Annotated in this window: 199 protein-coding genes and 4 pseudogenes (1 of these 203 running past the window's edge); 100 read left to right on the top strand and 103 right to left on the bottom strand. The window is 72.8% G+C overall.

Annotation, left to right across the window (positions count from 1 at the left end):
- A pseudogene (locus tag ACIGWZ_RS18425) lies at positions 1-30 on the bottom strand (glycoside hydrolase family 27 protein) (its annotated part extends 1,200 nt beyond the left edge of the window); the annotation flags it as partial.
- Positions 31-563: 533 nt separating this feature from the next.
- Between ACIGWZ_RS18425 and ACIGWZ_RS18420 the strand changes: the two are divergent.
- Positions 564-1,598 (top strand): NUDIX domain-containing protein, encoded by a 1,035-nt coding sequence (locus tag ACIGWZ_RS18420; protein WP_400065795.1) that lies wholly within the window; start codon positions 564-566, stop codon positions 1,596-1,598.
- 120 nt (positions 1,599-1,718) lie between these two features.
- Here the strand turns inward: ACIGWZ_RS18420 and ACIGWZ_RS18415 are convergent, their stop codons facing one another.
- Positions 1,719-3,089 (bottom strand): dipeptidase, encoded by a 1,371-nt coding sequence (locus tag ACIGWZ_RS18415; RefSeq protein WP_400065793.1) that lies wholly within the window; start codon positions 3,087-3,089, stop codon positions 1,719-1,721.
- Positions 3,090-3,266: 177 nt separating this feature from the next.
- Here ACIGWZ_RS18415 and ACIGWZ_RS18410 point away from each other — a divergent pair, with 177 nt between their 5' ends.
- A complete protein-coding gene (locus ACIGWZ_RS18410) occupies positions 3,267-4,490 on the top strand; it encodes a geranylgeranyl reductase family protein (RefSeq protein ID WP_400065791.1) in 1,224 nt (407 codons plus the stop codon).
- Between the two features lie 185 nt (positions 4,491-4,675).
- Here ACIGWZ_RS18410 and ACIGWZ_RS18405 read toward each other — a convergent pair whose 3' ends face one another.
- Complete coding sequence (locus tag ACIGWZ_RS18405; RefSeq protein ID WP_400065789.1) at positions 4,676-5,116, bottom strand: nitroreductase family deazaflavin-dependent oxidoreductase; 441 nt, start codon at positions 5,114-5,116, stop codon at positions 4,676-4,678.
- 248 nt (positions 5,117-5,364) lie between these two features.
- Here ACIGWZ_RS18405 and ACIGWZ_RS18400 point away from each other — a divergent pair, with 248 nt between their 5' ends.
- From ACIGWZ_RS18400 to ACIGWZ_RS18390, 3 genes are all read left to right on the top strand, one after another.
- The gene (locus ACIGWZ_RS18400; RefSeq protein ID WP_400065787.1) at positions 5,365-6,075 is read left to right on the top strand and encodes a TetR/AcrR family transcriptional regulator; all 711 of its coding nucleotides are present in this window, start codon (positions 5,365-5,367) and stop codon (positions 6,073-6,075) included.
- A 93-nt stretch (positions 6,076-6,168) separates the two neighbouring features.
- Complete coding sequence (locus tag ACIGWZ_RS18395; RefSeq protein WP_400065785.1) at positions 6,169-7,452, top strand: sensor histidine kinase; 1,284 nt, start codon at positions 6,169-6,171, stop codon at positions 7,450-7,452.
- A complete protein-coding gene (locus ACIGWZ_RS18390) occupies positions 7,449-8,114 on the top strand; it encodes a response regulator (protein ID WP_400065783.1) in 666 nt (221 codons plus the stop codon). Before ACIGWZ_RS18395 ends, ACIGWZ_RS18390 begins: the two co-directional genes overlap by 4 nt.
- On the opposite strand, the gene ACIGWZ_RS18385 is transcribed toward ACIGWZ_RS18390, so the two are convergent.
- The 4 genes from ACIGWZ_RS18385 to ACIGWZ_RS18370 all read right to left on the bottom strand — a co-directional run bounded on the left by ACIGWZ_RS18385 (position 8,075) and on the right by ACIGWZ_RS18370 (position 11,141).
- Complete coding sequence (locus ACIGWZ_RS18385; RefSeq protein WP_400065781.1) at positions 8,075-8,338, bottom strand: DUF6332 family protein; 264 nt, start codon at positions 8,336-8,338, stop codon at positions 8,075-8,077. The genes ACIGWZ_RS18390 and ACIGWZ_RS18385 overlap by 40 nt on opposite strands.
- 331 nt (positions 8,339-8,669) lie before the next feature.
- Entirely contained in the window at positions 8,670-9,449 is a 780-nt protein-coding gene (locus tag ACIGWZ_RS18380; protein ID WP_400065779.1) for a maleylpyruvate isomerase family mycothiol-dependent enzyme, read from the bottom strand.
- Complete coding sequence (locus tag ACIGWZ_RS18375; protein ID WP_400065777.1) at positions 9,436-9,861, bottom strand: SCO4225 family membrane protein; 426 nt, start codon at positions 9,859-9,861, stop codon at positions 9,436-9,438. The genes ACIGWZ_RS18380 and ACIGWZ_RS18375 overlap by 14 nt, the downstream gene beginning before the upstream one ends.
- A gap of 32 nt (positions 9,862-9,893) precedes the next feature.
- A complete protein-coding gene (locus ACIGWZ_RS18370) occupies positions 9,894-11,141 on the bottom strand; it encodes an MFS transporter (RefSeq protein ID WP_400065775.1) in 1,248 nt (415 codons plus the stop codon).
- A 17-nt stretch (positions 11,142-11,158) separates the two neighbouring features.
- On the opposite strand from ACIGWZ_RS18370, the gene ACIGWZ_RS18365 reads away from it, so the two are divergent.
- Positions 11,159-12,379: an ROK family protein gene (locus tag ACIGWZ_RS18365; RefSeq protein ID WP_400065773.1), complete on the top strand. Its 1,221-nt coding sequence runs from the start codon at positions 11,159-11,161 to the stop codon at positions 12,377-12,379.
- Positions 12,380-12,517: 138 nt separating this feature from the next.
- Positions 12,518-12,919: a PPOX class F420-dependent oxidoreductase gene (locus ACIGWZ_RS18360; RefSeq protein WP_400065771.1), complete on the top strand. Its 402-nt coding sequence runs from the start codon at positions 12,518-12,520 to the stop codon at positions 12,917-12,919.
- Here ACIGWZ_RS18360 and ACIGWZ_RS18355 read toward each other — a convergent pair.
- The 4 genes from ACIGWZ_RS18355 to ACIGWZ_RS18340 all read right to left on the bottom strand — a co-directional run bounded on the left by ACIGWZ_RS18355 (position 12,891) and on the right by ACIGWZ_RS18340 (position 15,553).
- Positions 12,891-13,856: a phosphotriesterase gene (locus ACIGWZ_RS18355; protein ID WP_400065769.1), complete on the bottom strand. Its 966-nt coding sequence runs from the start codon at positions 13,854-13,856 to the stop codon at positions 12,891-12,893. The two genes, ACIGWZ_RS18360 and ACIGWZ_RS18355, sit on opposite strands and share 29 nt — an antisense overlap.
- A complete protein-coding gene (locus tag ACIGWZ_RS18350; RefSeq protein WP_400066458.1) occupies positions 13,853-14,437 on the bottom strand; it encodes a DUF4865 family protein in 585 nt (194 codons plus the stop codon). The genes ACIGWZ_RS18355 and ACIGWZ_RS18350 overlap by 4 nt, the downstream gene beginning before the upstream one ends.
- Before the next feature lie 68 nt (positions 14,438-14,505).
- Complete coding sequence (locus ACIGWZ_RS18345) at positions 14,506-14,904, bottom strand: cupin domain-containing protein (protein ID WP_400065767.1); 399 nt, start codon at positions 14,902-14,904, stop codon at positions 14,506-14,508.
- 13 nt (positions 14,905-14,917) lie between these two features.
- Positions 14,918-15,553 carry a TetR/AcrR family transcriptional regulator gene (locus ACIGWZ_RS18340; RefSeq protein ID WP_400065765.1) on the bottom strand — a complete coding sequence of 212 codons (636 nt, stop codon included), beginning with the start codon at positions 15,551-15,553 and terminating at the stop codon, positions 14,918-14,920.
- 285 nt (positions 15,554-15,838) lie between these two features.
- Between ACIGWZ_RS18340 and ACIGWZ_RS18335 the strand changes: the two genes are divergently transcribed.
- From ACIGWZ_RS18335 to ACIGWZ_RS18325, 3 genes and pseudogenes are all read left to right on the top strand, one after another.
- Positions 15,839-16,144 (top strand): SHOCT domain-containing protein, encoded by a 306-nt coding sequence (locus tag ACIGWZ_RS18335; RefSeq protein ID WP_400065763.1) that lies wholly within the window; start codon positions 15,839-15,841, stop codon positions 16,142-16,144.
- Entirely contained in the window at positions 16,141-16,932 is a 792-nt protein-coding gene (locus ACIGWZ_RS18330) for an ABC transporter ATP-binding protein (protein ID WP_400065761.1), read from the top strand. Before ACIGWZ_RS18335 ends, ACIGWZ_RS18330 begins: the two co-directional genes overlap by 4 nt.
- Positions 16,929-18,673: pseudogene (locus ACIGWZ_RS18325) on the top strand (ABC transporter permease). The gene ACIGWZ_RS18330 and the pseudogene ACIGWZ_RS18325 overlap by 4 nt, the downstream one beginning before the upstream one ends.
- A 27-nt stretch (positions 18,674-18,700) precedes the next feature.
- Here ACIGWZ_RS18325 and ACIGWZ_RS18320 read toward each other — a convergent pair.
- Both ACIGWZ_RS18320 and ACIGWZ_RS18315 read right to left on the bottom strand, forming a co-directional pair.
- On the bottom strand, positions 18,701-19,240 hold the full coding sequence (locus ACIGWZ_RS18320; RefSeq protein WP_400065759.1) for an ATP-binding protein: 540 nt from the start codon (positions 19,238-19,240) through the stop codon (positions 18,701-18,703).
- Positions 19,241-19,414: 174 nt separating this feature from the next.
- Entirely contained in the window at positions 19,415-19,702 is a 288-nt protein-coding gene (locus ACIGWZ_RS18315) for a hypothetical protein (RefSeq protein WP_400065757.1), read from the bottom strand.
- 302 nt (positions 19,703-20,004) lie between these two features.
- Between ACIGWZ_RS18315 and ACIGWZ_RS18310 the strand changes: the two genes are divergently transcribed.
- Positions 20,005-21,102, top strand: coding sequence for a PLP-dependent cysteine synthase family protein (locus tag ACIGWZ_RS18310; protein WP_400066456.1), 1,098 nt, complete (start codon positions 20,005-20,007; stop codon positions 21,100-21,102).
- A gap of 315 nt (positions 21,103-21,417) precedes the next feature.
- On the opposite strand, the gene ACIGWZ_RS18305 is transcribed toward ACIGWZ_RS18310, so the two are convergent.
- Both ACIGWZ_RS18305 and ACIGWZ_RS18300 read right to left on the bottom strand, forming a co-directional pair.
- Positions 21,418-21,900 (bottom strand): SRPBCC family protein, encoded by a 483-nt coding sequence (locus ACIGWZ_RS18305; protein ID WP_400065755.1) that lies wholly within the window; start codon positions 21,898-21,900, stop codon positions 21,418-21,420.
- A 77-nt stretch (positions 21,901-21,977) separates the two neighbouring features.
- A complete protein-coding gene (locus ACIGWZ_RS18300) occupies positions 21,978-22,823 on the bottom strand; it encodes a DeoR/GlpR family DNA-binding transcription regulator (RefSeq protein WP_400065753.1) in 846 nt (281 codons plus the stop codon).
- 679 nt (positions 22,824-23,502) lie between these two features.
- Here ACIGWZ_RS18300 and ACIGWZ_RS18295 point away from each other — a divergent pair.
- Positions 23,503-25,917, top strand: a complete 2,415-nt coding sequence (locus tag ACIGWZ_RS18295; protein WP_400065751.1) for a hypothetical protein — start codon at positions 23,503-23,505, stop codon at positions 25,915-25,917.
- On the opposite strand, the gene ACIGWZ_RS18290 is transcribed toward ACIGWZ_RS18295, so the two are convergent.
- From ACIGWZ_RS18290 to ACIGWZ_RS18265, 6 genes are all read right to left on the bottom strand, one after another.
- Positions 25,887-28,331: a right-handed parallel beta-helix repeat-containing protein gene (locus ACIGWZ_RS18290; RefSeq protein ID WP_400065749.1), complete on the bottom strand. Its 2,445-nt coding sequence runs from the start codon at positions 28,329-28,331 to the stop codon at positions 25,887-25,889. The genes ACIGWZ_RS18295 and ACIGWZ_RS18290 overlap by 31 nt on opposite strands.
- A 168-nt stretch (positions 28,332-28,499) precedes the next feature.
- A complete protein-coding gene (locus ACIGWZ_RS18285; RefSeq protein WP_400065747.1) occupies positions 28,500-29,102 on the bottom strand; it encodes a hypothetical protein in 603 nt (200 codons plus the stop codon).
- Between the two features lie 115 nt (positions 29,103-29,217).
- Positions 29,218-29,679: an ATP-binding protein gene (locus ACIGWZ_RS18280; RefSeq protein WP_400065745.1), complete on the bottom strand. Its 462-nt coding sequence runs from the start codon at positions 29,677-29,679 to the stop codon at positions 29,218-29,220.
- Entirely contained in the window at positions 29,676-30,560 is an 885-nt protein-coding gene (locus ACIGWZ_RS18275; protein WP_400066454.1) for an MEDS domain-containing protein, read from the bottom strand. Before ACIGWZ_RS18275 ends, ACIGWZ_RS18280 begins: the two co-directional genes overlap by 4 nt.
- Positions 30,561-30,624: 64 nt before the next feature.
- Positions 30,625-31,449 carry an MOSC domain-containing protein gene (locus ACIGWZ_RS18270; protein WP_400065743.1) on the bottom strand — a complete coding sequence of 275 codons (825 nt, stop codon included), beginning with the start codon at positions 31,447-31,449 and terminating at the stop codon, positions 30,625-30,627.
- 81 nt (positions 31,450-31,530) lie between these two features.
- Positions 31,531-32,001, bottom strand: coding sequence for a DUF6643 family protein (locus ACIGWZ_RS18265; protein ID WP_400065741.1), 471 nt, complete (start codon positions 31,999-32,001; stop codon positions 31,531-31,533).
- A 247-nt stretch (positions 32,002-32,248) separates the two neighbouring features.
- On the opposite strand from ACIGWZ_RS18265, the gene ACIGWZ_RS18260 reads away from it, so the two are divergent.
- On the top strand, positions 32,249-33,589 hold the full coding sequence (locus ACIGWZ_RS18260) for a TerD family protein (RefSeq protein ID WP_400065739.1): 1,341 nt from the start codon (positions 32,249-32,251) through the stop codon (positions 33,587-33,589).
- Between the two features lie 21 nt (positions 33,590-33,610).
- Here the strand turns inward: ACIGWZ_RS18260 and ACIGWZ_RS18255 are convergent, their stop codons facing one another.
- On the bottom strand, positions 33,611-34,759 hold the full coding sequence (locus tag ACIGWZ_RS18255; protein ID WP_400066452.1) for a glycosyltransferase: 1,149 nt from the start codon (positions 34,757-34,759) through the stop codon (positions 33,611-33,613).
- Positions 34,760-34,864: 105 nt separating this feature from the next.
- Between ACIGWZ_RS18255 and ACIGWZ_RS18250 the strand changes: the two genes are divergently transcribed.
- The 3 genes from ACIGWZ_RS18250 to ACIGWZ_RS18240 all read left to right on the top strand — a co-directional run bounded on the left by ACIGWZ_RS18250 (position 34,865) and on the right by ACIGWZ_RS18240 (position 36,979).
- Positions 34,865-35,692: a glutamate racemase gene (locus ACIGWZ_RS18250; RefSeq protein ID WP_400065737.1), complete on the top strand. Its 828-nt coding sequence runs from the start codon at positions 34,865-34,867 to the stop codon at positions 35,690-35,692.
- Between the two features lie 94 nt (positions 35,693-35,786).
- On the top strand, positions 35,787-36,404 hold the full coding sequence (locus ACIGWZ_RS18245; RefSeq protein ID WP_400065735.1) for a hypothetical protein: 618 nt from the start codon (positions 35,787-35,789) through the stop codon (positions 36,402-36,404).
- 68 nt (positions 36,405-36,472) lie between these two features.
- Complete coding sequence (locus ACIGWZ_RS18240) at positions 36,473-36,979, top strand: NUDIX hydrolase (protein ID WP_400065733.1); 507 nt, start codon at positions 36,473-36,475, stop codon at positions 36,977-36,979.
- On the opposite strand, the gene ACIGWZ_RS18235 is transcribed toward ACIGWZ_RS18240, so the two are convergent.
- A complete protein-coding gene (locus tag ACIGWZ_RS18235; protein WP_400065731.1) occupies positions 36,976-37,611 on the bottom strand; it encodes a hypothetical protein in 636 nt (211 codons plus the stop codon). The genes ACIGWZ_RS18240 and ACIGWZ_RS18235 overlap by 4 nt on opposite strands.
- Positions 37,612-37,977: 366 nt before the next feature.
- On the opposite strand from ACIGWZ_RS18235, the gene ACIGWZ_RS18230 reads away from it, so the two are divergent.
- The gene (locus tag ACIGWZ_RS18230) at positions 37,978-38,250 is read left to right on the top strand and encodes an Ada metal-binding domain-containing protein (protein ID WP_400065729.1); all 273 of its coding nucleotides are present in this window, start codon (positions 37,978-37,980) and stop codon (positions 38,248-38,250) included.
- A 43-nt stretch (positions 38,251-38,293) separates the two neighbouring features.
- Positions 38,294-38,929 carry a DNA-3-methyladenine glycosylase I gene (locus ACIGWZ_RS18225; RefSeq protein ID WP_400065727.1) on the top strand — a complete coding sequence of 212 codons (636 nt, stop codon included), beginning with the start codon at positions 38,294-38,296 and terminating at the stop codon, positions 38,927-38,929.
- On the opposite strand, the gene ACIGWZ_RS18220 is transcribed toward ACIGWZ_RS18225, so the two are convergent.
- Positions 38,850-39,524 (bottom strand): carboxymuconolactone decarboxylase family protein, encoded by a 675-nt coding sequence (locus ACIGWZ_RS18220; protein ID WP_400065725.1) that lies wholly within the window; start codon positions 39,522-39,524, stop codon positions 38,850-38,852. The two genes, ACIGWZ_RS18225 and ACIGWZ_RS18220, sit on opposite strands and share 80 nt — an antisense overlap.
- A gap of 163 nt (positions 39,525-39,687) precedes the next feature.
- On the opposite strand from ACIGWZ_RS18220, the gene ACIGWZ_RS18215 reads away from it, so the two are divergent.
- Entirely contained in the window at positions 39,688-39,993 is a 306-nt protein-coding gene (locus tag ACIGWZ_RS18215; protein ID WP_400065723.1) for a winged helix-turn-helix transcriptional regulator, read from the top strand.
- A gap of 967 nt (positions 39,994-40,960) precedes the next feature.
- The gene (locus ACIGWZ_RS18210) at positions 40,961-42,412 is read left to right on the top strand and encodes an FAD-binding oxidoreductase (protein WP_400065721.1); all 1,452 of its coding nucleotides are present in this window, start codon (positions 40,961-40,963) and stop codon (positions 42,410-42,412) included.
- A 124-nt stretch (positions 42,413-42,536) separates the two neighbouring features.
- On the opposite strand, the gene ACIGWZ_RS18205 is transcribed toward ACIGWZ_RS18210, so the two are convergent.
- The 7 genes from ACIGWZ_RS18205 to ACIGWZ_RS18175 all read right to left on the bottom strand — a co-directional run bounded on the left by ACIGWZ_RS18205 (position 42,537) and on the right by ACIGWZ_RS18175 (position 50,438).
- Entirely contained in the window at positions 42,537-43,280 is a 744-nt protein-coding gene (locus tag ACIGWZ_RS18205) for an SDR family oxidoreductase (RefSeq protein ID WP_400065719.1), read from the bottom strand.
- A 96-nt stretch (positions 43,281-43,376) separates the two neighbouring features.
- Positions 43,377-44,900, bottom strand: a complete 1,524-nt coding sequence (locus ACIGWZ_RS18200) for an MDR family MFS transporter (RefSeq protein ID WP_400065717.1) — start codon at positions 44,898-44,900, stop codon at positions 43,377-43,379.
- A gap of 127 nt (positions 44,901-45,027) precedes the next feature.
- Positions 45,028-45,552 carry a cupin domain-containing protein gene (locus ACIGWZ_RS18195; RefSeq protein ID WP_400065715.1) on the bottom strand — a complete coding sequence of 175 codons (525 nt, stop codon included), beginning with the start codon at positions 45,550-45,552 and terminating at the stop codon, positions 45,028-45,030.
- Between the two features lie 143 nt (positions 45,553-45,695).
- Positions 45,696-46,931, bottom strand: coding sequence for a class I adenylate-forming enzyme family protein (locus ACIGWZ_RS18190; protein ID WP_400065713.1), 1,236 nt, complete (start codon positions 46,929-46,931; stop codon positions 45,696-45,698).
- A 6-nt stretch (positions 46,932-46,937) separates the two neighbouring features.
- Positions 46,938-48,416: an amidase gene (locus tag ACIGWZ_RS18185; protein ID WP_400065711.1), complete on the bottom strand. Its 1,479-nt coding sequence runs from the start codon at positions 48,414-48,416 to the stop codon at positions 46,938-46,940.
- 100 nt (positions 48,417-48,516) lie between these two features.
- Complete coding sequence (locus tag ACIGWZ_RS18180; protein WP_400065709.1) at positions 48,517-49,635, bottom strand: 3-dehydroquinate synthase II family protein; 1,119 nt, start codon at positions 49,633-49,635, stop codon at positions 48,517-48,519.
- A complete protein-coding gene (locus tag ACIGWZ_RS18175; RefSeq protein ID WP_400066450.1) occupies positions 49,632-50,438 on the bottom strand; it encodes a 2-amino-3,7-dideoxy-D-threo-hept-6-ulosonate synthase in 807 nt (268 codons plus the stop codon). The genes ACIGWZ_RS18180 and ACIGWZ_RS18175 overlap by 4 nt, the downstream gene beginning before the upstream one ends.
- Before the next feature lie 374 nt (positions 50,439-50,812).
- On the opposite strand from ACIGWZ_RS18175, the gene ACIGWZ_RS18170 reads away from it, so the two are divergent.
- From ACIGWZ_RS18170 to ACIGWZ_RS18140, 7 genes are all read left to right on the top strand, one after another.
- Positions 50,813-52,009 (top strand): FAD-dependent monooxygenase, encoded by a 1,197-nt coding sequence (locus ACIGWZ_RS18170; RefSeq protein ID WP_400065707.1) that lies wholly within the window; start codon positions 50,813-50,815, stop codon positions 52,007-52,009.
- A 775-nt stretch (positions 52,010-52,784) separates the two neighbouring features.
- Positions 52,785-54,071 (top strand): IS701 family transposase, encoded by a 1,287-nt coding sequence (locus tag ACIGWZ_RS18165; RefSeq protein ID WP_400065705.1) that lies wholly within the window; start codon positions 52,785-52,787, stop codon positions 54,069-54,071.
- 398 nt (positions 54,072-54,469) lie between these two features.
- Positions 54,470-55,555, top strand: a complete 1,086-nt coding sequence (locus ACIGWZ_RS18160) for a 50S ribosomal protein L11 methyltransferase (RefSeq protein ID WP_400065703.1) — start codon at positions 54,470-54,472, stop codon at positions 55,553-55,555.
- A gap of 39 nt (positions 55,556-55,594) precedes the next feature.
- Positions 55,595-57,019 (top strand): iron-containing redox enzyme family protein, encoded by a 1,425-nt coding sequence (locus tag ACIGWZ_RS18155; RefSeq protein ID WP_400065701.1) that lies wholly within the window; start codon positions 55,595-55,597, stop codon positions 57,017-57,019.
- On the top strand, positions 57,019-57,339 hold the full coding sequence (locus ACIGWZ_RS18150; protein WP_400065698.1) for a Rieske 2Fe-2S domain-containing protein: 321 nt from the start codon (positions 57,019-57,021) through the stop codon (positions 57,337-57,339). The genes ACIGWZ_RS18155 and ACIGWZ_RS18150 overlap by 1 nt, the downstream gene beginning before the upstream one ends.
- Before the next feature lie 96 nt (positions 57,340-57,435).
- Positions 57,436-58,710, top strand: a complete 1,275-nt coding sequence (locus ACIGWZ_RS18145; protein ID WP_400065696.1) for an ATP-grasp domain-containing protein — start codon at positions 57,436-57,438, stop codon at positions 58,708-58,710.
- Between the two features lie 49 nt (positions 58,711-58,759).
- Entirely contained in the window at positions 58,760-59,407 is a 648-nt protein-coding gene (locus ACIGWZ_RS18140; RefSeq protein WP_400065694.1) for a LysE family translocator, read from the top strand.
- A 17-nt stretch (positions 59,408-59,424) separates the two neighbouring features.
- Here the strand turns inward: ACIGWZ_RS18140 and ACIGWZ_RS18135 are convergent, their stop codons facing one another.
- The 3 genes from ACIGWZ_RS18135 to ACIGWZ_RS18125 form a co-directional block, all read right to left on the bottom strand.
- Positions 59,425-59,979: a methylated-DNA--[protein]-cysteine S-methyltransferase gene (locus tag ACIGWZ_RS18135; RefSeq protein WP_400065693.1), complete on the bottom strand. Its 555-nt coding sequence runs from the start codon at positions 59,977-59,979 to the stop codon at positions 59,425-59,427.
- A 143-nt stretch (positions 59,980-60,122) separates the two neighbouring features.
- Positions 60,123-60,887, bottom strand: coding sequence for an Ada metal-binding domain-containing protein (locus ACIGWZ_RS18130; RefSeq protein ID WP_400065691.1), 765 nt, complete (start codon positions 60,885-60,887; stop codon positions 60,123-60,125).
- A 38-nt stretch (positions 60,888-60,925) separates the two neighbouring features.
- Positions 60,926-61,513 carry an RNA polymerase sigma factor gene (locus ACIGWZ_RS18125; RefSeq protein WP_400065689.1) on the bottom strand — a complete coding sequence of 196 codons (588 nt, stop codon included), beginning with the start codon at positions 61,511-61,513 and terminating at the stop codon, positions 60,926-60,928.
- Positions 61,514-61,972: 459 nt separating this feature from the next.
- Between ACIGWZ_RS18125 and ACIGWZ_RS18120 the strand changes: the two genes are divergently transcribed.
- From ACIGWZ_RS18120 to ACIGWZ_RS18110, 3 genes are all read left to right on the top strand, one after another.
- On the top strand, positions 61,973-62,191 hold the full coding sequence (locus ACIGWZ_RS18120) for a hypothetical protein (RefSeq protein WP_400065687.1): 219 nt from the start codon (positions 61,973-61,975) through the stop codon (positions 62,189-62,191).
- A 64-nt stretch (positions 62,192-62,255) separates the two neighbouring features.
- On the top strand, positions 62,256-63,641 hold the full coding sequence (locus ACIGWZ_RS18115) for an aldehyde dehydrogenase family protein (protein ID WP_400065685.1): 1,386 nt from the start codon (positions 62,256-62,258) through the stop codon (positions 63,639-63,641).
- Positions 63,642-64,402: 761 nt separating this feature from the next.
- Positions 64,403-65,236 (top strand): undecaprenyl-diphosphate phosphatase, encoded by an 834-nt coding sequence (locus ACIGWZ_RS18110; RefSeq protein WP_400065683.1) that lies wholly within the window; start codon positions 64,403-64,405, stop codon positions 65,234-65,236.
- Between the two features lie 109 nt (positions 65,237-65,345).
- Here ACIGWZ_RS18110 and ACIGWZ_RS18105 read toward each other — a convergent pair.
- The 3 genes and pseudogenes from ACIGWZ_RS18105 to ACIGWZ_RS18095 form a co-directional block, all read right to left on the bottom strand.
- Positions 65,346-65,447, bottom strand: a pseudogene (locus tag ACIGWZ_RS18105) (excalibur calcium-binding domain-containing protein); the annotation flags it as partial.
- Between the two features lie 257 nt (positions 65,448-65,704).
- The gene (locus tag ACIGWZ_RS18100; RefSeq protein ID WP_400065681.1) at positions 65,705-66,916 is read right to left on the bottom strand and encodes an adenosine deaminase; all 1,212 of its coding nucleotides are present in this window, start codon (positions 66,914-66,916) and stop codon (positions 65,705-65,707) included.
- 155 nt (positions 66,917-67,071) lie between these two features.
- On the bottom strand, positions 67,072-67,818 hold the full coding sequence (locus tag ACIGWZ_RS18095) for a GntR family transcriptional regulator (RefSeq protein WP_400065679.1): 747 nt from the start codon (positions 67,816-67,818) through the stop codon (positions 67,072-67,074).
- A 381-nt stretch (positions 67,819-68,199) separates the two neighbouring features.
- On the opposite strand from ACIGWZ_RS18095, the gene ACIGWZ_RS18090 reads away from it, so the two are divergent.
- A complete protein-coding gene (locus ACIGWZ_RS18090) occupies positions 68,200-69,648 on the top strand; it encodes an MFS transporter (RefSeq protein ID WP_400065677.1) in 1,449 nt (482 codons plus the stop codon).
- 194 nt (positions 69,649-69,842) lie between these two features.
- Here the strand turns inward: ACIGWZ_RS18090 and ACIGWZ_RS18085 are convergent, their stop codons facing one another.
- Complete coding sequence (locus ACIGWZ_RS18085) at positions 69,843-71,132, bottom strand: cytochrome P450 (protein ID WP_400065675.1); 1,290 nt, start codon at positions 71,130-71,132, stop codon at positions 69,843-69,845.
- Between the two features lie 47 nt (positions 71,133-71,179).
- The gene (locus tag ACIGWZ_RS18080; protein ID WP_400065673.1) at positions 71,180-71,929 is read right to left on the bottom strand and encodes a TetR/AcrR family transcriptional regulator; all 750 of its coding nucleotides are present in this window, start codon (positions 71,927-71,929) and stop codon (positions 71,180-71,182) included.
- Between the two features lie 407 nt (positions 71,930-72,336).
- On the opposite strand from ACIGWZ_RS18080, the gene ACIGWZ_RS18075 reads away from it, so the two are divergent.
- Together ACIGWZ_RS18075 and ACIGWZ_RS18070 are read left to right on the top strand one after the other, a co-directional pair.
- Complete coding sequence (locus tag ACIGWZ_RS18075; RefSeq protein WP_400065671.1) at positions 72,337-73,590, top strand: cytochrome P450; 1,254 nt, start codon at positions 72,337-72,339, stop codon at positions 73,588-73,590.
- 151 nt (positions 73,591-73,741) lie between these two features.
- On the top strand, positions 73,742-74,032 hold the full coding sequence (locus ACIGWZ_RS18070) for a hypothetical protein (protein ID WP_400065670.1): 291 nt from the start codon (positions 73,742-73,744) through the stop codon (positions 74,030-74,032).
- 12 nt (positions 74,033-74,044) lie between these two features.
- Here ACIGWZ_RS18070 and ACIGWZ_RS18065 read toward each other — a convergent pair whose 3' ends face one another.
- Both ACIGWZ_RS18065 and ACIGWZ_RS18060 read right to left on the bottom strand, forming a co-directional pair.
- Positions 74,045-74,248: a hypothetical protein gene (locus tag ACIGWZ_RS18065; RefSeq protein ID WP_400065668.1), complete on the bottom strand. Its 204-nt coding sequence runs from the start codon at positions 74,246-74,248 to the stop codon at positions 74,045-74,047.
- A 175-nt stretch (positions 74,249-74,423) separates the two neighbouring features.
- Positions 74,424-75,731 carry a phosphoribosyltransferase family protein gene (locus tag ACIGWZ_RS18060; RefSeq protein WP_400065666.1) on the bottom strand — a complete coding sequence of 436 codons (1,308 nt, stop codon included), beginning with the start codon at positions 75,729-75,731 and terminating at the stop codon, positions 74,424-74,426.
- Positions 75,732-75,865: 134 nt separating this feature from the next.
- Between ACIGWZ_RS18060 and ACIGWZ_RS18055 the strand changes: the two genes are divergently transcribed.
- Positions 75,866-76,711, top strand: coding sequence for an HAD-IIA family hydrolase (locus tag ACIGWZ_RS18055; RefSeq protein ID WP_400065664.1), 846 nt, complete (start codon positions 75,866-75,868; stop codon positions 76,709-76,711).
- Here the strand turns inward: ACIGWZ_RS18055 and ACIGWZ_RS18050 are convergent.
- On the bottom strand, positions 76,632-77,279 hold the full coding sequence (locus ACIGWZ_RS18050; RefSeq protein WP_400066448.1) for a histone deacetylase: 648 nt from the start codon (positions 77,277-77,279) through the stop codon (positions 76,632-76,634). The two genes, ACIGWZ_RS18055 and ACIGWZ_RS18050, sit on opposite strands and share 80 nt — an antisense overlap.
- 475 nt (positions 77,280-77,754) lie before the next feature.
- On the opposite strand from ACIGWZ_RS18050, the gene ACIGWZ_RS18045 reads away from it, so the two are divergent.
- Positions 77,755-78,783: a hypothetical protein gene (locus ACIGWZ_RS18045; protein WP_400065663.1), complete on the top strand. Its 1,029-nt coding sequence runs from the start codon at positions 77,755-77,757 to the stop codon at positions 78,781-78,783.
- A 45-nt stretch (positions 78,784-78,828) separates the two neighbouring features.
- Here ACIGWZ_RS18045 and ACIGWZ_RS18040 read toward each other — a convergent pair whose 3' ends face one another.
- Positions 78,829-79,440, bottom strand: a complete 612-nt coding sequence (locus tag ACIGWZ_RS18040; protein ID WP_400065661.1) for a TetR/AcrR family transcriptional regulator — start codon at positions 79,438-79,440, stop codon at positions 78,829-78,831.
- A 208-nt stretch (positions 79,441-79,648) separates the two neighbouring features.
- On the opposite strand from ACIGWZ_RS18040, the gene ACIGWZ_RS18035 reads away from it, so the two are divergent.
- From ACIGWZ_RS18035 to ACIGWZ_RS18015, 5 genes are all read left to right on the top strand, one after another.
- Positions 79,649-81,139 (top strand): purine-cytosine permease family protein, encoded by a 1,491-nt coding sequence (locus ACIGWZ_RS18035; RefSeq protein ID WP_400065659.1) that lies wholly within the window; start codon positions 79,649-79,651, stop codon positions 81,137-81,139.
- Positions 81,140-81,205: 66 nt separating this feature from the next.
- Positions 81,206-82,864, top strand: coding sequence for an amidohydrolase (locus ACIGWZ_RS18030; RefSeq protein ID WP_400065657.1), 1,659 nt, complete (start codon positions 81,206-81,208; stop codon positions 82,862-82,864).
- A gap of 89 nt (positions 82,865-82,953) precedes the next feature.
- Positions 82,954-84,501: an ATP-dependent DNA ligase gene (locus tag ACIGWZ_RS18025; protein ID WP_400065655.1), complete on the top strand. Its 1,548-nt coding sequence runs from the start codon at positions 82,954-82,956 to the stop codon at positions 84,499-84,501.
- Positions 84,502-84,506: 5 nt separating this feature from the next.
- A complete protein-coding gene (locus ACIGWZ_RS18020; protein WP_400065652.1) occupies positions 84,507-85,031 on the top strand; it encodes an NUDIX domain-containing protein in 525 nt (174 codons plus the stop codon).
- A gap of 124 nt (positions 85,032-85,155) precedes the next feature.
- Complete coding sequence (locus ACIGWZ_RS18015) at positions 85,156-86,169, top strand: ArsR/SmtB family transcription factor (protein WP_400065650.1); 1,014 nt, start codon at positions 85,156-85,158, stop codon at positions 86,167-86,169.
- 25 nt (positions 86,170-86,194) lie between these two features.
- Here ACIGWZ_RS18015 and ACIGWZ_RS18010 read toward each other — a convergent pair whose 3' ends face one another.
- The 5 genes from ACIGWZ_RS18010 to ACIGWZ_RS17990 all read right to left on the bottom strand — a co-directional run bounded on the left by ACIGWZ_RS18010 (position 86,195) and on the right by ACIGWZ_RS17990 (position 91,322).
- Positions 86,195-87,187 carry a zinc-dependent alcohol dehydrogenase family protein gene (locus ACIGWZ_RS18010; protein ID WP_400065648.1) on the bottom strand — a complete coding sequence of 331 codons (993 nt, stop codon included), beginning with the start codon at positions 87,185-87,187 and terminating at the stop codon, positions 86,195-86,197.
- Entirely contained in the window at positions 87,184-88,035 is an 852-nt protein-coding gene (locus ACIGWZ_RS18005) for a carbohydrate ABC transporter permease (RefSeq protein WP_400065646.1), read from the bottom strand. Before ACIGWZ_RS18005 ends, ACIGWZ_RS18010 begins: the two co-directional genes overlap by 4 nt.
- Entirely contained in the window at positions 88,032-89,006 is a 975-nt protein-coding gene (locus tag ACIGWZ_RS18000; protein WP_400065644.1) for a carbohydrate ABC transporter permease, read from the bottom strand. The genes ACIGWZ_RS18005 and ACIGWZ_RS18000 overlap by 4 nt, the downstream gene beginning before the upstream one ends.
- Entirely contained in the window at positions 88,987-90,396 is a 1,410-nt protein-coding gene (locus tag ACIGWZ_RS17995) for an ABC transporter substrate-binding protein (protein WP_400065642.1), read from the bottom strand. Before ACIGWZ_RS17995 ends, ACIGWZ_RS18000 begins: the two co-directional genes overlap by 20 nt.
- Before the next feature lie 164 nt (positions 90,397-90,560).
- Positions 90,561-91,322 carry a DeoR/GlpR family DNA-binding transcription regulator gene (locus ACIGWZ_RS17990; RefSeq protein WP_400065640.1) on the bottom strand — a complete coding sequence of 254 codons (762 nt, stop codon included), beginning with the start codon at positions 91,320-91,322 and terminating at the stop codon, positions 90,561-90,563.
- A 405-nt stretch (positions 91,323-91,727) separates the two neighbouring features.
- Between ACIGWZ_RS17990 and ACIGWZ_RS17985 the strand changes: the two genes are divergently transcribed.
- A complete protein-coding gene (locus tag ACIGWZ_RS17985) occupies positions 91,728-92,156 on the top strand; it encodes an STAS domain-containing protein (protein WP_400065638.1) in 429 nt (142 codons plus the stop codon).
- Positions 92,157-92,192: 36 nt separating this feature from the next.
- On the opposite strand, the gene ACIGWZ_RS17980 is transcribed toward ACIGWZ_RS17985, so the two are convergent.
- Both ACIGWZ_RS17980 and ACIGWZ_RS17975 read right to left on the bottom strand, forming a co-directional pair.
- The gene (locus ACIGWZ_RS17980) at positions 92,193-93,407 is read right to left on the bottom strand and encodes an exo-alpha-sialidase (protein ID WP_400065636.1); all 1,215 of its coding nucleotides are present in this window, start codon (positions 93,405-93,407) and stop codon (positions 92,193-92,195) included.
- Positions 93,408-93,564: 157 nt separating this feature from the next.
- A complete protein-coding gene (locus tag ACIGWZ_RS17975; protein WP_400065634.1) occupies positions 93,565-94,461 on the bottom strand; it encodes a LysR family transcriptional regulator in 897 nt (298 codons plus the stop codon).
- A 153-nt stretch (positions 94,462-94,614) separates the two neighbouring features.
- Here ACIGWZ_RS17975 and ACIGWZ_RS17970 point away from each other — a divergent pair, with 153 nt between their 5' ends.
- The 3 genes from ACIGWZ_RS17970 to ACIGWZ_RS17960 are packed head-to-tail and all read left to right on the top strand — an operon-like array spanning position 94,615 to position 98,910.
- Positions 94,615-95,790, top strand: a complete 1,176-nt coding sequence (locus ACIGWZ_RS17970) for an NAD(P)/FAD-dependent oxidoreductase (RefSeq protein ID WP_400065633.1) — start codon at positions 94,615-94,617, stop codon at positions 95,788-95,790.
- A gap of 23 nt (positions 95,791-95,813) precedes the next feature.
- Entirely contained in the window at positions 95,814-97,295 is a 1,482-nt protein-coding gene (locus ACIGWZ_RS17965; protein WP_400065630.1) for a 2-oxoadipate dioxygenase/decarboxylase family protein, read from the top strand.
- A 34-nt stretch (positions 97,296-97,329) separates the two neighbouring features.
- Positions 97,330-98,910 carry an aldehyde dehydrogenase family protein gene (locus tag ACIGWZ_RS17960; RefSeq protein WP_400065628.1) on the top strand — a complete coding sequence of 527 codons (1,581 nt, stop codon included), beginning with the start codon at positions 97,330-97,332 and terminating at the stop codon, positions 98,908-98,910.
- Between the two features lie 7 nt (positions 98,911-98,917).
- Here the strand turns inward: ACIGWZ_RS17960 and ACIGWZ_RS17955 are convergent, their stop codons facing one another.
- Both ACIGWZ_RS17955 and ACIGWZ_RS17950 read right to left on the bottom strand, forming a co-directional pair.
- A complete protein-coding gene (locus ACIGWZ_RS17955) occupies positions 98,918-99,706 on the bottom strand; it encodes a hypothetical protein (RefSeq protein WP_400065626.1) in 789 nt (262 codons plus the stop codon).
- A 2-nt stretch (positions 99,707-99,708) separates the two neighbouring features.
- Positions 99,709-100,395 carry an RNA polymerase sigma factor gene (locus tag ACIGWZ_RS17950; RefSeq protein ID WP_400065625.1) on the bottom strand — a complete coding sequence of 229 codons (687 nt, stop codon included), beginning with the start codon at positions 100,393-100,395 and terminating at the stop codon, positions 99,709-99,711.
- A gap of 344 nt (positions 100,396-100,739) precedes the next feature.
- Between ACIGWZ_RS17950 and ACIGWZ_RS17945 the strand changes: the two genes are divergently transcribed.
- Positions 100,740-101,561, top strand: a complete 822-nt coding sequence (locus ACIGWZ_RS17945) for an SAM-dependent methyltransferase (RefSeq protein ID WP_400065623.1) — start codon at positions 100,740-100,742, stop codon at positions 101,559-101,561.
- Between the two features lie 18 nt (positions 101,562-101,579).
- On the opposite strand, the gene ACIGWZ_RS17940 is transcribed toward ACIGWZ_RS17945, so the two are convergent.
- The 3 genes from ACIGWZ_RS17940 to dhaK form a co-directional block, all read right to left on the bottom strand.
- Positions 101,580-101,993, bottom strand: a complete 414-nt coding sequence (locus ACIGWZ_RS17940; RefSeq protein WP_400065621.1) for a PTS-dependent dihydroxyacetone kinase phosphotransferase subunit DhaM — start codon at positions 101,991-101,993, stop codon at positions 101,580-101,582.
- Complete coding sequence (dhaL, locus tag ACIGWZ_RS17935; RefSeq protein ID WP_400065619.1) at positions 101,990-102,598, bottom strand: dihydroxyacetone kinase subunit DhaL; 609 nt, start codon at positions 102,596-102,598, stop codon at positions 101,990-101,992. The genes ACIGWZ_RS17940 and dhaL overlap by 4 nt, the downstream gene beginning before the upstream one ends.
- A gap of 65 nt (positions 102,599-102,663) precedes the next feature.
- Positions 102,664-103,656, bottom strand: a complete 993-nt coding sequence (gene dhaK, locus ACIGWZ_RS17930) for a dihydroxyacetone kinase subunit DhaK (protein WP_400065617.1) — start codon at positions 103,654-103,656, stop codon at positions 102,664-102,666.
- 562 nt (positions 103,657-104,218) lie between these two features.
- On the opposite strand from dhaK, the gene ACIGWZ_RS17925 reads away from it, so the two are divergent.
- Positions 104,219-105,148, top strand: a complete 930-nt coding sequence (locus ACIGWZ_RS17925) for a hypothetical protein (RefSeq protein ID WP_400065616.1) — start codon at positions 104,219-104,221, stop codon at positions 105,146-105,148.
- 111 nt (positions 105,149-105,259) lie between these two features.
- Here ACIGWZ_RS17925 and hutG read toward each other — a convergent pair whose 3' ends face one another.
- The 3 genes from hutG to ACIGWZ_RS17910 all read right to left on the bottom strand — a co-directional run bounded on the left by hutG (position 105,260) and on the right by ACIGWZ_RS17910 (position 108,884).
- The gene (gene hutG / locus ACIGWZ_RS17920; protein ID WP_400065614.1) at positions 105,260-106,237 is read right to left on the bottom strand and encodes a formimidoylglutamase; all 978 of its coding nucleotides are present in this window, start codon (positions 106,235-106,237) and stop codon (positions 105,260-105,262) included.
- Complete coding sequence (gene hutU / locus ACIGWZ_RS17915) at positions 106,234-107,910, bottom strand: urocanate hydratase (protein WP_400065612.1); 1,677 nt, start codon at positions 107,908-107,910, stop codon at positions 106,234-106,236. The genes hutG and hutU overlap by 4 nt, the downstream gene beginning before the upstream one ends.
- Positions 107,911-108,065: 155 nt before the next feature.
- Positions 108,066-108,884 (bottom strand): IclR family transcriptional regulator, encoded by an 819-nt coding sequence (locus tag ACIGWZ_RS17910; protein WP_400065610.1) that lies wholly within the window; start codon positions 108,882-108,884, stop codon positions 108,066-108,068.
- A 507-nt stretch (positions 108,885-109,391) separates the two neighbouring features.
- Between ACIGWZ_RS17910 and ACIGWZ_RS17905 the strand changes: the two genes are divergently transcribed.
- The gene (locus tag ACIGWZ_RS17905) at positions 109,392-109,946 is read left to right on the top strand and encodes a CAP domain-containing protein (RefSeq protein ID WP_400065608.1); all 555 of its coding nucleotides are present in this window, start codon (positions 109,392-109,394) and stop codon (positions 109,944-109,946) included.
- Positions 109,947-110,032: 86 nt separating this feature from the next.
- Here the strand turns inward: ACIGWZ_RS17905 and ACIGWZ_RS17900 are convergent, their stop codons facing one another.
- Positions 110,033-111,127, bottom strand: coding sequence for a Ku protein (locus ACIGWZ_RS17900; RefSeq protein ID WP_400065606.1), 1,095 nt, complete (start codon positions 111,125-111,127; stop codon positions 110,033-110,035).
- 422 nt (positions 111,128-111,549) lie between these two features.
- Here ACIGWZ_RS17900 and ACIGWZ_RS17895 point away from each other — a divergent pair, with 422 nt between their 5' ends.
- Positions 111,550-112,215 carry an endonuclease gene (locus tag ACIGWZ_RS17895; RefSeq protein WP_400065604.1) on the top strand — a complete coding sequence of 222 codons (666 nt, stop codon included), beginning with the start codon at positions 111,550-111,552 and terminating at the stop codon, positions 112,213-112,215.
- A gap of 78 nt (positions 112,216-112,293) precedes the next feature.
- Here ACIGWZ_RS17895 and ACIGWZ_RS17890 read toward each other — a convergent pair whose 3' ends face one another.
- The 3 genes from ACIGWZ_RS17890 to ACIGWZ_RS17880 form a co-directional block, all read right to left on the bottom strand.
- Positions 112,294-114,681 (bottom strand): phosphoketolase, encoded by a 2,388-nt coding sequence (locus ACIGWZ_RS17890; RefSeq protein WP_400065602.1) that lies wholly within the window; start codon positions 114,679-114,681, stop codon positions 112,294-112,296.
- Between the two features lie 2 nt (positions 114,682-114,683).
- Complete coding sequence (locus tag ACIGWZ_RS17885) at positions 114,684-114,884, bottom strand: DUF5133 domain-containing protein (protein ID WP_400065600.1); 201 nt, start codon at positions 114,882-114,884, stop codon at positions 114,684-114,686.
- Positions 114,885-115,077: 193 nt separating this feature from the next.
- Positions 115,078-115,248, bottom strand: coding sequence for a hypothetical protein (locus ACIGWZ_RS17880; protein ID WP_400065598.1), 171 nt, complete (start codon positions 115,246-115,248; stop codon positions 115,078-115,080).
- Between the two features lie 153 nt (positions 115,249-115,401).
- Here ACIGWZ_RS17880 and ACIGWZ_RS17875 point away from each other — a divergent pair, with 153 nt between their 5' ends.
- On the top strand, positions 115,402-116,181 hold the full coding sequence (locus tag ACIGWZ_RS17875) for a class I SAM-dependent methyltransferase (protein ID WP_400065597.1): 780 nt from the start codon (positions 115,402-115,404) through the stop codon (positions 116,179-116,181).
- A gap of 81 nt (positions 116,182-116,262) precedes the next feature.
- Here ACIGWZ_RS17875 and ACIGWZ_RS17870 read toward each other — a convergent pair whose 3' ends face one another.
- From ACIGWZ_RS17870 to ACIGWZ_RS17820, 11 genes are all read right to left on the bottom strand, one after another.
- Complete coding sequence (locus ACIGWZ_RS17870; RefSeq protein WP_400065595.1) at positions 116,263-117,492, bottom strand: NAD(P)/FAD-dependent oxidoreductase; 1,230 nt, start codon at positions 117,490-117,492, stop codon at positions 116,263-116,265.
- A 131-nt stretch (positions 117,493-117,623) separates the two neighbouring features.
- Positions 117,624-118,394: an HpcH/HpaI aldolase/citrate lyase family protein gene (locus tag ACIGWZ_RS17865; protein ID WP_400065593.1), complete on the bottom strand. Its 771-nt coding sequence runs from the start codon at positions 118,392-118,394 to the stop codon at positions 117,624-117,626.
- Position 118,395: 1 nt separating this feature from the next.
- Positions 118,396-119,670 (bottom strand): type III PLP-dependent enzyme, encoded by a 1,275-nt coding sequence (locus ACIGWZ_RS17860; RefSeq protein ID WP_400065591.1) that lies wholly within the window; start codon positions 119,668-119,670, stop codon positions 118,396-118,398.
- Positions 119,667-121,460, bottom strand: coding sequence for an IucA/IucC family protein (locus ACIGWZ_RS17855; protein WP_400065589.1), 1,794 nt, complete (start codon positions 121,458-121,460; stop codon positions 119,667-119,669). Before ACIGWZ_RS17855 ends, ACIGWZ_RS17860 begins: the two co-directional genes overlap by 4 nt.
- Complete coding sequence (locus tag ACIGWZ_RS17850) at positions 121,448-122,938, bottom strand: MFS transporter (RefSeq protein ID WP_400065587.1); 1,491 nt, start codon at positions 122,936-122,938, stop codon at positions 121,448-121,450. The genes ACIGWZ_RS17855 and ACIGWZ_RS17850 overlap by 13 nt, the downstream gene beginning before the upstream one ends.
- The gene (locus ACIGWZ_RS17845; RefSeq protein WP_400065585.1) at positions 122,938-124,785 is read right to left on the bottom strand and encodes an IucA/IucC family protein; all 1,848 of its coding nucleotides are present in this window, start codon (positions 124,783-124,785) and stop codon (positions 122,938-122,940) included. The genes ACIGWZ_RS17850 and ACIGWZ_RS17845 overlap by 1 nt, the downstream gene beginning before the upstream one ends.
- The gene (locus tag ACIGWZ_RS17840) at positions 124,782-125,972 is read right to left on the bottom strand and encodes an acetyl-CoA carboxylase biotin carboxylase subunit family protein (RefSeq protein WP_400065583.1); all 1,191 of its coding nucleotides are present in this window, start codon (positions 125,970-125,972) and stop codon (positions 124,782-124,784) included. The genes ACIGWZ_RS17845 and ACIGWZ_RS17840 overlap by 4 nt, the downstream gene beginning before the upstream one ends.
- Before the next feature lie 551 nt (positions 125,973-126,523).
- Positions 126,524-127,555 carry an ABC transporter substrate-binding protein gene (locus ACIGWZ_RS17835; RefSeq protein WP_400065581.1) on the bottom strand — a complete coding sequence of 344 codons (1,032 nt, stop codon included), beginning with the start codon at positions 127,553-127,555 and terminating at the stop codon, positions 126,524-126,526.
- Positions 127,556-127,666: 111 nt separating this feature from the next.
- Positions 127,667-128,479, bottom strand: coding sequence for an ABC transporter ATP-binding protein (locus tag ACIGWZ_RS17830; protein ID WP_400065579.1), 813 nt, complete (start codon positions 128,477-128,479; stop codon positions 127,667-127,669).
- On the bottom strand, positions 128,479-129,531 hold the full coding sequence (locus ACIGWZ_RS17825) for a FecCD family ABC transporter permease (protein WP_400065577.1): 1,053 nt from the start codon (positions 129,529-129,531) through the stop codon (positions 128,479-128,481). Before ACIGWZ_RS17825 ends, ACIGWZ_RS17830 begins: the two co-directional genes overlap by 1 nt.
- Positions 129,528-130,538: a FecCD family ABC transporter permease gene (locus ACIGWZ_RS17820; protein ID WP_400066446.1), complete on the bottom strand. Its 1,011-nt coding sequence runs from the start codon at positions 130,536-130,538 to the stop codon at positions 129,528-129,530. Before ACIGWZ_RS17820 ends, ACIGWZ_RS17825 begins: the two co-directional genes overlap by 4 nt.
- A gap of 234 nt (positions 130,539-130,772) precedes the next feature.
- Between ACIGWZ_RS17820 and ACIGWZ_RS17815 the strand changes: the two genes are divergently transcribed.
- The 3 genes from ACIGWZ_RS17815 to ACIGWZ_RS17805 all read left to right on the top strand — a co-directional run bounded on the left by ACIGWZ_RS17815 (position 130,773) and on the right by ACIGWZ_RS17805 (position 133,156).
- Positions 130,773-131,912: an FAD-dependent oxidoreductase gene (locus ACIGWZ_RS17815; RefSeq protein ID WP_400065575.1), complete on the top strand. Its 1,140-nt coding sequence runs from the start codon at positions 130,773-130,775 to the stop codon at positions 131,910-131,912.
- Between the two features lie 82 nt (positions 131,913-131,994).
- Entirely contained in the window at positions 131,995-132,576 is a 582-nt protein-coding gene (locus ACIGWZ_RS17810) for a TetR/AcrR family transcriptional regulator (RefSeq protein WP_400065573.1), read from the top strand.
- 130 nt (positions 132,577-132,706) lie between these two features.
- Positions 132,707-133,156, top strand: a complete 450-nt coding sequence (locus ACIGWZ_RS17805) for an SH3 domain-containing protein (RefSeq protein ID WP_400065571.1) — start codon at positions 132,707-132,709, stop codon at positions 133,154-133,156.
- 76 nt (positions 133,157-133,232) lie between these two features.
- Here ACIGWZ_RS17805 and ACIGWZ_RS17800 read toward each other — a convergent pair whose 3' ends face one another.
- Positions 133,233-133,688, bottom strand: coding sequence for a group II truncated hemoglobin (locus tag ACIGWZ_RS17800; RefSeq protein ID WP_400065569.1), 456 nt, complete (start codon positions 133,686-133,688; stop codon positions 133,233-133,235).
- 196 nt (positions 133,689-133,884) lie between these two features.
- Here ACIGWZ_RS17800 and ACIGWZ_RS17795 point away from each other — a divergent pair, with 196 nt between their 5' ends.
- Genes ACIGWZ_RS17795 through ACIGWZ_RS17785 form a run of 3 tightly spaced genes read left to right on the top strand, consistent with a single transcriptional unit; the run spans position 133,885 to position 138,007 of the window.
- A complete protein-coding gene (locus ACIGWZ_RS17795; protein ID WP_400065567.1) occupies positions 133,885-135,075 on the top strand; it encodes an acyl-CoA dehydrogenase family protein in 1,191 nt (396 codons plus the stop codon).
- Positions 135,076-135,095: 20 nt separating this feature from the next.
- Positions 135,096-136,013: an oxygenase MpaB family protein gene (locus ACIGWZ_RS17790; RefSeq protein ID WP_400065565.1), complete on the top strand. Its 918-nt coding sequence runs from the start codon at positions 135,096-135,098 to the stop codon at positions 136,011-136,013.
- Between the two features lie 32 nt (positions 136,014-136,045).
- Positions 136,046-138,007: a tetratricopeptide repeat protein gene (locus ACIGWZ_RS17785; RefSeq protein ID WP_400065564.1), complete on the top strand. Its 1,962-nt coding sequence runs from the start codon at positions 136,046-136,048 to the stop codon at positions 138,005-138,007.
- Positions 138,008-138,038: 31 nt separating this feature from the next.
- On the opposite strand, the gene ACIGWZ_RS17780 is transcribed toward ACIGWZ_RS17785, so the two are convergent.
- Complete coding sequence (locus tag ACIGWZ_RS17780; protein ID WP_400065563.1) at positions 138,039-139,385, bottom strand: glycoside hydrolase family 27 protein; 1,347 nt, start codon at positions 139,383-139,385, stop codon at positions 138,039-138,041.
- Between the two features lie 180 nt (positions 139,386-139,565).
- On the opposite strand from ACIGWZ_RS17780, the gene ACIGWZ_RS17775 reads away from it, so the two are divergent.
- The gene (locus ACIGWZ_RS17775; protein WP_400065561.1) at positions 139,566-141,134 is read left to right on the top strand and encodes a phytoene desaturase family protein; all 1,569 of its coding nucleotides are present in this window, start codon (positions 139,566-139,568) and stop codon (positions 141,132-141,134) included.
- A gap of 26 nt (positions 141,135-141,160) precedes the next feature.
- On the opposite strand, the gene ACIGWZ_RS17770 is transcribed toward ACIGWZ_RS17775, so the two are convergent.
- Complete coding sequence (locus ACIGWZ_RS17770; protein WP_400065559.1) at positions 141,161-141,334, bottom strand: hypothetical protein; 174 nt, start codon at positions 141,332-141,334, stop codon at positions 141,161-141,163.
- 171 nt (positions 141,335-141,505) lie between these two features.
- Here ACIGWZ_RS17770 and ACIGWZ_RS17765 point away from each other — a divergent pair, with 171 nt between their 5' ends.
- From ACIGWZ_RS17765 to ACIGWZ_RS17750, 4 genes are all read left to right on the top strand, one after another.
- Entirely contained in the window at positions 141,506-142,615 is a 1,110-nt protein-coding gene (locus ACIGWZ_RS17765) for an NAD(P)H-dependent flavin oxidoreductase (protein WP_400065557.1), read from the top strand.
- Complete coding sequence (locus tag ACIGWZ_RS17760) at positions 142,612-144,162, top strand: acyl-CoA synthetase (protein WP_400065555.1); 1,551 nt, start codon at positions 142,612-142,614, stop codon at positions 144,160-144,162. The genes ACIGWZ_RS17765 and ACIGWZ_RS17760 overlap by 4 nt, the downstream gene beginning before the upstream one ends.
- Before the next feature lie 409 nt (positions 144,163-144,571).
- Positions 144,572-146,143 (top strand): acyl-CoA synthetase, encoded by a 1,572-nt coding sequence (locus tag ACIGWZ_RS17755; RefSeq protein ID WP_400065553.1) that lies wholly within the window; start codon positions 144,572-144,574, stop codon positions 146,141-146,143.
- A gap of 120 nt (positions 146,144-146,263) precedes the next feature.
- On the top strand, positions 146,264-147,064 hold the full coding sequence (locus ACIGWZ_RS17750; RefSeq protein WP_400065551.1) for a VOC family protein: 801 nt from the start codon (positions 146,264-146,266) through the stop codon (positions 147,062-147,064).
- Between the two features lie 126 nt (positions 147,065-147,190).
- On the opposite strand, the gene ACIGWZ_RS17745 is transcribed toward ACIGWZ_RS17750, so the two are convergent.
- Positions 147,191-147,574, bottom strand: coding sequence for a hypothetical protein (locus ACIGWZ_RS17745; RefSeq protein WP_400065549.1), 384 nt, complete (start codon positions 147,572-147,574; stop codon positions 147,191-147,193).
- Between the two features lie 123 nt (positions 147,575-147,697).
- The gene (paaK, locus tag ACIGWZ_RS17740) at positions 147,698-149,023 is read right to left on the bottom strand and encodes a phenylacetate--CoA ligase PaaK (RefSeq protein WP_400065547.1); all 1,326 of its coding nucleotides are present in this window, start codon (positions 149,021-149,023) and stop codon (positions 147,698-147,700) included.
- 155 nt (positions 149,024-149,178) lie between these two features.
- Between paaK and ACIGWZ_RS17735 the strand changes: the two genes are divergently transcribed.
- The 4 genes from ACIGWZ_RS17735 (at position 149,179) to ACIGWZ_RS17720 (ending at position 150,943) form a co-directional block, all read left to right on the top strand.
- On the top strand, positions 149,179-149,877 hold the full coding sequence (locus tag ACIGWZ_RS17735; protein WP_400065546.1) for an alpha/beta fold hydrolase: 699 nt from the start codon (positions 149,179-149,181) through the stop codon (positions 149,875-149,877).
- Positions 149,874-150,083: a hypothetical protein gene (locus tag ACIGWZ_RS17730; RefSeq protein ID WP_400065544.1), complete on the top strand. Its 210-nt coding sequence runs from the start codon at positions 149,874-149,876 to the stop codon at positions 150,081-150,083. Before ACIGWZ_RS17735 ends, ACIGWZ_RS17730 begins: the two co-directional genes overlap by 4 nt.
- Entirely contained in the window at positions 150,068-150,241 is a 174-nt protein-coding gene (locus ACIGWZ_RS17725) for a hypothetical protein (protein ID WP_400065542.1), read from the top strand. The genes ACIGWZ_RS17730 and ACIGWZ_RS17725 overlap by 16 nt, the downstream gene beginning before the upstream one ends.
- Positions 150,242-150,316: 75 nt before the next feature.
- Complete coding sequence (locus ACIGWZ_RS17720; RefSeq protein WP_400066444.1) at positions 150,317-150,943, top strand: chorismate mutase; 627 nt, start codon at positions 150,317-150,319, stop codon at positions 150,941-150,943.
- A 72-nt stretch (positions 150,944-151,015) separates the two neighbouring features.
- On the opposite strand, the gene ACIGWZ_RS17715 is transcribed toward ACIGWZ_RS17720, so the two are convergent.
- Positions 151,016-152,644 carry an acyl-CoA synthetase gene (locus ACIGWZ_RS17715; protein WP_400065540.1) on the bottom strand — a complete coding sequence of 543 codons (1,629 nt, stop codon included), beginning with the start codon at positions 152,642-152,644 and terminating at the stop codon, positions 151,016-151,018.
- A 131-nt stretch (positions 152,645-152,775) separates the two neighbouring features.
- On the opposite strand from ACIGWZ_RS17715, the gene ACIGWZ_RS17710 reads away from it, so the two are divergent.
- From ACIGWZ_RS17710 to ACIGWZ_RS17680, 7 genes are all read left to right on the top strand, one after another.
- Positions 152,776-153,729, top strand: a complete 954-nt coding sequence (locus ACIGWZ_RS17710; RefSeq protein ID WP_400065538.1) for a crotonase/enoyl-CoA hydratase family protein — start codon at positions 152,776-152,778, stop codon at positions 153,727-153,729.
- 17 nt (positions 153,730-153,746) lie between these two features.
- Positions 153,747-154,694: a Zn-ribbon domain-containing OB-fold protein gene (locus tag ACIGWZ_RS17705; RefSeq protein ID WP_400065536.1), complete on the top strand. Its 948-nt coding sequence runs from the start codon at positions 153,747-153,749 to the stop codon at positions 154,692-154,694.
- Positions 154,694-155,791 carry a thiolase domain-containing protein gene (locus tag ACIGWZ_RS17700; protein ID WP_400065534.1) on the top strand — a complete coding sequence of 366 codons (1,098 nt, stop codon included), beginning with the start codon at positions 154,694-154,696 and terminating at the stop codon, positions 155,789-155,791. Before ACIGWZ_RS17705 ends, ACIGWZ_RS17700 begins: the two co-directional genes overlap by 1 nt.
- Before the next feature lie 17 nt (positions 155,792-155,808).
- Complete coding sequence (locus ACIGWZ_RS17695) at positions 155,809-156,999, top strand: thiolase domain-containing protein (protein WP_400066442.1); 1,191 nt, start codon at positions 155,809-155,811, stop codon at positions 156,997-156,999.
- An 87-nt stretch (positions 157,000-157,086) separates the two neighbouring features.
- Positions 157,087-157,326, top strand: a complete 240-nt coding sequence (locus tag ACIGWZ_RS17690) for a DUF397 domain-containing protein (RefSeq protein ID WP_400065532.1) — start codon at positions 157,087-157,089, stop codon at positions 157,324-157,326.
- A gap of 164 nt (positions 157,327-157,490) precedes the next feature.
- Positions 157,491-158,471: an ATP-binding cassette domain-containing protein gene (locus ACIGWZ_RS17685; RefSeq protein WP_400065530.1), complete on the top strand. Its 981-nt coding sequence runs from the start codon at positions 157,491-157,493 to the stop codon at positions 158,469-158,471.
- Complete coding sequence (locus ACIGWZ_RS17680; RefSeq protein ID WP_400065528.1) at positions 158,468-159,259, top strand: ABC transporter permease; 792 nt, start codon at positions 158,468-158,470, stop codon at positions 159,257-159,259. Before ACIGWZ_RS17685 ends, ACIGWZ_RS17680 begins: the two co-directional genes overlap by 4 nt.
- Here ACIGWZ_RS17680 and ACIGWZ_RS17675 read toward each other — a convergent pair.
- The 3 genes from ACIGWZ_RS17675 to ACIGWZ_RS17665 form a co-directional block, all read right to left on the bottom strand.
- Positions 159,180-162,410 (bottom strand): ATP-binding protein, encoded by a 3,231-nt coding sequence (locus ACIGWZ_RS17675; protein ID WP_400065526.1) that lies wholly within the window; start codon positions 162,408-162,410, stop codon positions 159,180-159,182. The genes ACIGWZ_RS17680 and ACIGWZ_RS17675 overlap by 80 nt on opposite strands.
- 88 nt (positions 162,411-162,498) lie before the next feature.
- On the bottom strand, positions 162,499-163,224 hold the full coding sequence (locus tag ACIGWZ_RS17670) for a leucine-rich repeat domain-containing protein (protein WP_400065524.1): 726 nt from the start codon (positions 163,222-163,224) through the stop codon (positions 162,499-162,501).
- Positions 163,225-163,255: 31 nt separating this feature from the next.
- Positions 163,256-163,915 carry a pyridoxal 5'-phosphate synthase gene (locus ACIGWZ_RS17665; RefSeq protein WP_400065522.1) on the bottom strand — a complete coding sequence of 220 codons (660 nt, stop codon included), beginning with the start codon at positions 163,913-163,915 and terminating at the stop codon, positions 163,256-163,258.
- A 48-nt stretch (positions 163,916-163,963) separates the two neighbouring features.
- Between ACIGWZ_RS17665 and ACIGWZ_RS17660 the strand changes: the two genes are divergently transcribed.
- From ACIGWZ_RS17660 to ACIGWZ_RS17650, 3 genes are all read left to right on the top strand, one after another.
- A complete protein-coding gene (locus ACIGWZ_RS17660) occupies positions 163,964-164,578 on the top strand; it encodes a CGNR zinc finger domain-containing protein (RefSeq protein WP_400065521.1) in 615 nt (204 codons plus the stop codon).
- Positions 164,575-164,970, top strand: coding sequence for an ACT domain-containing protein (locus ACIGWZ_RS17655; RefSeq protein WP_400065519.1), 396 nt, complete (start codon positions 164,575-164,577; stop codon positions 164,968-164,970). The genes ACIGWZ_RS17660 and ACIGWZ_RS17655 overlap by 4 nt, the downstream gene beginning before the upstream one ends.
- Before the next feature lie 122 nt (positions 164,971-165,092).
- A complete protein-coding gene (locus ACIGWZ_RS17650) occupies positions 165,093-165,593 on the top strand; it encodes a hypothetical protein (RefSeq protein WP_400065517.1) in 501 nt (166 codons plus the stop codon).
- Positions 165,594-165,762: 169 nt separating this feature from the next.
- Here ACIGWZ_RS17650 and ACIGWZ_RS17645 read toward each other — a convergent pair whose 3' ends face one another.
- Positions 165,763-167,760, bottom strand: coding sequence for an N-acetylmuramoyl-L-alanine amidase (locus ACIGWZ_RS17645; RefSeq protein ID WP_400065515.1), 1,998 nt, complete (start codon positions 167,758-167,760; stop codon positions 165,763-165,765).
- Between the two features lie 323 nt (positions 167,761-168,083).
- Positions 168,084-169,217, bottom strand: a complete 1,134-nt coding sequence (locus ACIGWZ_RS17640) for an aminoglycoside phosphotransferase family protein (protein ID WP_400065513.1) — start codon at positions 169,215-169,217, stop codon at positions 168,084-168,086.
- 285 nt (positions 169,218-169,502) lie between these two features.
- Between ACIGWZ_RS17640 and ACIGWZ_RS17635 the strand changes: the two genes are divergently transcribed.
- Positions 169,503-171,044, top strand: coding sequence for a hypothetical protein (locus tag ACIGWZ_RS17635; protein ID WP_400065511.1), 1,542 nt, complete (start codon positions 169,503-169,505; stop codon positions 171,042-171,044).
- A gap of 185 nt (positions 171,045-171,229) precedes the next feature.
- Here ACIGWZ_RS17635 and ACIGWZ_RS17630 read toward each other — a convergent pair whose 3' ends face one another.
- Positions 171,230-172,696, bottom strand: coding sequence for a PP2C family protein-serine/threonine phosphatase (locus ACIGWZ_RS17630; protein ID WP_400065509.1), 1,467 nt, complete (start codon positions 172,694-172,696; stop codon positions 171,230-171,232).
- Between the two features lie 323 nt (positions 172,697-173,019).
- Here ACIGWZ_RS17630 and ACIGWZ_RS17625 point away from each other — a divergent pair, with 323 nt between their 5' ends.
- Positions 173,020-174,444 (top strand): HEAT repeat domain-containing protein, encoded by a 1,425-nt coding sequence (locus tag ACIGWZ_RS17625; protein WP_400065507.1) that lies wholly within the window; start codon positions 173,020-173,022, stop codon positions 174,442-174,444.
- Between the two features lie 43 nt (positions 174,445-174,487).
- On the opposite strand, the gene ACIGWZ_RS17620 is transcribed toward ACIGWZ_RS17625, so the two are convergent.
- Positions 174,488-174,712, bottom strand: a complete 225-nt coding sequence (locus tag ACIGWZ_RS17620; RefSeq protein WP_400065505.1) for a DNA-binding protein — start codon at positions 174,710-174,712, stop codon at positions 174,488-174,490.
- Between the two features lie 177 nt (positions 174,713-174,889).
- Between ACIGWZ_RS17620 and ACIGWZ_RS17615 the strand changes: the two genes are divergently transcribed.
- The 4 genes from ACIGWZ_RS17615 to ACIGWZ_RS17600 are packed head-to-tail and all read left to right on the top strand — an operon-like array spanning position 174,890 to position 181,771.
- Positions 174,890-176,017 carry a glycosyltransferase family 4 protein gene (locus ACIGWZ_RS17615; protein WP_400065503.1) on the top strand — a complete coding sequence of 376 codons (1,128 nt, stop codon included), beginning with the start codon at positions 174,890-174,892 and terminating at the stop codon, positions 176,015-176,017.
- Positions 176,014-177,267 carry a glycosyltransferase gene (locus ACIGWZ_RS17610; protein ID WP_400065501.1) on the top strand — a complete coding sequence of 418 codons (1,254 nt, stop codon included), beginning with the start codon at positions 176,014-176,016 and terminating at the stop codon, positions 177,265-177,267. The genes ACIGWZ_RS17615 and ACIGWZ_RS17610 overlap by 4 nt, the downstream gene beginning before the upstream one ends.
- A gap of 2 nt (positions 177,268-177,269) precedes the next feature.
- Positions 177,270-178,133 carry an SGNH/GDSL hydrolase family protein gene (locus tag ACIGWZ_RS17605; protein ID WP_400065499.1) on the top strand — a complete coding sequence of 288 codons (864 nt, stop codon included), beginning with the start codon at positions 177,270-177,272 and terminating at the stop codon, positions 178,131-178,133.
- Positions 178,130-181,771: a hydantoinase B/oxoprolinase family protein gene (locus ACIGWZ_RS17600; RefSeq protein ID WP_400065497.1), complete on the top strand. Its 3,642-nt coding sequence runs from the start codon at positions 178,130-178,132 to the stop codon at positions 181,769-181,771. The genes ACIGWZ_RS17605 and ACIGWZ_RS17600 overlap by 4 nt, the downstream gene beginning before the upstream one ends.
- Here the strand turns inward: ACIGWZ_RS17600 and ACIGWZ_RS17595 are convergent.
- Genes ACIGWZ_RS17595 through ACIGWZ_RS17585 form a run of 3 tightly spaced genes read right to left on the bottom strand, consistent with a single transcriptional unit; the run spans position 181,768 to position 184,126 of the window.
- Positions 181,768-182,685 carry a biotin-dependent carboxyltransferase family protein gene (locus tag ACIGWZ_RS17595; RefSeq protein ID WP_400065495.1) on the bottom strand — a complete coding sequence of 306 codons (918 nt, stop codon included), beginning with the start codon at positions 182,683-182,685 and terminating at the stop codon, positions 181,768-181,770. The genes ACIGWZ_RS17600 and ACIGWZ_RS17595 overlap by 4 nt on opposite strands.
- Entirely contained in the window at positions 182,682-183,341 is a 660-nt protein-coding gene (locus ACIGWZ_RS17590) for an allophanate hydrolase subunit 1 (protein WP_400065493.1), read from the bottom strand. The genes ACIGWZ_RS17595 and ACIGWZ_RS17590 overlap by 4 nt, the downstream gene beginning before the upstream one ends.
- Positions 183,338-184,126: a LamB/YcsF family protein gene (locus ACIGWZ_RS17585; RefSeq protein WP_400065491.1), complete on the bottom strand. Its 789-nt coding sequence runs from the start codon at positions 184,124-184,126 to the stop codon at positions 183,338-183,340. Before ACIGWZ_RS17585 ends, ACIGWZ_RS17590 begins: the two co-directional genes overlap by 4 nt.
- 142 nt (positions 184,127-184,268) lie before the next feature.
- Here ACIGWZ_RS17585 and ACIGWZ_RS17580 point away from each other — a divergent pair, with 142 nt between their 5' ends.
- The 7 genes from ACIGWZ_RS17580 (at position 184,269) to ACIGWZ_RS17550 (ending at position 195,081) form a co-directional block, all read left to right on the top strand.
- The gene (locus ACIGWZ_RS17580; RefSeq protein ID WP_400065489.1) at positions 184,269-185,012 is read left to right on the top strand and encodes a GntR family transcriptional regulator; all 744 of its coding nucleotides are present in this window, start codon (positions 184,269-184,271) and stop codon (positions 185,010-185,012) included.
- Positions 185,013-185,126: 114 nt separating this feature from the next.
- On the top strand, positions 185,127-185,837 hold the full coding sequence (locus tag ACIGWZ_RS17575) for a DUF969 domain-containing protein (protein ID WP_400065487.1): 711 nt from the start codon (positions 185,127-185,129) through the stop codon (positions 185,835-185,837).
- Positions 185,834-186,802 carry a DUF979 domain-containing protein gene (locus ACIGWZ_RS17570; RefSeq protein WP_400065485.1) on the top strand — a complete coding sequence of 323 codons (969 nt, stop codon included), beginning with the start codon at positions 185,834-185,836 and terminating at the stop codon, positions 186,800-186,802. The genes ACIGWZ_RS17575 and ACIGWZ_RS17570 overlap by 4 nt, the downstream gene beginning before the upstream one ends.
- 19 nt (positions 186,803-186,821) lie before the next feature.
- Entirely contained in the window at positions 186,822-187,466 is a 645-nt protein-coding gene (gene pcp / locus ACIGWZ_RS17565; protein WP_400065483.1) for a pyroglutamyl-peptidase I, read from the top strand.
- Positions 187,467-187,665: 199 nt separating this feature from the next.
- Positions 187,666-189,204, top strand: a complete 1,539-nt coding sequence (locus tag ACIGWZ_RS17560) for a hypothetical protein (RefSeq protein WP_400065481.1) — start codon at positions 187,666-187,668, stop codon at positions 189,202-189,204.
- A 211-nt stretch (positions 189,205-189,415) separates the two neighbouring features.
- A complete protein-coding gene (locus tag ACIGWZ_RS17555; protein ID WP_400066440.1) occupies positions 189,416-190,291 on the top strand; it encodes a hypothetical protein in 876 nt (291 codons plus the stop codon).
- A gap of 86 nt (positions 190,292-190,377) precedes the next feature.
- Positions 190,378-195,081 carry a hypothetical protein gene (locus ACIGWZ_RS17550; RefSeq protein WP_400065479.1) on the top strand — a complete coding sequence of 1,568 codons (4,704 nt, stop codon included), beginning with the start codon at positions 190,378-190,380 and terminating at the stop codon, positions 195,079-195,081.
- Positions 195,082-195,090: 9 nt separating this feature from the next.
- On the opposite strand, the pseudogene ACIGWZ_RS17545 reads toward ACIGWZ_RS17550, so the two are convergent.
- Positions 195,091-196,173 (bottom strand): annotated as a pseudogene (locus ACIGWZ_RS17545) (S-(hydroxymethyl)mycothiol dehydrogenase); the annotation flags it as partial.
- A 202-nt stretch (positions 196,174-196,375) separates the two neighbouring features.
- Positions 196,376-197,200: an IclR family transcriptional regulator gene (locus tag ACIGWZ_RS17540; RefSeq protein WP_400066438.1), complete on the bottom strand. Its 825-nt coding sequence runs from the start codon at positions 197,198-197,200 to the stop codon at positions 196,376-196,378.
- Between the two features lie 198 nt (positions 197,201-197,398).
- Here ACIGWZ_RS17540 and ACIGWZ_RS17535 point away from each other — a divergent pair, with 198 nt between their 5' ends.
- Positions 197,399-197,728 (top strand): bifunctional 3-phenylpropionate/cinnamic acid dioxygenase ferredoxin subunit, encoded by a 330-nt coding sequence (locus ACIGWZ_RS17535; RefSeq protein ID WP_400065477.1) that lies wholly within the window; start codon positions 197,399-197,401, stop codon positions 197,726-197,728.
- A gap of 12 nt (positions 197,729-197,740) precedes the next feature.
- On the opposite strand, the gene ACIGWZ_RS17530 is transcribed toward ACIGWZ_RS17535, so the two are convergent.
- Positions 197,741-198,124, bottom strand: a complete 384-nt coding sequence (locus ACIGWZ_RS17530) for a hypothetical protein (RefSeq protein ID WP_400065475.1) — start codon at positions 198,122-198,124, stop codon at positions 197,741-197,743.
- 374 nt (positions 198,125-198,498) lie between these two features.
- Here ACIGWZ_RS17530 and ACIGWZ_RS17525 point away from each other — a divergent pair, with 374 nt between their 5' ends.
- From ACIGWZ_RS17525 to ACIGWZ_RS17500, 6 genes are all read left to right on the top strand, one after another.
- Positions 198,499-201,333, top strand: coding sequence for a nitrate- and nitrite sensing domain-containing protein (locus tag ACIGWZ_RS17525; RefSeq protein ID WP_400065473.1), 2,835 nt, complete (start codon positions 198,499-198,501; stop codon positions 201,331-201,333).
- Complete coding sequence (locus tag ACIGWZ_RS17520; protein ID WP_400065471.1) at positions 201,330-201,770, top strand: roadblock/LC7 domain-containing protein; 441 nt, start codon at positions 201,330-201,332, stop codon at positions 201,768-201,770. The genes ACIGWZ_RS17525 and ACIGWZ_RS17520 overlap by 4 nt, the downstream gene beginning before the upstream one ends.
- 28 nt (positions 201,771-201,798) lie before the next feature.
- Complete coding sequence (locus ACIGWZ_RS17515; RefSeq protein WP_400065469.1) at positions 201,799-202,212, top strand: DUF742 domain-containing protein; 414 nt, start codon at positions 201,799-201,801, stop codon at positions 202,210-202,212.
- A gap of 281 nt (positions 202,213-202,493) precedes the next feature.
- Positions 202,494-203,357 carry an alpha/beta fold hydrolase gene (locus tag ACIGWZ_RS17510; RefSeq protein WP_400065467.1) on the top strand — a complete coding sequence of 288 codons (864 nt, stop codon included), beginning with the start codon at positions 202,494-202,496 and terminating at the stop codon, positions 203,355-203,357.
- A gap of 64 nt (positions 203,358-203,421) precedes the next feature.
- On the top strand, positions 203,422-204,033 hold the full coding sequence (locus tag ACIGWZ_RS17505; protein ID WP_400065465.1) for a TetR/AcrR family transcriptional regulator: 612 nt from the start codon (positions 203,422-203,424) through the stop codon (positions 204,031-204,033).
- Between the two features lie 241 nt (positions 204,034-204,274).
- Positions 204,275-204,883: a GTP-binding protein gene (locus ACIGWZ_RS17500; RefSeq protein WP_400065463.1), complete on the top strand. Its 609-nt coding sequence runs from the start codon at positions 204,275-204,277 to the stop codon at positions 204,881-204,883.
- A gap of 198 nt (positions 204,884-205,081) precedes the next feature.
- On the opposite strand, the gene glpK is transcribed toward ACIGWZ_RS17500, so the two are convergent.
- From glpK to ACIGWZ_RS17470, 6 genes are all read right to left on the bottom strand, one after another.
- Positions 205,082-206,599 (bottom strand): glycerol kinase GlpK, encoded by a 1,518-nt coding sequence (glpK, locus tag ACIGWZ_RS17495; protein WP_400065461.1) that lies wholly within the window; start codon positions 206,597-206,599, stop codon positions 205,082-205,084.
- 52 nt (positions 206,600-206,651) lie between these two features.
- Positions 206,652-207,419, bottom strand: a complete 768-nt coding sequence (locus ACIGWZ_RS17490; RefSeq protein WP_400065459.1) for an MIP/aquaporin family protein — start codon at positions 207,417-207,419, stop codon at positions 206,652-206,654.
- 149 nt (positions 207,420-207,568) lie between these two features.
- Positions 207,569-209,290 carry an EAL domain-containing protein gene (locus ACIGWZ_RS17485; RefSeq protein ID WP_400066436.1) on the bottom strand — a complete coding sequence of 574 codons (1,722 nt, stop codon included), beginning with the start codon at positions 209,288-209,290 and terminating at the stop codon, positions 207,569-207,571.
- Positions 209,291-209,446: 156 nt separating this feature from the next.
- Complete coding sequence (locus tag ACIGWZ_RS17480; protein WP_400065457.1) at positions 209,447-210,637, bottom strand: lipid-transfer protein; 1,191 nt, start codon at positions 210,635-210,637, stop codon at positions 209,447-209,449.
- Positions 210,634-211,092 (bottom strand): Zn-ribbon domain-containing OB-fold protein, encoded by a 459-nt coding sequence (locus ACIGWZ_RS17475; protein ID WP_400065455.1) that lies wholly within the window; start codon positions 211,090-211,092, stop codon positions 210,634-210,636. Before ACIGWZ_RS17475 ends, ACIGWZ_RS17480 begins: the two co-directional genes overlap by 4 nt.
- A 138-nt stretch (positions 211,093-211,230) precedes the next feature.
- Positions 211,231-211,593, bottom strand: a complete 363-nt coding sequence (locus ACIGWZ_RS17470; protein ID WP_400065453.1) for an Mpo1-like protein — start codon at positions 211,591-211,593, stop codon at positions 211,231-211,233.
- Between the two features lie 194 nt (positions 211,594-211,787).
- Here ACIGWZ_RS17470 and ACIGWZ_RS17465 point away from each other — a divergent pair, with 194 nt between their 5' ends.
- Genes ACIGWZ_RS17465 through ACIGWZ_RS17450 form a run of 4 tightly spaced genes read left to right on the top strand, consistent with a single transcriptional unit; the run spans position 211,788 to position 216,125 of the window.
- Positions 211,788-212,651: an NUDIX domain-containing protein gene (locus tag ACIGWZ_RS17465; protein WP_400066434.1), complete on the top strand. Its 864-nt coding sequence runs from the start codon at positions 211,788-211,790 to the stop codon at positions 212,649-212,651.
- A complete protein-coding gene (locus ACIGWZ_RS17460) occupies positions 212,648-213,691 on the top strand; it encodes a molecular chaperone DnaJ (protein WP_400065451.1) in 1,044 nt (347 codons plus the stop codon). Before ACIGWZ_RS17465 ends, ACIGWZ_RS17460 begins: the two co-directional genes overlap by 4 nt.
- A 46-nt stretch (positions 213,692-213,737) precedes the next feature.
- The gene (locus ACIGWZ_RS17455; protein ID WP_400065449.1) at positions 213,738-214,733 is read left to right on the top strand and encodes a hypothetical protein; all 996 of its coding nucleotides are present in this window, start codon (positions 213,738-213,740) and stop codon (positions 214,731-214,733) included.
- A 27-nt stretch (positions 214,734-214,760) separates the two neighbouring features.
- A complete protein-coding gene (locus ACIGWZ_RS17450) occupies positions 214,761-216,125 on the top strand; it encodes an adenylosuccinate synthetase (protein ID WP_400065447.1) in 1,365 nt (454 codons plus the stop codon).
- On the opposite strand, the gene ACIGWZ_RS17445 is transcribed toward ACIGWZ_RS17450, so the two are convergent.
- The 3 genes from ACIGWZ_RS17445 to ACIGWZ_RS17435 form a co-directional block, all read right to left on the bottom strand.
- Positions 216,076-216,870 (bottom strand): M15 family metallopeptidase, encoded by a 795-nt coding sequence (locus ACIGWZ_RS17445; RefSeq protein WP_400065445.1) that lies wholly within the window; start codon positions 216,868-216,870, stop codon positions 216,076-216,078. The two genes, ACIGWZ_RS17450 and ACIGWZ_RS17445, sit on opposite strands and share 50 nt — an antisense overlap.
- 118 nt (positions 216,871-216,988) lie before the next feature.
- Complete coding sequence (locus ACIGWZ_RS17440; RefSeq protein WP_400065443.1) at positions 216,989-217,243, bottom strand: hypothetical protein; 255 nt, start codon at positions 217,241-217,243, stop codon at positions 216,989-216,991.
- Between the two features lie 202 nt (positions 217,244-217,445).
- Positions 217,446-219,827 carry a glycoside hydrolase family 31 protein gene (locus ACIGWZ_RS17435; RefSeq protein ID WP_400065441.1) on the bottom strand — a complete coding sequence of 794 codons (2,382 nt, stop codon included), beginning with the start codon at positions 219,825-219,827 and terminating at the stop codon, positions 217,446-217,448.
- Positions 219,828-220,136: 309 nt separating this feature from the next.
- Here ACIGWZ_RS17435 and ACIGWZ_RS17430 point away from each other — a divergent pair, with 309 nt between their 5' ends.
- Together ACIGWZ_RS17430 and ACIGWZ_RS17425 are read left to right on the top strand one after the other, a co-directional pair.
- Positions 220,137-222,170, top strand: coding sequence for an acetoacetate--CoA ligase (locus ACIGWZ_RS17430; RefSeq protein ID WP_400065439.1), 2,034 nt, complete (start codon positions 220,137-220,139; stop codon positions 222,168-222,170).
- A gap of 119 nt (positions 222,171-222,289) precedes the next feature.
- Positions 222,290-223,198, top strand: a complete 909-nt coding sequence (locus ACIGWZ_RS17425; protein WP_400065436.1) for a hypothetical protein — start codon at positions 222,290-222,292, stop codon at positions 223,196-223,198.
- A gap of 90 nt (positions 223,199-223,288) precedes the next feature.
- On the opposite strand, the gene ptsP is transcribed toward ACIGWZ_RS17425, so the two are convergent.
- A complete protein-coding gene (ptsP, locus tag ACIGWZ_RS17420; RefSeq protein ID WP_400065434.1) occupies positions 223,289-224,959 on the bottom strand; it encodes a phosphoenolpyruvate--protein phosphotransferase in 1,671 nt (556 codons plus the stop codon).
- A 79-nt stretch (positions 224,960-225,038) separates the two neighbouring features.
- A complete protein-coding gene (locus ACIGWZ_RS17415; RefSeq protein WP_400065432.1) occupies positions 225,039-225,488 on the bottom strand; it encodes a PTS glucose transporter subunit IIA in 450 nt (149 codons plus the stop codon).
- Positions 225,489-225,962 lie beyond the last annotated feature (474 nt).

Below are 225,962 nucleotides of genomic sequence, written 5' to 3'. Positions count from 1 at the left end.
CCGGCGGGTGGTGCGGATGCGAACGCGCATGATTCGCGTCCTCCGTCCTCGCGAGAGATGTGGGGAGTTGTGCGAGTGGTTACGGGGTGGTGCGTTGTGGTGTGCGCCGTGACGAGCTCATGGCGAGTCATGTACCCGTCACCGGCGAGTGATTACGGTAGGGCTTGTTGGAGTCTGTTGGAAGAGGGCGGTGGTAAGTGGTGATGATGGGTGCTCCACCCGCCAAAGCCCGTTACTGAGGCGGCTGTTCGGGGTGAGGTGCGGATGGTCGCGTTCGGTTCTGTTTGGTTCCCTCCCGTTCCGCCCCATGAGGGGCGGGACATGGTCCGGCCGACGCGCGGCGCGCGTGCCGCGCAATCGGCCGTCGACCGCGCGATGGGTCGCGGTCATATGCGACAGAGGCCGGTATGCAGGTGGGTGTTTCGGTGCAGGAGGGGCGGGGGAGCGCTTGTTTGCCGGGGGCTTCGCGGCGGGGGATGCACTGACCGGCATCCGTCTTCCCGAGCGTTTCCGTGGCAGGGTGTTGCGGGCAACTCACCTGGGTCTAGGGAAGAGGGGAAACCGTGATCGTCTGGCTGAACGGCACGTTCGGTGCGGGCAAGACCACTGCGGCGCAAGAAGTGCTCGACCTGCTTCCCGGAAGCACGCTCTACGACCCCGAACTCCTCGGCAGCGGACTGCGGTTGATGCTGCCGGCCAAGCGGTTCGAGGAGATCGACGACTATCAGGACCTGCCGTCCTGGCGGCGGATGGTCGTGGACACCGCGGCGGCGCTGCTCACCGAGGTGCCGGGGCCGTTGGTGACGCCGATGACGCTGCTGCGCCAGGAGTACCGCGATGAGATCTTCGGCTCCCTCGCGGCCCGCCGGATTCCCGTACGGCATGTTCTGCTGCATGCGGAGGAAACGATCCTGCGGGAGCGGATAGCCCGGCGTACGGAGCCCCAGGGGGACCCCGAGGCCGATGCGTCCGTGCGCCGGTGGTGTCTGGAGCATCTGGGCCCGTACGCCCGCGCGCTGGAGTGGATCAGCAACGACGCGCATGTCGTCGACACCACCCGGCTCACGCCCCGCCAGACCGCCGAACAGGTCGTCGAGGCCGTCCGTACCGGAGCCGGCGCCTGCGACATCGTGCAGACCCCCGAACCGACCGCGGCGACCCTGGCGGCCGGTGTGCTGCTCTTCGACGACCAGGACCGGGTGCTGCTCGTCGACCCGACCTACAAGCCCGGCTGGGAATTTCCCGGCGGCATCGTGGAACCGGGCGAGGCACCTGCGCACGCCGGAGTGCGCGAGGTCGCCGAGGAGCTGGGCATCCAGTTGTCCCGAGCGCTCCGGCTGCTCGTGCTCGACTGGGAAGCGCCCAAACCGCCCGGCTTCGGCGGTCTGCGGCTGCTCTTCGACGGCGGCACGCTCACCAGCGAGCGGATACGGGACCTGCTGCTGCCCGACGCGGAGCTGCGTGACTGGCGCTTCGTGACCGAGTCCGAGGCCGAGACGATGCTGCCGCCGGTGCGCTGGAACCGGCTGCGGTGGGCGCTGCGCGCCCGCGAACGCGGCTGCCCGCTCCATCTGGAAGCGGGAGTTCCGTTGGGCTGAGAGGCGAGAGGCGGGAGTCGCGGGCCGGGAGTCGCGGGCCGAGGGCGAGGTCTGAGAGCCGAGGACTGCGAGCCGAGCACGGAAGGGCGGGGCGCCGCCGGCACACGGCGCCCCGTCGCCTCAGGCCCGGGTCTCCGCGTACTGCTGCAGGAACAGCGCCTCCGCGAGCGACAGCCGCTCCAGTTCCTGCGGCGAGACGCTCTCGTTGACCGCGTGGATCTGCGCCTCCGGCTCGCTCAGCCCGATGAGCAGGATCTCCGCGTCCGGGTAGAGCCCGGCAAGCGTGTTGCACAGCGGGATCGAGCCGCCCATGCCGGACGTCTGCATCTCCTGGCCGTCGTACGCCTCCCGCAACGCCGCCGCCATCGACGCGTACGCCGGGCTGCTGGTGTCCGCGCGGAAGGGCTGCCCCTGCCCGATCTGCTCCACCGCCACCCGCGCGCCCCACGGGGCGGCACTCTCCAGATGGGCGGCCAGCAGCTTCGTCGCCTCCGCCGCGTCCGTGCCCGGCGGCACCCGCAGGCTCACCAGCGCCCGCGCGCCCGCGTGCACGGACGGGGTGGCGCCGATCACCGGCGGGCAGTCGATGCCGAGCACGGTGACCGCGGGGCGCGCCCAGAGCCGGTCCGCGACGGCGCCGTTGCCGATCAGCTCGACGCCGTCCAGGACCTTGGCGTCCTTGCGGAAGTCCTCCTCCGGGTACTGCAGGCCCTCCCAGGTCCCGTCCGCGGCCAGCCCCTGCACGGTCGTCGAACCGTCCTCGGCCCGCAGCGAGTCCAGGATCCGGATCAGCGCGGCCAGCGCGTCGGGCGCCGCGCCACCGAACAGCCCGGAGTGCAGATTGCCCTCCAGCGCATCGACCTGCACCCGCACCAGCGTCATCCCGCGCAGCGTCGCGGTCACCGTCGGCAGCCCGACTCGGAAGTTCCCGGCGTCACCGATCACGATCGCGTCGGCGGTCAGCAGCTCCGGGTGCGCCTCGGCGTACCGCTCCAGCCCGCCCGTGCCCTGCTCCTCGGAACCCTCCACGATCACCTTGACGTTGACCGGTATGCCGCCGTGCTCCTTCAGCGCGCGCAGCGCCGTCAGATGCATGATCAGGCCGCCCTTGCAGTCGGCGGCGCCGCGCCCGTACCAGCGGCCGTCGCGCTCGGTCAGCTCGAACGGCGGCGAGACCCAGGCGGCCTCGTCCAGCGGCGGCTGCACGTCGTAGTGCGCGTACAGCAGGACGGTCGGCGCACCGGCCGGACCGGGCAGAAAGCCGTAGACGGACTGGGTGCCGTCCGGGGTGTCCAGCAGCGCGACGTCCTGGAACCCGTCCGCCCGCAGCGCATCGACGATCCAGTTGGCGGCCGCCTCGCACTCGCTCTTGGGGAACTGCGCCGGATCGGCGACCGACTTGAAGGCCACCAGCTCGGCGAGTTCGGTGCGGGCGCGGGGCTGCAGCGCGGCGACGGTGTGCGCAAGCGGGCTGCCGGACCTGTCAGACATGGAACGCTCCTTGTGGGCGCGACGTTGTGTACGTAGGCCGTCCGTCCTTGTGAGCCGTACGGGCCGGACGTACGGGGATGAGTGCCCCCGATCTTCCCACAGGCCACTCACGAAACAGCGGCCCGTAGGATGCGGACGGGACGCGCAGCCAGCCATCGAACGGGAGCGAACGCACAGGTGAGCAGCGAGCACGCAGCCGAGGACAACCAGCAGGTGTGGGACGTCGTGGTGGTGGGCGCGGGGCCCGCGGGAGCCTCGGCCGCGCATGCCGCGGCCTGTACGGGACGCCGGGTGCTGCTCCTGGAGAAAGCGGAACTGCCCCGCTACAAAACCTGCGGCGGCGGCATCATCGGCCCCTCGCGTGACTCCCTGCCGCCCGGCTTCGATCTGCCGCTGCGCGACCGGGTGCATGCGGTGACGTTCTCGATGAACGGCAAGATGACCCGCACCCGCCGCTCCAAGCAGATGCTCTTCGGGCTCATCAACCGCCCCGAGTTCGACGCCGGACTGGTCGAGTCCGCGAAGGACGCGGGCGCCCGGGTCCGTACGGGCGTCACGGTCGCGCGGGTGGAACAGCACGGCGCCGAGGTGCCCGACCGCCGGACCGTCGCGGTGGTGCTGGGCGACGGCGAGGTGCTGCTGGCGCGGGCCGTGGTCGGCGCCGACGGCAGCGCGGGCCGGATAGGGGCGCATGTCGGGGTCAAGATGGAGCAGGTCGACCTCGGTCTGGAGTCGGAGATCCCGGTGCCCGAGACGGTCGCCGAGGACTGGGCGGGCCGGGTGCTCATCGACTGGGGCCCGATGCCCGGCAGCTACGGCTGGGTCTTCCCCAAGGGGGACACCCTCACCGTCGGCGTGATCTCCGCGCGCGGCGAGGGAGCGGCGACCAAGCGCTATCTGGAGGACTTCATCGGCCGGCTCGGCCTGGCGGGTTTCGAGCCGAGCATCTCGTCCGGGCATCTGACGCGCTGCCGCGCCGATGACTCGCCGCTGTCCCGCGGCCGGGTGCTGGTGTGCGGCGACGCGGCGGGGCTGCTGGAGCCGTGGACCCGGGAGGGCATCTCCTTCGCGCTGCGTTCGGGCCGGCTCGCGGGGGAGTGGGCGGTACGGGTCTCCGAGGCCCACGACGCGGTCGACGCCCGCCGGCAGGCCCTCAACTACGCCTTCGCCATCAAGGCGGGGCTGGGTGTGGAGATGGGCGTGGGGCGGCGGATGCTCGGTGCCTTCGCGCGGCGTCCGGGCATGTTCCATGCGGCGATCACGGGCTTCCGGCCGGCCTGGAACGCGTTCGCGAAGATCACTCGCGGGACGACGACGCTGGGGGAGCTGGTCCGTTCGCATCCGATGGCGCGGCGGGCGCTGGATGCCTTCGACCGCGCCGAGGCGCGGCGGGGGGAGTGACCGCGGGCGGTCGGTGGGCCGGTTGACCGGTCGGCCGCCGGGCTGATCGGCCGGTTGGCCGGCCGGTGGCCGCCGGTGCGTCACCGGCCGGCCGCCGATTGCCGCCTGCTGCCTGCTGATTGCCGTCCTGCGGTCTGCCGTCCGCCGTCGGCTGCTTCCGTGGCTTTGCCGCTCGTTGTGCGCGCTCAGGATTCGGTGATGCGGAAGACGGGGTGGCGCGGGGCCGCGGCGAGGAGTTCCTCGTCGCTGGAGTCTGCGGTGATCTCCCCGAAGTACGTCTTCACCTCCCAGCCCCAGCGTTGGAGATAGGCGCGCAGCAGCGCCGGGGTCTCGGCGGGCGGCAGCTCGACGGCGGTGAACGGCCGGGTGCGGCGGCCGATGCGCAGTTCGCCGCCGCCCGCCGCGCGCATATTGCGCACCCACTCGGAGTGGCCGCGCGCCGACACGAGATAGCGGCCGTCCTCGTACGTCATCGGGTTGACGGGGACGCGCCGCCATTCGCCGCTCTTCCGGCCGCGGACGGCGAGGTCCGCCGAGCCCGCGAGGCTGATTCCGCGCCGGGCGAGCCAGCCGATGAGGCCGTTGAGACGGACGGTGAAGCGGCGCGGCTTGAGGTAGTGGGACATGGGCGGGCCTCCGGTGACGTCGGTGGCGCGGGAAGTCCGGCTGGTCGGCGGGCCTGTTGCCCGGTGTCCGCCGCCTGCCGTGCCGTGAGCGCCACTCTAATTCGAGAGCAGTGCTCTCGCTTATGAGCAGTGTGCATGAGGGTGCCGCCCGCATGCAAGAGCACTGCTCTCTTTTTCCTGCACCGCTCTCGCATGCGATCAATGCTCTGTCCTTGGTGCACCGCTCCGCAACGTGCCAGACTGCCCCCATGACTGCGATCCGAGGGGCCAGGGAACGGGCCCGTAGCGAAATCACCGCGGCCATCAAGGACGAGGCCCGCAGACAGCTCGCCGTCGATGGCGCGGCCAAGCTCTCGCTGCGCGCCGTGGCCCGCGAACTGGGCATGGTCTCCTCGGCGCTCTACCGCTACTTCCCCAGCCGCGACGACCTGCTGACCGCGCTGATCGTCGACGCCTACAACGCCGTCGGCGAGGCCGCGGAAGCCGCCCGCGACGCCCTCACCGGGAGCGATGCCAAGCGCCCCGTCGCCCGCTGGAGCGCCGTCTGCACCGCCGTACGCACCTGGGCGCTGGCCCATCCGCACGAGTACGCGCTGATCTACGGCTCACCGGTGCCCGGCTACACCGCCCCCCGCACCACCGCCGAACCCGCCGCCCGGGTCGGCCTCGCGCTGATCGGTGTGGTCCGCGAGGCACACGTCGCGGGCGCGCTGAAGGAGCCCGCCGAGCCGCTGCCCGACGCGGTGGTGGGCGATGCGCTGGCCCTCGGCGCCGAGCTGGGCATCGAGCTGCCGGGCACGGTGCTGGCGCGGCTCGTCGGCGCCTGGGCCCAGCTGTTCGGGCTGGTGAGCTTCGAGGTCTTCGGCCAGTTCAACCGGGTGATCGAGGCCCGCGCCGAATTCTTCGAGCAGTCCGTCCTCCAGCTGGCCCGCAGCGTCGGCCTGACCACCCCGCGCTAGCCACTGCCCCCAGCCGGTACTCCCCAGGGAGTACGGCCGGTCACTGCGCCGGGCGGACGCCCCCGGGCCGGGGCGCGGTCTAGCGTTACGGGCATGGAGAATGCACGGCCGCCGTGGGTGCGGCGCTGCTTCGGGCCGGTGTGGGAGCGGTGGTCGCCGGTGCGCGCGGAACCGAAGAGCTGGGCGGGCGCCCGGCTGCCGTGGGTCTCGACGGTCGCGGTGACGGTCTTCGTCACGGTCGGCTCCGGCTTCGCGGCGCACAATCAGCCCGAGCGCGCCCCGCTCGATGCGTTCGCACGGGCGCTGCTGATCTGCGGCGGCGCCCTGCTGCTCTTCCGGCACCGGTATCCGCGGACGGTCGCCCTCGGCACCGCCGCCTCAGCCGCGGTCTACTTCGCCGCCGGATACCCGTACGGACCGGTCTTCCTCACCATCGCGCTGGGCGCCTTCGCGGCGATCCTCGCCGGGCACCGCGTCGTTGCCTGGTGCGCGCTCGGCGGCCTCTGGGCGAGTCATCTCCTCGTCGGCCACTGGCTCTACCGGTGGCTGCCGCCGCATGACGGGCCCGCCCCGTGGGGGGACGAACTGTTCGTCGCCGTCCTGATGGTGGCGGTGGTGGCCGTGTCGGAGCTGGTGCGGGTGCGCCGCGAACAGCTGGCCCGGGTGCGCGCCGAGCGGGCCGCCGCCGAGCGGCGCAGGGCCGACGAGGAACGGCTGCGGATCGCCCGCGAGCTGCATGACGTCCTCGCGCACAGCATCTCCGTCATCAACGTCCAGGCGGGCGTGGGCCTGGCGCTGCTGGACAGCGACCCCGAGCAGGCGCGGACGGCGCTGACCACCATCAAGACCGCGAGCAAGGAAGCCCTCGGCGAGGTGCGGCAGGTCCTGGACACCCTGCGCACCCGCGGCGACGCCCCGCGCTCCCCGGCCCCGGGCCTGGAGCGGCTGCCCGAACTCACCGAACAGGCCAGGAGCGCGGGGCTCGCCGTGGACGTCACCACCGAGGGCACCCGCGCCGCGCTGCCGCCGGGCACCGATCTCGCCGCCTTCCGCATCGTCCAGGAGGCGCTCACCAACATCGTCCGCCACTCCGGCTCGCGCACCGCCCGGGTCCTGCTCCGGTACCCGCCCGGCGCGCTGGAGATCCAGGTCGACGACGACGGCCCGGCGACCTCCGCCGCGGCGGAGCCGGCCGGCGGCGGCAACGGCCTGGTCGGGATGCGGGAGCGGGCCGCGGCCCTCGGCGGCACGGTCGAGGCGGGCCCCCGCCGGGACGGCGGCTTCCGGGTCCGGGCCCGTATTCCGCTGGCCGGGCCGGCGGACCCGGCGGCCGGTACGGGTACGGTGACCCCGGCCGCCACCGAGGAAGAGTCGTGATCCGGGTACTGCTCGCCGACGATCAACTGCTGGTCCGGGCCGGTTTCAAGGCCCTGCTGGACGCCCAGCCCGACATCGAGGTGGTCGCCGAGGCGTCCGACGGGCAGGAGGCGCTGGCCGCGGTCCGCGAAGGGCGCCCGGACATCGTGCTGATGGACATCCGGATGCCCGTACTGGACGGCCTGATGGCCACCCGTCAGATCACCGAGGACCCGCGGTTGTCCGGCGTCAAGGTCGTCATGCTGACCACCTTCGAGCTGGACGAGTACGTCTTCGAGGCGATCCGATCCGGCGCTTCGGGCTTTCTCGTCAAGGACACCGAACCGCAGGAGCTGTTGCGGGCCGTGCGCGCGGTCGTCGACGGCGACGCGCTGCTCTCGCCCGGCGTCACCCGCCGACTCATCGCCGAATTCGCGGCCCGCTCCAAGGAACCGGCCGCGGCCGATGCGCTGTCGGGGCTGACCGAGCGGGAGCGGGAGGTGATGGCGCTGGTGGGCATCGGTCTGTCCAACGAGGAGATCGCCCGCCGTCTGGTCGTCAGCCCCCTGACCGCCAAGACCCACGTCAGCCGCGCCATGGTGAAGCTGGGTGTCCGGGACCGCGCCCAACTGGTCGTGCTGGCCTATGAGTCGGGGCTGGTGCGCCCCGGCTGGCTGGGCTGAGCGCGCCGCAGCACCCGCACCACCCGAATCGCGAAGAGCGCCGCCCCGGCGACCCCGCTCGCCCTCAGCCACGGGCCTTCCCAGGACCTGGGCAGCGGCGCCCACAGGATCGCGCTGCCCATCGCCAGAAAGCCGATGACGCCGACGAAGATGCCGGTGACCAGCGCGAAGGAGATCTCGACGGTGAGGGTGTCGCGCTCGGCCCGGGTGCGGGTGGGAGACATGTCCCAACTCTGCCAGAGGGGGGCGCACTTCGAGCCGATCGCGTGCGGTGGCAGCGCACGGGCCGGCCGGAGGGAAGCGGGATCGCCCGGACCCCGGGCGTCCGGCCCCCGGCCCCGGCCGGACATGATCACGCCGGACGTGACGTCGCTGGACAAGCTCGCGAACCGGACCGTCAACCGGCCCTGGCGGCAACAGCATCCGGGGATGCTGCCGCAGCCGGTCGGCCTGCTGCCCAAGACGGTCTTCGGGCTCTTCGCCGTCGGCCGTGCGCGCCCCTCGCTCGGGGCGCTCGGGTCCCTCGCCGGGGCGCCTGGTTGCTCCTGGTTGCTCTTAGTTTCCGATGCCGCCGCGCTCCCGCCACAGCGCCGCCAGGGCTTCGTCGCCGGTGAACTTCAGCCCGTCCCACGGCAGGCGGTTCCACAGCGCGAGATAGAGCTCCTCGGCCGGCCCCTCGATCGTGCAGTCCGCCGAGGGCGCCGCCTCCCGCCCCTCGGCCTCGGGAGCCGGTCCGGCCGTACGGACGGTGCGCGGCGGGGCGTCGGTCAGGTGCATCGTCCACTCCGCGTCGGCGGTGTCCGTGGCGCGCACCCGTAGCGTCCTGGGCACGTCCGTGCGCAGGCGGCTGCGGTCCATGGAATGGATACCGGCCAGGAGTTCGTCGATGCCGTCGGCGGCGAAGGCGGACGGGAAGGGGGTGAGGGCGCAGCCCGCGGCCTGCTGGGCGTCCACGCGGTGTATGGAGGTCTCGTGGGCCTGCCGACGCGCCCAGAACGCGAGCGGGGACGGCGCGGGCAGGAAGGTCCAGGTCTCCAGGTCCTGCGGGGCGGTGTGCAGCGCCACGACCAGGCGGTGGTGGCTGTCCCGCAGCCAGGGCACCAGTTCGTCGTCGGTCATGTCCGGGGCCTCGGCGGGACCGCCGGTCCGGTGTGCGACAGGCTGTGTCACATACTCCGTGGCCCAGCGGTGCACCCGCCCGACGTGGGTGACCAGATCGCGCATCCGCCAGTCGGGACACGAGGGAATCGGGGCGTCGGGTCCGGCCTGCTCCGCAGCGTCGGCCAGGAGTCCTCCGTCCAGCCGCAGCGTTTCGACGAACTCAGTGATCTCCATGCCGACGAGTGTGCCACCCGCCTCTGACAACGGCTCCCCGCGGGCCCCCTCGCCCGCCGCCCGCCGCACGGTGGAGGAGCCCCAGCAGCAGCGCGTTCACGAGGGCCGCCACGGCGGTCGCCACCATCAAGTAGCCCTCGGGCGCGCCGGGTTCACCCCAGAGCGCATCCCCCGCGAGCCACAGCGGGAAGACCGTCGGGGCGGTCAGCAGCAGCGCCCAGATGCCGGAGAAGGAGGCATCGGGACGGTGCACGGCCAGCGCGTCGACGACGGCGAAGAGGACGGCGGCGAGCACCAGCGCCAGATAGCCCAGCGAGACGGGGTTGCCGAACGCCAGGCGCCCGAGCCCGCGCAGCCGGTGGGGCCGGCGCGGCTGCGGTGACCGGTCCGGCCGGCCGTGGTCATCGTCCACGTCACTCGCGTACCCGGCCCTCCGCCCGTGAATCACGCCCGCTCGTTGTGGTGCGCCCCGCGCGTCCCGTACGCGATGACCACCGCGGCCGCCGCGAGCAGGGCGACCGTCGTCAGCGCGAGGGGCAGGGAGAACGCCTCGGCCAGGAAGCCGATGACGGGCGGGCCCAGCAGCATGCCGCCGTAGCCGATGGTGGAGGCCACGGCGACCCCGCCCGCGCCTCCGGCCTCGCCGGCGCGGGCGATGGCGATGGGGAAGATGTTGGCGAGCCCGAGGCCGGCGACCGCGAAGCCGAGGCAGGCCGCCCAGGCGCTGGGTGCCAGCGCGCCGAGCAGCATGCCGGCGGTCGCCGTCGTCCCGCCCGCGATCAGCGCGCGAGCCGGTCCGAAGCGCTGCACCACGGCGGTCCCCGACAGCCGCCCGGCGGTCATCGCCAGCGCGAACACCGCATATCCGGCGGCGGCGGGACCGGGCCCGGCGGCCAGGTCCTGGGAGAGGTGCAGCGCGCCCCAGTCGGCCATCGCGCCCTCCCCGTAGGCGGTGCAGAGCGCGATGAGGCCGAAGACGCAGACGAGGCGGCCGGGGCGGCGCGGACCCGTGCGGCGCTCGGCCGCGGGCCGCCGCTCCGCTACGGGTACGGCGGGCGCCGGATGCGCGAGCAGCGAGCGCCCCGCGACGGCCGCCACCAGGAGGCCGATCAGGGCGAGCAGCAGCAGATGCACGGTGGGGGACAGGCCACCGGCGATCAGTCCGCCGAGTCCCGCGCCGAGCATGCCGCCCAGGCTGAAGGCGGCATGGAAGCCGGGCATGACGGGCCGCCGCAGGGCGCCAATCAATTCGACGGCGGCGCTGTTCATGGCGACGTTGAGCGAGCCGTACGCGGCACCGAAGACCAGCAGGACCAGGCCCAGTGCGGTCGCCGAGTGGGTGAGCGGCGGCAGGACGATGCTCAGCGCCATCGCGGCGCCGGAGGCGGCCGTGACGGCATGGCTGCCGAACCGGCGGCACAGCCGTCCGGTGATCATCATGAAGGCGACGGCGCCTGCCGACACGCCGAGCAGGGCGAGTCCGAGGGCGCCCGTGCCGGCGCCGGTGTGCGCCTTGATCGCGGGGATGCGCACGACCCAGCCGGCGAAGAGGAAGCCGTCCATGGCGAAGAATGCGGTGAGCGCCAGGCGGAGCCGGGCCAGTCGGGGGTCGGTGGGCGGGACGGGTGTGGAGCGCGTCTTACGGGTCACGGTCCCCGAAAGGGCCGTCCGTATTTTGTTTAGCGTCGGCACAAAGCCAGAATAGAGGCGTGACCCAGACTCGGACAACCAGGTTGGAGCGGGGCCGTGGCGCCCTCGGACCCGCACTGGAGCTCGTACACACCGGCCGCGCGCCCACCCGCGCCGTGCTGACCTCGGAACTCGGCGTGACCCGCGCGACCGCGGGCGCGGTGGCCGCCGAGCTCGAGGCGCTCGGCCTGATCACCGTCGACTCCCGGCCGACCGCCTCCGCGGGCTCCCAAGGGCGCCCCTCCCACCGGCTGTTCGTCGACGAACGCGGCCCCGTCGTGCTCGCCGCCCAGATCCACGCCGACGGTTTCCGCGTCGCCCTGGTCGGCCTCGGCGGCCGCATCGTGGCGACCGCCGCCGGCTGCGGCACCATCCCCGCCGACCCGGCCCATGTCCTCGCCGAGGCCGTCGCAACCGGCTCCGCCCTGCTGCGCGAGTCCGGCCGCCGCTGCCTGGGCGCCGGCCTCGCGGTGCCCTCCGCCGTCGCGGAACCGGACGGCGAGGCCCTCAACCCGCTGCACCTCGCCTGGCCCGTGGGCGCCCCCGTGCGCGCGCTGTTCCGCCGCGCGCTCGCCGACGCCGGCATCCCCGGAGTCACCGAAGCCGTCGGCTTCACCGGCAACGATGTCAACCTCGGGGCACTCGCCGAACACCGGCACGGCGCCGGCCGGGGCGCCCGCGACCTGCTCTGCGTCGCCTCCGGCCACCGGGGCGTCGGCGGCGCCCTGGTGCTCGACGGCCGTCTCCACAGCGGCAGTTCGGGCCTCGCCCTGGAGGTCGGCCATCTGACCGTCAACCCCGACGGCGCGCCCTGTCACTGCGGCAGCCGCGGCTGCCTGGACATCGAGGCGGACCCGCTCGCCTTCCTCGCCGCCGCGGGCCGCCGCCCCGGCCCCGAGGGCTCCCTCCTCCAGCAGGCCGCCGACCTCCTGCGCAACGAGGGCGCCGACCCGGGCGTCCGCGCCGCGTCCGACCTCCTCATCGACCGCCTCGGCCTCGGCATCGCCGGACTCGTCAACATCCTCAACCCCGACCGCGTCATCCTCGGCGGCCTGCACCGCGCCCTCCTGGAGGCCGACCCGGAGCGGTTGCGGGCGGTGGTCGCCGACCGCAGCCTGTGGGGCCGCAGCGGCAGCGTGCCGATCCTGCCGTGCAGCCTCGACCACAACAGCCTCGTCGGTGCGGCGGAGCTGGCCTGGCAGCCGGTGCTGGACGACCCCTTGGTGGCCGTCGGGCGGTAGGGCGCTTCTGACGGATCTCCGCGGCGTCCACGGAGATCCGTCAGAAGCGCCCCGGGGCACATCCGCCCTCGGACCGGCCGTGATCCGCCGGACGGGCCGCACGGCCCGTCCTCGGGGGGCACCGCCTAGGCTGCCGCCATGGTTCCCGAAGCGCTCGCCCGCAGCCCGTACGTCAGCCTGGTCACCCACCGCAAGAACGGCACCCCGGTGGCCACTCCCGTATGGGCGGTGGCCGACGGGGCCGAACTCCTGGTGTGGACGCGCGACGACAGCTGGAAGGTGAAGCGGCTGCGCAACGATCCCCGGGTGACCGTCACCCCGTGCGATGTGCGCGGCCGCCTCACCGAGGGCGCGCCGGCCGCGGAGGGCACCGCCCGGCTCATGGAAGGCGCCGGGGAACTCCTGCGGGTGCGCAAGGCGATGGCCGGCAAATACGGCCTGCGGTTCCGGTTGATGGACACCGGTGGCGCGCTGCTCCGCCGGGGCAAGCGGCCGCATGTGGGCATCGCCGTCACCCTGCGGACGGCGGGGCCGGCGTAGGCGCCCACCGGGCCGCGAAGGCCCGCGCCGGATTCTCCGTCAGGAACCGCGTCACCAGGTCTTCTCCCAGGGCGAGTGCGAGCCGTGCCCGGTGGCGGCGCAGCAGATGCGGCATACCGGGGCCACCGTTCACGGACCGGGCACCGGCCGTCGTGGTGTCGCCGCCGAGCACGATCCGGTCACCGAAGCCCGCATCGACGAGCGCGGCCAGGGCTTCGGGCAGCCGCCAGTCCGTCGCGTGATGCGCCCGTGAGGGGCCGTCGAAGGCCAGATAGGCCCCGGCCTCGGCGGCCGTCCGGTGCCCGACGAGGTCCGGCGCGCGGTTGAGATGGCCGAGGACCACCCGGTCCGGCGCGACCCCCAACTCGCCGCAGAGCAGATCGAGTACGTCCAGCGCGCCGGTTCCCTGCTCCAGGTGGACGCCGATGGCCGCCCCGGTGGCGCGCTGGGCCTCGGCGGCCGCGGCCATGGTGTACCGGGCGTGCCGGTCCAGGCCGTGGTAGCTCCCGGCGACCTTGATCATCCCGGCGCGCACCCCCGTCCCGCCGATCCCCTCGGTCAGCTCCGCGACGAACACCCCGGCGAGATCGGCCCGGACCCGCTCCAGCACCTCGGGCGCGTAGTGCACCGCCTGGTGCAGCCCCGTGGCGGCGACGATTTGCACCCCCGACTCCCGTGCCAGCCGCGGCAGTTCGGCGGCGCCCCGGCCCATGCCGTACGGCGTCCACTGGATCACCGACGCGCCGCCGGCCGCACGGAAGGCGGCCAACTCGGCCGCGGCGGCCGCGGCGTCGGTCAGGTCCTGGCCCGCCAGCTGCGGGCTGCGCAGGAAGAGGTGGTCGTGGGCGTCGCAGACGCCGAGTTCGGCGGGGGAGAGGTCGCCGAGGACGGTACGGATGACGGGACCGGTCGGCCGGCCCGCCGCGGCCGAGCTCACCACTGCCGCCCCGCGCCCAGCAGGCCGGCACCCGGCGCGGACAGGTGCAGCACCTGATAGCGGTCGCCCGCGCTCCGGGGGACGGCGTCCGTCCAGAGGGTGAAGTGGACCAGTTCCCAGCGGCGGGGGTCGAGCGCCAGCGCGGTGGCGTGCACGCCCTCGGTGGCGGCCAGCTCCTCGTGCCGGGCCACGGCGTCCGCGATGACGGGGGCCGGATCCGCGCCCTCGGGGACGGATTCGGTGCGTCGCGAGAAGGCGCCCGGCCGGTGGCCTGCGGCCGGGCCGGGACGGTGGAAGAGCCCCTGCCAGTGCCGGACGGCCGGCCGCCCGAAGTCGCGGATCACCCCGCGGAATCCGTCGCCCAGGAGGAAGCCGTTCATGGCCTCCGCATCCGCCCAGAGGTAGAACGGCGCGTACTGGTTGACCGGCGAGCCGTCGACCCCGCGCTCGCGGATGCCGTACGCCTTGAGGCCGAGCCCCGGGAGGTCGTCCAGGAGGTGGCCCTTGGACTCCACGCGGCGCCGGATGATCCGCATGTCGTAGTCGGCGGGAAGGGTGATCGCGTACTGCATCGCCTGCATGGCGGGCATGGTGGCTCCGTAGGGGAGGGACGGGGGCGGCTTCCGGTGGGACGGCTTCCGGTGGGGCGCTACACGCCCGGGTACTCCTGCGTGCCGACCAGCTCCGCCCACTCGGTCGTGCTGCCGTCGGCGGCGGCTTCGACGGTGGCCAGATGGGTCATGAAGGTGTCCGGCGCGGCGCCGTGCCAGTGCCGCTCGCCCGGCGCGATCCACACGGTGTCGCCGGCCCGGATCGGCTCGACGGGACCGCCCGCGCGCTGCACCAGACCGGCGCCCTCGGTGACATGCAGGACCTGGCCGTGCGGATGGGCGTGCCAGGCGGTGTGGGCGCCGGGCGCGAAGTGGACGCTGAACATCCGCAGGCGGGAGGGCGCGGGCGGGACGGCGATCTCGTCGAGCCAGACGCTGCCGGTGAAATGCTCGGCGGGGCCCCGCTGACTGGCGGGGCGCTGTCGGGTGATCTCCATGGGGCCTGAACTCCTAGTGGTGGGTGGTGGTGTGCGTACCGGAGGGGACCTGCGCCGCGAGCAGCGACAGCACGCCGCGTACGGCCGCGTCGAACGGCGCGGCGTCGTCGGCCGCCCGCGCCAGGACGTATCCGCCCTGGACGACGGCCGCCACGGCCGCCGCGGTGGCCGCCGGGTCCAGGCCCGCGGCCAGCTCGCCGCGCTCCTGCCCCTCGGCGAGGACTTCGGCGATACGGCCCTGGAGCCAGCCGAACATCTCGTCCAGCGGCCGTCGCAGCTCCGGGTCCTGCACCACGTCGCGGTCCTGCGTCATCCGCCCGATGGGGCAGCCGCGCAGTACCCGCCGCTCGCGCAACAGGTAGGCCGCGACCCGGTCGTACGCCGTACCGGGCACCGACAGGCACGCTTCGGCGGTCTCCACCATGCCCTCCGCGGTGCGCCGGACCGCCGCCAGGGCGAGATCGGACTTGCCCGTGAAGTGGTGATACATGCTGCCCTGGCCGACGCCCGCGCGGTCCAGGATCGCCTTGGGGCTGGTGCCGACGTAGCCGCGCTCCCACAGGAGCTCCTGGGTACTGCGGACCAGGCGTTCCCGGGTGCCGGGCCGTGCTTCCTGGTTGCCGGAAGGCCGTTCCTGAGTGCTGCTCATGATCGAACTGTACATACCAGTAGTTACAATTTTCAAGGCTGCTGATCGAACGGCCGTCGAGAAGTCACCGAGCGGGCCCCGGACGGACCTCGTGCGGGGCCCGCGAACGGACCCCGGGCAGCGACCTCGAATGGCCCCGGGCGACAGGCGGGAGCAGCCCCGCCCGCCCCGCCTGCTCCCCCCGTCGTATGCGCGGAGCCGCTGCCGGTACGACGACTCGCGGCGCCCGGCGGACGAGTCTCGGAGGAGACAACGAGAACCCCTTCCACCGAGGAGCTGACCCTTATGTTCGAGCTGGCGAACCCCTGGTCCGGAGGCGGCCCCGGCCCCTGGATCCTCTTCGTTCCGGTCCTCTGGGCGCTGGCCGTCCTCGGCGTGGTGACCCTGCTGCGCCGCACCGTATGGCGGCACGGCGGACCGGGCCGGCGGTTGGGCGGTCCGCAGGCCGCCGCCCGTGGCGACGCGCCCACGCCCCTCGTCGTACTCGGCCGTCGCTTTGCCGCCGGCGAGATCGACGAGGAGGAGTACTGGCGACGGCTGTCCGTCCTGGAGGAGCACTTCGGCACCGGGTCCAAGGGCGGCGCGGCATGACCGCCGCCGCCCCCACCGCACCCGCCGCCGCCCGCGTCATCGACGCGGTCAAGATCTACGGATCCGGCGATGCGCGGGTGCGGGCCCTGGACGGGGTGAGCGTCGACTTCCCGGCCGGCCGCTTCACCGCGATCATGGGCCCCTCCGGTTCCGGCAAATCCACGCTGATGCACATCGCGGCCGGCCTGGACAGCCTCACGTCCGGCTCGGCCCTCGTCGCCGGCACCGATCTGACCACCCTCGACGACCGCCGGCTGACCCGGCTGCGCCGGGACCGCATCGGCTTCGTCTTCCAGGCCTTCAACCTGCTGCCCACGCTCACCGTTGCCGAGAACATCACCCTCCCGCTGGACCTCGCCGGCAAGAAGGCCGACCCCGAGTGGATCGACGCGCTCGTCGACGTGGTGGGTCTCGGGGACCGGCTGCGCCACCGGCCGGTCGAACTCTCGGGCGGCCAGCAGCAGCGGGTGGCGGTGGCGCGTGCGCTCGCGGGCCGCCCCGAGGTGGTCTTCGCGGAGGAGCCGACCGGCAACCTGGACTCCCGCTCCGGCGAGGAGGTGCTCGGGCTGCTGGGCCGGGCCGTACGCACCATGGGCCGCACCGTCGTCATGGTCACCCACGACCCGGTGGCCGCCGCGCACGCCGACGAGGTCGTCTTCCTCGCCGACGGGCGGCTGGTGGACCGGATGGCGGAGCCGACCGCCGAGCGGGTGCTGGACCGCATCAAGGCGTTCGACACCAGGGCCCGCGGGTTCGCTACCGCGGCCCACCAGGAGGTGCCGTCATGACCGCGCTGCCCGCCCCGCTCCGCCTCGGCGCCGCCGCCCTCCGCGCCCACCCACGCCGTTTCGCCGGCACCTTCTTCGCCGTACTGCTCGGCGTCGCCTTCCTCGGCGGCACCCTCGTCATGGGCGACACCCTGCGCGGCAGCTTCGACACCATGTTCGGCAACGCCACCGGCGGCACCGCGGCCGTGGTGCGCAGCGCCGATGCCGTCACCGTCCCGGGAGCCGGCCAGGGCACCCGCCGGCCCGTCAGCACCGCGCTGGCCGACGCCGTCGAGAAGGTGCCGGGCGTGGCCGCCGCGGTGCCCGCCATCCAGGGCGAGGGGCAACTGATCGGCAGGAACGGCAAGGTGATCGGCGCGGCACAGGGACCGCCGTCACGCGGCGGCAACTGGATCACCGACCCGCAGCTGAACGCCTATCGGCTCGCCGAGGGGCACGCCCCCAGGGCCCCCGGCCAGGCGGTCATCAACCGCGGCGCGGCCGAGGCCGGGCACCTGCGGATCGGCGACCGCACCGTACTGCGCACGCCCGACCCCGTACGCATCACCATCGTCGGCATCGCCACGTTCGGCGGCGAGGACGGCATGGGGCAGAGCACCTTCACGGCGCTGACGCGGTCCGACGCGGAGAAGTACTTCACCCCGAGGCCGGGCCGGGCCGCGAGCATCCAGGTGCGCGCCGCCCCCGGCGTCTCCCAGCAGCGGCTCGTCGACGCGCTCCGGCCCACCCTGCCCAAGGGCGTGGAAGCCGTCACCGGCGCGCAGTTCACCGACGAGAGCAGCGCGGTCGCCGGTGGCTTCCTGAGCCTGTTCACCACGCTGCTGCTGGTGTTCGCGGGAATCGCGCTGCTGGTCGCGACGTTCTCCATCCACAACACCTTCGCCATCGTCGTCGCCCAGCGCACCCGCGAGAACGCCCTGCTGCGCACCCTCGGCGCCTCCCGCCGGACGATCGTCGGCGCGACCCTGATCGAGGCCGCGGCCGTCGCGCTCGCCGCCTCCGCCGTCGGGCTGCTCGCCGGTATCGGCATCGCGGCCGGACTGCAGGCCCTCTTCCCGGCGATCGGCTTCCCGTTCCCCGGTGGCCCGTTGGTCATCGGCGCCCGATCGCTGGCCCTGCCGGTCGTCGTCGGCGTCGTGGTCTGTTCGGGCTCCGCCCTGCTGCCCGCCCGACGCGCCGGGCGCACCGCCCCGATGGCCGCGCTCCGCGACGCGGCCGTGGACGCCTCGGGCGGCTCCCGCGGGCGCGCCGTGACCGGCGCCGCCCTGGGCGCGGCCGGTACGGCAATCCGCCGGTGCAGACCCGCGCCGAGTACGCCGCCACCGCCGCGAACGGCGTGGACACCTTCCTGACCCTCGTCTACGCCCTGCTCGCGCTGGCCGTGGTGATCGCCCTGCTCGGCATCGCCAACACCCTCACCCTGGCGCTGCACGAACGCACCCGGGAACTGGGCCTGCTGCGGGCCGTCGGCCAGACCCGGCCGCAGCTGCGCGCCATGGTCCGCTGGGAGTCGGTCCTGGTGGCCGGCTTCGGGACGGCCGGTGGGCTGGTCCTCGGCGGGTTCCTGGGCTGGGCGCTGGTACGGGCCGCCGACAGCGCGGGCAGCAGTGTCTTCACGCTGCCGGGCGGGCAGTTGGCGGCGATTGCGCTGACCGGGCTGGCCGCCGGGGCGGTGGCCGGGCTGCGTCCGGCGCGGCGGGCCGCGCGGCTGGACGTGCTGCGGGCGATCGCCGCCGAGTAGCGGCGCCGCCGCGACGACGGCCGCGGCTCAGCCGACCTTCGTGCCCTCGGTCCGGGGGAGGGGGTCGGCCGCCGCGGGGGCGGGCTCCAGAGGGGCCGGGCCCAGCGCGGCCGGGCTCAGCGGTACGGGCTCCCAGTGCGCGGGCGGCGCGGCGGGCTCCTGGACGGCGGTCAGGGCCGGGAGGGTGAACCAGACGACCTTTCCCTGGCCGTCGGTGTCCGGATGCATTCCCCAGCTGTCGCTGAGCGCCGCGATCAGCGACAGGCCGCGGCCGCTGGTCTCCCAGGAGTCGGCGTCGCGGATCCGCGGCAGCCGCGGATCGCGATCGTGCACCGAGACCGTCAACTGATCGAGCAGTGCGTACAGTTCGACCGTGCACTGCTTGCTCGGACGGGCGTGGCGATGGACGTTCGCGAGCAGTTCGCTCACCCCCAGCGCCGCCGGATCTATCAGGGCGTCCAGATGCCAGTAGCGCAATTGCGCCGAGACGATCCTGCGCACATGTCCGATACGGGCCGGAAGGGCCTGGAGCTCCACCGTGCAATGCCTGCTGGGCTGCCTGATCACGACCGCGACTCCCTGATGAGGCCGGGCGCCCCGGCTCCACGGCAGGGGCGAAGATCGGATCCAGCGATGCCGGCCGAACCACAGCGTCACCGCTGGTGAACCCTCAGTGATACGTGTCCAGGGTCGGGCAGCCGGTGCGGTCCCGCAACCGCACCCCGCGGCGGTCCCGGCCGATCAGGTGCGCGGTGAACGCGCCGCCTGCACGGCCTTCAGGAAGCGTTCCGGCGCCCCCAGGGTGAGCGAATAGCGGTGGCCGTTCAGAGTGGCGAGCGCCCGGTCCCGCGCCGCGAACAGCGGTTTATGGGCCTGTACGGCCCCCAGTGGCGCGCTGTCGATCTCCGTGCCGTAGCTGGTCAGCAGCGCCAGCCGGCCGTCGCTGATGACGACCTGTCCGGCGCGGGTCAGGGACCGCAGCCATCGCTCGATCCGTACGCCGGTCGCGTTGAATTCCGGCTCCGCCATGGCCACCACCTCCTCGGTGCATCGGGCAGGTGCCCTTCACCGCCCCTTCAGGGAAGTTTGCCCGCACGGCGCCCCGTACACCAGTGCCCCTGGTCGCCGACGCCCGCAACGACCCGCTCCCAGGCTTGCCTTGGGGTCTCTCAAAGTGATGTTTATGCAGGTGAGAAGCGTGCGGTGGGTGGTTATAGTCGGAAGCGGCCCGGCGTTGTGCGCGGGCTCATGAATCCCCGAGGAGTGCGCCGGTGAGCACCGCCCAGCAGCCGCAGAGCCCGCCGGACCGCGACGCGGCGGTCGCGGCCCCGATGGCGACCGTCGACGTCGACCGCACGGATCCGGACTACCGGGAATGGCTGAAAGAGGCCGTCCGTAAGGTCCAGGCGGACGCCAACCGCACCGCCGACACCCATCTCCTGCGCTTCCCGCTGCCCGAGGACTGGGGCATCGACCTCTACCTCAAGGACGAGTCGACGCACCCCACCGGCAGCCTCAAGCACCGCCTCGCCCGCTCGCTCTTCCTCTACGGCCTGTGCAACGGCTGGATCCGCCCCGGCAAGCCCGTCATCGAGTCCTCCAGCGGCTCCACGGCCGTCTCCGAGGCGTACTTCGCCTCGCTGATCGGGGTGCCGTTCATCGCGGTGATGCCGGCCACCACCAGCCGCGAGAAGACCCGGCTGATCGAGTTCCATGGCGGCAGCTGCCATCTGGTGCAGGACCCGCGGACCGTCTACGAGGTCTCCGCCCGGCTCGCGGCCGAGTCCGGCGGCCACTACATGGACCAGTTCACCTACGCCGAACGGGCCACCGACTGGCGCGGCAACAACAACATCGCCGAGTCGATCTACCAGCAGCTGCGTCTGGAGCGCTACCCCGAACCCGCCTGGATCGTGGCCACGGCCGGCACCGGCGGCACCTCCGCCACCATCGCCCGCTACGTGCACTACATGCAGCACGACACCCGCGTCTGCGTCCCCGACCCGGAGAACTCGTGTTTCTTCGACGGCTGGCGCACCGGCGACGCCACGTCCGACTGCGCCACGGCCTCCCGCATCGAGGGCATCGGCCGGCCCCGGATGGAGCCGAGCTTCGTACCCGGCGCGATCGACCGGATGATGAAGGTCCCGGACGCGGCCAGCATCGCCGCCGTACGCGCCCTGGAGACGGCGATCGGCCGCAAGGCGGGCGGCTCGACCGGCACCGGACTGTGGAGCTCGCTGAAGATCATCTCGGAGATGGTCGCCGAGGGCCGTACGGGATCCGTCGTCACCCTGCTCTGCGACCCCGGCGACCGCTATCTCGACAAGTACTACTCCGACGACTGGCTGGCCGCCCAGGGCCTGGACATCGCCCCGTACGCCCGCACCCTCGAGACCTTCCTCGCGCACGGCACCTGGACGGGCTGAGACCGGGCGGCCGCCCCGACCGCTCCGCGTCGGCTGCGCTGCGCCCTGCAACAGCTGCCGTCCGGGTCCTTTTCCTTGAGTCCTCGACGGTTGTCGCGGGGATGACGGCGGGGAGTGGTGGCTGGGAAGGCCGGCTGCCATGGGAAGGCCGGCTGCCATGGGGATGGCGGACGCCGCGGGAAGTGGCGGATGCCACGGGAAACGGCGGATGCCACGGGAAATGGCGGATGCCACGGGAATACCGCCCCGGCCCCACCGCGTTGTAGGGCCCACAGGGGGCGCTCGCACCCCCTAAGGGATGTGTTCGGCCACTCCCTAGGGCTCGCCCATCGCGGCGAGCCGGCGGTCCAGGGCCCGTACGGATTCCCGGAAGGCGCGCCCCAGACCTGGCCTGGCCAGCGTCATCACCAGCCGGAACGGCGCCGGGCCGTCTGCCGCGAACGTCCACCGCAGCCGGGTCCCGTCGCCCGCCGACGCCAGCCGCCAGTCCTCCAACAGGGCCCGCAGTCCAGGGGCGTTGGTCGTATCGACGCGGTAGGCGTAGTGCGCATCGGGCTCGGCCGCCAGGACCGTCTCGGTGAAGCGGGTGCCGCCCGCGAGCCGCACCTCGCGACCCCTGCCACCCTCCGTGGAGGCCGACTGCGAGACGCCCGTGAACCAGGACGACCAGCCCGCCACGTCGTCCGCCAGCGCGGCGTACACCGCCTTGGGCGGCGCGGCGACCTCCGCGGCGAACACCAGCCGCAGCGGAGCGGACTCGACGAAGTCGAGCTCGACGGGGCGGAGTCGGCGTGCCATGGACGAGCACCCCCTACGGGACGGTCGACGGGCCAGGTTCTCCGGGCCCGGGGCCGCACACCATAGCTGGCGATCCGTCAGATGTCTGCGTCGGCGGCTCGCGCGCCCGCCACCAGCAGCTCCGGCGGCAGCTCCGCGAACTCCGACCGCGCCCCGGCGGACAGGCCGGCATCGGTCACCAGCACATCCACCTCCTCCAGCGACGCGAACGAACTCAGCCCGACCTTGCCCCACTTGGTGTGGTCGGCGACCACCACCACCCGTCGCGCGGACCGTACGAAGTGCCGGTTGGTCTCCGCCTCCGCGAGATTCGGCGTGGACAGGCCCGCCTCCACCGATATGCCGTGCACCCCGAGGAAAAGCACATCGAAGTGCAGCGACCGGATCGCGGCGTCGGCCACCGGCCCGACCAGGGTGTCCGACGGCGTACGCACCCCGCCCGTCAGCACCACCGTCGCCGCCCCCGCGCGAGGCGCCGCCCCGCCGCTCGCCGCCGCCCGCTGGGCGTTGTAGAACACATCGGCCACCCGTACCGAATTCGTCACCACCGTCAGATCCGGCACCTCGAGCAGCTGCTGCGCCAGCGCGAACGCGGTCGTCCCGCCCGCCAGCGCGATCGAACTGCCCGGCGCCGCCATCTCGGCCGCGGCCCTGGCGATGTCCTCCTTGGCGCTCAGCTCCAGCCCCGACTTCGCCTCGAACCCGGGCTCGTGCGCACTCGGCTCACTGACGGGTACCGCGCCGCCGTGCACCTTCTCCACCATGCCCTGCCGGGCCAGCGCGTCCAGATCGCGACGGACCGTCATGTCCGACACGCTGAGCTTGCGGGTGAGCTCGTTGACTCGCACCCCGCCCCGCCGTCTGACCTCATCGAGAATCAGGGCACGCCGCTGCTCCGCGAGGAGATTCTGGTTGTCGCTCACCCCGGCCCGTCCCTTCCGCCCGATCAGCTTCCTCGGGTCGTTCTGTGCCTGCTGCCGCCTGCGATCACTGTTCCCTCATCCTCGCATGAGGCACTGACAGCGGGACCGGGCGGCGAGGGCCGAGTTTGTCGATGTCGATGTCGATGCCGTCGTCGGCTACCCGCGTAAGACGCTGCGGGCGGAGGTGCACCGCTGCGGTGCGTGCCGTCATCGGCCGGTGCATACCCGCTGTCGGTCGACGCGAGTCACCTCGCATTTCGGTGCGAATCATCCAGCCGGTCGCTCCCCCGGCCCCTCCCCCTCTCCCCCTTCGGGGGAGGGGGAGAGGGGGGCCCGGTCTGCGAGAGACGCTCGCCCACGGCGTGAAGTGACGCGGGGGGAGTGAAGCCGCCTGGGGACGGCCTGGGGCGCGTGAGGCGGCGCGAGCCGACACGGGGGGAGTGCGCCCCACCCCACCCACCCGGCGCGAAGCGAACCCGTGGCGCTCCCGGCGAAGAGCCGTGCCCCCAACGACACTTATCCACAAGGCTGATATCGAGAGATGCGCTTCCGCCGAAAATCGAGAATCCTGAAGACTCCGCACCACACCACACCACTCCGCACCACGCCGACCACACCACTCGCACCACTTCGCAGCACACCGCACCGCGCGGTGCCATCTGACAACGGGGGAACATCCGTGGAGACCGCGGACACCACACCGCCCACCCGCACACATGACAAGAAGCCCGCGCCGGTCGGGCCGTCGTTCGCCGCACCGCCCGCCGAGCCTCAACTCGCCCTGGAACTACTGGTGCACGGCGTCGGCGGCACCACGCCGGAGGAGATGCTCGGTGACCCGCGCGTCCGGCGTATCACCGGCGACGACACCGCCGCCTGCTACCGCCGTACCGAGGACGCGGACGCCGAAGCGCGCCCCGACGCCTATCTCGGCGAGCCGGTCCGCGAGGCGTACTGCTGGTCCAACCTCACCTCGGGCAACAGTGCCCGCGCCCTGTGGCTCATCCTGGTGCCCTTCATGGTGGCCAACCTCGCCCACTGGATGCGCCCCGCCGCGCCACCGGAGCACCGGGGCCAGCGGATCTACGACGTCCTCGTCCGGATCCTGGCGCTGACGTTGACCGTCCTCCTGGCCGCCGCGGCCTGCGAGGTGGCGCTCGACCTGACCGCCTGGCAGTGCGCCGGCACTCCCGTCTGCACCGAGGGCAAGTCCTGGCTGGGCTTCCTCAGCCCCGCCAACTCCGGCTGGTGGAGCGCCCCGGGCCGCCGTCTCGCGCTCGCCTCGACGGTGCCACTGCTCGTCATCGGCTTCCTGTGGTGGCTCTCGCACCGCACCTGGAGCGCCTACGAATCCGCCTCCCCGCCTCCCCGCGACCCCGGTACCTCCCGCGACACCCCCGCCCACCAGCGCACCGTTCTCAGCCAGCACGGCTTCTGGTACGGCCGGCGGCTCGTCGCCCGGCTGCGCGCCGCGCACGCCACGGCCGGTGTGCTCACCATCGCCGCCGCCCTGCGCATCGCCACCGCGCAGCTCGACCGGAGGGGAGGGCACGGCGCCGCGCTCGCCGTCACCGGCCAGGTGCTGACCGCCCTGGTCGTGCTGCTCGCCGCCGCCACCGTGGTGATCGTCTGGCGCACCGCCCGCAGCGAGGCCGCCCCCGACGATCAGTCCGACCGCCTGGTCGTACGGGCGTTGCCGTACGTCTCCCTCGGTGTCCTGGCGCTCATCGCCGTCCACACCGCCTGGTCGCGTCCGGGAGCCCACAGCCACGGTCCGCTGCCGGGCGTCGCCGCCTTCGGTGGCATCGCGGTCTTCCAGAGCCTGGTGGTCCTCGCGCTCGCGGTGACCGCCTGGGTCCTCCACCGCGCCGCCCGCGCCCGCGACGAGGACCGCAGCGCCCTCAACGGGATGGGCGGGCCCGCCGTCGCCCTGCTGGCCTGCGCCGTCGGCGGCGTGCTGTCCGGGGGAGTGGCCCAGCGCTTCGCCGACTGGATGGACGGCGACGCCACACCGGGCCAGGCGCACGCCCCCGTCCCGGGCCCGCCGGTCCTGCTGTCCTGGCAGGCCTCCGTCCTCCCCGCCCTGCTGGTCGTGGTGGCCGTCGTGGTGGCGCTGGCCGCCGTCCGCGTGCTGGTCGTCCGGGGCCAGGTCGCCAAGAACGTCCCGGGCCTGTACGACCCCCGGGAGCGCCCCGATGCGCGGCGTACCAGGCGTATCGCGGGGACCATCGCCCGTGCCGGACTGACGGACGCGGCACCCGTCCTGGTGGCGGCGATCGCCGCGGTCACCCTCGTCCTGGGGGCCGGCGCGGTGGCGGGCGCCTGGCTCACCGGTCTGGCGCCCGGCCGCGCCACCGAAGGCGCACCGCCCGTCGTCCACGCCGCCGCTCAGACCGCGGAGTCCCTCGGCTCCTGGCTGATGAGCGCCGGCGTCATCCTGCTGCTCACCATGGGGCGGCGCGCCTACCGCGACCACTCCGCCCGCCGCACCATCGGCATCCTCTGGGACGTCGGTACGTTCTGGCCCCGCGCCGCCCACCCCTTCGCGCCGCCCTGCTACGCGGAGCGCGCCGTCCCCGACCTCACCTGGCGGATGGCCACCTGGACCGAGCGCTTCGACGGCCGCCTGGTCATCTCCGGGCACTCCCAGGGCAGCGTGCTCGCCGCGGCCGCCGTCTGGCAGCTGGACCTGGTCACCCGCAGCCGGGTCGCGCTCCTGACGTACGGCAGCCCGCTGGAGCGGCTCTACGGGCGCTGGTTCCCCGCGTACTTCGGCCCGGCCATGCTGACCGGTCTGCACCGTGAGATGGACGACTGGCGCAACCTGTGGCGCTTCACCGATCCCATCGGCGGCCCGATCCGGCTCACCACCGATGACGGCCACAAGGTCGACCAGGGACCGCTGCGTGACCCGCTCGCCTTCGGCCGCACCCTCCAGAACCCGCTGCCCGCCCAGATCCTGGGCCACGGCGACTATCAGGCCGACCCGGTCTTCGGCACCGTTCGCACCGAACTGATCGCCCGGCTCGGCCCGGGAGTACCGCTCCAGCGGCCCCAGCTCGATCAGGGCAGCTCGGGCAGATCCTCCGCATAGAGCAGAGTGAGGTCGTCGGTACTCGGGTCGGTGAGCTGTGCGACCCGGCCCGCGTGCCGCTCCACCATCGACTCGAAGGTCTGCCGGGCGGTCCGGCCGTTGCCGAACGTCGGTCCCTTGGGCAGCGCGGTGAAGTACTTCAGCAGCGCCTCGCCGGCCCCGTCGGCGAGGTGGTACTCATGCTCCTCGCCCTGCTGCTCGACGATCCGCAGCAGCTCCTCCGGCGCGTAGTCGCCGAAGGTGATGGTGCGTGAGAAACGGGACGCCACACCGGGGTTGACCGCCAGAAAGCGTTGCATCTCGGCGGTGTAGCCCGCCACGATCACCACCACCGCGTCCCGGTGGTCCTCCATCAGCTTCACCAGGGTGTCGATGGCCTCCTTGCCGAAGTCCCGCCCGGAGTCCTCCGGAGAGAGGGCGTAGGCCTCGTCGATGAACAGCACTCCGCCGCGCGCCCGGTCGAAGGCCTCCTGGGTACGGATGGCCGTGGAGCCGATGTGCTCGCCCACGAGGTCGACCCGCGAGACCTCGATCAGATGCCCGCGCTCCAACACCCCCAGGGAGTGCAGGATTTCGCCGTAGAGCCGGGCCACGGTCGTCTTGCCGGTGCCGGGGGAGCCGGTGAAGACCAGGTGGCGTCGTACGGAGGCGGCCTTGAGTCCGGCCTCCTGGCGCCGCCGGCCCACCTCGATCATGTTGATCAGGCTGCGCACCTCGCGCTTGACGCTGTCCAGCCCCACGAGCGTGTCCAGTTCGCCCAGCACCTCGTCGGAGGGGCGGCTGACGACGGCCGGCGCGGTGGCGGGCGGTGCGCTCTGCGCGGGGACGGCGGGGGTGGTGGGGACATTGCCCAGCAGCCCGGCGGTCTGCGTCGCCTGCTGCACCGCGGGCGCGGTCACCGCCCCGGCGCCCGGCGCCTGCGCGGCCCGGCTCTCGTCGCTGGTGCAGTCCTGGACGGTCGGGCCGCCGCCGCTGCCGTCCCCGGGCGCGTCGGCGAACTCGTAGCCGCCGCGCGCACACCGCTCCGTACGGCAGCGCGTCAGCGTCGTACGGCAGCCGTCGATCACATGGAAGCCGAAACCCGAACTCCCCGTCACCCGGCAGTTGTTGAACGTGCCGCGGCCCTCCGCCGAGACATAGAACCCGGCCTCGGCCGGGGAGCCGACCGTGCAGCCCTCGATGGTGGGGTCCGCGCCCTTGGTGACGATCACGCCGGTCTGGGCGCCGTCGATGGTGCAGTTGGCGAGCGTGCCGTCGCTGCCGTGGTCGCGGAACCAGGCCCCGGTCGCCGCCTCCCGGATCCGGCAGTCGTCCAGCTGGACCGTCGCCCCGTCGCTCACCGACACCGCGGTGTTGCGGACCTGGGAGATATCGCTGTCGACGACGTCGGCACGGGAGCCGCGGTCGAGGACGAAGAGGGCGTCGGGGACGTCGTGCACCCGCGTGGAGTCCAGTACGGCGGTCGCGCCGTCGCTGACCCACACCGCCGGGTAGTCGCCCGTACTGTCGTGGATCTCGCACTGGTTGGCGTCCACGCGGGTGCCCGGATCCCATACGGACAGGCCGTTGCGGCCGAAGTGGCGCACCGTGCTGCGGGTCAGCGTCAGCACCGAGCGCGACCGCAGATCGATGGCGTTCTCCGGGATGTCGTGGATGTCGCAGTCGGCGAGCGTGAGGACCGCGTCGGTGTCCAGCGTGACGCCGTCGGCGGAGGTCCGGTGCACCGTGCAGTCGGTCAGATGACCGGTGGCGCGGGCGGCCACCTGGATGCCCGCCCCCTTGATCTCGTACAGCTCGCAGCCGACCGCCTCGACGGCGCTGCCCTCGCCGTTCACCGCCAGTCCGGCGCCGGAGGCGTGGTGGATCCGGCAGTTCTCCAGCCGCGGATGAGCCCCGCCGCGCACCGCGACCCCGGCCTGTCCGGCGGCCACCACCTCGCACTCCTCGAAGACCCCGCCGCCGCCGTCCAGGACGCTGATGCCCACGCCGCCCGCGTTGTCGACCGTGCACCGGCGGACCGTCGGGCGGGCGCTGCCGCGCACCTCGATCCCGGCCGCGGACCGGGTCACCACCCGCAGACCGGAAAGCTCCGGGGCACCGTCCTCCACCAGGAGCGCGGGGGAGGCGGAGTCGGTCGCCTCCAGATGCAGATCGTGAACGATGGCGGACGCACGTATGGTGAGCGCCACGCCGTCGGCCGGGGCGATCCGCACCGAGCCGCGGGCACCGTCGGGGCCGCGCAGCGTGACCGCGCGCGCCAGCACCAGGTTCTCCCGGTAGGTACCGGCCGGGACGGTGAGCACATCACCGTCCCCAGCGGCCTCCAGGGCGGCGGCGAGCGTGCTGTACTCCCCCGTACGGCGCCGCCAACGCGACGTTCCGGAGTGCGTCACCTGGACCGAGCCCTGTGCCATGGCGCTGTCGTGCCCCCACCTCGTGCGGCTGATGTCGGCAAGGCAGAATCCGTCCGCGGATGTCCGCATTCGGGTCTGCGAGGCCCCAGCCGAGAGGCTGGCTGCACCACCGTAGCGCGCCCGGCGAGCGGGAGTTGACATGGTCAGCCACCTCACCGGATACCGGAGTCAGCCGCCCGCGCCGGCCCGTCCCCAGTCCTGTCCCGCGCGCTCCCACTCCTGGTCCCAGCGCCGGAAGCGACGCACCATCAGCCGCCAGACGGCCAGCCGGCGGCCGCTCTCGATCAGCCCGCCGACGGCCGCCGCACTGCCCAGACCGGCCAGCACCGCATGGGTGCTCGCCGTGCTCGCGTCCATCGGCCGCGGCACCACCCGGCCGCGGTCGTCCGTCCAGATCCGGAACCGGTCGCCGGGGTCCACCGGGCGCCCCGTGGCGATCTGCCCAAGATGTTCGCTGCGGTCCCATGCCGTCCACCGGGCGATGACCCGGCGGTGGGCGTCACGCTGCGAAGAAGTTTCCGGATCGGGGTCGAGCGGGGCGCGGGAGACCAGCCGGTCGACCGTCGCCCACACCAGATGCCGCTGCTGATGCTGTATTCGTACGGTCTCCAGGAGCGCGTCGTTGGCGGCCTGCCCGGCCAGCAGGCCCACCGTCGTGGCGCCGACGGCGATCAGGAGAGCGGCGGCCAGCGCCGCCCAGGCCTCGAGCCGGTCCGTCCGGCGCCGCAGCGGATTGTGCCGCCAGCGCCATACGCCTCTGATCGCCCGCATCGTCGCTCCCCCCTCTCCGTGTCCGTAAATACCTCATCGGGCGCCACCCACGCCAGAGTTCCGCGAAGAGAGAGCAACATCACGCCATGTGCGGCGGCGAGGGCTCGGCGGGCGGTCAGCGCAGCCGTACGGCGACCGTCACCGTAGTGCCCGCATTGTCCCCATCTGCCGTCCCTGTCGCGGAAGTTCCGGCACACACCGCGAACCGGTCCGCCACCAGGCGCGCCAGCCACAGCCCGCGTCCCTTCGGGGCCCCGTCGAGCCCCGGCAGCAGTTCGGGAATCACCGCCTCGCTGAATCCGGGCCCCGCGTCACTGACCCGGCACTCCAGCTCGTCGTCCACCCGCAGCAGCACCAGCTGCCCCGAACCGCCCGCGTGTTCCACGGCGTTCCCGGCGATCTCGTCCACGGCCAGTACGAACTCGCCGCGCCGCGGCTCGGGCAGTCCCTCGCGGGCCGCGCACTCCTCCACCAAAAGCCGTAGCTGGGGCAGCAGCCGGGCGGTGAAGCGGCGCTGCAGCAGCCGGCGGCCGGTCTGCGGTGCCTCCGGAAGTCCGGCCGGCTCTGGACTCGTCACGGCCGTATCGCCTCCCGCGCCGCCAGCCGCGGCACCTCGTCGGCGCCGAGCCGCCGCAGCAGCCGGCGGTGCCCGGGGCCGCAGCGCACCTCGACCAGATCGTGGCCCGCGGCGTCGTGGACCAGGGCGAGCAGCCCGCAGGCGCAGCCGACCGACAGGAAATGCAGACGGGTCAGATCGACGGTCAGCCGCCGGGCCGGTGCCGTACGGGCCAGCGCGATCTCCAGTGATCTTGTGAACGAGGCCCGGTTCGCGGCGTCCGCCTCGCCGATGAAGCACACCGCGTCGTCGGCGCCGCGCACCGAGCGCAGGCTGCCCAGCCGCTCCAGAAGGGCCCGCGGATGGGCGTCCTCCATCGCGGCGACCAGCGCGCGGTCGAAGCGGCGGCGGTCATAGGCGCAGACCTCGGTGTACGGGCGCCCGGCGAACAGCGTGTCCGCATGCGTCTCGCGATGCGTCACCACGGCCAGGTCCGCGTCGAGCGCCGCCACCCAGCCCATGTCGATGAAGGCGCGCAGGCCCGTGTACCCCTCGGCCGTCGCCCGGTCCGTCTCCGCGCGCAGCCGCCCCAGCTGCCGCGCGGTGGTGAACTCCGCGTCCGGCCGGATCACCGCCCGCATGCTGCTGAGCACCAGCTGGCCGCGCTCACGCGCCGCGGCGGTGCTCCGGCTGGGGAAGTCGATCCGGGCCAGCACCTCCTCCTCGGGCACGGTCGGGCAGGGCAGGACCATGACCTTCTCGCCGCGGGCCAGCCCGAGCCGTACGAAGGCCGTGACGACGTCCCAGCGGATCTCGTCATTGCCGTAACTCACAAAGGCGTGGTCCCCGGGCCGCAGCTGCTGGACAGGGATGAGATGGCCGTTGCTGTCCCTCGCCGGCATCGACACGCAGCTCTCGGTCTCCCCCCGTGGCCTCTCCCGCCCCTCGCGCGACCGCGGCGGGCCGTCAGTCGAGTATCTCGAACCGGTCGCCGACGCGGATCGTGCCGGTGCCTCGGGGAATCAGATTCTGGCCGAAGACCAGCTGGCCACCGAAGCGGCGATGCCGGCCGAGCGTGCGCAGCGGCTCCTTTCCACGCCCGGCGGTGTGCTGGTCGGTGGTGGTGACCACGCAGCGTGCGCTGGGTTTGGCCACCTGGAAGACCACTTCGCCGATGCGCACCGTGCGCCAGTCGTCCTCCGCCCACGGCGCGGTGCCGTCCACGACCACATTGGGCCGGAAACGGTTCATGGGCAGGGGACCCTCCTCGGGGTGGTCGCCCTGCGCGATGAGGGAGTTGAGGGCGTCGAGCGACGAGGTGGTCGTCAGCAGCAGGGGGAAGCCGTCGGCGAAGGTCACCGTGTCGCCCGGCTCGGAGAACTCCGGATCGACGGGGCGGCGCATCTCCGGGGCGTCGAGATGCACCAATTCCACCTCGGTGCCCAGATATTCGCGGAACCATGCGGCCGCCGCAGGGCCCGCGGTCACCGCATCGATCTTGTCCCGGAAATGCTCGACCGGGATCGTCTCGACGGGCTCGGGCACCTCGACCGTCAGCGGCGGCATCCCGGGCGCGGTCAGCCGCAGAGCCCCCGCCGCGAGCTCCTCGGCACGGGCCAGCGCCAGCTTCGGCTGGGGCCGCTGGGTCAGCAGCTTGCGCCCGGCGTCCACCAGCATCCAGCGTCGGTCCCCGGCGAGCCCCCACGGCTCTACGACCGCCTCGCCGGGACCGGACCCCGCTATGGACTTGACCGGATAGAGATGGAGCGCTCGGACGGCAGGCTTCGGCATGGATCCATCCTGCCAGCCGCCTGTGACAGTCGGCCGAAAGGCCAGGTCAGCGCCCGCTCGGCGAGTGTTCTGCGCCCGTTCTCAGTACCCCCGCGGGTACTGCCGGCCGCCGTAAGGGTCGTCGTACGGCGTGGCCGGGCGCGGCGGCGCGGGACGAGGCGCGACCGGGGCCGCCGGCCGCATCGCCTCGTACCCCGTGCCCGGGGACGGCCGCTGGGGCTGCTGCGGCTGCTGGGACGGATAGCCGCGGACGCCGGCCTGCTGCGGGATGTACGGCGCCGGGGCGTGCTGGAGGGGTGCGACCGGCTGCGGAGCCGGACTCGGGTATCCCTGGGCCGGTGAGTGGGCGGAGGGGCCGGCCGGAAGTGCCGGCAGTCGCGAGGAGAGCGCCGGCAAATAGGACGAACCCGTGTCGTAAGGGGAGGGGTTCACCTGGATCGGGGCAATCTGCGGCGTGCCGCGCTCCGCGACGAGGCTGTCGTAGATCGGGGTGTCCGGAAAGGAAGGCGAAGCGTAGTAGCCGCCGCCGTAGGTGGAGCGGGGGGAGGTCATGCCTCATAAGTTAAGCCCACGATGTGCCGATTGGGGAGCCTGAAAAGAGGGTTGTTTTACGTGTTCTGAGTGGTCCCCGATCCCCAATGCGAGCGAACTTGCGGAAATCGGTCGCGATCGACCGTAGGAATCATGTAAAGACTGCGCTTCTCGCCGGTGAACAAGGGACGTTCGGGGTGGTCCGGGCCAAGTAGGTTGGAAGGTGCCACCGCTGACGGGGCACGGAGGACGAGAGGAAGGCGCGGCGATGTCGATGCTCAAGGGCAGCAACGTTCCGGTCCCGGCACCGGCGGTCCGGGTGGAGCTGGGCTGGCAGGCGCCGCCGGGCACCCCGGACGTGGACGCCTCCGCCCTGCTGCTGGTGTCCGGAAGAGTCCGCAGCGACGCGGACTTCGTCTTCTACAACCAGCCCGTCCATGCCTCCGGCGCCGTACGCCACGAGGGCAAGCGGCCGGCCGGCGGCGGGATGACCGACGGCCTCACCCTCGATCTCGCCGCCGTCGAGGACGCCGTCGACACGGTGGTGCTCGCCGCCTCCGCGGACGGTGGCACCTTCGGGAGCGTCCCCGGCCTGGGCATCCGCGTCCTGGACGCGGCCGGCGGCGCCGAGCTCGCCCGCTTCGACAGCCAGGACGCCACCACCGAGACCGCCTTTGTGCTCGGTGAGTTCTACCGTCGCCAGGGTGGATGGAAGTTCCGCGCGGTGGGGCAGGGGTACGCCACCGGGCTCGGGGGCCTGGCCGCGGACTTCGGCATCAGCGTGGAGGAAGAGCCGCAGACGGCCCGGGCCCCGCAAGCGCCACCGGCGCCGCAGGCCCCGCCGGCCGCCCCCGTGCCCCCGTTGCCCACCGGTCAACCGGCGGCGTCAATTCCGCCGCCCCCGGGGGCGCCCGTACCGCCCCCCGCGCCCGCCCCCGTTCATCTGACGAAAGTCACCCTCACGAAGGATTCCCCGGCCGTCTCCTTGACGAAGCAGGGCGGCACCTCCGGCGCGATGCGGGTGAACCTCAACTGGACCGGCGGCGGCGCGGGCAAGCGACTGACCAAGAAACTCGGCCGCAAGGCCATGCGGGCGCTGGGCGCCGGCGGCGCTCTGCTGCCGCAGTCCGGCGAACTCGACCTCGATCTGTGCGCGCTGTACCAACTGACCGACGGCGCGGCCGGCGTGGTGCACCCTCTCGGCGGCAATTTCGGTGCCCTGCACGCCCCGCCCTACATCGAGCTCGACGGCGACGACCGCACCGGTGCCGTGGCGGCCGGCGAGAACATGACCATCAACCTCGACCACCAGGCCCGCATCAAGCGCATCCTGATCTTCGTCACCGTCTACGCCGGCGCCCGCAGCTTCGAGGGCCTGCGCGCGACCGTCACCCTCCAGCCGCAGCACGGCGCCCCCGTCGACTTCTCGCTCGACGAGTGCACCGTGCCCTCCAATGTCTGCGCGCTGGCGATGATCACCAACACCGGCAGCGAACTCGTCGTCGAGCGCGAGGCCCGCTATCTCGTCCCCGAGCCCGGCGTCAGCCCGCAGCGCACCGTCGACCACGCCTACGGATGGGGCCTGGACTGGTCCCCGGCCAGTAAGTGACGGCACCACCGGGGGCGCAGCTCACGGCGCCCCGTACGTCCGGCCCTTCCACGCCGCCCCGCGCCCCCGGTAGTGCTGCACCGCCGAGTCCACCGTCATCAGCAGATACAGCAGCGCGGTGAACGGCAGCAGCGGCGCCGTCCACAGCGGCAGCCGGTAGTAGCGCAGCATCGGCAGATACGTCCCGCACATCACCGCCCAGGCCGCGCCGCCCAGCGCCGCCACCGCCGCGTTGCCGCCGACCGCCCCCGCCGCCAGCGCGACCGGCGGCGCGAGATACACCAGCGCCAGCCCGAGCACCGTGCCCAGCAGAAGCAACGGCCGGTGCCGCAGCTGGGCGTAGGCGCTCCGCGAGACCATCCGCCACAGCTCGGCCGCCCGCGGATACGGCCGCACGCTCGCGACCCGGTCCGCCAGCCCCAGCCAGATACGGCCACCACTGCCCTGGACCGCCCGCGCCAGCGACACATCGTCGATCACCGCGTGCCGGATCGTTTCCGGGACGCCCGCGCGCTCCGCCGCCTCGGTCCGCAGCAGCACACACCCGCCGGCCGCCGCGGCGGTCCGCGACCCGGCCCGGTTGACCCGGCGGAACGGATACAGCTGCCCGAAGAAGTACACAAAGGCCGGGACGATCAGCCGCTCCCAGAACGTCACCACCCGCAGCCGCGCCATCTGCGACACCAGATCCAGCCCCGCCGACCGGGCCGCCGCCACCAACTCCCGCAGACTGTCCGGTTCGTGCGCGATATCGGCATCGGTCAGCAGCAGATACTCCGGCGCCACCCGCTCCCGCGCCAGCGCCGTCCCGTGCCGTACGGCCCACAGCTTGCCCGTCCACCCCGGCTCGGGCTCACCGGGCGAGGACACGGTCAGCGGCAGCCCGCCCCGCGCGGCCGCCAGCTCCCGCGCCAGCGCGGCGGTCCCGTCCGTACTGCCGTCGTCGACCAGAAACACCTCGGCGCGCCCCGGATACTTCTGCGCCAGCAGCGACGGCAGGCTCTGCGGCAGCACCGCGGCCTCGTCCCGCGCCGGGACCACCACGGCGACCGACGGCCAGCGCTCCGGATCCCGGCGGGGCGGCAGCCGCACATCCGTCCGCCAGAAGAAGCCCTGCCCCAGCAACAGCCACACCCAGGCCAGCAGCGACCCGGCGCCGATCCACTCCATCGCTCCCACGGCCGCAGTCTGCCGCACCGGCCCGCCACCTGCCCGGATCCCGGCCACGGAAGCCGGTATGACAAGTCGGGCGCGCGGACCGCTAAAGTTGACCGGGTGAAGATCGCGCTCATGGACTCCGGGACCGGGCTGCTCCCCGCGGCCGCCGCCGTGCGACGACTGCGCCCGGACGCCGACCTCATCCTCTCCTGCGACCCCGACGGCATGCCCTGGGGCCCGCGCACCCCCGATGACGTCACCGCGCATGCCCTCGAGGTCGCCCGTGCCGCCGCCGCACACGCCCCCGAGGCCCTGATCGTCGCCTGCAACACCGCATCGGTGCACGCCCTGCCGGCCCTCCGCGCCGAGCTGGAGCCCACCATCCCGGTGATCGGCACGGTCCCCGCCATCAAGCCCGCCGCGGTCGGCGGTGGCCCGATCGCCATCTGGGCCACCCCCGCCACCACCGGCAGCCCCTACCAGCGCGATCTCATCGACCGCTTCGCCCGCGACGCGGCCGTCACCGGAGTGCCCTGCCCCGGCCTCGCCGACGCCGTCGAGGAGGCGGACGACGCCGCCATCGACGCCGCGATCGACGCCGCCGCGCGCCGCACCCCCCGCGACATCCGCGCGGTCGTCCTGGGCTGCACCCACTACGAGCTGCTCGCCGAACGCATCCGCACCGCCCTCCAGCAGCCCGGTGCCCCGGCCCTCGCCCTGTACGGCTCCGCCGAGGCCGTCGCCGCCCAGGCGCTGCGCCGCATCGGTGCCGAACCGGCCCCCGCGGCCGCCCCGACCGGCCGGCTGCAGGTGCTCCTCAGCGGCCGCCAGGAGGCGCTCCCGGCCGCGGCGCTGGCGTACGCGGAAGGCCGGCTGCTGGCGGAGAGCGCCGCCACCCCGGCTGCGGACGCCGCCCTGGTGGGCGACGGGGCCGGGCGCGGCTGACGCCGGCCATGACGTCGGGCCCGGCGCGGCCCGCGGGAGAAACGACCCGTCCGACGCACTGCCGTAGCGTGCGAAGGCGCGTACGCTGCGTTCCATGAGGGACCACCCCCACGAGGGGGCCGCAGCCCCCGAGGACCACGCCCGTACCGGTGGCGCCGACGGCGGCGCGCGCCCCACAGGCGGTGCCCATGCGGAGATTCCCGAGGTCTGGCACGGCAGCGCCACGAACCGCATCCAGTGGCTCCTGGCCGCCGTCGGCGTGGGCTGCCTGGCACTGGGCATCGAGCTGGCCGTCGACAGTTCCTGGGCCTCGAGCCTTACGCCCCTGGTCATGTCGGTGGTCGGCTGTGTCGCGGCCGGCCTGCTGGTGCTGTTCGGCACGCTCGCCTTTGTCCATGTCGCGGTGCGCGTCGAAAAGGACTACCTGGAAGTGCGCTGCGGCCATATAGGAGTGCCCCGCCGCCGGATTCCCCTCGATCTGGTGGTCGGCGCCGATTTCGCGCCCCGGGTCACGCCCCGCCACTGGGGCGGCTGGGGCTATCGCTGGCGCCCCGAACAGGGCACCGCGGTCGTCGTGCGCCGTGGCGAGGGCCTGGTCCTCCGGCTCGGCGACGGCCGCACCTTCACCGTCACCGTCGATGACGCCGAGGCCGCCGTCCGCTGCATCCGCGGTCGCCTGGGCCTGCCCAAGGGCACTCCGGCGGGCGCCTGAGCGGGCGGTTCCCGGACTTCGGGCGTGCGTGGGGGCCGCGCACCGCCCGGGTCCCGTAGGGTCGATGCATGGCAACCCCCGACTTCATCCGTGACCTCCGCACGTCCATCGGCCGCCAGCTCCTGTGGCTGCCGGGCGTCAGCGCGGTCGTCTTCGACGGCGAGGGCCGGGTCCTGCTCGGGAAGCGGGCGGACACCGGCGGCTGGTCGGTGATCGGCGGAATCCCGGAGCCCGGCGAGCAGCCGGCCGAGACCGCGGTACGCGAGGTGTACGAGGAGACGGCGGTACGGGTGGTGCCCGAGCGTGTCGTCCTGGTGGAGTCCCAGCCGCCGATCCGGTACCCGAACGGTGATGTCTGCCAGTTCATGGACATCACGCTGCGCTGCCGCGCGATCGGCGGCGAGGCGAAGGTCAACGACGACGAGTCGCTGGAGGTGGGCTGGTTCGCCATGGACGCTCTGCCGACGCTCAAGGACTACGCCCTGACCCGGATCAAGCGGGCGGCGGAATCCGGGCCGACGTGGTTCCAGGGGATGGGGGAGGAGCCGCAGGGGCCGGGCGGCGCGGCTTCCTAGAGCTCCTCCGTGGACGGCTCGTCCATCGGGTCGCTCGGCTGATCGGGCAGGCCCGGGAGCTGGGAGTCGTCCGGTATGCCGGGCTCCTCCGACTCGCCGGGGTCCTCCGGCCCACCGGGCTGCTGCGACTCGCCGGGGTCCTCCGGCCCGGCGGAGGCATCGGGCCCGCTGTCCTCCCCGGACGCCTCCTCCGTGTGCATCTCCAGCCGGTCCTTGCCGCAGATGCTGATCCAGGTACCGGTCGGCCCGCTCTCGTACCGGCAGAACCAGCCCCGTACGGTCAGCGAACCGGGTTTCTCGCCGTCCAGCTGTGGCGCGCGCAGGAAGAACTCCGCCATCACGTCGTGGGCCTCCCCGCAGCCCACCGTGCCGTCGGCACCGGGGTCGGCGAACAGCGCGACGCTCCTGGAATCGCCGAGCGCATCGGGGATCTCGCCGCAGCGCACCGGCTGCCCCGGGACACCGGCGGACGGTCCCGACGACGGGGGCTCGGCCTCGGGGCTACGGCCCTCACCGTGGCTGCCGCCGGACCCGGCCCCACCGTTCGGCCTCTCCCTGCTCTCGTCACCGCTGCCGCATCCCGCGGCGGTGAGGGCGAGCAGCACGGTCGGCACGGCGATGAGCCTACGCATCATCGGACTCCCTTGATCGGACTCCCCTGGTCGGACCCGCTGGTCGGACTTCCTGGTTCGGAACCCCTGATCGGGCGCCCGGACGCGGACTCCCGTGTGACAGTCGTGACGGCTGCGACGTCGGTTGTTGTGGTGACGCCCGTGGAGGCGATCCGCAGGTGACCCGCCGCGTCGATTGACGCTAGGAGGCCGACGGGGGCGCGGCGATCCGGGGCGGCCGTTCGGGTGAGGCGCTTCCGCGGGCTACCGCCCCGCCCACGGCGGCGATGACCATGCTCGGCACCGCACCGGCCGGGGAGAGAACAACCGCAGCGCGATGTCCGAATTCCGCCGGATCTTTGGGTGCGACGCGTACAGACTCGGCCCATGGGCGAGGCGACGTACACGCTGACGGGGCGGGACGGCCGGCCCTACGGAAGTGCCGTGCCGGGCTCCTTGGGCGGCTACCGGCCGGGGAAGCTGTACGGGCGGCTCGACTGTCCCTCCGCGCTGCGTGCCATCGCCCGTGGCCACTACCTACGGCATCGGGTCTTCTTCGCCGATGAAGAGACCGCCGTCGCGGCGGGCTATCGGCCGTGTGCGGTGTGCCTGCCCCGGCAGTACGCGCGGTGGAAGGCCCGGAGGGCCGGCGCAAGGTGAGGGGTGCCCGCTCGGGGCGGCCCTGGACGGAGAGAGTGAGTGCGTGACCAGTACAACCGGCAGCGAGTCGGACGTCCGGCCGGCGGAGGACGAAGCCGTCGTGGGGGAGGACGGGCTCGGGCGCTGCCTGTGGGCCGCCTCGCACCCGCTCAACCGGCAGTACCACGACACCGAGTGGGGTCTGCCCGTCCGCGGGGAACAGGCGCTGTTCGAGCGGATCACGCTCGAGGCGTTTCAGTCCGGGCTGAGCTGGCTGACGATTCTGGCCAAGCGGCCGGCCTTCCGTGCGGCGTTCGGCGGGTTCGATCCGGAGGCCGTCGCGGGGTATACGGACGGGGACGTCGAACGCCTCATGGGCGACGCCGGGATCGTCCGTAACCGCGCGAAGATCGAGGCGGCGCGCAGCAATGCCCAGGCCGTGCTGGGCCTGCGCGAGCACGGCGGGCTCGACCGGCTGATCTGGTCGCACAAGCCCGGCCGCACTCCGGTGCCCCGGACGGTCTCCGAAGTGCCGACCAAGACCGCCGAATCGAAGGCGCTGGCGGCCGAACTGCGGTCGTACGGGTTCCGGTTCGTCGGTCCCACCACGAGTTACGCGCTCATGGAGGCCATCGGCATGGTCGACACGCATCTGGTGGGATGCCATCGTCGCGGGTCGTCGGGGCAGTATGACGCCTAGTCAGGTGAGGTTCGTGCTGTCGGGCGGGCCGGGGCGCGATGTCGAGGAAGCGCGGCGCACCGGGCTCCAGGGGCAGGCTGGTGGCGCGGGCGGTGAAGCTGAAGGCGTGGTACCAACCGCACAGCATCAGCAGGTCCAGCAGCTGTTCGTGACGGAACTCCGCGGCGAGCCGCTCCCACAGGGCATCGTCGATGTCGTGGTGGGTGTGCAGGGCATCGGTCGCCTCGATGAGGAGCCGGTCGCGGTCGGCCGTCCAGCAACTGTCCGCGCTCGTGCCGTGGGTGAGGGAGGCGGTCTGCGTCGCGGTCAGCCCGGCGCGGGGAGCGAAACGCGCGAGGTGCACGCTCCACGCGTATGCGCAGCCGCAGAGGGCGCAGGTGCGGTCGATGACGATCTCCCGGTCCCGCACGCCGAGGCTCAGGTGCCGGCTGAGCTGGTACGAGCCCCAGGCATGGAGCGCTTCCGTCAGGCGCGCATTACGGGCGTATGTCCGGAAGAGGGCAAGCGGTTCCTCTCCGGCGGGCATCATGCGGCGCAGCACCGGCGCGACCTCTGAGGGGTAGGGGGCGGCGACGGGTGGGATCCGGGCGGCCATGGTGCCTTCCTTTCGTCTGCTTCGATTCCAGAAGCGCCTGAGGGGGAAGGTGGCGTTTCGGAAAGCGAAGCGCAATCCCCTGCGGAGAAGAACGGCAGGCACGATGACGGCAGCACCCGCACCTCGGCGGCCGGTCCGCGGATCCTCCACGGGCCGCCCTCTCATGGCGGCCCTCGACCTGTTCGGGCGGCGGTGGGCCTTGCGGATCCTGTGGGAACTGCGGGATCAAACCCTTGGTTTCCGGCCGCTACAACAGCGGTGCGACGGAATGTCGTCCAGCGTGCTTCAACAGCGCCTCACCGAACTGCAGGAAACCCTCCTCGTGGAGCGTGACGCCCAGGACGGCTACCGCCTGACGCCTCTCGGCAAGGGTGCCTGCGATGAACTTCGGGGCCTGCACCGATGGTCCGAACGCTGGGCCGCGGAACTCGACCGGGCGGCGCCTGACGGCCCGGACGCGAAGCCGTAGCGCCGGCCGCGGTGAGCGGCGAACGGTGGCGGGGCCGGGGCCGGGGCCGGCGGCAGTGCCGACGGCGTGCCGTCGCCCATCGGTGGCCGCACGGGGTGCCTTCCCGGCCGAATCGGTGATCGCGCCGCACGTCCCGGGTGGCGGGACGGACGCCGGTCAGGACTGCAACTCCCTTGAGAAGCGTCGTAGTTCCCCCCTGTCCGCCCGTCGCGCGATGCGGCCCACCGGTGCTCGGCGTGTCCGGCCGGAGGCGGGATCCGTGCCGTGACCTGCGGTCGCTGCGCGATCCTCCGCCGTCGGGCGCCGATGCTCCACGATGCCTGACCCGTCGCTCGGCTCGCGCCGGCCGGCCGGAATGCGGTGTCCGGCCGGGGCGTTGGGCATCGGTGACCCGGAGGGCGGTACTCCGATTTCGGCGGGCGGGCGGTGTTTTGCGCCAGTCCTGTCACAGCCTCTTGTCGGGATGGCAAACACTGTGTAGGGATATCCCTGTTTGGCTTGAAATCCTGTGGCTCGCGTTTCATTATCGCGGTGACTCCCTTTTGGGGCAGGGGAATTGAGTCCCCTTGCCGAGTGTCGGGGAGTCCAGGATCCGGGGGGAGATCTGTTCATTGGCGCTCCGTGCGCTTTCTCTGTCTGCGGCACGGCATGTGATCGCGGCGGTCGCACCTTCGGCCCTGATGGCGTTCGCGTCCATCGTCCGCTGCTGCTTTGCGGACGGCACAACGATTCCCGGCTCGCGGGGATCGAGTAGGTCCGGGGCAATTCACTCAGGAAGGGCTCGACAACAGTTATGACGAACGAACACGAGGGTCAGGTACGGGGCGGGGGGCCCACGGGGCGGACGCCCGAGACCGCTCCTACCGCCGAGTTTTCCGCGACGACGATCAGGGCGGCCGATCCGCGTTACGGAGACCTGGTGCGCGGCATGAACCAGCGCTGGGTCGGAAGGCCTGAATCCGTACGGATGGTCGATTCCACTCAGCAGGTTCAGGCCGTGGTGCAAGAGGCGGTCCGGGCAGGTAAGAAACTGACGGTCCGCGGCGGCGGGCACTGCTATGAAAACTTCGTCTTCAACGCCGACACCCAGATCGTGCTCGACATGTCGGAGATGACCTCGGTCTACTACGACGACAAGTTCTCCGCATTCGCGGTGGAGGCGGGCGCGACGCTGCTCGATGTCTATGAGCGCCTGTACAAGGTGTGGGGCGTCACCATCCCGGGCGGAATGTGTTACTCGGTGGGCGTGGGCGGCCATGTCAGCGGTGGCGGGTGGGGCATGCTCGCCCGCCGGGACGGCCTGGTCATCGACCACCTCTATGCGGTCGAGGTCGTGGTGGTCGACGCCCGGGGCGTCGCCCGTACGGTGGTCGCCACCCGCGAGGAGTCCGACCCCAACCGGGAACTGTGGTGGGCCCACACCGGGGCCGGCGGCGGCAACTTCGGCGTCATCACCCGGTATTGGTTCCGCTCCCCGAAGGCCACCGGCCGCCGGCCGGAGCAGGCGCTCATCAAGCCGCCGAGCGAGGTGCTGGTCAGCGCCATCGCCTGGCCCTGGGAGGACGTGACGAAGGAAGCCTTCGTCCGCCTCACCCGGAATTACTCGGCCTGGCACACGGCGGACGAGAACTCCGAACCGGGCAGCGCCTACAGCGGGCTGATGAGTTCGCTTCTGCTCAATCACAGGTCGAACGGTCAGATAGGCCTGGTGTCCCAGATGGATGCCACCACTCCGAATGCGGAGAAGCTGCTGGAGGCCTATATCGCCGCCGTTACCGAGGGCGTCGAAATCGAACACCGACCCGTCACCAACTCGATGGGCGAGCACAAGCCGATGCCGCAGTACCACAAACCGCAGCGGCTTCCGTGGCTGCAGGCCACGCGGTTCTTCGGCACCACCACGACCTTCCTGGTCGACCCGACACTGCGCGCGGATTACAAGTCGGCCTACAACAAGCGGGATGTGACCGACACCCAGATCGACGCCATGTATGAGCACCTTGCTCATACCGATCTCCAAAACCCGCGCGCCATGGTGCAGTTCAGTTCGTTCGGCTGCGCGGTGAACAGCGTGAAGCCGGGAGACACCGCGAGCGTGCACCGTGATTCACGTTTCAAGCTGCTCTACCAGACGTACTGGAACGACCCGGCCGACGACGCCGTGAACATCGCGTGGCTGCGGGCCTTCTACGAGGACGTCTACCAGAAGACGGGCGGCGTGCCGGTCCTCGACGACACCACCGACGGCTGCTACATCAACTACGCCGACATCGATCTCAACGCCCCGCAGCACAACACGTCCGGAGTGCCGTGGCACACCCTGTATTTCGGGAAGAACTATTCCCGCATGCAGCAGGTCAAGGCGAAGTACGACCCGGGCAACCACTTCAACCACGGTCAGTCGGTGCGCCTTCCGTAAGGGACCGCGCAGCACCGCGATGACGTCCCGGTGATGCCGTGCCGGTGGCGCCGTCCCGGTGCTGCCGTCCCACCCGGAGCTGGTTGCCCCGGGTGGGACGGCAGCGGGACCGCGGCGCGAGGGCTCAGGCGCCGAAGCCGCCGTCGATGTCCAGGCTCGCGCCGGTGACGAAGGCGGACTCGGGGCCGGCGAGGTAGGAGACCATCGCCGCTACTTCATCGGACCTGCCGAACCGGTCCAGGGCCATCCAGCTGAGCATGCTGCTGGACATGGGACCGTCCGCCGGGTTGGCATCCGTGTCGGTCGGGCCGGGCTGGACGTTGTTGACGGTGATACCGCGCGGGCCCAGCTCCCGGGAAAGACCGCGGGTCAGCCCCGCCACCGCCGCCTTGGTCATGCCGTAGACGGAACCACCGGGGAAGGGGATGCGGTCGGCGTTGATGCTGCCGATCGTGATGATGCGGCCCCCGTCCGGGAGATGCCGGAGCGCCTCCCGGATCCCGACGACCACGCCACGGATGTTGACGTTGATCATCGTGTCGATGGCGTCGAGGGGCAGATCCTGCACGGGACCGAAGGTGCCGCCCCCGGCGTTGTTCACCAGGATGTCCAAACTGCCCAGCGCCCGTACCGTCTCGTCGACGGCCGCGGCGATGTCCTCGTCCTTGGCGCTGTCGGCCTGGATGGCGTGGGCGCGCCCGCCCGTGGAGCGGATGCCGGCGACGACCTCCTCCGCGCGGTCCTTGGAGTGGGAGTAGGTCAGTGCCACGGCGGCGCCGTCGGCCGCCAGGCGCTGCGCGATCGCCGCCCCGATGCCACGGGATGCCCCGGTGACCAGGGCGACCTTGCCGTTGAGGGTGTCTGTCACGTTGTGCTTCCTCTCACAGGTATATCGATTTCTCGGTGGTGCGATGTGTTGGGCGGGGGTTCGTGGGGCGGCGGCGGTGCCGCGCGCCGGGGCGGATCAGGTTTCCGCCGGAGTGCCGCCGCGCTCGGCGGACGGCAGGAAGAGAGCGACTATCGCGCCGACCACGCAGAGGCCCAGCGTCCACCAGAACGCCGCGCCGAACGCCTCGGTGATCGGCCCGACCAGATGGGGTGAGGAGGCGACCGATGCGGCGGACCCGTTCGGGCCCAGACGGTCGGTGAGCTGCTGCTGTACGACGACGGCGAGCAGCGCCGTGCCGACCGAGCCGCCCAGCTGGATGGAGGCGATCAGGGCGCTGCTGGCCCGGCCGGTGTTCTCCGGAGGGATGCTGGTGAAGCCGGTGGACAGTGCCGGAGCGAGCGTCGTGCCCAGACCGACGCCTCGTACCAGGAGCGCGACGACGAGCAGCGCGGTGTCATCGGCGGGGTCGAACTGGGTATAGGCGACGGTGCTGATCGCCGCGAGGGCCATGCCGGCGAGTACCACGGCGCGGGGGCCGAACCGGGCGACGAGACGCCCCACGGCGGGCAGGATCAGGACCGTGCCGACGCCCTGCGGCGCGAGCAGCAGACCCGAGGTCCAGGCGTCGAACCCGCCGCCCTGCTGGAAGAAGAGCGGCAGCAGGAACATCATTCCGTAGACCGAGGCACCGAACAGGAACGAGCCCAGGGCGGCGGCGGTGAACCGGCCGGTGGCGAACAGCCGCACATCGATGAGCGGCACGCCCCGCATACGGAGCGCGTGCACCACATAGGCGATCAACAGGACCGCACCGACGCCGAACGAGACCAGGACGACCGGGGCGCCGATGCCACCGCCGGTGGCGAGCTGGGAGAAGCCGAGCAGCAGTCCCGCGAGGGCGGCGGGCAGGAGGGCCAGGCCGGTCACATCGAGCCGGGAGACGCCCCGCTCCTCGCGGGGCGGGTCGGTGGGCAGGATGCGCTGGGCCAGCACCGCGCACAGCAGGCCGAGCGGGACGTTGAACCAGAACAGCCAGCGCCAGTCGAGGTTGTCCATCAGCACACCGCCGACCATGGGGCCGAAGACGGGGGCGAGCGTGATGGGGATCTGGACCATGCTCAGCACGGTGGTGGCGCGCTTCGGTCCGGCCGCACGGGCCAGCATCGTGAGCATGATCGGCTCGAACATGGCCCCGCCGATGCCCTGGACGACGCGGGCGCCGATCAGCGAGCCGACGCTGGTGGCGACGGCAGCCAGGACACAGCCGATGAGATAGACGACGAGGGACGCCTGCCAGAGGGTCTTCTCACCGAAGCGGTCCATCGCCCAGCCGGCGATCGGGATGGCGACGGCGATGGCCAGCAGATAGGCGGTGCTCACCCACTGCACGGTGGACAGGGGCACCGTGAACACCTCGGCGAGGCGCCCCATGCCCACCGACACGATGGTGGTACTGAGGAGGGCGATGACGGCGCCCAGGGACAACGTCGAGCCGATGGGCAGCAGGCCCTTCTCGTCCTGCTTGTTTCCCTCGGAGGGCGCCTCGGCGCGCGGGGCGTTGTCGACATCCGGCGGGTGTGCCGCCGCGGTCTCTTCCATCGTTACCTTCCGTGCTGTCAATGCGTTCCGTGCCGTGCGCTCCTCGCGTGTGCGCGCGGCCGGTGGGGTGTGTGGTCCGTGTGCGGCCCTCGGGCCGGAAGGCGCTCGGACCGGTGGCGGGCCGGGGTCAGCCGGCGGGTTCTTCACCTGGCTCCCAGCCGTGGCGCGCGCCTATCTCCGCGATGCCGGGGAAGCGCTCCGGGGGCCACGGCTGGGGCTGTACGCCCGCCTGGGCGGGGTCGCCGGCTTCGAGGAAGAACTTGTCGAATCCGGCGGGGGTGAACAGGAAGACCATCTTGGCCACGTGCAGGCCGGTGTTCTTGAACCGGTGGGTCACTCCGCGGGGTATGAAGACGAAGTCACCCTGGTGAGCGGTGAACGTACGGCCCGAGTCGAGGATTTCGAGCTCACCGGAGAGCAGGTAGTACGCCTCGTCCTCCGCCCGGTGCACATGGGCGGCCGGGCCGCAGCCGGGCGGCACGGAGGCCTCCATGAAGGCCAGGCGGCCGCCGGTGTTCTCATGACTCGCCTTGATGGTGTACGTGTCGCCGTCGACCCAGACGGTCGGGCCTTCCCCGGCCGGGACGTGCAGGACGCTTCGGGGACGCTGCGGGTCGTCTTCCTTTCCCTCGGTCATCGTTGCCTCGGTCATGGGGCCTCCAGCTCGGGTGAGTGCGGAAAGAGAGTCGGTGCGACGCGGAGCGTCCGGTTCAGTGGAATGCAAAAGGGAAACACCGCCGGATCGGGAACGGTTGCATCCCGGGCCGAAAGGCGGCCCGGGATGCGTTGTCTGAGTCAGATGGCGAGGGAGCCGTCGCGGCCGAGGTGCCGGACGACGGCCCGGTCGGCGACCTGCCGCTGGGTGGCGCCGGCGGTCAGGCCGCGCCGGTCGGCCAGCGGGTCGAGCCGGCCCAGCAGCCGCAACGCCCCGCCCACCGGATCGACCTCGACCAGGTCACGGGTGCACAGCCAGCCGCCCGGGTCACGCCCGCCGTCCGCGAGGAAACGCGCCGGAGGCTCCTCCGGCGAGAGATACGGCGAGCCGGGCAGCCGTACCTGCAGTTCCCCGGAGACCAGCCGGACACGGACGCCGGGCGCCGGCACCCCGACCGTTCCCGGCCCGTGCGCCCCGGCCGCGTCGACGGCGATGATGCCGGTCTCGGTCGTCCCGTACGCCTGGCCGATCCGCACCCCGAAGCGCTCGGCGAAGCGCGTGGGGACCTGCCGCTCCAGCACGTCACCGGCGGAGATCACCGCGCGCAGCCGAGGCAGCGGCGGCGGCGCCCCGTCGTGGTGCGCCAGGGCCGCGAAGTGCCCCGGCGCACCGAGAACGGCGTCGACGTCGTGCGCCCGGCAGGCCTCGAGCACCGCCCGGGGACCGGTGTCCCGGGCGAAGACCGTGACCGCGCCGGTGTTCATGGCATGCAGCAGCCCGCCGATGAGCCCGAAGGAGTGTTCCGGCGGCGCGAGCAGCAGTGCCTTCTCACCGTCGTGGGGCATCCCGCCGATCGCACGGAAGCGCCCGAGTTCCGTGGCGAGGGACTCGGGCGTGCGGCCGATCGCCTTGGCGATGCCGGTGCTGCCGGAGGTGAACTGGACCAGGCAGTACGGGGTTTCGGCCGGGCGGCCGCCGACCAGCCGGCGGACCAGTACCTCGCACTCGTCGTGGAAGGTCCCGGCCGCCCACCCGGGGGCGTCGAAGGAGAGGTGGTACTGCGGCCGGCAGCGGTCCAGGAGGGTGCCCAGCTCCCGGCCGCGCAGACCGGGTCCCATCAGCATCACCTGGGCGCCGCACGACCACAGCGCGAGCAGCGCCCACATCTGCGTGAAGCTGCGGGCACCTTGCAGGGCGACGGTGTGGCCCGCCCCGATGCCGTACGACCTGAGGGTGTGACGTAACGACGTGACCTGGGCGCGCAGTTGGCCGTAGGTCACCGTGCTGCGGGCGATCGCCCAAGGGGCGTCGGGCGGCCGGTTCTCCAGCAGCCCGGCGCCCCACCAGTCGGTGTCCCGACGGGAAGTGAGGGACACCGTGACTCAGCCTTCCCGCTCGCGCCGCAGCTCCAGGCGCTCGTAGCCCTCGTGCCAGGGGCGGCGGCGTTCCATGGCGGCGCAGGCGGCGACGACCTGCGGCTCGTCGAAGCGCCGGGCGGCGACCTGGAGGCCGACCGGGAGCCCGGCCGGGGTGAAGCCGGCGGGGACCGTGGCGGCGGGGCTGCCGATGAAGTTGTACAGACCCGTCAGGCACCAGCCGACCAGCGGATTGACGCTCTGACCCGCGACCTCGGAGGGGCCCACGGTGGTGCGGTCGGCGGCGTTGGGTATCCGTGCCACCGACGTCACCGGGCTCACGATGAGGTCGTACTCGTCGAACACGTCCTCCAGCGAGTCGAGGAGTTCGCTGCGCAGGACGTCCTCGAGGCGGTAGTCGACGGCCGAGGGACGCCCGCCCATCTCCAGGAGTTCCAGGTAGGTGGGCGCGATGCGGTCGCGGTGGGCGAGGACGTCCACGCCGGCGCGCCGCATACGGGTGAGGAACTCGACCTGGCGGACGGCCTGCATGCGCCGCCACAGCGCGGTGAACTCCTGGTGGGGACGCGGCAGTTTGATGTCCACCTCGACGACCTCGGCACCGTCGTCGATGAGCGCCCCCAGCGATTCCCGTACGACCGCGGCCACATCGGGTTCGACGGGGAAGCCGCCGAGGTCGGGGGAGTAGGCGACGCGCAGACCGGTCAGCGGGCGCCGCAGCGCGTCCGCGAGGCGCTCGGGCGCGGCGGGCAGGGAGTAGGGGTCCCGGGGGTGCGGGCCGGCCATCACCTCGAACATCAGCACCCCGTCCTCGACGGTGCGGGTGACCGGGCCGTAGCAGACCATGGGGTTGAGCAGGCCGAACGCATTGGGCCGCACCACGGTGGGCACCCGTCCGAAGGTGCCCATCAGGGCGAACACCCCGCACAGGGAGCCCGGGACGCGCAGCGAGCCGCCCGCGTCGGACCCCTGGGCGATGGGGACCAGGCCTTCGGCGACGGCCGCGGCGGCGCCGCCGGAGGACCCGCCCGCGTTGGCGGCCAGGTCGAAGGGCGTGCTGGTGGGCCCGAACAGGAAGTTGTCGGTGATGGCCTTGTGGCCGAACTCCGGGGTGTTGGTCTTGCCGATGACGATGGCCCCGGCCTGCTGGAGCCGTTCGGCGCTCACGCCGTTCGCCTCGGGCACCGTGTCCTGGAAGGCGTACGACGCCTGGGTGGTGCGGATGCCCGCCACCGGGTCGAGGTCCTTGATACCGATGGGCAGACCGTGCAGCGGCGGCAGCGGGGCGCCGGTGAGCACCTCGCGCTCCGCACGCCGGGCGGCGTCCAGGGCCTCGTCGGCGCAGACGGTGACGAAGGCGTTGACGGCGGGGTTGCGGCGTTCGATGCGGTCGAGACAGGCCTGGACCAGTTCGACCGGGGACAGTTCACGGCGGCGGATCATCCCGGCCAGGCGGGCGGCCGGCTGATAGGCGAGTTCATCCATGGTGCGACTTCCCTCCACTTCGCGCGCGGCCGGCCCGGGCGCCCCCGTACGGGCCCTGGGAGACGGCCCGTACAGTGGGCGCCCGAGCCGGCGCGCCGGCCTACTTCTCGACGCAGAACTCGCCTACCGGCCAGCCGACATGGCGCTGGTCGGTCGCGAGGTAGCCCATGAGCTTCTCGCCCTTCTTGAGCTCGGTGACGTTGCGCACCGCGTCCCCGGGGCCGAGGACCCGTACGTGCCAGTCGTCCTGGACGGCGAGGCTCACCAGGGTGCCGTCGTCGGCGCGGGTCTTGATCGTCAGCAGCGGGCGCGATTCGAGCTTGACGCGGCCGACCACGACGCGGCGGGTGCGCCCGGTGGTGCTGACGGCCAGGACGGTGTCGCCGGCGCCGAGTTCGCTCAGGTAGTTGGTGCGGTTGTCGGTGCCGAGCACGTACGACTGGAGGGCACCGGCGTTGACGCGGAACGGCCGGGTCGGCATGTAGGGCAGCGGATGCGTCTCGCTGGAGCACAGGATGAACCCGTGGGAGTACGAGCCGACCAGGATGCCCTCGTCCTTGTGCAGATAGCTGCAGGTGTCGACGCACACCCGGTCGCCGAGCCCGCTGTGCTCGATGGACTCCACCGTCAGCTCGGTCAGCTGGAGCGGCGGGGTGTCGGTCTGGAGGAGCTCGGCGAGCTCCAGCACCTCGGCGACGGAGGTGGGCGCGAGGAGGATGCCCTCCGAGCCCTTCTCCAGCACATCGAGGATGATCTTGGCTTCCTCCAGGGAGTCCGCCCGGCAGATCAGCTGGCCGGGGGCCTTGTCGGCCGCGGCGATCACGATCTCCAGCGGGATCTTGGTGGGGTCCTTGAAGGTGACCGCGGTGTAGGGCAGGGCCCGTGCGGCCGAGCACGCCAGGGTGAGCGTGGCGTCGTCGTCGACCGGTACGTGGGCGGCGACGGAGTCCTGGCCCTCCAGCGCCCGGCCCTGCAGCACAGAGAGGCCGGCGTTGTCCGTGACGTCGGTGAGCAGTACGTCGTAGCCGTCCCAGCCCGCGGCGGCCCCGTCGCCGGGCCCCTTGGCGACCAGTACCTTGCGCACGGTCGGGGGGAGGGTGGCCAGGATCTCCGGTCCGTCGTCGACGATGCCGTCGATCCGGGCGTGCACGGCCGCCTCGACCAGCGCCACACGCTGCTCGGCGGAAACGGAACGAATGTCAATCCAGGCAAACTTCACATCGCACCTGCCAGTTCGGGTAGGGAGCTTGAATTCGGGGCGGTTTCCGGTCGTGGTTCGTGGACGGCGGCGGCCAGCGTGCGGACCGCCTCCGCCGGGTCGGGACTGTGGAACACGCGGCGGCCGACCGCGAGTCCGCGGCAGCCGGCGTCCATCGCGAAGTGCGCGAAGTCGGTGAGGCCACGGCCGTCGCCCGAGCCGCCGGCCACGACGACCGGGACCGGGGTCTTGGCGACGATGCCCGCCATGTCCTCCGCCGAGCCCGCGGCGACGGTCTTCACCAGGTCGGCGCCGAGGTCGACGGCGATGCTCACCACATGCGCGAGGAGCGCGGGGTCGCGGGGGTCCTGGATGCGCGGCCCGCGTGCGTACATCATCGCCAGCAGCGGCATCCCCCAGCGGTCGCAGCCCGCCGCGATCGCGCCGAGGTCGGCGAGCTGGCGCTTCTCGGTGTCCGAGCCGATGTTGATATGCACGCTGACCGCGTCCGCCCCGGCGCGTACGGCTTCCTCGACACCGCCGACGAGGACCTTGGCGTCGCCGTCGGGTGCGTGCGGAGTACTGGCGCTGAGGTGGACGATCAGGGCGGCGCCGTTCAGCAGGCCCGGTTCGATGGTGCGGGCGCGCCCCTTGTGCACGACGATGGCGTCGGCACCGGCGGTCACCACCTCACCGACGATCCGGCTGAACCCCGCGGCGTCGGCAATGGGGCCGTCGGCCACGGAATGGTCCATGGGTACGATGAGAAATTTTCCGTCGCCGGGCCTGGAAAGCCGGGTAAGGCGCAGCGATTTTCCGCTCAGGGGTAGTAGGGGCACAGGACCCTCCGTAAGCACGGGTGATACGGGAACCGTCAGTCGGAACTGCGGATTGATAAAGACCCGGAGAATGATGAACTCTTGGGTAACGGGCCGAACCAGGCCGGGCGAAAGACTTTTGGAGCGCTCCGGCTTCAGCCCGTGTACGTTCCCGCCGGAGACAGATTCTTATGGCCCGGCGGCGTCCTGAGCAACATCCTCGGGGCTCCGGCGCCGAATGGCGAAGAAGTTGACGGCTACAGCGGTACTTCGCCGGCCGGCAGAGGCCAATTTCCCTGAGAACGCAACCGAGTTGCGCTCTTCGGTGTTCTGCGGATGACCGTGCCCGAAGGGGCACCGCGCCTGTAGAGGAGGGGCCGATGGGGAAGGACACGCCGCCACGCATCGCTGTGGTCGGAGGAGGGCTGGCGGGTCTGACGCTCGCGCTCGCGTTGCACCGGGCCGGGCTGGAGTGCCGGGTGTATGAGCAGGCGCCCCGGTTGGGGGAGGTGGGAGCGGGGCTGCAGCTGGCGCCGAGCGCCACCAGACTGCTGCACCGTCTGGGGCTGGAGCCGGCGCTGCGGTCGTCGGCGGTGACGCCCGAGGCCATGGAGTTCCGCCGCTGGGCGGACAGTTCGGTCATCAGCCGTGGGCTCCTGGGGGAGTACTGCGAGAAGCGGTACGGCGCCCCGTACTACGCGCTGCACCGCGCCGATCTGCACCGCGCGCTGGTGGAGGCGCTGCCGCCGGGCATGGTGCGGCTGAACGCCCGGTGCACGGTGGCCGAGGAGGGCGCGGACGAGGTCGTGCTGCGGTTCGCGGACGGCTCCGAGGCGGTGGCGGACGCCGTCGTCGGCGCGGACGGCATCCATTCCGTGCTGCGTCAGGCCCTGGTGGCCGACCGGCCGCGGTTCTCCGGTCAGTCCGTCTACCGCGGGCTGGTCGACAGCCGGCGCGTCCCCGCCCTGGTGGCGGAGCCGCGGGTGCAGCTGTGGCTGGGGCCGGGGCGGCATTGCGTGTGCTATCCGGTGTCGGGCGGGAGGCTGGTCAACTTCGTGGCGACGGTGCCCACCAGCGGTTCCGAGGGCGAGTCGTGGTCGCGCCGGGGCCGGGTGGCGGATGTGGCCGCGGCGTACGAGGGGTGGTGCGAGGACGTCACTTCGCTCATCGGCGCGGCGGACCAGGTGAGCCTGTGGGCGCTGCACGACCGCGATCCGATCGAGCGGTGGAGCACCGGCCGCGTCACGCTGCTGGGCGACTCGGCGCATCCGATGCTGCCGTTCATGGGCCAGGGCGCCAACCAGGCCATCGAGGACGCGGTGGCCCTGGCGGCCTGTCTGCGCGACGCCGCGCCGGGGGAGTTCCCCGATGCGCTGCAGCGCTACGAGTCGCTGCGCAGGCCGCGGACCACGCTGGTGCAGGAGCGTTCCCGGGGCAACAGCACGGCGTTCCATCTGCCGGACGGCGATGCACAGCGCGAGCGCGACGCGGCGATGGGCACTCCCGCGCCGGACCGGCAGGACTGGCTCCACAGCTACGACGTCGAGAGCTCCCTGGCGAGCCATCAGCCGGTCTGATCCCCGGCACGATCTCCCGGCCCCCTGGACGGCACCTGGCCTCCGGGGGGCCGTGTTTTTCCGCGGAGCCGCCGCGCGATTTCCTCACTGCGCCCCGTTGAATGTGGCCGGAATCCATCCGATCAGCTCATGGCCCGTCAGGTCACCCGGAAGGCGTTTTCCGCGGTGTTCCCTGAGGTCGGATCCCACGTGCCGTTCCGTGGATCTCCGATGCCAATTCTCCGCCCTGCGCCTATGGAACACCGCGGCGCGCCGAAAGGTTGCGGAAGGCCCGCTTCAGGAACGGCATTCGAGTCAAACCGACCAGCTTGATCGTTTTTCCGGTCCGGGCAGTTCTCTGCCCGTTACGTCACCAGAAGGCCGTCCACCTGCGTGCATGGTGCAGGGGATCGCCACTGAAGATCTCTTTCCATGGTGCACGCTTTACCTTTCTTTGGGTTAGCTTTTAGTTGCCGAGTCTTCGGCCTGTGAGGTTCGCTGGGGTTGGTCCGGAAAGTGCGCAGGGGGCGCCTTCGTGCGATCGGGAAACAAACTGACCGAAAAGTTTGTTTCTCTCGCCGGCCGGGCCATGCGTAGTAGCGGGGGGTTCACGACGCGACTGGGCCGGAGCAACCGGGCTTCGGGCGACTGCATATGCGCGCTCGCAGATACCGGAAGGCATCTGTCCGTTTTCTTGATGCCCTCTCAGCGTTATTCACCCCACCTGGAATGAAGCACGTACCGCGCCAGAGCAGGCGCGTGGCCATACGGCCGCGCGCCCGACGGAGGAGCTCTAGTGATCGTTACCGAGTGCGCTACCAGACCGACGGGCATCGCATTACCGACCGCAATACCTGACGCATTACCGACCGCGGAGAGCGTTCCGCACACGCCGTCCGACGAGGCGGCCGTCCGCATACCGCCCTCGCTGCCCGCGGACAGCGGCTGGGAACCGCCCGCCGCCGGCGGCCCGGCTCCCCGTGCCGACGACGGCCGGCTGAACATGGTCCTCGCCGAACTGGGGGAGCGGATCGGCCCGCTCTTCGCCCGCCCCGAACCGCGGGCGCAGGCGATGCAGTACGCGCTGGGCCTGCTCGCCGACGGCGGCCGCAGCAACACCTGGCAGCTCGCCCAACGGGTCGGCGACTCCTCGCCCTGGCGGATGCAGCGCCTGCTCACCCGAGCCCGCTGGGACGCCGACGCCGTCCAGGCCACCGTCCGCGGCTATCTCTCCGAAAACCTGGGCCATCCCGAGGCGATGCTCGTCCTCGGACAGACCGACGCCCTGAAGAAGGGCGCCAAGACCGTCGCCGCGGCCCGCCAGTACACCGAGCTCACCCGGCGCGTCGAGAACTGCCAGACCGCGGTCATGACCGCCTACATCTCTCCGCACGGCCGCGCCCTGATGGACCGTGAACTGCTGCTGCCGGAGTCCTGGACCGACGACCCGCAGCGCTGCATCAAGGCCGGCGTCCCCGAGGAGCGCCTTGCGTACCGGACCAAACCCGAGCTGGCCCGGACGATGATCGAGCGCGTCAGGGACGCGTCCGTACCCTTCCGGTGGGTGTGCGGCGGGCAGGACTACGGCCAGGACGAGGCGCTGCGCGGCTGGCTGGAGGAGCAGGGCATCGGCTATGTGCTCGCCGTGCCGGCCAGGCGGCTCGGCGCCGCCTCGGCCGCCGCGGCCATCCCCAAGCAGCGCTGGTGGCCGTCCCCGGGGGGCCCTGGCGAGCCCGGCGCCATCCCCGGCAGATGGGCGCGGCTGACGGTGCCGAACACCTCGCACTGGGGGCCCGCGCCGCCCCCCTGCGACGGTTTCACCCGCTCGCTGCTGCTGCACCGCCGGCCCGACGCACCACGGACCGACTGCTATCTGGTCCATGCCCCCCGGGGCACCAACGGCCACGCCATGGTCACCGCCGCCGCGGCCCGGTGCCATGCCCGGCGCCACCTGGACGAGGCCCGGCTGCACACCGGGCTCGACCGGCACGAGATCCGCACCTGGACCGCCTGGTACCGGCACATCACGCTCTCGCTCCTGGCCATGGCGGCCCATACGGTGGCGCTCGGCCGGGCCGGCTGACAGCGGCCGGCCCGCGCTTCTCGCCCTGCGGGCGAATTCGCCTGCGCGTCCTCCCGGTTCGACGCCCCATGGCGCCGCGCCGGGATGACGCCTGCCCGAAGTCGGAAGGCTCCTATTTCTTTTGTGGCGGCCCCGTCCACTGGATTGCGCATGAGCGAACGGTGAACTGTCAGGGGCGCGTCAGTAACTATCGGAAGGTTCCGCCGAAACGCGGTCTCCGCCCCTCGCGAAATCTCCAAGTACCGCAGTAGGACCGCACTCCCAAAGGTTCCTTGCCCGGCCCCCGCGGCGGATGGTGTCCTGAGGATGAGAACGACCCGCTTCGCCCCCATGGGCAATACACACCCCAGCGGCCGTCAATTCGGAAATTCATTCCGGAGGAGCGTGCACACACTGCCATGAGTATTTCCGCCAACTCCCTGACCAACGGGAATACAGAATTCCGCGACGAGGAATTCACCGCGCTCGATCTCGACGCGTCTCCGGGGCTGCGTCTCGCGCTCGCCTCGTTGCAGACGCAGGCGCAGGAGCTGAACCGGCTGGTGACCGCCACGGTCGACGCCATGGCCCGGCCCCGCGAGAGCCTGTCCCCGCACTCCGCGGCCTTCGCCGAGATCGCCGCCCGGACGATCCCGCGCTGGCACTTCGCCATGCTCAACGACACCGAACGCAACGACGCCCTCATCGTGGCGCTGGAGCGCCGCATCCCGGCCGGCTCCCATGTCCTGGACATCGGCACCGGCACCGGCCTGCTCGCCATGGCCGCCGCCCGGGCCGGCGCCGGACGGGTCGTCACCTGCGAAGAGAACCCGCTGCTCGCCGAGATCGCCCGTCAGATCGTCGCCGAGCACGGGATGTCCGATGTCATCACCGTCGTCAACAAGCGCTCCACCCACCTGGAGATGGGCAGCGACCTGGAGCGCCCGGTCGACGTTCTCATCTCCGAGATCGTCGACTGCGGACTGATCGGCGAAGGGCTGCTGCCCACCATGCGCCACGCCCGTACGCACCTCCTCGCCCCGGGCGGAATCCTGATCCCGGGCGCGGCGCGGGTGTACGGCCAGCTCATCCACAGCGAGGTGGCGGACGGCCTCAACCGGGTGGGCAACGCCGGCGGATTCGACGTATCGCTGATGAACGCGGCGTCGACCCGCGGACACTTCCCCGTACGGCTGCACACCTGGCCGCACGAGATGCTCTCCGGCCCCGTCGAGCTGCTCGACTTCGATCTGCTCACCGACCCGCTGGAGGCCGGCAGCCGGGTGATCCCGGTGCCCGTCACCACCGCGGGGCAGGCCACCGCGCTGGTCGCCTGGTTCGAACTCGACCTCGGCTCCGGGGTCGTACTGCGCAACTCGCCCGACAACGTCGGGTCCCACTGGATGCAGGCACTGATCCCGTTCGACAAGCCCGTCCCGGTCAGCCCGGGAGAGCGGCTGGACGTGGAGCTGCACTGGACGGACTACAGCCTCTCCGCACGCTGAGCCACCGCACCCACCTCACAGGAAGGCCGACCTGATCCGATGAGCCACACTCCGTTCCCCTACGAACCGTTCGAGCTGCACGGCCAGGAACTGCGCGACGCGGTCGTCCGTTACGCCAGCAACCCCATCTACCTCGACAACGAGGAGTGGCAGAACAGCGACAACCCCTACCGCCGCCAGCTGCGCCCGCAGGTGCTGCGGCATCTGGACCTCGACCGGGTCCCCGGCCGCGACGAGATACTGGACTACAGCAGCCTGGCCGTACAGCGCCTGCTCACCAGCATCTACGAGGCCGACCTGGTCTTCCTGCCCAAGGGCGGCCTCAAGGGCGAGGGCAAGTGGGAGGACTTCAAGCGCTTCTACAGCCCCACCAACCGGGTGCTCGGCGAGATGATCCGGCCCGCGCTGGAGCGGTATGCCTTCGGCTTCCTCGACAAGGAGGTCGAGACCTCCGGGACCTGGACGTCCGAGAGCCTGGAGACCTACCTCGAATCCCTCAACGCCCATGAACCGGCCGGACCTTCCCTCTCCGAGAAGGCCATCACCAACTCCACCGACCGCGAGCGCGCGGCCCGCATGTGGCTCATCCAGTTCGCCCCGGACTTCCTCTCCGAGGCGTCGCCGATGATCCGCAATGTGCTCGGCTACTACGGCGCCGCCCAGTCCGAGTGGTTCAAGATCGTCATCGATGAGTACGGCTACGGGGTCCACGACACCAAGCACAGCCAGCTCTTCGAGCGCACCCTGGAGTCGGTCGGGCTCGAGACCGACGTCCACCGGTACTGGCAGTACTACCTCAACAGCAGCCTGCTGATGAACAATTACTTCCACTACCTGGGCAAGAACCACGAACTGTTCTTCCGCTACGTGGGCGCGCTCTACTACACCGAGGCCACGCTGGTGGACTTCTGCCGCCGGGCCACCGCCCTGCTCAAGGACGTCTTCGGCGACCGCGTCGACGCCCAGTACTTCACCGAACACGTCCACATCGACCAGCACCACGGCCGGATGGCCCTGGAGAAGCTGATCCGCCCGCTCGTCGCCGAGCACGGCGAGCAGATCATCCCGGAGATCGTCCGCGGCATCGAGGAGTACCGCCGCATCCAGGACCTCGCCGACGAGGACTTCGCCACCCAGATCGCCTGGATGGACAACGGCCCCGAGTTCAAGAAGCTGCACGCGCCGGTGTGGGACGCCCTCTCCAGCGGCCGTGTCACCGCCCCGGTCGCCGACATCGTCGAGCCGTACGGCGAACTCTCCAACACCCACTGCCACGACGGCGACGAGCTGTGCCACATCGTGTCCGGCACGATGAAGTTCGTCTCCGGCTTCGACTCGCACCAGATCCTCGAAGCCGGTGAAGGCACCGTCATCCAGCGCAACCGGCTGCACGGGGCGATCATCGAGTCCGAGGAATGCGTCTACCAGATCCACTCGGTGGGGGATTACAAGAAGTGCATGTAGTGACGTTCTCCGTGGCCGGCCGGAACAACTGCGCGGTGGTGGCCGGCCAGCCGTATGTGTATGCGCGGACCGACGAAGGCTCCTTCGTGATGCGGGCCCGCTGTCCGCACCGCGGCGGCCCGCTGCACCTGGCCGAACTGGCCCCCGAGGGCAACCGGCTGGTGTGCCCGTGGCACGAGCGCAAGACGTCGCTGATCCGGCTGCGGCAGGAGATCCCCGCCGTACGCAGCGGCGACACCGTCACCGCGGTCTTCCCCGGGCTGCCCGAGGCCGAGGTCAGCTTCGGGCACCGGCCGCTGTCGGCGGACCTGGCGGGCTGACCGCGCAGTGCGGCCGGGGCCCCCGTGGTCCCGGCCGCCGCTGACCGACCCCGGCCCCGAGCCCTCCCACCACCGAGCGGACAAGGAACACCAGCTGTGTCTCCGTATCCTTCCGGCAGCCCCGCCGTCGTCGTCGATCCGTTCTCCTCCGGTGGCCTGTACGCCCCGGCATTCCGTGCCGCGGGCGTGCCGACGGTGGCGGTCGTGTCGTATCCGGAGATCCCGCAGGCCTACGCCGGGTCCTTCCGGCCGGAGGACTTCGACGAGATCCTGACCCTGAGCGGGGACGAGGCCCCGCTGGTGGAACGGCTGCGGGCGCTGCGGCCGCGCTGCGTCCTGCCGGGCGCCGAGATCGGCGTGGAACTCGCCGACCTGCTGGCGGCCCGGACCGTGCCCGAGGTGGCGAACGTCCCCGAACTGGCGGCGGCCCGCCGCCACAAATACGCGATGGCGCAAGCCGTCTCCGCGGCCGGGCTGCCGGTGATCCGGCAGCTGTGCACCGCCGATCCGGACGAGGTCGCCGCCTGGCTCGACGCAGAGCGGCTGACCGGCCACGACCTGGTGGTCAAGCCGCCGAAGAGCGCCAGCACCGACGGCGTGACCCGGATCGCCGGGGGGCTCGGCTGGCGCCGGGAGTTCGAGGCCCAGCTCGGGCAGCTCAACCAGTGGGGGATCCGTAACGACCAGATGCTCGTGCAGGAGTACGCGACCGGCACCGAGTACGTCGTCGACGTCTTCAGCCACGGGGGCAGCCACACCGTCACGGACGTGTGCCGCTACCGCAAGGTCGACAGCGGCGGGCAGATGGCGGTGTACGAATCCATGGACTGGGTCCCCGAGGACCGCCCCGAGGTGCCGGAACTCGTCGGCTACACCCGCGGTGTGCTGGACGCGGTCGGCTTCCGGTGGGGCGCCGCGCACGTCGAGGTGATGATGACTGCCGACGGACCGCGGCTGATCGAGGTCAACGCCCGGCCGCACGGCGGCGGCCACCCCCGCTTCTGCCGCGCCGCGACCGGCGACAGCCAGGTCGACCGGGCGGTGGCGTACTTCACCGGCCGTCGCTCCGTGCCGTCCGGCTACGAGCTGCGCCGACGGGTCCGGGTGGTGTTCCTGATCAGCCGGTCCTCCGGAGTGGTGCGCAATGCCGAGGTGCTGGACGGCATAAGGGAGGTGAAGAGCCATCATGTCTCGGCCGTGCCGGTGCGCAACGGCGACCGGATCGCCCCGACCAAGGACCTGCTGGGCACGCTCTCGCTCGGCTTTGTCGTGCTCGCCCACGAGGACCCGGAGCAGCTCGACGCCGATCATGCCGAGGTCCGGCGGATCGAATCGCTGCTGACGGTGGACCCGGAGGCGGCCGCGGAATGAGCCCACCGCCCCCAGGAACCACCGCCACCGGGCGCTGCCGGAGCCACCCATGATCAGCGGGTGGTTCCTGGGCAGTTCCCTGCTGGTGATCACGACCCCGGGCCCGGACGCGGCGCTGGTCGCCCAACTGGTGCTGCGCACCGGGCGGCGCGCGCCCGCGCTCGCCGCGGCGGCCGGCATGGTGACGGCGGGGGCCGCCCATGCGGTGCTCGCCATCAGCGGGGTATCCCTCGTACTGGCCGGCCGGCCCGAACTGTTCACCGCCGTCCGCTGGTGCGGTGCGGCCCTCATGCTGCTGTGGGGCCTACGGGCCCTGCGCTCCGCGCTGCGTCGCCCACCGCCGCACGAGCCGGGCACCGACCCCGGGCAGCCGCCCCCGGTGTCCCTGCGGCGCTGCTGGCTGCAGGGCCTGCTGTGCACCGGAGCAAACCCCAAAGTCGGGCTGTTCCTGCTGGCGTTCCTGCCGCAGTTCGTGCCGCCCGGTGATCCCCCGGGGCGCACCATGGCCGTGCTGGCCGCGGTCCATCTGTCGCTGGCATCGCTGTGGCTGGTCCTGCTGAGCGGTGCCGTGCATCTGCTGCGCCGCTGGGTGGCCGCGCGCCGGCCCGACGCGGGCGCCGGAGCGGCGCGCGTGGTCGAGGCGGTCGTGGGGACCGTGTTCATCGGCTTCGCCGTACGGCTGGGCCTCGGCGGATGAGCGGACGCCTCACCGGGTCAGCTCCGACATTCCAGGGCGAGCAGGAAGCGCTTGGCCTGGACGCCGCCCGCATATCCCGTCGGCCGCCCCGAGGCGCCGACGACGCGGTGGCAGGGCAGTACGACGCACAACGGGTTGGCGCCCAGCGCCTTGCCCACCGCCCGCGCGGATCCGGGACGGTGCACCGCCGCGGCGAGCTCACCGTAGGTGGCCGTCCCTCCGTACGGAACATGCTCCGCGACCGCCAGCACGACCTCTTTGCTGAACGGTGTGGCCAGGCTCGGGTCCAGCGGCACGGAGAACGAGCGCCGCTTCCCCGCGAGGAAGTCGTCGAGCTGACCGCGCGCCTCGCGCATCACCTCCAACCGGTCCGGACCGGCACCGTCCTCGTCCAGGCACTCCCGCGCCCCCGCCGTCAGCCGTTGCCGAACGGTCTCCGACGGGAAGAAGCCGCAGTAGAGCAGGGCTTCCTCCGTGGCGGCGAGCGTCAGACGACCGATCGGCGTGTGGTGCTCCGCGACGACCACGGCACCCACCACTTCGTTCACGGCCCCCCGGCTTCTGGCATGCATGACGTCTTCCTCCCCGCTGGGTGACATGACTGGGTGTCCCTTGTTGCGCGGCTCATGGCACGCCGCTGTCTCCCGCCTGGCGCGAGGGACTTCACGCCGCAACCGGCCTCACTTCGCGGCGGAGCTCATTCCGCCGCGCGGCCTCATGCCGCTATGGGCCGGCAGCTCTTGCAGGCGCGGTATCCCGCCGCGCGTGCGGCTCGCGCCGAGCGGAACGGCACCTGGTGCGGCGGGGTGATCCGCCGTGCGTGGGCACAGGTCGGATGGCAGTAGATCCGTGTGGTGTCGCTGCCGAGGAACACCGTCCCCGCACGCGACAGCCCCACCAGCGCGTCGTCGATGCCCTCGGCGCCGCGCAGCACCGCGCCCACTGTGGGCCCGTACCGCAGATCGCAGGGTCCGCCCTCGTCGAACGTGACCCGGTGGCAAGGGATCAGCAGCGGCACCGGATTGACCACCAGGGCCTCGGTGACGGCGGCATTGTCGGGGAGCGCGGCCTCCCGCGCGACCCAGGCGAGCGGCCGCAGCTGCCCGCGTGGAATGGTGCGTACCGCATCGAGCGCGGCACGCTCGGCTTCGGTGAGCTCCGGCAGATCGATCTGCAGATTCTTGGCACGCCCGGTGCGCAGCGCGGTCCGCAGCCCCGGCAGGGGCCGCGTCGTGGGGATCGCGCTCCGTCCCGTGCGGGCGAGGTGTGCCTCCTCGAACGCCCGGGGGCCGGGCAGCGTTCTGCCCAGCGCGGCTCCGGTCACGCCGTGCGCCCCGTACGCGACGTACAGCCCGCCGGCGGGCGCGTCGAGGTGCAGATACATGTCGTACCGGTCCCTCGGGATCCCGACCCGCTGCAGCACCCTGGCCGCGAAGTCCCCCGGAGCGGGACCCGCAAGCCCCGCCAGGGCGGCCTCCACTGCGCTCTTTGGCTGTGTGGTCCATTCCCCACCTCGGTTCACATCGTCACCTCCCTCAGCAACGCGACTTCTGGTTCCAGTAATTCACGCAGGGTGCCGAGCCCTCTCGACACCTGGGCCTTGACCGTACCGACCGGGCATCCCTGCACCTCGGCCACTTCGGCGTAGCTCATGCCGACCACATGCCGCAGCACCACCGCCTCCCGGGCCCGCTCGGGTAATCGAGCGAGCGCCGCGACCAGCAGCGCCCGGTCGGCGGCCGTCTCCGCCCGCTCCTGCGGCCCCGGTCCTTCGGCCGGCCAGCTCTCGCAGGAATCCTCCACACGAGCGGTGGCGACGGGCCGGCGGACACAGGAGCGCACATGGTTGCGCCACACGTTCGCGGCGATCGTCATCAGCCACGCACGGGGACGCAGCGCACGGCGCCGTTCCGCGGAGTACCCCTGCAGTGCCGTATAGGCACGCAGGAATGTCTCCTGGCCCAGGTCGTCCGCCTCCGCGGTGTTTCCCGTCACCCGGAGCAGGAAGGCATGGACCGCTGAGGCGTGGACCCGGACAAGTTCCGTAAAACCGTTGTCCAGATCCGTCGCCAGGCGTTCGCAGAGTGGCTCGGCTGTCTCGTCCATCACTCACAAAAACACCGAAGGGCCTCCGATGGTTGCACGGGCCCGTCGGAGCGCATTCCGCGGGAGCGGATCCATGGCGTCGCGCCGCTGCGGCGAGCGGGCCCGCCCGCGGCCGAGGGAGCCGTTCACCGCGGCCCGCTGGGCCCGTGTCGCCCCCGCGTCGGCCTCCCTGCGGCCCCGATGGGCGACCGCATGGCCGTCGCCCTCGCGCGCGGCTCGGCGCAGGTCCACGACCAGCGACGACGGGCCCTCACCTGTCCGGTCGGCGGCCGGGCGGGTGAATTCGTGCCCTGGGCTGTGATCCCCGGGGGCCGGGCGCCTTTAACACACCGATGGCACCTACGACCCGGCTCGCCGTCAGAAGCGGCAGGAGCCGGGGGAGCCGACGTCATCCCCCGTGCCACATGCCACCCGTGCCACTTGCCACCACCTCGTGCCACATGCCACCAGGAGCCCCGAATGCCCCACGCCCCGCGCGGCGTTCCCCGTTTCTCCCGCCGCGCACGCGCGACGCCCGAACGTCGGACTGCCGTCGCCGTCGCCGTCGCCGTCGCGGCCGCGGCTACGGACGGGCCGGACGACCGCCCCCGACCGGCCCGCTCCGCCCGCCCGCCGCGGACCGCCGCCGGCCGGGCCGCCCGCCACGGCGGCGGATTCCTGCCGGTTGCCGTGCGCTGAACGGCCGGGCCGTCCCCTCCCCTCACCCGCCCCCACCACCCCTACCCCTCCAGAACAGAGCGGCATGACCTCCTCCTCCACCCCCTCGGCCCCCACCCCCGCGCAGCTGTGTGCGGACCTTCCCGACCCCACGGCGCTCGGCCTGGTCACGTCGGGAAGCGCCGCCGGCGCCTCGGTGGCCAGCGCCTTCACCGGCCGGCGACTCGCCACCATCCCGGTGTCCGTTCCCACCGACGTCCACCTGGCCGCGGGGCGGGCCCGAGCCGCCCAACAGCTCTGGCACACCGTTCCGTTGTCGAGGAGAATCGGCATTCTGCGGGAGCTGCGGGCCCGGTTCCGGGCGGAGCGCGCCCTGCTGTTCCCGGCCCTGGTGCACGGCTGCGGCCTCGGCTCGGCCGACACCATGACGGAACTGCACACGGCCGACCGCTACTTCCCGGCCTGTGAGGCCGCCGCCCGCGCACACTTCCGCCGCTACCGCCTGCCCCGGCCGCACCTGAGCGGGCGCGTCGCCGCACGGACCGCCCCGGGGCACGCGGTGGTGACGTCCTGCACCGATGACGCCCACCCGCTGATGTCCCTCCTGGAAGGCGCCCTGCCCGCCCTGCTGTCCGGAAGCGCCGTCATCACCAGGCTGAGCGCCTGTACCGCGGTAGCCGCGCTACGGATGGCGCAGCACGCCCGGGCCGCCGGACTCCCGGACGGCGTCTGGCAGTTCGTCCTGCCGCAGAGCCGGACCGCCACCTGGGCCCTGCATGCCCTCCTCGCCGAGCACTGCGACGCGCGCGCCCCGCAATGCTGCCCGGCCACGCCCCGGCCGGACGGCGAAACCCTCGCCCCGCCGGGCCTGTTGATCGTGCGGCACGACGCCTCCGTCCCCGCGGCCGTGCGCGCGGCCGTCCCGTCCTGCTTCGGGCGCGCCGGCCGCACCTGCGCGGCGACGTCCCTCATCGCCGTGCACCAGAGCGTCTGGTCCCCGTTCGAGAGCGCCTTCACCAGGGCGGCGCTCCATTACGCGGCCCACCCCGCCAGCCGCACCGCCCTCCCCGTCGCCCATGCCGAACGCGGCGCCGCATGGGCGCGGGCCGCCCGCGCCTGCGGCGCCCGGCCGGTGCTCGGCACACCCCAGCGGTTCGCGCCCCGCCCGGACGCGCTCTGGCACCCCACGGTGCTGGCCGCGTCCTCCTGGGACGGCGCACCCATCCCGGCCGTCCCGCGGGCCCCGCTCGCGCTGCTGGTCCGCTTCACGGCCTGGTCCGAGGTCCTGGATCTGGCCCGGTACAGCAGCCACCACCTGGGGATGTTCACCCGTACCCGGTTGTCCCAGTTCCTGCCGCAGTTCGCCGGCCTCCCCGCCGAGCACCTCAGCCTCAACGCCGCACCGCGGTCGGGACTGTCCCCCCGGCAGGCGCTGCACGTCCTGCAGCGTCCGTCCGGCCCCTGCGGCTGAGCGCGGAGCGCCGAGCGCGGCCGCGCCGCCCGAGGACGGCGACGGCGTTCCGCCGGTGACGACGACGGCGGTCTTCGCCGCCCTCCTGGCCGCCGCGGCCCGCCCCGCCGTGCCGGGCCGCGCGATTCGCAGGGCCGCCGGACCCGAAGCGCGAGACGACGACCTCCCCGGACACCCCGGGCCCGTCGTCGCCGACGTGCACCGTGACCGCCCCGGCCTCCGCCGGCCACGCGAGGGTGGTCGTGGGTACGGCGTACCGGTGGGCGAGGTCTCGGTGAGGTCGCCGCGCGCCGTCACGAAGACCACCGGGGCGGCGATCCCCGCACCGCGCACGGCCCGGCACACAGCGTGCCGTCCGGGTCCGGCGGCCCGAGGCCGAAGCGCCACCGTGTCCACGGCCCCGTGCCCGGCCCGATTCCGGCCTCCCCGCCGGGTCGTCTACAGTGATGTAGACCATCGCCGCGCGGTAGCCACCGGGGCCCGCCGTACGCCCCCGCGGCCCACCAGGAGAGGACCCGACGACCAGGACGCCCGCCCCCCCGACCAGCGGCTCCGCCCACCCACCAGGACTCCCCGTCACCGGCCCGGGCTGCTCTGGCATCCTCACAGCGGTACGATCCTGCGTCCGTCGCCGTACGGCGGACCACCGGCCCGCACCGTGCGCCGGGCGGCCGCGGAACCCGCCCCGGCAGCATCCGGGCGACGCACCCCAGGCCCACCGCCCACGCCCACCGCCCGCACCCTCCCCAGAACTGGACCCCATGAGCGCGATCAACATCGGCCAAGCCCTCGTCCTCGGAGCCATCGAGGGGGTGACGGAGTTCCTCCCTGTCTCCTCCACCGGCCACCTCAAGATCGCCGAGGGGCTGATGGGAATCCCCGTCGACGAAAAGGCCGTCGTGGGCTTCTCCGCCGTCATCCAGGTCGGCGCGATCGCCGCGGCGCTCGTCTACTTCTTCAAGGACATCGTGCGCATCGTGGGCGCCTGGTTCCGCGGTCTGCGCAACCGCGAGGAGCGCTACCACCACGACTACAAGTTCGCCTGGTGGGTCATCTACGCCACCCTTCCGATCGTCGTCGTCGGCCTGGCCGCCAAGCCCCTGATCGAGGGCCCGCTCGCCTCCCTGTGGGTGGTGGCCGGTTCGCTGATCATCGGCAGTGGTGTGATGTGGGCGGCGGACCAGATGGGCCGGCACAAGCGCGGTGAGGACGACACCTCCCTCAAGGACGCCATGTGGGTCGGCTGCTCCCAGATCCTCGCCCTCCTCTTCCCCGGCTTCTCCCGCTCCGGCGCCACCATGTCCACCGCGCTCATCCTCGACCTGGAGCGCGTCGCGGCCACCCGGCTGTCCTTCTTCCTCGGCATTCCCGCCCTCACCGGAGCCGGTATCTACGAGCTGAAGGACGCCGTCGGCTCGGGCGCCTCCATCGCCCCGCTGGCCGTCGGCACGGTCGTCTCCTTCGGCGTCGCCTACGCCTCGATCGCCTGGCTGCTGAAGTTCGTGGCCAAGCACTCCTTCAACTCGTTCGTCATCTACCGGATCGTCATCGGTGTGCTGCTGTTCGGCCTGCTGGGCGCGGGGCTGGTGGGCTGACGCCGCGGGCCGGGGCGGCGGCCGACGAAGCGGCCGGCTCCGGCGCGATGCCCTGGGTCGGACGCGGACGACGGCGGGCCGGTCCGCTCCGGCCGAGGTCCCGGTCCGGCTACCACTCGCACCCGACGCCGTCCCCGTCCCGGTCGAGGTGGCGGCCGTAGCCGGGCTCTCCTCGCACGATGCGGGACTTGCCCGCGGCGTGCACGGCGGCGCAGTTCTTGTAGGAGGTGCCGCCGCCGGAGGAGCCGCCGGTGACCGCACCGTGGGTGCGCGAATTTGATCAGCGGGAGCCCACACACACTGTTGGCGTGTGATCGCTGACAGTTCCAGCCGATCGAGACGCCCAACGCCCCACGCCCAGGGCGGAGTTCGGCCCGGGATGTCGGCCCCGGAGATCGGCCCGGCCCGGCGGCCGGCCCGCTTCTCCGGGACGCGCCGTACGACACCCGTCGCACGCCGCCGAACTCCCTACGCGGGAACCGCCGCCGACGCGGCCCAAGCGGCCGGGAGGCGGCTGAGGCTCTGGGTCCGCAGCCGGGCGTAACCGGGGCGGATGATCTGGTGGATCAGCGCGAGGCGCTCGTCGAAGGGGATGAACGCGGATTTCATCGCGTTCACGGTGAACCACTCCATCTCGTCCAGGCCATAGCCGAAGGTGTCGGTCAGGTGCTGGAACTCCCGCGTCATCGTGGTGCCGCTGACCAGACGGTTGTCGGTGTTGACGCAGACCCGGAACTTCAGGCGGCGCAGCAGGTCGATGGGGTGCTCGGCGTACGAGGAGGCCGCGCCGGTCTGGAGGTTGGACGTGGGGCACACTTCGAGCGCGATGCGGTGGTCGCGCACGTAGGAGGCGAGCCGGCCGAGCGTGACCGAGCCGTCGTCGGCGACGGTGATGTCGTCCGTGATGCGGACGCCGTGGCCGATCCGATGGGCGCCGCAGCGCTGCACCGCCTCCTGGATGGAGGGCAGGCCCACGACCTCGCCGGCGTGGATGGTGATGTGGCTGCCGGCGGCTCTGAGGTGGTCGAAGGCGTCGACGTGGCGCTCGGGCGGGTTGCCGGCCTCGGCTCCGGCGATGTCGAAGCCGACGACGCCGGCATCACGGTAGGCGACGGCCAGTTCGGCGATCTCGCGGGAGCGGTCGGCGTGCCGCATGGCGGTCAGCAGGGTGCCGACGCGGATCGTGCGCCCGTCGGCCGCCGCGCGCCGTTCGCCCTCGCGGAAGCCGTCGTTGACCGCCTCGATGACCTGTTCCAGGGTGAGGCCGCGCTCGAGGTGCTGCTCGGGCGCGTAACGGATCTCGGCGTAGACGACGCCGTCGGCGGCCAGGTCCTCGGCGGCCTCCGCGGCGACCCGGTGCAGCGCCTCGCGGGTCTGCATCACGCCGCAGGTGTGCGCGAAGGTCTCCAGGTACCGCTCGAGGGAGCCGGAGTCGGCGGCGTCGCGGAACCATGCGCCGAGCCGGGCGGGGTCGGTGGTGGGCAGCGCGCCGTAGTGCGCGTCGCGGGCGAGTTCGACGACGGTGGCGGGGCGCAGGCCGCCGTCCAGGTGGTCGTGCAGCAGGACCTTGGGAGCCTGCTGGATCTGTTCGCGGTCGAGGGCGCCGGTGCCGAGGCCCGTGCCGCCGGGGGTACCGGGTACGTCGACCGCATCGGGAGAGAGGTTGTCTGACAAGTACATGGGGTGGCAGTGTAGCCGCGCGTTCCGGTGACCGGAACGGGGGTCGCTCCGGACGGATTCGGCCGCCGCATGCGCCTGCCACATGTCCGCGTTCGTCCTCGTCCGCCACCCTTGTTCCGTGCGTCGCGCCCGCACCCCGCGCCGCATCCGTCCGTTCAGCGCGATTGCCAGACGGGGAGCGCCGGGGCCCCGGTGGGCAGCATGTACTTGGCCGCCAGGACGGGGGTCCGCCCCGCGTGGACGACCTGGGTCACCAGAACGGCCGGGGTGTCCGCGGGCCGGTCGAACTGCTCGCCGCGGCGGCGGCCGAGCATGGTGGCGACCATCGTCGAGGAGCCCTTCAGGGGCATTCCGCGCCCCGCCTCCAGCAGCAGCCGGAGCATCGTCGAGGGCGCGCCCTGGGGGTTGTCGAGGGCCATCGCGGGCATGAGGCCGAGCCCGGCGAGGGTCTCTTCGGTGGCCGCCCACTCGTGCGCCAGGCAGGACGGCAGCCCGTTGACCTCGATCATGCTCTCCCAGAACCGGACTTCGCCATGAGCGGGAAGCAGCAGATGCTGCGCGGAGAAGTCGGTCGGCTCCTCCAGGGTGTGCGCCAGCCGGGCGGTGCGGACGGCCTGCCCCGCGCCGAGCAGTTCCTCCATGGGCTTCAGGGTCTCGAAGCCGCGCCGCGGCGGGTGGTGGTTGACGGTACGGCCCACCCCGCGCCGTACCGTGATGACCCCGTCCTCCTGGAGCAGGATCAGCGCCTCGCGCAGCGCGGGCCGGCTCACGCCCAGGTCGGCGGCGAGGCGGGGTTCGGTCGGCAGCTGCGACCCGGGCGGGTAGACGCCCTGATGGATCGCTTCCACGATCCGCTCGTACAGCACGACGACCGGGCGTCGCTGCTGTTGTCTGTCAGCCATTGCCATCTCCTGAGGGTGCCGTCGGACTGCCGCTGACCGGCGGTCCAGCCTACGCATGTGGCGGCCGGAGCGCGGGGGCGCCGCCGGTGTACGGGAGTTCGTGCGGCGTGCGGCGAGCAGTGGCGGGGCGCCAGGAACCGGCAAGGAATCCTTGACAGCTCTTCGAATGCGGCGGTAGACCAGTTCCTCACCACTTCTTGTCAGACAAGTAGCGATCGGGCCGTCCCACTCAATGGCGTTCCGAGCGTCGTTGTCTCCCTCGGCGCGCCAACCGCCGCAACGCCGCGTACATCGGCGGAGCCGGCCGACAACGGCGGACAGCGACGAGCGGACAGCCGCCCGCGGCGTACCACCCCGACCCCTCTCCCCTTAGGAGCCGCCATGTCGACGTGCTCTGACCGCACCGCGAAGCCGCGGTCCGACAGCCGTCCCGGCATGCTCGTGGCGCTGGCGCTGGCCGTGCTCGGCTACCAGCTCAACGCCACCATGCTCAGCCCGGCCCTCCCTGACGTCATCCGTCGCCTGCACACCACCAGCGGGCTCGTAGGGCTCTCGCAGACGCTGTTCTTCCTGTTCGCGGCGGTCGGGCAGGTCACCCTGGCCCGCCTCAGCGACTACCGCGGCCGCAAGCCGATGATGCTGCTGGGCTGTCTGCTGGTGATCGCGGGCGACCTCGCCTGCGCCGCCGCCCCGGACATCGGCGTCTTCCTCGTGGGGCGCGTTCTGCAGGGCTTCTCCGCCGCCCTGTTCACCCTGGCGTTCCTGACCCTGAACGACACCCTGTCGCCCAAGGGCTTCGGCCGTGCCGCGGGCATCATCACCGCGGTCAACGGCGGATTCGCCGGTGTGGACGCCGTCTTCGGCGGCCGGCTCGCGGACACCGTCGGCTTCCGCGGCATCTTCCTGGCCGGCCTCGTGGTGTCGGTGGCGGGCACCCTCGCCGTACTCAAGACCGTCCCCGCCGCGCCCCCGACGGCGGTCGGCCGCATGGACTGGCGCGGTACGTGCCTCCTCGGCGCCGGCCTGACCGGGGTGCTGATCGGGCTGGCACAGGGGGAGTCGTGGGGCTGGCTGTCTGCGCCGACCGCGGGCTGTGTGCTGGTCGGCCTCCTCTGTCTGGTCGTGTTCGTCCAGGTCGGCAGGGGCAACCCGGACGCCATCATCGACACCGGGCTGCTCGCCTCGCGCCGCGCCTGGCCGCTGCTGGCCACGACCGTGCTGACCCTCGCCGGAGCCTTCGGGGCGCTCACCCTCACCGTGCCGCTGTTCACCCAGGACCCGCATGCCGGTTACGGCCTGAGCGCGACGCAGTCGGCGCTGCTGTTCGCCACCCCCGCCCAGGCCATCGGCGTGATCGGCGCTCCGCTCGCGGGCATTCTCGGACCGCGGATCGGCTGGCGCCGCAGCGTGGTCATCGGCTCCGCCGGCTCGCTGATCGCCTTCGCCGTCGCGGTGCCGTTCATGACCTCGCAGTGGGTCCTGGTGGCTGCGCTCGCGGTGCTCGGCATCACGTACAACGGCCTGAGCATCACCGCCCTCAACGCCCTGGCCGTGGTCTCGGCCCCCAAGGATCAAAAGGGCGCCCTGCCCGGTCTGAACGGTGCCTGCTTCGGCATCGGTGCCTCCCTCGGGACCGCGCTCGCCTCCGCCGTGATCACGACCGCGGGGAGCGTCGGTGCCCGGGGCCCGGACCTGTACGCGACCGCCATGTGGGCCTCGTTGGGGCTGCTGGCCGCGGCGATGGTGACAACGGTCGCCCTCAAGGCGGTGCCGAGGGAGGCCACGGAGCCGGAGGGGGCCGGTGTGGCCGTACCTGCCCTGCACATGTGAGCGCTCGACGGACGAGCCGTCGATACCCCGATCGCCGCCCGGACGTCGTTGAGGTCCGCGACCCGCGAGGTCGTCCGCGCCGATGCGTGCGGATGCGGGAGCGGGTGCGGGAGCGGGTGCGGACGGCGGGACACTCCGCCGCCGTCCGCACCCGTCCGCCCTGTCGTCGTGGCGGGCGACAAGGCCCGCCCGGTCTACGGCCGGAGCCGCACCGGAAGGGAGTTGAGCCGCCAGCTGCCGGGCAGTTGCGGGCGCTCGAGACGGTCGGGCCCGACGGCCAGCGATACGTCGGGGTAGTGCGCGAACAGTTTGCCCAGGGCGACCTCGCCCTCCTGGCGGGCGAGGGAGGCGCCCAGGCAATAGTGCATGCCATGGCCGAAGCCGACGTGGTTCTCGGCGTGGCCGGCCGGGTGGCGGGTGAGGTCCAGGCGGTTCGGGTCGTCGTAGTGGCGGGGGTCGAAGTTGGCGGAGACCAGGACGAGTTGGACGGCATCGCCCTTGCGGATCGGGGTGCCGGCGAGGTCGAGGTCCTCGGAGGCGTAGCGCAGTTGGGTCATGTGGACCGGACCGCACCAGCGCATCAGCTCGTGGACGGCGCGAGGCTGCAGGCTCGGGTCCGAGGTGAACAGGCTCAGCTGGTCGGGGTGGGTGAGGAGGGCGGCCGTGCCGTTGCCTATGAGGTGGGCGGTGGTTTCGTGACCGGCGAAGACCAGGGTGAGGACCAGGGTGACCATCTCGACGTCGCTGAGCCGGCCGCCGTCGTCGTCGTGCGTCCGGATCAGTTCGCTGAGCAGGTCGTCGGTCAGTGCGCTGCGGCGTACCCGGATCAGTTCGTGGATGTGGTCGACCATCGCCGGGATCGTGGTGCCGAGGCGTCCCGGAATCAGCGATACGAGGTCGGAGCCCCATTGCCGCCATTGCGGGCGGTCCGCTTCCGGAATGCCGACCAGTTCGCAGATGACGGTGATGGGGAGGGGATAGGCGAAGTGCTCGATGAGGTCGACGACGCCGTTCTCGGCGTGCTCGGGGAGCCGGGCCAGGAGGTCGTCGGTGATCTGCTCCACGCGCGGACGCAGATCGGTGATCTTGCGCGCGGTGAAGGCGCGGGACACCAGACGCCGGAGGCGGGTGTGATCGGGGGCGTCGACGTTGAGGATCGATCCGAGGAGGTAGGGGCGGAACTCCTCGGGAAGGCCCATGGTGTCCATCAGGCGGGTCACCGGGCCGTCGTCCGCGCCGCCGGCGGAGGAGGCCGGGTTGTTGACGAAACGCTGGTCGCGTAAGACCTCGCGTACGTCGTCGAAGCGGGTGACGAACCATACGGGTGTGTCGTCCAGGAAACGGCCGCGGACCACGGGGCCTTGCTCGCGCACCTCGCCGTAGCCCTTGAACGGGTCGGTCAGCAGCACCGGGTCCATCTCGTTGAGTTCGCCCGGGTGCTTACCGACGTGTTCGGCCAACGGGTTGGTGGTGGTTTCCGACATCGTCTGTTCTCCTCCGCATGGGGATGTGGTGCCGGTCGGTTTCGTTGTCAGTCGCGCAGCTGCCGACGCATTTCCTGTGAGCTGCGCTCCTCCAAGTGCTCGTAGAGCGCGATGATCTCGGGTGCGGCGGCGGTCGCCGCCGCGAGCGCACGCCGGGCGGCGGAGGCGGCGGCATCGGGATCCGGTGCGACCGGGAATTCCAGTGCGCCCCGGAGCGTGTGGGCCAGGATGTCGATCCGTTCCTCCGGCGCGGCGGGGGCGACCGGGGAGTCGGGGGCGCCGGTGCCGAGCGCTTCGGTCATGAAGAACCCGGCGGCCACCGCCATCATGGCGTAGTGCTGGTGGGCGACGGTGACGTCCTCACGTACCAGGCCGTGTGTGCGCAGCACTTGGAGGTGGCGGCGCAGGACATGGTCGCCGTACGTCATCAGTTCCGCGAGCTCCTGCTTGGCGGTGTCGTTGAGGCGGCCGAGAATGTCGGAGTCGTCGGTCTGGACGGCGCGCAGCACCGGGTCGGCCAGGTAGTCGCGGTAGAGCCCGCACATCATCCGGCTCGCCAGGACCTCCAGGGGATCGGCACGCATGCGGTCCAGCTGGTGGCGCAGACTCTGCGCTTTGGCGTTGACCACGACGGCCAGGAGCAGGGCGTCCTTGGTCTTCCAGTGGAGATAGACCGTGCCCTTGCCGACCTTGGCGCGGCGGGCGATCTCGTCGATGGTCACCCGCCGGTATCCCCAGGCGAGCAGGAGCTCGCCGGCGACCTCCAGGATGCGTTCACCGCGCTGCGTCTGTTCCACGACCTGTGCCTCTTCTGGTGCGGGTGCGACTGCGTGACCAATTTTCACATCTGGTCATGCGGTCAAAGGTAGGTGGGGTGGAGGACGGGAGGCAAGGGGTGAATCCGGTCAGATGTGGGGGTGGGAGCCGGTGGCGCAGTGGCGCATACGCGAGCTACGGGACTGCGGGGATCTCCGTCGGGGACGCGCGCCGAGGGATCGATCGAACCCTCTCAACCCTGCTGGTCCATAAGGGAGTTGGCGCCACCCGACCCGCTGGGGCCCTCTGGACCGACCCGGCCGAACTGCCATAGCGTCGGGCAGCACCCGCAGGCGCACCATCGCCCGGGCCCGATCGCCGGAGCCCGGTCACCGATCCTGTTCCTGCTCCTGATCATGCTCCTGCTCAGGGAAGCCGAGGACGCGTCGTGACCACGATTCCGCAGCCGCCCGACATCCTCTCCCCGGAATTCGAAGCCGATCCCTACTCCGCCTATCGCGTCCTGCGGGAGCACTACCCGCTGTTTCATGATCCGGGCACCGGAAGCTATCTGATCTCCCGGTACGAGGACGTCCAACGGGCCTTCCGCGAGCCGGTGTTCACCAGCGACAACTACGAGTGGCAGATGGAGCCGGTGCACGGCGGCCGGACCCTGCCGCAGATGAGCGGGCGCGAACACGCCGTACGCCGCGCGCTGGTGGCGCCCGCCTTCCGGGGCCGCGAGCTGCGCGAGAAGTTCCTGCCGGTGATCGAGCGCAATGCCCGGGAGCTGATCGACGGCTTTCGGGAGGCCGACGAAGCCGACCTCGTGTCGCGCTTCGCGACCCGCTTCCCGATCAACGTCATCGTCGACATGCTCGGCCTGGACCGGGCCGACCACGACCGCTTCCACACCTGGTACGGGGCGGTCGTCGCGTTCCTGGCCAACCTCGCCCAGGACCCGGCCGTCACGGCCACCGGCCTGCGGACCAGCGAGGAGCTGGCCGCGTACCTGCTGCCCCTCATCCAGGAACGCCGCGCCGCGCCCGGCGACGATCTCCTGTCCACCCTGTGCACCGCCGAGATCGACGGCACCCGGATGAACGACCAGGACATCACCGCGTTCGTCAGCCTGCTGCTCGCGGCCGGCGGCGAGACCACGGACAAGGCCATCGCCGGCATCTTCCGCAACCTCCTCGCCCACCCCGACCAGCTCGCCGCCGTGCGGGCGGACCGCAGCCTCGTACCGGCGGCCTTCGCCGAAAGCCTGCGCTACAGCCCGCCCGTCCAGATGATCATGCGGCAGCCCGCCGAGGACGTCGCCCTCAGCGGTGGCACCGTACCCGCGGGTTCCACCGTCACCTGCCTGATCGGTGCCGCCAACCGCGACGAGCGGCGCTACGCCCACCCCGAGACCTTCGATGTCTTCCGTACCGAGATCGCGGCGGCCAGCGCCTTCAGCGCCGCCGCCGACCATGTGGCCTTCGGGCTCGGGCGCCACTTCTGTGTGGGCGCGCTGCTGGCCAAGGCCGAGGTGGAGGTCGGCGTGAACCAGCTGCTGGACGCCTTCCCCGCGATGGCCTTCGCGGACGGCGCCGCGCCCGCCGAGGCGGGGGTCTTCACCCGGGGGCCGGGGCGGCTGTCGGTGCGCCTCACGCCCAGTGGCGGCCGGGAAGACGGCCAGGGGGCCGGCCGGGGATAGCGGTACGTGGTCGGGGACGGGGCGCGCGCCGGCGGACCGCCCCGTTCCGCAATGCCCGGTCGATGCGGTGCGCTGTGGCCCGTCCGGTGTCAGACTTGAAAGACCGCACTGGCTGCCGGCGGCCGGTGGCCCCTGGCACCAAGGGGGAGCCATGACCTGGGCATCTTGGACCACGATCGGGATCTACGCGCGGCCCGGGGTGGTGCGCACCGAGGAGATCGGCGTGATCGACGGTGACCTGAGCGTGCATACGACCTGGTCGGAGGGCCAGGCGCATGTGGCGGTGCAGTACACGGGTGCCACGGACTGGTTCACCATGGCCGGCAGCCCGGTCCCCTGTGACTCGGAGGAGGACAGCCGCAGCTTCCACCAAGCGGTGGTCGAAGCGATGCGGGACGGAGAAGAGGCCGAGCCTTCCCTCCGGGAGCTGTTCCCTCAGTAGGGGGCAGCGCAATCACCGGGAGTGGCCGCGGAACCCGTCGCCGGAACAGCTTCGGACGAGGACCGGGTTGCCGTGGATGATGGCCGCGTAGAGGTGGCAGCCGTGGTGGTGGCCGCGAGGGTGGTCGTGGTGACCGCCGGCGAGGGCGGTGGTGGCGCTGCCGAGGACAACGGTAGCGGCCAGGACACTGGCTGCGATCGCGGCGCGGATGCGCATGATTGCTCCTCAAAGGGGTTCGGGTGGTGATTCCGGCCCTCTCAGGGATCACCTTGGCGACAGAACTCCAAACGCGGTTTCGGCCGATCGCGTGAGGCGGCGCCGACGGCGGCGCGACGCTCTCGCGAGACCGTGTGACCGAGCGTCAACTGCCCAGCAGCGCAATCGGGTTGCGCTACCCGGCCTGCGGGACCAGGTGTCTGGTGAACCAGTCCTGCGCCAGGTCGGCGACCGCGGCCAGCGCTCCCGGCTCCTCGAAGAGGTGCGTGGCATGCGGCACGACCTCGAGCTGGTTCTCGCAGCGCAGCTCCTCCAGGGCCTGCCGGTTGAGATCGAGGACCAGGGTGTCGCTGCCGCCCACGATCAGCAGCGTCGGCGCCCGTACGTCGCCGAGATGCGGCCCGGCGAGGTCGGGGCGGCCACCGCGGGAGACCACGGCTCCGATGTCGACCTCGGTGACCGCGGCGGCCCGCAGCGCGGCCGCGGCTCCGGTGCTCGCCCCGAAATAGCCGATCGGGATCGGCAACCGGCCGTGCAGCCAGTGGGTGGCGTCGGCCAGCCTCCCGGCCAGCGTCTCGATGTCGAAGACATTCGCCCGATCGGCCTCTTCGGCCGGTGTGAGCAGGTCGAAGAGGAGGGTGCCCAGGCCGGCCTCGTTCAGGACCGTGGCCACCATCCGGTTGCGGGGACTGTGGCGGCTGCTCCCCGACCCGTGGGCGAACATCACCACCGCCTCGGCGCCCTCCGGGAGGGCGAGGTCCCCGGCCAGCCGTACCGCGCCCGCGTCCACCTCCACCGGCTCTTCGACCACCGACCCGTGGGCCGGAACCGGCGGGTCGCTCACCGGGCGGGCCGCCGCCTCGGTCAGCAGGGCGATGACCTCCTCGTCCGGGGTCTGGGAGAAGTCCTGGTACCACTCGCCGACGGCGGAGAACGAGGCCGGCGTGGACAGGCACACCACCTCGTCCGCCTTGGTGCGCAGCCAGGCGGCGGCGTCCGGCGGCGCCACCGGGACGGCCAGCACCACCCGGGCCGCGCCCTGGGCCCGTACGACTTCGCAGGCGGCCGCAGCCGTCGCGCCGGTCGCGATCCCGTCGTCCACCAGGATCGCCGTGCGGCCCTTGAGGGAGAGCCGGGTCCGGCCGGCGCGGAAGCGCCGCGCCTGACGCGCGAGCTCCGCCTCCTCGGCGCGTTCGACGGACTGGAGGTCCGCCTGCCGGATCCGGCCGCGGCGGACGATGTCCTCGCTGATCACCCGCACGCCGCCCTCGCCGATGGCGCCGAAGCCCAGCTCACGGTGGTAGGGGACGCCCAGCTTGCGGACGACGATCACATCGAGGGGTGCCCCCAGGGCCTGCGCCACCTGGTAGGCGACGGGGACTCCGCCGCGGGGCAGCCCGAGGACGAGGGGATCTTCCCCGGCGAGGTGGCGTAGCGCTTCGGCGAGACGGTGCCCCGCGTCCGTACGATCGGTGAACAGCACAATCGAACACCCCCTACCCAGGGGAGACAGAAGCCGCGTCCACACCTACTTCGAAACAACCCCATGCGCGGGCGTTTCGCAAGTCGGGAGCGGATCCGTTTCCGCGGGGGGCGGGTCGTGGTTACGGTCGGGGTATGGCACGGAGCGGCACAGGGCCGAGCGGTCGCATCAGGGCGGTCCTGATCGATATCGACGGTGTGCTCACGGTGTCCTGGAAGCCGCTGCCGGGTGCCGTGGCGGCCATGGCGCGGCTGCGTGCCGCCGGGCTTCCGCTGGCCTTGGTCACCAACAACACCTCGCGGACCCGCGCGGTGATCGCCGGGAGGCTGGCCGGGGCGGGGTTCCCGGTCGCCGCCGACGACATCCTCACCGCACCCGCCGTCACCGCCGGATATCTGCGCGAGCGCCACCCGGGTGCCCGCTGCCTGCTGATCAACTCCGGTGATGTGCGCGAGGATCTCGAGGGCGTGACGCTCGTCGACGAGGGGGCGGACGAGGCCCCGGATGTGATCGTCTTCGGGGGCGCGGGCAGCGCATTCGACTACCCGGCCCTCAACGCCGCCTTCCGCCATCTCCAGCGCGGCGCCCGTATGGTGGCCATGCACCGCAATCTGTACTGGCGCACGGCGGAGGGGCTCGACCTGGACACCGGGGCCTTTCTTCTGGGGCTGGAGCGGGCCGCCCGGGTCGAGGCGGTGGTCACCGGCAAGCCCGCCGAGGCGTTCTTCGCCACCGCCCTGGAGCACCTCGGGGCCTCGCCGGACGAGACCCTGATGGTGGGGGACGACATCGCCTCCGATGTGCTGGCGGCCCAGCGCAGCGGCATCGCCGGCGTACTCGTCAAGACCGGGAAGTACCTGCCCGAAACGCACCGCGCGGCCGACGGCACGCCCGATCACGTCATCGATTCCTTCGCCGACCTGCCGGACCTTCTGGGGCTTTCGGCCCCGCCGGCGGGCCGGGAGAACCGCTCTCGGTGACCAGCGCCTCGATCTCCGCGACCGGCCACCGTCCCGCCGCCCCCGGGCACCCGGCCAGATACTCGGCCGTCCGCCGCGCGCTCCAATGGTGTGCGGCGATGATGCCCGCCGCGATGTGGCGGAGGTAGGCGGCGGAGGGGGCGTTCAACGGGACATCGGTGCTGCGCCACGGGGCCGTGAAGGTCAGTACGGGGGATCCGTCGAGGTGGTCGGCCCGGACCAGCGTTTCATAGCGGCCGGATCCGAGGGCCGCCCGTCCCCGGTGGAGGACGTCCGTCAGATCGAGGTCCTTGCCGGGCCTGCGGAGCATCTCCTGGGCCGCGATGTCGGAGAACTGGCCGAGCGTCAGAAGATAGGCGCGGGCCGGGAGCCGCCCGTCGCCGTCGGGGTCGTAGAAGGCTCTGCCGCCCGTCCACGTCAGGGATTCGGTGGCGAAGTAGAGCAGGCCCGGCAGCATGACCGGCTCGGCGCGCGCGGGCGGGCGGGGGTCCCGGCAGCCGGGGTGGCCGAGCCGCGCGCCAGGTGGGCGGCCGCCTTCGAGGTAGGCGGTCAGCCGGTCGAGGTGCATGTTGGAGCCGTACGCCGCGTACCAGACCTGGCGGGCGCTGGGGCGGTGCGGCGTGGTCAACGGGCTGTCCCCTTCACCGGCTGTCCCTTTCACGGGCTGTCCCCTTCACGCGCGGGCCGCTTCCGGGCGCATGGGCGGTACGTCGACACCCGGCAGGCCGCTCGCGCCCTCATCCCTCGCGCCCTCATCCCTCGCCCCTCATTCCCTCGTGCTCTCGCGCCCTTGTTCCTTCGGCTCTCCTCGTACCCTCTGGTTCCCCCTGAATTCTTCTGGTTCTCCTGACTCCTCTGATTCTCCTCGTTCGCCGCAATTGGCGCATGCGCTGCATGCGTCTCGTCGGCGGCGCTGTTTCCGGTGAACTCGGCGGTCGGTCCCGCGAATTGGCAGGCATGCGGCGGTGACGGGGAAGGTTTTACGGGGTGTGGTCTGGAGAGGCGCGGTGTGCGGGGGTGGTGTGGCGACGGACGGAGGCGGCGTGGCGGATGAACCGGGCAGGACGGGCGGGCCGGACGGGGCGAACGACGCGGGCGGGGCGAGCCGCCGGGGGGTTCTCGCGGCCACCGCGGCGGCCGGCCTCGGCCTCCTCGCGGCCTGCGGCGAACCGGTCGTTCGGGACGACCCCGCGAACGGGGCGCCGCCGCCCGAGCGGCGGACGAAGCCGCCGCGCACCCCGGCCGCCCGTCCGACCGGGCACCGGCCACGCCCCCGTCCCGAACTCCCGCGTGGCGGCCGGGAGTTGTTTCCCCGATACCGCCTGGTGGGTTTCTGCGGACTCCCCGGTGCCGCCGCGCTCGGCCGGCTCGGCACGGGCGACCCCGGCGCCCGCGCCGCCGAGATCGAGAAGGTGGCGCACAGGTACGCCGCGGGGCGCGAGCCGCTGCCCGTACTGGAACTCCTGGCGGTGGTCGCGAATGCCGCACCCGGGCCCGACGGGGCCTACCGTTCGCGGACGCCGGCCGCCACGATCCGCCGCTTCCATGAACTCGCGCGTGCGCGCCGTGCGCTGCTTCTGCTGAATATCCAGCCCGGCCGCGCGGCGCCGCTGGACGAGGTGAAGGCGCTGCGCGAATGGCTGGTGCATCCCGATGTCGGGATCGCGCTCGATCCGGAATGGGAGATGGGTCCGGGCGAGGTGCCGGGGCGGAAATTCGGCCACACCAGCGGGCGGGAAGTGACCGGCGTCGCCCGTTATCTATCCGGCCTGGTCGGCGAGCACGATCTGCCGGTGAAGCCGCTGGTCTTTCACCAGGTCGCCTCCTCCGTACTGCGTGCGGAATCCGCGCTGCGGCCGCAGCCCGGTGTGGCGGTGATCAAGTGCGCCGACGGGATCGGCTCTCCGGGCCTGAAGCGGGGCACCTGGCGCAGGCTCGTCTCCCGAATACCCCAGGACGTGCACACCGGCTTCAAGCTGTTCTACGAGGAGGATGCCGAGGTCGGCCGGCTGATGACCCCGAAGGAGGTCCTGGCGCTGACGCCTCGGCCGGATTACGTGATGTACGAGTAGCCGGAGTACGTCAGGTACGGGTGGGCGAGCGCCCTGGGCGAGCACCTAGGAGCCGGCTGCCCTGCTGATGAGGCGTTCCGTCGCCGAGCGGGCCGCGGTCAGGGCCTGCCGGCGGTCGGTGCCGCGCTGGCCGAGGACGACGCGGGTGCTCAACCCGTCCAGCAGCGCCAGGAGTTCGGAGGCGCGCGCGGGGATGTCCATCGGGGCGAACCTGCCGCGCTGCACGCCCTTGGCGAGCAGCGCCTCCAGGTCGTCCTGCCAGCCCTGATCCATCTCTTCCTGGGCCCGGTGCAGCGGCTCGTTCGACGGGGTGCGGGCCCAGAGCTCGATCCACAGCGTCCAGCGCGCGTCGCGCGGGCCACGCGGCAGATACAGCTCCAGGAACAGGTCGAGTTTGCGTTCCGCGGTCAGCCGGCGGGCCAGGAGCGCGTGCCGCTCCTCGGCGAGGGTGGCCTCGCTCCAGCGCAGCGCCTCCAGGAGCAGCAGGTCCTTGCTGCCGAAGTAGTACAGGATGTGGCCGCCGCTGGTGCCCAGTCGCTCGGCGAGTGCGGACATGGTGAGCGTGGCCAGGCCGTTCTCGGCGATGGCCGTCATGGCCTCCTCGAGCATCCGTTCCTGGGTGAGGTGCCCATCGCGCCGTCGTGCCGCCCGTGCCACCCGTATCGCCCCCGCTCTTCGCTCTCGTGCCGTGGCGTCGCTGCGCCTTCGCCGCGGCGTCCATGCCGTCGCGGCGTCTGCCTCCCCGACCTTATCCGCGAATTTTCGCAGGGGTCTTGACGGGCGGGGGAGCGGTCGCACATCTTGAATGCCGTTCTAGAAGTTAGAACGACATTCAAGATCGTGAGCGTGGAAGGGCGGTGCACGGATGGCAGGGCGGCAGCCGGAAGCAGAGAGCACGGCGAGAGAGATCCCGGGCGCGGGGCGCGCGGAGGCGGCGGGGCAGGCTCCCGATGGCGCCGCATCCGCCGGCACCGCGGCCGGTCCGGACAGCGATGAGGTGTTCCGGGTCGAGACCCACGGCATCGACCCGATCCCCGACGACGAGCGGCACGGCAGCGCCAAGGACCTGTTCTGGCTCTGGTTCGGCTCCAACCTCACCTTCACCTACGTGATCAACGGAGCCCTCGCGGTCGGCTTCGGCCTCTCCTTCTGGCAGGCGACCGCGGTCGTGGTCATCGGCGGGCTGGCGTTCTTCGCGATCAGCGCGGCGGGCCTGAGCGGTATCCGTACCGGAACCGCCACCCTGGTGATCTCCCGCGCCGCCTTCGGCGTGCGCGGGAACTGGCCCGCCGGACTGCTCAACTGGGTGGTCAGCATCGGCTACACCATCGTGAACACGGTCGTCGGAACCCTCGCCCTCGAGGCCTTCTTCGCCGACCTGGGCTGGGCCGGCGGCAACCTCGCCCGCGCCCTTGCGCTGCTGGTCACCCTCGCACTCACCTTCGCGGTGGCGATGTGGGGCCACGCCACCGTCCAGTTCGCCGAACGCTGGATGGCCTACGTCCTGGCCGTCGGCTTCGCCGCGCTGCTGGTCTTCGTCCTGCCCGGCGCACACACCACCGGCCACGCATCGGCCCCCGGCGCCACCGGCTGGAGCCTGGCCTTCGTGGTCATGCTGGCCGGACCGTTCTCGTACGTGCCGATGCCCGCCGACTACACCCGCTATCTGCCGAAGGCGACCTCGCTGCGCGCCCTCACCTGGAGCGGCGCGCTCGGCGGGTTCCTCTCGTCCGTCGCGCTCGGCGTCATCGGCGTGGCCGCGGCGAGCCGTACGGACATGACGGACGCCGTGGCCGGGACGGAGAAGCTGCTGCCCGGATGGTTCCAGCCGGCCTTCCTCGCCCTGGTCCTGCTCGGCTCGGTCACCAACTCGATCATCACGCTCTACTCGTCGTCGCTGAACCTCCAGGTCCTCGGCATCCCCTGGAGCCGTTCCAAGGCGATCATCATCAGCGCCGCCGTCACCGCCCTCGGCTCGCTCGGCGCGCTCTTCTACGCCGACTTCACCGAGTCGCTGCTGTCCTTCCTCTCCCTGCTGATCATCGTCTTCGCCCCCTGGGGCGGCGTTTTCCTCGCGGACATGGTGCTGCGCCGCTGCCGGTACGACACCGAGGCCCTGCATTCCGGGCGCGCGGGCGCGTACTGGTACCGCTCCGGCTACCACCCGGCGGGCATGACCGCGCTGGTCGCCGGCATGCTCTTCGCGGCCCTGACCTGCGACTCCGAGCTATGGACCGGCCCCCTGGTCGCGCCGCTCGGCGGCGCCGACCTCACCCTGCTCGGCTCGGTCGTCTCCGGCCTCGTCTACTGGGCGCTCGCCCGGCGCGGCGTCGCCGCCACCACACCGGGCGCCTGACGCCCCCCGCGCACGCCGACGCGACACGTCCCACTCGCCCTCCGTACCACTCAGGAGCCCCTCCTCATGACCCGCACCGCCCCGGCCGGTCCCGCCGACCTCGTCCTCACCGGCGCCCGTATCCACACCGTCGACCCCGACCTGCCCGAGGCGCAGGCGCTCGCCGTACGTGACGGCCGGATCGTCTGGCTCGGTGCGGACGCCGACGCCGGGCAGTGGACCGGACCGGACACCGAGCGCATCGACGCCGGCGGCCGGCTGGTGCTGCCCGGGTTCATCGACGCCCACAACCACGTCCGGCTCGGCTCCGACGACGCCTGCGTCCAGCTCGCCGGCGTCCGCACCCTCGACGCGATCCACGAGCGGATCCGCACCTGGCGCGAGGCCCATCCGGACGCCGAGTGGATCGAGGCCGAGGCCTTCGACTACTCCGCGATCCCCGGCGGCCGGATGCCGCGCGCGAGCGACCTCGACCCCGTCACCGGCGACACCCCCGCCTTCGTCCTCAGCTACGACGTCCACACCGCCTGGCTGAACACCGCCGCGCTGCGCCGCCTGGGCATCGACCGGGACCGTACGAGCCTGCCCTTCGGCGAGGCGGAGACCGACCCGGAGACCGGCGAACCCACCGGCTTCGTCAAGGACTTCGCCGTCAAGGGACTCTCCCGCGACGGGCACCGCGCCCTGAAGGACCTCGGCGTGCCGTGGGCCTCCGCCGACCGCCAGTACGGGCGCCTGGCCCAGAGCCTCGACGACGCCATCCGCTTCGGCATCACCACCGTCGTCGAACCGCAGAACTCCCTCGACGACCTCGCCCTCTTCGAGCGGGCCCGCGCCGAGGGCCGGCTCCGGTCGCGGATCGTCGCGGCGCTCTTCCACCCGCGCGGCACCACCGACGCCGACCTCGACGATTTCGCGGCGGCCGCGCGGCGCCACGCCGACGACCGGCTGCGGGTCGGCCCGCTCAAGCTGTACATCGACGATGTCGTCGAGCCGCGGACGGCCGCGCTGCTGGAGCCCTACGCGGGCTGCGGCCACCACCGGGGCGAGACGTTCTACCCCGCCGCCGACTTCGGCGAGCTGCTCACCGAGCTGGACGCCCGCGGCTTCCAGTGCTTCGTCCACGCCACCGGCGACCGCGGCATCCGCACCGTCCTCGACGCCGTCGAGCGGGCCCGTGCCGTCAACGGCCCGCGCGACGCCCGCCACCAGGTCGTCCACGTCGAATGCCTCGACCCCAGGGACACCCCGCGCTTCGCCGAACTGGGCGTGGTGGCCTGTATGCAGCCGCGGCACTGCGCCCCGGAGATCGCCGGGCCCGGCCAGGACTGGGCCGAGAACGTCGGTCCGGACCGCTGGCACAAGGCCTGGCCGATGCGCAGCCTGCACACCGCGGGCGCCGTACTGGCCTTCTCCAGCGACTGGAACGTCGCCGAGATGGACCCGATGGTCGGCATCTACACCGCCCTCACCCGCAAGCCGCTGGCCGGCGGCGAGGCCTGGCAGCCGGAGGAGACGGTGAGCGTCGAGACCGCGGTGCACGCATACACGATGGGCTCGGCCTACGCCAACTTCCTCGAGGACGAACGCGGTTCGCTGACCGTCGGGAAGCTCGCCGACTTCGTGGTGCTCTCCCGGGACATCCTGCGTTCCGCGCCCGAGGACATTCCGGGGACGGTCGCGGAGACGGTCGTCGTCGGCGGCGAGATCGTGCAGCGGAGCTGACGGCCGGTACGGGGGTTCCAGGAAGGCAGGCAGGCCACCGCGGCGCCCGTCCGGGAGCGCGGACGGCGCCGCGGGCGCACCATGGCCCTATGCTGCTGGCCGCTCTCGCACAGGTCTCCGCGGACGTCGCCGCGGCCTCCGCGCGGTCGCGGAAGATCGCGCTGCTGGCCGGGCTGTTCCGGGCCGCCGAGCCACCGGACGTACCGATCGTCCTCCCGTACCTCGCCGGGCGGCTGCCGCAGGGGCGGATCGGCATCGGCTGGAGCGTCCTGCGCGAGCCGGTGTCCCCGGCCGAGCGCGCCACGCTCACCGTGCGCGAGGCGGACGCGGCGCTGAGCGTCCTGGCCCGGGTCGGCGGCGCCGGAGCGCAGGGCGAGCGCCGCCGGCTGGTACGGGAGCTGATGGCCGCGGCGACCGGGCAGGAGCAGCGGTTCCTCTTCGGGCTGCTGACCGGGGAGGTACGGCAGGGCGCGCTGGACGCCCTTGCCGTGGAAGGGCTCGCGGCGGCGACGGAGGTGCCCGCGGCGGACGTACGGCGGGCCGTGATGCTGGCCGGGTCGCTGCCGGACGTGGGGCGGGCGCTGCTGGCGCAGGGGCGGCCGGCGCTGGCGGAATTCCGGCTCACGGTGGGCCGCCCCGTCGGCCCGATGCTCGCGCACAGCGCCACGTCGGTGGCCGAGGCCATCGACAAGCTGGGCGCCTGCGCGGTGGAGCAGAAGCTGGACGGCATCCGGGTGCAGGTCCACCGGGACGGCGACGACATACGGATCTACACCCGCACCCTGGACGAGGTCACCGACCGGCTGCCCGAGGTCGCCGCCCTGGCACGGGACCTCCCCGCCGAGCGCTTCATCCTGGACGGCGAGGTGATCGCGCTGGACCGGGACGGGCGGCCGGTGCCGTTCCAGCGGGTCGCGGGGCGGTTCGGCTCGCGGGTGGACGTCACCGCCGCGCGGGCCGCGCTGCCGCTGTCGCCGGTCTTCTTCGACGTGCTCCTGTGCGACGGCCGCGACCTGCTGGAACGGCCCGTCGCGGACCGGCACGCGGAGCTGGCGCGGCTGGTTCCACGGGAGGCGCGGGTGCGGCGCCAGGTGGTGCCCGACCCGCAGGACGCGGCGGGCCGGGCGGCCGCCGAGGACTTCTGGATGCGGACCCTGCGCGACGGCCACGAGGGCGTCGTCGTCAAGGCCCTGGGCGCCCCGTACAGTGCGGGCCGCCGCGGCGCCTCCTGGCTCAAGGTGAAGCCGGTGCACACCCTCGACCTGGTCGTGCTCGCGGCGGAATGGGGCCACGGCCGGCGCACCGGAAAGCTCTCCAACCTCCACCTGGGGGCGCGCGGCCCGGACGGCGGGTTCGTCATGCTCGGCAAGACCTTCAAGGGCCTCACCGACGCCACCCTGGCCTGGCAGACCGAACGGCTCCAGGAGCTGGCGGTGGCGGAGCGGGGGCACGTCGTCACCGTGCGGCCGGAACTCGTCGTGGAGGTCGCGTACGACGGGCTGCAGACGTCCACGCGCTATCCGGCGGGCGTGACGCTGCGCTTCGCGCGCGTGGTGCGCTACCGCGAGGACAAGACGGCGGCCGAGGCGGACACGGTCGAGACCGTGCTCGCCGCGCACGCCGGTGCGGAGACGTAGCGGCCGTGGCGGGGAAGCGGAGCGCCGGGCTGCTCCTGTACCGACGGCGTGCGGACGGCGTCGAGGTGCTGCTGGCGCACATGGGCGGGCCGTTGTGGGCCCGGCGGGACGAGGGCGCCTGGTCGGTGCCGAAGGGGGAGTACCTACCGCCGGAGGAGGCGCGGGACGCGGCCCGGCGGGAGTTCGAGGAGGAGCTGGGGATGCCGCCGCCGGACGGGCCGTACCTGCCCCTGGGGGAGGCCCGCCAGGCGGGCGGCAAGGTGGTGACCGTCTGGGCCGTCCGCAGCGATCTCGATCCGGAGCGGATCGTGCCCGGCACCTTCGAGATGGAGTGGCCGCGGGGGTCGGGCGTGACCCGTGGCTTTCCGGAGATCGACCGGGTGGCGTGGTTCACTCCGCGGGAGGCGGCGGAGCGGGTGGTGAAGGGGCAGCGGGTGTTCCTGGAGCGGCTGGCGGAGCGACTGGCCGAGGACGGCGACGGGGCCGGGGACGGCGACGCGTACGGGGAAAGGGGCGGGGACGGCGGCTGACGGCCCGCCCCGCCGTCCTTTGGGCAGGGCTCGCCCTGGACACCCACCCCGCCACCGGGCAGGCTGTCCGCGGGGAGTTCAGGGGGCCTTGGGGACGGGGTCATGAGCATGCCGCGGGGGCCGCATGTTGCGTATCCATTTCGACGAGCGGGACATCGCGCGCGTACAGCTCGCGGCCGAACCGGACCCGCTGTGGGAAACGGTGCTGGCGATGCATCAGCTGACGGCGCCCGGCAACGGCGTGCCGGTGTACGCCGCCTGGCGGGCCCGCGCCCGCGCCGAACTGGCGGAGCACGGACTGACCCGGGCCGCCCGGCTGATCACCGCGCTGGCGCCGGGCGACGCCCGCTACTTCCCGGACTTCCTGACACCCGACGCGGGACGCCACGGCCTGGCGGCGGGGCTGACGGCGCTGCGGGAGACGCCCAGGGCCCGGCTGACCGCGGAACTGCGCCGGGCCGCGCTCCCGGCCCGGCTGCCGCGCTGGGCCGGAGCGGTGGCCAAGGGCAGCCGGCAGCCCCTGGACGAACTGGCCGCCGCGTTCCAGGCGGTGCACGCGGCGGTGATCGCTCCGGACTGGACGGAGGCGGCCGCGACGGCCGACCGCGACCGGGCCGCCCGCGCCCGCACGCTGTGCCACGGCGGAGTCGACCGCATGCTCGACTCCTTCCGCCCGCATCTGCGCTGGGATCCGCCGGTCCTCCACGTCGACTACCCCCGCGACCGCGATCTGTGGCTGCACGGCCGCGGACTGCGGCTGATCCCCTCCCACTTCTGCTGGCGGCGGCCCATCGCCCTCGCCGACCCGGGCCTGCCACCGGTCCTGGTCCACCCCGTCGAGCACTCCACGGCCTGGGCCCCCGCCGCCACCCGCGCCTGCCGTCCGCAGGCCCTGTCGGCGCTGCTCGGCCGCACCCGGGCCCGCGTCCTCACCGCCCTAGACGAGCCCGCCACCACCGGCGAACTGGCCCGTCGGCTACGGGTCTCCGCCCCCTCGGCAAGCGAGCATGTGAGCGCGCTGCGCGAGGCCGATCTGGCCCACAGCCGCCGCGACGGCGGGAGCGTCGTGCACGCCCTCACCCCGCTCGGCGCGGCGCTGCTGCACGGCGAGCTGGCGCCCGTACGCGTGCCGAACTGACCCCGCGGCCCACCGGCTCACGGGCTCACGGCCGCACCTGGATCTTCCGGCCCCGGCCCGCCTTGAAGCGGTCCAGCGCCGTCGCGTACTCCGCCAGCGGCAGCCGGTCGCTGATGAAGACCTCCGGGTCCAGGGTGCCCGCCGCGAACAGCTCGGCGGCGCGTTCGTAGCTGTGCAGTACGGCCATCGAGCCGGTGATGGTGATCTCCTGGTTGTAGATGCGGTACGGCTCGATGACGGCGCGGGCGGCGTAGTCGGCGACCCCGAACTGGAGGAAGGTGCCGCCCTTGCCGACCCGGCCCAGCGCGTCCTGGATGGCGCGTTCGCTGCCGGTCGCGTCGATGACGACGTCCCAGCCGCGCGGACGGTCGATCTCGTCGGGTGAGGCGGCCGCGTGGGTGCAGCCCAGGGTGCGGGCGGTCGCCAGCCGGTCCGGGTTGATGTCGACCACGTCCACGCCCGCCGCGCCGGTGCGCTTGGCCAGTTCGAGCATCATCAGGCCCATCGTCCCGGAGCCGTAGATCAGGACCCGGGTGCCCAGCTGCTGGGAGCGCAGGATGTCGTAGCCGCGTACGGCGCAGGAGAGCGGCTCGATCAGGGCCGCGTCCTCGGTGCGTACGTGGTCGGGCAGCTTGATGCAGTTGGCGACGGGCGCGACGGCGAACTCGGCGGCGCCGCCGGCCGTGGTCACCCCGATCGCCGCCCAGCGCTCGCAGAGGTTGTTGCGGCCGATGCGGCAGTAGTGGCACTCGTGGCAGGGCAGGGACGGGTCGACCGCCACCCGGTCGCCCTCGGCGAGTTCGGTGACCGCGCTGCCGGTGGCGACGACCGTACCGGCGAATTCGTGGCCGGGAACGACGGGCAGGGTGGGCGCGAACTCGCCCTGGAGGATGTGCAGATCGGTGCCGCACAGCCCGCAGGCGGCGACCGAGACCACGACCTGGCGCGGCCCGGGGGTGGGGTCCTCGACGGTGGTGACCTCGACCTGGCCGGGTGCGCTGATCACTGCGGCTTTCATTTCACGGCTCCGAGGGAGAGGCCCTGGACGAGCTTGTCCTGGGCGGCGAATCCGGCGATGAGGACGGGGAGGGAGATGACGGTGGCGGCGGCGCACACCTTGGCCAGGAACAGACCCTGGCTGGTGACCAGCCCGGTCAGGAACACCGGAGCGCTACCGGCCACGACGCCGGTCAGGACCCGGGCGAAGAGCAGTTCGTTCCAGCTGAAGATGAAGGAGATCAGGGCCGTGGCGGCGATGCCGGGCAGGGCGACCGGCGCGACGATCCGGAGCAGGGTGGTGGTCAGGCCCGCGCCGTCGATGGACGCGGCCTCCAGCATCTCCACCGGGACCTCGGCGAGGAACGAGCGCATCATCCACACCGCGATCGGCAGATTCATCGAGGTGTAGAGGATGACCAGCAGCCAGATGTTGTCCAGCATCCCCGCGTTCTGCGCGACCAGATAGATCGGCAGCAGCCCCGCCACCAGCGGCAGCATCTTCGTGGAGAGGAAGAAGAACAGGACGTCGCTCCACTTGCGCACCGGCTTGATGGACAGGGCGTAGGCCGCGGGAACGGCCAGGGCGAGGACCAGGAGCGTGGAGACGACGGACGCGGTGAGGGAGTTGATCAGGGGCGGCCAGGGACTGATGCCGCTGCCCTCGCCGAAGAACTCGCGGTAGCCGTGCAGGCTGAGCGGGGCGGCGATGCTGGGTGGGTTGGTCGCCGCGTCCGTCTCGCCGTGGAAGGAGGTCAGCACCATCCAGGCGACGGGCAGGAAGAAGGCGATTCCGCACAGCCAGGCGGCCAGGCCCAGCAGCCCGTTCGTCCGCCGCCGGCGCCGCAGGGGCAGGGGTGCGCTGTTCATCGGGTGACCTCCTCGCGGAGCAGGGACGAGACGGTGCGCAGCGCGAAGGTGGCCACGAGCAGCGAGCACAGCACCACGACCACGCCCTGTGCGGACGCCCGTCCGTAGTCATGGGCCTGGTAGAAGGTCTGGTAGAGGGTGTACGGGAGGTTGGCGGTGCCCAGGCCGCCGGAGGTGATGGTGAAGACCGCGTCGAAGTTCTGCACGACGTAGACGGTCCCGAGCAGGGCGGCGAGTTCGAGGTAGCGGCGCAGGTGGGGGAGGGTCAGGTAGCGGAAGATGTCGAAGGCGGAGGCGCCGTCCATCCGGGCCGCCTCGATGGCGTCCGTGGCGCGGCTCTGCAGCCCCGCCAGCAGGATCAGCATCATGAACGGCGTCCACTGCCAGATCAGCGACACCTCCACGGCGGCCAGCGGCGAGTCGGTCATCCAGTCCGGCTGCGGCGGGTTGTCGCTGCCGAAGAGCCGCCAGATCCAGGTCAGCGAACCGTTGAGCAGCCCGTACGAGGCGTTGTACAGCGCGTGCTTCCACAGCAGCGCGGAGGCGACCGGCACGACGAGGAACGGCGTGATGAGCAGGGTGCGGACGATGCCGCGGCCGCGGAAGCCGCGGTCGAGCAGCAGGGCCAGGACCAGCCCCAGCAGCAGGCTCACCAACACCACGGTCACCGTCAGCAGCACCGTCGTGCCCACCGAGGCGCGCAGCGCGGGATCGGTGAAGACGGCCCGGTAGTTGTCGAAGGCGGCGAAGCCGCGGTTGTCGGGGGCGAGCGCGTTCCAGCGCATGAAGGAAATCAACACCGTTGCCAGGAACGGGAGTTGGGTGACGACGACGAGGAAGACGAGGGCGGGGAGGAGGGGCGCGCGGCGGGCCCAGTCCCTCGCCCGCCGCGTGCGGTGGGCCGCGGTTCGTCCGGGAGCGGTGGCGACGGCCTCGACGGGCCGGGCCGGCTCAGTGGTCTGCGTACGCATCGGACACCTCCTGCGCCAGTCGCCGGCTCTTCCTGAGGGCCTCGGCGACGCTCTGCTTGCCGGCGATGGCCGAGCTGATCTCGTGGGAGACCTTGGTGCCCAGGTCGGAGAATTCGGGAATGCCGACGAACTGGATCCCGGGCGCCGGGCGGGGCTGAACCCCGGGATCGTCGGGCCGGGCCGAGGCGATCGCGTGCTCGGTCGCGCCCGCGAACGCACCGGCCGACCTGAGGTACTGCGGATCGCGGTAGAGCGAGGCCCGCTTGCCGCCCGGCACCCGCGGCCAGCCCAGCTCCCGGCCCACCAGCCGCTCGTAGGACGCGCTCGACGCCCAGCGGATGAACTTCCAGGCCGCCTCCTGATGCGTACTGGCCTTCTGCAGACCCCAGGCCCAGGTGTAGAGCCAGCCCGAGGCGGCGGTCCGCTCCACCGGCGCCGGCGCGTAGCCGACCCTGCCCGCAACCTTGGAACCGCCGCCCTCCAGCGAACCGGCCCCGGCCGTCGCGTCGTACCACATCGCGACCTTGCCCTGCTGCATATCGTTGAGGCACTCCGTGTAGCCCGCCTGCGGGGCACCCGCCTCACCGTGCCGGCGCACCAGATCCACATAGAACCGGGTGGCCCTGGCGAACTGCGGGCTGTCGACCTCCGCCCGCCAGTCCTTGGTGAACCATGTGCCGCCGAAGGTGTTGACCACCGTCGTCAGCGGGGCGATCAACTGCCCCCAGCCCGGCTGCCCGCGCAGACAGATCCCCTTCATCCCCTTGCGGAAGCCGTCCAACGTGGCCGCCAGAGCGGCCACTTGGCGCCAGGTGGGGCGGGCGGGCATGGTCAGCCCCGCGGCCTTGAAGAGGTCCTTGCGGTACATCAGGAACGAGGACTCGCCGTAGAACGGCTGGGCGTAGACCTTCCCGTCGGCGGCCGTCAGGGACTTGCGGACCGGAGGGAGGATGTCGCCCTGGTCGAAGGCGCGGTCCTTCGCGGCGCGCGCACCCAGATCGGTCAGCCAGCCGTTGCGGGCATAGATCGGCGTCTCGTAATTGCTCAGACTGGCCACGTCGTACTGCCCGGCCTGACTGGAGAAGTCCTGGCTCATCTTGTCGCGCAGATCGTCCTCCGGCAGCACCGTGAAATCGACCTTGATGCCGGTCTCCTCGGTGAAGTGCTCGGCGGTCAGCCGCTGCAGATCCACCATCTGCGGGTTGTTCACCATCAGCACATTGATGGTGTGCGCGGCGTCGTTGCCCGCGTCACCGGCGCCGCGATAGCAGGCGGTGGCGGACAGCGACAGGGCCAGGGCGAGCGAGGTCAGCCCGATGGCGCGGCCGGTGCGACGGCGCCCGGGGGACGGGTGTCCTGGGGACGGGTTTCCGGGGGATCGTGCTCTCACGGCTCGTACCTTTCTGGGGACGTGGGGCGGGTGCCGCACCGGGTGCGGGGGACCGCTGCGGGCAGGCCGGAACGGCCGTCCGACGGCCAGGGGAAGCGGGGCCTTCGGCGGTGAGCCGGGGAGGTGTCGTACGGGGCCGGTTGTCCGGGCGGCCGCCGGCCCGGTCAGACCCGGAGCACCTGCGGCCCCAGGAGGGAGTAGCGATGGGCCTCCGGCGCGGAGAGCCCGACGTCGGTGACGACCGTGTCGAAGTCGCTCACCTCGGCGAACCGGCAGAAGCTGCTGGCCCCGAACTTGCTGTGCACCCCGACCAGTACCCGGCGCCGCGAGGACCGCACGGCCTGCGCCTTCACCTCGGCGACGGACGGGTCGGGGGTGGTCAGGCCGTGCTCGCGGGAGATGCCGTTCGCGCCGATGAACGCCAGGTCGATGACGAACCCGGCGAGCATGTCCCGGGCCCAGGAACCCACCGTCGCCTGCGTCCCGGCACGGACCCGGCCGCCGGCCAGCAGGACGGTGGTGGAGTCGGACGCGGAGACCAGGGACGCGGTGCGCAGCGAGGCGGTGAGCACGGTCAGCGGACGGTCGGTGGGCAGCAGCGTGGCGACCAGCTCGGGGGTGTAGCCCTCGTCCACGAACACCGTCTCCGCCGCCCCCACCAACTGCGCCGCGGCCGCCGCGATCCGGCGTTTCTCCGCGACCTGCAGGGTCTCCCGCCGCGCCAGCGTGGTCTCGAAACCGGCGCTCTCGACCGGGTAGGCCGCGCCGTGCGTCCGCCGGATCAGGCCGCGCCGCTCCAGTTCGCTCAGATCGCGCCGTACGGTCTCCCGGGCGACTCCGAACTCGACCGCGGCATCGGCGACCTCGACCCGGCCCGACTGCCGGGCGAGCACGAGGAGGCGGTGCTGACGTTCCTCGGCCCTCATGGTGGCCTCCTGCCCGTGGCGTCGTTGCTTTTCGGTTACGGGCCCGGTCGGTGGTGCTGTCCGGTGGTGCCCTTCGGCTGCCCGTATGCGGTGTTCCGGAACGGTCGTCCGAAACGGTGTTCCGTTCGGTCACGGGCCTGCCCGTTTCTGCCCGCCCGAGGTTTATAGCAACCGCAGAACGCCGGACGTATGCCCGTAACGGCGCAAAATCCGCCCGTTTCTGCCCGCGCCGGACCCCCTCCGACCTGGCCGGATGCCCGCCCCCGGTGCCCGCGCGGCCCCGCGGGACGCTCCGTCCGCCTGCCCGCGGGGATGCGGGCGAGCCGGGTACGACTTCGGTGCAACCCGCGTACACCGGTCGCCGTGTCGATGATGCGGTCGAAAAGGGCGCTTAGTCTGGACGCCATGAGTGCGGAGATGCGGTCCTTGGCGGTCACGGCGATCGTCGAGGCGGAGGAGTGCGCGGTGCTGCGGGTCAGCGGGGAGCTCGATCTCCGTACCGAGCAGGCCTTTCTCGAGGAGGCCCGGTCCATCGTGTCGGCCGGCCACCGCTTCCTGGTGCTCGATCTGACCGCCCTGCGCTTCTGCGACTCGCGCGGGCTGAGCTGCCTGCTCGCCCTGGAGTGGCTGTGCCGGCGCCTGGAGGGCCGGCTGTTCCTGGCCTCGCTCGGCGTACGGATGCTGCGGCTGCTGGTCGGCACCCAGTCGCTGGGGGTCTTCTCCTGCTACCCGACCGTCGGCCACGCACTGGCGGCCGTCCCCGACAGCGCGCGCCCGGCCTGGCCGCCCGCGGTGGAAGAGCCGCCGTTGGCGAGCGATGACCCGTTCGTGTGACGTGGCGCGGCATCGGGGTGACGGCCACGACGGCGGTCACGCGGCCGGGCAGCCGGCCCCCAGCCAGGCGCCGTCGAACCGCGCGAAGACGATCCGCTGGTACGGCCCCGACTCGTAGAGCAGCCCGAACGTGCCGTCCTTCAGGCGGGTCAGGGTCGAGTACGCCGCCGGGCCGGGGGTGACGACCCGGGAGACGGGCCAGGTCCGTCCGTCGTCGCAGGACAGCCGCACGGTGAGGTTCTGCCGGGCGGTGGCGCTGGCCGTATTGCTGAACAGCAGCCAGTGCGCCCGCGCACGGTCCGGCCCGAGGGTGGGGTCGTAGCGCAGGAGCGAGGCGTTGTTGACCGGGTCGACCAGTGCGTCGTCGGCGACCGGGGAGCTGTAGGTCAGCCCGCCGTCCCCGGAGTACGCGACCAGCCGCTTCGTGGTGCTGCCGGTGCGGCTGTTGAGCATGATGCGGCCATCGGCCAGCTCGACGGTCTTGTTCTCGTCCATCAGCGGCCCGACGGGCGTCCCCAGCCGCCAGGTCGCCCCGTGGTCGTCGCTGTAGGCGCTGGCCGCCCACATGCTGCCGTCCGCCTTACGGAACGCGTATTGCTGCAGCAGCCTCCCGGTGGAGAGCTGGATGCCGGTGCCGGACGAGGCGAAGATGCCGAGCCAGGACGGGTCCTTGAGGTCATGGGTGAGGCGGCGGGCCTGCCAGCTGCGGCCGCCGTCGTCGGAGTAGTGGTAGTCGGTGTGCAGGATCGTGGTGCTGTCGTGGTCGTTTCCGGGGCCCGCGTTGCGGAAGCCGATGCCCTTGGGGCCGTACGCGTGGAAGAGGAAGAGGCGGCCGGTGTGCCGGTCGGCGAGCAGGCTGGGATCGCCGGCGCCCGCACCGCCGTCGTAGTCGGCGACCGCCTGCGGAGCGCTCCAGGTCCGCCCGTTGTCGACGCTGCGCCGCACCATCACATCCACGTTGCCGGGCAGGTCGGCGGCGCTGTCGTTGCGCCGGTCGTAGGCGGCGACGAGGGTGCCGTCGGGGAGCGTCTCCAGGGCCGGGATGCGATAGGTGTGCGCGCCCTGGCCGGCGACCGCGACATCGGTGGACTCGTACAGCGGGGTGGGTTCGTGCATCGGGGTGGGCCCGTACAGCGGCGAGGGGTCGCGCCGGGGCGGCGGTTCGGCGGCGGGCGCCGCGCGGACGGCCGTCGTCAGGGCGGTGCCGGCCGCGAGCAGGACGGCCAGCGACAGGGAACGGGCGGCTCTCACCGGCACCTCCAGGACGGGGCAGGACGCGACGGACCGGGCGACGCATGCGGAGGCACCGGACAGGGGACGTCGGATGTTCCCCGAGCCTCGACGCCAAGGTAATCCGAGCCGACGGGCCGCGCCGCGGCACGCGTTGGCCGCCGGGCCGCCCCTCGCGCTACGGCGCGGCGCCCTCGTGCAGCGCGGCGATCAGCGCCTCGACCGACGGCCGCTGCCGCGCGGCGGCGCCGACCGCGACCACGATGTGCCGCTCGACCACATCCGCCAGCGGCACCGGCACGACCCCCTCGGACCGCAGCCGCAGCATCAGCTCCGTCAGCGGCGCGACCCCCAGCCCCGCCCCGACCATCGCCAGCGACGTGGCGGTATCGGTCACCTCGTGCACCACCCGCGGTTCGAACCCGGCCCGGCGGCAGGCGGCCCGTATCGCCCGCCCGTAGTACGAACCGGGCGCGGGCAGGATCCAGTCGAACCCGGCGGCCTCCGCGAGACGCAGCGGCCGCCGCCCGGTCACCCGCCCGGCCGCCACGGCCAGCCCGAACCGCTCCGACCGCAGCCGGATCAGCTCCACCGCGCCGTCCAGCGCGAGCGGCGCGTCCGGGTAGTCCAGGCCCAGCGCCAGATCCACCCGGCCGGCGCAGACCTCCGTGTACGCCTGGTCCACCTCCACCTCGCGGCTCGCCACGCACACTCCCGGATGCCGCGCCCGCAGCCGGTCCAGCGCGGGCGGCAGCAGCACGGCCGCCGCCGTACCGAACACCCCCAGCCGCAGCCGCGCCGCGACCTCGCCGCGGCCGCGCTCCAGGGCCGCCACGGCCTCGGCCTGCGCGGCCAGGATCCCCGCGGCGTGCGCGGCGAGCGTGTGCCCGGCGTCCGTCAGCTCCACCCGCCGCCCCAGCCGCCGCACCAGCTCCGTCCCCGTGACCCGCTCCAGCGCCGCGATCTGCTGGGACACCGCGCCCGGCGTATAGCCCAGGGCCGCGGCCGCCGCCGTCATGGTGCCGCTGCGGGTCAGCTCCAGCAGCGCCCTCAGCTGGACCCCCGGCAGTTCCATGCCGGGACCCTACCCAGCGCTCCCGATGGCCAGAACCTCTGAAAGATCGCGTCCAGCAACTGTGCATGGACGCGGGACGCCCCACCCGCCACCATCAAAAGTGACCCGCTCGACGGCGAACGGGCCCCGCACGACGACGGGAAGGCGGCCCCGATGGCTCCCACTGCGGCTTCTGTCCCCCTCCCCGACCAGGCCGACGTCGTGATCATCGGCGGCGGTGTCATCGGAGCGAGCATCGCCTTCCACCTCGCCGAGGCGGGCGTCCGCAGGGTGCTGCTGCTGGAGCGCGACCGCCCCGCCTCCGGCTCGTCCGGCAAACCCATCGGCGGCGTCCGCGCCCAGTTCTCCGACCCGCTCAACATCCGCCTCGGCCTGCGCAGCCTGGACGCCTGGCGCGCCTTCGCCCGCCGCCCCGGCGCCGACATCGGGCTGGAGTCCGTCGGCTATCTCTTCCTCCTCGGCGACGCCACCGAACTGGCCTCCTTCGCCGGGGGAGTGGAGACCCAGAACGCCCTCGGCCTGCCCAGCCGCATCATCACCCCGCGCGAGGCCGCCGAACTGTGCCCCTACCTCGACCCCCGCGGCATCGTCGCCGCCGCCTACTCACCCACCGACGGCTACGCCCTGCCCAAGGCCGCCGTCACCGGCTATCTCCGCGCGGCCCGCAGGCTCGGCGTCACCGTACGCACCCGCTGCCCGGTCACCGCCATCGACACCACCGACGGCGCGCTCCGGGCCGTCCGCACCCCGCACGGCACCGTGCACACAGCCACCGTGATCTGCTGCGCCGGCGCCTGGTCCGCCGCCGTCGGGGCGATGGCCGGCGTCGACCTCCCCGTCACCCCGTTGCGCCGCCAGATCGCCCTCACCGGACCGCTGCGCCCGGCCCCGCCCCGCATCCCCTTCACCCTCGACTTCGCCTCCACCCTCTACTTCCACAACGACACCGCGGACGGCCTCCTCCTGGGGCTGTCCGACCCGGACCAACAGCCGGGATTCGGGCGGCGGTTCACCCGCGAATGGCTGGGCCCGTTCCGTGCCGCGGCCGCCCGCCGGGCACCCGAACTCGCCCGGCTGCCGGTCACCGGCGGCTGGGCCGGCCTCTACGAGATGACCCCCGACCGCAACGCGCTGATAGGCGAGGCCGACACCCCCGGCCGCTTCCTCTACGCCACCGGCTTCTCCGGCCACGGCTTCCTCCAGGCCCCCGCCGTGGGCGAAATCGTCCGCGACCTCTATCTCGGCCGCGCACCGTTCCTCGACATCGCCCCGCTCACCGCCACCCGCTTCGACGGCCACGCCACCCGCCGCGAGGCCCACATCATCTGACGCCCCACGTCCCGGAGCCTCCCATGGTCCCCACCTGGCGGCTACGCGCCGCATTCGCCCGTCGGCTGTCCGCCATGTACGGCACCGAAGTGCCCGCCTACACCACGCTCCTGGAGGTGGCCGGGCGGGTCAACGACGAGGTCGCGGGTCGGGACCCGGACGCGGAACGGCTCGGCAGCCTCACCCGGGTCACCGCCGAACGCCACGGCGCCATCCGCGTCGGCACCGAAGCGGAACTGCGCCGGGCCGCCCAGATCTTCGCCGCCCTCGGGATGCGTCCGGTGGGCTTCTACGACCTGCGGGACGGCGAGGTCGGCGCCGTACCGGTCGTCTCCACCGCCTTCCGGCCCACCGGCACCGAAGAACTGGAGCGCAACCCCTTCCGTGTCTTCACCTCCCTCCTCACCACCTCCGACCGCCGCTTCTTCGACGCCGACCTGGAATCCCGGCTCGACGCCTTCCTCGCCCGCCGCCGCCTCTTCCCCCCGGAACTCCTCCAGCTCGCCGAGAAGGCGGAGGAGCCGGCGGGCCTCCCGGAGGCCGACGCCGAGCGCTTCCTCACCCTCGCGGTGGCCGCCTTCGAACTCTCCCCCGAGCCCGTCGACCGCGCCTGGTACGCCGAACTGGAACGCGTCTCCGCCGTCGCCGCCGACATCGGCGGGGTGGCCGCCACCCATATCAACCACCTCACCCCCCGCGTCCTGGACATCGACGCCCTCTACCGCCGCATGGGGGAGCGCGGCATCGCCATGATCGACCGGATCCAGGGGCCCCCGCGCTGGGACGGCCCCGACGTCCTCCTGCGCCAGACGTCCTTCCGCGCCCTTGCCGAGCCGCGGCGCTTCCGCGAGCCCGACGGCCGCATCACCGGCGGCTCGCTACGGGTCCGCTTCGGCGAGGTCGAGGCCCGCGGCATCGCCCTGACCCGCGCCGGCCGGGCCCGCTACGACGCGCTGATGGCCGCGACGGACCGCCATCTGGCCCAGGACCCGGACGCCGACCGGCAGGAGACCGCCCGCGCCCTGTGGCACCGCACCTTTCCCCGTACCGAACACCGACTCGCCGCGGAACACCTGGCGTTCTTCACCTACCGCCCGGCGACCGGGCGGCCCCACGACGGCCGACGGCCGCCCGCCGACCTCGCCGGACTCCTCGACGGCGGCTGGCTCACCGCCCACCCGATCGTCTACGAGGACTTCCTGCCCCGCTCCGCCGCCGGCATCTTCCGCTCCAACCTCACCGGCGAAGGCATCCGGTGCGCCGCCCTGACCGGCACCCCCTTCGACGCCCACCGCCTCTCCGAAGTCATCGGCCGCCCCGTGCTCGACCCGTTCACCCTCTACGCCGCGCAGCAGGACCGCTCCCTGCGCCAGGCGCTGTCCACCCTGCGGGCGGGCGCGGCGCTCCGCGCCCTGGACGCCGCCGAGGGCCACCCGACACCCGACACCGGACGCCCCGCCACCGGCCCCACGACAGGCCCACCCGCCGACCCCACCACCCCCTGACCCCACCCGCCTCCGCCGCCCCGAGGAGCCCGCCATGACCGCCACCCCGCCCGCCGCGACCCCACCCACCGGCCCCCGCTTCCCCACCGCCGACGCCCTGCGCGCCCGCGCGGCAACGGCCCTGCGCCACTGCGGCGTGGACCTCGACGCGTACGACGCGCCCGGGACGACCGCCGCCACCGTCCTCGCCCGCACCCCCCTGACCGGCGCCACCCTCGCCCGCCTCCCCGCCACCACCCCCGAACAGGCCGCCCGGGCCATCCACGAGTCCCACCGCACCTTCCACCAGTGGCGCACCGTCCCGGCCCCCCGCCGCGGCGCCCTGGTCAAGCGGCTCGGCGAACTCCTCGCCGCCCATAAGGACGACCTCGCCGACCTGGTCACCCTCGAAGCGGGGAAGATCCGCTCCGAGGCGCTCGGCGAGGTCCAGGAAATGATCGACATCTGCGACTTCGCGGTCGGCCTGTCCCGGCAGCTCTACGGCCGCACCATCGCCGGCGAACGCCCCGGCCACCGCCTCTCCGAGACCTGGCACCCGCTCGGCGTGGTAGGCGTCGTCTCCGCCTTCAACTTCCCCGTCGCCGTCTGGTCCTGGAACACCGCCGTCGCCCTGGTCTGCGGCGACACCGTCGTCTGGAAGCCGTCCGAACTCACCCCGCTCACCGCGCTGGCCTGCGACGGCCTGCTCGCCCGGGCCGCCGCCGAGGTCGCTGCGCCGCCCGGCGTGCACCGGCTGCTGCTCGGGGCCCGCGAGTGCGGTGAGCTGCTGGTCGACGACCCGCGGGTGGCGCTGGTCAGCGCGACCGGATCGGTACGGATGGGCCGGCAGGTCGGCCCGCGGGTGGCCGCCCGCTTCGGCCGCTGCCTCCTGGAGCTCGGCGGCAACAACGCCGCCGTCGTCACCCCCTCCGCCGACCTCGACCTCACCGTCCGCGGGGTCGTCTTCTCCGCCGCGGGCACCGCCGGCCAGCGTTGTACGACGCTGCGCCGCCTGATCGTCCACGAAGACCTCGCGGACCGCCTCACCGCACGCATGGTGCACGCCTACGGCCAACTGCCGCTCGGTAACCCCTTCGACGACGCGACGCTCGTCGGCCCGCTCATCACCACGGCCGCCCATACGGCCATGGCCGACGCCCTGGCCACCGCGCAGCGCGACGGCGGCAAGCTGCTGACCGGCGGGGACCGCTGCTTCACGGCCGAGGCGCCGGACGCCGCCTATGTCCGCCCGGCCCTCGTCCGGATGCCGGAGCAGACCGAGATCGTCCGCGCCGAGACCTTCGCCCCGATCCTGTACGTCCTGACCTACCGCACCCTCGACGAGGCCATCGCCCTGCACAACGACGTCCCCCAGGGCCTGTCGTCCAGCATCTTCACCCAGGACCAGCGGGAGGCCGAGCGCTTCCTCGCCGCCGACGGTTCCGACTGCGGCATCGCCAACGTCAACATCGGCACGTCGGGGGCGGAGATCGGCGGCGCGTTCGGCGGCGAGAAGGAGACCGGCGGCGGCCGCGAATCCGGCTCCGACGCCTGGCGCGCCTATATGCGCCGGGCCACCAACACGGTGAACTACTCCGCGGACCTCCCCCTCGCCCAAGGAGTCAACTTCCTCTGAAATACGCTCAGTTGACTCGGCCGAGGTCCCGGACGAGGGTGCGTGACGGCCGCGGGATCTCCCCGAAGTCCTCGTCGTCGGCCTCCACCACGAGCCGGTTGATCACGTTCTCCAGGGCCGTCGGCAGGGTCGGGGCGAGTCCGCTGTGCCACTGGACGAGGAGGTTGTGCCGGGCCGCGTCCGGCAGCAACTGCCTCTCATCGAACGCGGCCACCGCCGGACGTTCCTCGTCCGGGGCGTGCGCGGCCTGCCCGCGCCAGTAGTCGGCATCCCGGTACTCCCCGTTGCGCCGGTGCGAGAGATAGAGGCAGTACGCCGCGGTCCGGCTGCCCGCGCCCGCGCCGAAGTGCCACCAGAAGTGCGCCGCGTCGAAGCGCCCGGTGATGTGCAGCAGACAGGCGAAGACCAGCGCCCCCTCGGGGTCGATGCGATGGTCGTCGACCAGCCGCTCCAGGCTGGCCGCGGCCGCCGCGGCGTTGACCACCAGCGCACAGGCCAGCTCCAGTTCATGGGTGGCCTCGTCGCGGGCGCTGGGGTAGGCGCTGGGCGCGCCGTGGTCGGCGCGGGCCGGGCGGGGTCCGTCGGCGTTCCGAGCTGCCACGGCCCCCGTACGGCACTCCGTCGCCGTGAACGCCTCGAAGCAGCCCAGGCCGTCGAGCGTGCCCGCGTCATCGAGAGCGCAGAAGCCGGCGAGGCCGTCGATTCCGGCCACCGCCGCGGCGGCGCTCAGCAGCGTCTCGACGGTGTCCCGACGCCCGGAGTGATCGGTGTGCCGGGCGTGATAGGTGGACGACATGGTCAGTTCCCCCCTGCTGAAGCGTTGTGGTGATTCCTTGCCGTGGTGCCCTGGTCGATGCCGAGCGCCGCGGCGAGCTTGCGTTTGCCGCGGCTCGCGTAGGAGCGGACGGTGACTTCGTCGACGTCGAGCAGCGCGGCGATCTGCGCGTCGTCGTACCCGATGACATGCCGCAGCACGATCACATCGCACTGCCGCTCGGGCAGCCGTGAGATCGCCGAGTACAGCCCCAACTGGCTCTCCAGCAGGGCGAACCGCTGCTGGCACTCGCGCAGCAGGGCATGCGTGACGACCGCGAAGGCGGCGGTCTCGGTGAGCGCGGTGGGCTGCTGGTGGTCGTACAGCCACTCCACCACGCACTCCTTGAGGACCGACCATGCGAACGCCTCCACCGACGCCTGCCGCAGCGCATGCGGCCACAGCCGGCCCAGCCGCCGGAAGGCGGACCGGGTCACCTCGTGGGCCGCGCTCTCGTTGCCGGTGTGCAGATAGGCGTACGTCACCCACTTGCAGGCGTGCGTGGCGTGGAAGGCCTCCAGGGCTATGGACAGCTGACGGGCCGCAGGGTCCGCCGAACCCGGTGGTCCGGCCGGGTCGGAGGGGAGTCGGCGGGGGAGCGCGGCTAACTCCGCTCTGGGCCCGCGCGCCTCCGCGCACGCCGGCAGAAGTCGGTCCCGGTTTGCGCCCACGAGCCGTCCTCGTTCCGTTCGCCGTGCACCGCTGCTGCCGCACCGACGATGCCGGCGGCAACGGAAGGACTGGCTGCCCTCACCTCTAATGAACAGGAAAGTGCGCCCTTTTGTGGCACCGGGGCGCAAGAAATCTTCCGCTGCGTATTCATATGACTACGCATGCCACGGGCAAGTTCGTCCGGCACGTCGGCGTGCTGGGCGTGCGCTGGGCGTGCGCCGGGGCGCACAGGGCATCCGCGGCATGATCGGGAGCGTATCGGGCATGGGTCCAACTGCCGTGCGGGCGGCGGCATTCGGGGCGCCGCGGAGGCGCGGCGGCCGTACTGGGGAGGCAGCGCACGATGAGCGACCGCAATGAGCCCGTGGTGGACCTACAGCTCGACCGGGCCCATTCCTCCCGGATCTACGACTACTTCCTCGGCGGCAAGACCAACTTCCTGGCCGACCGGATGGCGGCCGGCGGCGTCCTGTCCGTCTTCCCCGCCGCGCTGGTCGCCGCCCGCATCAACCGCGAGTTCATGCACCGCGCCACCCGCTTCCTCGCACGGTCGGGCCTGCGCCAGTTCCTCGACATCGGCACGGGCATCCCCACCTCGCCGAACCTGCACGACATCGCCCAGGACATCGCCCCCGACGCCCGCGTGGTCTACACGGACAACGACCCCATCGTCCTCGCACACGCCGCGGCCCTGCTCCTGAGCACCGCCGAGGGACGGACCGCGTACGTACAGGCCGACGTCAACGACCCCGAGGGGATCCTCGCGGCGCCGCAGCTCCTCGACACCCTCGACCTGCGCAAGCCGGTCGCGCTCAGCCTGAACGCCCTGATGCACTTCGTCACCGACGACGGCGGGCACCGCGCGCACGCCATCGTCGAGACCCTCAAGTCCGCCCTGCCCAGCGGCAGCACGCTCGCCATGACCCATGCGACACCGGACTTCGCCCCCGAAGCGATGCACAAGATCATCGAGGTGTACCGCGGCGCCGGCACCACCCTCCAGTTCCGCTCCCGCGCCGCATTCCTCCGCTTCTTCGACGGCTGGGAGCTGCTGGAGCCGGGCGTCACCCTCTCCCACCAGTGGCGCCCCGACCACCCCGGGGACGCCACCCACGTCACCGACGCCGAGGCGGCCTGCTACGCGGCCATCGCCCGCAAGCCCTGAGCGGCCGTCGCGCGCCCCTCACTCCTTCCGGTAGCCGTACGCCTCCCCGGCCGCTGCCGCCACCGCGTCCAGATCCGCGCCGGCCGAGGCGGCGACCACCGCGGCCACCGCCCCCTCCACGAACGGCGCATCCACCAGCCGTGCGCCCTCGGGGAGTTCGTCCCCCTCCGCCACCATGGCTTTCACGGTCAGTACGGCGCTGCCCAGGTCGGCCAGGACCGCCACCCCGGCGCCCCGGTCCACCTCCCGCGCCGCCGCCGCGATCAGCTCCGCACTCGTGCCGAGCCCGCCGTCGGGCGTACCGCCCGCCGCGGCCACCGGTGCCGTGCCGCCGCCTCCGGCCAGCCCGACCGCCATCGCCGCGACCGACTCGGCCACCGGCCCGCTGTGCGACACCAGCACGATCCCCACCAGCGAGGCACCCCCGGTCACTTCGCCACCTCCGCGAGGGCCGCGAACAGCAACGCCGACGAGGTCGCCCCCGGGTCCTGATGCCCGATGCTGCGTTCCCCCAGATAGCTCGCCCGGCCCTTCTTGGCCAGCAGCGGCACGGTCGCCAGCGCGCCCCGCTCCGCCGCCGCGGCCGCCGCCTCGAACGACGTGTCCAGCGCCTCGACCGCCGGGACCAGCGCATCCAGCATCGTCTTGTCCCCCGGCGCCGCGCCGCCCAACTGCGCCACCGCCTCCACCCCCGCCTGGAGCCCGGCCCGCAACTCCTGCCTCGACACCTGCGCCGCCTCACCCAGCGCCTTGCCGCTGCGCCGCAGCAGCGAGCCGTACAACGGGCCGGACGCACCCCCCACGCTGGAGATCAACTGCCGCCCCGCGGCGGCCAGCACCTCCCCGGGCGCCGCGGGCCCGCCGGCCTGCAGCATCTTCGCCACGGCAACGAACCCCCGTTGCATATTGCTCCCGTGATCGGCGTCCCCGATGGCGGAATCCAGTTCGGTCAGCCGGTCGGCCTCCCGCTCCACGGCGGCGGCCGCCGCCGTCATCCACCGGACGAAGAACGCGGTATCCAAGACGGTGTCCGACACGTCGTACTCCTCTGCTCTGTGCACTGGCTGATGTGTGGGGTCCGGGTACGGACGGCGGGCCGGGCTCACCGCCCCCAGCGCAGCCCCGCCGTCTCCACCGGCGCGTCCCACAGTCGCAGAAGCTCCCCGTCCACCTGGCACAACGACACCGAGCACCCCGCCATGTCCAGGGATGTCACATAGTTCCCGACGAGCGTACGAGCCACCGCCACCCCGCGTTCGTCCAGCACCCGCCGCACCTCCGCGTTGAATCCGTACAGCTCCAGCAGCGGCGTCGCGCCCATCCCGTTGACCAGCACCAGGACCGGCAACCTCGGCTGCAGATCCTCCAGAATCGCGTCCACCGCGAAGTCCGCGATCTCCCGCGAGGTCATCATCGCGCGCCGCTCCCGCCCCGGCTCGCCGTGGATGCCCACCCCCAACTCCAGCTCCCCGGCCGGAAGGTCGAACGTCGGACTGCCCTTCGCCGGCGTCGTGCAGGCAGCGAGCGCCACCCCGAAACTGCGCGAGGACTCCACCACCTGCCGGGCGAGCGCCTCGACCCGCTCCAGCGGCATGCCCTCCTCGGCCGCCGCCCCGGCGATCTTCTCGACGAAGAGCGTGGCCCCGGTGCCCCGCCGCCCGGCCGTGAAGGTCGAGTCGGTCACCGCCACATCGTCATTGACGAGCACGCTGGCGACCTGCACGCCTTCGTCCTCGGCCAGCTCCGCCGCCATCTGGAAATTGAGCACATCGCCGGTGTAGTTCTTGACGACGAACAGCACGCCGCGCCCGCTGTCGACCGCCGCGGCGGCCCGCACCATCTGATCCGGCACCGGCGATGTGAACACCTCCCCGGGACACGCGGCATCCAGCATCCCCGGTCCCACGAACCCGCCGTGCAGCGGCTCATGCCCGCTCCCGCCCCCGGACACCAGCGCCACCTTCTCCGCCACCGGCGCATCCCGCCGCACGATCACCCGGTTCTCCGCATCCACCACCAGTTCGGGATGCGCCGCCGCCATACCCCGCAGCGCGTCCGCCACGACGGTCTCGGCGACATTGATGAGCATCTTCATGGGGGTACCTCCTGGTGAGCTGAGCGGTCGGAGTTCCGGCGGCGGGCTCCGGCGGGGCCGATGCCGACCTGATACCGACTCTACTGATGGCGTGTCAGGCGCATTCCGAGGGTCTGTGCGGTGCCGAGGTGCGGCGGGTCCAGTATCGGACGGTGGCGGGTGGTCGGCACCGCCGCGCGCCGGTGTCGTCGTGCCGGTTCGGGACGGTCGCCGGATCCGGTGCACCGCGTCGCCCGCATGGCGCAGACGGAGCCGCCGCTACGGACGGTGTGCGGGCTCCACCGGCGTGCCGGACAGCCCGGCACCCGGCCGCTCCCCGCACGGCGGTCGTGAACCCATGGCCGCATCGTTCCCTACGGTCAACGCCGCTGCCGGTAGGCCGAGTTGGCGGCTCCGGCCGCGGCGGCGCCGCGCGTGCCGCCGGCGTGGGCGCGAGATTCCCTGCATGCCCCCCAGTCGTATTCATCGCAAGGGTGGGGTGTGGCTTGAACTTATACCCCTAGGGGGTATGGTGGGGGTCGTTGGCCGCCCCTCTCGAGCGGCCCTTGAGAAGGGAGTGCGCATGCACACCGGACTGAAGGTCGGTGCCTTCGCCGCCGTGCTCGCCGCGGTGTTCGGCACCGCCTACGGCGTCGGGGCCGCGGTCGATCCCGTGGTGTCGCAGACCGGTACGGCGAAGCACGGCGGCCACGGTCCCCGGGCCGCGAAGGCGCCGGGCGGGCTGCAGGTCGCCGAGCGCGGCTACACGCTCGATCTGAAGACCCCGCGCCTCAAGGCAGGCGTCCCGGCCGAACTGCGCTTCGCGGTGGTCGAGGACAGCACCTCGCGACCGGTCACCGCGTACGCACGCGGACACGGCAAGGAACTGCACCTCATCGTGGCCTCCCGCGACCTCACCGTGTACCGGCACCTCCATCCGGAGCGCGCCGCCGACGGAACGTGGTCCGCGCCGGTCGAACTGCCCGAGGCCGGCGGCTACCGCGTCTTCGCCGACTTCAGCCCCAAGGGGGCGAAGGAGGGGCTGACGCTCGGCTCGGATCTGGCGGCGACCGGCCCGTACGAGGCGGCAGAACTGCCGAAGCCCGCCACGGAGGCGCTGGTCGACGGCTATCGGGTGCGTCTCGAAGGCGAGTTGACCCCGGGGAGGCCGAGCGACCTGACCCTTGGCGTCACCAAGGACGGCAGGCCGGTCAGGGACCTGCAGCCCTACCTCGGCGCGTACGGACACCTCGTCGCCCTGCGCTCCGGCGACCTCGCCTACCTGCACGTCCACCCCAACGGCGAGCCGGGCGACGGCAGGACGAAGCCCGGACCGGACGTGTCGTTCACGGCGACCGCGCCGAGCAAGGGCAGGTACCGCCTCTTCCTGGACTTCCGGCACGAGGGCACGGTCCGCACGGCGGCCTTCACCGTGGCCACGGCCGACGGCGCGGCCGCGAAGGACAAGGAGGCGGCGGACGGGCACCAGGCGGAGAACGGCCACCGGCACTGACGGGCCCGGAGGATCACCCGCCGCCGCGGATCGGCGAGGGCGGGGCCCGGCGCCCAGCAGCGCCGCCGCGGCGTGCACGTCCCCGGCCCCTCCTCGGCCGCCTCGCTCCCGTTACGCGGGGCGGACCGGCGTGCGGGTGCAGGTCACGATGCGGTGGATCAGCCGGGCCCCGGCCCGTGCCGTGCGATGGTCGATGTCGAGCTGCGGGTTCAGCTCGGCGACGTCGCACACCGCGAGCTTCCGGCTCGCCGCCACCTTCGTGCAGACCCGCTCGACGACCTCCATCTGCACCCCGTAGGCGGCGGGCGCACTGACGCCGGGCGCCGCACCGGCGGGCAGCACATCGAGGTCGATGCTGAGATGCACGACATCGCAGCCGGCGAGGAACTCGTCGAGGAAGGCGTCGACGCGCTCGACGTCGAGCGGACCGCACTCGGTGTCGGCCAGGTAGCGCACGCCGAGCTCGTCCGCGGTGTGGAACAGCCGCTCCGTGTTGCTCGGCTGGCTCACACCGAGCACCCGGTAGTTCAGCCGCCGCCCGCGCTCCTCCTCGCTCCGTGCCATCTGGAGGAAGGGCGTGCCGGAGCTGGGCCGGGCATCGTCGCGCAGATCGAAGTGGGCGTCGAGGTTCAGCACCCCCAGGCGGCCGCCCTCGCGCAGTGCCCGGCTGTCGGCCAGCCCGAGGTAACTGCCGTACGCGACCTCATGGCCGCCGCCCAGTACCACCACCAACCGGCCGCCGTCGACGAGCGAGGCGACGGCCCGGCCCAGCCGGTGCTGCCCGTCCTCCAGGTCCCCGTCGCCCACCTCGACGTCGCCGACGTCCAGCGCCCGCACCGGTGCCGGCAGCGCCATCGACGCGAGGGCGCCGCGCAGGGCCCGCGGCCCGTCCGCCGCGCCGGGTCGGCCCTTGTTGCGCCGGACTCCTTCATCGCTGCGGAAGCCGACGAAGGCGACCTCGCAGGGCCCGGCACGGTCCTCGTCGAGGCCGACCGCATGGTGCCAGCGCAGGTTGCCCGGCCCGTGCCCGTCGTCCCGGCCCGTCCAGGGATCGGGGGCCCTGTCCACGGCCGTCGTCGCGGTCGTCACTTGGTCTCGTCCTCCGTCATCGGGACGCGCACCCCGCGCTGCTGCGCCACGGACGCGGCGTGCTCGTAGCCGGCGTCCACGTGGCGGATGACGCCCATACCGGGGTCGTTGGTCAGCACGCGGGACAGCTTCTGCGCGGCGAGCTCGGTGCCGTCGGCGATGCAGACCTGGCCGGCGTGGATCGAGCGGCCCATGCCGACGCCCCCGCCGTGGTGGATCGAGACCCAGGACGCGCCGGACGAGGTGTTCACCAGGGCGTTGAGCAGCGGCCAGTCGGCGATCGCGTCCGACCCGTCGAGCATCGACTCCGTCTCGCGGTACGGCGACGCCACGGAGCCCGAGTCCAGGTGGTCGCGGCCGATGGCGAGCGGCGCGGACAGCTCACCGGACCCGACCATCTCGTTGAACCGCAGACCGGCGCGGTGCCGCTCGCCGTAGCCGAGCCAGCAGATACGGGCCGGCAGGCCCTCGAAGACCACCCGCTCGCCGGCCATCTTGATCCACCGGTGCAGGTGCTCGTTGTCGGGGAACAGCTCCAGGATGGCCCTGTCGGTGGCCTCGATGTCCTTGGGGTCGCCGGACAGCGCGGCCCAGCGGAACGGGCCGAGGCCCTCCTCGAACAGCGGGCGGATGTAGGCCGGGACGAAGCCGGGGAAGTCGAACGCCCGCTGGTAGCCGGCCTTGCGGGCCTCGTCGCGGAGGGAGTTGCCGTAGTCGAAGACCTCGGCGCCGGCGTCGAGGAAGCCGACCATCGCCTCGACGTGCCGTGCCATGGACACGCGGGAGCGCTCGGTGAAGTCGGCGGGGTCCTTACGGGCCTGCTCGTGCCACTCCGCCACGCTCACCCCGACGGGGAGGTAGGACAGCGGGTCGTGCGCCGAGGTCTGGTCGGTCACGATGTCGATGGGCGCGCCGATCTCCAGCAGCCTCGGGAAGACCTCCGCGGCATTGCCGGCGAGCCCGATGGACAGCGGCTTGCGGGCGTCGCGGGCCTCGATGGCGAGCCGGAGCGCGTGGTCCAGGTCGTCCGCGGCGACGTCGAGGTAGCGGCGCTCGATGCGGCGCTCGATGCGGGTGGGGTCGACATCGACGCAGAGGGCGACGCCGTCGTTCATCGTCACGGCGAGCGGCTGGGCGCCGCCCATGCCGCCGAGTCCGGCGGTGAGGGTGATGGTGCCGGCGAGGGTCCCGTCGAACTTCTTACGGGCGACCGCGCCGAACGTCTCGTACGTGCCCTGCAGGATTCCCTGGCTGCCGATGTAGATCCAGGAACCGGCGGTCATCTGCCCGTACATGGTCAGCCCCCGGGCCTCCAGGGACCGGAACTCCTCCCAATTGGCCCAGTCGCCGACCAGGTTGGAGTTGGCGAGCAGCACCCGCGGTGCCCACTCATGGGTCCGCATGACGCCGACCGGCTTGCCGGACTGCACCAGCAGCGTCTCGTCGTCCTTGAGCGTCCTGAGCGTGCGGACGATGGCGTCGTAGGCGGCCCAGTTGCGGGCGGCCTTGCCGGTGCCGCCGTAGACGACCAGGTCCTGCGGGTGCTCGGCGACCTCGGGGTCGAGGTTGTTCATGAGCATGCGCAGGGCGCCTTCCTGCTGCCAGCCCAGGCAGTTCAGTTCGGAGCCGCGGGGGGCGCGGATGCCACGGGCGTCCGGGACGGTGCTGGTCATGCTGCCTCCTGAGGAGTCGGGTCTGCTCGCGTCCCATGACAGGCGACGGGAAGGACGGCAGCCAGGCACACCGGCTCTGTTTCTCGGATCCGAGAACGATTCGTCCGGGACCTCCGCCACGGGGACGCCCTGCGCCCCGCGGGACCCCGCGTCGCTCAGCCGGCCGTCCGCCGGGCCGGGGCGCGCCCGGACACCGCGGCCGTCAGCCGCGCCGCGCCCTGTTGCAGCACCTCGCGCACATGATCGGGGTCGTGCCGGCAGTGGTGCCGCTGCCATGTGCTGCTGAGCGCCGCCACCGGCCGCTCGTTGTGATCGAAAGCGGCCACACCCAGCGAACGCAGCCCCTCGGACACCAGCTCGATCTCCTCCGACCAGCCGCGCTCACGGTCCCGCGCCAGCTGACTGCGCAGCTCGGCCAGCGACCGCGGGCCCTTGCCGGTGCGGGTGATCAGGTCGCCCGGCCGCGGAAACAGCGCCCGTAGCTGCGCGTCCGTGGCATGGGCGAGGATCGCGCAGCCGTTGGCCGTCAGATGCGCCGGCAGCCGGACGCCGATGTCGGTGACGAGGGCGACGTCGACGTCACCGGACCGCGCCGTGGACGGCCGCTCCTTCAGCAGGTACACCGTCTCCGCGCCGTGCAGGATGCCCAGGTGGACCGTCTGGCCGAGCCGGTTCGAGAGGCTGCGCAGGATGGGGCGGGCGCGCCGTTCCAGCGGCTCGTGCCGGAGATACGCGGAGCCGATCTCGAAGGACGCGACGCCCAGCCCGTACGCCTGCTCCTTCGGGACGTAGGTGACGAAACCGCGGTCCACCAGCACCGAGAGGATGTGATAGGCGGAGGACCGCGGGATGCCCAGGTCCCGGGCCAGCGCTCCGGCCTGCACCAGACCGGAGCGGCCGGCGAGGTGCAGCAGGATGTCCAGCGCCCGCCCGACGGCGGGCGAGGTGCTCGAAATCGTCTCGCGTTCACTCATGGAGTCGTCCCTGGCAGAGCCGTACATACAGGAATATACAAGTCGACATTCAGCGATCGTCCCGCCCCGCCCCGTAGGACATCGCGGCGGGCCGGCCCCGCCCGCCGATGCGCCGGCTGAGCTCACGCGCGGTCCGGGCCACCTGCGCGGCGGCGGGAACCATGGACATGGCGCGAGCGTAGATCCCGGCCGCGGACCCCCGGCGCACGCCGCCGACGACGTCTGGGATACGAGACGGATTGCGGCTGCGGGGCCCGGCGGAAGCGCTCCGGCCCGGTGCTTCATGGACCGCGGCGCACGGCAGAGGTCGCGGCCGCCGCATTCCGTCAAACAATCAGCCGTGTGGGGATGTTCGCGGCTTCGGACACAACTCACCCACATGCGGGGCGCTTTAAGTGAGTACTGCGCACATCACACGCTTATGCGGTGAGGTGATCCGCGGCGGGGGAGGCATCGCCGCGCCGGACGGTGAGCGGCACCGTCCGGCGCGGCGAGAGGAATGTGCCTGTGCCCCGTAACGGTGGCGGCCCGCGGGGCCCGATGCGTCCGGTCGCCGCTGCGGTCGGCCGCGCGACCGCAGTGATCACCGCCTGCCTGCTCATGCTTCCGCTCGCCGCCCCGGCCACAGCCGGAGCCGTCGCCGGGGCGAGGGAGGGGCACGGCGTGATCCGGGCCCGCGCATTACGTCACGTCGTCGAGCGCACCAACGGCGCCCGGAGGACGGTCCATTGCCCGGCAGTCAGGCAGGACGCGCGGCTCGACCGGGCGGCCCGGCAGCACGCCGCGTACCTCGCCCGCACCGGCCGGCTCACCCACCAAGGTGCCGGGGGCACCACCACGGGGCAGCGGGCCCGCCGCAACGGATACCGATGGACGGCGGTGGGGGAGGCCATCGCCCAGGGCTACCCCGATGCCGCGGCCGTGGTCGACGCCTGGATGAGCAGCCCGCCGCACCGGCACCTCCTCGTCACCTGCGGCTATCGCGACACAGGAGTGGGCGTCGCCCAACGCAACGGAAGAACGTGGTGGGTTCAGGTCCTGGCCACCCCAGCGGGCGCCTGAGGGCACCGCGGGCCGACGACGTTCACGTGGGTGGCGAGGCCGATGACGCGTCCGCCCGTGCGGGGAAGGCGGGCCTGTCGGGGTGGTCAGCCCGCCCGGCGGCGGGACCTGCCTGCCGTCTTCTTCGCCTCGGTCGTCTTGGCGGCCGCGGATTTCTTCGCGGTGCCCGTGGACTTCCTGGCGCTGCCGTTCTCGGCCGTACGGGCGGCCGTCTTCTTCGCCGCCTTGCCGGTGGACTTCTCGGCGTCCGCCGACCGGGTGCCGGCCTGCTTGGTGGCCGTCTTCTTCGTGGCGCTCTTCTTCGCGGCGGTCTTCTTCGCGGCGCTCTTCTGCGCCGGGCGGCCGGCCAGCGACGTCACGGTGGCGTGCTCGGCGTCGTCGCCCGTGCCGCCGCCCTCGCCGCGCGACTGCTTCGCGGCTCGGACGCTGTCCTGCAAGGCCGCCATCAGGTCCATCACCTGGGCCGCGGGCTCCTCGCCGGGCGCCTCGAAGTCCGGCTCGCGGTGCGCCAGCTTCGCCGCCACGATCTCTTCGAGCGCCTCGCGGTAATGATCGTGTACGTCGTCCTCCGACAGCTCGCCGTAGGAGTCCATCAGGCTCTCGGCGGCCGCCACCTCCTTGGTGCCGAGATCCATCCCGCCCTCGGGCAGCACGCCCTCCATCGGGCGGATCTGGTCCGGCCACAGCAGGACCTGCATCACGAGGGTGTCCGCGACCGGACGGATCATGGCGAGCGACTCCCGGCCGTGCAGCGCGACCTTGCCGAGACCGACGCGCCGGTGGCGTTCCATGGCCTCGCGCAGCAGGACGTACGGCTTGGCCGCGGCGCTGCCGTCGGCGCTCAGGTAATAGCCCTTGCCCATCTGGAGGGGGTCGATGTCACCGCCGTCGACGAACGCCAGGATCGTCAGCGTCTTCGCGGTCGGCAGCGGCAGCGCCGCAAGATCCTCGTCGCTCAGGGGTACGACCGTATCGCCGTCGACCTTGTATCCCCGGCCGATCTCGTCCTCCGTGACCTCGACGCCGTCCAGCGAGCACACCGGTTGATTGCGCACCCGCCCGCCGTCCGCGGTGTGGATGCGCACGAAGCTGACCGACGCGGTGGTGTCCGTGGCGGAGTAGGCGGCCACGGGGATCGTGACCAGTCCGAAGCTGAGGGAGAACTTCGCCGTGGGGCGCATGGGGGCCGCTTTCATCGGTGCCTGTCGGCGGGCCGGCGGATCGGCGGATCGGGGGGTCGGCGTCGAAAGCCATGGTAGGTGGGTCGGCCGGGGTGTACATCTTCGCCGTGGGGCCGGACCGGCGGATCGGACCGACCGGGCCGGCAGCCGATCGGGTGCTTGAGCGAAGCGAGCGGAGAGAGTTCGTCGACGCCGTCCGCCACCGGGTGTGCGGCCTCCGGGAGGAGGGCGGGAGGGAGGCGGTACCGGTTTCCGTATCCCCGGCCCGGTGGTACGGAACCGATGCGGATTCTGGCGCAGACACCGACCCGGTCGACCGACGGAGGACATCGCGTGGCCGCAACCGAAGCGAGGGATACGGGGGAGGACGTCGGAGAGGGCCTCCCCGAGGACTTCGCCGGCTCGCAGGCCGGCGGCCGGCCATGAGCGGCGACGGCGAACAGCGCGCCCTCGCCCGGGCCCTGCTGGACCGGCATGGCGAGACCTACGCCGCACAATGCGGCATCGCGGTGCGCAACACTCCGCAGCCGCTGTATCAGGTCCTGGTGCTGGCAGACCTGCTCAGTACGCGGATCCGGGCATCGGTGGCGGTCGCGTCGGCGCGGGCCCTGTTCGACGCCGGTATGAGCACCCCGCGCCGCATGCTGGACGCCACGTGGCAACAGCGCGTCGATGCGCTCGGCGAGGGCGGTTACCGGCGCTACGACGAGAGCACCGCCACCCGGCTCGGCGAGGGTGCCGCGCTGCTGCTGGACACCTACGGCGGCGATCTCCGGCGGATGCGGCAGGCGGCCGACGGCGATGCCGGCCTGCTGCGCCGGGCCCTCGAGGAGCTGCCGGGCGTCGGGCCCACGGGATCCGCGATCTTCCTGCGCGAGGTGCAGGGGGTCTGGCCGGAGTACGCCCCGTTTCTCGACCCGAAGGCCGTACAGGGCGCGGAGCGGCTGGGGCTGCCGGGCGACAGCACGAAGCTGGCGCGGCTGGTCACGGCGGACGAGTCGGCCGCGTTCGCCTCGGCGCTGGTGCGTGCGGCGCTGGACCGGGGCATCGCCGAGGAGGTGCGGGAGGCCGCGGCGGGATCCGGCTGACACCGCGCCCGGTACGGCCGTCACGATGCCGAGGGCCGGCCGGGCGCACTGCCCACCGGGACGTGCCCGCCCCCGCCCTCACCCGGTCCAGGTCCAGTCCGCCACCTCCGGAAGATCCGTCCCGTGCTCGCGGATCCAGGCGTGATGGCGGGTCCGGACATCCGCCATCGCCTGGCGCAGCGCGATGGCCCGGACGCCGAGGCCGGGGACGCGGTCCACGACGTCCATCACCAGGCGGTAGCGGTCGAGGTCGTTGCGCACGACCATGTCGAAGGGCGTGGTCGTGGTGCCCTCCTCCTTGTAGCCGCGCACGTGCAGGTTGTCGTGGCCGGTGCGGCGGTAGGTGAGGCGGTGGATCAGCCAGGGGTAGCCGTGGTAGGCGAAGATGACCGGCTTGTCGGGCGTGAAGAGGGCGTCGTATGCGAAGTCCGGCATGCCGTGGGGGTGTTCTCCCGGGGGCAGCAGCCGGGTCATGTCGACGACGTTGACGACCCGGACGGCCAGTTCGGGCAGGTGGCGGCGGAGCAGGCCGGCGGCGGCCAGAATTTCCTGGGTGGGGACGTCTCCGGCGCAGGCCAGGACGACGTCCGGGGTGCGACCGCCGTTCTCGGTGCCCGCCCAGGTCCAGGCGCCGGCGCCGCGGGCGCAGTGGGCGCGGGCCTCGTCGAGGGTGAGCCAGTCGAAGCTCGGCTGCTTGCCGGCCACGATCACATTGACGTAGTCGCGGCTGCGCAGCGCATGATCGGCCACCGAGAGCAGGGTGTTGGCGTCCGGCGGCAGATAGACGCGCACGACTTCGGGGCTCTTGTTGAGGATGTGGTCGACGAAGCCGGGGTCCTGGTGGGAGAAGCCGTTGTGGTCCTGGCGCCAGACGTGCGAGGTGAGGAGGTAGTTGAGGGACGCGATGGGGCGGCGCCAGGGGAGCCGGCGGGCGGTGCGCAGCCATTTGATGTGCTGGTTGACCATCGAGTCGACGATATGGGCGAACGCCTCGTAACTGGAGAAGAGGCCGTGCCGCCCGGTGAGGAGATAGCCCTCCAGCCAGCCCTGGCACAGATGCTCGGAGAGCACCTCCATGACGCGGCCGTCGCGCGCCAGATGCTCGTCGGTGCCCACGGTCTCGGCCTGCCAGGCCTTGCCGGTGGCCTCGTAGAGGGCCTCCAGGCGGTTGGAGGCGGTCTCGTCGGGGCCGACGACGCGGAAGTCACGGCGCTCCGCGGTGGCCGCCATGACCGCGCGCAGCATGCCACCGAGCACCCGGGTCGGCTCGTGCAGCACGGTGCCGGGCTTGGCGACGTCCACCGCGTGCCGTTCCAGGGGCGGGATCGGCAGGTCGTGGAGCAGGAGCCCGCCGTTGGCGTGCGGGGAGGCGCCCAGCCGCCGGGACCCCTCCGGCACACAGGCCAGGACGTCCGGCCGGGGCGCACCCGACGCGTCGAAGAGCTCCTCCGGGCGGTACGAGCGCAGCCAGGCCTCCAGCTGATGGCGGTGGTCGGCGTGGTCGCGTACGCCGGCCAGCGGCACCTGGTGCGAGCGCCAGGTGCCCTCGACGGGGACGCCGTCGACCTCGCGCGGACCGGTCCAGCCCTTGGGCGTGCGCAGCACGATCACCGGCCAGGACGGCCGCTCCGTCCCGCCTCCGGAGCGGGCGCGGCGCTGGATGTCGCCGATCCGGTCCAGCGCCCGGTCCATGGCGGCGGCCAGCGCGTCGTGCACCGGGGCGGGGTCGTTGCCGACGACGTACATCGGCTCATGGCCGTAGCCGCGCAGCAGGGCATCCAGCTCGTCGTGCGGGATCCGGGCGAGCACCGCCGGGTTGGCGATCTTGTAGCCGTTGAGGTGCAGGATCGGCAGAACGGCGCCGTCGTGCACCGGGTCGAGGAATTTGGTGGCGTGCCAGGACGCGGCGAGCGGCCCGGTCTCCGCCTCGCCGTCCCCGATCACACACGCGACCAGCAGCCCGGGGTTGTCGAACGCCGCTCCGTAGGCATGGGTGAGGGAGTAGCCGAGCTCGCCGCCCTCATGGATGGAGCCCGGTGTCTCCGGCGCGACGTGGCTGGGGACACCGCCGGGGAAGGAGAACTGATGGAACAGCCGCTCCATGCCCGCACGGTCCCGGCTCACATCCGGGTAGGTCTCGCTGTACGTGCCGTCGAGCCAGGAGTTCGCCAGTACGGCGGGACCTCCGTGGCCCGGCCCCCAGACGCACAGCGCATCCAGATCGCGGGCCTTGATGACGCGGTTGAGGTGGGTGTGCACCAGGTTCAGGCCCGGTGAGGTGCCCCAGTGGCCCAGCAGCCGCGGCTTGATGTGCTCGGGGCGCAGCGGCTCGGTCAGCAGAGCGTTGGCCATCAGATAGATCTGGCCGGCGGACAGGTAGTTGGCGGCACGCCAGTGGGCGTCCAGGGCGCGCAGTTCGGCGGGGTCGAGGTGGGTCGGCGCGGGCCGCGTCGATGCGTCGCGCATGCTCATCTCCTCGCGAGAAGGCGCTCCGCCGCGCGGACCGCCTCGCAGGCGGTGCGGCGGCCCGTCAGTACGCACAGGGTGTAGGCGACATCCTCCAGCTGCCGGCGCCGGGCCGCGTCATGGGGCTCGGCGTGCACCAGGTCCTCCCACATCCGGTAGCGCCGCAGATGTGAAGCGAGCACAGTTCTGTCCGGCAGCAGCATGCTGTCTTCTCCCGCGTGGTGATCGCTTCCCGAGGCCCGTCGAGCCCGTCCCGCATCAGGGGTGGGATGTCCACGGTGCGTCCGTCACCCTGCGCTCGCAAGCGGAGACGTACTGCACGGGGGCGGGCCGGGCCGCGCGGGACGTCCGGCCGGAAGGGCGCCGGCCGGACGGGGGCGCCGGCGCGGGCGTCGGTCAGTCGGGTGGTTCGGGAGCCGGGTGCTCGTCCGGTCCGGTACCCGGCGGTTCGGCCGGGCGCGGGCCCGGCTCGTCCGGCTCCGGCTCGGCCGGGCGGGGCTCGTGCGGCACGGGCTCCGGCGCGCTCGGCACGGGGCCCGGCCCGTCGGGAATCGGCTCAGTGGTCATGGCGGCCCTCCTTCTTCTCCATGGTGCGCGCGTCCCTCCGGGCGCGCCGTCCACGGTTCGGCTGTCCGGCCCCCCGGACAGCAAACCCCGAGGCGACCTCGCCTTCACCTTGAGAACCCCGAACGCCGATCGGCGCGCTGCTACGTTCACTCCATGGATGAACGCACGCGCGACGGCAGCGCCGGGGACGTCGACTACGGCTCGGTGGGCGGCGGATACGCCGACCACCGGCGGCCCGACGACCGCATCGCCGCCCGCGTCGCGGAAGCCCTCGGCGCCGCCCGCACGGTCGTCAACGTCGGCGCCGGCGCCGGTTCGTACGAATCCCGCACGCTCGACGTCACCCCCGTCGAGCCGTCGGCCACCATGCGCGCCCAGCGACCCGCCCACCTCCCTCCGGCGGTCGACGCCGTCGCCGAACGACTCCCCTTCCCCGACGGCTCGTTCGACGCCGCGATGACGACCTTCAGCGTGCATCAGTGGAGCGACGCCGCCGCCGGGCTGCGCGAGATGCGGCGGGTGGCACGCGGCCCCGTCGTGGTGCTGACCTGCGACCCCGACCTGGTACGGGACTTCTGGCTGTACGCCTACGCGCCCGAGGTCCTGGACACCGAGGCGCGGCGCTACCCGCCGATCGCCGAACTGGCCGGCGCGCTGGGCGGCCGCACCACCGTGCAGCCGGTGCCCGTGCCGCTCGACTGCTCGGACGGCTTCAACGAGGCGTACTACGGCCGCCCGGAACGCCTCCTCGACCCCGGCGCGCGGCAGGCGTGTTCGGCATGGAGCTTCGTGGACGAGGACACCCGGACGCGGTACGCCGCGGAACTGCGCCGCGACCTGGAGAGCGGCGCATGGGACGAACGCTTCGGCGCGCTGCGCCAACAGCCCACCTACGAAGGCTCGTTGGTGCTGCTGCGCTCGGTACCGGACTGAGGCCGCCGAGGCGCTCGGTACACATCCCGTCCACACCCCATCGCGGCGGCGAGCCGCCCGCCGTACCCGCCGGCCACGCCCTCACACCAGGTCCGACAGCGGCACCCCGGGGTCCGCGAGACGGCCCGTGTCGACCGTCCGCCCACTGGTCACCAGCGCCCGGATCGGCTCCACCACGTCCCAGATGTTGACGTTCATACCGGCCAGCACCCGGCCGCCGGAGAGCCAGAAGGCGAGGAACTCGCGGCTGCCGGTGTCCCCCCGGAAGACGACGCGGTCGTAGCCGCCGGGTACGACATGGCCGGTGTACTCCATCCCCAGGTCGTACTGATCGGTGAAGAAGTACGGCAGCCGGTCGTAGGCCACGTCCTGGCCGAGCATCGCCTTCGCCGCGGTCACCGGCTGGTGGAGGGCGTTGGCCCAGTGCTCGACGCGCAGGTGCGTGCCCAGCAGGGGATGGAAGGCATGCGCGACATCCCCGGCGGCGTGGATGTCCGGATGCGAGGAGCGCAGCTGCGCATCCACCCGGACGCCGTCGTCCACCTCGAGCCCGGCGTCCTCGGCCAACCCGCTGTTGGGTGTGACGCCGATGCCGACGATCACCGCGTCCGCCGGGACATGCGTGCCGTCCGTCAGCTGCACCCCGTCCGCGTGGCCGAGCGTGCCGGTGATCTCCGCGACCTCGACGCCGCACCGGATCTCGACCCCGTGAGCGGTGTGCAGATCCGCGAAGATCTGGGCGACCTCGCGGCCCAGCACCTTGAGCAGCGGGAGCTCGGCCGCCTCCAGTACGGTCACCTCGACGCCGGCGGCACGGGCGGCGGCCGTCGTCTCCAGCCCGATCCAGCCGCCGCCGATCACCGCGATGCGGGTGGCGTGCCGGAAGGTCTCCTTGAGCTCGTCGCTGTCCGCCAGCTGCCGCAGACAGTGCACCCCGTCGAGCTCCGCGCCCGGCACCGACAGCCTGCGCGGCGTGGCCCCCGTGGCCAGCAGCAGCTTCGCGTAGCCCTGGCGGCTCCCGTCGGCGAGGGTCAGCTCATGGGCCGCGGGATCGATGGCGGTGACCGCCGTACCCAGCCGCAGATCGACGTCGTGCTCGCCGTACCAGCGGCTCGGATGCACATACACCTTCTCCCGCTCCGAGGCGCCCAGCAGATACCCCTTGGACAGCGGCGGCCGCTCGTACGGCCGCTCGCGCTCGTCCCCCAGCAGCACCAGCGGCCCGTCGAACCCCTCCTCCCGCAGCGCCTCCGCCGCCTTCGCCCCGGCCAGCCCCGCTCCCGCGATGACCAGCGCATTGCTCGTGCCCATTCCGCTCAGCTCCCTCTGTCCCGTACTTCAGGCCACAGGTACCCACTGGGCGGCCGGGCGGATCCCGCCGATGGTGTTGCCGGGGCGGGATCCGCGAGCTCAACGGGCCGCGAGCGTCGAGAGCCGCGCCCTCAGCCCTCCCCGCCCATCCGCTCCAACTGACCCCGCAGCGCCCGCGCCGTCAGATCGCGGTCATCCCCGAGGACGAACGCCGTGACGCCGTCGGCGCGCCATTGCGCGCGGCGTTCCGGGGTGGTGGACAAGGCGCAGAAGGGGACGGAGTGCCGGGCGCAGGCCGCGCGCACGGCACGCACCGCCTCCTGGACGCGGGGGTGGCGGACCTGCCAGGGGACCCCGTAGGACTGCGAGAGGTCGCCGGGCCCGGGCAGGACGAGGTCGACACCACCGGGAGCCAGGATCTCGTCGATCGCGGCGACGCCCTCGGCGTCCTCGATCAGCGGGACGAGCATGATCTCGGCGTTGGCCCGCCGGATGTAGTCGGTGAGGTCGATCCGGCCGAAGCCGGGGCCGCGGCCGCCGTTGAGGGAACGCATGCCCTCGGGGGCGTAGCGGGCGGCCCGGATCGCGGCGTCCACGTCCGCGCGGGTGCGCACGTGCGGGACGACGATGCCCATGGCCCCGGCGTCCAGGGCGCGCAGCACGGCACCGGGGTCCGCCTCGGGGACGCGGACGAACGGCGTGAGGCCGTTGGCCTCGGCGGCCCGGATGAGGTGTTCCAGCTGCTGCGGGTCGACCAGCGTGTGTTCGGTGTCCAGGATCACGAAGTCGTACCCGGCGCAGCCGATCATTTCGACCACGGCGGGGTCCGGGAGCGTGCTGAACAGGCCGTGGACCTCCTGGCCCGCGGCGAGCTTCCGGCGGACCTGGTTGGGACGGAGCATGTCAGGCGGCCTCGCCTTCCGCGGCGCCGCCCGGACCCGTCGCGGCACCTTCCGCACCGGCGCCCTCCGAGGCGCCCAGGAAGTGGAACCCCGGGCGCGGGTGCATCAGAAAATCGTGGTGCGAGATGTTCCAGGCATACGCCCCGGCCACCCCGAACACCACCCGGTCACCGGCCCGCAGCCCCGGCGCCGCGACCTCGCGGGCGAGCACGTCCTTGGGCGTGCACAGCTGGCCGGTCAGCGTCACCCGGTCGCCCGTCGCCGCCGAGCGGGGCCAGGCGTGCGGCCAGGGTTCCTCGGACGGCAGCACCGTGCACGGCTGGTCGTGGCCCTTGGTGGCCGGGGTACGCAGATGGTGGGTGCCGCCGCGGACCACGGCGAACTCCTCGCCGTGACTGCCCTTCACATCCAGCACCTCGGTGGCGTACCAGCCGCAGTACGCGGTGAGCGCGCGGCCCGGCTCGATGCGCAGCGTGACGCCGGGGTGCGCGGCGGCGAGCCGGGCCAGGCCCGCACCGTAGGCCGCCCAGTCGAAACGGGCATCCGGCGCGGCATAGTCGACGGCCATACCGCCACCGATCGTCACCTCGGACAGCGGGACGCCGTGGCGTTCGGCCAGCCGCGCCGCCCAGGTCACGATCGACTCGGCGACGGCGAGCTGCTCGGGCGCCTCCAGGCCGCTCGCCAAATGGGCGTGGACACCGCGCAGTTCGAGCTGCGGGTAGGTGCCGTCCGTCAGCAGGGCGACCACCTCATCGGCCTGCGCGGGGTCCAGACCGAACGGGGTCGGACGGCCGCCCATGGCCAGCGAGCTGCCGTCCAGGGCGCCGCCGCCCACGGGAAGGTTGAAACGCGGCAGCACGGCGAGGCGCCGGCCCGCGCCGTGCCGGGCGGCCAGCTCGGCCAGCATATGGAGCTCGTAGACGCTCTCCACATGGAAGCGCGCGACGCCCAGCTCCAGCGCCCGGACGATTTCCGCCGGCGTCTTGCCGGGACCGCCGAAGGCCAGGGGAGCACCCGGTACGGCCGCGCCGACATGCGCCAGCTCGCCGCCCGAGGAGACCTCGTAGCCGTCGACGTACGGGCGCAGCGCGGCCAGGATCTCCGGCTCCGGGTTGGCCTTGGCCGCGTAGTACAGCTCGACGGCGGAAGGGAGGGCGGCGCGGACATGGGACACGTGGTCCCGCAGCGCCGTCAGGTCGTACAGGTAGGCCGGGAGTTCGTCGGAGCGCAGACTGCGGGCGCGTTCGCGGACCAGGGGAGTGGGAGCGGTCATCGGGCGTTCCAAGGGGTGGTGTCGTCGGTGCGTACGGTGCCGGTCAGAACGGACTCGGCCAGCGGCGAGGGCAGCGGGACATAGCCGGCCTCGCGGTCGGCCTTGCGCTCCCAGCGGGTGAGGAGATTCGCCTTTGCCGGCAGCGGGACGCCGGCGAGCAGGGCCGCCAGCCGGGGCGGGCAGCCGAACCGGTCGGCATGCGTCTGCAGGGTGCGCCGGACCTGCGCCCACAGGTCGGCCTCGGCGTCCGGGTGCAGATCGGCGAGCGCCGCGAGCATCTCGGAGACGTGGTTGACCAGCAGGCAGTAGACGACGCGGTCCCAGCCGCGCTGCGCGTCGTACGACATCGGCGCCGCGACCGCGTCGGGCAGGGAGGCGAGCAGCTCGGCGTGCTGCTCGGGGACGAGCTTGGTGCCCTCCAGGTCACGGAAGAGGACCTGGGCGGGCATGCCGTCGCCGTCGACGCAGACCAGGACGTTCTGAAGGTGCGGTTCCAGCACCACGCCGTGGTCGAAGTAGGCGGCGAGCACGGGCGGGACGAGGAGGTTGAGGTAGGCGGCCCACCAGTCGAGTGCCGCCCGCGGGCCGGCGCCGTCCAGAAGGCGGGAGATGTGGGCCGCGCTGTGCGGGTACTCGTCGGCGACCGCGGCGGCCAGAAGCGGAGTGGTGCCGGGCAGCAGCCGCTGGGACAGGCCCTCGCGGATGATCACGCCGAACCCTTCGAGCAGCTCGTTGTCGGGCCGGCCGTCCGGACCGGGCAGGGCCAGGCTGCGGTAGGCGGGCTCGCGCAGCACCGCACTGCCCGGGAAGCGGGTGGCCAGGTCGGCGAGGACCGGCTCCAGCAGCCGGGTGAGGGCGACCGCCCCGGACAACTCGTAACTGGCGTTCTTCCGCAGGCAGTTGGTGATCCGGACGTTCAGGCTGAACTTGAGGAAGGACGCGCCGTCGTAGAGCGTACGGACGGAAGCCGTGGCGGCGAACGGGGTCCGGCCGCTGCCCAGGATGCGGATGTCGCCGCGATCCAGCGCCTCCTTCAGACCGGGGTGGTCGCGCAGCATCTCGTACTGCCACGGGTGGGCGGGCAGCAGCCGGTAGCCGTCCGGGACCTCGGGGTGCAGCGCGTCCAGGGGCGCGGCGTCGCCGGGCGCGGCCGACTCCTCGGCGATCAGCTCCTCGCGCACGGCGAGCAGCAGCAGCGGGAAGGACGCCCCGGACTCCGGCGCGTACGACTGCCAGGAGACGGGGTCGCCGGTGCGGGCCTTGGGGGTGGGGTGGAAGCGGTGACCGAGGACCAGGGACTGCTCGGAGTCCAGGTAGCGGGCCAGCCAGTCGTCGGCGTCGGCGTCGGAGGCCGGACGCGGCACCGTACGGTCGGCGAGCGCGGCCGAGACGGCCTGATGACTGGAGGAGAGCTGGGCCAGGAACTCGTCGTTGTCCACACCGGTCCGCAGCGACAGCTCGGCGTGGACGTACTCGGCCAGCCGGCGCCAGCCGACCTCGGCCCAGCCGCCGTCGGTCTCCTCGCTCACCGGGCCGGTGAACCGGTGCGCGCCGATCAGCGACGTACGGCGCAGCGCGACGCGCAGCAGCACCCCGCGGCGCGGCAGCCGCAGCAGCAGATGGCCGGTGTCGACGGCCGTCTGGTGCTCGGGCCCGGAGACCTCGCGCAGCAGACAGTTCAGGAGGGTGTGCGCGACGGCCTGGTCGGCGGTGGGCGGACCGGCGGGCGCGGCGGCCGGGGCGGACCCGGGGGCCGGGATGGTGTCGGGGGAATCGGTCAGCGGGGGCATCGAGGGCTCCTGCGGGTGCGGGGGAGACGGGACAGCAGAGCAGGGGTGACGGTCGCGAGCACGGTGACCAGGGCCATCGCGGTACCGATCAAGAGCGGCGCGGCGGGCCCGAACACGTCGTTGCCGGCCGCCGCGGCCAGACCGGCGGCTACGGCACCGGCCTTGGAGAAGAATTCGATGGAGCCGAACAGCCCGCCGGGGGCCCGGCCCTTGGCGCAGTCGGCGGCCATGACGGACAGACAGACCAGGCCCATGGTGAGACCGGCGCCGAGGACGAGGCGGACCGCGATGAAGGCGGTGAGCGAGTCGGCGACACCATGGCCGGCCAGACCGAGCGCTATACAGCCGAAGCCGAGCGCGATACCGAGCCGGGGACGGGTGCGGAACAGCCCGTGCACCGCCATCGCCGCGACCAGATAGCACATGTGCGGCAGCGCGAACAGCACGCCGGACACCAGCGGGCCGGTACCCGGTATTCGCTCCTTGATCAGCGAGATCAGATACGGGAAGGAGATCACGGTCGAGAAGACGAAGGCGAACTCCAGCGCGTAGAGCGTGCGCAGGGAGGCGGCCGGCGCGCGTCCGGACGGCTCGGCCGCGGCGGCGTCCACGGCCGTCGCCTCGACCTCGGCACCCGGGGGACGGGTGGCCGACTCCAGCCGCGGCGGCTCGGGGAGCGCCGCCAGCATCAGCGCGGCGGCCAGCGGCAGTACGGCCAGCAGGGCGTACTGGCGGTGCGGGGAGAGCCAGGGCGTCAGCGCGCCGACGACGATCGGCGCGAAGACCAGCGCCGCGCGGGCGCTGCCCTGCATCACCGTCAGCGCCCGGGACAGCGCGCCGCCCTCGAGCGCCGCGCCCAGATACCCGTTCGACGCGGCGAAAGTGCCGCCCAGCACGCCCTGGAGGACCAGCGCCGCGGCGAACGTACCGAGCGAGTCCGCCCAGCCGGCCAGCAGGAACGCCGCGGCGAGCCCCAACTGCGCGCGCAACAGCAGCCGTTTTCGGCCGAAGCGGTCGGCGAGGCGGCCCCACAGCGGGGCGCCGATGGCGCCGAAAATGGTCGGGACGATGTAGAGCAGGCCCGCCCAGCGGGCCGCGCGGTCGCCCAGCTCGGGCAGGATCTCGGTGAGATACGGCGGCAGGCCGAGCGCGGCGAACGACGCCACGAAGTAGCAGCCGGCCACCGCGTACACCTGACGGCGCGGCAGGCCCGGCCGGACCTTGGTTTCGACGGCGGCCGCGGAAACCCGCTGCGACCGCTCGCCAGCGGCGCCGCGCTCGTCTCCGGCACGTCGCGGGCCACCGGCACCTTGCCCGGCTCCGGTCCCCGGCTCGCCACCGGCGGCCTTCCGCGGTCCGGCAACTCTCTGTGACCCGGCGGTGTTCTGTGAGGTAGCGGCGTTCTCCGAGGCGGAGATGCCCTTGGGCGTGGAGGTGATCGGTGAGGTGGCGGCGTCGGACGAAGTGGAGGTGGCCATCAGGAAATCCCCATCGGCAGCCGAGAGCTCCGGGGCGAAGAGTTCGCCGGCAGAGCGTCCGGCAGCAGGTAGTTGGGACCGCTGGCGTAGTGCTTGTTGATGTCGACCGCGCCCGAACGCTCCTTGGAGAGCAGCGTCCCGGCGCTGACCATGGCCTTTATCGGGAGTTCGGGCGCGTCCAGGACGGCCGCGCGCAGCGCGGCGCCCGGCTGCCCCGCCCCGGTGCCCAGCCGCTCGACGGCCTCGGCGAGCCGGTCGCGGACCAGGCCCAGCACCCGCCCGAGTGGCGCCCGGCCGTGCCGGGCGAGCCCGAAGGCGTACGAGCCGGCGCAGAGGTGGAGGGTGATGGTCGTGAACAGGTCCAGCACCGGTCCGTCGCCGTCGGCGAAGATCCGGGGGTCGGCGAAGTCCTCGGGGTCCGGGGCGTCCGCGCCCAGCGTGTCCCGCAGCCGTGCGGTGTTGATGCGCGGCGCGTCGTTGTCCTTGAACAGCAGCCGCAGCCGGGTGCCGCCGGCCGCCCGGTCCAGCACGAGCGAGATGTTCTGCTGATGGGACTCCAGCCCGATCCCGTAGCCGAAGAGGGTGGTCTGCCAGTCGAAGAGCAGAGCGAGGCAGGCGTCCAGCAGGGCGAGCGGATCGCCGTCGTAGTAACGGTCGGCGAGGTGGTCCATCACCAGCCGCCCGCCCGGCGCCCGGCTCAGCAGTGCGGCCATCGGCACGACGGTGCTGCCCTCGAGACCGGCCGGGTAGCGGCGGCAGAGCGCGGCCAGCAGCTCATGACCGGCATGCGCATGGATCGTCTCGTCGGCCTGAAGGATCGACTGGGCGAAGCGCGGCTCGCGGGCGATCACCTTCTCCAGCAACCGCTGGCCCTCGGCGCCGTCGACGAGCGTGCGGGGCTTGATGGTGCGCCGGTTGCGCAGGCCCAGGGTCGCGGTGGCCAGCGGCAGCTTCAGATGCAGCGCCGGGTCGGCGGCCACCGCCACGGTCCGCATCGACAGCGTCGGTACGACCGGGAGCAGGCTGGACTCCGACAGCACCGCCTCGCCCTCCAGCCCGCTCTCGCGCAGCGCCTCGTGCAGCGCATTGCCGAGCGTCAACGGATGGACGGGGAGCGGGACATGGCTGCCTTCGAGATGCGGCAGGCCCAGCTCCGTCGGAGTCGGCCAGCAGGCGGGCAGCGCCGCCTCGCCGCCCGCCACGGTGACCGCGGCGCGCGGCAGGGCGAGCCAGCGCAGCGCGAAGTCCGGCCGGAATTCGGGGGCGTACGCGCGCAGCTGAGCCTCGTCCAGACCGGCGCGGCCACGGGACGTCGGATAGACGGGATGGTCGAGACGGGCGGCCAGCGCCTCGTACCCCAGACCGCCGTCCAGCCCCAGCCAGGCGCCGGGGTCCTCGCCGTGACGCTTCGACAGTTCCGCTTCCGCCTCGTCCCGCGTACGGGCGTGCAGCCGCATCGTCGCCAGGGTCTGGCGGCACTCCTCGGCGAAGGCGTCGAAGCCCTCGTGGTCCACGGGGTCGGCGAGCGCGCGCAGCGCGGTGAGTGCGCCGTCGACCGTGCTCAGCCGGGCGCCGTCGGACTCGCGGACCAGCAGCGGCAGCCGGGCGGTGTACGCGCTCTGATAGCCGTCCGCGGCGAGCGGCAGCAGCAGAGCGCCGGCCGCCTCGTCCGCGGGCAGCCGCAGCCAGGGGCCGTCCGGGCGTTCCAGCACGGTGCCACGGGTACGCAGCCCGACGACGTCCTCGCGCAGCAGGGCGCCCAGGACCCGTATCAGCAGCTCCGACTCCTCGGCCCGGCCCGAGGCGTCCCCGTCCCGACCACCGGTGGTCTTCAGTGCGACGCTCATCGCGAGATCTCCCAGCGCTCGGCGGCGAAGAAGCCGTCCACGGCCCGGTTCACCGCGCCCTGGTCGGTGCCGATGGCCCGTACGACGCCGAGGTAGTCGCGGTTGGTGCGGTAGTGGGGGTGGTTGGTGCCCACCGCGCGCAGCGGCCGATAGGCCAGCCGTACGCCGTCCACGGTCCGGTCCACGGCCTCGGGCGCTTCGGTGAGCGTCCCGGCCCGGTCGGCGAGGGCGTACTCCACGCGGGCCGCACCGTCCTTGCGGGCGCCGAGGTCGGCGGGCAGCGGCTCTCCCGCATGCGTCCGCAGAATGTGCTCGAACAGCGGAATGTCCAGCACCTGCGCGAGCAGCAGATCGCACTGGTCGCCGATGGCCCGGTAGTTCACCTCGATGAGCCGCGCCCGGCCCTCGTGCACCACGAACTCCGTGTGACAGGCGCCGAACCCGACACCCAGCGCATCGAGTTGGGCCAGCACCTGCTCGCGCACGGACTCCGGGTGGGCGGCGACGAACTCGTGCCGCTCCTCGATGAAGGTGGGCGGCGCGGAGAGGACGGAGTGGAACCCGCCCAGGACGTGCCGCAGCCGGCCGTCGCCGAGAGTCTCCAGCGTGTACAGCTCGCCGGCCAGGAACTCCTCGGCAACCAGCGCGGCTTCCGGCCGCCGCGCCCGGATCTCCTTGGCCCGCATGACGAGTTCCTCCGGCTCGCCGACCAGCATCACGTCCTCGCTGGCCACGCCCTCACGGGGCTTGACGACACACGGATAGGGCAGGTCGGCGGCGGCCAGCGCCGTCGGGTCCTGGCCGGGGCCGAGCTCCACGGACCGCACGGTGTCCACGCCCACGGCCGCCAGATGGCGCCGCATCTCGGCCTTGTTCTTGGCGCGCAGCGTGGCCCGCCAGTCCTTGCCGGGCAGCCCGAAGTAGGCGGCGGCCAGCGCCGCTTGGGTCTGCAGGTGATCGCTGTTGGTGAAGATCACGTCGGCCGGACGGTGCCGGGCTATACAGGTGATGACGGCGCGGAAGTCATGGACGTCGCACTCCAGGACCTCGGTCTGGGGGTGGCGGCGCCGGTGCGCTTCGGGCTGGTCGGTCAGGACCGTGACATCGAGACCGAGGCGGGCGGCGGCGGGCAGAAATCCCTCGGTGACCGAGTCGGTGGGGTTGAGGGCGAGCAAATACATCCGCATGAGCGGGACCCCTTCGGGATCATGGGTGGTGCGGGGGGACAACGGGTGGCGGGCCGAGGCGCGGCACAAGCCGCACCTCATCACCCACCGCCCGGAACTAATTACTCTCCGTAGTCGTTGCCGGGAGAGAAGGAGGCGTCACGAGGCGCAAAGGCGTCACAAGGCGATACGCGACGCAAGGCGCATCGGCGCCACGAGGCGAGCGGAGACGCGAGACGCACGCGAGACGCACGCGAGACGCATAGGCCTCACGAGGCGAGCGGAAGACAGCAAGTGCCTCACGAGGTGCCCAAGGCAGGGGCACCAGCCCTCCACCCCGCGCCCCCCTGGGCGGCCGCCCCTTCGACGGACGGCCCACCCTCGCGAGGGGCGGCCCCACCTCGACGGGCGCCCACCGGGGACGGGCCCGCCAAGGACGGCCCGCTCGCCGCCGAAGGGCGGCCACCCTCGCGGAGGATGGCCCACCCCCTTCGACCTCCGGCCTTCGACCTCCGGCCTTCGACCTCCGGCCTTCGACCTCCGGCCTTCGACCTCCGGCCTTCGACCTCCGGTCAGGCCTTCGGCAGCGGCACGCCGGTGGCCTTCGCCACGTCGGCGAGCATGTGCTCGGCGGCCTGGATGCCGATGCCGGACATCCAGGTCTCGTCCGGAACGTCGAAGACCTTGTGGTTCTTGACGGCGGGCAGCGCCTTCCAGACCGGGTTGGACGTGACGTCCTTCTTCTGCGTCTTGTCGGGCAGATCCGCGGCGGTGACGAAGACCAGGTCGGCGTCGGCCTTGTCGATCTGCTCGGGGCTGACGTCGAGCATGGTCTTGACCGGGTCGGTGGAGCTCTGCGACTTCGGGCGGGCCAGGCCGATGTCGTCCAGGACGACGCCGCTGTAGGAGGACTTCTGGTAGAGGCGGGTCGGGCCGGCGACGAAGCGGACCACGGACGCCGACGGCATCTCGCCGTGGTACTTCTTCTTGATCTCCGCGCCCAGCGCCTTGGCCCGCGCCTCGTACGCCTTGAGCTTCTGGTCGGCCTGCTTCTCCAGGCCCAGGGCCTTGGCGTGGACCTTCAGGTTGGCCTTCCAGGGGCCGCCGGTGGTCTCGGTGAAGACGGTCGGCGCGATGCCCTTGAGCTTGTCGTAGATGTTCCCGTGCCGGACCTTGGAGGACAGGATCAGGTCGGGCTTGAGGCCGATGATCTTCTCGAGGTTGGGCTCGAGCAGCGGGCCGACGTCCTTGACGCCGCCGATCTCGCTCTTGAGGTAGGAGGGGAAGCCGCCCTCGGTCTTCATGTGCGGGGAGACCGCGCCGACCGGCTTGATGCCGAGCGTGGTGACGTCATCCAGCTCACCGGTGTCCAGCACGACGACGCGCTTGGGCTTTGCCGGAATCGCTACGTCGCCCATGGCGGTCTTGAGGGTGCGCGGGAAGCCGGTGCCGGCCTTGCCCTTCGCCGAGTCGTCGTCGGTGGACTTGTCGCCCCCGCAGGCGGTGAGGGCGGCGGCGCCCACGACGACGGCGAGCAGCGCGGCCGGTACCCGGCGGATGCTGCGGGAGCTACGGGAGTTATCGGAGGCGGCTCTGGTGAACATGGGGGTTCGACGTCCTTAGGGGGAGCGGAGAAGGGGAGAGGAGAAGAAAAGGAGAGGAGAAGAAAGAGGGAGTGGAGCGGAAGGGGGTGCTCGTGGGGGAGAGCGGGCGGGTCAGGCGGTCACGGCGGTGTGCCGTTTCGCGCTGCCCCTGGGGACGACCAGCGGGGTGCCGGTCTCGGGGTCGGGGATGACCCGGCAGTCCACGTCGAACACGGACTTGACCAGCTCCGCGTCGAGTACGTCCGCCGGGGCGCCGGCCGCCGCCAGCTGCCCGTCCTTGAGGACCACGAGGTGATCCGCGTAACGGGCGGCCTGCCCGAGATCGTGCAGCACCATCACCACGGTGCGGCCCGCCTCGGAGTGCAATTCGGCGACCAGATCGAGGACATCGAGCTGGTGCCGCAGATCGAGGAAGGTGGTGGGCTCGTCGAGCAGCAGCAGATCGGTGTCCTGGGCCAGCGCCAGGGCGATCCAGGCGCGTTGCCGCTGCCCGCCGGAGAGCTGGTCGACGGGCTGGTCGCGCAGCGCGGTGGTCCCGGTGCGCTCCAGCGCGTCGTCCACGGCCCGCTGGTCGGCCGCCGACCAGGGGCTCAGCAACTTCTGGTGCGGATAGCGGCCGAGCCGTACGAGCGCCTCGACGGTGATCGCGTCGGGGGTGACCGGCTGCTGGGGGAGCAGTCCCATCCGCAGGGCCAGCGCGCGGGCCGGCATCCGGTGGATGTCCGCGCCGTCCAGCGCGACGGTGCCCGCGGCGGGCGCCAGCAGCCGGGTCAGCCCGCGCAACAGGGTGGACTTGCCGCAGGCGTTGGGGCCGACGACCGCGGTGACGGCGCCGCCGGGGAGGACCAGGTCGAGGCCGCCGACGATCAGCCGGTCGCCGTAGCGCAGATCGAGCCCGTGGGTGGAGAGCTGGTTGGCGGTCATCAAACACTCCTGTTCACGGAACTGCTCTGACGGATCATCAGCACCAGCAGCCAGGGCGCGCCCAGGGTGGCGGTGACCACCCCGACCGGCAGCCCGCTGACGGGCAGCAGATGCTGCGCCACCAGGTCGGAGGCGAGCAGCAGTACGGCACCGGCGAGGCCGGACAGCGCCAGCGTCCCGGCGGTGGGCGGGCCGGCCAGGAACCGCACCATGTGCGGGACGGCCAGCGCGACGAAGGCGACCGGGCCGGTGAGCGCGGCGGCCAGCGAGGCCAGCACGATCGCGGTCACCAGGACCTGGAGGCGGGCGGCGTCGGTGTTCAGACCGAGCGCGCCGGCCGAGTCGTCGCCCAGGTCGAGTACGGCCAGCCGGCGGTGCAGCGCGAAGGCGAGGGCCAGCGCCGCGGCCACCGCGCCGCCCGCGGCCCACACCTCGGTCCAGGTGCGTCCGTACACCGAGCCGGTCGTCCACTGCAGGGCGGATCCGGCCAGTTCGGTGGGGAAGCGGACGACCATGAAGTTCACCGCGGCGGTCAGCCCGGCCTGTACGGCGAGGCCGACCAGTACCAGCCGGGTCACGCTGGCGCCCGAGCGCCAGCCGAGCACCCCGAGCAGCACCGCGGCGAGCAGCCCGCCACCGAGCGCGGCCAGCGGCATCAGCGCCTGCGAGGCACCGGTGGCCAGCATCACCACCGCACCGAATGACGCGCCGCCGGTCACCCCCATCACATCGGGCGAGGCGAGCGGGTTGCGGAACAGCCGCTGCAGCAGCGCACCGGCCACCGCCAGCCCGGCGCCCGCGATGATCGCGGCGGCCATCCGCGGGGCGCGGAACTCCTGGACGATCAGGACCGTGGCCGTATCGCCCTGCCCGAACAGCCCGCCCAGCGCATCGAAGGGCGGCAGCGGCACGTCGCCGGTGGACACCGACACGGTGACGAGGACGAGCAGCACCACGACGGTGGCGAGGGTGAGCAGCGGGGTGCGGCGGACGGCGCGACGGCGCGCGGAGGTCTGCGAGGCGGGAGTCGTGGGGCGCAGGACGTCGGTCATCGGGCCACCTTCCGGGCCAGCAGCGCCAGCAGCGGGGCGCCGAGGAAGGCGCTGATGATGCCGACCTGGAGCTCGGACGGGCGGATGACGAGCCGTCCGAGGATGTCGGCGGCGAGCAGCAGCAGCGGTCCGGCGATCAGGCAGCCGGGGATGAGGATGCGGTGGTCGGAGGTGCGGAACAGCTGCCGTACGAGGTGCGGGGCGGCCAGCCCGATGAAGGCGAGCGGACCCGCGACCGCGACGGCCGAGGCGGCGAGCAGTACCACGGCGAGGCCGCCGGCCATCCGGATCCGGGTCACCGGCACGCCGAGCGCCTGCGCCGAATCGTCGCCCAGTGCCAGGGCGTTGAGCGCCGGGGCGATGGCCAGCGCGAGGACCAGCCCGATCACCAGGGTCGGCAGCACCGGCCAGAGCACCGACAGCGGGCGCTCGGCCAGCGATCCGGCCATCCAGAACCGGGCCTCGTCCAGTGACCGCTTGCTGGCCAGCATCACCGTCGACGTCCAGGACAGCAGCACGAGTTGAAGGACCGTGCCGCCCAGCGCGAGCCGTACGGGGTCGAGGTCGCCGGCCCGCCGGGCGAGCGTCTGGGCGAACACCGCGGCGGCCGCGGCGCCCGCGAAGGCGAACCAGAGGTATTCGATGGGGCGGGTCAGATGGAACGCGTAGATGGCGGTGACCACGGCGAAACCGGCGCCGTGGTTGATGCCGAGGGTGGTCGGCGACGCGAGCGGGTTGCGGGTGATGCCCTGGACGACCGCGCCGGCGACGCCGAGCGCCGCGCCGACCGCGAGTCCGACGAGGGTGCGCGGCAGCCGAAGCCCCGTCACCACGATGGCGTCCCGCCCGTGTCCGGTGCCGGACAGGGCGTCGAGCACCGTGGACAGCGGTACGGAACGGGCGCCCAGCGCGAGGCTCAGCGCCGCACAGACCGCCAGCGCGCACAGCCCGGCCACGAACAGCGGGATACGCCGCCAGGTCCGCGCGGCGGGGCGCGGTGTGGGCACAGGGGGTGCGGTGGCAGGTGGTTTGGTCGTCGACACGCGTCGTTACATTAGGTTAGGCATACCTAAATCTGCAAGCGCAAGGACTGGATGCGATCAACTGTCCTTTTTGTCGGTGAAGTTGGGCTGGAGCCTGCCTTTCGAAGGTCTCTGCCTGGGGGTGGTGTCCCCGAGGAATCGCCCCGGTTCAAAAGTGTAGTGATTGCACTTTCTTAGTGGTTGTGCTTTTCTGTAGTCATGACCACCACCCCGCGTATCGCGATCATCGGCGGCGGCCCCGGCGGGCTGACCTGCGCCCGGGTCCTCCAGCGGCACGGCATCGCGGTCACCGTCTTCGACCGCGATGCGTACGCCGAAGACCGCCCCCAGGGCGGCACGCTCGACATGCACGAAGCCACCGGCCAGGCCGCCTTGCGCGCGGCGGGTCTGGACAAGGAGTTCTTCGCCCTCGCCCGCCCGGAGGGCCAGGAGATGCGGCTGCTGGACCACGCCGCCACCGTGCTCTTCCGGCACGCGCCGGAGGCCGACGAGCAGGGCAGCCCCGAGATCGACCGCGGCGAACTGCGCCGCCTCCTCCTGGACTCCCTCGCCCCCGGCACCGTCCGCTGGGGCCGCTATCTGCGTACCCTCCACCCCCTCGGGGACGGCACGCACAGGGCCGAGTTCGACGACGGCCCGGCCGAGACCTTCGACCTGGTCATCGGCGCCGACGGGGCCTGGTCCCGGGTACGGCCGCTGCTCTCGGACGGCTCGCCCCACTATGCGGGCGTCACCTTCGTCGAGACCGGATTCGACGACGTCGACGCCCGCCATCCGGCCGTCGCCCGACTCGTCGGCGACGGCAGCATGATGGCTGCCCACCGCAACAAGGCCCTGATCGCCCAGCGCAACGGCCTGGCCCGCATCCGCGTGTACGCGGCCTTCCGGGGATCCCGGGACTGGGCGCTGGAGCACGGCGTGGACCTCGCCGAACCGGAGGCGGTACGCGCCGCACTGCTGGAGCGGTTCGCCGGCTGGGACGACCGGCTGCTGGCACTGCTACGGGAGAGCGACGGCGGGTTCGTCAACCGGCCGCTGTACGCCCTGCCGGTGCCCCACACCTGGACCCACACCCCCGGCCTGACCCTGCTGGGCGACGCCGCGCATCTGATGACGCCGTTCTCGGGAATGGGCGCCAACCTCGCCATGCTCGACGGCAGTGAACTCGCCCGGTCCCTCGGCCGGCACGACGATGTGGACGAGGCGGTGCGCGCGTACGAGGCCACCATGCTGCCCCGCGCCGCCCGGGCGGCCGAGGCCGCCGCCCGCGGCCTGGACAACGCCATCGCCCCCGACGCCCCGCAGGGGTCCCTGCGCCATCTGCGCACCTTCCGCTGACCGGCCGCCGGCCCGAACCGGCGGTCCACCCGTACCGACTCCACTTTCCGAGTCGCTCAACCCTGAGAGTTAGTCTGACGTGATGACTCAGCCGACGACCGGCCGCCGCGAACGCAAGAAGGCCCAGACCCGCAAGGCGCTGGCGGACGCCGCCCTCCGGCTGTTCCTGGAGCGTGGCTACGACCAGGTGGGCGTCAAGGATGTGGCCGAGGCCGCCGATGTGTCGGTGACCACCTTGTTCAAGCACTTCAGCGGCAAAGAGGCGCTGGTGTTCGACCAGGACGCCGAGCGGGGCGAGGCGTTGGTCGCGGCGGTCCGCGACCGCGGGCCGGGCCGGACCGTCCTGGACGGACTGCACGACCACCTGCGGGAGACGGTGCTCAAGGTCCATGACGCGCCGGAGTTCCGCAGGTTCCGGGAGCTGATCGACGGCACCCCGGTGCTCAGGGAGTACGCGCATCGCATGTGGATGCGGCACGAGACGGCCCTGGCCGGTGCGATCGCGGCGGAGATCGGCGCCGACGCGGACGAGGTGACGGTCCGCGCGCTGGCCCACTATGCGCTGGCCGCGCCCCGGCTGGCCGGTGACAGCGAGGATCCCGGGGCGGCGATGGACCGCATCTTCACCCTTCTGCGGCACGGCTGGGGTGACCTGGGGGCCTGACGGGACGAATCATCATTTCGTCACACGAACAGCTCCTCGATCGTCGTTGCGTCGCCGAATTCTTGTGATTTATGCGTAATGTCCACTTCGCGCCAATGGTGGCATTGCGCGTCAAGAACAGGAGAACCATATGTCCACGACCGACATCTTCGGGGGCCGAGGCAAGCGGCTGGCGGCCGGTGCGGGCGCACTGACCGCGGCCCTCACCCTCGGTGCGACGCTGCTTGCTGCGGCTCCCGCTCAGGCGGCGCCCCCCGCGCCCCCCTCACCGCCGCAGGGCGCGGCCGCGAAGCCGTACGGCACGATCACCGCCAGCCGGGGCCTGACCCTTCGTCAGGACCCCAGCACGGACGCTCTTGTGCGGGGCTATGTCCGCCACCAGGCGCGCATCGGCCTGCAGTGCAAGGTCCGTGCGCAGAACATCGAGGGGAACAGCATCTGGTACCTGGTCCGTGACACCCGCGACAGCTGGATCTCGGCGAAGCATGTGAACAACAGCGGAGCCGTCAAGTTCTGCAAGGACCTCTCGCACAACAAGGTCGCGCCGCCGAACATGCCGCCGAAGCACGCCAAGGGCTGACCGGCCCGAGATGAGGCCCGGTCCGGTACCTCCGAGGTGCCGGGCCGGGCCTTCCTGTGTGCCGAAAGGCGGCGTGTCAGGCCAGGCCGTCCCAGCCCCACCGGGGGGTGGGGCCCGGGTTGCCGAGGTCGGTGCCGGCCGGGTCGGCGGACACCTCGCGGGCGATCGTGGTGCCCCAGTCGAAGTACGCGACGACCTGCCGGCGCAGCTCCTCGTCGGGCGGCAGCTCCTTCTCGACGGCGCCGGTCATCAGCTCCATCCAGCGCAGCCGCTGCTCCTCGGTGATCTCCAGGCCGAGGTGGGCGCGCAACAGGGCCTGATGGCCGCCCAGTTCATCGGTGAAGGCGGTGTCCCCGCCGAAGACCTCCGCCAGCCAGACGGCGACATGCTCGATATGGGTGCGGGTGAAGTCCGCGAACACCGGCGCCAGCACGGGGTCGGCGAGCACCGCCTCGTAGAAGGTGTTGCTCAGGCGGCGCAGCGCCTCGATGCCGCCGGTCGCCTCCAGCAGCGTATGCGGTCGCTCGGTCATGGATCCGGGTCCCTCCGTTGGTATCACCGCATCGGTGATCGTCCGGCGAGAGTAGAGCCGGCGGCCGGTGCCGAGAGGCTCTTCCGTATTACTGGAACAAGTTCTACTGTGCCCTTCGGTCCGGTGGCCGACGGACCGTCAGGATCGGCCGCGCGCCATCGGAACGGACGACCGGACCGGACGAACTGGAGGGGCCGTGCACCTCGAATACACCCCCGAGCAGGAGCAGTTGCGGGCCGAGCTGCGGACGTACTTCGCCGGACTGGTGCCGGACAACGCCTACGCCCGGTACGCCGACCCCGCCGCCCAGAAGCGCTTCTACCGCGAGACCGTGCGCCGCCTCGGCGCCGACGGCTGGCTCGGCGTCGGCTGGCCCAAGGAGTTCGGCGGGCGCGGCATGACCCCGATGGAACAGTTCATCTTCTTCGACGAGGCCGCGCAGGCGGGCGTGCCGCTGCCGCTGATGGCGCTGAACACCGTCGGCCCGACGATCATGCAGTTCGGCACCGACGAGCAGAAGGCCTACTTCCTGCCCCGGATCCTCTCCGGCGAGATCGACTTCGCCATCGGCTACAGCGAACCGGACGCCGGCACGGATCTGGCCGCGCTCAAGACCCGCGCCGTACGGGAAGGGGACGAGGACAGCGGCCACTACGTCGTCAACGGGCAGAAGATCTGGACGACCAACGGCGACACCGCCGACTGGGTCTGGCTGGCGGTCCGGACCGATCCCGACGCCCCGCCCCACAAGGGCATCACCATGCTCCTGGTCCCCACCAGCGACCCCGGCTACTCCTGCACCCTGATCAACACCCTCGCCTCGCACGACACCACCGCCAGCTACTACGAGAACATCACCGTCCCCGCCTCCCGCCGCGTCGGCCAGGAGAACAAGGGCTGGCGGATCATCACCAACCAGCTCAACCACGAGCGGGTCACCCTCGCCGCGCACGGCACCATGGCCATCCGCGCGCTGCACAACGTCCAGCGCTGGGCGTCCCGGACGAAGCTCGCCGACGGCCGCCGCGTCATCGACCTGGGCTGGGTCCGTGGACGGCTGGCCCGCACCCACGCCAAACTGGATGCGATGAAGCTGCTGAACTGGCAGATGGTCGACGCGCTCCACCAGGGCACGCTCAGCCCCCAGGACGCCTCCGCGGTCAAGGTCTACGGCTCCGAGGCCCGGCGGGACGCCTACGCCTGGCTGATGGAGATCGTCGGCGCCGCGGGCCCGCTCAAGGAGGGCTCGGCCGGCGCCGTACTGCACGGCGAACTGGAACGCGGCTACCGCTCCGCCGTGATCTTCACCTTCGGCGGCGGCAACAATGAGATCCAGCGCGAGATCATCTCGTGGATCGGCCTCGGGATGCCCCGCGTACGGCGCTGACCTGCGGCGGAGGTGTGGTGATGGCAGGCGACCCCGGGCTCTTCGGGCCCCGTTCGGTGACCTGGCAGATGCACGGCGATCCCATGATGTGGATCGCGGGCATCCGCGCGCTGTACCTCCAGGCGCTGCACCCCCGCGCGGTGGCCGGCGTCATACAGAACTCCGCAGCTTTCCAACCGAACAAGAGGGGCAGGAGGGACGCCTGGGGCCGGCTGATGCGTACCGCGAACTTCGTCGGCACCCTCACCTACGGCACCACCGACGCCGCCGAACGGGCCGGCGCCACGGTCCGCGGCATCCACCGCCGGCTGTCCGCCACCGACCCGGCCACCGGCGAGCGCTACCGCATCGACGACCCGGACCTGCTGCTGTGGGTCCACTGCGCCGAGGTGGACTCCTACCTCCACGTCCTGCGCCGCTCCGGGTTTCCGCTCAGCGACGCCCAGGCCGACACCTACCTGGACGAGCACCGCGTCAGCGCCCGCCTCGTCGGCCTCGACCCGGCCGCGGTCCCCGGCGACCGGGCAGCGCTCGCCGCCTACTTCGCGGCCGTACGGCCCGACCTCGCGCTCACCCCCGGGGCCCGGCAGGTCGACGACTTCCTCCGCAGGCCGCCGACCCCCGCCCCGCTCGTCCCCGCCCGCGCGCTCCTGTGGCACCGGGTGGCGCGACTCGCCTACGGCGCATTGCCCGCATTCGCCCACGAGCTGTACGGCCGCCCGGCGCCGCCGCCCGCCACCGTCACCCGCCGGCTGCGCGCCACCGGCCGGGCCCTGCGCACCATTCCCCCCGCCCTGCGCTGGCAACTTCCCCCGAAACACATCCTGCGCGCCGTCGAGCGGCTCGGCCCCGACGCCCGCCCAGCGCCCTACAAGCTGCGCCGGTCCGCCGCCATACTGGACGGGCAGGAGGACCCGCAGGGGGAGCTGCACGACTGAACGCGGGGCGTGAACGGGGGCGGCGATACGCGATGACCGAAGACCGGCTGATCCAGGGGCGCTACCGGCTGCTCGACATCATCGGGCGCGGCGGGATGGGCGAGGTCTGGCGGGCCCGCGACGAATCGCTGGGCCGCCAGGTCGCCGTCAAATGCCTCAAGCCCATGGGGCCGCGGCACGAGCCGGGGTTCCTCACGGTGCTGCGCGAGCGCTTCCGCCGCGAGGCGCGGGCCGCCGCCGGCCTCCAGCACCGCGGCATCACCGTCGTCCACGACTTCGGCGAGGACGCCGGCACCCTCTTCCTCGTCATGGAACTGCTGACCGGACGCAACCTCAGCCAGCTGCTGGACGACAACCGGCGCCAGCCGCTGCCCGTCCAGGACGTCATCGACATCGCCGAGCAGATCGCTGCCGCGCTCGCCTACACCCATGCGCAGGTCATCGTGCACCGCGATCTCAAGCCGGCGAACATCGTGCGCACCCTCGACGGCACGGTGAAGATCTGCGACTTCGGCATCGCCCGGCTCGGCCACGACATCGGCTTCACCGCCCGGCTGACCGGCACCGGTGTCGCCATGGGCAGCCCGCAGTACATGTCGCCCGAGCAGATCGGCGCGGACCTCGTCGACCACCGCAGCGATCTGTACTCGCTCGGCTGCGTGCTGTACGAGATCGCCACCGGCGCCCCGCCGTTCGGCACCGGCGACGCCTGGGCGGTGCTCGTCGGGCATCGCGACACCGCCCCGGAACCCCCGCGCAGGCGCCGCCCCGACCTGCCCGGGCCCTATGAGCGGATCATCCTGGACCTGCTCGCCAAGGACCCGGAGGACCGCCCTCAGGACGCCGATGAGCTGGCCAAACGCCTTGCCGACGCCCGTCAGGGGAGGTCCGGCCGGGCGGCCCTGGCGGGCGACGAGGTCACCGTGCCCACCCCGCGCGGACCCTCCTGGACCCGCGGTATGACCATCGGCTCCCCGGCGGGTACGCCCCGCCGTCACCCCTTCGACCGGGCCACCGCCGTCCTCACCGACACCTGGACCGGCGGCGGCACCCAGCGCCGCGAGGCCTCCCCGGCCGCCGGCGTCGCCCGGCCGGCGCTGCCCGGCGACGACCCCGACGCCCTCACCGCCCGCCTGGAGACCGGCTTGGCGCTGGGCAGGCTCGGCCGGCACTTCGAGGCGCAGCAGGTGTGCGCCGCGGTGCTGGCCGGCCGGGAACGCGTCCTGGGCCCCGACCACCCCGATACGCTCGGCTGCCGCCATCACCTCGCGTTCGGACTCGCCCGTCTGGGCCGGCTCGAGGACTGCTACGCCATGGCCTGCGAGGTCGCCGACGCGCGCGCCAGGGTGCTCGGCACGCGGCACCCCGACACCCTCGTCACCCGTTACGAGAGCGCCTATGTGATGGGGCAGCTGGGAAAGTGGCAGGAGGCGCTGCGGACCTACCAGGAGGTGGCGGCGGCGCGCGCCGAGACGCTCGGCCCCGACCACCCCGACACCCTCGCCGCCCGTTACGAGACCGGCATCGGCCTCGGCCGTCTGGGCCGCGGCGCCGAGGCCCTGGCGCTCTACCGCGACCTGGTGGCCGTCCGCAGCCGCGCACAGGGCGCCGACGACCCGGAGACGCTGCGCGCCCGGCACGGACTGGGCGTCAACCTCGGGCGGCTGGGCCGCTGGGAAGAGGCGCTGGCCGAGGCCCGCGAGGTGGCGGCGGCGCGCGGGCGGGTGCTCGGCCCCGACCATCCCGACACCCTCGTCAGCCGCCGGGAGGTCGCCGTCGCGCTGGGCTGGCTGGGCCGCTGGCCCGAGGCGCTCGGCGACTACCGCCGGGTCGCCGACGCCCGCGAACGGGTCCTGGGCGCCGACCACCTCGACGCGCTGGCCAGCCGTACGGACGAGGCCCAGTGCCTGGAGCAGCTGGGCCGCGCGGACGAGGCGGCCGCCCTCTACCGCCGGGTCGCCGCGCTGCGCCAGGAGCGCGCCGCGCGGCGGTAGCGGGCGGTTGCCCGCCGGCGGCCCGGCCGGGTCAGCGCGCGGTGACCCGGTAGAGCACGGTGCCGTGCGCCGGCACGTCCTGCGCGACGATGGCCCCGTCGCTCTGCCCGACGCGCCCGGTGACCAGATCGCGCAGCCGGTACGAGGACGCCTCCGGCAGCCCCGCCGCGGCCGCCGTGGTGGACACCGTCCGCGGCGTATCACCCGAGTTGAACAGCGCCACCGCCCGCTGGCCGTGCCGGAGCGGCTTGGACATCACCGTGAAGCCGTCGTTCTGCTCGATGACCTTGCCCTGCTTGCCCAGCGGGTCCTGGTCGACGGCGATGATCTCCTCGTTCCCCAGCACCTCGCGTGCCTCCGGGGAGAGCTTGCCGAGATCCGTACTGGAGATCAGCGGCGCGGCCATCATCGCCCACAGCGACATCTGGCTCTGCATCTCGTGCCGGTTGAGGCCCGTGTCACCCGCGAGCAGGAAGTCCGGGTCGTTCCAGCGCCCGGGCCGCTGGAGCTGCGCCAGCCCCGCGTTGTAGCGGAAGTTGTAGACGATGGAGGACCACTTCGTGGCCGGGCTCTGCTGCTCCAGGGCGATGTCCCGCCCGCCCCGCCACAGATTGCCCACCCGGGCGGACCAGTCGATGACCTGGTGCCAGACGCTGTCGCCGTCGTACTGGAAATAGGCCGGCGCGGACACCGAGAAGGTGATGGGCCGGCCGGTGGCCTCCAGCGCCTGGCTCTGCTGCTCGTACACCTCGCGGTAGATCTGCTCCTTGGTGCGGCCGGCCGGCCGCGGCACATTGCAGCCGTCCGCCTTGAGGTAGTCGACCCCCCAACGGGCGAACTGCCGCGCATCCTCCTTGAAATGGCCGTAACTTCCCGGGTATTTGCCGCAGGTGAGCGTGCCGACGTCCTCGTAGATGCCGAATTTCAGCCCCATCCGGTGCAGTTCCCTCCCGATGTGGGCCATGCCGTGCGGGAACTTGTCCTTGTCCGGAACCAGCTCGCCCTGGGGGCCGCGCTGCTTGGCCATCCAGCAGTCGTCGACGGTGACCGTGTCGTAGCCCTTGTTCGCAAGCCCGGTCCGCACCAGCGCCCGCGCGTTGTCCAGGACGACCTTCTCGTTGATGTCGCACATGTAGTACGACCAGTTGTTCCAGCCCATCGGCGGGGTCGGGGCCAGATTCGGATACGGGACGGAGGCGCGCTGGCGGGCGGCCGTGCGCGTCGCGTCGTCGCCGGCCGTGGCGCCGGCCGTGGCGGAGGCCGGGTCGGGGGCGGCGGAGGCGGGACCGGAGGCCGCGAGCAGCCCGGCCGAGCAGGCGGCGACGGCGGTCAGTGCGGCGAAGGCGCGGCCGGTGCGGGGAACCTGACGGTGGGACACGGGTCACCTCACGGGATGGGTGGGACGGCCGGAGCGCTGCACCGTCGGCGGAAGCCGTGCGGCGCACGGCCGGACGCTAGAAGTCGGCCCCCGCCCGGTCAAGAAGCCGCACCGACCCGCCCGGAGGTTTCAGCCGCCTGCGCCTGGCGAACCGAGATCACCGCGTGCTATTCCAAGGGCATGCCGGAACGGACTTCGTATGACGCGGTCATCGTCGGCGGCGGGCACAACGGACTGGTTGCCGCCGCTTATCTCGCACGTGCCGGGCGCAGCGTGCTGGTGCTGGAGCGGTTGGACCACACGGGTGGTGCGGCCGTGTCGACGCGGGCCTTTGCCGGGGTCGACGCCCGGCTGTCCCGCTACTCCTACCTCGTCAGCCTGCTGCCGCCGAAGATCGTGCGGGACCTCGGGCTGCGCTTTGCGGTCCGCAAACGCACCGTCTCCTCCTACACCCCCGCCGTACGCAACGGCCGACCCACCGGCCTCCTGGTGGGCGGCGGCGAGGCCCGCACCCGTACCTCTTTCGCCGAACTCACCGGATCCGACCGGGAGTTCACTGCCTGGCAGCGCTTCTACGCCACCACCCACCGTCTCGCCGAGCGCGTCTTCCCCACCCTCACCGAGCCGCTGCCCAGCCGCGCCGCACTGCGCGCCCGAATCGACGACGACGCCACCTGGCATGCCCTCTTCGAACGCCCCCTCGGCGAGCTGGTCGAGGCGACCTTCTCCGACGACCTGGTCCGCGGGGTCGTCCTCACCGACGCCCTGATCGGCACCTTCGCCACCGCCCACGACCCCTCCCTCCGTCAGAACCGCTGCTTCCTCTACCACGTCATCGGCGGCGGCACCGGCGACTGGGACGTCCCCATCGGCGGCATGGGCGCGCTCACCGACTCCCTGGCCGACGCCGCCCGCCGGGCCGGGGCGGAGATCATCACCGACTGCCCGGTCACGGCCGTCGCCACGGACGGCCGCACCGCCGAGGTGACGTGCGTCCAGGGCACCGTCGGCGCCCGCCGGGTGCTGGTCAACGCGGCGCCCCGCGAGCTGGCCCGGCTGCTCGGCGAGGACCCGCCACCATCCGCGGAAGGCGCCCAGCTCAAGGTCAATATGCTGCTCACCCGCCTGCCGCGGCTACGGGACACCGGCGTCGACCCCCGGGAGGCCTTCTCCGGCACCTTCCACATCGCGGAGGGGTACGGCCAACTGGAGGCGGCCTACCAGCAGGCGGCATCCGGGGCGCTGCCCGCCGCCCCGCCCTCCGAGATCTACTGCCACTCGCTCACCGACCCCTCCATCCTCGGCGGCGACCTCGTCCGCCGCGGCTACCAGACCCTCACCCTCTTCGGACTGCACGCCCCCGCCCGGTTGTTCGCCGCCGACACCGCCGACAAAGCGGCCACCCGCGAACGGCTGCTGGCCGCCACCCTCGCCGAACTCGACACCCACCTGGCCGAACCGCTCGCCGACTGCCTGGCCCGCGACGCCGAGGGCCGCCCCTGCATCGAGGCCCGCAGCCCGCTCGACCTCGACCGGGAGCTGGGGCTGCCGGGCGGCAACATCTTCCACCGGGACCTGGCGTTCCCCTACGCGGACGAGGAGGCCGCCGAGGCCACCGCGCCCGGCCGCTGGGGCGTGGCGACCGCGCACGCCAATGTGCTGCTGTGCGGGGCGGGCGCCGTGCGCGGCGGGGGAGTGAGCGGGATCCCGGGGCACAATGCGGCGATGGCGGTGCTGGAGGAGGACTGAGGGCCGTTCGGCGGCTCGGCGCCCGCTCAGGGGCGCGCCCCCGCGGACCAGGCGTCCGGGACGCTGCCGAGGGCGTCGGTGCCGCCCCACCGTATGCGCCGGTCCGCCGTCCGCGGGGGACCGTGCAGCCGTGTCCGGGCGTCCCCGCAGGCCCTCGGCACAACGACGTTCTCGCCTCGCAGCTCGCCTCGAAGGTCCATGCTCGAAAGCGTAGACGCGACCACTGACAATCCCGCCGGAGAAGACGATCGGGACCGCCACCCCGACGATCGGGACCGCCACCTCGGATCAAGATCCGCACCCCACCGAGTTTCTGACGCAGCATCAGAAAATCTCTTCCTTCCCACGCCCCGCTGCGGCATCCTGCGCCCATGCAGACGGAGCTGAGCAACACGCTGGGCGTCGAGCACGCCGTCTTCGGATTCACCCCCTTCCCCGCCGTCGCCGCGGCGATCACCCGGGCGGGCGGCTTCGGGGTGCTCGGCGCGGTCCGCTACACCGCGCCCGACGAGCTGGCCCGCGATCTCGACTGGATGCAGGACCACACCGACGGACTGCCCTACGGCCTCGACGTCGTGATGCCCGCCACGAAGGTGGAAGGCGTCACCGAGGCCGACGTGGAGGCGATGATCCCCGACGAACACCGCCGGTTCGTCACCGGGATCCTCGACAAGTACCACGTGCCGCAGCTCGCCGACGGGGAAGCCTCCGGCTGGCGGATCACCGGCTGGATGGAGCAGGTCGCCCGCACCCAGCTCGACGTCGCCTTCGACTACCCGATCAAGCTCCTCGCCAACGCCCTCGGCTCGCCGCCCCCCGACATCATCCAGCGCGCCCACGACCACGGCGTCCTCGTCGCCGCACTGGCCGGCAGCCCGCGCCACGCCCGGCACCACAAGGCGGCCGGTATCGACATCGTCGTCGCCCAGGGCTACGAGGCCGGCGGGCACACCGGCGAGATCGCCACCATGGTCCTCACCCCCGAAGTGGTCGCCGCCGTCGACCCGTTGCCCGTACTGGCCGCCGGCGGCATCGGCACCGGCGAGCAGATCGCCGCCGGGCTGGCCCTCGGCGCCCAGGGCGTCTGGCTCGGCTCGATCTGGCTGACCACCGAGGAGGCCGAGCTGCACTCCCGCCGACTGACCGCCAAACTGCTCGCCGCCGGCCCCGGCGACACCGTCCGCTCCCGCGCCCTGACCGGCAAACCCGCCCGCCAGCTGCGCACCGAATGGACCGACGCCTGGGACGACCCCGACGGGCCCGGCACGCTCCCCATGCCGCTGCAAGGACTGCTGGTCGCCGAGGCCAACTCCCGTATCCAGCGGCACGAGGTCGAGCCGCTGTTGGGCACCCCCGTAGGCCAGATCGTCGGCCGGATGACCAGCGAACGCAGCGTCCGGGCCGTCTTCGACGACCTCACCCGAGGCTTCGAGCGGGCCATCGACCGCATCAACCGCATCGCCGGAAGGAGCCCTCAGTGAGCCAGCCCCCCAACGGGTTCTGGGCCCAGGCCACCGCCGACCCGGACCGCACCGTCCTGATCGCCCCGGACGGCGAGGAGTGGACCGCGGGCCGCCTGCACGCCGCCGTCAACCAGCTCGTCCACGGCCTGCGCGCGGCGGGCCTGGAGCGCGGCGACGCCTTCGCCGTCGTCCTTCCCAACGGCGTCGAGTTCCTCACCGCCTACCTGGCCGCCTCCCAGGCCGGGTTCTACCTCGTCCCCGTCAACCACCACCTGGTCGGCCCCGAGATCGCCTGGATCGTCGCCGACTCCGGCGCGAAGGTGCTGATCGCCCACGAGCGGTACGGCGCCGCCGCGCGCCAGGCCGCCGACGAGGCGGAACTCCCGGCCGACCGACGGTACGCCGTGGGCGCGGTCGACGGCTTCCGCCCGTACGGCCGACTCCTGGCCGGACGACCCGATTCCGCGCCCGCCGACCGCACCCTGGGCTGGGTCATGAACTACACCTCGGGCACCACCGGTCGCCCCCGCGGCATCCGCCGCCCGCTGCCCGGCAAACCTCCCGAGGAGACCTACCTCGGCGGGTTCCTCGCCATCTTCGGCATCAAGCCGTTCGACGACAACGTCCACCTCGTCTGCTCGCCGCTCTACCACACGGCCGTGCTCCAGTTCGCCGGTGCCTCCCTGCACATCGGCCACCGCCTCGTCCTGATGGACAAGTGGACCCCGGAGGAAATGCTGGCCCTGATCGACCGGCACCGCTGCACCCACACCCACATGGTGCCCACCCAGTTCCACCGCCTCCTCGCCCTCCCCGAAGCGGTGCGCACGTCCTACGACGTCACCTCCATGCGGCACGCCATCCACGGTGCCGCGCCCTGCCCCGACCACGTCAAACGCGCCATGATCGACTGGTGGGGCGGCTGCGTCGAGGAGTACTACGCGGCAAGCGAGGGCGGCGGCGCCTTCGCCACCGCCGAGGACTGGCTCAAGAAGCCCGGTACGGTCGGAAAGCCCTGGCCGATCAGCGAGCTGGCGGTCTTCGACGACGACGGCAACCGGCTGCCGCCCGGCGAACTGGGCACCGTCTACATGAAGATGTCCACCGGCGGCTTCAGCTATCACAAGGACGAGAGCAAGACGAAGAAGAACCGCATCGGCGACTTCTTCACCGTCGGCGACCTCGGGTATCTGGACGAGGACGGCTATCTCTTCCTTCGCGACCGCAAGATCGACATGATCATCTCGGGCGGCGTCAACATCTACCCCGCCGAGATCGAGTCCGCCCTGCTGGGCCACCCCGCCGTCGCCGACGCGGCCGCCTTCGGCATCCCGCACGACGACTGGGGCGAGGAGGTCAAGGCCGTCGTCGAGCCGGCCGACGGGTACGAGGCGGGGCCCGCGCTCGCCGACGAGATCCTCGCCCACTGCGAGCGCCGGCTGGCGGGCTACAAACGCCCCCGCTCCGTCGACTTCGTCGCCACCCTGCCCCGCGACCCCAACGGCAAGCTCTACAAGCGACGGCTTCGCGACCCGTACTGGGAGGGCCGGGAGCGGGCCGTGTAGGGCGCCCGACCCGCACTGTTCCGTAGCGGCGCCGGCGGACGCGTGCGGCCTGCAATGCGACCCGCGCTACGCCCCGCGCTACGACCCGCCGCTCGCACCAGGCCCATGCACGCCGTATGCGTCCCGCTGTCCGCGTCCCGCCGTACGCGTCCCGCCGTACGTGTCCGGCCGTTCGCGTCCGGCCGTTCGCGTCCCGCTGCTCGTGTCCCGCTGCTCGTGTTCCGCCGTTCGCGTCCCGGTGCCAGGGTCCCCACCAGACCCGCCCACCCCCCGAAGGGGGGTGGGCGGCGGGGAAACAACAACACCGGGGTGGGCGGCGGGGAAACAACCCAGGGGCGCGCCGGGCCGACCCGGCGGCGCTCCGTCCACAAGGCTTGACCCGGCATCGGCCGCGCCCGAGGATCACGCCATGACGCAAGCGCGGAGCAACACGGTGGACTCGGTCCTGCGGCGCAGCGCGCGGCGGGTACCCGGGCGGACGGCGGTCCGGTATGCGCAGCGGGCGTGGACCTACCGCGAGCTGGACGAGGCGGTGACGGCCGCGGCCCGGGTGCTGTTGGCGGAGGGACTGAACCCCGGCGACCGGGTCGCCTCGTACGGGCACAACTCCGACGCGTACCTGATCGGCTTCCTGGCCTGCGCCCGCGCCGGCCTGGTCCATGTGCCGGTCAATCACGGCCTCACCGGCGATGACCTGCGCTACATCCTGGAGCAGTCCGGCAGCGTGCTCGCCCTCACCGACCCCGCCCTCGCGCACCGGTTGCCCGCCTCCGTACGCGCCATGCCGCTGCACGACGCCCCCGACGGGCTGCTGGAGCGGCTGGCCTCGAGCGCGCAGGCGGCCGACGGGACGGACGGTGCGGACGAGGCGGGCCTTCCGCCGGCGGCGGACGACGAGGCGCTCGTCCAGCTGCTCTACACCTCGGGAACCACCGCCCTCCCCAAGGGCGCGATGATGACGCACCGCGCGCTGGTGCACGAATACACCAGCGCCATCGTCGCCCTGGACCTGGAGGAGAGCGACCGGCCGCTGCACTCCCTGCCGCTCTACCACTCCGCGCAGATGCACGTCTTCCTGCTGCCCTATCTGGCGGTGGGCGCGGAGAACATCATCCTGGACGGCCCCGATCCGGGGCGGATCTTCGAGCTGGTCGAAGCGGGCCTGGCGGACAGCCTGTTCGCGCCGCCGACCGTATGGATCGCGCTCGCGAACCACCCGGACTTCGCGGTGCGGGAGCTCAGCGGCCTGCGCAAGGCGTACTACGGCGCCTCGATCATGCCCGTACCGGTCCTGGAGCGGCTGCGTGCCCGGCTGCCGTCCCTCGCCTTCTACAACTGCTTCGGACAGAGCGAGATCGGCCCGCTGGCCACCGTGCTCGGCCCGGACGAACACGAGGGCCGGATGGACTCCTGCGGGCGCCCGGTGCTGTTCGTGGAGGCGCGCGTGGTCGACGAGGCGGGCCGGGAGGTGCCGGACGGCAGCCGCGGCGAGGTCGTCTACCGCTCACCGCAGCTGTGCACGGGCTACTGGGACAAGCCCGAGGAGACCGCCGAGGCGTTCCGGGACGGCTGGTTCCGCTCCGGCGACCTCGCCGTACGGGACGCGGAGGGCTACTTCACGGTGGTCGACCGGGTCAAGGACGTCATCAACTCCGGCGGCGTACTGATCGCTTCGCGCCAGGTGGAGGACGTGCTCTACGAGCATCCGGAGGTGGCCGAGGTCGCGGTCATCGGGCTGCCGGACGAGCGGTGGGTCGAGGCGGTGACCGCCGTGGTGGTACGGCGTACGACGGCCGACGGCGGCAGCGGCGGCGAGCGCGCCGGCGGCGAGCTGAGCGAACAGGAGCTGATCGACGCCGCCCGCACCCGCCTCGCTCCGTTCAAGGCGCCCAAGCGGGTGATGTTCGTGGACGCGCTGCCGCGCAATGCCAGCGGCAAGGTCCTCAAGCGAGAGCTGCGGAGCCGCTTCGGCGCGCCCTGAGCGGCGCGCGAAGGTTGACTGTCAGTGCCGCCTGCCATGCTGAGTGTGACCGGAATTGCGGTCGTGCCGATCACGCGCACGACCATGATCGGCAAGCTGCAGCGCACAGGAGGAGCGATCATGCTGACGACCCATTACGTCCCCGGCACACCGAACTGGCTCGACCTCGGAACGCCCGACATCGACGCCGCCGCCGAGTTCTACAACGGTGTCCTCGGCTGGACCTTGCAGTCGGCGGGCCCGGAGGGCGGCGGCTACGGTTTCTTCCAGCTCGACGGCCGGACCGTCGGCGCCGTCGGTCCACTGACGCAGGACGGCGCGAGCCCCGCCTGGACGGCGTACTTCCACACCTCCGACGCGGATGCCACGGCCAAGGCCGTGGAGCAGGCGGGCGGCGTGGTCCGCGTCCCGCCGATGGATGTCTTCACCGCCGGACGGCTGGCCGCCTTCACCGACCCGACGGGCGCCGAGTTCGCCGTATGGCAGCCCGGTGACACCGAGGGCCTGGAGACGGTCATGGAAGCGAACACCCTGTGCTGGACCGAGCTGTACACCACCGATTCGGCCGCCGCGAAGAACTTCTACGCCTCGGTCTTCTCCTGGGACTACCAGGACATGCCGATGGGCGGCGACATGGTGTACTCCGTCGTCTCCTCGCCCGGCGGCGGCAAGGCGGGGGACACCGGGCAGGGCGGGATCATGCAGCTCCCGAAGGAAAACCTCCAGGCCGGCTCGACGCCCGAATGGCACCCGTACTTCGGCGTCACCGACTGCGACGCCACGTTCGCCGCGGCCACCTCCCGCGGTGCCACGGTCCTGATTCCCCCGAGCGACGCACCGGGCGTCGGCCGGCTGGCCATGCTCAAGGACCCCGCGGGCGCGCAGTTCGCCCTGATCAAGGGCGACCCGAGCACGGCCTGAGGCGATCCGCGGCACGGAGGGGGGACGCCCATGACCCTGTTGAGGTGTACCGGCACGCTCCCGCCTGGCGCGACGGGAGGGTGCGGGCTCGCCCTGGGAAGTGTCCGACGGGAAAGGCGGTGGAGGTCACCCGGTGAGGGTCACGCACGGCAGGCCGACGCTCGCGCCGTCGCGGAAGCCTTCCGCGCACAGCCTGGTGCCCGCCGGGAAGTGGCGCTGTGGGTAGGCCTGGTCGCGGTAGGTCCGGAACGTGGCGACGTCCTCGGACTTCGTAGGGGCGGACCACCCGTTGGTGGTCCACACCCGCGCGGAAATCCTGTGGGGCTGGTTGGTGTTGGTGACCGACACCTCCACCCTGCCGAGGTAGGTCCCGTGGTCGTAGGTCTCGATGCAGACGGAGTGGTTGCACCACTTGCCGTCGGCCGTTGCAGGCGGCCCAGCGGCGAGGACGATACCGACAGCGGCGGCCGTCGCCCCGATACCTGTGACGATCTTCCTCATTGCAGTCATGCCTCGATCAACGACCGCGCCGATCCCTTGTCACGTGCCCCCTGCCACCACACGGGTGGGCATGCGGCGGGGAAGCGCCCGGGCCGTCCGGCGGGCCCTGTCGCCCGACCCGCCGGACCCGACCTAGGACTCGCCCCGCGGCCGCGCGTCCACGATGCGCTTGATCTTGCCGACCGAGCGCTCGAGCGTCTCGGGGTCGACGATCTCGACCGCGACCGAGACCCCGATGCCGTCCTTGACGCTCCGCACGATCCGCCCGACGGCCGCAGCGCGGTCCTCGGGAGTCGCATCCGGCCGGGCCTCCGCGCGTACGGTCAGATGGTCCATCCGGCCCTCGCGGGTCAGCCTCAGCTGGAAGTGCGGGGCGACGCCCGGCGTGCGCAGCACGATCTCCTCGATCTGCGCGGGGAAGAGATTGACGCCGCGCAGAATGATCATGTCGTCGCTGCGCCCGGTGATCTTCTCCATCCGGCGGAAGGCGGCCCGGGCGGTGCCGGGCAGCAGCCGGGTCAGATCGCGGGTGCGGTAGCGGATGACCGGCATGGCTTCCTTGGTGAGCGAGGTGAAGACGAGCTCGCCGTGCTCGCCGTCCGGCAGCACCTCGCCGGTGAACGGATCGACCACCTCCGGATAGAAGTGGTCCTCCCAGATGTGCAGCCCGTCCTTGGTCTCCAGGCATTCCTGGGCGACGCCCGGACCCATGACCTCCGACAGGCCGTAGATGTCCACGGCGTCGATCGCGAACCGTTCCTCGATCTCCCGGCGCATCTCCTGCGTCCAGGGCTCGGCGCCGAAGATGCCCACCTTGAGGGAGGTGGTACGGGGGTCGATGCCCTGCCGCTCGAACTCGTCCAGGAGGGTGAGCATGTACGACGGTGTCACCATGATGATCTCGGGGCGGAAGTCCTGGATGATCTGCACCTGGCGACTGGTCATCCCGCCGGAAGCCGGCACGACCGTACAGCCGAGCCGCTCCGCGCCGTAGTGCGCGCCGAGGCCGCCGGTGAACAGGCCGTATCCGTAGGCGATATGGACGGTGTGACCGGGGCGCCCGCCGGCCGCGTGGATCGAGCGGGCGACGACATCCGCCCAGTGGGAGAGGTCGCGCTCGGTGTAGCCGACGACCGTCGGGCGGCCGGTGGTGCCGCTGGAGGCGTGGATGCGGCGCACCTCCTCCTTCGGGACGGCGAACATGCCGAAGGGGTACTGGGTGCGCAGATCGTCCTTGACGGTGAACGGGAAGCGGGCGAGATCGGCGAGCGAGCGGCAGTCGTCGGGGTGCACTCCGGCGCGGTCGAACGACTCCCGGTAGAACGGGACGTGGTCGTACGCATGCCGCAACGAGGCGCGGAGCCGGGTCAGTTGCAGCGCGTGCAAAGCGTCCGTGGAGAGCCGTTCCGCGTCGTCGAACGTCTCGCGCGCGCCGCCGCCCGGAGCGCCCGCAGACATGTCCGTAACGGATTCCGGAGCCGTTTCCGGCATGGAGTGTCACCGCCTCGTCTCCCTACCGATCATTCGGTAGCTGAATGCGGATCCAAGTAATCAGCGCGCGGCGAACACGTCAAGGGGCGTGCCGCAGACAGCTCGCGGGTCGCGTCCCTCGCATGAGTGACGTCCAGAACGTGCAGGTCGGTGAGGTCCGGCTGGCATACCGGATGTGGGGTGAGCCCGACGCGCCCCCGGCCGTGCTGCTGCACCGCCTCGGGGAGGGCGGCGAGGACTGGCGTGGCGTGGTCGGCCGGCTCGCCGGCACGCACCGTGTCTTCGCCCTCGACCAGCGGGGCCACGGGCACAGCGACTGGCCCGGGGAGTACGGCTTTGCGCGCCGGCGGGACGACGCGATCGGTTTTGTGAGCGCCCTAGGCCTGGAGCGGGTCGTCCTCATCGGGCACTCGCTCGGCGCCGTGGCCGCGCTGCTGATGGCCGCGGACCGCCCGGAGCTGGTGGACAGGCTTGTCCTGGAGGAAGCCCCGCCGCCGCTGCCGGCCGATCCCCCGCAGGAGGTGCCCGAGCGGCCGGAGGGGCCGCTGCCGTTCGACTGGCGCGCCGAGACCGCGGTGGTGGCGGAGCGCAACACCCCCGACCCCCTCTGGTGGGACGCCCTGGAGAAGATCGGCGCGCCCACCCTCGTCATCGCCGGCGGCTCCGCCGGCCATGTCCCGCAGCACCTCCTCGCCGAGAGGGCCGACCGGATCCCCGATGCCCGTCTGGTGACCGTCGAGGGCGGCGGCCATCTCGTCCACGAGGAGCGCCCCGGGGAATTCCTCGCCGCGGTGACCGGCTTCCTGGGAGCGCGGTCGTGACCCATCGCGGGGTCGTCACCGAGGTCACCCGGGTGCCCGGGAAGATCACCGCCTCCCTCTGCGGCGTCCGCGAGGACGGCGCCGACCGGGCGTCGGACGACGTCGTCTGCGACGGCGCCGACCGGCCCGGTGAACTCCTGGCGGTGGTCCGGGATCCGGGGGCGTGGTGCGGCCGCAGCTCGTCCGGTCGTTGGCCGGCGACCTGACCGAAGCCCATATCGCCCTGGGCGGCGGCATTTTTCTGCTGCTCGTCGCGGTGTCGACCGCCGCGGCGGGAGCGGCCGTGCAGCGGAGCCTCGTCCGCGCCCGCCGGGCCGCGGCCACCGGTCCGCCGGGCGGCCGCATACCGGGTGCAGTACGGTGACATGACCAGCCAACTCTCCACCCCCCGCAGTGCATTCCGTTGCGAGAAAGGCCGCATGTGCAGCCGACCAGCCCGATGCGCCGCGCGCTGATCGCCGGTGCCACCGCGACCCTCCTGTTCGCCGGTGCCGGCGGTGCCGTGGCCGCACCCGCGCACCCGGACGCGGTCTCCGCGCCCGCCGCCGGACCCACGGCCTTCGTGCCCACCGCCTCCCCCTACGGCCGGCTCCGCCCCCTCGCCGCGCTGTCCGCCGAGCGGCTGGCCACCGGCGACCTGGTGGCCGCGGCGAAGTGGGGCACCGGGAGCCCGATCGACGATCCGGCCCGTGAGCAGGTGGTACTGGAGTCGGTGGCGGCCCAGGCGCGGCAGCTGGGCGCCGATCCCGAGGCGACGGTGCGGATCTTCCGGGACCAGATCGAGGCGAACAAGGTCGTCCAGCGCGGGCTGTACCGCCAATGGGACGCGGACCCCGCACAGGCGCCCACCGAGCGGCCGGACCTGAACAAGGTGCGGGCGGAGATCAATCGCGTCAACGGGGAGCTGGTGCGGGCCCTCGCCGCCTCCTCGCACGCCCGCTCCGCGCCGTACTGCGGTCCGCTGGAGGCGCTGGCCGCCGCCCAGGTGCGGTACGAGCGGCATCTGGACGCACTGCACACCGGGGCGCTGGCCCGCTCGCTGCGCTCGGTCTGCGACCCCGGCTGACCTCGGCGGGGGCCGGCTCGCCGTACGGCCGGTGGCCGGGCCGCCGTTACGATCGGCGCCCGGCCCGCCCCCTCACCCGGTCGGCCCGCCCGCCACCACGGCCTTCGCCCAGCGGTAGTCCGCCTTCCCGCTGGGCGAGCGCTGGATGCGGTCGGTGAAGACGACGGCCCGCGGGATCTTGTACCCGGCCAGCCGGGTACGGCAGTGGGCCTGGATGCCGGCAAGGTCCAACGGAGCCGCACCGGCACGGAGTTGGACGACCGCCGCGACCCGGTTGCCCCATCGCTCGTCCGGCACGCCCGCCACCAGTGCGTCGTACACATCGGGATGGGCCTTGAGCGCCTGCTCGACCTCCTCCGGATAGATCTTCTCGCCGCCGGAGTTGATGCACTGCGACCCCCGCCCGAGGACGGTGACGATGCCCTCGGGATCGACGGTCGCCATGTCCCCGAGCAGCACCCACCGGTCCCCGCCCGCCTCGAAGAACGTCTCGGCGGTCTTCTTCGGGTCGTTGTAGTAGCCCAGCGGTACGTGTCCGCGCAGCGCGAGACGGCCCGGCTCGCCCACCCCGACCGGCTCATGGCTGGCCGGATCCACCACGGCGGTACGGGAGTTGACCCGCAGCCGGAATCCCGACTCCGGCCCCGAGTCCTCCGTCGCGGTGCCGTTGAAACCGGACTCCGAGGAGCCGAAGTTGTTGAGCAGCATGGCGTTCGGGACCAGGGCGCTGAACTGCGACCGCACGGTCTCGGAGAGGATCGCACCGGAGCTGCTGACGCTGAAGAGGGACGAGCAGTCGGTGCCCCGCATCGGCCCGTCGAGCGCATCCACGAGCGGGCGCAGCATCGCATCGCCGACCAGCGACACGCTGGTGACCTTCTCGCGTGCGACGGTGCGCAGCACCTCCTCCGGCACGTACTTGCGGTGAATGACGACCTTCTGGCCGAAGTGGAAGGCGATGAACGCGGTGAGGGTGGAGGTGCCGTGCATCAGCGGGGGCGTGGGGAAGAAGACGATGCCCTCGCCGCCGGCCGCGACGCGCTCGGCCAGTTCCTGCGGCCGCTTCACCGGCTCGCCGGTCGGTGCGCCGCCGCCCATTCCGGAGAAGAAGATGTCTTCGTGGCGCCACATCACGCCCTTGGGCATCCCGGTGGTGCCGCCGGTGTAGATGACGATCTGGTCGTCGGCGGAGCGCGGGCCGAAGCCGCGGGCGGGTGATCCCGAGGCCTCGGCGTCCGCCAGGGCGATGGGTGCGATCGACGGCTCCGGGGCATCGGCGGGCGGGGTGCCGACCCGTACCAGGTGCCGCAGCTCGGGCGCCTGGGGGAGGGCGGCGGCCACGCGCTCGGTGAACTCCGCCTCGAAGACCAGGCCCACCAGGTCCGCATCACGGTAGAGGTAGACCAACTCCTCTTCCACATAGCGGTAGTTGACGTTGACCGGTACGGCGCGGATCTTCAGGCAGGCGTAGACGGCCTGGAGATATTCGATGCCGTTGTACAGATGCAGTCCGACGTGCTGGCCGGGGCCGATGCCGTGGTCGCTCAGGTGGTGGGCGAGGCGGTTGGCGGCCCGGTCCAGTTCCGCGTAGGTGAGGCGGCGTTCGGCGCCGGTTCCCGGGTGGTCGACGTACACCAGCGCCTCGCGGTCGGGCACCGTGTCGACGATCGACTCGAAGAGGTCGGCAAGGTTGTACTCCACGTCTCCTCCAGACCGGGCGGGCATCGACTCGGTCCGGTCCGCCGGACCGGACCTCGGCGGTCATTAGAGCGCCGGGGAGGGGAGCAGGGAAGGGGCACGGCCAAGAAATCTGACTGAGTGTCAGAAAAGCCTTGAAGTCACCGTGCGGCTACTGCAACCTGTTCTACGTCGCGAGACGGGAGGACGGAATGGGCGGTACGGACGAAATGGGCAGCGCGAACGCAGCGGACGGTATGAGCGACTCGGGCGGCGCGGACGGGACAGGCGGCGCAGACGGGACAGGGACGGGCGGCACGGAGCATCTGACGGTGGCGCGCGTCGGCGCGACACTGGTGCTCACCCTCAACCGGCCCGAGGCGAAGAACGCCCTCTCGCTGCCGATGCTGGTGGGCCTGTACGACGGCTGGGTCGCGGCCGACGAGGACGACGACATCCGCTCCGTCGTCCTCACCGGCGCCGGCGGCACCTTCTGCGCCGGGATGGATCTCAAGGCCCTGGCCGGAAAGGGCATGGCGGGCCGGCAGTACCGCGACCGCCTGCGCGCCGACCCCGACCTGCACTGGAAGGCGATGCTGCGGCATCACCGCCCGCGCAAACCGGTGATCGCCGCCGTCGAGGGCCACTGCGTCGCCGGCGGCACGGAGATCCTCCAGGGCACCGACATCCGCGTCGCCGGCGAGAGCGCCACCTTCGGACTCTTCGAGGTCAAGCGCGGACTGTTCCCCATCGGCGGCTCCACCGTCCGCCTGCCCCGGCAGATCCCCCGTACCCACGCCCTCGAAATGCTGCTCACCGGCCGCCCGTACCCGGCAGCCGAGGCCGAACGCATCGGCCTGATCGGCCATGTCGTCCCCGACGGCACCGCGCTGGAGAAGGCGCTGGAGATCGCCGGACAGATCAACGCGTGCGGGCCGCTCGCCGTCGAGGCCGTCAAGGCATCCGTCTACGAGGCCGCCGAGATGACCGAGACCGACGGGCTCAAGGCCGAACTCGCCCGCGGCTGGCCGATTTTCGACACCGCCGACGCCAAGGAGGGCTCCCGGGCCTTCGCCGAGAAGCGCCCGCCCGTCTACCGGCGCGCCTGACACCTACGGAGCCCCGCATGCCAGAAGTCCTCAAGGCGCCCCTCGTCGTCGAATTCCCCTTCACCCGCTCGCTCGGCCCCGTACAGAGCGCCTTCCTCACCGGGCTGCGCGAACGCACCGTCCTCGGTGTCACGGCGAGCGACGGCCGGGTCGTCGTCCCGCCCACCGAATACGACCCGGTGACCGCCGAGGAGATCCGCGATCTGGTCGAGGTCGGCCCCGGCGGCACCGTCACCACCTGGGCCTGGAACCCGGCCCCGCGCCGCGGCCAGCCCCTGCAGACTCCCTTCGCCTGGGTCCTGGTCCGGCTCGACGGCGCCGACACCGCGCTGCTGCACGCCCTGGACGCACCCGGCCCCGACGCCGTACGCACCGGCATGCGGGTCACTGTCCGCTGGGCCGCCGAACGCACCGGCGCGATCACCGACATCGCCTGCTTCGAACCGTCCGGCGCAGACGAGCGCACCACCGGACCGACGCCGCACAGCGGCGAGTTCGCCGACGCCGTCACCGGCATCACCGCCCCCGCCCGCCTCGACTACACCTACTCGCCCGGCGCCGCCCAGTCCCGCTACATCCAGGCGCTCGGGGGCCGCAGGACCATCGGGGAACGCTGCCCCTCCTGCCGCAAGGTGTACGTCCCGCCCCGCGGCGCCTGCCCCACCTGCGGCGTCGCCACCGACACCCAGGTCGAGGTCGGCCCCCGCGGCACCGTCACCACCTTCTGCATCGTCAACATCAAAGCCAAGAACCTCGACATCGAAGTCCCCTACGTCTACGCCCATATCGCCCTCGACGGCGCCGACCTGGCCCTGCACGCCCGGATCGGCGGCATCCCGTACGACCAGGTCCGCATGGGCCTGCGCGTCGAGCCGGTGTGGACCGAGGGCGGCCGGTTCCCCGACCACTACCGCCCCACCGGCGAACCCGACGCCGACTACGACAGCTACAAGGAGCTGATCTGATGCCCGAGCCAGTGCGGGATCCGGTGGGCGGCCCGGTGCGCGGCCCGGTGCGCGAGGTCGCCATCGTCGCCTTCGGGCAGAGCGCTCACGTCCGCGACAGCGCGGCGGCCTCCGAGGTCGAAATGCTGATGCCGGTGCTCCACGACGTCCTGGCCCGGACCGGCCTCAAGGCCAGCGACATCGACTTCACCTGCTCCGGCTCCAGCGACTACCTCGCGGGCCGCGCCTTCTCCTTCACCATGGCGCTGGACGGCGTCGGCGCCTGGCCGCCGATCTCCGAATCCCATGTCGAGATGGACGGCGCCTGGGCGCTGTACGAGGCCTGGGTCAAGCTCCTCACCGGCGAGGCCGAGACCGCGCTGGTCTACGCCTACGGCAAGTCCTCGCCCGGCGACGTCCGCGAGGTCCTCACCCGCCAGCTCGACCCCTACTACGTGGCGCCGCTGTGGCCCGACTCCATCGCGCTGGCCGCCCTCCAGGCCCAGGCCCTGATCGACGCGGGCCTGACCGACGAGCGCCGACTGGCCGGTATCGCGGCCCGCAGCCGCACCGCCGCCGAGTCCAACCCGCACGCCCAGCTGCGCGGCGCCCTGCCCTCCGGCGCCCCCGTCGTCGCCCCGCTGCGCACCGGCGACTGCCCGCCCGTAAGCGACGGCGCGGCCGCCGTCATCCTCGCCGCGGGCGACACGGCCCGGCGCCTGTGCGACCGCCCCGCCTGGATCCGCGGTCTCGATCACCGCATCGAGGCCCACAGCCTGGGCGTCCGCGACCTCACCGACTCCCCGTCCACCCGCCTCGCCGCCGAACGCGCCGGAGCCTTCGCCCGGCCGGTCGACACGGCCGAGCTGCACGCCCCCTTCACGTCCCAGGAGGTGGTCCTGCGCCGCGCCCTCGCACTCGACGCGCCCGGCTCCACCGTCCGGATCAATCCGTCCGGGGGCGCCCTGGCCGCCAACCCCGTCATGGCAGCCGGCCTCATCCGCCTCGGCGAGGCCGCTGCCGGTATCCAGCGCGGGGAGTCCGACCGCGCCCTCGCGCACGCCACCTCGGGGCCGTGCCTGCAGCAGAACCTGGTCGCCGTCCTGGAAGGGGAGTGAGGAGCCTCATGAACGCCATGAGCGTCCCGAGCAAGGCCGCGACGGCGAAAGAGCCGGTGGCCGTCGTCGGCATCGGCCAGACCAAACACGTCGCCGCCCGGCGTGACGTCTCGATCGCGGGGCTCGTCCGCGAGGCGGCCCAACGGGCGCTGGAGGACGCCCAGTTGACCTGGGCCGATATCGACGCCGTCGTCATCGGCAAGGCCCCCGACTTCTTCGAGGGCGTGATGATGCCGGAGCTCTACCTCGCCGATGCCCTCGGCGCCGTCGGCAAGCGGATGCTGCGCGTGCACACCGCGGGCTCCGTCGGCGGCTCCACCGCCCTGGTCGCCGCCAACCTCGTCGCCGCCCGGGTCCACCGCACGGTCCTGACCCTCGCCTTCGAGAAGCAGTCCGAGTCCAACGCCATGTGGGGCCTGTCGCTGCCCATCCCCTTCCAGCAGCCGCTGCTGGCCGGCGCGGGCGGCTTCTTCGCCCCGCACGTCCGCGCCTACATGCGCCGCACGGGCGCCCCGGACGCCATCGGCTCCCTCGTCGCCTACAAGGACCGCCGCAACGCCCTGAAGAACCCCTACGCCCACCTCCACGAGACCGGCCTCACCCTCGAAAAGGTCCAGGCGTCCCCCATGCTCTGGGACCCGATCCGCTACTCCGAGACCTGCCCCTCCTCCGACGGCGCCTGCGCCATGATCCTCACCGACCGCACCGGCGCCGCGCGCGCACCCCACCCTCCCGCCTGGGTGCACGGCGGCGCGATGCGCAGCGAACCCACCCTCTTCGCCGGCAAGGACTTCGTCTCCCCGCAGGCAGGCAAGGACTGCGCCGCCGATGTCTACCGGCAGGCCGGTATCACCGACCCCCGCCGCGAGATCGACGCCGTCGAGATGTACGTGCCGTTCTCCTGGTACGAGCCGATGTGGCTGGAGAACCTCGGCTTCGCCGACGAGGGCGAGGGCTGGAAGCTCACCGAGTCCGGCGTCACCGAACTGGACGGCGACCTCCCGGTCAACCCCTCCGGCGGCGTGCTGTCCACCAACCCCATCGGCGCCTCCGGAATGATCCGCTTCGCCGAGGCCGCGCTCCAGGTACGCGGCCGGGCCGGCGAACATCAAGTCGACGGAGCACGGCGGGCGTTGGGGCACGCGTACGGAGGCGGCGCCCAGTTCTTCTCCATGTGGCTGGTCGGCGCCGAACCCCCGCCCGGCTAGATCGCCCCCGGGGCCGGTCGCACCCTGTCCGTCCCCGGGCCCGGTCACTACGCTGACGCCGGACGACCAACCGGGAGGAGCGGCAACGTGGCCGAAAGCATCACCGAGCAGCGGCTGACGGGCGAGAGCGCGCCCGCACTCGACCTGACCGACGTCGAATGGCAGTCGAGCAGCCAGGGCGTGGGTGACGTCCAGATCGCCTTCGTCGAGGGCTATATCGCGATGCGCAACGGCCGCAGTCCGGAGATCCCGGCGCTGATCTTCACCCCTGCCGAGTGGCGGGCGTTCGTGCTGGGGGCGCGGGAGGGGGAGTTCGACCTCACCTGAGGGCTGTCCGGGCAGCACGCCTCAAGCCCCCGGCGGCCCCCGCCGCCGGGGGCGCGCCACCACGACGCGGACGGTGTCCTTCGACGCCCTCGTCAACTCCGGTTCCAGGGCGCTGAAACCCTCGTGAAACCGCGCTGAATGCGCCCTGCCGCACCCTCTGCGGCATGACGACAACGACATCGCCCCCACTCGCCATCGCGGCCAAGGGGCTGCGCAAGGCCTACGGGGACAGGACGGTCCTCGACGGCATCGACCTGGCGGTGCCGGCCGGCACCGTCTTCTCCCTGCTCGGCCCGAACGGCGCCGGCAAGACCACCGCCGTCAAGATCCTCTCCACCCTCATCGGCGCCGACGGCGGCGACCTGCACGTCGCCGGCCACGACCTGGCCGCCGACCCGCAGGCCGTGCGGGCCGCGATCGGCGTCACCGGGCAGTTCTCCGCGGTCGACGGCCTGATCACCGGCGAGGAGAACATGCTCCTCATGGCGGATCTGCACCACCTCTCCCGCCGCGAGGGCCGCCGCACCGCCGCCGAACTGCTGGAGCGCTTCGACCTGGTGGAGGCCGCGAAGAGGCCCGCCGCCGGCTACTCAGGCGGCATGAAGCGCCGCCTCGACATCGCCATGACGCTGGTGGGCGCCCCGCGGATCATCTTCCTCGACGAACCGACCACCGGCCTCGACCCGCGCAGCCGCCACACCATGTGGGGGATCATCCGCGAGCTGGTCTCCGGCGGCGTCACCGTCTTCCTCACCACCCAGTACCTGGAGGAGGCCGACGAACTCGCCGACCGCATCGCCGTGCTGAGCGACGGCAGGATCGCCGCCGAGGGAAGCGCCGACGAGCTGAAGCGGCTCATCCCGGGCGGGCACGTGCGCCTGCGGTTCGCCGACCCGGCCGCGTACCGGTCCGCCGTCTTCGCCCTGCCCGAGGCCGTCAGCGACGACGAGGCGCTGTCGCTGCAGATCCCCAGCGACGGCAGCCAGCGCGAGCTGCGCGCCCTCCTCGACCGGCTGGACTCGGCCGGTATCGAGGCGGACGAGCTGAGCGTGCACACCCCCGACCTCGACGACGTGTTCTTCGCGCTGACCGGCGGCGCCGGCGGCCCCCGTGTCACCGACCAGCCCAAGGAGGCCGTCCGTTGAGCTCCCTCTCCCTCGCCGTACGCGACTCGTCCACGATGCTGCGCCGCAACCTCCTGCACGCCCGCCGCTACCCGTCGCTCACCCTGAACATCCTGCTGATGCCGATCGTCCTGCTGCTGCTCTTCGTCTATGTCTTCGGTGACGTGATGAGCGCGGGCATCGGTGGCGGCGGCGCCGATCGCTCCGCGTACCTCGCCTATCTCGTCCCGGGCATCCTGCTGATGACCATCGGCGCCACCCCGGCGGGGACCGCGGTGTCCGTCTCCATGGACATGACCGAGGGCATCATCGCCCGCTTCCGTACGATGGCGATCCACCGCGGCTCCGTGCTCATCGGGCACGTCGTCGGCAGCGTGCTGCAGGCGGTCATCAGCGTGGTCCTCGTCGGCGCCGTCGCCGTGGCCATCGGCTTCCGGTCCACCGACGCCACGGCCCTCGAATGGCTGGCGGCGTTCGGGCTGCTCACGCTGGTCGCCACGGCGTTCACCTGGATCGCGGTCGGGTTGGGAATGGCCAGCCCCAACGCCGAGGCGGCCAGCAACAACGCGCTGCCGCTGGTGATCCTGCCGCTCATCTCGAGCGCCTTCGTCCCGGTCGACGCGATGCCGGGCTGGTTCCGGCCGATCGCCGAGTACCAGCCGTTCACACCCGCCATCGAGACCCTGCGCGGCCTGCTGCTCGGCAGCGAGATCGGCGACAACTGGTGGATCACGATCGTCTGGTGCCTGGGCCTGACCGTGCTCGGCTACTCCTGGTCGAAGTCGCTGTTCCACCGCGACCCGAAATAAGCGCTCGGGCCGCCTCCCAAAGCTCGTCCCGCCCCAGGGCGGCGTACCCCGACACCGCGTCGGCGTACGCCGCGCTGTCGGCGTCCTCGGCCGCCTGCCGGGCGCGGGCCGCCGACATCGTCGGCTGGAACTCCCGCAGCACCCGCAGCCGTCCGGCCAGCGCGAGCATCCGTACGGCACCGGCGTCCCCGGACGCGAGCCCCGCCATGCCGAGCGCATGCAGCACCGTCCCGACGACAGGGAGCTCCATGGGCGTGCGGGACGGCCCGGAGAGCAGGGTCCACAGCCGCCGCCGCAGCCGATCGGCCGGCTCCGCGACGAGGTCGGGACGGCCGGCGTGCGCATGCGCCGTCACCGCGGCCGACTGGATCTCCAGCGCCCACGGGTCGAGCCAGGGATCGCCGCCGTGCACCGAGTGGGCGGCCTCCGACAGCCGCTCCACGGCACTGCGCCACACGCCGAGCCCGACCTCCGTCCGCCCGCGGGAGAGCGCGATCTCGGCGCGCACACCGAGGTCGGGGCTGTAGAAAGCATCCTGCCGCGGGGCGTCGTCGTCCGCCGCCTGCCGCAGCCAGTACTCGGCCTCGTCGGGGTCGCCGCGCTGCAGGCAGGCAAGGGCGAGCCCCGAGCGGATGCCGATGTAGTCGTGCGCGTCGCCGAGCCGCTGCAGCACCTCCAGCGCGGCCTTCAGGTACCCGTACGCGGCCTCGCCCTGCCCCGTCTTGAGGCACAGCTCGCTCAGCCGGGAGTGGCTCAGGACCTGCAGGGACGGGTTGTCGATCGGCGCCAGTGCGGCGACCGAACGGCGAGCCGAGGCGAGCGCGCGGTCGATGTCGTGCTCGTACTCCCAGATGTAGGTGGCGACGCACTCGGCGATGCCGGCGACCAGCGGCCGCTCGCTGTCGCAGAGCTTCTGCAGCTCGTCGTAGTCCGGAGGCAGCATCTCGGGCACCGCGCTCAGCACCACCGCGGTGGCGCGCAGCAGCGTGTCCGGCGGGGCCGGGGGCAGCCGCCGGAGGATGACGAGCTGGCGTACGACGTGCGGGCCGTAGCCCGTGAACAGGCTCGTCGTGCACAACACCGCGGCGGCGCGGGCGACTTCGACGTACTCGGGCTCGGGGTAGTAGTGCGACAGCGGCGGTCCGGTTTCGGCGGCGAGGGCGGCGAGGCGGGGGTAGTGGGAGTCGGTGGACCACAGAGCGGCGAGGACGGCGGTGACGGCGGCGGTGGTGGGGCCGTCCGTACGGGCCAGGGCGTGCCGCAGGGCCACCACGAGATTGTCCTGCTCGGCCTTGATCCGCTCCGAGGCGGCCAGGGGCTCCGGGCCGAGGAGCACCTCGTGGTACGCGACCCCGAAGTCCCGCGCCCAGCCGAGGAACCGGCCGATGACCTCCTCTTCCTCGCCCGCCTCCGCGCGCCGGGCCGCGCTGAACTCCCGTACGGTCTCCAGCATCCGGAACCGCACGCCGACCGGGGTGTCGGCGACGGTGAGCAGCGACTGACCGGCCAACTGCTCCAGCAGCAACAGCGCATCCTCGCCCAGCACCCGCTCCGCCGCCTCGCCGGAGAAGCCGCCGGGGAAGACGCACAGCGTGCGCAGCGCCGCCCTGCCGTCCTCCGCGAGCAGGTTCCAGCTCCACTCCACGACCGCGTGCAGCGTGCGGTGGCGCTCCGGGGTGTCCCGCGCCCCGCCACGCAGCAGCGCGAACCGGTCGCCGAGGCGGCGGGCGATCTCCGGCACGGACAGCACCCGCACCCGCGCCGCGGCCAGCTCCACGGCGAGCGGCAGCCCGTCGAGCTGGCGGCACAGCCCGGCCACCGCCTCCGCCGGCAGCTCCACGCCGGGCCGGGCGGCCCGGGCCCGCTGCGCGAACAGCTCGACCGACGTGTCGAGGCCGAGCTCCGGCAGCGCGTACAACGCCTCCGAGGTGAGGCCCAGCGGGGCCCGGCCGGTGGCGAGCACCCGCAGGTCCTTCGAGGACGCGACCAGGGCCCGTACGAGATCGGCGGCGCCCCGGACGACCTGCTCGCAGTTGTCCAGGACCAGCAGTGCGGGTCCGGAGCCGAGCACGCCGCGGATCCCGGACACCGGGTCGACCGGGGTGTGGCCGCTCACGGCGCCGTGCCGCCCCTCTCCCGCGCCGAGCGCGGAGGCCACCTCCGCGGCCACGTCCTCGTCCGCGGTGACGCCGACCAGCGGCACGAAGTGCACCACGCGCTGCTCGTTCCCCAAGCTCTCGGCTTCGCTCGGGCAGGGGAGACCCCAATGGCGGCTGACGGCGTGCGCGAGCCGGGTCTTGCCGAGGCCGCCGGGGCCGACGACGGTGACAGCGCGGGAGGCGCGCAACAGCCGCTCCACCGCCGCGATGTCCTCGTCCCGTCCCAGCAGCTGGTTCGGCTCGTGCGGCACGCCGTGCCGGACCACCGGCGGCCCGCCGCGCAACAGTTCCTGCTGTACGGCCTTGAGCCCGGCGCCCGGATCTGTGCCGAGCTCGTCGCGCAGCGCACGGCGGTAGGCCTCGTACCGCGTCAGCGCCGCGGACGGGCCCGCCGTCGCCGCCTCGCCGCGCAGCACCTCGGCGAGCACCTCCTCGTCGCGCGGATGCCCCGCGGCGGCCGCGGCCAGCGGCCCGGCCGCCTCCGCGTGCCGCCCCAGCCGGGCGAGCGCGAGCGCCTGCGCGCGGACGAGCGTGCCGCGGACGGAGGCGCGCTCGGTGCGCAACGCGGCGACGGAGTCGTGGGCGGTGCCGCCCTCGTCGGGTGTGCCCTCCCACAGCGCCAGCCCGGCCTCGGCCGCGGCCAGCGATCCCGCGTGGTCGCCGGCCCTGGCCCGCTCCGCGCTCGCGGCGGCGTGCAGCAGCAGGGCGGAGCTGTCGACCTGATCCTCGGCGAGGGTGAGCCGGTATCCGGTCGGCGTGCTGGCGATGACGTCGGCGCCCAGCCGCGCCCGCGCCCTGGACACCAGGACCTGCACCGCCTTTCCCGGCCGCTCCGGCAACGCGTCCGGCCACAGCCCCGCCACGAGCCGCTCGGTGCTGCAGCCCGTGCGCAGCTCGCCCGCGAGCAGCGCGAGGAGACCGCGGAGCCGGGGCGCGGTGACCTCCCGTCCGCGGTAGGCGACACGCGGCAGCAGGGTCAGGTCGGTGGTCACCCGTGCAGGTTAGCCAAGGCCACCGCCCGCCCGACCGCGCGCGGGCAGAACCCCCGATTCCCCGCCACGACGGAACCACGCCACCCCGTCAGGTGAGAACCACGCACCCCTTTTCCCGCAGTGCCACGACCGGTTCCGCGGTGTCCGCCACCGCGTTCCACCGCACATCCAGCTTTTCCAGCGACGGCAGCTCGGTGATCCACGGCGGCAATGCCCCGATCCGGTTCCCCCGCAGGTCGATGCGGCGCAGCAGCGGCAGCGTACGCAGCGCATCGGGGACGCGGGGCAGGGCGTTGTCGCGGAGCTCCAGCAGCCGCAGGGCGCGCAACGCCGCGACGGTCTCGGGCAGCCCGGTCAGCGCATTGCCGCCCAGCCACACCTCCCGTAGCCGGCCGAGTTCTCCCACCGACGCCGGCAATGTCGTCAACTGGACGTGCTGTGCGCGCAGTTCGACCAGACCGGCCATCCGGCCGATCTCCTCCGGCAACCGGCCCAGCGGATTGTCCCCGACGTTGAGATAGCCGAGCCGGTCCAGCGCGCACAGCCCGTCCGGCAGCCGGGCCAGCCGATTGTCGTGCAGATACAGGTACCGGGTCAGCCCGGCCGCCAACTCGCCGATCCCCTCCGGCACTTCGGTCAGTGCGTTGTGGCCCAGGTCGAGGGTGTGCAGCGAACGGAGGCGGCCGAGGGCGGGCGGGAGTTCGGTGAGGTGGTTGTCGGCGAGGATCAGGACCTCGCAGTCCTCGTGCCGCCAGACCTCGGGCGGGACCGAACGCAGGCCCGCCTTCCAGTAGTTGAGACGGGCCCCCGTCACGGTCGGACGGTTCCGCCGCGCGGCCCGCCCGTCACGGCCACAGCAGTTCCTTCGTCCAGACGTCGGCCTCGCCCTTGCGCCGGTAGGCGAGGCGGGTGTGCTTGCGGTCCCGGTCGCCCTGCCAGAACTCCACGGACTCGGCGCGCACGGTGAACAGCTGCCACCCCGGCGCGACCAGGCCGGGCTCGCGGGCCAGACGGGCCGCCGACTCCGCGACCGCGGCGTCCCGTTCGGACAGGTCGGCCAGCGGTTGGCTCTGCCGGCCGAGCAGCGCCTCGGCGCGTGCGCCCGCGCCCCGTGCCAGGAAGTCCTGGGCCGCCCGCTCGGCGCTCTCGCGCACCACCGGTCCCCGGACCCGGATCTGGCGGGCGAGGGGCTGCCAGTAGAACGTCAGCGCGGCATACGGGCGGCCCGCCAGCTCCCGCCCCTTGACGCTGTCGGCGTGCGCGGCGAACCGCCAGCCGTCCGCGTCGATGTCCTTGAGGATCAGCGTCCGGGCGGACGGATTGCCGTCGGCGTCGGCCGTCGAGACGGTCATCGCATGGGGCTCCGGGACCTGCGCCCGTACGGCGTCAAGGAGCCAGTTGGCGAACAGCGCCACCGGTTCGTCGGGGGTCCCGGCGGGGTCGAAGGCCGGCAGCTCGCCCGCGAACACCGGGAGATCGCGCAGGAGTTGACGTAGATCGGTCATTGTCCCCCTCCATGATTAATGTCTGCCAGTGAAGCTACCATTAGTCGCATGACCGCAACACGGCTCGCCCTCGACCTCGCCGTCACCATCCGTCACGACGGACACGGCGGCGTCGCCGACGACCTCGCCGATACGGCCGGACTCACGGCCTGGCTGCGGGAGCGGGCCACCGTCCTGGACGGCGCCCCGGACGCCTGCGCGGACCAGTCCCTGCTCGCCGCCGTACGGGAGGTGCGCGCCGCCACCCGGGCCCTGTTCGCCCGCGCCGTCCGGCCGGGGCCGCCCAGCCGCGCGGACGCCCACCGGCTGCTCCCCGAGGGCGAGGCGATCCGCCGGCTGAACGCCGCCGCGGCCCTGGTCCCGACCGTGCCGCGGCTCGCCTGGCCGCCGGGTGCACCGCCGGAGACGGACCACCGTCCGGCCGGTGAGCCGCCCGCCGCCGACCGGCTCACCGCCGCGCTCGCCCGCGCCGTCATCGCCTTCCTCGACGGCCCCGACCGCCCGCTCCTGCGAGCCTGCCCCGCCCCTCGCTGCGTCCGCTATTTCGTCAAGGACCACGCCCGCCAGGAGTGGTGCACCCCCTCCTGCGGCAACCGCGCCCGGGTGGCCCGCCACCATGAACGGCGCCGGGAAGGGCGCGCGGAAGGGCGGGGCGCCGCATGACGGGCGAGCGCGATCTCCAGGTGCTGCTGAGGAGCATGCGGCCCCAGCTGCACGAGGGGCGCTATGTCTTCACCACCGTGCCGGGCGCGGTCCCCGAGGGCCTGAAACCGGTGGTCACGGTCGCGGAGGAGGAGGGCACCACGCTCGTCGTCCGGCAGGAGGACGCGGACCGGGCGGGCCTGGCCTACGACTACGTGGCCGCCCGCCTCACCCTGCGGGTGCACTCCGCACTGGATGCCGTCGGGCTGACCGCCGCCGTCGCCGCCGAGCTGGCCGCCGCGGGGCTCAGCTGCAACGTCGTCGCCGGGTACTTCCATGATCACCTCTTTGTGCCGTACGGCGCGGCCGACGAGGCGGTCCGGCTGCTCACCGCGCTGGCCGAGCGGGCGTGAGCGGAGGCCGTGAGCGAGCGGGCGAGCGCGGAAAACCGCCCCCGCCGCGGCCCGCGCGCACCCGCCGCCACTTGCCCCGATGTCCGCGCGGCGAGCGCGGCCCGGACACGTACGATGGCGGCATGTCCTTCCTCCGCCGCCGTAGCGCAGCCACGCCCGCTGGTCCTGACTTCGACGTCCTCGCGATGGACCCCGGGGACTGGCCGGGCAACCTCGGTGCCGGGCTGCTGCCCGCGCCCGACGGCACCTGCCAGGGTGTCTTTCTGCGCTACGACCTGTTCGGCGGCCGCGGCCCCGCGATGATCATCGGCAATCTGCCGGAGGGCTCCCCGGCCCGCGACCTCGCGGACGACGAGGTGCCCTTCGAGGTGGCCCAGCTGCTCGCGGCGCTCGGCAACGACGAGCCGGTGACGGTCGTCGAGAGCGAGGACACCCCCGTGATGCACGAGGACAACCTGCTCATCGTCAAGCGCATCAAGTGCTCCGAGAGCCGGATCTCCTGCGCCCAGTTCGACCGCAGCGACGGCGTGCTGGTCACCATCGCCAGCTGGGACCGCCCGATCACCGACGATCTCTACGCGCTGCTCAAGCCGCTGCCCGCGGAGCTCTTCCAGCAGGGCTGAGGCCGGAGCGGACATCGTGGCGCCCGGCGGACGGCAGGACCGTCCGCCGGGCGCCACGCTTGCTGTCACACGACCGGCGCCGAACCGCCGGCCCGGTCAACGCGGCCCCCGCGGCCGCTCCGGCCCATACGGCCGTACGCGACGGTGGACCGCGCTGCCGAGGCGCCCGCTACGCGTCCGAGCGTCGGATGTCCACATCCTCCGCCCGCACATAGCCGACCCGGTGCCCCAGCTGGATCTCGTAGTACACGTCGTCGCCGCGCACGACCGCGTGCTGCGAGACATCGAACGTCGGCGCGTAGAAGTAGTCGCCGCGCATCCGGTCGCCGACCGCGTACTTCTGGCCGGCCAAGATCTTGTACGGCAGCGGGGTGACCTCCTGGTACGGCACTCCGGCCGGGTAGGCCTCCTTCTCCGGGTACGCCCGGCCGTACACCGGGATCTCCGCCCGGCCGTCCTTCGGCGTGGCGACCAGGCCCCTCGAATTCGACGCCGTCCGGGCGTCCACCGGGTTGCGGAACCACGCCTTCTGCCCGAGGTACCAGATGGCCGTCCAGTCACCGGAACGCTCCGCCACCGCGAACCGCTGCCCGGTGGAGGCCCGGGCACCGGTGTCATTGACATCGATGGTCGAATCGCCGCCGTCCGGGCGCAGCCCGATGTCCTTGACCAGCGGGGCGTGCTCGTCCGGCGCGGTGTACAGCCGGACCGCCGTCGAACCGTGCGGCGGGCACGGCTCGCCGGGCTTCGTGCAACCGGTGTACTCCGGCCGGTTCCGGCCGTAGTCGGGGCGGATGGTCACCAGCCCGCCGCGCGGGCCCGCAGTGGGCGTGAACGGCGCACCCAGCAGGGTGAAGTAGTGGTCCCAGTCCCAGTACGGCCCCGGGTCGGTGTGCATGCCCTTGATCGTCGCCGGGGTCGTGCCGGGCACATTGTCGTGGCCCACGATGTGCTGCCGGTCGAGCGGCACGTCGTACTTCCGGCTCAGATACCGCACCAGCCGGGCCGACGTGCGGTACATCGCCTCCGTGTACCAGGCGTCCGGCGACGCCAGGAAGCCCTCGTGCTCGATGCCGACGGAGTGCGAGTTGATGTACCAGTTCCCGGCGTGCCAGGCGACGTCCTTGGTCGGCACATGCTGCGCGATCAGCCCGTCGGAGGAGCGGATCGTGTAGTGCCAGGACACATACGCCGGGTCCTTGATCAGCTTCAGGGTGGTCTCCCACGACCCCTCGGTGTCATGGATGACGATCGTGCTGATGCGCTGGTCCCGGGGGCGGTCCGCCAGGTCGTGGTTGCCGTAGTCGTGGTCGCCGAACTCCTCGTACGGCGCCGGGACCGACTCGCAGGCCACGCTCCACGGGCACTCCAGCTCGGGCTCCGTGCCCCGGTCCGACTGCAGGCCGGCGCGGTTCGCCTGCCCGGAGTCGACGTGCAGGCCGGGCGCGGCGGCCAGCGTGACCCGCTGCCCGGCGTCGGTCGTGCGGGCCTGGCCGCGCCGCATCACCTCGTACACATCGTTGGCGAACGCCCGGCCGGCCGCGGCGTTGTCCTCGCCCGCGTAGCGCGCCACCGCCGCGTACCACTGGGCCGGGTCGGCGCTGCCGGCCGCCCCCAGTCGACGCTGCTCCGCGGCGAGCAGCGCCGCGCCGCCGAGTACGTTGGCCGCCGGGTCCGTGCGCAGCTTCTCGGGCGACAGTCCCGTCAGCCCGGCGGCCGTGCGCAAGGTCCGCAGCCGGGCGGGGAGTTCGGCGGGCAGCGCCGCCCGCTTCGCCCCCTGGCCGGGCACGGCCTTACGGGCGCGCGAGCCGTCCCCGCGGGCGTCCGCGGCCGGCTCGCTGAACTCCGGCTCCGACGCCAGGGCCGTCCGGGCGTCGGTCAGATGCATCGGCCCGTAGCCGCCGGAGACGCTGGGCGCGCCGCCGTGACCGTCCCAGCGGGACTCCAGATACGAGACGCCGAGCAGCACGCTGCGCGGTACGTGATAGCGCGCGGCGGCTTCGGTGAAGGCGTGCTGCAGAGCGTCCCGGCCGGGTTTGCCGGCACCCGCGGACGGAGTGGCCGAGAGCAGCGGCAGCAACAGCACCGCGGCGGCGACGGCGGTGGCGGACCTGCGCAGGGCGGGACGGGGGGTTCTCTTGTCGTCTTCCGGGGCGGATCCTCGCAAAACAGCCTCCTCAAGCCGGCCCGAGCCGACGCGATGTGACGGTTGATGCGCAAACGGCCGTACGAAGCGGGGACCCGAGACTAAAGCCACCGGTCGGCCCAGAGCCAGGGGTATGCCGACGCTCCGTCAATCGCCACGCCCCATCCGGATTTCGCATGTCAGGGCATCTCCCCGGGATCCTTCCCGGACCGGGCGCCGGGCCTGCGGGGCGTCAGTGGAATGGACCAATGGGCCGGTGCCCCACACATGGGTGAGCGGCGCGCCCCGTCCCGGGCGCGCCGCTCACTTTCCCCCTCGCCTGAACGGCGCGGGGCCCTCCTCGGTCAGCGCGTGCCGACCGCCGCCCGCACCGCACGCCGCGCCATCTGGCAGTCGTCGTGCAGCCGGCGCAGGAGCAGCCGCTGCTCCTCGCCCGCCGCGGGTACCCCGGGCTGTCCCGTTCCCGGTGTGCCCGCGGGCGCGGGCTCGCGCATCGTCCGCTGCACCGCCGTTTCATAGCGCCGGATCTCGCGGGTCAGCACCAGCATCAGATTCACCAGGAAGGCGTCCCGCGACGCCGGCCCCGCGGACTGCGCGAGCTGGCTGATCTGACGGCGCGCCACCGGGGCGTCACCGAGCACCGACCACAGCGTCGCCAGGTCGTAGCCCGGCAGGTACCAGCCCGCGTTGTCCCAGTCCAGCACCACCGGCCCGGCGGGCGACAGCAGCACGTTGTTCAGCAGCGCGTCGCCGTGGCAGAACTGCCCTTGGGTGTGCGCCAGACCGTGCAGCAGCTTCTGCAGATCCCCCAGGTCCCGGTCGGTGAGCAGCCCCAGGTCGTGATACCGGCCGATCCGGCCCGCGTAGTCCAGCGGAGCGTCGAACAGCCCGGCCGGCGGTCGCCAGAGGTTGATCCGGCAGATCGCGCCGAGCGCGGCCCGTACGTCCGCGCGGGGAGGCGCCTCGGACGGATGCCGCGCCGCGGCCGCGACCCGGCCCGGCATGCGCTCGACAACCAGCGTGCAGTTGTCGGGATCGGCCGCCACCAGCCGCGGCACTCGTACCGGCGGGCGATGCCGGACGAATGCGCGGTAAGCAGCTATTTCCTGCCGGAACCGCTCGGACCACGCGGGGGAGTGGTCCAGTAAACACTTCGCGACCGCGCTCGTCCGGCCCGTCGTGCCCACCAGGAGGACGGATTTGCCGCTGCGACGCAGCACCTGGACCGGGTTGAACTCCGGACAGATGCGGTGCACCGAAGCGACGGCGGCGCGCAGCTGAGCGCCCTGAGGGCCGGACAAATCGAGTCTCCCGCTGAGCGGTTGGTTGCCCGTCCCCTGTGGCCGCCGGGTACGTCCGCCGGAGAGGCCGACGACACCCCCCGCGGAGGGGGAGGGGTCGAGATACGGCCCGCTGCCGGAGGGGTGCGGGCGGTACGGCCGGGCGGTGGCGGTCACGGCGGACGATGCTGCATACATGGGTGAAACAGATCCCTTCGTGCGCCGACGAGTTGCGTGCGCCCCCGGCCCGATGGTGGGAACCCGGTGAACGGGCCCGCAGAAGGAGGCCGATCCAGGGTCCCTGTGAAGGGCGCGCACCCTGGGGAATGCGGTCCCGCCACCGGGCCGGGGGCTGCACACCTACCGAACACGGGGCTATGGGTGGCAGACCATCTGGCGCACCCTGGCGAACCCTGGCGAATGGTCGCAGCGCCCGTCACCGGCCGTTACTGTCAACTCAGTCGAGGAACCTGGGGGCTTGACGTGGACAGGCAGCCGAACACCCGTCTCGCGGACCTTTTCGGCCTGGCCGGCTGGTCCAAGGGAGAGCTGGCGAGACTGGTCAACCGGCAAGCGGCGGCCATGGGGCATCCGCAGCTGGCGACCGACACCTCGCGAGTACGGCGCTGGATCGACATGGGGGAGACGCCCCGCGACCCGGTGCCCAAGGTCCTGGCTTCTTTGTTCACCGAGCGCCTCGGCCGTGTCGTAACCATCGAGGACCTCGGGTTCGCCAGAACCGGTCGCTCGGGGAAGCGGCAGGCCATGGACGGTCTGCCGTGGGCTCCCGAACGGACCGCTGCGGTCCTCACGGAATTCACGGGAATGGACCTCATGCTCAACCGACGCGGCTTGGTGGGTGCGGGCGCGGCGCTCGCCGCGGGATCCGCACTCACCGGCGCCATGCACGACTGGCTCCACACCGACCCCGCCCTGACCGCCGACGCCCCACGCCACGACGATCCGTTCGCCGCCGACTCCCTCGACCAACTCGATCAGATCGGCCTCGACCGCTACGAGGCGGCCCCCGTGGGGTCCCAGGAGATCGACGCGCTGGAGCGCTCGGTCGAAGTGTTCCGCGCCTGGGACGCGAACCGCGGTGGCGGACTCCAGCGCAAGGCAGTGGTCGGACAGCTCAACGAGGTCGGCGGCATGCTCGCCTACCGCCACCCCGACCATCTCCAGCGCAGGCTGTGGGGCGTGGCGGCCAACCTCGCCGTGCTGGCCGGCTGGATGTCCCACGACGTGGGGCTGGAGCCCACCGCCCAGAAGTACTTCGTCATCGCCGCCCATGCCGCGCGCGAGGGCGGCGACCGCCCCCGGGCCGGCGAGGCGCTCTCCCGTGCGGCCCGTCAGATGGTCCATCTGGGTCGCCCGGACGACGCCCTGGACCTGATGAAGCTGGCCAAGTCCGGTTCCGGCGAGCAGACCCTGCCACGGACCCGCGCCATGCTGCACACCATCGAGGCTTGGGCGCAGGCCGCCAAGGGCAACGGTCAGGCGATGCGCCGCACCCTGGGCGAGGCGGAGGAGCTGTTCGTCTCGGACAAGGGCGATGTGCCGCCGCCCAGTTGGATGCAGATGTTCGACGAGGCGGATCTGCACGGCATGCAGGCGCTGGCCTTCCGTACGCTCGCCGATCACGACCCCTCCGTCGCCAAGATCGCCCAGAACCACGCCAAGCAGGCGCTGCGGCTGCGGAACTCGGGCTTCCAGCGCTCCCAGATCTTCGACTACATCTCGATGGCCTCGGCCTGCTTCCTCGGCGACGACCCGGAGCAGGCCGACCGCTACGCCCGGCTGGCGCTGGTGTCCATCGGGGAGAACTCCTCCCATCGCACCTGGGACCGGCTGCGCGAGATGTTCCGACTCACCAACCAGTACACCAACTACGCCAAGATCCAGGACCTGCGCGAGGAGATCCAGCATGTCCTGCCGAAGGCGAAGACCAGGCCGAAGGGCGGCGGTTCCGGGCTCGGCCCAGGGCTCGGATCAGCGAGCCTGGGTCCCAACTTCGCCGTATGAAAGGGCACATGGCGCACCTCGCCGGTATGACGGAGCGCCATATGGCGCCTCGTCAGGCACGGTTCGGCACGGCAGTAAGTCGGGTGCTGAGGCGCCACCTGAAGATAGGTCACATGACGCCTTCGGTGACGCCGTTGCCCTGACGTCCGCCTCGCCGCCGTCCGACGCCGGGTCCGTGCCGTGTGTCAGTCGCCGATCCTGGCGATCAGCACACATGCGTCGTCCTCGCGCTCGGTGCTGCCGAACTCCTCGACGACGATACGGACGCTGTCCTGCGCGCTACGGGCCGCGGCGAACCGTGGTGCCAGCGCGAGCAGCCGCTCGGCTCCCTCGTGGGCGTCGGCGGAGGGACTGCGGCGGGGCACCAGGCCGTCGGTGTGCAGAACGAGCAGATCGCCCGGCTCGAGCTGTTCGGTGCGCTGGGTGTAGGTCGCGCCCGCGGTCGCGCCGAGCAGCACGCCCTCGGGCGGGTCCAGCGCGCGCCCCGTGCCGCCGCGGAACAGCAGCGGTGCGGGGTGCCCGGCCTGGGCCCATTCCAGCCGGCGGGTGTCGGGGTCGAAGCGGCAGCACACCGCGCTGCCCAGGGCCGGCTGGGCGGTGGTGTCCAGAAGCTGGTTGAGGAAGCCCATCAGCGGTCCGGGCTGCTGCCCGGCGACGGCCATCCCGCGCAGCGCGCCGAGCACCATCGCCATCCCGGACGTGGCGGTGACGCCGTGCCCCGTGAGATCGCCGACGCTCAACAGCGTTTTGCCGTCCGGGAGTTGCAGCGCGTCGTACCAGTCGCCGCCGATCAGCGCGCTGGTGCCGGACGGGAAGTAGCGCCCGGCGAAGTCGAGGGCGACCGGGCCGCCCTGCGGGAAGCGCAGCGAATCGCGCCACTGCGGCAGCACGGACTCCTGGAGCTCGACCGCCAGGCGGTGCTCGGTCTGTGCGACATGCCGCTCGCGCTGGAGCGAGTCCACGCTGTCGCGCACCGCGGCCTGGCTGCGCCGCAGCTCGCTGACGTCGCGCAGCACGGCCCACATACATGCCGTACTGCCGTCCGTGTCGAGCACCGGCTCGCCCACCATATGGACCGTGCGCAGGCTCGCGTCCGCGCGCACGATCCGGAACTCGCCGTCGATCGGCTTGCCGTCCACCAAACAGTCCGTGACCATCGCGGCCAGCCCCTCCTGGTCCTCGGCGAGCACCAGGGACGGCAGCTCGTCGAGGGTCAGCGGGCCGTCCGAGGGCTTCCGGCCGAACATCGCGAAGAGCTCGTCGGACCAGCTCGCCTCGTCGGTGAGGAGATTCCACTCGGCGCTGCCCACCCGGCGCAGCAGCGAGCCGTGCTCATGCGGCGCGGGCTCGGGCGGTGCCTCCGGCAGTGCGGCGTACGGCGACTCGTCCTCGTCGTCCTCCGCCGGCAGCCCCTCTCTCAGCTGGTCGAGATGACCGCCGAGGTCGTCGAGGTGGTGGACGGCGAGGTCGCACAGCGCCCGCTGCCAGCGCAGCTGGGGGTCGGTGGCGAGGCCGGTGTCCACCGCCGCGGACTCCCGGCGCACCGCGTCCAGGCCACCGCGCAGGCGGCGGGCCTGCGTGATGAGTGCCTCGACGGTGTCGCGCTCGGGAGACCGGTCGGCTGGGTGATCCGCGAAGAGAGGGGACGGCATGACGTACTCCGTGATCAGGCGGCGCCGGGGTCAGGTCTGACGGAAGGGGCCGGTAACGACTCTTGCACAGGCTGCGACCGTCCGTAAGGGATTTGGCATTACCCGATACGGTGGTGCACCTGGCATATGCCACAGGCGTTCCGTGGCAACCCTGGGTCGAATCGGCGGAATAACAGCTTCCAGGCTAGGCTTCCGCCGCCGTAGCGCTGTCGTGCCCGCCGATCCATGGTGGGAACGACGCATACAGCCCGCAGTCACCGGCAAGAATGCCGGTCAGCGGAAATCCCGTTGCCAGCCTGCCCCTCGCCCCGGATGCTGACCTCATGTTCGATCCAGACATAGCGCCCAGCGGCACCCTGCTCGGCCTCCTTCAACGAGGCCGCGGCGACGGGACCCTGCATGCCCTCGCGGCGCCGCGAGCCGAGGCGCTCGCGGCGCTCAACGACAGCGTGCTGCGTGACCCCAGGCGCGACTGGCAGATCGAGAACCGCTCGCTCTACTACGCGCGCCTCTACATGCAGCTCGACGGCGGACTCGAAGAGATCGAGCGGCACCTCTTCCACCCCGACGACCTCGTCGACACCGGCGAGGAGCGCACCGGCCTCGCCCTCGCCGTACTCGGCCACCTCGCCGCGTACGGCAAGGACGCCGCCCGCCTGCTGCTGCGCAGCTACGCCGCGGCCGGCAGCAACTGGCGCTGGGCCCTCGACGAGCTCGCGCTGCGGGACGACGACGCGGGGCTGATGACCCTCGCCCCCGCCGTGCTCGCCCGCTTCCCCGTCACCGAGGAGGGCGAGGCCGAGCTGGCCGCCGCCGTCCGAGACGCCTTCGAGCCCCGGCCCTGGCGGCTGTGGGCCGAGGACCCCCGGTACGGCGCCCGCCTGACCACCGCCGGGGAGCAGGGCTCCTTCGACCGCTGGCAGCGGCAGCTGCGGCCGCGCGGGCCGCGCCCCGGCTGGAGCGTGACCGAGGTCCTCGACTGGGCCCAGCAGGGCCTGGAGCTGGAGCCCGAGGAGCACCGCTACATCGCCGCCGCCCGCTGCCTGGGCGCCGTCGCCGGTCCCGAGGACCGCCCCGAGCTGCTGTGCGCCGCCCGCACGGGCCCGTCTGCCGCCCGCGCCGCCGCCCTGCACCACCTCGCCGATCGCGGCGACCCGGATGTCCTCGACCTGATCGAGGAGGCGGTCGCCTGCCCCCTCTCCGATGAGTTGCCGACGTCGGCCGCGCTCGCCGCCTTCGAGCGGATGCGCAACGTGGCGGCCGTCGAGCGGGCCCGGGGCTGGGCCCGGCGTACGGACCGCCTCGGCGCCTCCGCCGCCGCGATGCTCGCCCGCCGTGGCGCGCAGCGCGACGCCGACCTGGTGCTGGCCGCGCTGCGCCGCACCGTCCGCGAAGAGGGCCCCGACGCGGGCGGCCTGTGGGAGCTGGTCGACGGCGTCGGCCGCCTCGGTGTCGCCTGCGCCGCCCCCGTACTGCGCCACGTCTACCGCGAGACGTCCTCCTCCCACCTCCGCGGCCGGGCGGCCGGTGCGCTCGCTGCCACCGACCCCGGGTTCGCGGCCGGCTTCGCCGTCGAGTGCCTGTGGGACTGCGAGGAGACCACCCGCGAACTCGCCGCCCGGCACGCCGCCACCGGCGACGACCGGGTCGTCGAGCAGCTCCGCCGCCTTGCCGCCGATCCGGCCGAGGAGGCCGAGGTCCAGACGGCGGTACGGAGCCGCTTCGGGCCGGAGGCCCAGGGGGTGTAGGGGTGGGCGGCTCGGCCCCCGTGACGGCCTGGTCCGCGTGGGGTCACTCCCCGGCGAACGACATTCCCTGTGCCGCCAGTGCGTCCCGCAGGATGCCCAGTGCCTTGGGCCCCATACCGTGCAGCTGTCGCAGCTCGGCCTCGTTCGCGTCGGCCAGCTGCGACAGCCGCAGGTAACCCGCCCGCTCCAGGGCCCGGCGCGCCGGGGCGCCGATGCGCGGCGGAAGGCCGTCGGAGGGCTCGGCCAGCTCCGTGTCGTCGCCAGCCACAGATCTCCTCGCATTCCGCTCCGGTGCGGCGCCGTGGCGCCGGGTCCTCTTCCAGCCTGACATCCGAGCGGGCCGGCCGCCCGGCGAGGCGGTGCGCAGCGGAACGCTCATGGGACGTTCCCCGGCTGGAAAGATCCCCTTGGCCCGGTCCACGCACGGCGCGTCGAGAACATCGGTATGCGTGTCGTCATCGTCACCGAATCCTTCCCGCCCGATGTCAACGGCGTCGCACACTGCGCCCTGGAAACCGCCCGGCACCTCGTCCGGCGCGGCCACGATCCGCTGGTCATCGCGCCGCTCGGCGGACATGAACCGGCGGTCGCGGCCGTCGAGAGCCCCTGCCCGGTCGTCCGGGTGCCCTCCGTGCCTCTGCCCGGCTATCCGCAGGTGCGGATCGCGCTGCCGGGGCGAAGACTGTCCGCCGCGCTCGCCGCGCACCGGCCGGATGTGGTGCACCTTGCGAGCCCCTTCGTACTCGGCGCCCGCGGGATGGCGGCGGCGGCCCGGCAAGGGGTGCCCGCGATCGCCGTCTACCAGACCGATCTGGGCCGCTATGCCCGCACCTACCTGGGCGGCGGCGCGGCGACGGCCTGGCGGCGGATCCGGGCGGTGCACGCGGCCGCCGACCGGACGCTCGCGCCCTCCAGTGCGGCGCTGCTGGATCTGACCGAGCACGGCGTGCCGCGGGTCCATCTGTGGCCCCGCGGGGTCGACGCCGCACGCTTTCACCCCGGGCGGCGCGACGCGGTGCTGCGTGGCTCGCTGGCAGCGGGGCGCGAGCTGCTCGTGGGGTACGTGGGACGGCTGGCCCCGGAGAAGGACGTCCGGCTGCTGGCCGAGACCTCCCGGCTGCCCGGCGTACGCACCGTCGTCATCGGCGACGGCCCCAGCGGCCCCGGGCTACGCGCCGCGCTCCCCGAGGTGCGCTTCCTGGGCCGCCGTACGGGTGATGAACTCGCCCGGCTCTACGCCTCGTTGGATATTTTCGTGCATACCGGGCCGTATGAGACGTTCTGTCAAACCGTGCAGGAGGCGATGGCCTCCGGAGTGCCCGTGGTCGCGCCGCGCGCGGGCGGGCCGCTCGACCTGGTGGACCACGGCCGGACCGGGCTGCTGGTGACGCCGGGCGACGGCGGAGCGGTGCGGGACGCGGTGCGGCTGCTCGGACGCAGCGCCGAGCTGCGCATCCGGTACGGCGCGGCGGCCCGCGCGGCCGTCGAGGACCGCACCTGGGAGGCCGTGGGCGACCAGCTCCTCGGCCATTACGAGGATGTGCTCGCCGGCCGGCCGGCGGTGGCGGCATGAGCAGCAGCACGAGCGACGGCATACGGGGCGGCACGAGTGCCCGCCGGGAGCGCGGGGCGGGGCTGCGGATCGTCCGGGTCGCCAATTTCGTCACCCCGGCCTCGGGCGGGCTGCGCACCGCGCTGCGCGAGCTCGGCGCGGGCTATGCGGCCGCCGGGCACGATCCGGTGCTCATCGTGCCGGGCGCGGGACACGGGACGTCCGACGAGCTCACCGAGCAGGGGCGGGTGATCACTCTGCCGGGGCCCGCGGTGCCCGGCACCGGGGGCTATCGGGTGCTGGCCGACCGGCATCTGCTGCGGCGGGTGCTGCGGGCGCTGGACCCCGACCGGCTGGAGGTCTCCGACCGTACGACGCTGCGCTGGACGGGCGAGTGGGCGCGGCGGGCCCGGGTGCCCGCGGTGATGGTCTCGCACGAGAGCGTGGACGGGGTGCTGCGGACCTGGGGCGTGCCGCAGCCGCTCGCCCGCGCCGCCGCGGACCGCCTCAACTCCCGTACGGCGCACGCCTACAGCCGCATCGTGTGCACCACCGAATGGGCGGCGGCGGAGTTCACCCGGGCCGGGGCGCGCAATGTGGTGCGGGCGCCGCTCGGCGTCGATCTCGCCGCCTGGCACCCGGACTGCCGCAGTGCGGAGCTGCGGCGGCGGTGTGCGGGCCGGGCCGCCGTCCTGATGGTGATGTGCTCCCGGCTGTCGCCCGAGAAGCGGCCGGGGCGGGCGCTGGACGCGCTGGCGGAGCTGCGCCGGCGGGGCGTGGACGCGGCGCTGGTGGTGGCCGGTGACGGGCCGCTGCGGGCGCGCCTGGAGGCCCGGGCACGGGCGGAGCGGCTGCCCGCGGCGTTCCTCGGGCATGTCGCCGACCGCGCCCACCTCGCCGCGCTCCAGGCCAGCGCCGACCTGACGCTGGCGCCGGGCCCGGCCGAGACCTTCGGCCTGGCCGCCCTGGAGGCGCTCGCCTGCGGCACTCCCGTGGTCGCCAGCGCCGCCTCCGCGCTGGCCGGGCTGGTCGCCGGCGGTGGCGACACGGCGCTCGACGACGGTCCCTCGTTCGCCGACGCCGTCCAACGGGTCCTGGCCCGACCCGAACCCGCCCGCCGCACCGCCGCCCGGCAGCGCGCCGAGGGGTACGGCTGGCGGCCCGCCGTCGAGGCCTTCCTCGCCGCGCACGACGCGCACGACGCGCCCGCGCCACGCGGCCGGGCGGGCGTCCTGCCCACGTCGCCGGTGCGTCCTCGGGGCGGGTGGTGAGCATGCGACGGTCCGGCTTCGCCGCGCTCGGCGACTCGCTCACCGAGGGCCTGGGGGACCCCGTACCCGGCGGCGGCTGGCGCGGATGGGCGGCGCTGCTCGCGGCGTCGGTGGGGGAGCGGCCGGGGAGCGAACCGCTGGTGAACCTGGCGTACAGCGGGGCGCTGGCCGCCGAGGTGGCCGAGCGGCAGCTGCCCGCGGCGCGGCGGCTCGCGCCGCGCTACGCCTCGCTCGTCGTCGGTGCGAACGACACCTTGCGGGCCGCCTTCGCCATAGAGCGGGTCGCCGCCGCCCTCGATCTTGCGCACCGCACGCTCAGCGCCGACGGGGCCGTGGTCCTGACCGCGTGTCTGCCCGACCCGGGGCGGATGCTGGGGCTGCCCGCGCCGCTGGCCCGCCCGCTCGCCCGGCGGATGCGCGCCGTGAACACCGTCGTCCACGCGGTGTCCGGCCGCTACGGCGGGATCCATCTGCACCTCGCCGACCATGCCTGGGTCGCCGACCGCGCCAGCTGGAGCGTGGACCGGCTGCATCCCAGCGAGCGCGGCCACCGGCTGCTGGCCCGCGGTTTCCACGCGGCGCTGGCCGCCGCCGGGCATGCCGTGGGGCCGCCGCCCGCGCTCACCCTCGACGGGCCGCCGCCGACCCGTACCGGGTCCGCCTGGTGGATGGCCACCCGCGGCACCCGCTGGGTCGCCGACCGGTGCACCGATCTGCTGCCCGGCCTGCTCGCGCTGGCGCTCCAGGAATGCCGGCACGGCCTGGCCGGTTCCGGACGGCTCCTCGATGCCACCGCCGAACGCGCCACGCGCGCCGCGCTCGCCGCCCTTCCGGATCCGAAGGGCGCTGCGACAATGGCCGGATGACCGGACGGTGGGAGTTCTGGATCGACCGCGGCGGCACCTTCACGGATGTCATCGGCAGGCGGCCGGACGGCCGTCTCGTCACCCACAAGCTGCTCTCGCACCACCCCGAGCGCTACCGGGACGCCGCGGTGGCCGGAATCCGGATGATGCTGGGGCTGGGTCCGGACGAACCGGTGCCCGCCGAGCGGGTCTCCGTCGTCAAGATGGGCACCACCGTCGCCACCAACGCCCTGCTGGAGCGTACGGGCGAGCCGACGGTGCTGCTCATCACCGAGGGATTCCGGGACGCGCTGCGCATCGCCTACCAGAACCGGCCCCGGATCTTCGACCGCCGGATCGTGCTGCCCGAGGCGCTCTACGAGCGGGTGATCGAGGTGCCCGAGCGGATCGACGCGCACGGCGGGACCGTACGGCCGCTGGACGCCGACGCGGTCCGCGAGGCGCTGATCCGGGCCCGCGCGGACGGGCTGCGCAGCGCCGCCGTCGTCCTGTTGCACGGCTACCGCCACGCCGCTCACGAGAAGGCCGTCGCCGAACTGGCCCGGCGGGCGGGCTTTGCGCAGGTGAGCTGTTCGCACGAGGTCAGCCCGCTGATGAAGGTCGTGCCGCGCGGCGACACGACCGTCGTCGACGCCTATCTCTCGCCGATCCTGGGACGGTACGTCGACGAGATCGCCGCCCAACTCCCCTGCATCCGGCTGATGTTCCTGCAGTCCAACGGCGGGCTGCGGGAGGCCGAGCACTTCCGCGGCAAGGACGCGGTGCTGTCCGGGCCCGCGGGCGGCGTCGTCGGCATGGTCCGCGCCGCCGAGGACGCCGGGGGCCACGACCGGGTGATCGGCTTCGACATGGGCGGCACCTCCACCGATGTGTCCCACTACGCCGGGGAGTTCGAGCGGGTCTTCGGCAACGAGGTCGCGGGTGTGCGGATGCGCTCCCCGATGATGAACATCCACACCGTCGCGGCCGGCGGGGGCTCCGTGCTGCACTTCGACGGACGCCGCTACCGCGTCGGCCCCGACTCGGCCGGCGCCGTCCCGGGGCCGGCCTGCTACCGGCGCGGCGGCCCGCTGACCGTCACGGACGCCAATGTGATGCTCGGCCGTATCCAGCCCGACCACTTCCCCGCGGTGTTCGGCCCGGACGGCGACCGGCCGCTGGACGCCGAGGCCGTCCGCAGCCGGTTCGAGGAGCTGGCCGCGCGCGCCGCGGCCGCCACCGGGGACGATCGCGGCCCCGAGGACGTCGCCGCCGGCTTCCTGGACATCGCCGTGCTCAACATGGCCAACGCGGTCAAGAAGATCTCCGTCCAGCGCGGCCACGACATCACCCGCTACGCCCTCACCAGCTTCGGCGGCGCGGGCGGCCAGCACGCCTGCGCGGTCGCCGACGCGCTGGGCATCGGCACGGTGCTCGTACCGCCGCTGGCCGGCGTCCTGTCCGCGTACGGCATCGGGGTCGCCGACGCCACCGCGATGCGCGAAGCGGCCGTCGAGGCGGAATTCGGGCAGCCCGGGGCCATCGACCGGGTGCACGAGACGTGCGAGAACCTCGCCGGGCAGACCCGGCGCGAGCTGCTCGACGACGGCGTGCCCGAGGAGAGCATCACCACCCGGGCACGGGTACTCGTCCGCTACGCCGGGACCGACGCCACCATCAGCGTCCGGCTGGCCGACGCCGCCACCATGGCCGCCGACTTCGACCGGGCCCACCGCGCCCGCTACGCCTTCACCATGGACAAGCCGCTGGTGGCCGAGGCCGTGTCGGTCGAGGCGATCGGCGCGGCCGGCGGCGCCGCCGGCCACGAGGTCCGCTTCACCGAACGGTCCGGCGAGCTGCGGCCCCTCACCACCGTTGGGATGTATGCGCAGGGGCGCCGGCAGGACACCCGGCTCCACCGGCGCACCGATCTGCGCCCCGGCGACTCCCTCACCGGCCCGGCGATCATCGCCGAGGAGGACGCCACCACCGTTGTCGACCCGGGCTGGCGGGCGGCCGTGGGCGAGCGCGGCCACCTGCTGCTGACGCGGGTACGGGAGCGCGGCGGCCCGGCGGCGGTGGGCACCGAGGCCGACCCCGTGATGCTGGAGGTCTTCAACAGCCTCTTCATGGCCATCGCCGAGCAGATGGGCGTCCGCCTGGAGAACACCGCGCACTCCGTCAACATCAAGGAGCGCCTCGACTTCTCCTGTGCGCTGTTCGACGCCGACGGCAATCTGATCGCCAATGCCCCGCACATTCCCGTGCACCTGGGCTCGATGGGGGAGTCCATCAAGGAAGTGCTGCGGCGCCGCGGCGACGACATGCGGCCCGGCGACGTCTACGCGATCAACGATCCCTACCACGGCGGCACCCACCTTCCCGACGTCACGGTCGTCACCCCCGTCTTCGCAACGCCCCGTGATTCCACCGCTCCTGACTCCGTAACGCACAGTGACGAGCTGTTGTTCCTCGTCGCCTCCCGCGGCCACCACGCCGAGATCGGCGGCATCACCCCGGGCTCGATGCCCGCCTTCAGCAGCACCATCCAGGAGGAGGGGATCCTCTTCGACAACTGGCTGCTGGTGCGCGGCGGCGAGCTGCGCGAACGCGAGACCCGCGAACTGCTCGCCTCCGGCCCGTACCCCTCCCGCGCCCCGGACGCCAACATCGCCGATCTGCGGGCCCAGATCGCCGCGAACGAGAAGGGCATCGAGGAACTGCGGCGGATGACCGAGCAGTTCGGTCTGGACGTCGTACGGGCCTACATGGGCCACGTCCAGGACAACGCCGAGGAGTCCGTGCGGCGGATCATCGCCGGACTGTCGGACGGCTCCTGCCGCTACGAGACCGACAGCGGGGCCGAGATCCATGTCGCGCTGAGAGTCGACCGCGCGGCCCGCAGCGCCGTACTGGACTTCGCCGGGACCTCACCCCAGCAGCCCGGCAACGCCAACGCACCCAGCTCCGTGGTCATGGCCGCGGTGCTGTACGTCTTCCGCACCCTGGTCGCCGAGGACATCCCGCTCAACAGCGGCTGCCTCAAGCCCGTCGAGGTCCGCATCCCGCCGGGCTCGATGCTCGCCCCACAATTCCCGGCGGCCACCGTGGCGGGCAACGTGGAGACCTCCCAGGCGGTCACCGGCGCCCTCTACGCGGCGCTCGGCATCCAGGCCGAGGGGTCGGGCACCATGAACAACCTCACCTTCGGCAACGACCGGGTGCAGTACTACGAGACCGTGGCCAGCGGTTCCGGCGCGGGCGACGGCTTCGACGGCGCGGACGCCGTACAGACCCATATGACCAACTCCCGGCTGACCGACCCCGAGGTGCTGGAGTGGCGCTACCCCGTCCGCGTCGACGGCTTCGCCATCCGCAGCGGCAGCGGCGGGAGCGGGCGCTGGCACGGGGGCTGCGGAGCCGAACGCCGGCTGCGCTTCCTGGAGCCGATGACGGTGGCCCTGCTGAGCAATCACCGCAGGGTCGCGCCGTACGGGATGGCGGGTGGCGCGCCCGGCTCGCTGGGCGTCAACACCGTGGAGCGGGCGGACGGTTCGCGCGAGGTGCTGCGGGGCTGCGACGTGGCGGACCTGGGGGTGGACGATGTGCTGGTGATCCGCACACCGGGCGGCGGCGGGTACGGGGCGGTGGACGGCTAGGGCGCTTCCGCGGGCGCCGGCGCGGCGGCCGCGGCGCGCGAGGACACTCCCTGGCGCAGGCGGGTGAACCGGACCGGCGTCCCCGGTACGGCCTGGGCGGCGGACGCGAGGAAGCGCTCGGGGACCACGCCGACGACCGGATAGCCGCCGGTGGTCGGATGGTCGTGCAGGAACAGCACCGGCAGGCCGTTGGGCGGGACCTGGAGGGCGCCCAACGGCATGCCCTCGCTGGGGAGTTCGCCGGAGCGGGCGCGCTCGAGGGGCGTGCCCTCGGTGCGCAGGCCGATGCGGTTGCTGGCGGAGGAGACCAGGAAACGGCCGGTGGTGAGGGTGTGCAGGCCGCGGTCGGTGAACCAGGTGTCGCGGGGGCCGGGGAGGAAGGGGAGCAGCAGTTCCGTCGCCGGGCCGGCGTGCGGGATGGCGTCGGCGGCGGCCGGTGGGGCGTACGGGTGCCCGAGGGGGAGCACCGTGGCTTCGGTGAGCGGGGCGGGACCGAGCCCGGACAGCAGGTCCGTGGCGCGGCTGCCCAGCACCGGATCGGCCTCGATGCCGCCGCCGAAGGCGAGATACCCGCGCAGGCCGTGGGTGGCGGGCCCGGCATCCAGGACGGCGCCCGCCGGGACGCGGACCGGGGCGCCCCAGGGGGCGGGACGGCCGTCGACCGTCACTGGGCAGGGGGCGCCGGTGACCGCGACGGTGGTGGCCGCGCGTACCCGTACGGCGCAGCCCGTCAGGGTCGTCTCCAGGGTGGCAGCCGACTCGGGGTTGCCCACCAGGCGGTTGGCGAGGCGGTGCGCGGGCTCGTCGAGGGCGCCGGACCGCGGTACGCCCAGGTGGGCGTGGCCGGGCCGGCCGAGGTCCTGGACGGTGGTGAGCGCTCCGGCCCGGACGACCGAGAGGGCGCGGTCGGTCATCGGGCGGCCTCCTGGACGTACGGGGTGTGCGGGGCGGCGGGGCCGTCCTGGGGGACGAAGCGGACGCGGCTGCCGGGGGCGAGCAGGGCCGCGGGCTCGCGGGCGGGGTCCCACAGGACGGCGTCGGTAGTGCCGATCAGCCGCCAGCCGCCGGGGGAGGAGCGGGGGTAGACGCCGGTGTAGGGGCCGGCGAGCGCCACCGCGCCGACCGGGACCCGGGTGCGGGGCGTGTCGCGGCGCGGTACGTGCAGCGTCCTGGGCAGGCCGGTCAGATAGCCGAAGCCGGGCGCGAAGCCGCAGAAGGCGACGCGGAAGGCGGTGCCGGAGTGCAGCCGGACGACCTCGTCGGGGGTGACGTCCCACAGGGCGGCGACCTCGGCGAGGTCGGGGCCGTCGTAGCGGACCGGGATCTCGAGGGTGGGGCGGTCGCCGGCCGTCAGAGGCGGGATATCCCATGTCGGGAGCTCCGCGAGGAGGCCGCGGGGGTCGGCGAGGCCGTCGAGGAAGACCGTGCGGGCGGCCGGCACGATCTCGCCCACCGGCGGCAGCGTGCCGTCGGCGGCGCGGCGCAGCAGCTCGGCGTGCAGCTCTTCGACCTCGTCGGCGCTGTCCAGCTCGATGAGGAGCCCGTGCTCGCCGACGGGCAGCGGCCTCATGCAGCGCTCCCGACGAAGCTGCGGATCTGCACGCCGGCCGCGGCCAGTTCGCGGCGCACCCGCCGGGCGAGGCCGGCCGCGCCGGGCGTGTCGCCGTGCAGGCACAGCGAGCGGGCCGTGATCGCGATCTCCTGGCCGTCGACGGAGGTGACGGCGCGGTCGCGGGCCATGCCCAGGGCGCGCTTGACGACCTCGTCCGGGTCGTGGACGACGGCGCCCGGCTCGCGGCGCGGGACGAGGGTGCCCTCGGCGGTGTAGGCGCGGTCGGCGAACGCCTCGCCGACGACGGGGAGCCGGGCGTCCCGGGCGGCCCGGTGCAGCCGGGAGCCCGCCAGTCCCAGGACGGGCAGCGTGCCGCCCGCGGCGCGGATGCCGGCGACGACGGCGGCCGCCTGGTCCTCGTCGTGCACACAGCGGTTGTAGAGCGCGCCGTGCGGTTTGACATAGCCGACGCGGGCACCGGCGGCGCGCGCAAAGACCTCCAACGCGCCGATCTGGTAGGTGATTTCGTCGGCCAGTTCCTCCGGCGGCACATCCATCGCGCGGCGGCCGAAGCCGGCCAGATCGCGGTAGGAGACCTGGGCGCCGACGACCACGCCGCGTGCGGCGGCCAGCTCGCAGACCCGGCGCATGGTGGACGGGTCGCCGGCGTGGAAGCCGCAGGCGACGTTCGCGCTGGTGACGACGGACAGCAGGGCGTCGTCGTCGGTGAGCTGCCAGCGGCCGAAGCCCTCCCCGAGGTCGGCGTTGAGGTCGATAACGGGAGGGGCCGCCGGGTCACTCATGTGGGTCCGTTCCGTGGTGCGCACGTACAAGGGAGACGGTCAACGTACTGGATCGTTGAACGATCCGACAAGAGGTGTGTTGTTTCGTCCTTGCATCTGGGATTGACTTCCGCCGAGACGACAGCGGAGAGCGGGGAGCGCAATGGCCGGCGGAGTGGCGAAGAGCGATCAGCGGCGGCTGACCGAGGTCAGGGGCCTGGAAGCGGACCGCGCCCTGCTCGGGCGCGCCAGCACCGCCGAGCGGGTCGCCGACATCCTGCGGGACCGGATCACCGAGGGCTTCTTCCCGCCCGGTGCCCGGCTGTCGGAGGAGAGCATCGGCGGCGCGCTGGGCGTCTCGCGCAACACGCTGCGCGAGGCGTTCCGGCTGCTGACGCACGAGCGGCTTCTGGAGCACCGGCTCAACCGCGGGGTGTTCGTGCGGGTCGTGACCGTCGAGGACCTGAACGACATCTTCCGGGTGCGCATGATCGTGGAGAGCGCGGCGGTGCGGGGGCTGGGGAAGGGGCCGTACGACGCCGGGGTGAGCGAGGCGATCGGGGCCATCGACGCGGCGGTGCGGGCCGGCGAGAAGGCTGCCGCGGGCCGCGCCTGGGCGGACCTTTCGACCGCAAACCTCCGTTTTCACCAGGCCATCGTCGCCCTGGCGGGCAGCCCGCGCACCGATGAGCTGATGCGCAACGTCCTGGCCGAACTGCGGCTGGTCTTCCACGTCATGGACGATCCCCAGCGCTTCTACGCGCCGTATCTGGTCCGCAACCGGCAGATCGCGGACGCGCTGCTGGCGGGTGAGGCCGCCGAGGCGGAGCGGCTGCTGCTGGCGTACCTGGAGGACTCGCGCGGCCAGTTGTCGGGGGCGTACGCCCAGCGCATCGCGGAGGGATGACGGGCGCCGCGAGTTCGCTCCCGCAGACCCCTTGTCGGATCGTTGAACAATCGCCTAGCCTCCTCGACATTCTCCTCACCGCCCGTGGGGTCCCTGTACGCGGAAGGCGGACCCATGATTGTGCTGCTCGGCGTGCTCGTGGTGGTGGTCGGCTTCGCCACGAAACGCAATCCCCTCCTGGTCGTCGGGGTGGCCGGTATCGTCACCGGGTTCCTCGGCGGGCTCTCGCCCGGCAAGGTGCTGGCCGCCTTCGGCGACGGCTTCGCCAACAGCCGGGCGGTGACGATCTTCGCCATCACCCTCCCGGTCATCGGCCTCCTGGAGCGCTACGGCCTCCAGGAGCAGGCCCGCAACGTCATCGCCCGGTTCGCCAAGCTCACCACCGGACGGTTCCTCACCCTCTACCTGGGCCTGCGGCAGATCGGTGCCGCGGTCGGCCTGAACAACGTCTTCGGCCCCGCCCAGACCGTCCGCCCGCTCGCCGTACCGATGGCCGAGGGCGCCGCCGAGCGCAAGTACGGCCAACTCCCGGAGCGCGCGCGGGAGAAGATCAGGTCGTTCGCCGCCAGCGCGGACAACGTCGGGCTGTTCTTCGGTGAGGACGTCTTCCTGGCCGTCGGCTCGATCCTGCTGATCACCGGCTTCGTCAACACCTCCTACGGCACCCACCTCGAGCCGCTGCAGCTCGCACTGTGGGCGATTCCGACCGCGGTGTGCGCCTTCGTCGTCCACGGCTGGCGACTGCTGCGGCTGGACCGCCAGTTGGAGCGCGAACTGCGCACCGCCAACGCCCCCTCCGGCGCCGCAGTGGAGGCAGCCCAGTGATCAAGGCAGAGTGGTTCTACTGGCTGGTCGGCCTCAGTTTCCTTGTGATGGCCGCCCAGATGTTCACCGACCGCAGCAACCCCAAGCGCTGGGGCACCGGCACCTTCTGGGGCCTGATCGGCGCGGGATTCGTCTACAGCAGCTGGGTGGTCACCAAACAGGCGCCCGCCGAGCCACTGGGCGTCGCGGTGCTCGTCATGGCCGTTCTGGCGGGCTTCGGATTCACCGGGCGCGGCACCCCGCGTACCAGCACCCCGAAGGAGCGCGCGGCCAGTGCACTCCGGCTCGGCAACAAGCTCTTCGTCCCCGCGCTCACCATCCCCCTCGTCGCGATGGTCTGCGCGATCGGCGTCAAGCACCTGTCCTTCGGGGGTGAACCCGTCCTCCAGGAAGGCAGCGAGACCATTCTGGGCCTGGGCCTGGGCGCCGTCGTCGCCCTGGTGGTCGGCATGATCATGCTGCGCGAGAAGCGGATATCGGTGCCCGTGCAGTCCGGCCGCTCCATGCTGGAGGCGATGGGCTGGGCGATGCTGCTGCCGCAGATGCTCGCCACGCTGGGCGCCATCTTCCAGGTCTCGGGCGTCGGCACCCAGGTGGGCAGGATCGCCACCTCCGTGCTGCCCAAGGACTCGCTCGTCGTCGCGGTCGTCGTCTACTGCGTGGGCATGTTCCTGTTCACCCTCATCATGGGCAACGCTTTCGCCGCCTTCCCGGTGATGACCGCCGCCGTCGGCTGGCCGGTCCTGATCGGCCACTTCCACGGCAACCCCGCCGCCGTCCTGGCCATCGGCATGCTCGCCGGATTCTGCGGCACCCTCGTGACCCCGATGGCCGCCAACTTCAACATCGTCCCGGCGGCCCTGCTGGAACTCAAGGACCGCTACGGGCCCATCAAGGCCCAGCTGCCGACCGCCGGCGTGCTGCTCGGCTGCAACATCGTCTTCATGTCCCTGTTCGCCTTCTGAGCACGTCGAGGACCCCGATATGACCCGGGTACTGCTGACCGGATTCGAGCCGTTCGACGGCGAGACGGTCAATCCCTCCTGGCAAGCGGCCCGCGCCGCGGCGGACGCACCGCCCGCCGGCCTCGAGGTGTCCGCCGTGGAACTGCCCTGTGTCTACGGCACCTCACTGACCGCCCTGCGCGTCGCGCTCGAGGTCACCCGCCCCGACATCGTGGTGTGCGTCGGCCAGGCGGGCGGCCGCCCCGACATCACCGTCGAACGCGTCGCCATCAATATGGACGATGCTCGCATTCCGGATGTCGCGGGCGCCGAGCCGGTCGACGAGCCGATCGTGCCCGGCGGCCCCGCCGCGTACTTCTCCAGTCTGCCGATCAAGGCCTGCGTGGCGGCGGTCCGCGCGGCGGGGGTGCCCGCCTCGGTCTCCAACACCGCGGGCACCTTCGTCTGCAACCACGTCTTCTACGGGCTCGCCCACCTCATCGCCACCGAACTGCCCGGCGTACGGGGCGGCTTCGTGCACGTCCCGTACGCGCCGGAGCAGGTCGTCGGCAAGGCCCAGCCGTCGCTGTCCGTCGGGTCGATGGCGCGGGCGCTGAGGGAGATCGCGGCGACGGCCGCGCGTACCCGTACGGACATCCGTGTCGCGGAGGGGGCGACGCATTGAGGGCGGGGGTGGGGCGGGGGCGCGCAACGGGGGCGCCGTAGACTGGCGCGTCGGTCGGAGTGCCGCTGCGCGGGTGCGTCTGCGGCGTCCGGCGGGCGGCTTCGTCAACAGGCCCGGTGGCGGTTCCACCAGCGGTCCTTCGCGGTGCGGAACCGCGCCGTTTCGTCCGTTGTCAGTGCGAGCGCCTACTCTGTCCGACGTGACTTTTTCCGCCCCGGGGGCCGCTGCACCCCAGCTCAACGGGCCGGCCCGGCCCGCGCCGGGCCCGGCCGCCGACGAAGGCCTGGCCCGTCGGCTGCGCGCCTTGGCGTGCACGGCGCCGCTGCACGACCTCGACGCGCGCAAGGCCAATCTCGCGGGCGAGTACAGCGGCTATGCGATGGCGGAGGTGGCGCTCGCCGTCATCGATCTCGTCACGCTCAACATGGACTTCGACACCGGTGCCGATCACGAAGAGATAGTGGCGAAGGTGCTCCCGCGGGTCGCCGCCCAGGCCCCGCGGCGCCCCCAGGGCGAGCACGAGCGGGTGGCCCGCTGGGTGCTGGAGAACCTGATCAACGTCGGCAGCGTGGACCGCGGCTTCCGGGCCGTCTACGGCACGTTCACCACCGACGGCGAGTACGTCCGCCGCGACTACGACTTCAAGCTCATCGAGGAGGTCCCGGGCCCCGGCGGCACGGTCTACCTCCGGGCCACCGACGAGGCGGTCAACGTCCTGGTCGGCGCCCTCGACACGGATGTCACCAGCGCCCAGATCGCCGCCGAGGTCAAGCTCGAGGTGCTGATCAACCGCGGCCGGCTGGCCGACGCCCAGCTCGCCGCCGAGCAGGCCCGCTACCGCACCGTGCAGTACGCCGAGACCCTGCGCAGAACGCTCGACGCCACGCGGCGCAACGTCCGCGCCGTCGACTGGCTGCAGACCGTCCCGGACATGATCGCCGAGGCGCTGGACCATGTCGCGGACCGCTACCGCCACGAGAACGCCATCCTCACCAACATCCGCAAGGCCCGTGACGAGGCCGAGGCGGTCGACCAGAAGACCGGCGAGCACAAGCGGCGCGCCGCCGAGCTCGTCGACATCGTCAAGGACTGCATCCGGCGGCACACCCAGCTCCAGTCCCGGCTGCTGGAGGCCGGTCCGCTGTTCCGCGCCGAGCAGGACCGGCAGGCCTTCGCCACCCCGACCGCGCGTTCCGGCCTCGATCTCTACGGCCAGCTGGTCGCCCCGCTGCTGCCGCTGCCCGCCGAGCGCGCCATCCGTGTCACCGACGCGTTCTTCGCCCACGGCACGGGCCTGCGCACCCCCTCGGCGGTCCGGGTCGGCGACCTCGTCGAGGTGCTGCTCACCCCGCCCCTGGAGCGCGAGCACCTCGGCGCCGAGATGCCCGAGCCCGATCTGGTGGCCACGCCCGACGACAGCCGCTTCAGCGAGGAGCAGCTGGACGCCGCGATGGCACTGCTCGATCTGCCCGCCGATGCGCCCCGCCGGCTCTCCGGGCTGCTGGCCGATGCGCGCCGCCAGGATCCCGAACTTCCTTACCTGGTGGCCCTGTTGGCGGTGCACGCCGCCAGCCCCCCGGTCGGCACGGCCTACCGTCAGGGCGAGTCGCAGCTGCTCTTCGCCGTCGACGACGGTACGGAGCTGGCCGACCCCGAGTTCGGCGGCGCCGACCTCATCGTCGGCACGGCCCTGCTGGACGCGGCCGGTATGGCCGCCGACCGCTCGGAGGCGGCCTGATGACCCCGAGCCGTCCGCCCTCGGGCCGTCCGCGCTCGAACTCGGTGTCCCCGGGCCCGGTGCCCGCGGGCCCGCCGTCCCCGTGCCGCCGGATTCCGCGGCCGTCCATCCGCCCGGCCGTCCGGACCCCGCACAAGGAGCTTCAACCGTGACCGAGTCCATTGGGTACACCGCCGCCGACCAGGTGGTGCCGGAGTCCCTGGGCGATGCCGTGTCCTGGGGCGGGCCCGTGGACGAGGCGCCGGCGCCGGCCGCCCCCGCGTCCCTGACCCCGGCGGACGCTGCGGACGCCGCCCGGCTGGTCTCCTTCGGGCTCCAGCCCAAGCTGCTGCCCGCCCGCGACGCCGAGTACGCCGAGCTGCTGCGCCGCTATCGGGACGAGCCCGCCTTCGCCCGGCTCGCCGACGCGGTCGCCACGGGGCTGGGCCTGGTCGTCCTGGAGGTCTCCACCCGCGCCGGGATGGCCGTCACCGCCGCCGAGGACTCCGTCTTCGCCGTACGGATGGGCGACTACGCCCGGCGCGCCTCCGCCGACTCCGCCGACCGCTTCCTGCACGGCCTGGCCCATCTCGCGGTGGCCGCGCTGGCGTTCCCGCGTCCCGAGGACCTCGCCGACGACGGCTACATCGGCCGCATCACCGTCAACGGCGTCGACGCGTTCGTCCGCCAGGCGTGCCGCCGCCTGGAGGAGCGCGCCGAGCAGGACGGCGAGAACACCGACCCGGTCAGCGACGCCCCGGGCCTGGAGTCCGCCTGGCGGGTCTACGCGCGGCGCAGCGCGACCGGCGCCACCAAGGACGCCCGGCGGCTGGCCGGTTCGACCACGGGCATCATCGCCAAGGCCGTCACCTTCCTCGTCGACTCCGGTTTCCTCCAGCGCACCGGCGACGACGCCGGCGGCGCGTACCGCACCACCGCCCGCTATCAGCTCCAGGTCCGCGACATGGCCGGCAGCGCCGCCATGGCCGAGCTGCTGGAGCTGGGAGTGGTTCCCGTCGCCGACGGCAGCGGTTCCCTGCTGCCCGGCGAGGACACCGACGACCTCGACCTGGTCTCCGATGCGGGACTGCCCTTCCACTCCGGCTGACCGCCCGCCACCACCGCCGTACGACCGCCGTTCCGTCCGCCCGACCACCGCCCGACCACCGACCGACACCACAACGAGAGTCCGCCATGTACGAGCTGTCCCGGGTCCGCCTCTACTCCATCGGGCCCGCCGGTGCGCGCTATGCCGACACCGTGCTGGACCTGCGCGGAGTCGGCGCGCCCGTGCCCCGACCGGCCCCGGCCCAGGCGGACTTCTTCGAGGACGAGCCGGTCGGCCCGCCGCGCCGCCCGGCCCCGGCCGGCGTGCTCTTCCTGGAGAACGGCGGCGGCAAGTCCGTCCTGCTCAAGCTGATCTTCTCGGTGATGCTGCCCGGCCACCGCAACACCCTGGGCGGCGCCAGCTCCGGCGTGCTGCGCAAGTTCCTGCTCGCCGACGACTGCGGGCATGTCGCCCTGGAGTGGCAGCACGTCCTGACCGGCGAGAGCATCGTCGTCGGCAAGGTCAGCGAATGGCGCGGCCGCCAGGTCTCCAACGACCCCCGGAAGTTCGCCGAGGCCTGGTACAGCTTCCGGCCGGGCCCGGGGATGAGTCTGGACTCCCTCCCGGTGGCCGAGGCCACCATCGTCCGCCCCCGCCAGGAGAACGGCGAGGGCGCCTCCGGGGCCCAGGGCCGGCGCCGCACGATGAAGGGCTTCCGCGACGTCCTCACCGAGGCCGGGAAGAACTACCCGAATCTGGACGTGGTGTGGGAGGAGATCCACGAACGGTGGAACGAGCACCTCGGCGTGCTCGGGCTGGACCCGGAGCTGTTCCGCTACCAGCGGGAGATGAACGCCGACGAGGGCGAGGCGGCCGGGCTGTTCGCCGTCAAGAACGACTCCGACTTCACCGATCTGCTGCTGCGGGCCGTCACCGACACCCGCGACACCGACGGTCTCGCCGACCTGGTGCACGGCTTCGCCCACAAGCTCGGCCGGCGCGCCGAGCTGACCGCCGAGCGGGACTTCACCGCCGGGTCGCTGGATCTGCTGTCGCGGATCGCCGAGTCCGCCGAGCAGCGCGAGCGCGCCCGCGAGGTGCACGCCGGGGCCGAGCGCCGCACCCGGGGCCTGGCCCAGCGGCTGCACGCGCGCGGCACGGTGGAGCGCGGCCGGGCCGCCGAGCTCGCCGAACAGCTGGCCGCCGCGGCGCACCGCGTCACCGACGCCGAGGGCAGCCGCGAGCGCCGCGCCCTGGTCTCCGCCGAACTCGCCTACCGCCACGCCTCGTTGGCGCTGGCCGCGGCCGAGAAGGGCGCCGCCGCGCAGCGCCGTGAGCTGAACGACGCCCGTACGCTGCACAGCGCCTGGCAGGCCGCCGAGATCGCGCTGCGGCACCGCGCCGCCGCCGATCGCTCCGCGCGGGTCGCCGCCGCCATCCGGGAGGCCGAGCGGGACGCCGCCCCGGCGCTCGCCGCCCGGGCCACCGCCGCCACCGACCTCGTGCGCGCCCTGCACTCCGCCGCCGAGGCGGGCGAGGGGATCGCCAACGAGGAAGAGGAACGATCCGCCGCTCTCCAGGAGGCCGGCGAATCGGCGCACCGCGACGCCACCGCCGCCGCCACCCACGCCCAGCGGGCCCGCAGCGAGGCGGATCACCTCAAGCAGCGTCTTGCCGAGGTCGCCCAGGAGACCGCCGAGGCCGTTCGGGCCGGCTGGCTGGACGACTCCGCCCCGGACGCCGACCCGGCGCGCGCCGCGCTCGCCGCCTCCGACGCGGAGAAGACCGAGGTGGCGGCCTGGGAGGCGGCCCGCGAGACCGCCCGGCAGGCCACCGACCGGGCCCGGGAGGCCGCGGCCCGGCACTCCGCCGCGGAGCTGGCGGCGGCCCGCGCCGAGGACGCCGCGCAGGCCGCGGAGCGGGCGTACGACGCCGAGCGCCGCGCCGCCGGGTCGATCGGGTCCGAGCGGCGGCTCGCCGACCTCCTCGGACTTCCCGAGGCGCCGCCTGTTGCGCTGCCCGGCCCCCGTACGGCCGACGCCGGTACGGACGGCAGCGATCCCGCCGGGCCGCTGACCGCCGAGGATCTGGACCGCAGTGCCGAGGCGCTGCGTGAGCTGCTCGACGAGGGCGTGGCCGCGGCCGAGCGGCAGCTGTTCGACCTGCGGACGGCCGCCGCCGACGATTCCCGGATCCTGGGCGCGCTGGGCGACGGCGGGCTGCTGCCGCCGGGACCCGATGTGCTGGCGGCCGTGGAGTACTTGGGCGAGCACGGCGTCCCGGCGCTGCCCGGCTGGCGCTATCTCGCCCAGTCCGTCGACCCGGCCGACCACGCCCGGGTGCTCGCCGCCCGCCCCGAGCTGGTCGACGGCGTGATCATCACCGATCCCGACACCCATGCGCGGGCCCGCGAGGTGCTCTCCCAGGCCGCGTTGCTGCCCCGCTCCGCGGTCGCCGTCGGCACGGCCGCCGCCCTGCTCGCGCCCACTCCGGCCGCCGATGCCCAGGATTCCGGCGTCTTCCTCGTCCCGCCGAACCCCGCGATGCACGACGAATCGGCGGCGGACGAGGAGCGGCAGGCGCTGCGCAGCCGCGCCGCCGAGCGCGACGAGGAGATCCGCCGGCTCGCCGCCCGGCTCGCCGGGGACCGTGCGCTGGCCGCACGGCTCGCGTCGTGGCGTACGGGCTGCCCGGAGGGCCGGCTCGCCGAGCTGGCCGCCGCGGCGGCGGGGACCCGTACGGCCGCCGATGAGGCGGCGGCCGAGCTGGCCGAGGCCCGCACGGTCCGTGGGGAGGCGGACGAGGTCGCCGCCGAGGCCACCGGGGTGCGCGAGGAGCGGCAGGAGGCCGCGCAGCGCGCCCGCCGCGCCGCCGACCTGCTGGCCGGGCTCGCCCACCGGCTGCGCGAGCGTGCCACGTGGCAGTCCCGGCTGCGTGAGCTGGCCGATGAGGCGGCCGAGTTCGAGGCCCGCGCCGAGGAGTGCGTGGACCGTGCGCGGGCCGCCGACGAGGACCGCCGGGCCGCCCAGCGCGCCGCCGACGACGCCCGCCGCACGGCCCGCGCGCTGCGCGCCGAGCGGGCCGAGATCGCCGGCGTACCGGACGACATCGGCGACGCCCCCGAAGGCGCGAACACCTCCCTGCCCGCGCTGCGCGAGGCCTACCGCGCCGCCTCGCAGCTCTACGAAAAGGTCGGCGTCGGCGCCGATCTGCGCGCCGAACAGGCCCGCGCCGAGGGTGACGAGTCCGCGGCCCTGGCCGAGCTGAACCGCCTCACCAACAAGGTCCGTACCCGGGCCGAGGCGCTCCTGCAGAGCCCGGACGCCGCCGACGGCCCGTCCCGGCAGGCCGCCGCGGCGCGCGCCGAATCGCTCGTCCAGATGCTGGAGACCCGCGCCTCGGCCGCCAGCGAGCAGCTCGGCCGGCTGCGCGGCGAGGCGGAGCGGCTGGCGCCCGGTGACGGGGAGGCGCACACCGAGCTTCCCGACGAGCTGGTTCCCGGCGACGCCGACCGGGCCAAGGAGCTGCTGCGCACCGCCAACGCCGAACTGGCCACCGCCGCCGAGGCGTTGGAGGCCGCCCGGGCGCGGCACGAGGAGCTGCTGCGCGGCCATCGCGCCGCCGAGGACGCGGCCGGCGGCTTCGACGAGACCGCCGCCCTGCTGCGCGATCTGCTCCGGGACCACCAGAACGCCGAGGGCGCCGCGGACGCGGCGAACGGCGAGATCGAGCCGTACGCCGGGCGGCTGGCGGAGGCCCGGCAGGCCGCGGCCGAGTCCCGGCGTTCGCTGCGCGGCTGCGCCGCCGATCTCTCGGCCGCCGATGGCGCGGTCCGCGAGGCCTCCGACATTCTGGTACGGCACGCCAACTCCACCCGCTACGAGCAGGTCCGCACCCCCGCCCGGCAGCAGATCCGCGAACTGCCCGCAGCGGCCCTGCCCGACCATGCGACGAAGTGGGCGGAGGCCTTCGCGCCCCGGCTGCGGGTGCTCACCGACGAGCTGGCGCAGCTGGAGCGCAACCGCGATTCCATCGTCGACCGGCTGCGCGGCCTGGTGGAGTCGTCGCTGACGACGCTGCGTTCCGCGCAGCGGCTGTCCCGGCTGCCCGAGGGGCTGGGGGAGTGGTCGGGCCAGGAGTTCCTGCGGATCCGTTTCGAGGACCCCGATCAGGCCACGCTCACCGAGCGGCTGGGCGAGGTCATCGACGAGGCGACGCGTTCGGCGGTGAAGAAGAACAGCGATCTGCGGCGGGACGGGATGTCCCTGCTGCTGCGCGGGGTCGGCGCGGCGCTGCTGCCGCGCGGCGTGGCGGTGGAGATCCTCAAGCCGGACGCGGTGCTGCGCGCCGAGCGGGTGCCCGTCGGGCAGATGGGCGATGTCTTCTCCGGTGGCCAGCTGCTGACCGCCGCCATCGCCCTGTACTGCACGATGGCGGCGCTGCGCAGCAACGACCGGGGCCGCGACAAGCAGCGGCACGCCGGCACGCTGTTCCTCGACAACCCCATCGGCCGGGCCAACGCCACGTATCTGCTGGAGCTCCAGCGCGCCGTCGCCGATGCGCTGGGCGTCCAGCTGCTTTATACGACCGGTCTTTTCGACACCACCGCGCTCGCGGAGTTCCCGCTGGTCATCCGGCTGCGGAACGACGCGGACCTGCGCGCCGGGCTGAAGTACATCAGCGTCGAGGAGCATCTGCGGCCGGGCCTGCCGCAGCAGGACCCGGGCGGGGAGGCGGTGCACGGCCAGATCACGGCGACGCGGATGTACCGCCGCCCGGACGAGGCGCCGCAGGTGCCCGCCCAGCAGGAGACGGGGCAGGAGGACGCGCCGGGCGGCGCCGCGGACTGACGGGGGGCAGAGGGTGACGACCGACCGCAGGACCTCACCGCGCCGCATCTTGGTGAAGGCCGCTTCGAGGTCGTCGAGCCCGATGGTTTCGGTGACGAACCGGTCCAGGTGGAGTTTGCCGCTCAGGTAGAGATCGATCAGGACCGGGAAGTCGCGGCTGGGCAGGCAGTCGCCGTACCAGGAGGACTTCAGGGCGCCGCCGCGGGAGAAGAGGTCGATGAGCGGCAGTTCGATCCTCATCTCCGGGTCGGGGACGCCGACTTGGACCAGGGTTCCGGCGAGGTCGCGCATATAGAAGGCCTGGGTGTACGTCTCGGGGCGGCCGACGGCGTCGATGACGACATCGGCGCCGTGGCCGCCGGTGAGCCCGCGGACCGCCTCGACCGGGTCCGTGCCGCGGGAGTTGACGGTGTCGGTGGCACCGAACCGCTCGGCGGCGTCCAGCTTGCCGTCGTCGAGGTCGATGGCGATGACGCGCCGCGCGCCGGCCCGTGAGGCCCCGGCGATGGCGGCGTTGCCGACGCCGCCGCAGCCGATGACCGCGACGGTGTCGCCGCTGCCGACGGCCCCGGTATGGACGGCGGCGCCGTAGCCCGCCATCACTCCGCAGCCGATGAGCCCGGCGGCCTCCGGGCGCGCCGCGGGGTCGACCTTCACCGCCTGGCCAGCCGCGACCAGCGTCTTCTCGGCGAACGCGCCGATGCCGAGGGCCGCGGACAGCGGGGTGCCGTCCAGGAGGGTCATCGGCCGGGTGGCGTTACGGGAGTCGAAGCAGTACCAGGGGCGGCCGCGGCGGCAGGACCGGCACTGGCCGCAGGGCGCCCGCCAGGCGAGCACCACGTAGTCGCCGGGAGCCAGGTCCGTGACGCCGGGGCCGACCGCCTCGACGAGACCGGCCGCTTCGTGGCCGAGCAGGTAGGGGAAGTCGTCGCCGATCGCGCCCTCGCGGTAGTGCAGATCGGTATGGCAGACGCCGCAGGCCTGGACGGCGACCAGTACTTCCCCCGGGCCGGGATCCGGCACCAGGATCGTCTGCACCTCGGCGGGTGCACCCTTCTTGACGGCGACGGCGGCGCGGACTTCGTACGGCATGTCTCACTCCTCAACAACGCCCGGACGACGACCCGGCAGCGCGGCGGCGTCGGCCCAAAGTTGCTTATGGCGCTCTGGGTTGCGCCATGGGAGACATGCTGGAAGCCCGTCAGGGATCCGTCAAGGGGCGATTTTCCGCTGCCCGACGGCCGCCCGATGCGTGCTGGTGCCCGCCTGCGGGAGGCCCGGCCGGGGCCGCCGGTCAGCCCGCGTAGCCCATCCGGCGGGAGAGGTCGGCGGCGGCCTTCGCGGACCGCTCCGCGAGCTCCGGGAGCAGGGCGCGCTCCATCCGGTACGCCGGTCCCGAGACGCCGATCGCCCCGATCACCGCGCCGTCGTGCGCCCGCACCGGCGCCGCCACCGCGTTCAGCCCGATCTCCAGCTCCTCGGTGGAACGGGCGAATCCGTCCTCGAGCGCGGCCGTCAGCTGTTCGCGCAGTCCGGCCGGTGTGGTCAGGGTGTTCTCGGTGAACCGGGCCAGTTTGCGGGTCACCAGGGCCTCCCGGCGCTCCGGGGGCAGATGGGCCAGCAGCACCTTGCCGCTGGCGGTGGCGTGCAGCGGGGTGCGCCGGCCCAGCCAGTTGTACGCGGTCACCGCCGCGGCGCCCCTGGCCTGCATGATGTTGACCGCCGCATCGCCGTCCAGCACCGCGATGTTGGCGGTCTCCCCGGTGTCGTCGGCGAGCGCCCGGCACACCGGCTGGCCCTCCTGGGAGATGTCCAGCCGGATCGCCGCCGCGCCCGCCAGCCGCAGCACCCCGGCGCCCAGGAAGTACTTCCCGCGCTCCTTCTCCTGGCCCACCAGCCCGCGGTTCTCCAGCACCCCGAGGATCCGGAACGCGGTCGACTTGTGGACGCCCAGCTCCTCGGAGAGCTCGGTCACCCCGGCCTCGCCCAGCCGGGCGAGGATCTCCAGCACGCTCACCGCGCGGTCGACGGACTGGACGGAGCCGGCCCCGCCGCGCCGTTCCTCGGTCCGTTCCGCCGCCCCGTCCGAGGCATCCGGCGTACCCGCCGCGTTCGGCATGTTCGACGTGTTCGACGTGTTTGACATGGGTCTTTGCGTCACCGCCCGTTGGCCGCCGCGGGGTGCCTCCCAGGGCGCTCGTCCGGATCTCCGGAAAGCCCTTGACGGCCCGCCCCTCGACTTGGATTCTGTTGCGCATCACGCTCTGCGATGCGTTATTCAAAACGCCATGATACCGATCAGCGCGAGGGGGGCCAGATGATTGCCGTCTGCCGCATCGAGGACCTGCCCGAGGGTGAGTCCGTAAGGATCGAGATCGACGACACCACGCCGGCGATCGCCGTCTTCCACGCCGAGGGCGGTTTCTACGCCGTCGACGACACCTGCAGCCATCAGGACGCCTCGCTCTCCGAGGGCTGGGTCGAGGGCTGCTTCGTCGAATGCCCGCTGCATGCGGCGCTGTTCGACCTGCGCACCGGAGCACCGACCTGCCTGCCCGCCCGCCGTCCCGTGCGGACCCACGAGGTCAGCGTCGTGGACGGGATGATCCATGTCCGGCCCGCCGTACGGGAAGAGGCGGTGGCGTAACGCCCGGCACGCTCAGGCGGCCGCGCGGTCGATCCGGGACGGCTCGTCCCGTGTCTCCCGCGCCGCCGCCCGCCGCGCCCGCCGCCGCTCGCGGCGCAACTCCCGTGCGGTGCTGCTCGGCTGGGACTGCACGCCATGGCGCTGCACCCATACCTGCCGGGTCACCCACACATCGAGCACCCCCCACGTCGCGACCACGGTGCTGGCGACCGTGCTGAGCACCGCGGGGAAAGCGAGCCAGGAGCCCGCCAGCGTGCTCAGGAAAGCCACCATGGCCTGAATCAGCGTGATCGCGACGATGATGACGGCGCGCACCGCGGCCGTACGCACCGGATCCGCCATCCGGCGCCGGGGCGCCGGCTCCTCCTGCCACAAGGGGCGCCTGCCGGTGTCCATGAAAGCGTCACACTCCCCGCACTCTCCCCGCCCGTCCGACTCCTCGGTGGCTGCCCGGATTCTGCCGGATGCACGCACCTGGTGCCGCTCCCCGTCCCCCTTATCGTCACGCACCGTCCCGGCGCGGCGTTCCCCGGGGTGGGAGAAATCCGGCCAGTCGTCGGGTCCGCCCGCCGGACGCGCGTACGGCGTCCGAGGCACCCGATCGCGGGCGTGTTGTCCGGGTATCGACGGACAACTCATGACGATCCCGCCGCGCCCCCATTCCTCAACGTCAAGGCAGGCCTTCGAGTTGGTCCCCCGGCAGTAGTAGGCTCACGCCGTTTGTTGACGGAACACCACCCCCGTGCGCCGGGGTTGACGTAGGGGAGGCCATGCGCTTTCGCGGAAAGTCGATCCGCCGGAAGATCGTGGCGTTGCTGCTCGTACCGCTGGTGTCCCTGACGGCCATGTGGACGTTCGCGACGTACATCACCGGGCGCGAGGCCGACCAGCTGCTCGATGTCGCCAACGTCATGCAGAAGGTCGGCTATCCGGCCGAGGAAGTCGTCCAGGCCCTCCAGCGCGAGCGCCGCCAGAGCCTGCTGTATCTCGCGGACCGGCGTGGCGCCGATGCGCTCACCCAGCTGCGGCGGCAGAGCCGGGCCACCGACGAGGCCATCGCCCGGCTGCGCGGCAACGCCGAGGACCCCGATGTGCTCGACGAATTGCACGACGGGGTCGCCTACCAGGCGAAATCCGTCGTCGAGGTCCTGGCCGGCCTTCCCGAACTGCGCAAACAGGTCGAGGACAACACCGTCAGCCGCGACGAGACCCTGGAGGCGTACAACTCCATGGTCGACCCCAACTACGACTTCCTCGCCTCCCTCAACTCCCTCCAGAGCACGGAGATGGACAAGCAGGCCCGCGCGCTGGTGCAGGTCACCCGCGCCCGCGAGGCCTTCTCCCGCGAGGACGCGCTGATGTCCGCGGCGCTCGCCTCGGGCAGCATGACCCGGCGCGATCTGCGGATGCTCGCCGACCGGGTCGCCGAACGCCGGGTCCTGTACGGCACCAGCCTCACCCTGCTGCCCGCGAGGGACCGCGGCATCTTCGAGGACTACTGGCGCTCGGCCACGGCGCGCGAGGTGACCTCCTACGAGAACCGGGCGATCGCGGCCGGCGCCGGGGCCGCCCCGCACGTCGTCAACGCCGAGCGCTGGAACACCTCCGCGGACAAGGTGCTCGACGACCTCACCCGGATGGGCAAGGAGGCCGGCGACCGCTACCAGAAGCGGGTCGAGCCGTACGCCACCAGAGTCGTCCTCAAGGTCGTCATCGCCGGTGTCCTCGGCTTCGCCGCGCTGCTGGTCTCCGTCATCGTCTCGTTCCGGATCGGCCGTAGGCACGTCAAGGACCTGACCCGGCTGCGCAAGGCCGCGCACGAGGTCTCCGGTGTACGCCTGCCCAGCGTGATGCGCCGGCTCGCGGCGGGCGAACAGGTCGATGTGGAGACCGAGGCGCCCCGGCTCGAATTCGGCCAGGACGAGACCGGCCAGGTCGGCCAGGCGCTCAACACCCTCCAGCGGGCCGCCGTCGAGGCCGCCGTCAAGCAGGCGGACATGCGCCGCGGCGTCTCCGAGGTGTTCGTCAACCTCGCCCGCCGCAGCCAGGTGCTGCTCCACCGGCAGCTGACCCTCCTGGACGCCATGGAGCGGCGCACCGAGGACACCGACGAACTCGCCGACCTCTTCCGCCTCGACCACCTCACCACCCGTATGCGGCGGCACGCCGAGGGGCTGGTCATCCTCTCCGGTGCGGCTCCCTCCCGGCAGTGGCGCAAGCCGATCCAGCTGATGGACGTGGTGCGCGCGGCGGTCGCCGAGGTGGAGGACTACGAGCGGATCGAGGTGCGGCGGCTCCCGCGGCTGGCGGTGGACGGCCCGGCCGTCTCCGACCTCACCCACCTGATCGCCGAACTCCTCGAGAACGCCACCGTCTTCTCGCCGCCGCACACCGCCGTCCAGGTCCTGGGCGAGCGGGTCACCAACGGGTTCACCCTCGAGATCCACGACCGCGGCCTGGGCATGGCCCCCGACCTGCTGCTGGACGCCAACCTCCGGCTCGCCGAGACCCCGGAGTTCGAGCTGTCCGACACCGACCGGCTGGGCCTGTTCGTGGTCAGCCGGCTCGCCCAACGGCAGGGCGTACGGGTCTCCCTGCAGACCTCGCCGTACGGCGGCACCACCGCCGTGGTCTTCATCCCCGGCGCGATCCTGACCGAGACCTCCGAGGGCGGCCGCGAGGACACCGGAGCGCATGCCCTGGACCCGGTGGACGGCCGCGGCGGCAATGAACTGGAGCACGCCGCGGGCAAGCTGGCCGCGCTCTCGCAGGGGCCGGCGGCGCTACCGCAGCGCCGCACCCCGCGCGTCATCGACGGCCCGGTCGAACTCGAGGCGCCGCTCGCCCTGGGCGACCTGGGTCCCCTGGACGACGAGGACAGCGTCTTCCGAGGCCGGGAGAGCGGCCGGGGACGGGCCCGGGAAGGCGGCCACGACCGGCGCGGTCCGGCCGCCCGGCCGACCGGACCCACCCCCTCTCCGGCCGCACCGCCGGGCATCGCGCCGGTCCCGGCCGGCGAGCAGCACCAGCAGACCCGCGACCAGGCGCCCGGCGGCGGCCCCGCCCCGCTGCCGCGCCGCCGTAAGCCACCGGTCCTGGTCTCCGACCACGGCAGGACGGTCGACGGCGGGCCTGCGCATGCGCAGGCATCCGCCGAGGGGCCGGAACCGGAGCGCCGTGGACCGCGGCGCCCCGACCCCGCCGAGGAGCCGCCGGCGGGCGGCACCCCCGAGGCCCCCGCCCCGCTGACGCCGGGCGGGCTGCCCCGCCGGGTGCGCCAGGCCAGCCTCGCGCCGCAGCTCAGGACGGACCCGGACCGGCAGGCCGGGGAGCGCCGGGCCGAGGAGCCCGCGGACGACCGCGACGCCGACGCCGTACGGGCCCGGATGGCCTCGCTCCAGCGCGGCTGGCAGCGCGGCCGCCGCGACAACGAGGACGGCACGGCCGGGGACCGTCCTGACGGCGACGAACCGGCACGCGACGAACCGGCACGCGACGAAGACGCCCACCGCATCGGGACCGGCCGCGAGGCAGCAGCCCGCGACGGCGACGACGACGGTGACAGCACAGCACCAGGAACCACAACGGGAGGGGACGGTCCATGACCGCATCGAAGGCAGCAGCGTCCATCGCATCGGCCACGGAGAAGGGGGCCGGGGAGCTGAACTGGCTCCTGGACGAGCTGGTGGAGCGGGTCGGCTCGATCCGCAAGGCACTGATCCTCTCCAGCGACGGCCTGGCGACCGGTGCCTCGAAGGACCTGACCCGCGAGGACGGCGAGCATCTGGCCGCGGTCGCCTCCGGCTTCCACAGCCTGGCCAAGGGCGTCGGCCGGCACTTCGACGCGGGCCGGGTCCGGCAGACCCTGGTCGAGCTGGACGATGCGTTCCTGTTCGTCAGCGCGGCCGGTGACGGCAGCTGCCTGGCCGTCCTGGCCGACGCCGACTCCGACGTGGGGCTGATCGCCTACGAGATGACGCTGCTGGTCAAGCGCGTCGGTACGCACCTGGGCACGGCGGCCAGGTCGGGTCCGGCCACCTGAGCGACGACGGATCAACGACGGTGACGCCATGAGTGACCAGGACGGTCACGCCGTTCCGGAGCGGGGCGCGGCCCGCTGGTTCGACGACGAAGCGGGTCCGGTCGTCCGCCCGTACGCGATGACCCGTGGGCGCACCCGTACGACCGCGGAGGGGCGGCTGGACCTGATCGCGCAGGTGATCGCCGAGAGCCGCGCGGAACATGCCGTGACCGACCAGCTGCTGTCGCCCGAGCACGTCGAGATCGTCGAGCTGTGCCGGCAGGCGCCGCTGTCGGTCGCCGAGCTGGCGGCCGAACTCGACCTGCCGGTGGGCGTGGTGCGGGTGCTCATCGGCGATCTGCTGGAGGCGGAGCTGGTGCGGGTCAGCCGGCCCGTACCGCCCGCCGAGCTTCCGGACGAGAGGGTGCTGCGCGAGGTGATCGACGGCCTGCGGGCGCTGTGACGCGGCCGCTCGTCCACCGCCGCCGTCGCCGGGCTTTCGCGCCCGCGGCGGCGGCCGCCGTGTGCGGGCGCCGCCGCGCCGCGGACCGGAGGGGATCGCTGAGCGGGACGTACGGGCCGAGCCGGGGCCGCCACCGTGAAATGGCCGGTTCCGGTCGGCCCGGGGCGCCGCATTCCCGGGCCGCCGCCGAACGGAGGGGTGGCTTCCCAGCCTTGTTGAGCAATACTCAACACAGCGGTACGGTCTTGTTAAGCAGCTGTCAATATGAGGAGAGCGCCGCCATGGCCACCACCCCGGCCCCCTTCGAGCGCCTGGAACTCCAGGTCGGCCCGCACACCTACGACGCCCTGGCCGCCGGCCCGGCCGACGGCGAGCTCGTCCTGCTGCTGCACGGCTGGCCCGAGTTCGCCGACTCCTGGAGCGGCGTGCTCCCCGCCCTGGGCGCCGCCGGCTACCGCGCCGTCGCCGTCGACCAGCGCGGCTACTCCCCGGGCGCCCGGCCGCCGGCCGTCGCCGACTACGCCGTGCCCGAGCTGGTCGCCGACGCCCTCGCCTTCGCCGACTCCCAGGGCGCGGGCCGCTTCCACCTCGTCTCGCACGACTGGGGCGGCCTGGTCGCCTGGGCGCTGGCCGGCGCCCACCCCGAGCGGCTGAAGTCACTGACCGTACTGGCCACCCCGCACCCCGAGGCGCTCAACCGGGCCGCCGCCGGGGACCCCGAACAGCACCACCGGCTGGACTACGTCCGCTTCTTCCGGACCGAGGGCCAGGTCGCCGAGGCCGCCCTGCTCGCCGACGACGCCGGCCGGCTGCGCGCCGCATACGGCGGCAAGGTCCCGGCCGCACTCGTCGACGCCAACGTCCGCCGGCTCGCCGAACCGGGCGCGCTGACCGCCACCCTCAACTGGTACCGGGCGCCCGCATCGGTCATCTCCGTGCCCGCCGGCCGGATCGCCGTCCCCACCCTCTTCCTGTGGGGCAGCGAGGACGTCGCCCTGGGCCGCGTCGCCGCCGAATCGACGGGGGAGTGGGTCGACGGCCCGTACACCTTCGAGGCGCTGGAGGGCGCCAGCCACTGGCTGCCCGAAGAGGTCCCGGACGTGGTCACGCCCAAGATCCTCGACCACCTCGGCAAGCACGCCTGACGGGCCGCCGGGCCGGTACGCACCGAGAGCGTTCCGGCCCGGCCGGCCCCCGTACACTGCGGGCATGTCCGGCAAGCGGGTCACCCGCCTCACCCCCGACCAGCGCAGGGAACAGCTGGTCGGCATCGGTCTGGAGATGCTCGCCGACCGCTCCTTGGACGAACTGTCCACCGACGAGGTCGCCCGGCGGGCCGGCATCTCCCGCGGACTGCTCTTCCACTACTTCGACTCCAAACGCGACTTCTTCCGCGCCGTGGTCCGCGCCGAGTGCGACCGCTTCATGGCCGCCACCGAACCGGATCCCGCGCTGGCCCCCGTCCCGTGGATGCGCGCCTTCATCGCCGGCTTCGTCGCGTACGTCATGGCGCACCGCCGGATCTATCTCGCGCTGGTACGGGGCGCCGCGGGCAGCCACCCCGCGGTGACCGACATCCTCGACGAGACCCGCGAGGTGCTCGCCCGCCGGGTCCGCGACGGCCAGCGGCGGCTGGGCATGCCGGACGCCCCCCGGCTGGATCTGGCCTCCCGCGCCTGGATGGCCTTCGCCGAGGAGGCCGTCCTCAGCTGGCCCGCCGGGGAGGACGGCGACCACGACGAGCTGTGTGCCTTCGTGGAATCCAGCTTCGTGTGCTTCCTGGGGCTGCTCGACCGGCCCGCGGCGCTGGCCCAGAGCTGACCCACCGCCCCCCCAGGGACCCGCACCGCCTCCCCAACGCACCGTTCCCGCCGCCCTTTTGGACGCATTGGCGGCCTCTGGGAAGCGGTCGTTCCGGATGAGCGAGACCTCAAGTGGGCGCCGCGCGAGGCACGTTGTACCGTTTCCTTGTAGCTGCCAACGGTGGGCTGCACCGCTTCCCGGCAGGCCGGGCAAAACTCGTTTTCCCCCTGCACATACGGCAATTCAGGAGAAGAATTCCATGGCCTTCGGGCGTTCTGAGCGCCGCCGGCCCGCGGCAGTCGACCCGATGACGCTCAAGATCCTGGTCGCGGGCGGCTTCGGCGTGGGCAAGACCACCCTGGTGGGCGCCGTCAGCGAGATCAAACCGCTGCGTACCGAGGAGCGGCTGACCGAGGCGGGCCGGCCGGTCGACGACCTGGACGGAGTGGAGGGCAAGACCACCACGACCGTCATGATGGATTTCGGCCGCATCACCCTCAACGAGGAACTGGTCCTCTATCTCTTCGGGACCCCTGGCCAGGACCGCTTCTGGTTCCTGTGGGACGAGCTCGCGCGCGGCGCCCTCGGCGCGGTGGTGCTCACCGACACCCGCCGCCTGGCGGACTGCTTCGGCGCGATCGACTACTTCGAGCGGCGCGGCCTGCCCTTCACGGTCGCCGTCAACTGCTTCGACGGCGCCGAGCACTACCCCGCGGAAGCCGTCCGGGAGGCCCTGGACCTGGACCCCGAGGTGCCGGTGATGCTGTGCGACGCCCGGCGCAAGGACTCCGCACGGGATGTGCTGATCGCGGTCGTCCGCCACGCCATGAAGGTCACCGCCCAGCAGCGGGAGCCCGCGCTGCCCTGACCGGACGCGCGGATACGGCCCGTACCCCGCCGTCCGGGGTACGGGCCGTACGCGTACGCCCGCGGCCGGATCGACCGGGGACGTGGGATCGGCCGGCCGGGCGGGGGGCGTCGGACGCCGGATCCACCGGTCGGGCCTGGAACGTGGGACGTGGGGCCTATCGGCCGGGCCCGGGGCGCCGGACCTGTCCGTCCCCGGTCATGACGCCCCGTCCAGCCAGCCGAAGCTGCGCTCCACGGCCTTGCGCCAGTTGCCGTACTCGCGCTCCCTGGCCTGTCCGTCCATCCGCGGCGTCCACTCCGTGTCGCGCTTCCAGTGGGCCTTCAGCTGGTCCAGGTCCTGCCAGACGCCGGTCGCCAGCCCCGCCGCGTACGCCGCACCCAGACACGTCGTCTCCGGGATCACCGGGCGGATCACCGGCACGCCCAGCACATCCGCCTGATGCTGCATCAGCAGATTGTTGGCCGTCATCCCGCCGTCGACCTTGAGCTCGGTGATCCGCACCCCCGAGTCCTGGTACATGGCGTCCACGACCTCGCGGGTCTGCCAGCTGGTCGCCTCCAGCACGGCGCGCGCCAGATGCGCCTTGGTGACGAAGCCGGTGAGCCCGGTGATCACCCCGCGTGCGTCGGAACGCCAGTACGGCGCGAACAGGCCCGAGAACGCGGGAACGATGTATGCCCCGCCGTTGTCCGGGACGCTCGCCGCCAGCGGCTCGATCTCGGCCGCCGAGGCGATGATGCCGAGCTGGTCGCGCAGCCACTGCACCAGGGCGCCGGTGATCGCGATGGAGCCCTCCAGGCAGTAGACCGGCGCCTCGCCGCCGAGCTGATAGCCCATGGTCGTCAGCAGCCCGCTCTTGGACGGAACCGGACGGTTGCCGGTGTTCAGCAGCAGGAACGAGCCGGTGCCGTAGGTGTTCTTGGCCTCGCCGACGCCGTAGCAGGTCTGCCCGAAGACGGCCGCCTGCTGGTCGCCCAGGGCGGACGCCACCGGCACGCCCTGCAACTGCCCGACGGCCGTCCCGTACACCTCGGCCGACGACCGGATCTCGGGCAGCATCGCCTCCGGCACCCGCATCGCCGACAGGATCGCCGGGTCCCATTGGAGGGTGGAGAGGTTCATGAGCATGGTGCGGCCCGCGTTGGTCACGTCCGTGACGTGCACCCCGCCCTCGGTACCGCCGGTCAGGTTCCAGATCAGCCAGGAATCGATGGTGCCGAACGCGATCTCGCCGCGCTCGGCGCGGGCCCGCAGCCCCGGTATCTCGTCCAGCAGCCAGGCCGCCTTCGGCCCGGAGAAATAGCTCGCCAGCGGCAGCCCGGTGGCCTCCCGGAAGCGGTCCTGGCCGTCCGCGCCGCCCAGTTCGGTGCACAGCTGGGCGGTACGGGTGTCCTGCCAGACGAGGGCGTGGTGCACCGGCTTGCCGGTGGCCCGGTCCCACAGGACCGTGGTCTCCCGCTGGTTGGTGATCCCCAGCGCACTCAGTTGGTCCGCGCGCAGCCCCGCCTTGGCCAGCGCGCCCGCCACCACTGCCTGCACCTTCGACCAGATCTCGGTGGCGTCGTGCTCCACCCAGCCCGGCTGCGGAAAGATCTGGCGGTGCTCGCGCTGGTCGACGGCGACGATCGCCCCGTCGTGATTGAAGATGATGCAGCGGCTCGAGGTGGTGCCCTGATCGATCGCGGCGACGTACTTCTCGGTGTGCTCCGTCATGCCGTCACGCCTCCTGAAGTCCTGGGTCTGAGTGTGTGCGGGCCCGTCGGCGTCAGAACGCCGCGTTGTACACCAGCCCGGAGAGCACCGCGCCGATCAGCGGGCCGGCCACCGGGATCCAGGCGTAACTCCAGTCGGAGGAACCCTTGTTGGGGATCGGCAGCAGCGTGTGCGCGATCCGCGGGCCGAGGTCGCGGGCCGGGTTGATGGCGTAGCCGGTGGGTCCGCCGAGCGACAGGCCGATACCGACGACGAGCAGCGCGACCAGCAGCACATTGATCCCGGAACCGTAGACCCCCGCTTGTGCGCCGGGGACCTGGCCGATGCCGATGCCCTTGTTCTCGCCGAAGAACAGCAGGGGCAGCACCAGGCCGATGGTGGCGATGATCTCGGTGACGAGATTGGCGACCGGATTGCGGATCTCCGGGCCGGTCGAGAAGATCCCCACCGTCGGCTGCGCCTTGTCCTGTTCGGCGTTGGCGGCGAACTGCGCGTAGTACAGCGCCCAGGCCAGTACGGCTCCGATCAGCGCGCCGACGATCTGGGCCAGGATGTACAGCGGCACCTTCGACCACGCGGTGCCGCCCGCGACCGCCGATCCGAGCGTCACCGCCGGGTTGAGGTGTCCCCCGGACAGCGGCGCGGCGGTGTAGGCCCCGGCGAGTACGCCCAGACCCCAGCCGAAGGCGATCACCACCCAGCCGGCGGATCTTGCTTTCGAATAGTGCAGTGTGACGGCGGCGCACACCCCGGCGCCGAACAGAATCAGGATCGCGGTGCCGATCACTTCACCGACGACGATGTCCCCATTGGAATACATGGCGGCTCCTTGGCCCTCGCCCGGGGCGGTCCCCCGGACCTCCGTGCAGGCACCGGGAAGTGTTCACCTGAGGTGATGGAGCGTCAAGGTCGCGCACAGGAGCAGATGTCGAGGGAACGGACCGCGGCGGACGGTGCCCTGTGACGCCGTCACAGACGGCTGCGTACGCCCTCCGTACCGGCCGTGCCCGCACAGGTCGGACCGGTCGGCGGCGGCACCTGCGCCGCGCTTCCCCGCCGTACCTCCATGCGCTGCGCGCCCGGCCGGCCGACCACCCAGCTCGCCCCCGGCAGCGCCTTTGCCGCCTTCTTCAGCGGCGCGAGCGCGGCCGCCGCCTCACGATGACCGCGGACGCTGCCCGGCGGACAGTCCACCGTCGCCAGCGACAAAGTGACCGCCCGCCCGCCCGCCGCCCACGGCACATCCAGCACCGCCGCCGCGAACGGCGCCAGCGCCTCGGGCCCGGCCAGCACCAGGAAGTCGTCCCCGCCGATGTGCCCCACCCGGGCGCCCGGCTCGCGGGCCGCCACCTCCGCCAGCGTCCGCCCCACGGAACGGATCAGCTCATCGCCCGCCGCAAACCCCGCACCGTCGTTGATCTGCTTGAAACCGTCCACATCCAGCCAGCTCAGCGCGAACGCCCGGCCCTCGGCTATCCGCCGGTCCACCTCGCCGTTGACCGCATCCGAACCGGGCAGCCGGGTCAGCGGATTGAGCCGCGCGGCCTCCTCCACCCGGCTCTCGGCCAGCGCCCGCACGATGTCGGCGAGATGCACCACCCCCATGCACCGGCCGCGCTCGTCCACCACCGCCACATCGTCGCCGGTCCGGTCGCGCTCCCCGTCGGCGATCAGGTCCAGCACCTGCCAGGCGGTGGCGTCCGCGCCCACCGTCCGCGGCCGGTCCGCCAGCCGCAGCGCCGGCCGGTCCGCGTACAGCGCATGCCCGTACCGCCCGGACAGCGACAACAGGAACCGGTCGCGGTCGATCGCCCGCACCGGCACCCCGTCGGTGTCCACCAGCAGGACCCCCGACACCCCCGGAAACCCGGTGAGATGACTGCGCACCGCCCCCGCGGACGCGGTCATCGGCAGCAGCGCCGCGGGCTGCAGGAACTGTGCGACCGGCGGCCCCGAGGGCGGGCTGTACGGCGCCGACCCGCGCGCCGCCTGGGCCGGACGCTCGGCCGGCAGATAGACATCGACGGCCGCCCGCCGGGCGGGCGGCGCGAACAGATGCCCCTGCGCCAGCTGCACGCCCGCCGCCCGCGCCGCCGCGTACTGGCGCTCGGTCTCCACCCCTTCGATGGCCAGCAGCCCGCCCACCTGCTCGCACAGCTGCCGCATCGCGGCCACCGCGGCCCGCCGGCCCCGGTCGGTCGCCAGGCCCGCGCACAGTGACCGGTCGAGCTTGACCAGGTCCGGCGTCAGGTCGCCGAGCAGCCGCAGCGGCAGATCGCCGTCCCCGACCCCGTCCACGCAGATCCGGTACCCCTCGTCGCGCAGCCCCGCCACCGCCTCCAGCAGCGACCGGTGCGGGACATGGGTGAACGGTCCGCCGATGTCCAGCGTGATCTCCCATGTCCGGCGTCCCACGTCCCGGACGGCCTTGCCCAGGGACGTCAGCGACGGCAGCTCGGCCACCGTCGCGGCGAAGACGTTCACGTGCAGCGGCAGCATCGTCTCCTGGCGCGCCGCGTCCCGTACGGCGAGCGCCGCCAGCTCGGCGTCCAGGTCGGGGCAGCGGTGCGCGGTGCCCAGTACGTCGATGCCGCCCTCGCCGTCCTCGGGGCGGGCGAGTATCTCCAGCGCGGCGACCGAGCCGGTCGCAAGGTTCACGACGGGTTGAAAGGCGAAGCGAAGCTGGTCCATCCAGGCAGGCACCGCGCCAGCATGCCGCCCACGGACCCCGAACGACGCCCGGTTCACGCACTGTTCACGCATCCTTTCGGAGCGTACGGGCGGCCGCTCGGCGCTCCACACGCGATCTTCGACCGGGCCGCTGCGGGACGTCCCGCGTCCGGCACCTCACCGCACGGCGACGACCGCCGACCCGTGCCCGAACAGGCCTTGATTGGCCGTCACCCCGACCCGCGCACCGCTGACCTGACGCTCGCCCGCCTGCCCCCGCAGCTGCCGGGTCAGCTCGCAGACCTGGGCGATCGCCTGGGCCGGCACCGCCTCGCCGAACGAGGCCAGCCCGCCGCTGGGGTTCACCGGCAGCCGGCCGCCGAGCTCCGTCACCCCGTCCCGCAGCAGCTTCGCCGCCTCACCGGTCCCGCACAGCCCCAGGTCCTCGTACCACTCCAGCTCCAGCGCGGTGGACAGGTCGTAGACCTCCGCCAGCGAGAGGTCCCCGGGTCCCAGGCCCGCCTCCTCGTACGCAAGGTGCGCGAGGGACGCCCGGAAGCCGGTCGCCGGCTCCGGTACGGCGGCCGCGGAGTCGGTGGCGATGTCCGGCAGATCCAGGACGGTCCGTGGATACTGCGGGGTGGCCGTGGCGACCGCCCGGATCCGGACCGGGTCCGTGGCGCCGTGCCGCCGGGCGAAGTCCATGCTGCTCAGGACCAGCGCCGCGGCGCCGTCGGAGGTGGCGCAGATGTCCAGCAGCCGCAGCGGATCGCAGACCACGGCCGACGCGGCGACCTCCTGCGCGGTGACGCGCTTGCGGTAGCGGGCGTAGGGATTGAGGGCACCCGCCGCCGCGTTCTTCACCTTCACCCGGGCGAAGTCGTCCGTGGTCTCGCCGTACAGCGCCATTCTGCGGCGCGCATACAGCCCGAAGTACGCCGGGTTGGTGGCGCCCAGCACCCGGAACCGCAGCCAGTCCGGATCATCCGGGCGCTCGCCGCCCGCCGGGGCGAAGAACCCCTTGGGCGCGGCATCGGCGCCCACCACCAGCGCCACGTCCGCCATGCCCGCCAGGATCTGCGCCCGCGCGGTGCTGATGGCCTGCGCACCGGACGCGCAGGCCGCATAGACGCTGGTCACCCGCGCGCCCTGCCAGCCCAGCGCCCGGGCGAAGGTCGCCCCGGCCACATAGCCCGGATAGCCGCCGCGCACCGTGTCCGCCCCGACCACGCTCTGAACGGCGCGCCATTCGAGCCCCGCGTCCGCCAGTGCCTCGCGCGCCGCCTTCGTCCCGTACTCGACGAAGCTGCGCCCCCACTTGCCCCAGGGGTGCATCCCCGCGCCGAGCACCGCTACGTCGTCGGTCATGAGCCCTCCCCGCCGCCCGGTGCGACCGGCTTCCAGTGCCAGGTCGTCCAGGTGTGCCCGGCATCCTCGTCGAGGACCCCCGGCACCAGCTCGACCTCGGCGCCGACCTCGAGATCCGCGACGGTCACGCCGGGCGCCGCCTGCCCGAGCACCACCATCCGCTCCGCCGCCAGTTCCACGGCGACCAGCGTGTACGGCTGCCACTCGGCGTCGGGATCGCTGACGTACGGGGCGGGCGGACGATAGCGGGCATCGGTGTAGGACCAGACCGTGCCGCGGCGGGACAGCGGAACCTCCGCCAGCTCGCCGCCCGCGCAGCCGGGGTTACGGCAGAAGGCGTCCTCGCGCGGGAAGAACACCGCACCACAGGCCCGGCACTCCGTCCCCAGCAGCCGGAACTCCGCGGCGTCCGGATCGAACCAGCCCGGCACCACCGGCTTGCGTGAACCTGGCACGACGCCTCCCCGGAACCGACGGAACTGACGGATCGTCAGGAGTGTGCCATGCCGCCGCTCGACGCGGAAGCCCGGTACGGCCACCGGCGCGATCGAACCGATCCGACCCCGCCGAGCCCGCCGACCCCTTCCGCTACCTCACCTTCCGTTCTCCGCCAGCCACTTGGCGGCGATCTCGGACAGCTCCGCGTCCCGCCCGGCCAGCATCATCCGGATCATCCGGGCATCCCCGCGCAGCGACCACGCCGGGTGCCCGAAGGTGGCGGGGTTGTTGCCCTCGATGAGGAAGTGCGCCGGCCAGGCCGTGCCGTAGCCGATGACCGGCAGGGCGAGCAGCAGCTCGGGGCGGCGTCGCAGCGCCCCGTACGCGGACACCGCCAGCCCGGTGAGGGTGCCGGTCAGATGGATCCAGCGGGTGGCCGCCTTCGCGTGCATTGCCACGTAGTAGGGCCAGAACTCCTCGTACGAGCCGAACTCGCGGCCGCCGTGCGCATCAGTCATGTCCGCACGGTAGTGCCGCCCCTGGACGCTGTCAGTACCCGGTGCTATGTTGTTCTCGCTTCGAGAAAGACTCAAAGTGAGAACAACGAGCAGGGGGCGATGCGGCCGTGGATGCGCACCGGGGGAGTGGCGCCGCGGATGGCGGCGGCGACGGCGAGTTCCTCGCGGCGTACGACCCGCGTGACTTCCCGGCCATCGCCGTGACCGTCGACATCGTCGTACTGACGCTGCGTCAGGGCGCCCTGCACATCCTGCTCGTGGAGCGCGGCGGCCGGCCCTTCAAGGGCGCCTGGGCGCTGCCCGGCGGCTTCGTGCAGGCCGGCCGGGAATCGCTCGACGAGGCCGCGGCCCGCGAACTGGCCGAGGAGACCGGGCTGGACGCCGCCCACCTGGAGCGCGTCCACCTCGAACAGCTCGGCTCGTACGGCGACCCCGGCCGCGACCCGCGGATGCCGGTCGTCACGGTCGCCTACCTCGCCTTCGCGCCCGACCTCCCCGAGGCGCGGGCCGGCAGCGACGCCTCGGCCGCCGCCTGGATCCCGGTCGCCGGGCTGGGGCTCGGCGCCGCGGGCGGCTTCGCCGCGGGCGATACTCCCGCTTCCACCGAACCGGACGCGGCCCGCCCGCGTCCCCCAGAGCAGGGCCCGGGGCACGGGATCGACGGGGGTGGTTCCGTGCCCCGGCCCGACGACTCCCAGGAGGCGCCCGGCCGTACGGCCCTCCCGCTCGCCTTCGACCATGCGCGGATCGTCACCGACGGCCTCGACCGCGCCCGCGCCAAGCTCGAATACACCCCGCTGGCCACGGCCTTCCTCGGCGAGGAATTCACCATCGTCGAGCTCCGCGGCGTCTACGAAGCCATCTGGGGCAGCCCGCTGCACGCCGGCAACTTCCACCGCAAGGTGCTCTCGGTCCCCGGCTTCGTCGAGTCCACCGGCGCGACCGCCGCCCGCGGCGGAGCCCGGGGCGGCCCCCGCGCCCGCCTCTACCGCGCCGGCGACGCCCGGCTGCTGCACCCGGCGCTGCTGCGGCCGGACCGCGAGGAGAGCGTCCGATGACCGGCGCGGCGCGCACCCGCGCCGACGCCCGCGCCGCCCTGGCCGCCGCTCGCACCCCCGCCGACCTCTTCCCCGACGAGGACGCCGCGGCCGTCCGCATCCACCGCCGACTCGCCCGCCTGCTGCACCCGGACGCCGTCCCGGTGGCCGAACGCCCGGACGCCGAGGCCGAGTTCTCCCGCCTGCAAACCTTCTGGCAGCGCCGCACCGCCACCGCCCGCCCCACGCTCACCACCCGCCACCGCACCTACACCCTCGGTCCGGTCGCGGCCGTCGGCGACCTCGCCGCACTCCGCGAGGCGTCGTACGAGCGGGACGGCGCCCGGCACCGCGCCCTGCTGAAGATCCCCCGCGCGGTCGCCGACAACGACCTGATGGAACGCGAGGCGCAGGCCCTGAACCGGCTGGCCCGGCGCGGCGAACCCCGCCACCGCGGCTACGCACCCCGGCTCCTGGAGTCCGTCCGCCACCGCGACCCGGACACCGGGGCCGAGCGCCGCATCAACTCCCTTGTACCGCTGGCAGGTTGGCACAGCCTGACCGAAGTCCGGGACGCCCATCCCGACGGCCTCGACCCGCGCGACGCCGCCTGGATGTGGCGCCGGCTCCTGGTCGCCCTCGGCTGGGCGCACCGCACCGGCTTGGTGCACGGCGCCGTCCTGCCCGACCACATCCTCATCCACCCCGGGCAGCACGGCCTCGTCCTCGTCGACTGGTGCTACAGCACCGCCCTCGGCGACCGCGTCCCCGCCCTCGTCGAACGCCACCGCGACAGCTATCCGCCCGAGGTCACCGGCCGCCGCCCGGCGACCGAGGCCACCGACATCCACCTCGCCTCCCGCACCGTCGGCGCCCTCATGGGCGAGCGCACCCCGGAACCGATGCGGGCCTTCCTGCGCGGCTGCACCCTCCCCGCCGAGGCCCGCCGCCCGCACGACGCCTGGCGGCTGCTGGCCGAGCTGGACGAACTTCTCCACCGCCTCTACGGGCCGCGCACCTTCCGGCCGTTCACCATGCCGGGCCCGCGGCCGCATCCGTAGCCGGCACCCATCCACGCAATCCGTCACCATCTCAGGGGGAATCACCATGGGCAGCGGAACCTGGTCCACCAACGTCTACGGCGCCGCGGCGAGCTACCGCGCCGCCTCCGGCACCAGCGCCTTCGACTACAGCGACCGCACCACCAGCTCCGCACCGCGCCACACCTGGGCGGCGCACCCCTCGCTCGACCCCAAGGGACTGTCCGTCCGCGAGAGCCGCGACTCCGACGAACACCCCGCCTCGCTGGCCGTCTCCGTCCTCTTCGACGTCACCGGATCGATGGGCTCGGTGCCGCGGGTGCTGCAGACCAAGCTCCCCGAGCTGTTCGGCCTGCTGCTGCGCAAGGGGTACGTCGAGCACCCGCAGATCCTCTTCGGCGCCGTCGGCGACGCCACCTGCGACCGCGTCCCGCTCCAGATCGGCCAGTTCGAATCCGACAACCGCATGGACGACGACCTCGGCAACATCCTCCTGGAGGGCGGCGGAGGCGGCCAGATGACCGAGTCGTACGAACTCGCGCTGTACGCCATGGCCCGCCACACCAGCCTCGACTGCCACGAAAAGCGCGGCCGCCGCGGCTATCTCTTCCTCATCGGCGACGAGATGCCCTACGGCAAGATCAAGGCCCGCGAGGTCCGGGCCGTCTTCGGCGACCACCTCACCGAGGACATCCCGCTGCCCGCGATCCTCGCCGAGCTCCGGCGGAAGTTCGAGGTGTACTTCATCGTCCCGGCCGGGGCCGCCCACGTCGGCAACACCGCCGTCCTCGGCACCTGGCGCAAGCTCCTGGGCCAGAACGTCATCGAACTCGACGACCTCGGCGCCGTCTGCGAAACCATCGCGCTGACCATCGGCCTCGGCGAGGAGGCCATCGACCTCGCCTCCGGGCTCGACGACCTCGCCGACATCGGCTCCGACGCGGGCGCCACCGTCGGCAAGGCGCTGGCCACCCTCGGCCGGGGGAGCGGCACGGTGGCCCGCTCGACCGCACCGCTGATCGACGGCGACGACCGCGGGGCGGACGGCACCACCCGCCTGTGAGCCTGGAACACCGACCCTGGAGACACCGTGCACACCATCGTGGTCGACCTCGGCTACGGCGACGCCGGCAAGGGCACCGTCGTCGACCGGCTCTGCGCCCCCCGACCGGGCGCGGCGCCGGTCACGGCGGTGGTCCGGTTCAACGGCGGCGCCCAGGCCGCCCACAACGTCGTCACCACCGACGGCCGCCACCACACCTTCGCCCAGTTCGGCTCCGGCACCTTCAGCGGAGTCCCCACCCACCTCTCCCGCCTGATGCTGGTCGACCCGCCGGCGCTCGCCTCCGAAGCCCGCCACCTGGCCGAACTCGGCGTCCCCGACCCGCTCGCGCTCCTCACCGTCGACCGCCGCGCCCCCCTCACCACCCCGTACCACGCGGCGGCCAACCAGGCCCGCGAACGCGCCCGCGGCGCCGCCCGGCACGGCTCCTGCGGCATGGGCATCGGCGAAACCGCCGCCTACGCCCTCGCCCACCCCGCCGACACGCCGACGGCCGGCGACTGCACCTCCCGAACGACGCTGCGCCGCAAACTCGCCCTGCTCCGCGACCGGCTGACCGATGATCTCGGCCCGCTCCGGGCCCCGCCGGTCGAGGCCTGCCTGGACGCGTTCACCGCCTTCGCCGACCACGTCACGCTCGTGGACGAGACGCATCTGCCCCGGCTGCTGCGCCGCGGACCGGCCGTCTTCGAGGGCGCCCAGGGCGTGCTGCTCGACGAGTGGCACGGCTTCCACCCGTACACCACCTGGTCGACGACCACCTTCGACGGCGCCGAATCCCTCCTCGCCGAGGCGGGCCGGCCGCGGGGCTCCGCGCTCCGCCTGGGCGTCGTACGGACCTACACCACCCGGCACGGCCCCGGCCCCCTCGTCACCGAGGACCCCGCCCTGGCCGACGCCCTCCCCGAGCCGCACAACGGGCACGGCCGCTGGCAGGGCGCCTTCCGGGCCGGGCATTTCGACGCGCCCGCGCACGCGTACGCGGTGGCGGTCTGCGGGGGAGTGGACGGCCTCGCCGTCACTCATCTCGACGCCCCCGCCCGCTGTCCGGGGCTGCGCATCGTCCGCGGCTATCGCACCCCGGACGGCCCGATGGACCGCATCCCCACGGCCGCCCGTCCCGGCGACCTCGTCCGGCAACAGCGGCTCACCGAGCGGCTGTTGACGGCCCGGCCGGACGGCCGGCAGTCACCGGGCAACGACCCGCACGCCTGGACGGAGGCCATCGCCGGTGCCCTGTCCGCCCCGGTGCTGATGGAGTCGTACGGGCCGACGGCGGCCGACAAGACCGACTCGCTCGGCACGTTCGGGGAGGCCGGCGCGGTCGGGGAAGGCGCAGAGGTCACCGGACCGGGAAGTCGAAATAGGTGTCCGGAAAGGTCTCCGGCTTGAAGGTGTAGTGCCACCACTCTTCCGGGAGGTTCACGAACCCGGCCCGCTCCAGGCCCTCCTTGAGCAGCAGCCGGTTCGTCAACTGACGTCCGTGGACCCGGGGATCGAGGGTGTGCGCGAGCGTGTCGAAGCAGTCGAAGCCGGTCCCCATGTCGAGGGAGTTGTCCGGGAAGCGCGCGGCCTTCGGCCCGTAGCACGGCGTCAGCGGCTCACCCGGCACATACGGACGGGTGGGCACGGCCGGCAGCCGCACCAGCGTCACATCGAGGGTGCTGCCCCGGCTGTGGCCGGACTTGGCGGCGATATAGCCGTCGTCGAACAGCTTCGTCTTGTCCACCCGCGGATAGAACTCGGCCTTCATCCGCTGGTCGCCGAGGTCCTTGGCCCACCGCACGAAGTGGTCCACCGCGCGCTGCGGCCGATAGCAGTCGTACACCTTGAGCGAGAACCCCCGCTTCAGGAAGGAGCGCTGGGCGCGGTGCAGCGCCCGGGCGGCATCCCGCGTCAAAAGGCACGTCGGCCTGCGATAGCCGTCCACCGGTACGCCCATGAAGTCGTGCGGCGTGAAATAGCGCATCTCCTGAAGGATCGTGGGATCCACGTCCCGCAGCGCCACGAACTCCTTCGGCCGGTCGGACGGAGGCGGCGCGGCGCCCGCCGCGGCGCTCGACGGGACGACGGTGACGGTCAGCAGGGCGGCGGCAGCGACGGCGAGGCCGCGCAGCGCGGCAGCAAGTCTCGGCATGACCCTCATCTACCAGCCGCGCCACCGGAGCGGAAGGCCACGGCTGCCCGCGGATGGCGCGGGAGGAGTACGCCTCGTCGGCCGAGGCCACGACGCGAAAGCGAGATTCCGGTCGTGGTCAGGCGTCCTCGGCATCCAGCTCGAACGTGAAATAGATGCTCAGGCAGTAGGGCTCGTCCTCGTCATGGAAGAAATCCCATGACACGTCCGACAGGCGGATGCTCTGTTCCCGCACCCACTCATGGGCTTTCTTGAAGGCGTCCGCGGCGGTTCCGGCGGTAAACAGCTTCCTCGCCATGGGATGCACCCCGGTCTCGGCATCCGAATCGTCGAAGCCCTCCGGAACGTCCAGGCAGAAGTGGGGATCGAGCACCGTGGAGCACGCCCTTTCCGGTCGGTTTTGCGGTACGAGTCGACAGAGGCCGATCCTGCGAGTCCTCCGAGTCCTCCGGGTCCGCTGAGTCCGCCGAAGTCCTCCGAGCAAGACGCCCGGTAAGACCGCCGCACACCTGGGAGGGTTGCTTCCGGCGAGCACACGGCGGCGCCGCGGCCCGCGATGACCCGAACGACACGCCCTAGATATCCAGCCCCCGCACCCGCACCGGATACCCCACCGCGCCCCCGCCCTGCCGCTCCACCACCACCGAGTCGCCCTCCAGCCGAGAGGTGAACCGCTCCACCTCCGGCCGCCGCCAGCCGTCCCCGACATCCGGCACCACCATGCCGGCGCCCCGGCGCCCCGCCGCCGGCGCCCACACCTCCAGCTCCGTCCCACCGTCCGCACCCGCCACGGGCAGCACCGCACCCGCCCGCGCCAGCACCGGAATCCGCGACAGCGGCGCGTCCACCACGACCCGGCCGGGCCCCTCGTACGCCCGCCCGGTGGCCGTGTCGTACCACCGCCCGCGCGGCAGCCGCACCGAGCGCCGCGTCACACCCCCCGCCAGCACCGGCGCCACCAACAGCCCGTCCCCCAGCAGGAACGCATCCTCACAGTCCCGCAGTTCCCGGTCCCGCGGCGCGTTCCACCACAGCGGCCGGACATACGGCGCGCCGGTCAGCCGCGCCAGCTGCCCCAGCGTCTGGAAGTACGGCAGCAGCCGCTCCCGCTCCGACAGCGCCGCACGGGCGTGCTCCAGCACCTCGCTCCCGTACTCCCACGGCTCCCGCCGCCCCGCCCGGACCGCCGAATGGGTACGGAACAGCGGCAGATACGCACCCAGCTGGAACCACCGCAGATACAGCTCCCGGGACGGCTCCGCCGAGAAGCCGCCGATATCGGGGCCGCTGTAGGGGACCCCGCACAGCCCGAGGCCGAGCACCAGCGACAGCGAGGCCCGCAGCCCCGGCCAGCCCGTCGCCACATCCCCCGACCAGGTGCCGCCGTAGCGCTGCAATCCCGCCCAGCCCGACCGCGAGAACAGGAACGGCCGCTCCTCGGGCCGCAGTTCGCACAGCCCCTCATAGCCGGCCCGCGCCATCGCCAGCCCGTAGACGTTGTGCGCCTCCCGGTGGTCGCCGCCCCGGCCCTCCAGGGCGTGCCGGGCCGAACGGGGCAGCGTCGGCTCCCCGAAGGCGGCGAAGGACACCGGCTCGTTCATGTCGTGCCAGACGCCCGCGAAACCCTGCGCGAGCCGCTCCGCGTACAGCCCGCCCCACCACTTGCGCACCCGCGCATCGGTGAAGTCCGGATACACCGACTCGCCCGGCCACACCACCCCGCGCACCTCCCGTCCCAGCGCGTCCCGGACGAAGGCACCGGCCGCCGCCCCGCCCTCGTAGACCGCATCGCCCGGCGCCGCCTTCACCGCCGGATCCACGATCGACACCAGCCGCACCCCCTCGGCCCGCAGCTCCCGCGCCAGACCCGGCAGATCCGGATACCGCTCCTGGTCGACCGTGAACACCCGGTTCCGGTCGAAGTGGTCGATGTCCAGGTGGACGGCGGACAGCGGCAGACCGCGCTCCCGATACCCGGCCACCACCCGGCGCACCTCGTCCTGCCCGCCGAAACCCCAGCGAGCGTGCTGGTGTCCGAGCGCCCAACGGGGCGGCAGCGCGGGCGCGCCGGTCAGCGCCGTCCACCCCGCAAGCACCCGGGAGGGAGGGCCGAGCAGCACCCAGTAGCGCAGCGGCCCGCCGTCCATCCGCAGCTCACAGCTGCCGGGCCGGTCGTGCCCGGAGCCCGCGCCCTCCGCGCCCTCGCGCAGCGTCGCCCGGCCGTCCCAGGAATTGTCGTGGAAGACCAGATGCGTCCCGGCGTCCGCCACCACCAGCTGGACCGGCATCGTCAGGGACAGCGGATCGTCCCCGGGCACGAACGCCCCGCCCGGATCGGTGTTCCACAGCCGGTACACACCCTCCCGCAGCCGTGGCCCGTGCGCCCGGCCGCCCAGCCCGAAGAACCGGGCATCGGCCGCCACCTCCGAACGCTGTATCCAGCGCGAGACACCGCACCCCTCCGGCCGCCCGTCGGCCACCGTGCCCGCGGGATCCCACCAGCGCGGCGGCAACTCACGCCGCAGCGTGACCCCACCGGGCGTGCGCACCTCCACCGCGCCGTGCCGGGACACCGTCACCAGCACCCGCTCCGAGACGACCCGCCAGCCGCCCTCCGTGTCCGGCTCCAGCACCGCCCGCGGGTCCACCTCCGGACACGCCCCGGCCAGCGCGTACGAGGGCTCCGGCTCGGCACCGTCCCAGCCGCAGAACACCGCGCCACCCGACGCGACCCGCACCCGCAGCGACGACCGAGCGAAATGGATCAGCCCGCCCCCCGGCTGCGGCTCCGCACCGCTTGCCGTCCCCGGCACCCGCGCCCGTTCCGTGCCCCGCCGCGCAAACGCCTGCGCATCCGCCTTCCGGCGCTGCCACGCCATGCGCACGGACCGCAGCCCCTGCGCCGGCCCGACCGCCTTGACCATCCGTACCGACCGCACCAGATCCCGCCCGTCCATGCAGGCCAGCCTGCCATTGACGCACCCGAATGCGGGCAGCGTTCAACTGCCGTTCACCTCCGCGGGGTCACCCTCGGCCACCTTCGGGCGCGCGGAGCGGAGACCCGATGGCCTGATACGACCGGGCCACCGGACGATCACCGCCCACCGTGGCCGCCGCCACCCGCCGAATCCGCGGCCCACCCTGGTGCACAAGTCGATCACATGGCATCGTCGCGGCAAGCCGTGTCACGCGTACGCCCCACCCACCTGGCAATCGGGGCCGCGCACGACCGACGCACACCACGCGTACCGCCCGGGAGCCGCATCATGACCACCGCACCGCAGTCCGACGCCCAGCCGGAACCGCAGCCGGAAGCCCTCTGGCAGCCCGGACCGGACCGCATCGCCGGCGCCCAGGTCACCCGCTTCCACACCTGGGCCGCCGCACACCACGGCGCGCCCGCCCCCACTCCCGGCGACCCCGCCGCAAGCTACGCCGACCTGCACCGCTGGTCCGTCGCGGACCTCCCCGCCTTCTGGCAGGCCACCGCAGAATGGTTCGACGTCCGCTTCACCACCCCCTACGAAACCGTCCTCGCCGACCGAACGATGCCCGGCGCCCGCTGGTTCCCCGGCGCCACCCTCAACTACGCCGAACACGCCCTGCGCGCCGCCGAGGACCCGGCCCGCGCCGACGCCCCGGCGCTGCTGTACGTCGACGAGACCCATGAGCCCACCCCCGTCACCTGGGCCGAGCTGCGCGACCAGGTCGGCTCGCTGGCCGCCGCACTCCGCCGCCTCGGCGTCCGCCCCGGCGACCGCGTCAGCGGCTACGTCCCCAACATCCCGCAGGCCGTCGTCGCCCTCCTGGCCACCGCCGCGGTCGGCGCCGTATGGACCTCCTGCGCCCCCGACTTCGGCGCCCGCAGCGTCCTGGACCGCTTCCAGCAGATCGAACCGGTCGTCCTGTTCACCGTCGACGGCTACCGCTACGGCGGCAAGGAACACGACCGCCGCGACACCGTCACCGAACTCCGCGCCGAACTCCCCACCCTCCGCGCCGTCGTCCACATCCCCCTGCTCGGCACCCCCGCCCCCGAAGGCGCCCTCAACTGGCCGGACCTGATCACCGGCACCACCGAACCGCCGGTCTACGAACAGGTCCCCTTCGACCACCCCCTGTGGGTCCTGTACTCCTCCGGCACCACCGGCCTGCCCAAGGCCATCGTCCAGTCCCAGGGCGGGATCCTCCTCGAACACCTCAAGCAGACCGGCCTGCACTGCGACCTCGGCCCCGACGACCGCTTCTTCTGGTACACCTCCACCGGCTGGATGATGTGGAACTTCCTCGTCGGCGGCCTCCTGGTGGGCGCCACGATCGTGCTCTACGACGGCAGCCCGGGCCACCCCGACATCGCCGCCCAGTGGCGGGTCGCCGAAACCACCCGCGCCACCGTCTTCGGCACCTCCGCCGCCTACGTCATGGCGTGCCGCAAGGCCGATATCCACCCGGCCCGCGACCTCGACCTCTCCGCCATCACCTGCGTCGCCACCACCGGCTCCCCGCTCCCGCCCGACGGCTTCCGCTGGCTGCACGACAGCTTCGCGGAGAGTGGCGCCGACCTGTGGACCGCCTCCGTCAGCGGCGGCACCGACGTCTGCAGCTGCTTCGCCGGCGCCGTCCCCACCCTCCCCGTCCACATCGGCGAACTCCAGGCCCCCTCCCTCGGCACCGACCTCCAGGCCTGGGACCCCCAGGGCAGGCCCGTCATCGACGAGGTCGGCGAACTCGTCGTCACCAACCCCATGCCGTCCATGCCCCTCCGCTTCTGGAACGACCCCGACGGCAGCCGCTACCACGACAGCTACTTCGACATGTACCCCGGCGTCTGGCGGCACGGCGACTGGATCACCCTCACCTCCCGCGGCAGCGTCATCATCCACGGCCGCTCCGACTCCACCCTCAACCGCCAGGGCGTCCGGATGGGCTCCGCCGACATCTACGAGGCCGTCGAACGCCTCCCCGAGATCCGCGAATCCCTCGTCATCGGCCTCGAACTCCCCAACGGCGGCTACTGGATGCCCCTCTTCGTCCACCTCGCCCCCGGCGCCACCCTCGACGACGCCCTCCGCGACCGCATCAAACACACCATCCGCACCGAACTCTCCCCCCGCCACGTCCCCGACGACATCATCGAGGCCCCCGGCGTCCCCCACACCCTCACCGGCAAGCGCATCGAGGTCCCCGTCAAACGCCTCCTCCAGGGCACCCCGCTCGACAAGGCCGTCAATCCCGGCTCCGTCGACAACCTCGAACTCCTGCGGTTCTACGAGCAGGTGGCTCGCGACCGCGCCGAGTAGCCACGCCACAGGCCCTGGTCGGCGCCCGTCCGCCGGGCGCCGAACGGCCGTTGTCAGACCCCCCGATTACTCTCAGTGACAAGTGACGTTCGACCAACGCGCCTCACTGAGGGGGAGTCATGACATCCACCACCCGGCACACCGACCAGGCCGCCGCCCGCCGCAAACTGCGCCGCGAAGTCCCCAGCACCGCCGCCGTCCTGGCCGACGAACGGGACTTCGCCGCCATGCGCCGCTACCGCACCTTCCCGTTCGACGACCACCGCAGCTACCTCCAGCAGATGGAAACCCTGCTGCGCACCCTCGCCGCCCAAGGCGTCCTCACGACCCTGAGCCTCTTCGACCCGGTCGCCTACGAGCAGTACTGCGCAGACCTGGCCCTGGACCCGGACCGCCCCGACAGCCGTACCCGCTACACCGCCGAACTCGCTTGTACGGGAGCGACGTTGCCCTACAAGGGCGAACCGCTGGCCCAGCTCCTGCCCCGGCTCATCGAGGAGGCCGACCGCCAGGCGACCTGGGACCAGGCCTCCGCCCTCCTGGCCCGCGCGGGCAGCTGCCAGGACTGCGGCGCCGACCTCGGCCATGCCGCCTTCGCCCGCGCCACCGCCGCCGTCCGACAACTCCTCGAAGCCCTCGGCGACGGCACCCACCACCTCGTCTGCAGCATCCCCGCGGGGGACCCACCCCTCCTCGCGGTCCTCCACACCACCACCGGCGAGACCGACCGACCCCAGCTCTCCGAGTCCGAAACCCTCATCTTCTGTACGGTCCTCGCCGCCGGCCTGGCCCTGTGCACCCCGGGCGGCATCGTCGCCCGCACCACGGCCGACGACACCGGTGAGCGCTCCACCGTCCGCGGCTGGTCCCTGCGCGACGCCTGGCCCTGCCCGCTCACCGAGGCCGAGGTCTTCACCGCCTACTGCACCGACGCCGAGACCGGCGAGCCCATCGCCCCCGAGCACGGCGTCGACTACGCCCCCGGCCTCCCCCTCACACCCCCACCGGACGAACACCGCCACCGCTGACCGCGCGCCCACGCCCGCCCGCAACGGCAGACGGCCGCCCCGCCACAGGGGCGGGACGGCCATCGGTCACTCCTGGAGGACTCCCCGGGCTCACTCCCCGGACAGCACCGCCCGCACCGCGGCCCGCGCATCATCGGCGGTGTCCGCGGCCCGCGCCGCCGCCGCCGCACGCTCGCACTGCGCCAGCGTGTGCTTCGCCAGCGTCGCGCGCACATACGGAATCGACGCCGCACCCATCGAAAGGCTGGTGACACCGAGCCCCGTCAGCACACACGCCAACAGCGGATCGGCCGCCGCCTCACCACACACACCACAGCTCTTGCCCTCGGCCTTCGCGGCCTCGGCCGAGGCCGCCACCAGGTCCAGCAGCGCCGGCTGCCAGGGATCCTGCAGCCGCGACACCGCACCCACCTGACGGTCGGCGGCAAAGGTGTACTGCGCCAGGTCGTTGGTCCCCAGCGAAAGGAACTCCACCTCTTGCAGAATCGACCGCGCCCGCAGAGCCGCGGACGGAATCTCCACCATCGCGCCGAACTTCGCCTGCAGCCCGGCCTCCCGGCACGCATCCGCGAACGCCTTGGCGTCGATCCGGTCCGCCACCATCGGAGCCATGACCTCGAGGTAGACCGGCAGCCCCTCGGCGGCCCTGGCCAACGCGGTCAGCTGCGTCCGCAGCACATCCGGGTGGTCCAGCAGCGTCCGCAGACCCCGCACACCCAGTGCCGGGTTCGGCTCATCGGCCGGCGTCAGGAAGTCCAGCGGCTTGTCGGCGCCGGCATCCAGCACCCGCACGACCACCCGACCCTCGGGGAACGCCTCCAGCACCTTGCGGTACGCCTCGACCTGCTTGTCCTCCGACGGCGCCTTCTTGCTGTCGTCCAGGAACAGGAACTCGGTACGGAAGAGACCGACCCCCTCCGCCCCGGCCTCCACGGCAGCAGGCACATCGCCCGGCCCACCGACATTCGCCAGCAGCGGCACCTTGTGCCCGTCCGACGTCGCGCCGGGCCCCGAAGACGCCGCGAGCGCGGCCTTCCGCTCCGCCGCGGCCTGCTCCAGTGCCGCCCGCTTGTCCGCGTCCGGCTCGACGAACACCTCACCGGTGCTGCCGTCCACCGCGATCACGGTGCCCTCGACGATCTCACCCGCGCCGGCCAGCGCCACCACGGCCGGCACCCCCAGCGCCCGCGCGAGAATCGCACTGTGGCTGGTAGGCCCGCCCTCCTCCGTCACGAAACCCAGCACCAGCGCCGGATCCAACAACGCCGTGTCGGCCGGCGCCAGGTCCCGGGCGATCAGCACGAACGGCTCATCGCTGTCCGGCACACCCGGCATCGGCACACCCAGCAGCCGCGCGACGATACGGTTCCGCACATCATCAAGATCGGCGACCCGCCCGGCCAGATACTCACCGGCCCCCGCCAGCAACGCCCGATAGGCGGCAAAGGCGTCGTACACCGCCCGCTCGGCGGTGCTGCCCACGGCGATCCGCCGCTCCACATCCGCCATCAGCTCGGGGTCCTGCGCCATCATGGCCTGCGCCTCGAGCACGCCCTGCGCCTCGCCGCCCGCCAGATTCCCCCGCGCGACCAGATCAGCGGCAACGGCCTCCACGGCCTGACGTGCGCGCCCCTGCTCGCGCTCCGCCTCCTCCGCCGGAATCTGCTTGGCCGGCGGCTCGAGTACCGCCGTACCCATGTGCCGCACCTCGCCTATGGCCACGCCGTGGCTCACGCCGACGCCCCGCAGCGTTGTCTCCATGTCACCCGTCTCCCTTGATACGGCGGTCCCTGCCGCCGCGATGGATGTCGTACCTGCCGTCAAGGACGGCGTCCGGCTGCTACTGCCAGGAGAAGAGCGTGTCGCCCGCCTTGACTTCGCCGTCCTCGCGCACATCACCGAGCGAGTCCGCGGCCGCCTCCAGTGCGACGACGGGGCACACCGCCGACTTGCCGGCCTCCTCGACCGCAGCCGGATTCCAGCGCACGACCGCCTGGCCGCGGGAAACGGTGTCGCCCTTGTTGACGAGCAGCTCGAAGCCCTCGCCATTGAGCTGAACGGTGTCGATACCGAGGTGCGTCAGCACCCCGTGCCCATCGGCGTCGACGACAACGAACGCATGCGGGTGCAGCGAAACAACAACGCCGTCCACGGGCGCAACGGCCTCGGACGGCTCACGAACGGGGTCGATGGCGGTACCCGGACCCACCATCGCTCCGGAGAACACCGGATCGGGCACTGCCGCGAGTCCGATGGCGCGTCCTGCAAGAGGGGACGTCACGGTGGTCATGGGAAGCCTCCCAGGGGTGGAGATTCATCAGGCCGCCGTCACTACCTGTCCTGGACGGCGCACCGTTCAGAAGCGTAAGTCATAAGAACGGCCGATTCCGCATGGGCGACACCGGCCGAACGGGCCCTGAGTCCCGCTGAATCGATTTGCCTCGCCCACAGCAGGCCTGTACTGTCTGAGACCTGCCCCAGACGCCAGGCCGCAATCAAGTGCGGCCCGGACGGCCGCGGGCGGCACTCCCTCAGATTCTTGATCGAGATTCTCGAATTCGTGTGCTTCTGCATGCCTGCAGAAAAACGCCGGTTCGAAAGCCCCGAAAAGGCCTGATAGAGTGTGAAACACCGAAGGGAAGCGCCCGGAGGAAACCCGAAAGGGAATCCAAAGGAAGCGTCCGTTCCTTGAGAACTCAACAGCGTGCCAAAAGTCAACGCCAGATATGTTGATACCCCGTCGACCGGAAACTTCCGGGAGATG

Origin of the sequence: Streptomyces sp. NPDC053427, from assembly GCF_044544985.1 — a bacterium.
Classification (GTDB): domain Bacteria; phylum Actinomycetota; class Actinomycetes; order Streptomycetales; family Streptomycetaceae; genus Streptomyces.
This window is presented reverse-complemented; position numbering and strand designations above follow the sequence as displayed.

Coding starts and splice junctions, on each gene's coding strand:
- ACIGWZ_RS18415 (WP_400065793.1), bottom strand. CDS start 3,089: ATGTCTGACAGGTCCGGCAGCCCGCTTGCGCACACCGTCGCCGCGCTG.
- ACIGWZ_RS18405 (WP_400065789.1), bottom strand. CDS start 5,116: ATGTCCCACTACCTCAAGCCGCGCCGCTTCACCGTCCGTCTCAACGGC.
- ACIGWZ_RS18400 (WP_400065787.1), top strand. CDS start 5,365: ATGACTGCGATCCGAGGGGCCAGGGAACGGGCCCGTAGCGAAATCACC.
- ACIGWZ_RS18395 (WP_400065785.1), top strand. CDS start 6,169: ATGGAGAATGCACGGCCGCCGTGGGTGCGGCGCTGCTTCGGGCCGGTG.
- ACIGWZ_RS18385 (WP_400065781.1), bottom strand. CDS start 8,338: ATGTCTCCCACCCGCACCCGGGCCGAGCGCGACACCCTCACCGTCGAG.
- ACIGWZ_RS18380 (WP_400065779.1), bottom strand. CDS start 9,449: ATGGAGATCACTGAGTTCGTCGAAACGCTGCGGCTGGACGGAGGACTC.
- ACIGWZ_RS18360 (WP_400065771.1), top strand. CDS start 12,518: ATGGTTCCCGAAGCGCTCGCCCGCAGCCCGTACGTCAGCCTGGTCACC.
- ACIGWZ_RS18350 (WP_400066458.1), bottom strand. CDS start 14,437: ATGCAGGCGATGCAGTACGCGATCACCCTTCCCGCCGACTACGACATG.
- ACIGWZ_RS18345 (WP_400065767.1), bottom strand. CDS start 14,904: ATGGAGATCACCCGACAGCGCCCCGCCAGTCAGCGGGGCCCCGCCGAG.
- ACIGWZ_RS18340 (WP_400065765.1), bottom strand. CDS start 15,553: ATGAGCAGCACTCAGGAACGGCCTTCCGGCAACCAGGAAGCACGGCCC.
- ACIGWZ_RS18335 (WP_400065763.1), top strand. CDS start 15,839: ATGTTCGAGCTGGCGAACCCCTGGTCCGGAGGCGGCCCCGGCCCCTGG.
- ACIGWZ_RS18330 (WP_400065761.1), top strand. CDS start 16,141: ATGACCGCCGCCGCCCCCACCGCACCCGCCGCCGCCCGCGTCATCGAC.
- ACIGWZ_RS18315 (WP_400065757.1), bottom strand. CDS start 19,702: ATGGCGGAGCCGGAATTCAACGCGACCGGCGTACGGATCGAGCGATGG.
- ACIGWZ_RS18310 (WP_400066456.1), top strand. CDS start 20,005: ATGGCGACCGTCGACGTCGACCGCACGGATCCGGACTACCGGGAATGG.
- ACIGWZ_RS18305 (WP_400065755.1), bottom strand. CDS start 21,900: ATGGCACGCCGACTCCGCCCCGTCGAGCTCGACTTCGTCGAGTCCGCT.
- ACIGWZ_RS18290 (WP_400065749.1), bottom strand. CDS start 28,331: ATGGCACAGGGCTCGGTCCAGGTGACGCACTCCGGAACGTCGCGTTGG.
- ACIGWZ_RS18285 (WP_400065747.1), bottom strand. CDS start 29,102: ATGCGGGCGATCAGAGGCGTATGGCGCTGGCGGCACAATCCGCTGCGG.
- ACIGWZ_RS18275 (WP_400066454.1), bottom strand. CDS start 30,560: ATGCCGGCGAGGGACAGCAACGGCCATCTCATCCCTGTCCAGCAGCTG.
- ACIGWZ_RS18270 (WP_400065743.1), bottom strand. CDS start 31,449: ATGCCGAAGCCTGCCGTCCGAGCGCTCCATCTCTATCCGGTCAAGTCC.
- ACIGWZ_RS18265 (WP_400065741.1), bottom strand. CDS start 32,001: ATGACCTCCCCCCGCTCCACCTACGGCGGCGGCTACTACGCTTCGCCT.
- ACIGWZ_RS18260 (WP_400065739.1), top strand. CDS start 32,249: ATGTCGATGCTCAAGGGCAGCAACGTTCCGGTCCCGGCACCGGCGGTC.
- ACIGWZ_RS18255 (WP_400066452.1), bottom strand. CDS start 34,759: ATGGAGTGGATCGGCGCCGGGTCGCTGCTGGCCTGGGTGTGGCTGTTG.
- ACIGWZ_RS18245 (WP_400065735.1), top strand. CDS start 35,787: ATGAGGGACCACCCCCACGAGGGGGCCGCAGCCCCCGAGGACCACGCC.
- ACIGWZ_RS18240 (WP_400065733.1), top strand. CDS start 36,473: ATGGCAACCCCCGACTTCATCCGTGACCTCCGCACGTCCATCGGCCGC.
- ACIGWZ_RS18235 (WP_400065731.1), bottom strand. CDS start 37,611: ATGCGTAGGCTCATCGCCGTGCCGACCGTGCTGCTCGCCCTCACCGCC.
- ACIGWZ_RS18230 (WP_400065729.1), top strand. CDS start 37,978: ATGGGCGAGGCGACGTACACGCTGACGGGGCGGGACGGCCGGCCCTAC.
- ACIGWZ_RS18220 (WP_400065725.1), bottom strand. CDS start 39,524: ATGGCCGCCCGGATCCCACCCGTCGCCGCCCCCTACCCCTCAGAGGTC.
- ACIGWZ_RS18215 (WP_400065723.1), top strand. CDS start 39,688: ATGGCGGCCCTCGACCTGTTCGGGCGGCGGTGGGCCTTGCGGATCCTG.
- ACIGWZ_RS18210 (WP_400065721.1), top strand. CDS start 40,961: ATGGTCGATTCCACTCAGCAGGTTCAGGCCGTGGTGCAAGAGGCGGTC.
- ACIGWZ_RS18200 (WP_400065717.1), bottom strand. CDS start 44,900: ATGGAAGAGACCGCGGCGGCACACCCGCCGGATGTCGACAACGCCCCG.
- ACIGWZ_RS18195 (WP_400065715.1), bottom strand. CDS start 45,552: ATGACCGAGGCAACGATGACCGAGGGAAAGGAAGACGACCCGCAGCGT.
- ACIGWZ_RS18185 (WP_400065711.1), bottom strand. CDS start 48,416: ATGGATGAACTCGCCTATCAGCCGGCCGCCCGCCTGGCCGGGATGATC.
- ACIGWZ_RS18170 (WP_400065707.1), top strand. CDS start 50,813: ATGGGGAAGGACACGCCGCCACGCATCGCTGTGGTCGGAGGAGGGCTG.
- ACIGWZ_RS18160 (WP_400065703.1), top strand. CDS start 54,470: ATGAGTATTTCCGCCAACTCCCTGACCAACGGGAATACAGAATTCCGC.
- ACIGWZ_RS18155 (WP_400065701.1), top strand. CDS start 55,595: ATGAGCCACACTCCGTTCCCCTACGAACCGTTCGAGCTGCACGGCCAG.
- ACIGWZ_RS18140 (WP_400065694.1), top strand. CDS start 58,760: ATGATCAGCGGGTGGTTCCTGGGCAGTTCCCTGCTGGTGATCACGACC.
- ACIGWZ_RS18135 (WP_400065693.1), bottom strand. CDS start 59,979: ATGCATGCCAGAAGCCGGGGGGCCGTGAACGAAGTGGTGGGTGCCGTG.
- ACIGWZ_RS18125 (WP_400065689.1), bottom strand. CDS start 61,513: ATGGACGAGACAGCCGAGCCACTCTGCGAACGCCTGGCGACGGATCTG.
- ACIGWZ_RS18120 (WP_400065687.1), top strand. CDS start 61,973: ATGCCCCACGCCCCGCGCGGCGTTCCCCGTTTCTCCCGCCGCGCACGC.
- ACIGWZ_RS18115 (WP_400065685.1), top strand. CDS start 62,256: ATGACCTCCTCCTCCACCCCCTCGGCCCCCACCCCCGCGCAGCTGTGT.
- ACIGWZ_RS18110 (WP_400065683.1), top strand. CDS start 64,403: ATGAGCGCGATCAACATCGGCCAAGCCCTCGTCCTCGGAGCCATCGAG.
- ACIGWZ_RS18100 (WP_400065681.1), bottom strand. CDS start 66,916: ATGTACTTGTCAGACAACCTCTCTCCCGATGCGGTCGACGTACCCGGT.
- ACIGWZ_RS18095 (WP_400065679.1), bottom strand. CDS start 67,818: ATGGCTGACAGACAACAGCAGCGACGCCCGGTCGTCGTGCTGTACGAG.
- ACIGWZ_RS18090 (WP_400065677.1), top strand. CDS start 68,200: ATGTCGACGTGCTCTGACCGCACCGCGAAGCCGCGGTCCGACAGCCGT.
- ACIGWZ_RS18085 (WP_400065675.1), bottom strand. CDS start 71,132: ATGTCGGAAACCACCACCAACCCGTTGGCCGAACACGTCGGTAAGCAC.
- ACIGWZ_RS18070 (WP_400065670.1), top strand. CDS start 73,742: ATGACCTGGGCATCTTGGACCACGATCGGGATCTACGCGCGGCCCGGG.
- ACIGWZ_RS18065 (WP_400065668.1), bottom strand. CDS start 74,248: ATGCGCATCCGCGCCGCGATCGCAGCCAGTGTCCTGGCCGCTACCGTT.
- ACIGWZ_RS18055 (WP_400065664.1), top strand. CDS start 75,866: ATGGCACGGAGCGGCACAGGGCCGAGCGGTCGCATCAGGGCGGTCCTG.
- ACIGWZ_RS18050 (WP_400066448.1), bottom strand. CDS start 77,279: ATGCACCTCGACCGGCTGACCGCCTACCTCGAAGGCGGCCGCCCACCT.
- ACIGWZ_RS18035 (WP_400065659.1), top strand. CDS start 79,649: ATGGCAGGGCGGCAGCCGGAAGCAGAGAGCACGGCGAGAGAGATCCCG.
- ACIGWZ_RS18030 (WP_400065657.1), top strand. CDS start 81,206: ATGACCCGCACCGCCCCGGCCGGTCCCGCCGACCTCGTCCTCACCGGC.
- ACIGWZ_RS18025 (WP_400065655.1), top strand. CDS start 82,954: ATGCTGCTGGCCGCTCTCGCACAGGTCTCCGCGGACGTCGCCGCGGCC.
- ACIGWZ_RS18015 (WP_400065650.1), top strand. CDS start 85,156: ATGTTGCGTATCCATTTCGACGAGCGGGACATCGCGCGCGTACAGCTC.
- ACIGWZ_RS18010 (WP_400065648.1), bottom strand. CDS start 87,187: ATGAAAGCCGCAGTGATCAGCGCACCCGGCCAGGTCGAGGTCACCACC.
- ACIGWZ_RS18005 (WP_400065646.1), bottom strand. CDS start 88,035: ATGAACAGCGCACCCCTGCCCCTGCGGCGCCGGCGGCGGACGAACGGG.
- ACIGWZ_RS18000 (WP_400065644.1), bottom strand. CDS start 89,006: ATGCGTACGCAGACCACTGAGCCGGCCCGGCCCGTCGAGGCCGTCGCC.
- ACIGWZ_RS17990 (WP_400065640.1), bottom strand. CDS start 91,322: ATGAGGGCCGAGGAACGTCAGCACCGCCTCCTCGTGCTCGCCCGGCAG.
- ACIGWZ_RS17985 (WP_400065638.1), top strand. CDS start 91,728: ATGAGTGCGGAGATGCGGTCCTTGGCGGTCACGGCGATCGTCGAGGCG.
- ACIGWZ_RS17975 (WP_400065634.1), bottom strand. CDS start 94,461: ATGGAACTGCCGGGGGTCCAGCTGAGGGCGCTGCTGGAGCTGACCCGC.
- ACIGWZ_RS17970 (WP_400065633.1), top strand. CDS start 94,615: ATGGCTCCCACTGCGGCTTCTGTCCCCCTCCCCGACCAGGCCGACGTC.
- ACIGWZ_RS17965 (WP_400065630.1), top strand. CDS start 95,814: ATGGTCCCCACCTGGCGGCTACGCGCCGCATTCGCCCGTCGGCTGTCC.
- ACIGWZ_RS17960 (WP_400065628.1), top strand. CDS start 97,330: ATGACCGCCACCCCGCCCGCCGCGACCCCACCCACCGGCCCCCGCTTC.
- ACIGWZ_RS17955 (WP_400065626.1), bottom strand. CDS start 99,706: ATGTCGTCCACCTATCACGCCCGGCACACCGATCACTCCGGGCGTCGG.
- ACIGWZ_RS17945 (WP_400065623.1), top strand. CDS start 100,740: ATGAGCGACCGCAATGAGCCCGTGGTGGACCTACAGCTCGACCGGGCC.
- dhaK (WP_400065617.1), bottom strand. CDS start 103,656: ATGAAGATGCTCATCAATGTCGCCGAGACCGTCGTGGCGGACGCGCTG.
- ACIGWZ_RS17925 (WP_400065616.1), top strand. CDS start 104,219: ATGCACACCGGACTGAAGGTCGGTGCCTTCGCCGCCGTGCTCGCCGCG.
- hutU (WP_400065612.1), bottom strand. CDS start 107,910: ATGACCAGCACCGTCCCGGACGCCCGTGGCATCCGCGCCCCCCGCGGC.
- ACIGWZ_RS17910 (WP_400065610.1), bottom strand. CDS start 108,884: ATGAGTGAACGCGAGACGATTTCGAGCACCTCGCCCGCCGTCGGGCGG.
- ACIGWZ_RS17900 (WP_400065606.1), bottom strand. CDS start 111,127: ATGCGCCCCACGGCGAAGTTCTCCCTCAGCTTCGGACTGGTCACGATC.
- ACIGWZ_RS17895 (WP_400065604.1), top strand. CDS start 111,550: ATGAGCGGCGACGGCGAACAGCGCGCCCTCGCCCGGGCCCTGCTGGAC.
- ACIGWZ_RS17890 (WP_400065602.1), bottom strand. CDS start 114,681: ATGCGCGACGCATCGACGCGGCCCGCGCCGACCCACCTCGACCCCGCC.
- ACIGWZ_RS17885 (WP_400065600.1), bottom strand. CDS start 114,884: ATGCTGCTGCCGGACAGAACTGTGCTCGCTTCACATCTGCGGCGCTAC.
- ACIGWZ_RS17880 (WP_400065598.1), bottom strand. CDS start 115,248: ATGACCACTGAGCCGATTCCCGACGGGCCGGGCCCCGTGCCGAGCGCG.
- ACIGWZ_RS17875 (WP_400065597.1), top strand. CDS start 115,402: ATGGATGAACGCACGCGCGACGGCAGCGCCGGGGACGTCGACTACGGC.
- ACIGWZ_RS17870 (WP_400065595.1), bottom strand. CDS start 117,492: ATGGGCACGAGCAATGCGCTGGTCATCGCGGGAGCGGGGCTGGCCGGG.
- ACIGWZ_RS17865 (WP_400065593.1), bottom strand. CDS start 118,394: ATGCTCCGTCCCAACCAGGTCCGCCGGAAGCTCGCCGCGGGCCAGGAG.
- ACIGWZ_RS17860 (WP_400065591.1), bottom strand. CDS start 119,670: ATGACCGCTCCCACTCCCCTGGTCCGCGAACGCGCCCGCAGTCTGCGC.
- ACIGWZ_RS17855 (WP_400065589.1), bottom strand. CDS start 121,460: ATGCCCCCGCTGACCGATTCCCCCGACACCATCCCGGCCCCCGGGTCC.
- ACIGWZ_RS17850 (WP_400065587.1), bottom strand. CDS start 122,938: ATGGCCACCTCCACTTCGTCCGACGCCGCCACCTCACCGATCACCTCC.
- ACIGWZ_RS17845 (WP_400065585.1), bottom strand. CDS start 124,785: ATGAGCGTCGCACTGAAGACCACCGGTGGTCGGGACGGGGACGCCTCG.
- ACIGWZ_RS17840 (WP_400065583.1), bottom strand. CDS start 125,972: ATGCGGATGTATTTGCTCGCCCTCAACCCCACCGACTCGGTCACCGAG.
- ACIGWZ_RS17835 (WP_400065581.1), bottom strand. CDS start 127,555: ATGTTCACCAGAGCCGCCTCCGATAACTCCCGTAGCTCCCGCAGCATC.
- ACIGWZ_RS17830 (WP_400065579.1), bottom strand. CDS start 128,479: ATGACCGCCAACCAGCTCTCCACCCACGGGCTCGATCTGCGCTACGGC.
- ACIGWZ_RS17825 (WP_400065577.1), bottom strand. CDS start 129,531: ATGACCGACGTCCTGCGCCCCACGACTCCCGCCTCGCAGACCTCCGCG.
- ACIGWZ_RS17815 (WP_400065575.1), top strand. CDS start 130,773: ATGACCACCACCCCGCGTATCGCGATCATCGGCGGCGGCCCCGGCGGG.
- ACIGWZ_RS17810 (WP_400065573.1), top strand. CDS start 131,995: ATGACTCAGCCGACGACCGGCCGCCGCGAACGCAAGAAGGCCCAGACC.
- ACIGWZ_RS17805 (WP_400065571.1), top strand. CDS start 132,707: ATGTCCACGACCGACATCTTCGGGGGCCGAGGCAAGCGGCTGGCGGCC.
- ACIGWZ_RS17800 (WP_400065569.1), bottom strand. CDS start 133,688: ATGACCGAGCGACCGCATACGCTGCTGGAGGCGACCGGCGGCATCGAG.
- ACIGWZ_RS17790 (WP_400065565.1), top strand. CDS start 135,096: ATGGCAGGCGACCCCGGGCTCTTCGGGCCCCGTTCGGTGACCTGGCAG.
- ACIGWZ_RS17785 (WP_400065564.1), top strand. CDS start 136,046: ATGACCGAAGACCGGCTGATCCAGGGGCGCTACCGGCTGCTCGACATC.
- ACIGWZ_RS17775 (WP_400065561.1), top strand. CDS start 139,566: ATGCCGGAACGGACTTCGTATGACGCGGTCATCGTCGGCGGCGGGCAC.
- ACIGWZ_RS17770 (WP_400065559.1), bottom strand. CDS start 141,334: ATGGACCTTCGAGGCGAGCTGCGAGGCGAGAACGTCGTTGTGCCGAGG.
- ACIGWZ_RS17765 (WP_400065557.1), top strand. CDS start 141,506: ATGCAGACGGAGCTGAGCAACACGCTGGGCGTCGAGCACGCCGTCTTC.
- ACIGWZ_RS17755 (WP_400065553.1), top strand. CDS start 144,572: ATGACGCAAGCGCGGAGCAACACGGTGGACTCGGTCCTGCGGCGCAGC.
- ACIGWZ_RS17750 (WP_400065551.1), top strand. CDS start 146,264: ATGCTGACGACCCATTACGTCCCCGGCACACCGAACTGGCTCGACCTC.
- ACIGWZ_RS17745 (WP_400065549.1), bottom strand. CDS start 147,574: ATGACTGCAATGAGGAAGATCGTCACAGGTATCGGGGCGACGGCCGCC.
- paaK (WP_400065547.1), bottom strand. CDS start 149,023: ATGTCTGCGGGCGCTCCGGGCGGCGGCGCGCGCGAGACGTTCGACGAC.
- ACIGWZ_RS17735 (WP_400065546.1), top strand. CDS start 149,179: ATGAGTGACGTCCAGAACGTGCAGGTCGGTGAGGTCCGGCTGGCATAC.
- ACIGWZ_RS17720 (WP_400066444.1), top strand. CDS start 150,317: ATGCGCCGCGCGCTGATCGCCGGTGCCACCGCGACCCTCCTGTTCGCC.
- ACIGWZ_RS17705 (WP_400065536.1), top strand. CDS start 153,747: ATGCCAGAAGTCCTCAAGGCGCCCCTCGTCGTCGAATTCCCCTTCACC.
- ACIGWZ_RS17700 (WP_400065534.1), top strand. CDS start 154,694: ATGCCCGAGCCAGTGCGGGATCCGGTGGGCGGCCCGGTGCGCGGCCCG.
- ACIGWZ_RS17695 (WP_400066442.1), top strand. CDS start 155,809: ATGAGCGTCCCGAGCAAGGCCGCGACGGCGAAAGAGCCGGTGGCCGTC.
- ACIGWZ_RS17685 (WP_400065530.1), top strand. CDS start 157,491: ATGACGACAACGACATCGCCCCCACTCGCCATCGCGGCCAAGGGGCTG.
- ACIGWZ_RS17665 (WP_400065522.1), bottom strand. CDS start 163,915: ATGACCGATCTACGTCAACTCCTGCGCGATCTCCCGGTGTTCGCGGGC.
- ACIGWZ_RS17660 (WP_400065521.1), top strand. CDS start 163,964: ATGACCGCAACACGGCTCGCCCTCGACCTCGCCGTCACCATCCGTCAC.
- ACIGWZ_RS17655 (WP_400065519.1), top strand. CDS start 164,575: ATGACGGGCGAGCGCGATCTCCAGGTGCTGCTGAGGAGCATGCGGCCC.
- ACIGWZ_RS17650 (WP_400065517.1), top strand. CDS start 165,093: ATGTCCTTCCTCCGCCGCCGTAGCGCAGCCACGCCCGCTGGTCCTGAC.
- ACIGWZ_RS17640 (WP_400065513.1), bottom strand. CDS start 169,217: ATGTATGCAGCATCGTCCGCCGTGACCGCCACCGCCCGGCCGTACCGC.
- ACIGWZ_RS17630 (WP_400065509.1), bottom strand. CDS start 172,696: ATGCCGTCCCCTCTCTTCGCGGATCACCCAGCCGACCGGTCTCCCGAG.
- ACIGWZ_RS17625 (WP_400065507.1), top strand. CDS start 173,020: ATGTTCGATCCAGACATAGCGCCCAGCGGCACCCTGCTCGGCCTCCTT.
- ACIGWZ_RS17615 (WP_400065503.1), top strand. CDS start 174,890: ATGCGTGTCGTCATCGTCACCGAATCCTTCCCGCCCGATGTCAACGGC.
- ACIGWZ_RS17610 (WP_400065501.1), top strand. CDS start 176,014: ATGAGCAGCAGCACGAGCGACGGCATACGGGGCGGCACGAGTGCCCGC.
- ACIGWZ_RS17605 (WP_400065499.1), top strand. CDS start 177,270: ATGCGACGGTCCGGCTTCGCCGCGCTCGGCGACTCGCTCACCGAGGGC.
- ACIGWZ_RS17600 (WP_400065497.1), top strand. CDS start 178,130: ATGACCGGACGGTGGGAGTTCTGGATCGACCGCGGCGGCACCTTCACG.
- ACIGWZ_RS17595 (WP_400065495.1), bottom strand. CDS start 182,685: ATGACCGACCGCGCCCTCTCGGTCGTCCGGGCCGGAGCGCTCACCACC.
- ACIGWZ_RS17590 (WP_400065493.1), bottom strand. CDS start 183,341: ATGAGGCCGCTGCCCGTCGGCGAGCACGGGCTCCTCATCGAGCTGGAC.
- ACIGWZ_RS17585 (WP_400065491.1), bottom strand. CDS start 184,126: ATGAGTGACCCGGCGGCCCCTCCCGTTATCGACCTCAACGCCGACCTC.
- ACIGWZ_RS17580 (WP_400065489.1), top strand. CDS start 184,269: ATGGCCGGCGGAGTGGCGAAGAGCGATCAGCGGCGGCTGACCGAGGTC.
- ACIGWZ_RS17575 (WP_400065487.1), top strand. CDS start 185,127: ATGATTGTGCTGCTCGGCGTGCTCGTGGTGGTGGTCGGCTTCGCCACG.
- pcp (WP_400065483.1), top strand. CDS start 186,822: ATGACCCGGGTACTGCTGACCGGATTCGAGCCGTTCGACGGCGAGACG.
- ACIGWZ_RS17550 (WP_400065479.1), top strand. CDS start 190,378: ATGTACGAGCTGTCCCGGGTCCGCCTCTACTCCATCGGGCCCGCCGGT.
- ACIGWZ_RS17540 (WP_400066438.1), bottom strand. CDS start 197,200: ATGCCGAACGCGGCGGGTACGCCGGATGCCTCGGACGGGGCGGCGGAA.
- ACIGWZ_RS17535 (WP_400065477.1), top strand. CDS start 197,399: ATGATTGCCGTCTGCCGCATCGAGGACCTGCCCGAGGGTGAGTCCGTA.
- ACIGWZ_RS17530 (WP_400065475.1), bottom strand. CDS start 198,124: ATGGACACCGGCAGGCGCCCCTTGTGGCAGGAGGAGCCGGCGCCCCGG.
- ACIGWZ_RS17525 (WP_400065473.1), top strand. CDS start 198,499: ATGCGCTTTCGCGGAAAGTCGATCCGCCGGAAGATCGTGGCGTTGCTG.
- ACIGWZ_RS17520 (WP_400065471.1), top strand. CDS start 201,330: ATGACCGCATCGAAGGCAGCAGCGTCCATCGCATCGGCCACGGAGAAG.
- ACIGWZ_RS17515 (WP_400065469.1), top strand. CDS start 201,799: ATGAGTGACCAGGACGGTCACGCCGTTCCGGAGCGGGGCGCGGCCCGC.
- ACIGWZ_RS17510 (WP_400065467.1), top strand. CDS start 202,494: ATGGCCACCACCCCGGCCCCCTTCGAGCGCCTGGAACTCCAGGTCGGC.
- ACIGWZ_RS17505 (WP_400065465.1), top strand. CDS start 203,422: ATGTCCGGCAAGCGGGTCACCCGCCTCACCCCCGACCAGCGCAGGGAA.
- ACIGWZ_RS17500 (WP_400065463.1), top strand. CDS start 204,275: ATGGCCTTCGGGCGTTCTGAGCGCCGCCGGCCCGCGGCAGTCGACCCG.
- glpK (WP_400065461.1), bottom strand. CDS start 206,599: ATGACGGAGCACACCGAGAAGTACGTCGCCGCGATCGATCAGGGCACC.
- ACIGWZ_RS17490 (WP_400065459.1), bottom strand. CDS start 207,419: ATGTATTCCAATGGGGACATCGTCGTCGGTGAAGTGATCGGCACCGCG.
- ACIGWZ_RS17485 (WP_400066436.1), bottom strand. CDS start 209,290: ATGGACCAGCTTCGCTTCGCCTTTCAACCCGTCGTGAACCTTGCGACC.
- ACIGWZ_RS17480 (WP_400065457.1), bottom strand. CDS start 210,637: ATGACCGACGACGTAGCGGTGCTCGGCGCGGGGATGCACCCCTGGGGC.
- ACIGWZ_RS17470 (WP_400065453.1), bottom strand. CDS start 211,593: ATGACTGATGCGCACGGCGGCCGCGAGTTCGGCTCGTACGAGGAGTTC.
- ACIGWZ_RS17460 (WP_400065451.1), top strand. CDS start 212,648: ATGACCGGCGCGGCGCGCACCCGCGCCGACGCCCGCGCCGCCCTGGCC.
- ACIGWZ_RS17455 (WP_400065449.1), top strand. CDS start 213,738: ATGGGCAGCGGAACCTGGTCCACCAACGTCTACGGCGCCGCGGCGAGC.
- ACIGWZ_RS17445 (WP_400065445.1), bottom strand. CDS start 216,870: ATGCCGAGACTTGCTGCCGCGCTGCGCGGCCTCGCCGTCGCTGCCGCC.
- ACIGWZ_RS17435 (WP_400065441.1), bottom strand. CDS start 219,827: ATGGACGGGCGGGATCTGGTGCGGTCGGTACGGATGGTCAAGGCGGTC.
- ACIGWZ_RS17430 (WP_400065439.1), top strand. CDS start 220,137: ATGACCACCGCACCGCAGTCCGACGCCCAGCCGGAACCGCAGCCGGAA.
- ACIGWZ_RS17425 (WP_400065436.1), top strand. CDS start 222,290: ATGACATCCACCACCCGGCACACCGACCAGGCCGCCGCCCGCCGCAAA.
- ptsP (WP_400065434.1), bottom strand. CDS start 224,959: ATGGAGACAACGCTGCGGGGCGTCGGCGTGAGCCACGGCGTGGCCATA.
- ACIGWZ_RS17415 (WP_400065432.1), bottom strand. CDS start 225,488: ATGACCACCGTGACGTCCCCTCTTGCAGGACGCGCCATCGGACTCGCG.